201 protein-coding genes, 19 tRNA genes, 3 pseudogenes, 1 riboswitch and 4 other annotated features (1 of these 228 cut by a window edge) are annotated in these 230,686 nt (G+C 37.2%); of the genes and pseudogenes, 34 read left to right on the top strand and 189 right to left on the bottom strand.

The window, feature by feature from the left end; all coding sequences use genetic code 11:
- Positions 1-884: the 5' end (the start) of a DNA topoisomerase 3 gene (locus ACEN4L_RS02520; RefSeq protein WP_407095774.1), read on the bottom strand. The gene continues 1,246 nt to the left of window position 1, outside the view; the window shows 884 of its 2,130 coding nt (coding positions 1-884); the start codon lies at positions 882-884; the stop codon falls past the left edge of the window.
- Positions 885-1,168: 284 nt separating this feature from the next.
- Here ACEN4L_RS02520 and ACEN4L_RS02515 point away from each other — a divergent pair, with 284 nt between their 5' ends.
- A complete protein-coding gene (locus ACEN4L_RS02515) occupies positions 1,169-1,618 on the top strand; it encodes a GNAT family N-acetyltransferase (RefSeq protein WP_407095773.1) in 450 nt (149 codons plus the stop codon).
- Positions 1,619-1,706: 88 nt separating this feature from the next.
- Here ACEN4L_RS02515 and mgtE read toward each other — a convergent pair whose 3' ends face one another.
- The 4 genes from mgtE to ACEN4L_RS02495 form a co-directional block, all read right to left on the bottom strand.
- Positions 1,707-3,068, bottom strand: coding sequence for a magnesium transporter (gene mgtE, locus ACEN4L_RS02510; protein WP_407095772.1), 1,362 nt, complete (start codon positions 3,066-3,068; stop codon positions 1,707-1,709).
- Between the two features lie 15 nt (positions 3,069-3,083).
- Positions 3,084-3,989 (bottom strand): RluA family pseudouridine synthase, encoded by a 906-nt coding sequence (locus tag ACEN4L_RS02505; RefSeq protein ID WP_407095771.1) that lies wholly within the window; start codon positions 3,987-3,989, stop codon positions 3,084-3,086.
- Positions 3,979-4,791 carry an NAD kinase gene (locus ACEN4L_RS02500; protein ID WP_407095770.1) on the bottom strand — a complete coding sequence of 271 codons (813 nt, stop codon included), beginning with the start codon at positions 4,789-4,791 and terminating at the stop codon, positions 3,979-3,981. Before ACEN4L_RS02500 ends, ACEN4L_RS02505 begins: the two co-directional genes overlap by 11 nt.
- Before the next feature lie 69 nt (positions 4,792-4,860).
- Complete coding sequence (locus ACEN4L_RS02495) at positions 4,861-5,448, bottom strand: GTP pyrophosphokinase family protein (RefSeq protein WP_407095769.1); 588 nt, start codon at positions 5,446-5,448, stop codon at positions 4,861-4,863.
- Positions 5,449-5,617: 169 nt separating this feature from the next.
- Here ACEN4L_RS02495 and ACEN4L_RS02490 point away from each other — a divergent pair, with 169 nt between their 5' ends.
- A complete protein-coding gene (locus ACEN4L_RS02490; RefSeq protein ID WP_407095768.1) occupies positions 5,618-6,196 on the top strand; it encodes a CYTH domain-containing protein in 579 nt (192 codons plus the stop codon).
- A gap of 199 nt (positions 6,197-6,395) precedes the next feature.
- Positions 6,396-7,034 (top strand): DsbA family protein, encoded by a 639-nt coding sequence (locus ACEN4L_RS02485; RefSeq protein ID WP_407095767.1) that lies wholly within the window; start codon positions 6,396-6,398, stop codon positions 7,032-7,034.
- 151 nt (positions 7,035-7,185) lie between these two features.
- On the opposite strand, the gene pepF is transcribed toward ACEN4L_RS02485, so the two are convergent.
- The 4 genes from pepF to spxA form a co-directional block, all read right to left on the bottom strand.
- Entirely contained in the window at positions 7,186-9,009 is a 1,824-nt protein-coding gene (pepF, locus tag ACEN4L_RS02480) for an oligoendopeptidase F (protein WP_407095766.1), read from the bottom strand.
- Positions 9,010-9,103: 94 nt separating this feature from the next.
- Entirely contained in the window at positions 9,104-10,297 is a 1,194-nt protein-coding gene (locus ACEN4L_RS02475) for a competence protein CoiA (protein ID WP_407095765.1), read from the bottom strand.
- Positions 10,298-10,430: 133 nt separating this feature from the next.
- Positions 10,431-11,120: an adaptor protein MecA gene (locus ACEN4L_RS02470; RefSeq protein WP_407095764.1), complete on the bottom strand. Its 690-nt coding sequence runs from the start codon at positions 11,118-11,120 to the stop codon at positions 10,431-10,433.
- A gap of 250 nt (positions 11,121-11,370) precedes the next feature.
- Positions 11,371-11,769, bottom strand: a complete 399-nt coding sequence (gene spxA, locus ACEN4L_RS02465; protein WP_407095763.1) for a transcriptional regulator SpxA — start codon at positions 11,767-11,769, stop codon at positions 11,371-11,373.
- Positions 11,770-12,144: 375 nt separating this feature from the next.
- Here spxA and ACEN4L_RS02460 point away from each other — a divergent pair, with 375 nt between their 5' ends.
- Positions 12,145-12,516, top strand: a complete 372-nt coding sequence (locus ACEN4L_RS02460; protein ID WP_407095762.1) for a DUF3899 domain-containing protein — start codon at positions 12,145-12,147, stop codon at positions 12,514-12,516.
- Positions 12,517-12,636: 120 nt separating this feature from the next.
- Complete coding sequence (trpS, locus tag ACEN4L_RS02455; protein ID WP_407095761.1) at positions 12,637-13,641, top strand: tryptophan--tRNA ligase; 1,005 nt, start codon at positions 12,637-12,639, stop codon at positions 13,639-13,641.
- Positions 13,642-13,709: 68 nt separating this feature from the next.
- Here the strand turns inward: trpS and ACEN4L_RS02450 are convergent, their stop codons facing one another.
- From ACEN4L_RS02450 to murC, 23 genes are all read right to left on the bottom strand, one after another.
- Positions 13,710-14,729, bottom strand: a complete 1,020-nt coding sequence (locus ACEN4L_RS02450; protein WP_407095760.1) for a lipoate--protein ligase — start codon at positions 14,727-14,729, stop codon at positions 13,710-13,712.
- A gap of 76 nt (positions 14,730-14,805) precedes the next feature.
- Complete coding sequence (locus ACEN4L_RS02445) at positions 14,806-15,546, bottom strand: MBL fold metallo-hydrolase (RefSeq protein ID WP_407095759.1); 741 nt, start codon at positions 15,544-15,546, stop codon at positions 14,806-14,808.
- 155 nt (positions 15,547-15,701) lie between these two features.
- On the bottom strand, positions 15,702-17,165 hold the full coding sequence (hemG, locus tag ACEN4L_RS02440) for a protoporphyrinogen oxidase (protein ID WP_407095758.1): 1,464 nt from the start codon (positions 17,163-17,165) through the stop codon (positions 15,702-15,704).
- Between the two features lie 114 nt (positions 17,166-17,279).
- Entirely contained in the window at positions 17,280-18,362 is a 1,083-nt protein-coding gene (locus tag ACEN4L_RS02435; protein WP_407095757.1) for a M42 family metallopeptidase, read from the bottom strand.
- A 189-nt stretch (positions 18,363-18,551) separates the two neighbouring features.
- On the bottom strand, positions 18,552-18,833 hold the full coding sequence (locus ACEN4L_RS02430; protein ID WP_407095756.1) for a YkvA family protein: 282 nt from the start codon (positions 18,831-18,833) through the stop codon (positions 18,552-18,554).
- Between the two features lie 142 nt (positions 18,834-18,975).
- The gene (locus ACEN4L_RS02425; protein ID WP_407095755.1) at positions 18,976-20,652 is read right to left on the bottom strand and encodes a peptide ABC transporter substrate-binding protein; all 1,677 of its coding nucleotides are present in this window, start codon (positions 20,650-20,652) and stop codon (positions 18,976-18,978) included.
- A 279-nt stretch (positions 20,653-20,931) separates the two neighbouring features.
- Entirely contained in the window at positions 20,932-21,291 is a 360-nt protein-coding gene (rplT, locus tag ACEN4L_RS02420) for a 50S ribosomal protein L20 (RefSeq protein ID WP_407095754.1), read from the bottom strand.
- 104 nt (positions 21,292-21,395) lie between these two features.
- Positions 21,396-21,596 carry a 50S ribosomal protein L35 gene (rpmI, locus tag ACEN4L_RS02415; RefSeq protein WP_407095753.1) on the bottom strand — a complete coding sequence of 67 codons (201 nt, stop codon included), beginning with the start codon at positions 21,594-21,596 and terminating at the stop codon, positions 21,396-21,398.
- A gap of 23 nt (positions 21,597-21,619) precedes the next feature.
- Positions 21,620-22,144, bottom strand: a complete 525-nt coding sequence (infC, locus tag ACEN4L_RS02410; protein ID WP_407095752.1) for a translation initiation factor IF-3 — start codon at positions 22,142-22,144, stop codon at positions 21,620-21,622.
- A 28-nt stretch (positions 22,145-22,172) separates the two neighbouring features.
- Positions 22,173-22,314, bottom strand: a sequence feature (ribosomal protein L20 leader region).
- Positions 22,315-22,340: 26 nt separating this feature from the next.
- Positions 22,341-23,369, bottom strand: coding sequence for a uroporphyrinogen decarboxylase family protein (locus ACEN4L_RS02405; protein WP_407095751.1), 1,029 nt, complete (start codon positions 23,367-23,369; stop codon positions 22,341-22,343).
- A gap of 19 nt (positions 23,370-23,388) precedes the next feature.
- Entirely contained in the window at positions 23,389-24,090 is a 702-nt protein-coding gene (locus ACEN4L_RS02400) for an amino acid ABC transporter permease (protein ID WP_407095750.1), read from the bottom strand.
- A 12-nt stretch (positions 24,091-24,102) separates the two neighbouring features.
- Entirely contained in the window at positions 24,103-24,783 is a 681-nt protein-coding gene (locus tag ACEN4L_RS02395) for an amino acid ABC transporter permease (protein ID WP_407095749.1), read from the bottom strand.
- 120 nt (positions 24,784-24,903) lie between these two features.
- Positions 24,904-25,734, bottom strand: coding sequence for a transporter substrate-binding domain-containing protein (locus ACEN4L_RS02390; RefSeq protein WP_407095748.1), 831 nt, complete (start codon positions 25,732-25,734; stop codon positions 24,904-24,906).
- Between the two features lie 32 nt (positions 25,735-25,766).
- Complete coding sequence (locus tag ACEN4L_RS02385; RefSeq protein ID WP_407095747.1) at positions 25,767-26,519, bottom strand: amino acid ABC transporter ATP-binding protein; 753 nt, start codon at positions 26,517-26,519, stop codon at positions 25,767-25,769.
- 1,392 nt (positions 26,520-27,911) lie between these two features.
- Complete coding sequence (gene thrS / locus ACEN4L_RS02380; protein WP_407095746.1) at positions 27,912-29,861, bottom strand: threonine--tRNA ligase; 1,950 nt, start codon at positions 29,859-29,861, stop codon at positions 27,912-27,914.
- A gap of 85 nt (positions 29,862-29,946) precedes the next feature.
- Positions 29,947-30,164 (bottom strand) — a binding site (T-box leader).
- A gap of 53 nt (positions 30,165-30,217) precedes the next feature.
- Positions 30,218-31,156 carry a primosomal protein DnaI gene (gene dnaI / locus ACEN4L_RS02375; RefSeq protein ID WP_407095745.1) on the bottom strand — a complete coding sequence of 313 codons (939 nt, stop codon included), beginning with the start codon at positions 31,154-31,156 and terminating at the stop codon, positions 30,218-30,220.
- A 2-nt stretch (positions 31,157-31,158) separates the two neighbouring features.
- Positions 31,159-32,610: a replication initiation and membrane attachment family protein gene (locus ACEN4L_RS02370; RefSeq protein ID WP_407095744.1), complete on the bottom strand. Its 1,452-nt coding sequence runs from the start codon at positions 32,608-32,610 to the stop codon at positions 31,159-31,161.
- A gap of 24 nt (positions 32,611-32,634) precedes the next feature.
- Positions 32,635-33,102, bottom strand: a complete 468-nt coding sequence (gene nrdR, locus ACEN4L_RS02365; protein ID WP_407095743.1) for a transcriptional regulator NrdR — start codon at positions 33,100-33,102, stop codon at positions 32,635-32,637.
- 215 nt (positions 33,103-33,317) lie between these two features.
- Positions 33,318-33,920: a dephospho-CoA kinase gene (gene coaE / locus ACEN4L_RS02360; RefSeq protein WP_407095742.1), complete on the bottom strand. Its 603-nt coding sequence runs from the start codon at positions 33,918-33,920 to the stop codon at positions 33,318-33,320.
- 16 nt (positions 33,921-33,936) lie between these two features.
- Entirely contained in the window at positions 33,937-34,815 is an 879-nt protein-coding gene (gene mutM / locus ACEN4L_RS02355; protein WP_407095741.1) for a DNA-formamidopyrimidine glycosylase, read from the bottom strand.
- Between the two features lie 25 nt (positions 34,816-34,840).
- Entirely contained in the window at positions 34,841-37,501 is a 2,661-nt protein-coding gene (polA, locus tag ACEN4L_RS02350) for a DNA polymerase I (RefSeq protein ID WP_407095740.1), read from the bottom strand.
- A gap of 137 nt (positions 37,502-37,638) precedes the next feature.
- Positions 37,639-39,120 (bottom strand): Msr family ABC-F type ribosomal protection protein, encoded by a 1,482-nt coding sequence (locus ACEN4L_RS02345; RefSeq protein WP_407095739.1) that lies wholly within the window; start codon positions 39,118-39,120, stop codon positions 37,639-37,641.
- A 293-nt stretch (positions 39,121-39,413) separates the two neighbouring features.
- Positions 39,414-40,745 (bottom strand): UDP-N-acetylmuramate--L-alanine ligase, encoded by a 1,332-nt coding sequence (gene murC, locus ACEN4L_RS02340; RefSeq protein WP_407095738.1) that lies wholly within the window; start codon positions 40,743-40,745, stop codon positions 39,414-39,416.
- Positions 40,746-41,228: 483 nt separating this feature from the next.
- On the opposite strand from murC, the gene ACEN4L_RS02335 reads away from it, so the two are divergent.
- Positions 41,229-42,050, top strand: coding sequence for an aldo/keto reductase (locus ACEN4L_RS02335; RefSeq protein ID WP_407095737.1), 822 nt, complete (start codon positions 41,229-41,231; stop codon positions 42,048-42,050).
- Positions 42,051-42,188: 138 nt separating this feature from the next.
- Entirely contained in the window at positions 42,189-43,589 is a 1,401-nt protein-coding gene (locus ACEN4L_RS02330) for an FAD-binding oxidoreductase (protein ID WP_407095736.1), read from the top strand.
- Positions 43,590-43,974: 385 nt separating this feature from the next.
- On the opposite strand, the gene ACEN4L_RS02325 is transcribed toward ACEN4L_RS02330, so the two are convergent.
- From ACEN4L_RS02325 to pepA, 6 genes are all read right to left on the bottom strand, one after another.
- Positions 43,975-44,433: a DUF305 domain-containing protein gene (locus ACEN4L_RS02325; RefSeq protein ID WP_407095735.1), complete on the bottom strand. Its 459-nt coding sequence runs from the start codon at positions 44,431-44,433 to the stop codon at positions 43,975-43,977.
- 434 nt (positions 44,434-44,867) lie between these two features.
- On the bottom strand, positions 44,868-48,071 hold the full coding sequence (locus tag ACEN4L_RS02320) for a DNA translocase FtsK (RefSeq protein ID WP_407095734.1): 3,204 nt from the start codon (positions 48,069-48,071) through the stop codon (positions 44,868-44,870).
- Between the two features lie 178 nt (positions 48,072-48,249).
- A complete protein-coding gene (ytpR, locus tag ACEN4L_RS02315) occupies positions 48,250-48,858 on the bottom strand; it encodes a YtpR family tRNA-binding protein (protein WP_407095785.1) in 609 nt (202 codons plus the stop codon).
- A 5-nt stretch (positions 48,859-48,863) separates the two neighbouring features.
- On the bottom strand, positions 48,864-49,331 hold the full coding sequence (locus ACEN4L_RS02310; RefSeq protein ID WP_407095733.1) for a universal stress protein: 468 nt from the start codon (positions 49,329-49,331) through the stop codon (positions 48,864-48,866).
- A gap of 33 nt (positions 49,332-49,364) precedes the next feature.
- On the bottom strand, positions 49,365-49,676 hold the full coding sequence (locus ACEN4L_RS02305; RefSeq protein ID WP_407095732.1) for a thioredoxin family protein: 312 nt from the start codon (positions 49,674-49,676) through the stop codon (positions 49,365-49,367).
- An 18-nt stretch (positions 49,677-49,694) separates the two neighbouring features.
- Entirely contained in the window at positions 49,695-50,774 is a 1,080-nt protein-coding gene (gene pepA / locus ACEN4L_RS02300; protein WP_407095731.1) for a glutamyl aminopeptidase, read from the bottom strand.
- 187 nt (positions 50,775-50,961) lie between these two features.
- Between pepA and ACEN4L_RS02295 the strand changes: the two genes are divergently transcribed.
- Positions 50,962-51,300, top strand: a complete 339-nt coding sequence (locus ACEN4L_RS02295; protein WP_407095730.1) for a PepSY domain-containing protein — start codon at positions 50,962-50,964, stop codon at positions 51,298-51,300.
- 109 nt (positions 51,301-51,409) lie between these two features.
- On the opposite strand, the gene trmB is transcribed toward ACEN4L_RS02295, so the two are convergent.
- Positions 51,410-52,051 (bottom strand): tRNA (guanosine(46)-N7)-methyltransferase TrmB, encoded by a 642-nt coding sequence (gene trmB / locus ACEN4L_RS02290; protein WP_407095729.1) that lies wholly within the window; start codon positions 52,049-52,051, stop codon positions 51,410-51,412.
- A gap of 127 nt (positions 52,052-52,178) precedes the next feature.
- Positions 52,179-52,961, bottom strand: a complete 783-nt coding sequence (locus ACEN4L_RS02285; RefSeq protein WP_407095728.1) for a phosphotransferase family protein — start codon at positions 52,959-52,961, stop codon at positions 52,179-52,181.
- Positions 52,962-53,261: 300 nt separating this feature from the next.
- Between ACEN4L_RS02285 and ACEN4L_RS02280 the strand changes: the two genes are divergently transcribed.
- Entirely contained in the window at positions 53,262-54,452 is a 1,191-nt protein-coding gene (locus tag ACEN4L_RS02280; protein ID WP_407095727.1) for a polysaccharide pyruvyl transferase family protein, read from the top strand.
- A gap of 33 nt (positions 54,453-54,485) precedes the next feature.
- On the opposite strand, the gene dat is transcribed toward ACEN4L_RS02280, so the two are convergent.
- The 3 genes from dat to ACEN4L_RS02265 all read right to left on the bottom strand — a co-directional run bounded on the left by dat (position 54,486) and on the right by ACEN4L_RS02265 (position 57,410).
- Positions 54,486-55,355: a D-amino-acid transaminase gene (gene dat, locus ACEN4L_RS02275; protein ID WP_407095726.1), complete on the bottom strand. Its 870-nt coding sequence runs from the start codon at positions 55,353-55,355 to the stop codon at positions 54,486-54,488.
- A 94-nt stretch (positions 55,356-55,449) separates the two neighbouring features.
- The gene (locus ACEN4L_RS02270; RefSeq protein WP_407095725.1) at positions 55,450-56,673 is read right to left on the bottom strand and encodes an ABC transporter permease; all 1,224 of its coding nucleotides are present in this window, start codon (positions 56,671-56,673) and stop codon (positions 55,450-55,452) included.
- The gene (locus tag ACEN4L_RS02265; RefSeq protein WP_407095724.1) at positions 56,670-57,410 is read right to left on the bottom strand and encodes an ABC transporter ATP-binding protein; all 741 of its coding nucleotides are present in this window, start codon (positions 57,408-57,410) and stop codon (positions 56,670-56,672) included. The genes ACEN4L_RS02270 and ACEN4L_RS02265 overlap by 4 nt, the downstream gene beginning before the upstream one ends.
- A gap of 152 nt (positions 57,411-57,562) precedes the next feature.
- Here ACEN4L_RS02265 and ACEN4L_RS02260 point away from each other — a divergent pair, with 152 nt between their 5' ends.
- The 3 genes from ACEN4L_RS02260 to ACEN4L_RS02250 all read left to right on the top strand — a co-directional run bounded on the left by ACEN4L_RS02260 (position 57,563) and on the right by ACEN4L_RS02250 (position 59,625).
- Positions 57,563-57,997 (top strand): HIT family protein, encoded by a 435-nt coding sequence (locus tag ACEN4L_RS02260; protein ID WP_407095723.1) that lies wholly within the window; start codon positions 57,563-57,565, stop codon positions 57,995-57,997.
- The gene (locus ACEN4L_RS02255) at positions 57,994-58,371 is read left to right on the top strand and encodes a YtxH domain-containing protein (protein ID WP_407095722.1); all 378 of its coding nucleotides are present in this window, start codon (positions 57,994-57,996) and stop codon (positions 58,369-58,371) included. Before ACEN4L_RS02260 ends, ACEN4L_RS02255 begins: the two co-directional genes overlap by 4 nt.
- 243 nt (positions 58,372-58,614) lie before the next feature.
- Complete coding sequence (locus ACEN4L_RS02250) at positions 58,615-59,625, top strand: peptidylprolyl isomerase (protein WP_407095721.1); 1,011 nt, start codon at positions 58,615-58,617, stop codon at positions 59,623-59,625.
- 54 nt (positions 59,626-59,679) lie between these two features.
- Here the strand turns inward: ACEN4L_RS02250 and ACEN4L_RS02245 are convergent.
- The 5 genes and pseudogenes from ACEN4L_RS02245 to ACEN4L_RS02225 all read right to left on the bottom strand — a co-directional run bounded on the left by ACEN4L_RS02245 (position 59,680) and on the right by ACEN4L_RS02225 (position 66,025).
- Positions 59,680-60,534: pseudogene (locus tag ACEN4L_RS02245) on the bottom strand (DsbA family protein).
- Positions 60,531-60,722, bottom strand: a complete 192-nt coding sequence (locus tag ACEN4L_RS02240) for a hypothetical protein (protein WP_407095720.1) — start codon at positions 60,720-60,722, stop codon at positions 60,531-60,533. Before ACEN4L_RS02240 ends, ACEN4L_RS02245 begins: the two are co-directional and overlap by 4 nt.
- Positions 60,723-60,884: 162 nt before the next feature.
- Positions 60,885-61,853: a 3'-5' exoribonuclease YhaM family protein gene (locus ACEN4L_RS02235; RefSeq protein ID WP_407095719.1), complete on the bottom strand. Its 969-nt coding sequence runs from the start codon at positions 61,851-61,853 to the stop codon at positions 60,885-60,887.
- An 85-nt stretch (positions 61,854-61,938) separates the two neighbouring features.
- Positions 61,939-64,791, bottom strand: a complete 2,853-nt coding sequence (locus ACEN4L_RS02230) for an AAA family ATPase (RefSeq protein ID WP_407095718.1) — start codon at positions 64,789-64,791, stop codon at positions 61,939-61,941.
- On the bottom strand, positions 64,781-66,025 hold the full coding sequence (locus tag ACEN4L_RS02225) for a metallophosphoesterase (protein WP_407095717.1): 1,245 nt from the start codon (positions 66,023-66,025) through the stop codon (positions 64,781-64,783). Before ACEN4L_RS02225 ends, ACEN4L_RS02230 begins: the two co-directional genes overlap by 11 nt.
- Before the next feature lie 258 nt (positions 66,026-66,283).
- On the opposite strand from ACEN4L_RS02225, the gene ACEN4L_RS02220 reads away from it, so the two are divergent.
- Positions 66,284-66,454: a hypothetical protein gene (locus ACEN4L_RS02220; RefSeq protein WP_407095716.1), complete on the top strand. Its 171-nt coding sequence runs from the start codon at positions 66,284-66,286 to the stop codon at positions 66,452-66,454.
- Between the two features lie 174 nt (positions 66,455-66,628).
- Here the strand turns inward: ACEN4L_RS02220 and ACEN4L_RS02215 are convergent, their stop codons facing one another.
- From ACEN4L_RS02215 to ACEN4L_RS02055, 33 genes are all read right to left on the bottom strand, one after another.
- Positions 66,629-66,982, bottom strand: coding sequence for a YlbF family regulator (locus ACEN4L_RS02215; protein WP_407095715.1), 354 nt, complete (start codon positions 66,980-66,982; stop codon positions 66,629-66,631).
- A 121-nt stretch (positions 66,983-67,103) separates the two neighbouring features.
- A complete protein-coding gene (locus ACEN4L_RS02210) occupies positions 67,104-69,221 on the bottom strand; it encodes a PBP1A family penicillin-binding protein (protein WP_407095714.1) in 2,118 nt (705 codons plus the stop codon).
- Between the two features lie 316 nt (positions 69,222-69,537).
- Entirely contained in the window at positions 69,538-70,494 is a 957-nt protein-coding gene (locus ACEN4L_RS02205; RefSeq protein ID WP_407095713.1) for a DHH family phosphoesterase, read from the bottom strand.
- A gap of 45 nt (positions 70,495-70,539) precedes the next feature.
- A complete protein-coding gene (locus ACEN4L_RS02200) occupies positions 70,540-71,880 on the bottom strand; it encodes a DRTGG domain-containing protein (protein WP_407095712.1) in 1,341 nt (446 codons plus the stop codon).
- Positions 71,881-71,907: 27 nt separating this feature from the next.
- Complete coding sequence (locus ACEN4L_RS02195; RefSeq protein ID WP_407095711.1) at positions 71,908-72,591, bottom strand: metal-dependent hydrolase; 684 nt, start codon at positions 72,589-72,591, stop codon at positions 71,908-71,910.
- Positions 72,592-73,302: 711 nt separating this feature from the next.
- Positions 73,303-74,430, bottom strand: a complete 1,128-nt coding sequence (gene dinB, locus ACEN4L_RS02190; RefSeq protein WP_407095710.1) for a DNA polymerase IV — start codon at positions 74,428-74,430, stop codon at positions 73,303-73,305.
- A 94-nt stretch (positions 74,431-74,524) separates the two neighbouring features.
- Entirely contained in the window at positions 74,525-75,172 is a 648-nt protein-coding gene (locus ACEN4L_RS02185; RefSeq protein ID WP_407095709.1) for a metal-dependent transcriptional regulator, read from the bottom strand.
- Positions 75,173-75,393: 221 nt separating this feature from the next.
- Positions 75,394-75,669 (bottom strand): post-transcriptional regulator, encoded by a 276-nt coding sequence (locus ACEN4L_RS02180; protein WP_407095708.1) that lies wholly within the window; start codon positions 75,667-75,669, stop codon positions 75,394-75,396.
- 188 nt (positions 75,670-75,857) lie between these two features.
- A complete protein-coding gene (gene yajC / locus ACEN4L_RS02175) occupies positions 75,858-76,187 on the bottom strand; it encodes a preprotein translocase subunit YajC (protein WP_407095707.1) in 330 nt (109 codons plus the stop codon).
- A gap of 90 nt (positions 76,188-76,277) precedes the next feature.
- Positions 76,278-77,423 (bottom strand): tRNA guanosine(34) transglycosylase Tgt, encoded by a 1,146-nt coding sequence (gene tgt / locus ACEN4L_RS02170; protein ID WP_407095706.1) that lies wholly within the window; start codon positions 77,421-77,423, stop codon positions 76,278-76,280.
- Between the two features lie 35 nt (positions 77,424-77,458).
- The gene (locus tag ACEN4L_RS02165) at positions 77,459-78,064 is read right to left on the bottom strand and encodes a TetR/AcrR family transcriptional regulator (protein WP_407095705.1); all 606 of its coding nucleotides are present in this window, start codon (positions 78,062-78,064) and stop codon (positions 77,459-77,461) included.
- 509 nt (positions 78,065-78,573) lie between these two features.
- Positions 78,574-79,605, bottom strand: coding sequence for a tRNA preQ1(34) S-adenosylmethionine ribosyltransferase-isomerase QueA (queA, locus tag ACEN4L_RS02160; RefSeq protein WP_407095704.1), 1,032 nt, complete (start codon positions 79,603-79,605; stop codon positions 78,574-78,576).
- 16 nt (positions 79,606-79,621) lie between these two features.
- The gene (gene ruvB, locus ACEN4L_RS02155; protein WP_407095703.1) at positions 79,622-80,638 is read right to left on the bottom strand and encodes a Holliday junction branch migration DNA helicase RuvB; all 1,017 of its coding nucleotides are present in this window, start codon (positions 80,636-80,638) and stop codon (positions 79,622-79,624) included.
- Positions 80,639-80,660: 22 nt separating this feature from the next.
- Positions 80,661-81,272, bottom strand: a complete 612-nt coding sequence (gene ruvA / locus ACEN4L_RS02150) for a Holliday junction branch migration protein RuvA (RefSeq protein ID WP_407095702.1) — start codon at positions 81,270-81,272, stop codon at positions 80,661-80,663.
- Between the two features lie 291 nt (positions 81,273-81,563).
- Positions 81,564-82,001: a peptide-methionine (R)-S-oxide reductase MsrB gene (gene msrB / locus ACEN4L_RS02145; RefSeq protein ID WP_407095701.1), complete on the bottom strand. Its 438-nt coding sequence runs from the start codon at positions 81,999-82,001 to the stop codon at positions 81,564-81,566.
- 111 nt (positions 82,002-82,112) lie between these two features.
- Positions 82,113-82,628 carry a DUF3592 domain-containing protein gene (locus ACEN4L_RS02140; RefSeq protein WP_407095700.1) on the bottom strand — a complete coding sequence of 172 codons (516 nt, stop codon included), beginning with the start codon at positions 82,626-82,628 and terminating at the stop codon, positions 82,113-82,115.
- A 33-nt stretch (positions 82,629-82,661) separates the two neighbouring features.
- Positions 82,662-83,078 carry a hypothetical protein gene (locus tag ACEN4L_RS02135; RefSeq protein ID WP_407095699.1) on the bottom strand — a complete coding sequence of 139 codons (417 nt, stop codon included), beginning with the start codon at positions 83,076-83,078 and terminating at the stop codon, positions 82,662-82,664.
- Between the two features lie 28 nt (positions 83,079-83,106).
- The gene (mutL, locus tag ACEN4L_RS02130) at positions 83,107-85,107 is read right to left on the bottom strand and encodes a DNA mismatch repair endonuclease MutL (protein ID WP_407095698.1); all 2,001 of its coding nucleotides are present in this window, start codon (positions 85,105-85,107) and stop codon (positions 83,107-83,109) included.
- 23 nt (positions 85,108-85,130) lie between these two features.
- Complete coding sequence (gene mutS / locus ACEN4L_RS02125; RefSeq protein ID WP_407095697.1) at positions 85,131-87,737, bottom strand: DNA mismatch repair protein MutS; 2,607 nt, start codon at positions 87,735-87,737, stop codon at positions 85,131-85,133.
- Positions 87,738-87,810: 73 nt separating this feature from the next.
- Positions 87,811-88,617, bottom strand: a complete 807-nt coding sequence (locus tag ACEN4L_RS02120) for a TIGR00282 family metallophosphoesterase (RefSeq protein ID WP_407095696.1) — start codon at positions 88,615-88,617, stop codon at positions 87,811-87,813.
- Positions 88,618-88,903: 286 nt separating this feature from the next.
- Positions 88,904-90,505 (bottom strand): ribonuclease Y, encoded by a 1,602-nt coding sequence (gene rny / locus ACEN4L_RS02115; RefSeq protein WP_407095784.1) that lies wholly within the window; start codon positions 90,503-90,505, stop codon positions 88,904-88,906.
- 323 nt (positions 90,506-90,828) lie between these two features.
- A complete protein-coding gene (recA, locus tag ACEN4L_RS02110; protein WP_407095695.1) occupies positions 90,829-91,884 on the bottom strand; it encodes a recombinase RecA in 1,056 nt (351 codons plus the stop codon).
- A 133-nt stretch (positions 91,885-92,017) separates the two neighbouring features.
- Entirely contained in the window at positions 92,018-93,283 is a 1,266-nt protein-coding gene (locus ACEN4L_RS02105; protein WP_407095694.1) for a competence/damage-inducible protein A, read from the bottom strand.
- A gap of 134 nt (positions 93,284-93,417) precedes the next feature.
- Positions 93,418-93,999, bottom strand: coding sequence for a CDP-diacylglycerol--glycerol-3-phosphate 3-phosphatidyltransferase (gene pgsA, locus ACEN4L_RS02100; protein ID WP_407095693.1), 582 nt, complete (start codon positions 93,997-93,999; stop codon positions 93,418-93,420).
- Between the two features lie 80 nt (positions 94,000-94,079).
- On the bottom strand, positions 94,080-94,979 hold the full coding sequence (locus ACEN4L_RS02095; protein ID WP_407095692.1) for a helix-turn-helix domain-containing protein: 900 nt from the start codon (positions 94,977-94,979) through the stop codon (positions 94,080-94,082).
- 157 nt (positions 94,980-95,136) lie between these two features.
- Positions 95,137-95,862 carry an elongation factor P 5-aminopentanone reductase gene (gene ymfI, locus ACEN4L_RS02090; protein ID WP_407095691.1) on the bottom strand — a complete coding sequence of 242 codons (726 nt, stop codon included), beginning with the start codon at positions 95,860-95,862 and terminating at the stop codon, positions 95,137-95,139.
- Positions 95,863-95,866: 4 nt separating this feature from the next.
- Positions 95,867-97,159, bottom strand: a complete 1,293-nt coding sequence (gene yfmH / locus ACEN4L_RS02085; RefSeq protein ID WP_407095690.1) for an EF-P 5-aminopentanol modification-associated protein YfmH — start codon at positions 97,157-97,159, stop codon at positions 95,867-95,869.
- On the bottom strand, positions 97,156-98,421 hold the full coding sequence (gene yfmF / locus ACEN4L_RS02080; protein WP_407095689.1) for an EF-P 5-aminopentanol modification-associated protein YfmF: 1,266 nt from the start codon (positions 98,419-98,421) through the stop codon (positions 97,156-97,158). Before yfmF ends, yfmH begins: the two co-directional genes overlap by 4 nt.
- Before the next feature lie 198 nt (positions 98,422-98,619).
- The gene (locus ACEN4L_RS02075; protein ID WP_407095688.1) at positions 98,620-99,579 is read right to left on the bottom strand and encodes an ABC transporter permease; all 960 of its coding nucleotides are present in this window, start codon (positions 99,577-99,579) and stop codon (positions 98,620-98,622) included.
- Between the two features lies 1 nt (position 99,580).
- Positions 99,581-100,657: an ABC transporter permease gene (locus ACEN4L_RS02070; protein WP_407095687.1), complete on the bottom strand. Its 1,077-nt coding sequence runs from the start codon at positions 100,655-100,657 to the stop codon at positions 99,581-99,583.
- The gene (locus ACEN4L_RS02065) at positions 100,647-102,218 is read right to left on the bottom strand and encodes an ABC transporter ATP-binding protein (RefSeq protein ID WP_407095686.1); all 1,572 of its coding nucleotides are present in this window, start codon (positions 102,216-102,218) and stop codon (positions 100,647-100,649) included. Before ACEN4L_RS02065 ends, ACEN4L_RS02070 begins: the two co-directional genes overlap by 11 nt.
- Before the next feature lie 422 nt (positions 102,219-102,640).
- A complete protein-coding gene (locus ACEN4L_RS02060; protein ID WP_407095685.1) occupies positions 102,641-103,717 on the bottom strand; it encodes a BMP family protein in 1,077 nt (358 codons plus the stop codon).
- A 211-nt stretch (positions 103,718-103,928) separates the two neighbouring features.
- Positions 103,929-106,310 (bottom strand): DNA translocase FtsK, encoded by a 2,382-nt coding sequence (locus tag ACEN4L_RS02055; protein ID WP_407095684.1) that lies wholly within the window; start codon positions 106,308-106,310, stop codon positions 103,929-103,931.
- A 330-nt stretch (positions 106,311-106,640) separates the two neighbouring features.
- On the opposite strand from ACEN4L_RS02055, the gene ACEN4L_RS02050 reads away from it, so the two are divergent.
- Positions 106,641-106,928, top strand: coding sequence for an acylphosphatase (locus ACEN4L_RS02050; RefSeq protein ID WP_407095783.1), 288 nt, complete (start codon positions 106,641-106,643; stop codon positions 106,926-106,928).
- Positions 106,929-106,997: 69 nt separating this feature from the next.
- The gene (yidC, locus tag ACEN4L_RS02045) at positions 106,998-107,918 is read left to right on the top strand and encodes a membrane protein insertase YidC (protein WP_407095683.1); all 921 of its coding nucleotides are present in this window, start codon (positions 106,998-107,000) and stop codon (positions 107,916-107,918) included.
- 121 nt (positions 107,919-108,039) lie between these two features.
- On the opposite strand, the gene ACEN4L_RS02040 is transcribed toward yidC, so the two are convergent.
- The 3 genes from ACEN4L_RS02040 to gndA form a co-directional block, all read right to left on the bottom strand.
- Positions 108,040-109,428 (bottom strand): ATP-binding protein, encoded by a 1,389-nt coding sequence (locus ACEN4L_RS02040; RefSeq protein WP_407095682.1) that lies wholly within the window; start codon positions 109,426-109,428, stop codon positions 108,040-108,042.
- Between the two features lie 146 nt (positions 109,429-109,574).
- Positions 109,575-110,267: a response regulator transcription factor gene (locus tag ACEN4L_RS02035; protein ID WP_204210399.1), complete on the bottom strand. Its 693-nt coding sequence runs from the start codon at positions 110,265-110,267 to the stop codon at positions 109,575-109,577.
- A 376-nt stretch (positions 110,268-110,643) separates the two neighbouring features.
- Entirely contained in the window at positions 110,644-112,080 is a 1,437-nt protein-coding gene (gndA, locus tag ACEN4L_RS02030; protein WP_407095681.1) for an NADP-dependent phosphogluconate dehydrogenase, read from the bottom strand.
- Between the two features lie 228 nt (positions 112,081-112,308).
- Here gndA and ACEN4L_RS02025 point away from each other — a divergent pair, with 228 nt between their 5' ends.
- Positions 112,309-113,271, top strand: a complete 963-nt coding sequence (locus ACEN4L_RS02025; RefSeq protein WP_407095680.1) for a magnesium transporter CorA family protein — start codon at positions 112,309-112,311, stop codon at positions 113,269-113,271.
- 512 nt (positions 113,272-113,783) lie between these two features.
- Here ACEN4L_RS02025 and recN read toward each other — a convergent pair.
- The 23 genes from recN to ACEN4L_RS01910 form a co-directional block, all read right to left on the bottom strand.
- Positions 113,784-115,484, bottom strand: coding sequence for a DNA repair protein RecN (gene recN / locus ACEN4L_RS02020; protein ID WP_407095679.1), 1,701 nt, complete (start codon positions 115,482-115,484; stop codon positions 113,784-113,786).
- Between the two features lie 31 nt (positions 115,485-115,515).
- Positions 115,516-115,965 carry an arginine repressor gene (argR, locus tag ACEN4L_RS02015; protein ID WP_407095678.1) on the bottom strand — a complete coding sequence of 150 codons (450 nt, stop codon included), beginning with the start codon at positions 115,963-115,965 and terminating at the stop codon, positions 115,516-115,518.
- A gap of 247 nt (positions 115,966-116,212) precedes the next feature.
- The gene (locus tag ACEN4L_RS02010) at positions 116,213-117,031 is read right to left on the bottom strand and encodes a TlyA family RNA methyltransferase (protein WP_407095677.1); all 819 of its coding nucleotides are present in this window, start codon (positions 117,029-117,031) and stop codon (positions 116,213-116,215) included.
- 9 nt (positions 117,032-117,040) lie between these two features.
- A complete protein-coding gene (locus ACEN4L_RS02005) occupies positions 117,041-117,946 on the bottom strand; it encodes a polyprenyl synthetase family protein (RefSeq protein WP_407095676.1) in 906 nt (301 codons plus the stop codon).
- Positions 117,947-117,964: 18 nt separating this feature from the next.
- Positions 117,965-118,219 (bottom strand): exodeoxyribonuclease VII small subunit, encoded by a 255-nt coding sequence (locus tag ACEN4L_RS02000; protein ID WP_407095675.1) that lies wholly within the window; start codon positions 118,217-118,219, stop codon positions 117,965-117,967.
- The gene (xseA, locus tag ACEN4L_RS01995) at positions 118,212-119,552 is read right to left on the bottom strand and encodes an exodeoxyribonuclease VII large subunit (RefSeq protein WP_407095674.1); all 1,341 of its coding nucleotides are present in this window, start codon (positions 119,550-119,552) and stop codon (positions 118,212-118,214) included. Before xseA ends, ACEN4L_RS02000 begins: the two co-directional genes overlap by 8 nt.
- Before the next feature lie 13 nt (positions 119,553-119,565).
- Complete coding sequence (folD, locus tag ACEN4L_RS01990; RefSeq protein ID WP_407095673.1) at positions 119,566-120,432, bottom strand: bifunctional methylenetetrahydrofolate dehydrogenase/methenyltetrahydrofolate cyclohydrolase FolD; 867 nt, start codon at positions 120,430-120,432, stop codon at positions 119,566-119,568.
- 163 nt (positions 120,433-120,595) lie between these two features.
- A complete protein-coding gene (locus ACEN4L_RS01985) occupies positions 120,596-122,047 on the bottom strand; it encodes an FAD/NAD(P)-binding protein (protein WP_407095672.1) in 1,452 nt (483 codons plus the stop codon).
- Between the two features lie 30 nt (positions 122,048-122,077).
- Positions 122,078-122,308, bottom strand: coding sequence for a helix-turn-helix domain-containing protein (locus tag ACEN4L_RS01980; protein WP_407095671.1), 231 nt, complete (start codon positions 122,306-122,308; stop codon positions 122,078-122,080).
- 182 nt (positions 122,309-122,490) lie between these two features.
- Entirely contained in the window at positions 122,491-123,447 is a 957-nt protein-coding gene (locus ACEN4L_RS01975; RefSeq protein ID WP_407095670.1) for a 2-hydroxyacid dehydrogenase, read from the bottom strand.
- A gap of 137 nt (positions 123,448-123,584) precedes the next feature.
- The gene (gene nusB, locus ACEN4L_RS01970; protein ID WP_407095669.1) at positions 123,585-124,019 is read right to left on the bottom strand and encodes a transcription antitermination factor NusB; all 435 of its coding nucleotides are present in this window, start codon (positions 124,017-124,019) and stop codon (positions 123,585-123,587) included.
- Positions 124,016-124,441, bottom strand: a complete 426-nt coding sequence (locus ACEN4L_RS01965) for an Asp23/Gls24 family envelope stress response protein (protein WP_407095668.1) — start codon at positions 124,439-124,441, stop codon at positions 124,016-124,018. The genes nusB and ACEN4L_RS01965 overlap by 4 nt, the downstream gene beginning before the upstream one ends.
- 54 nt (positions 124,442-124,495) lie before the next feature.
- Positions 124,496-125,053, bottom strand: coding sequence for an elongation factor P (efp, locus tag ACEN4L_RS01960; protein ID WP_407095667.1), 558 nt, complete (start codon positions 125,051-125,053; stop codon positions 124,496-124,498).
- A gap of 83 nt (positions 125,054-125,136) precedes the next feature.
- Complete coding sequence (locus ACEN4L_RS01955; RefSeq protein WP_407095666.1) at positions 125,137-126,198, bottom strand: M24 family metallopeptidase; 1,062 nt, start codon at positions 126,196-126,198, stop codon at positions 125,137-125,139.
- Between the two features lie 141 nt (positions 126,199-126,339).
- Positions 126,340-126,789: a hypothetical protein gene (locus tag ACEN4L_RS01950; RefSeq protein WP_407095665.1), complete on the bottom strand. Its 450-nt coding sequence runs from the start codon at positions 126,787-126,789 to the stop codon at positions 126,340-126,342.
- Positions 126,782-127,291, bottom strand: coding sequence for a competence type IV pilus minor pilin ComGF (gene comGF, locus ACEN4L_RS01945; RefSeq protein WP_407095664.1), 510 nt, complete (start codon positions 127,289-127,291; stop codon positions 126,782-126,784). The genes ACEN4L_RS01950 and comGF overlap by 8 nt, the downstream gene beginning before the upstream one ends.
- Complete coding sequence (locus tag ACEN4L_RS01940) at positions 127,230-127,574, bottom strand: hypothetical protein (protein WP_407095663.1); 345 nt, start codon at positions 127,572-127,574, stop codon at positions 127,230-127,232. Before ACEN4L_RS01940 ends, comGF begins: the two co-directional genes overlap by 62 nt.
- Positions 127,561-127,998, bottom strand: coding sequence for a competence type IV pilus minor pilin ComGD (comGD, locus tag ACEN4L_RS01935; RefSeq protein WP_407095662.1), 438 nt, complete (start codon positions 127,996-127,998; stop codon positions 127,561-127,563). The genes ACEN4L_RS01940 and comGD overlap by 14 nt, the downstream gene beginning before the upstream one ends.
- Before the next feature lie 15 nt (positions 127,999-128,013).
- Entirely contained in the window at positions 128,014-128,343 is a 330-nt protein-coding gene (comGC, locus tag ACEN4L_RS01930) for a competence type IV pilus major pilin ComGC (RefSeq protein WP_407095661.1), read from the bottom strand.
- Positions 128,340-129,410, bottom strand: coding sequence for a competence type IV pilus assembly protein ComGB (comGB, locus tag ACEN4L_RS01925; RefSeq protein ID WP_407095660.1), 1,071 nt, complete (start codon positions 129,408-129,410; stop codon positions 128,340-128,342). Before comGB ends, comGC begins: the two co-directional genes overlap by 4 nt.
- Positions 129,364-130,410 carry a competence type IV pilus ATPase ComGA gene (comGA, locus tag ACEN4L_RS01920; RefSeq protein ID WP_407095659.1) on the bottom strand — a complete coding sequence of 349 codons (1,047 nt, stop codon included), beginning with the start codon at positions 130,408-130,410 and terminating at the stop codon, positions 129,364-129,366. Before comGA ends, comGB begins: the two co-directional genes overlap by 47 nt.
- A gap of 179 nt (positions 130,411-130,589) precedes the next feature.
- Positions 130,590-131,318, bottom strand: a complete 729-nt coding sequence (locus ACEN4L_RS01915; protein ID WP_407095658.1) for a YebC/PmpR family DNA-binding transcriptional regulator — start codon at positions 131,316-131,318, stop codon at positions 130,590-130,592.
- 107 nt (positions 131,319-131,425) lie between these two features.
- On the bottom strand, positions 131,426-131,950 hold the full coding sequence (locus tag ACEN4L_RS01910) for a VanZ family protein (RefSeq protein WP_407095657.1): 525 nt from the start codon (positions 131,948-131,950) through the stop codon (positions 131,426-131,428).
- A gap of 126 nt (positions 131,951-132,076) precedes the next feature.
- Between ACEN4L_RS01910 and ACEN4L_RS01905 the strand changes: the two genes are divergently transcribed.
- Positions 132,077-133,888 (top strand): M3 family oligoendopeptidase, encoded by a 1,812-nt coding sequence (locus ACEN4L_RS01905; RefSeq protein ID WP_407095656.1) that lies wholly within the window; start codon positions 132,077-132,079, stop codon positions 133,886-133,888.
- A 22-nt stretch (positions 133,889-133,910) separates the two neighbouring features.
- A complete protein-coding gene (locus ACEN4L_RS01900) occupies positions 133,911-135,722 on the top strand; it encodes a M3 family oligoendopeptidase (protein ID WP_407095655.1) in 1,812 nt (603 codons plus the stop codon).
- A gap of 59 nt (positions 135,723-135,781) precedes the next feature.
- Here the strand turns inward: ACEN4L_RS01900 and ACEN4L_RS01895 are convergent, their stop codons facing one another.
- The 3 genes from ACEN4L_RS01895 to ACEN4L_RS01885 all read right to left on the bottom strand — a co-directional run bounded on the left by ACEN4L_RS01895 (position 135,782) and on the right by ACEN4L_RS01885 (position 139,133).
- Complete coding sequence (locus ACEN4L_RS01895; protein ID WP_407095654.1) at positions 135,782-136,699, bottom strand: diacylglycerol/lipid kinase family protein; 918 nt, start codon at positions 136,697-136,699, stop codon at positions 135,782-135,784.
- Positions 136,700-136,854: 155 nt separating this feature from the next.
- A complete protein-coding gene (locus ACEN4L_RS01890) occupies positions 136,855-138,375 on the bottom strand; it encodes an NlpC/P60 family protein (protein WP_407095653.1) in 1,521 nt (506 codons plus the stop codon).
- Positions 138,376-138,587: 212 nt separating this feature from the next.
- Positions 138,588-139,133 carry a DNA-3-methyladenine glycosylase I gene (locus ACEN4L_RS01885; RefSeq protein WP_407095782.1) on the bottom strand — a complete coding sequence of 182 codons (546 nt, stop codon included), beginning with the start codon at positions 139,131-139,133 and terminating at the stop codon, positions 138,588-138,590.
- Positions 139,134-139,318: 185 nt separating this feature from the next.
- Between ACEN4L_RS01885 and ACEN4L_RS01880 the strand changes: the two genes are divergently transcribed.
- The gene (locus ACEN4L_RS01880; RefSeq protein ID WP_407095781.1) at positions 139,319-140,278 is read left to right on the top strand and encodes a rhodanese-related sulfurtransferase; all 960 of its coding nucleotides are present in this window, start codon (positions 139,319-139,321) and stop codon (positions 140,276-140,278) included.
- Between the two features lie 112 nt (positions 140,279-140,390).
- Here ACEN4L_RS01880 and ACEN4L_RS01875 read toward each other — a convergent pair whose 3' ends face one another.
- From ACEN4L_RS01875 to ACEN4L_RS01855, 5 genes are all read right to left on the bottom strand, one after another.
- Positions 140,391-141,269, bottom strand: a complete 879-nt coding sequence (locus ACEN4L_RS01875) for a VOC family protein (RefSeq protein WP_407095652.1) — start codon at positions 141,267-141,269, stop codon at positions 140,391-140,393.
- Positions 141,270-141,305: 36 nt separating this feature from the next.
- Complete coding sequence (locus ACEN4L_RS01870; protein ID WP_407095651.1) at positions 141,306-141,974, bottom strand: DUF421 domain-containing protein; 669 nt, start codon at positions 141,972-141,974, stop codon at positions 141,306-141,308.
- Between the two features lie 178 nt (positions 141,975-142,152).
- The gene (locus ACEN4L_RS01865) at positions 142,153-142,956 is read right to left on the bottom strand and encodes an ABC transporter ATP-binding protein (RefSeq protein ID WP_407095650.1); all 804 of its coding nucleotides are present in this window, start codon (positions 142,954-142,956) and stop codon (positions 142,153-142,155) included.
- On the bottom strand, positions 142,953-143,861 hold the full coding sequence (locus tag ACEN4L_RS01860; RefSeq protein ID WP_407095649.1) for an ABC transporter permease: 909 nt from the start codon (positions 143,859-143,861) through the stop codon (positions 142,953-142,955). The genes ACEN4L_RS01865 and ACEN4L_RS01860 overlap by 4 nt, the downstream gene beginning before the upstream one ends.
- A gap of 39 nt (positions 143,862-143,900) precedes the next feature.
- Complete coding sequence (locus ACEN4L_RS01855; RefSeq protein WP_407095648.1) at positions 143,901-144,878, bottom strand: ABC transporter substrate binding protein; 978 nt, start codon at positions 144,876-144,878, stop codon at positions 143,901-143,903.
- A gap of 666 nt (positions 144,879-145,544) precedes the next feature.
- Here ACEN4L_RS01855 and ACEN4L_RS01850 point away from each other — a divergent pair.
- The gene (locus ACEN4L_RS01850; protein WP_407095647.1) at positions 145,545-148,550 is read left to right on the top strand and encodes a transglycosylase domain-containing protein; all 3,006 of its coding nucleotides are present in this window, start codon (positions 145,545-145,547) and stop codon (positions 148,548-148,550) included.
- Between the two features lie 54 nt (positions 148,551-148,604).
- Here ACEN4L_RS01850 and ccpA read toward each other — a convergent pair whose 3' ends face one another.
- Entirely contained in the window at positions 148,605-149,615 is a 1,011-nt protein-coding gene (ccpA, locus tag ACEN4L_RS01845; RefSeq protein ID WP_407095646.1) for a catabolite control protein A, read from the bottom strand.
- A 231-nt stretch (positions 149,616-149,846) separates the two neighbouring features.
- On the opposite strand from ccpA, the gene ACEN4L_RS01840 reads away from it, so the two are divergent.
- Positions 149,847-150,944 carry an aminopeptidase P family protein gene (locus ACEN4L_RS01840; protein WP_407095645.1) on the top strand — a complete coding sequence of 366 codons (1,098 nt, stop codon included), beginning with the start codon at positions 149,847-149,849 and terminating at the stop codon, positions 150,942-150,944.
- Between the two features lie 79 nt (positions 150,945-151,023).
- On the opposite strand, the gene ACEN4L_RS01835 is transcribed toward ACEN4L_RS01840, so the two are convergent.
- Positions 151,024-151,623: a YtxH domain-containing protein gene (locus ACEN4L_RS01835; protein ID WP_407095644.1), complete on the bottom strand. Its 600-nt coding sequence runs from the start codon at positions 151,621-151,623 to the stop codon at positions 151,024-151,026.
- Positions 151,624-151,661: 38 nt separating this feature from the next.
- Positions 151,662-152,096, bottom strand: a complete 435-nt coding sequence (locus ACEN4L_RS01830; RefSeq protein ID WP_407095643.1) for a DUF948 domain-containing protein — start codon at positions 152,094-152,096, stop codon at positions 151,662-151,664.
- 315 nt (positions 152,097-152,411) lie between these two features.
- On the opposite strand from ACEN4L_RS01830, the gene ACEN4L_RS01825 reads away from it, so the two are divergent.
- A complete protein-coding gene (locus ACEN4L_RS01825; protein WP_407095642.1) occupies positions 152,412-153,299 on the top strand; it encodes a mechanosensitive ion channel family protein in 888 nt (295 codons plus the stop codon).
- A gap of 53 nt (positions 153,300-153,352) precedes the next feature.
- Here ACEN4L_RS01825 and ACEN4L_RS01820 read toward each other — a convergent pair whose 3' ends face one another.
- From ACEN4L_RS01820 to racE, 5 genes are all read right to left on the bottom strand, one after another.
- Positions 153,353-154,492: an N-acetyldiaminopimelate deacetylase gene (locus ACEN4L_RS01820; RefSeq protein WP_407095641.1), complete on the bottom strand. Its 1,140-nt coding sequence runs from the start codon at positions 154,490-154,492 to the stop codon at positions 153,353-153,355.
- A 130-nt stretch (positions 154,493-154,622) separates the two neighbouring features.
- The gene (cbpB, locus tag ACEN4L_RS01815) at positions 154,623-155,105 is read right to left on the bottom strand and encodes a cyclic-di-AMP-binding protein CbpB (RefSeq protein ID WP_407095640.1); all 483 of its coding nucleotides are present in this window, start codon (positions 155,103-155,105) and stop codon (positions 154,623-154,625) included.
- Between the two features lie 130 nt (positions 155,106-155,235).
- Complete coding sequence (locus ACEN4L_RS01810) at positions 155,236-155,751, bottom strand: metallophosphoesterase (protein ID WP_407095639.1); 516 nt, start codon at positions 155,749-155,751, stop codon at positions 155,236-155,238.
- Positions 155,752-155,764: 13 nt separating this feature from the next.
- The gene (gene rph / locus ACEN4L_RS01805; protein WP_407095638.1) at positions 155,765-157,138 is read right to left on the bottom strand and encodes a ribonuclease PH; all 1,374 of its coding nucleotides are present in this window, start codon (positions 157,136-157,138) and stop codon (positions 155,765-155,767) included.
- A 40-nt stretch (positions 157,139-157,178) separates the two neighbouring features.
- Positions 157,179-157,994, bottom strand: a complete 816-nt coding sequence (gene racE, locus ACEN4L_RS01800) for a glutamate racemase (protein ID WP_407095637.1) — start codon at positions 157,992-157,994, stop codon at positions 157,179-157,181.
- Positions 157,995-158,229: 235 nt separating this feature from the next.
- Between racE and ACEN4L_RS01795 the strand changes: the two genes are divergently transcribed.
- Positions 158,230-158,688, top strand: coding sequence for a YslB family protein (locus tag ACEN4L_RS01795; protein WP_407095636.1), 459 nt, complete (start codon positions 158,230-158,232; stop codon positions 158,686-158,688).
- Positions 158,689-158,747: 59 nt separating this feature from the next.
- On the opposite strand, the gene ACEN4L_RS01790 is transcribed toward ACEN4L_RS01795, so the two are convergent.
- The gene (locus ACEN4L_RS01790) at positions 158,748-159,998 is read right to left on the bottom strand and encodes an ABC transporter permease (RefSeq protein WP_407095635.1); all 1,251 of its coding nucleotides are present in this window, start codon (positions 159,996-159,998) and stop codon (positions 158,748-158,750) included.
- On the bottom strand, positions 159,991-160,890 hold the full coding sequence (locus ACEN4L_RS01785) for an ABC transporter ATP-binding protein (RefSeq protein ID WP_407095634.1): 900 nt from the start codon (positions 160,888-160,890) through the stop codon (positions 159,991-159,993). Before ACEN4L_RS01785 ends, ACEN4L_RS01790 begins: the two co-directional genes overlap by 8 nt.
- A gap of 197 nt (positions 160,891-161,087) precedes the next feature.
- Between ACEN4L_RS01785 and ACEN4L_RS01780 the strand changes: the two genes are divergently transcribed.
- Positions 161,088-161,801 carry a Bax inhibitor-1/YccA family protein gene (locus ACEN4L_RS01780; protein WP_407095633.1) on the top strand — a complete coding sequence of 238 codons (714 nt, stop codon included), beginning with the start codon at positions 161,088-161,090 and terminating at the stop codon, positions 161,799-161,801.
- A 347-nt stretch (positions 161,802-162,148) separates the two neighbouring features.
- Here the strand turns inward: ACEN4L_RS01780 and ACEN4L_RS01775 are convergent, their stop codons facing one another.
- The 6 genes and pseudogenes from ACEN4L_RS01775 to ACEN4L_RS01750 form a co-directional block, all read right to left on the bottom strand.
- Positions 162,149-163,657 carry a DUF1846 domain-containing protein gene (locus tag ACEN4L_RS01775; RefSeq protein ID WP_407095632.1) on the bottom strand — a complete coding sequence of 503 codons (1,509 nt, stop codon included), beginning with the start codon at positions 163,655-163,657 and terminating at the stop codon, positions 162,149-162,151.
- A 633-nt stretch (positions 163,658-164,290) separates the two neighbouring features.
- Positions 164,291-164,560, bottom strand: a complete 270-nt coding sequence (locus ACEN4L_RS01770; RefSeq protein ID WP_407095631.1) for a hypothetical protein — start codon at positions 164,558-164,560, stop codon at positions 164,291-164,293.
- A gap of 821 nt (positions 164,561-165,381) precedes the next feature.
- Positions 165,382-165,797: pseudogene (locus ACEN4L_RS01765) on the bottom strand (amino acid decarboxylase).
- 2 nt (positions 165,798-165,799) lie between these two features.
- Complete coding sequence (locus ACEN4L_RS01760) at positions 165,800-166,375, bottom strand: UbiX family flavin prenyltransferase (protein ID WP_407095780.1); 576 nt, start codon at positions 166,373-166,375, stop codon at positions 165,800-165,802.
- A gap of 98 nt (positions 166,376-166,473) precedes the next feature.
- A complete protein-coding gene (locus tag ACEN4L_RS01755) occupies positions 166,474-167,952 on the bottom strand; it encodes a UbiD family decarboxylase (protein ID WP_407095630.1) in 1,479 nt (492 codons plus the stop codon).
- Positions 167,953-168,065: 113 nt separating this feature from the next.
- Positions 168,066-168,977, bottom strand: a complete 912-nt coding sequence (locus ACEN4L_RS01750) for a LysR family transcriptional regulator (RefSeq protein WP_407095779.1) — start codon at positions 168,975-168,977, stop codon at positions 168,066-168,068.
- 134 nt (positions 168,978-169,111) lie between these two features.
- Between ACEN4L_RS01750 and ACEN4L_RS01745 the strand changes: the two genes are divergently transcribed.
- Positions 169,112-169,840 (top strand): DUF554 domain-containing protein, encoded by a 729-nt coding sequence (locus ACEN4L_RS01745; protein ID WP_407095629.1) that lies wholly within the window; start codon positions 169,112-169,114, stop codon positions 169,838-169,840.
- 221 nt (positions 169,841-170,061) lie between these two features.
- Here the strand turns inward: ACEN4L_RS01745 and ACEN4L_RS01740 are convergent, their stop codons facing one another.
- Entirely contained in the window at positions 170,062-170,805 is a 744-nt protein-coding gene (locus ACEN4L_RS01740) for an alpha/beta hydrolase (RefSeq protein ID WP_407095628.1), read from the bottom strand.
- A 232-nt stretch (positions 170,806-171,037) separates the two neighbouring features.
- Between ACEN4L_RS01740 and ACEN4L_RS01735 the strand changes: the two genes are divergently transcribed.
- The gene (locus ACEN4L_RS01735) at positions 171,038-171,433 is read left to right on the top strand and encodes a transposase (protein ID WP_407095778.1); all 396 of its coding nucleotides are present in this window, start codon (positions 171,038-171,040) and stop codon (positions 171,431-171,433) included.
- 696 nt (positions 171,434-172,129) lie between these two features.
- Here the strand turns inward: ACEN4L_RS01735 and trxA are convergent.
- The 5 genes from trxA to ACEN4L_RS01710 all read right to left on the bottom strand — a co-directional run bounded on the left by trxA (position 172,130) and on the right by ACEN4L_RS01710 (position 177,539).
- Positions 172,130-172,441 carry a thioredoxin gene (gene trxA / locus ACEN4L_RS01730; RefSeq protein ID WP_407095627.1) on the bottom strand — a complete coding sequence of 104 codons (312 nt, stop codon included), beginning with the start codon at positions 172,439-172,441 and terminating at the stop codon, positions 172,130-172,132.
- 110 nt (positions 172,442-172,551) lie between these two features.
- Complete coding sequence (locus ACEN4L_RS01725) at positions 172,552-174,918, bottom strand: endonuclease MutS2 (protein ID WP_407095626.1); 2,367 nt, start codon at positions 174,916-174,918, stop codon at positions 172,552-172,554.
- Between the two features lie 123 nt (positions 174,919-175,041).
- Positions 175,042-175,590, bottom strand: coding sequence for a CvpA family protein (locus ACEN4L_RS01720; RefSeq protein WP_407095625.1), 549 nt, complete (start codon positions 175,588-175,590; stop codon positions 175,042-175,044).
- A 17-nt stretch (positions 175,591-175,607) separates the two neighbouring features.
- On the bottom strand, positions 175,608-175,904 hold the full coding sequence (locus ACEN4L_RS01715) for a cell division protein ZapA (protein WP_407095624.1): 297 nt from the start codon (positions 175,902-175,904) through the stop codon (positions 175,608-175,610).
- Positions 175,905-176,066: 162 nt separating this feature from the next.
- On the bottom strand, positions 176,067-177,539 hold the full coding sequence (locus ACEN4L_RS01710) for a helix-turn-helix domain-containing protein (RefSeq protein ID WP_407095623.1): 1,473 nt from the start codon (positions 177,537-177,539) through the stop codon (positions 176,067-176,069).
- Positions 177,540-178,350: 811 nt separating this feature from the next.
- On the opposite strand from ACEN4L_RS01710, the gene rnhC reads away from it, so the two are divergent.
- Positions 178,351-179,280, top strand: a complete 930-nt coding sequence (rnhC, locus tag ACEN4L_RS01705) for a ribonuclease HIII (RefSeq protein ID WP_407095622.1) — start codon at positions 178,351-178,353, stop codon at positions 179,278-179,280.
- A 48-nt stretch (positions 179,281-179,328) separates the two neighbouring features.
- On the opposite strand, the gene pheT is transcribed toward rnhC, so the two are convergent.
- The 12 genes from pheT to pepV form a co-directional block, all read right to left on the bottom strand.
- Positions 179,329-181,746, bottom strand: coding sequence for a phenylalanine--tRNA ligase subunit beta (pheT, locus tag ACEN4L_RS01700; RefSeq protein WP_407095621.1), 2,418 nt, complete (start codon positions 181,744-181,746; stop codon positions 179,329-179,331).
- 4 nt (positions 181,747-181,750) lie between these two features.
- Positions 181,751-182,797, bottom strand: a complete 1,047-nt coding sequence (gene pheS, locus ACEN4L_RS01695) for a phenylalanine--tRNA ligase subunit alpha (protein ID WP_407095620.1) — start codon at positions 182,795-182,797, stop codon at positions 181,751-181,753.
- A gap of 55 nt (positions 182,798-182,852) precedes the next feature.
- Positions 182,853-183,081, bottom strand: a binding site (T-box leader).
- Positions 183,082-183,144: 63 nt separating this feature from the next.
- Entirely contained in the window at positions 183,145-183,516 is a 372-nt protein-coding gene (locus ACEN4L_RS01690; RefSeq protein WP_407095619.1) for a winged helix-turn-helix transcriptional regulator, read from the bottom strand.
- 131 nt (positions 183,517-183,647) lie between these two features.
- Complete coding sequence (locus ACEN4L_RS01685) at positions 183,648-184,196, bottom strand: HD domain-containing protein (RefSeq protein ID WP_407095618.1); 549 nt, start codon at positions 184,194-184,196, stop codon at positions 183,648-183,650.
- Between the two features lie 336 nt (positions 184,197-184,532).
- Complete coding sequence (locus ACEN4L_RS01680) at positions 184,533-185,285, bottom strand: TrmH family RNA methyltransferase (protein WP_407095617.1); 753 nt, start codon at positions 185,283-185,285, stop codon at positions 184,533-184,535.
- A 113-nt stretch (positions 185,286-185,398) separates the two neighbouring features.
- Positions 185,399-186,787 (bottom strand): peptidoglycan DD-metalloendopeptidase family protein, encoded by a 1,389-nt coding sequence (locus ACEN4L_RS01675; protein ID WP_407095616.1) that lies wholly within the window; start codon positions 186,785-186,787, stop codon positions 185,399-185,401.
- 515 nt (positions 186,788-187,302) lie between these two features.
- On the bottom strand, positions 187,303-188,757 hold the full coding sequence (gcvPB, locus tag ACEN4L_RS01670; protein ID WP_407095615.1) for an aminomethyl-transferring glycine dehydrogenase subunit GcvPB: 1,455 nt from the start codon (positions 188,755-188,757) through the stop codon (positions 187,303-187,305).
- Positions 188,750-190,102 carry an aminomethyl-transferring glycine dehydrogenase subunit GcvPA gene (gene gcvPA / locus ACEN4L_RS01665; RefSeq protein WP_407095614.1) on the bottom strand — a complete coding sequence of 451 codons (1,353 nt, stop codon included), beginning with the start codon at positions 190,100-190,102 and terminating at the stop codon, positions 188,750-188,752. Before gcvPA ends, gcvPB begins: the two co-directional genes overlap by 8 nt.
- 1 nt (position 190,103) lies before the next feature.
- Positions 190,104-190,511, bottom strand: coding sequence for a glycine cleavage system protein GcvH (gene gcvH / locus ACEN4L_RS01660; RefSeq protein ID WP_407095613.1), 408 nt, complete (start codon positions 190,509-190,511; stop codon positions 190,104-190,106).
- A 28-nt stretch (positions 190,512-190,539) separates the two neighbouring features.
- Positions 190,540-191,652 (bottom strand): glycine cleavage system aminomethyltransferase GcvT, encoded by a 1,113-nt coding sequence (gcvT, locus tag ACEN4L_RS01655; protein WP_407095611.1) that lies wholly within the window; start codon positions 191,650-191,652, stop codon positions 190,540-190,542.
- 253 nt (positions 191,653-191,905) lie between these two features.
- Positions 191,906-192,691 carry an SDR family oxidoreductase gene (locus tag ACEN4L_RS01650; RefSeq protein ID WP_407095610.1) on the bottom strand — a complete coding sequence of 262 codons (786 nt, stop codon included), beginning with the start codon at positions 192,689-192,691 and terminating at the stop codon, positions 191,906-191,908.
- A 112-nt stretch (positions 192,692-192,803) separates the two neighbouring features.
- A complete protein-coding gene (pepV, locus tag ACEN4L_RS01645; RefSeq protein ID WP_407095608.1) occupies positions 192,804-194,204 on the bottom strand; it encodes a dipeptidase PepV in 1,401 nt (466 codons plus the stop codon).
- Between the two features lie 179 nt (positions 194,205-194,383).
- On the opposite strand from pepV, the gene ACEN4L_RS01640 reads away from it, so the two are divergent.
- Positions 194,384-195,211: an NAD(P)H-hydrate dehydratase gene (locus tag ACEN4L_RS01640; protein ID WP_407095606.1), complete on the top strand. Its 828-nt coding sequence runs from the start codon at positions 194,384-194,386 to the stop codon at positions 195,209-195,211.
- Positions 195,212-195,343: 132 nt separating this feature from the next.
- Here ACEN4L_RS01640 and ACEN4L_RS01635 read toward each other — a convergent pair whose 3' ends face one another.
- The 8 genes from ACEN4L_RS01635 to ACEN4L_RS01600 form a co-directional block, all read right to left on the bottom strand.
- On the bottom strand, positions 195,344-196,066 hold the full coding sequence (locus ACEN4L_RS01635) for a pseudouridine synthase (protein WP_407095605.1): 723 nt from the start codon (positions 196,064-196,066) through the stop codon (positions 195,344-195,346).
- A 278-nt stretch (positions 196,067-196,344) separates the two neighbouring features.
- Entirely contained in the window at positions 196,345-198,012 is a 1,668-nt protein-coding gene (locus tag ACEN4L_RS01630; RefSeq protein WP_407095604.1) for a polysaccharide biosynthesis C-terminal domain-containing protein, read from the bottom strand.
- A 132-nt stretch (positions 198,013-198,144) separates the two neighbouring features.
- Positions 198,145-198,945, bottom strand: a complete 801-nt coding sequence (locus ACEN4L_RS01625) for an aldo/keto reductase (RefSeq protein WP_407095602.1) — start codon at positions 198,943-198,945, stop codon at positions 198,145-198,147.
- A gap of 310 nt (positions 198,946-199,255) precedes the next feature.
- On the bottom strand, positions 199,256-201,673 hold the full coding sequence (gene leuS / locus ACEN4L_RS01620) for a leucine--tRNA ligase (RefSeq protein WP_407095601.1): 2,418 nt from the start codon (positions 201,671-201,673) through the stop codon (positions 199,256-199,258).
- A gap of 76 nt (positions 201,674-201,749) precedes the next feature.
- Positions 201,750-201,978 (bottom strand) — a binding site (T-box leader).
- Between the two features lie 176 nt (positions 201,979-202,154).
- Positions 202,155-202,532, bottom strand: coding sequence for a DUF956 family protein (locus ACEN4L_RS01615; RefSeq protein ID WP_407095599.1), 378 nt, complete (start codon positions 202,530-202,532; stop codon positions 202,155-202,157).
- Between the two features lie 158 nt (positions 202,533-202,690).
- Positions 202,691-203,602, bottom strand: a complete 912-nt coding sequence (locus ACEN4L_RS01610; RefSeq protein WP_407095598.1) for a PTS system mannose/fructose/sorbose family transporter subunit IID — start codon at positions 203,600-203,602, stop codon at positions 202,691-202,693.
- A 22-nt stretch (positions 203,603-203,624) separates the two neighbouring features.
- A complete protein-coding gene (locus ACEN4L_RS01605; RefSeq protein WP_407095596.1) occupies positions 203,625-204,425 on the bottom strand; it encodes a PTS mannose/fructose/sorbose transporter subunit IIC in 801 nt (266 codons plus the stop codon).
- A 36-nt stretch (positions 204,426-204,461) separates the two neighbouring features.
- The gene (locus tag ACEN4L_RS01600; protein WP_407095594.1) at positions 204,462-205,451 is read right to left on the bottom strand and encodes a mannose/fructose/sorbose PTS transporter subunit IIA; all 990 of its coding nucleotides are present in this window, start codon (positions 205,449-205,451) and stop codon (positions 204,462-204,464) included.
- Between the two features lie 1,049 nt (positions 205,452-206,500).
- On the opposite strand from ACEN4L_RS01600, the gene ACEN4L_RS01595 reads away from it, so the two are divergent.
- Together ACEN4L_RS01595 and ACEN4L_RS01590 are read left to right on the top strand one after the other, a co-directional pair.
- Complete coding sequence (locus tag ACEN4L_RS01595; RefSeq protein WP_407095592.1) at positions 206,501-206,947, top strand: acyl-CoA thioesterase; 447 nt, start codon at positions 206,501-206,503, stop codon at positions 206,945-206,947.
- 21 nt (positions 206,948-206,968) lie between these two features.
- Positions 206,969-207,805: a DUF72 domain-containing protein gene (locus ACEN4L_RS01590; RefSeq protein WP_407095590.1), complete on the top strand. Its 837-nt coding sequence runs from the start codon at positions 206,969-206,971 to the stop codon at positions 207,803-207,805.
- 40 nt (positions 207,806-207,845) lie between these two features.
- On the opposite strand, the gene ACEN4L_RS01585 is transcribed toward ACEN4L_RS01590, so the two are convergent.
- From ACEN4L_RS01585 to uvsE, 5 genes are all read right to left on the bottom strand, one after another.
- Positions 207,846-208,892: an NAD(P)-binding protein gene (locus ACEN4L_RS01585; protein ID WP_407095589.1), complete on the bottom strand. Its 1,047-nt coding sequence runs from the start codon at positions 208,890-208,892 to the stop codon at positions 207,846-207,848.
- Positions 208,882-209,376 carry a MarR family winged helix-turn-helix transcriptional regulator gene (locus ACEN4L_RS01580; protein ID WP_407095587.1) on the bottom strand — a complete coding sequence of 165 codons (495 nt, stop codon included), beginning with the start codon at positions 209,374-209,376 and terminating at the stop codon, positions 208,882-208,884. The genes ACEN4L_RS01585 and ACEN4L_RS01580 overlap by 11 nt, the downstream gene beginning before the upstream one ends.
- Positions 209,377-209,421: 45 nt before the next feature.
- Entirely contained in the window at positions 209,422-210,099 is a 678-nt protein-coding gene (locus tag ACEN4L_RS01575; protein ID WP_407095585.1) for an ABC transporter ATP-binding protein, read from the bottom strand.
- 18 nt (positions 210,100-210,117) lie between these two features.
- Positions 210,118-211,209 (bottom strand): ABC transporter permease, encoded by a 1,092-nt coding sequence (locus tag ACEN4L_RS01570; RefSeq protein ID WP_407095583.1) that lies wholly within the window; start codon positions 211,207-211,209, stop codon positions 210,118-210,120.
- Positions 211,210-211,351: 142 nt separating this feature from the next.
- The gene (gene uvsE, locus ACEN4L_RS01565; RefSeq protein WP_407095581.1) at positions 211,352-212,608 is read right to left on the bottom strand and encodes a UV DNA damage repair endonuclease UvsE; all 1,257 of its coding nucleotides are present in this window, start codon (positions 212,606-212,608) and stop codon (positions 211,352-211,354) included.
- A 250-nt stretch (positions 212,609-212,858) separates the two neighbouring features.
- Here uvsE and ACEN4L_RS01560 point away from each other — a divergent pair, with 250 nt between their 5' ends.
- Positions 212,859-214,364, top strand: a complete 1,506-nt coding sequence (locus ACEN4L_RS01560) for a YfcC family protein (RefSeq protein WP_407095580.1) — start codon at positions 212,859-212,861, stop codon at positions 214,362-214,364.
- A gap of 77 nt (positions 214,365-214,441) precedes the next feature.
- Here the strand turns inward: ACEN4L_RS01560 and ACEN4L_RS01555 are convergent, their stop codons facing one another.
- The 7 genes and pseudogenes from ACEN4L_RS01555 to ACEN4L_RS01525 all read right to left on the bottom strand — a co-directional run bounded on the left by ACEN4L_RS01555 (position 214,442) and on the right by ACEN4L_RS01525 (position 224,497).
- Positions 214,442-215,149: a Crp/Fnr family transcriptional regulator gene (locus ACEN4L_RS01555; RefSeq protein WP_407095578.1), complete on the bottom strand. Its 708-nt coding sequence runs from the start codon at positions 215,147-215,149 to the stop codon at positions 214,442-214,444.
- A 168-nt stretch (positions 215,150-215,317) separates the two neighbouring features.
- Positions 215,318-216,262 (bottom strand): carbamate kinase, encoded by a 945-nt coding sequence (gene arcC, locus ACEN4L_RS01550; protein ID WP_407095577.1) that lies wholly within the window; start codon positions 216,260-216,262, stop codon positions 215,318-215,320.
- An 84-nt stretch (positions 216,263-216,346) separates the two neighbouring features.
- Positions 216,347-217,360 (bottom strand): ornithine carbamoyltransferase, encoded by a 1,014-nt coding sequence (argF, locus tag ACEN4L_RS01545; protein WP_407095576.1) that lies wholly within the window; start codon positions 217,358-217,360, stop codon positions 216,347-216,349.
- Positions 217,361-217,399: 39 nt separating this feature from the next.
- Positions 217,400-218,728 (bottom strand): arginine deiminase family protein, encoded by a 1,329-nt coding sequence (locus tag ACEN4L_RS01540; RefSeq protein ID WP_407095575.1) that lies wholly within the window; start codon positions 218,726-218,728, stop codon positions 217,400-217,402.
- Between the two features lie 379 nt (positions 218,729-219,107).
- On the bottom strand, positions 219,108-219,419 hold the full coding sequence (locus tag ACEN4L_RS01535) for a hypothetical protein (protein ID WP_407095574.1): 312 nt from the start codon (positions 219,417-219,419) through the stop codon (positions 219,108-219,110).
- A gap of 82 nt (positions 219,420-219,501) precedes the next feature.
- A pseudogene (nagE, locus tag ACEN4L_RS01530) lies at positions 219,502-220,962 on the bottom strand (N-acetylglucosamine-specific PTS transporter subunit IIBC); the annotation flags it as partial.
- A gap of 307 nt (positions 220,963-221,269) precedes the next feature.
- The gene (locus ACEN4L_RS01525; protein ID WP_407123576.1) at positions 221,270-224,497 is read right to left on the bottom strand and encodes a LysM peptidoglycan-binding domain-containing protein; all 3,228 of its coding nucleotides are present in this window, start codon (positions 224,495-224,497) and stop codon (positions 221,270-221,272) included.
- Positions 224,498-224,787: 290 nt separating this feature from the next.
- Between ACEN4L_RS01525 and ACEN4L_RS01520 the strand changes: the two genes are divergently transcribed.
- Together ACEN4L_RS01520 and ACEN4L_RS01515 are read left to right on the top strand one after the other, a co-directional pair.
- Complete coding sequence (locus tag ACEN4L_RS01520) at positions 224,788-225,465, top strand: phosphatase PAP2 family protein (protein ID WP_407095573.1); 678 nt, start codon at positions 224,788-224,790, stop codon at positions 225,463-225,465.
- Positions 225,466-225,476: 11 nt separating this feature from the next.
- On the top strand, positions 225,477-226,040 hold the full coding sequence (locus ACEN4L_RS01515) for a class I SAM-dependent methyltransferase (protein WP_407095572.1): 564 nt from the start codon (positions 225,477-225,479) through the stop codon (positions 226,038-226,040).
- A 41-nt stretch (positions 226,041-226,081) separates the two neighbouring features.
- Here ACEN4L_RS01515 and metK read toward each other — a convergent pair whose 3' ends face one another.
- Positions 226,082-227,272, bottom strand: a complete 1,191-nt coding sequence (gene metK, locus ACEN4L_RS01510; RefSeq protein WP_407095571.1) for a methionine adenosyltransferase — start codon at positions 227,270-227,272, stop codon at positions 226,082-226,084.
- Positions 227,270-227,356, bottom strand: a riboswitch (SMK box riboswitch). Its footprint overlaps the gene before it by 3 nt.
- Before the next feature lie 120 nt (positions 227,357-227,476).
- On the opposite strand from metK, the gene ACEN4L_RS01505 reads away from it, so the two are divergent.
- Positions 227,477-228,277 (top strand): hypothetical protein, encoded by an 801-nt coding sequence (locus tag ACEN4L_RS01505; protein WP_407095570.1) that lies wholly within the window; start codon positions 227,477-227,479, stop codon positions 228,275-228,277.
- A gap of 439 nt (positions 228,278-228,716) precedes the next feature.
- Here ACEN4L_RS01505 and ACEN4L_RS01500 read toward each other — a convergent pair.
- The 19 genes from ACEN4L_RS01500 to ACEN4L_RS01410 all read right to left on the bottom strand — a co-directional run bounded on the left by ACEN4L_RS01500 (position 228,717) and on the right by ACEN4L_RS01410 (position 230,648).
- Positions 228,717-228,788 (bottom strand) — tRNA-Glu (locus tag ACEN4L_RS01500).
- A gap of 27 nt (positions 228,789-228,815) precedes the next feature.
- Positions 228,816-228,889, bottom strand: a tRNA-Ile gene (locus ACEN4L_RS01495).
- Positions 228,890-228,906: 17 nt separating this feature from the next.
- Positions 228,907-228,977: transfer RNA gene (locus ACEN4L_RS01490), tRNA-Gly, on the bottom strand.
- 10 nt (positions 228,978-228,987) lie between these two features.
- Positions 228,988-229,060: transfer RNA gene (locus tag ACEN4L_RS01485), tRNA-Phe, on the bottom strand.
- 15 nt (positions 229,061-229,075) lie between these two features.
- Positions 229,076-229,148: transfer RNA gene (locus ACEN4L_RS01480), tRNA-Asp, on the bottom strand.
- Positions 229,149-229,187: 39 nt separating this feature from the next.
- Positions 229,188-229,260, bottom strand: a tRNA-Met gene (locus ACEN4L_RS01475).
- A gap of 41 nt (positions 229,261-229,301) precedes the next feature.
- Positions 229,302-229,391: transfer RNA gene (locus ACEN4L_RS01470), tRNA-Ser, on the bottom strand.
- Between the two features lie 41 nt (positions 229,392-229,432).
- Positions 229,433-229,504: transfer RNA gene (locus tag ACEN4L_RS01465), tRNA-Glu, on the bottom strand.
- A gap of 42 nt (positions 229,505-229,546) precedes the next feature.
- Positions 229,547-229,634 (bottom strand) — tRNA-Ser (locus ACEN4L_RS01460).
- A gap of 46 nt (positions 229,635-229,680) precedes the next feature.
- A tRNA-Ile gene (locus tag ACEN4L_RS01455) sits at positions 229,681-229,754 on the bottom strand.
- Positions 229,755-229,759: 5 nt separating this feature from the next.
- Positions 229,760-229,830 (bottom strand) — tRNA-Gly (locus ACEN4L_RS01450).
- A gap of 6 nt (positions 229,831-229,836) precedes the next feature.
- A tRNA-Asp gene (locus tag ACEN4L_RS01445) sits at positions 229,837-229,909 on the bottom strand.
- A gap of 40 nt (positions 229,910-229,949) precedes the next feature.
- Positions 229,950-230,022 (bottom strand) — tRNA-Met (locus ACEN4L_RS01440).
- 41 nt (positions 230,023-230,063) lie between these two features.
- Positions 230,064-230,153, bottom strand: a tRNA-Ser gene (locus tag ACEN4L_RS01435).
- Positions 230,154-230,190: 37 nt separating this feature from the next.
- Positions 230,191-230,264, bottom strand: a tRNA-Ile gene (locus ACEN4L_RS01430).
- 22 nt (positions 230,265-230,286) lie between these two features.
- Positions 230,287-230,360 (bottom strand) — tRNA-Met (locus ACEN4L_RS01425).
- A gap of 28 nt (positions 230,361-230,388) precedes the next feature.
- Positions 230,389-230,461 (bottom strand) — tRNA-Ala (locus ACEN4L_RS01420).
- A gap of 9 nt (positions 230,462-230,470) precedes the next feature.
- A tRNA-Pro gene (locus ACEN4L_RS01415) sits at positions 230,471-230,544 on the bottom strand.
- 30 nt (positions 230,545-230,574) lie between these two features.
- A tRNA-Arg gene (locus ACEN4L_RS01410) sits at positions 230,575-230,648 on the bottom strand.
- Positions 230,649-230,686: the final 38 nt, after the last annotated feature.

The following is a 230,686-nucleotide window of genomic DNA, read 5'->3' as shown; positions in this document are numbered from 1 at the left end:
TTATATTTCTTATTGACAAGACTCTGCAAGTCGCTTAAAGAAAATAAATATGGCGACGGCTGTGAGATTCTTTTTGTTTTTATATCCGTGATCGTACCTGGATTATTAGCTAGTAATAGATGCATTTGTATCAATTCTTGCAATTCTTTTTTTGTTTGAAATTTTTTAGTATATTTGGCTTTAAAGGTTCCATTTTCAGCAGTTACCATAGCGTGTAATTCATAAAAAGGTTGAGGAACAAACGTGTCAATTTCTTTTTGACGATTATAAATCATATACAAGGTTGGTGTTTGAACACGTCCTACACTAAATACCCCTTCGTTAATACCTTTTTTCTGTAGCGATAACGTATACAGGCGAGATAAATTAATGCCCACTAACCAGTCGCTGATTTGTCTAGTTTGTGCTTCAATATAAGCAGAATAAAAGTCTCTCCCTTCTCTTAGAGCATTAAACCCTTTTTGGATTTCATCTGCTTCCAAAGAATTAATCCATAATCGCTTGATTTCTTTATTCTCCACTTTTGCTTGATGGATAATTGATCTCGCAATATTTTCCCCTTCTCGATCGCTATCGGTTGCTATAACAATTTGGTCAGCGTCTTTTAATAACTTTTTTACTACTTGAAATTGCTTGGTTTTTCCTCGGCCTACTTTGAATTTAAATTGTTCTGGGATGATAGGCAATTCTCTCATATCCCATTTTTTCCATTTTTCTTTGTATTCATCAGGAGCAGCCAATTCCACCAGATGCCCAAATCCCCATGTGATAATATCAGTGGATGAGTGCAACACGATATAGCCGTCTTTTTTGGAGTATTTGCCAAATGACTCAGCATAGGCTTGTGCTTGTGAAGGTTTCTCTGCTAAAATAACACGTTTCATACTTTTCACATTCCTTAATTCTCTATTTTAATAAATGATTTTTCCTTCATTTTTTTAGACTTCACTTTACCAACTTGAAAATTCTTTTCTAAGTATATAGTACACTTTTTTTACTTTATTTTTGTAAATTCTATCGACATTTAAAATGAATATCCCTTTTTTCAAAAAAATTGAAAGCAGCTACACTATTTTTTATATAGACCTGTACCAGTTTTTTGAATTGTTCTTTTTTTCTGATTGTGTTACTCTAAATAACAACTAATAAGAAAACGGGGCTGATAAAAATGAAGTTCGAATGGACGACTGATCTTGAATCTATTACATATACGGACGCATTATCCATCCGTAAGAAAGTTTTCGTTGAAGAACAAAAGGTACCAATGGACTTAGAAATTGATGAATTAGAAGATAAGACACTTCATGTTGTGGGCTACTCTAATCACGCTGCAGTTGCTACAGCTCGGATGTATGAAAAATCTCCAAAGACTTATAAAATACAGCGCGTTGCAGTAGACTCAGATTTGCGCGGACAGCAATTAGGCGCTCAATTAATGCACGAAGTAGGACGCTATGCTGCTCAATTGGGTGGAGAAGCTATGGTACTTGATGCACAAGACTATGCTATACCATTTTATGAAAAGATCGGATTCCAAATCACGGACAGTGAAGGTTTTATGGATGCGGGAATTCCCCACCATTCAATGAAAAAAGAACTACACCCATCAGAAATTTAAAGATGACGGGAAATTTTTATATTGTAAAACCACCACAAAGGTCGAGCTACAACAGCTCCACCCTTTGTGGTGGTTTTTAATTAGCGGATCAGAGAAAATTTAAAAAATAAGCGGCAATATTAAAATAAATAAATACACTGGTCAAATCACTTAATGTCGTTATAAACGGACCACTCGCTACTGCCGGATCAAATCCCAACTTATCCATCAATACTGGAATCAGGCTTCCTGCTAGATTGGCGATAGTGATTGCAAACAGCATTGCTACTCCAATAACCAGGCCTAGCACAAAGTTTGATTGCCAAATACCGATCAATAAGAAAACAGTGATTCCGGTCACTAGTCCAGTAATGAGTCCTGAAGAAAGTTCTCCCCAAATCATCCGGCCAATTTTGTTTTGTCGATCTTCTTTTTCAGCCAATCTGCGAACAGCTACAGCCAACGATTGTGTTCCTGCATTCCCTGCAGTCCCAGTAATCAATGAAATAAAAACGGCTAAAATACTTGCTTTGCTGACCATAATCTCATAATTGCTGATAAGCGTTGAAGTTCCCATTCCTAAAAATAATAAGGTCACTAACCATGGCAAGCGTTTAGAAGCTACTATAAAGGGATTTTCTGATTTTTCATCTACGTCTACCCCAGCCAAACCAGAGTAGTCACTGGTTGCTTCTTCATCAATAACATCAATAATATCATCAACCGTGATGATTCCCACTAAGCGATCCACTAAATCGATAACAGGAACCGCTAAGAAGTCATAGTCACGAATAGCGTGTGCTACTTCTTCTTGATGATCTGTTACCGTTACAGATTTCAAGCGAGTTCCCATGACATTTCCAACGAGCTCGTCATCTTTACGCGTAATCAAATCTCTTAAAGAAAGTACTCCAACCAGCTGTCTTTTTGCATTTGTCACATATAAATAATAAATGGTTTCGGCTTCTTCTGCTTGTCGCTTAACCTCTACTAAGGCTTCTTTGATCGTTTGATTTGCTGAAATGGAGACAAATTCAGTCGTCATAATCGATCCAGCTGTATTGTCTTCATAAACTAATAAATCACTGATTTCTTCCGCCTCATCAAGAGGCATCAAGTCTAGAAATTCTTTTTGTTGTTTTTGCTCCAGCTGATTTAGAATATCAACGGCGTTATCCGTGTACATCTCACTTAACATATCCGCAGCATATTGGATATTCATTTCTTGCAAATAATCTTTGATAAACTCTTCATCTTCCTCTATGGTATCAAATAAATCCGCCATTTCCTCAGGAGAAAGAAAATTATACATCCGTTTTCTTTCTTCTTCTTCTAAGGATAAATAAAATTGGCCTTGATCATAAGTATGCAGTGAAAGAAAATACCTTCTAAAATTATTGATATCGCCGTCTGCTAAATACTGTTTTAAAAATTGTAATTTATCCTCTAATCTTTCAGGGGTTTCTTTCACTTTGTTTCTTCCTTTCTACGAGGTGATGCCATGAATCTGTTGTAATCTCCAGTTTTGAATATCTTTAGGGTAGTCTGCTATCAGAACAATTCTTTCTTTTAAGAACGGATGATAAAAAGACAGCTCTCGACAATGCAGAGCTTGCCTTTGAACACACTTATTTTCTTTTCCTCCGTATAATGAATCCCCCATCAATGGAAAACCTACTGAACTAAAATGGACTCTAATTTGATGTGTACGTCCTGTATGCAGTTGGATGTCAACTAAAGTATTTTTTTCAAATTCTTCCTTTACCCAATACTCCGTTAAAGCTGGTTTGCCACTTTCATGGACTCTCCGTGTAATAATAGAATCACTTGTACGGGCGATTGGTGTGTCTATATGTCCATGCTGCTTTTTTAAGTGCCCAGATATGATGGCAGTATATTTTTTTATGACTCGTTTATCTCTCAGCTCTTGATCAATCAGTGCATGAGCGTAGCGATGTTTAGCGAAAAACATCAAACCTGATGTATCGCGATCCAACCGTGTAACGATATGAATCACTTTATTCGGGTATTCTTTTTGATTAAAATATCCTTTTACTCGATTAGCCATGGTATCTTTTGGATGGACGTTCGAAGGAATAGAAGCTACTCCTGCTGGTTTATTGACAATCAAAAAGTGATCGTCTTCAAACGCGATATCTATTGGCAGATCCGAGGGTTCGATATTAGGCGTTCCTTCATCATCCGGAACGGTGATTTGTATATGATCATTAAATGACAGCTTATAAATAGACTTTGTTTCTTTCTGATTGACTTCTATTTTGCCGCCTTGAAATTTCACTTGAGCCAACAAGCCTTTAGAAACACCTTGCTGTTTTAAAAAAGTTTTTACTTGCATCGGTTCTTTTTCTTTGTATTGCCAACTAAACATCATACTTTTGTTTCGCTCCTAAAAATCCTGCTTCTACGCGGTTCCAAAAATGGGTATGGCGGTAGCGTGCAAAATGTATTCTTTCTTCAGCCACACGATAAGACAATTCTACGATGTTTTTCTCTGAAGAGGTGAGGTGATCAATCGTTAACACAAATCCTTCAGAAGTTACTGGTTTTAACGTCAACCATTCATCTGTAGGGATAATCATCGGTGAACTTAATGTGCGAAATACGCGATTGTTTATCGAAGCTATTTCTGCGATTTGGATAGCATTGATTCTGGGATGAATAACAGCTCCCCCAACAGATTTATTGTATCCAGTCGATCCTGTAGGTGTTGAAACACACATTCCGTCACCTCTAAAACGTTCAAAAAATTCATCCTTAATATAAACATCACAGACCATCGTACCATCAACACGCTTAATGGCAGATTCATTCAATGCTAAAAAGTGAGAAGGTTCTTTACGGCTTTGGTAAGTTGCGGACACATCTAGTAAAGGATAGCTCACACTTTCACCTTTATCTCTGATCAAACTTTCCACAAGTTCTTTGATTTCAAAGTCTCGCCAATCCGTATAGAACCCTAAGTGTCCAGTATGCACCCCTACAAATCGAACTTGATTCAACATATGGGCATAGCGGTGAAAAGCAGACAACAATGTCCCATCTCCTCCTACTGTTACGACTACATCTGGATTTTTATTGTCTAATTTCAAACCAGCTTTTAAAGCTAATTCACGAAATTGTTTTACTAATGCAACTGATTTTTCACTCTCATTACTTACAATCCCTATATTCACAGTTGACCTCCTTATGTCCAATTATTTTGTGACTGTCGGTGCTTATCCTATAAGAATTTCAGACATATTTTATCGTATTTCTTCTCTGATTTGCGACATCTCTTCATCCAATCTGAATGCTGCTTCAGCTGCTCTTTCAAGACGAGATCTAAGCTCTTCAGGTAAATCATCTTGGTATTTATAGTTTAACGAATGCTCAATAGTCGCCCAAAAATTCATCGCCAACGTTCGAATTTGGATTTCCACTAAGATGTTTTTTTCCCCATCTATCAACTGAACAGGATACTCTATAATAATATGATACGAGCGGTAGCCGCTATCTTTTTTGTGTAAAATATAATCTTTTTCTTCTATAATCGTCATATCTTTTCGTTTTTGAATCAACGCTACTATATCGTGAATATCGTCTACAAATTGGCACATTATACGCAATCCAGCAATGTCTTGCATTTCATTTTCTAAATTTTCAAACGAAATGTTCCGCAATTCCATTTTACCTAAAATACTGTCAACTGGTTTGACCCTGCCAGTGACAAATTCTATTGGATTATGCATATTTTCTGCATGGTATTGTCTCCGCAATCCTCTTAGTTTCACTTTCAACTCTTCAACAGCTTGTGAATAAGGAGATAAAAATTCAGTCCAATTTTCAATCATAGCAACAACCTTCTTTATCGTTCTTGTCTTTTAAGCTTTCATAAGCTTCGAATAGTATTAGTTTACCATATTTTGAATTAAAGAAGAAACTTCGCGTAGCCTTATTCTATTCTATGTTAAACTAATTTAGATAGCATAACCTGACTAGAGATATGAAGGAGAGTTTATAATGAGCGAAGAACTAGAAATTGAATTTAAAAATCTATTGACTGAAACTGAATATTTATCTTTACTCCATTCGCTAGGAGCCAAACAATCCGATTTTTTCACTCAAGAAAATTATTATTTTGATACTCCTACTGAGGCATTGAAAACTTTGAATGCCGGACTTAGAATACGGATTTTACCGTTTGCAGCAGAATTGACGTTAAAGACTCCCTATGGACTTCACTTATTGGAAACCACAGATAACTTAACACTCGCTGAAGCTTCTCATCACATCACCAACCACACGATCAAAGCAGATGGAGCTGTAGGAACTAAGCTTTCTGAATTAGGAGTGGGCGTGAACGATCTCTATTGCTTTGGTTCTTTAAAGACTGTCCGATTTGAAAAAAAAGTTCCTGAAGGATTGATCGTCTTGGACAAAAGTTCGTATGTTGGCAAAACTGACTATGAATTGGAGTATGAAGCACCTGATCATGAAAGCGGAATAGCCTTTTTTAATGCCTTTTTAACCAAGAATCACCTTTCGAGAAGAATCGGAAAAAACAAAATAGCTCGTATGAAAGATGCCTTAAATAATTAATTGTCAAAACTTGTGACTTCATCAAAGCATTGGTATATCGGTACTTTACCAATAATTGTGGCAAGTTTGTTACAAGGCTGACAACTTTTTTCAAAAATCAGTTCAGTCAATTACTATTTTTCTTCTATTTTTGATAAAGTGTCTATGTTGCCACAAAGAGTAGGCACAAACAAAAATATAAAATGTAAGGTGAAGATGAATGCTTACTACAAACCAAGTGATTGAATTTTATTTATTTATTAACCCTATGGACAAAGACAGTTTTGAAAACATCCAAAATATATTAACCTTTACAAAAACGAGACAAGAAAAAGTCAAATTGCACATTTTGCCGCTTTTAAATTTACCAAGTTTTAATCACTTTATGTACAAAAACAATCTATCAGAAAAAGATTTGGATATGAGAAATCAATTATTCTCTCAAACTTACGATATGTGTTTAACTTTTATTGCTGCTTCCATGCAAGGCAAGAAAAAAGGACGCAATTTTTTATTGCATTTACAAGAAGCCCTATTTGACCAAAACCGTTCTTATTCTGAACAATTGATTCTAGAAATTGCAGAACAAACAAAAGTCGATATTCCAATGTTCATTGAAGACAAAGCATCTGACTTTGTAAAAGCAACTTTCTCTTCTGATCAAAAAGTTGCTCGTGAAATGAACGTTGAAACTACTCCTTCTTGTGTGATGTTTAATGATTCTATGTATGAATATGGTTTATTATTAGAAAACAAAGTTTCTTACTCATTATTGAATAACTTATATTCTATTGCTCCAAATCAATTGGATACGGTTATTGAAAAAAATATTTTTCCAACATTAAGAGTGTTAAACTAATCCATTATTCCACTAGAACTGTTTCTTGCTATAATTCTTCGCAGACTTTGATTTAGCCAATCGAAGTCTTTTTTTATTCTTCAAAAAAAGGACTGAGACAAGTATCTCAATCCTTTTTAATATCTATTTTAGTTATCATCAGTAAAAAAACTTATTCCTCATTCTTCAGTTCTTTGACTAATGCTTCTAATTCATTTAAGCGTCTTTCAAAGACGTTCATGGCTTTTTGAATGTATTCTTTTTCTGTCATGTCTACGCCGGCTTTTTTCATCACTTCGATCGGGTAATCACTATTTCCGGATTTTAGATAAGTTAAGTATTTATCTAATGCTCCTTCTTCTCCATGAATGATTTTATCTGCTAAAGCTGTAGCTGCAGAGAAACCAGTAGAATATTGGTAAACATAATAATTGTAGTAGAAATGGGGTATTCTAGACCACTCATAAGCAATTTCCGAATCTTTCTCAACTGCAGGTCCATAATAACGAGCATTTAAATCCCCATAATAATTGGTTAAGAATTCTGCCGTTAAAGGTGTCCCCTTTCTGGCTTCTTCATGGATTGTATGTTCGAATTCAGCAAATTGAGTTTGGCGGAAGACAGTTCCTTTAAAACCATCTAAATAATGGTTTAAAATGTAGATACGGTCTTTAGGATCCGTAACAGTTTGAAGTAAATATTCAGTTAAAATATTTTCATTTGTTGTAGAAGCAATCTCTGCTAAGAAAATAGAGTAATCTCCATAAACATACGGTTGGTTATCTCGCGTAAAGTAGCTGTGAGCACTATGTCCTAACTCATGAACTAATGTGTATAAATTGTTTAACGAATCATGCCAGTTCAATAAGATATATGGATTAGTAGTATATGCTCCCGAAGAGTATGCTCCACTACGTTTTCCGCTATTTTCAACAACATCGATCCAACGATTTTTAAAAGCTTCTTCTAATACAGATTTATACTCTTCTCCTAATGGTTGAAGAGCTTTCATCGTTTCTTCTTTGGCTTCTTCATAGCTGTACTTGATTCCAGCTTCACCAGTAATTGGTGTATACATATCGTACATGTGTAATTTATCTAAACCAAGCAACTCTTTTCTAAGAGCCACATAGCGATGCAGTAATGGCAAGTTTTCTCCTACAACTTCCAATAAGTTATCATGTACCGATTCAGGAATATGATTGTTTGCTAAAGCTGATTCACGTGCTGAACCATAATTGTGTACTTTAGCATTGTAGTTGTGGTATTTCACATTAGATCCTAATGTACTCGCAAACGTATTTTTTAGTCCTTGGTACACTTCATACAATTTTTTAAATGCTTGCTCACGAACAGAACGATTGGTGCTCTCTAACAATTCTCCAAAGACTCCATGAGATAGCTGCACGTCTTCTCCGTTTTCATCTTTGATCACAGGAAATTGGATATCCGCATTGTTTAAGACGCTAAACGTTTTGCTTGAAGCTCCAAAAATTTCACTTGCACCAGCCAATAATGCTTCTTCATTAGCCGATAGAATATGAGCACGATTGTCTGTCATTTGATTGATAAAGTGACGGTATAACTCTAAGTCTTTGTTCTCATCAAAATAACTAGATAATTGAGCTTCAGGCAGCTCCAACACTTCAGGTTCGAACCAAGCCATCGCTTCCCCTGCTTTTGACGCCAATAAAGATGCTGAATCATACATTCCTTGATATTGAGAATCCGCTGTATCTTGATCATTTTTCAAATGTGCATAAACATAAACGGTCTCCAATTGATTAGAGACAGCTAACAAGGTCTCTATAGCTTGTTGAAAAGTTTCAGCATTCTCTTGCAATCTTCCTTTATAACTGGTGATGTTAGCTAGACTGGACTCTACTTCTTGATAAGCTTTTTCAAATTCAGTATCTGTTTGAAAAATAACCGTTAAATCCCACGTTAATTCTTCAGGTATTTCGTTTCTTTTTGGTAATTTGTTTGTCTCACTCATGACATGACCTCCTAAATTTTCATCACTTTTTAATCTTACCATAATTTTCTTATAAATGAAGTCTCATCATTTAATTTTCATCCTTTTTTAGTTTTCATACCATTCGCTTCAAAGTCAGCACTTCTTTTTTTAAATCCATTTTTTCGAAATCTTCTAGTTTTTCTCTTTCATTCCGATAATAATGAGGTGTTCTAAGAATGATCCATTCCGTTGCCGAAAGAGATGCAAGCAATTTATTTTCCACCAAACAAAACAAATACTGATACAGATAAGCTTCTTTGGCATTATCTAGTAGACAAGGAGAATGGAAAAATTCAATTTCTTTTTGGTGTTTCATCTCATCTATTTTCTCCTCAATGTCTTTTTTTGAAAGGACAGCTCCTACCCCTTTTCCTTCAATCCATTCTAATACGATAAATTTCCAAAAATGCGGAATAGTCCTGATCAGTATTTCATTTTTGATTGGCAGATAAACTTCTCGTGGTAAAGAAATAAGAGATTGTCCATGATAATAAATGTATTTTTGAAATTCTACCATTTTTGGATTTTGATAAATGCGACCTTTGACTAAATATTCATGACTTTTGGTAAAGGAAAAATCACTCTCTTTCTGTTTCTTAAACGGATTTAAATATTTTATGGAATCGTCAAATGAGAAAGTTAGTTTATCTAAGGGTATATTCTGCTTTTGATATCGAGGATACTGACCCGGTTGACATAAAGAAATACGAAAGCAGACTTCAATTCCTCTTTTCTCAACATTCAAGCTTACATAATAGAGACCAAGCAACTGTCTGTATCTCAGGAAAAGTTGTTGGAATGGAGTCAATCTTTTTCTCAACTGGAATTTACTGCCTGTAATCCAAATTACTTCATATCCATTCTTCTGGTACCCTTCAGTTCGCTCAATCATTTTTTCCATTGATAGAGAACTGCATTGAAATTCTATTGCAACAGGGTGTTGACTAGTCGGCCAAATCAGTAAATCAGGTCTTTGTTTCAATTCAGGCAAATAGGCTTCTAACTGGCACGGTATATTCTGTTTTTTAAACCAATCATACAACAATTTCTTCCCTGACAAATGTTCTTCAGTTTCTCCTTCTGAAAAAACCGAACAATTATTTTGGGTATAATGCGCAAAATGAGCTTGCATAAGTTTGCCTTTTTTCAAAAAAACAGCTTCACGACAGCCCGGACAAAAAAAAGCTGCTTCTGTTTCTTTTTCCTTTCCTTTTTCGACTTGATCCGCAGTAACGTGACAATTTTTTGCATCCAATGCTACAAACATACCTATACACTCCTTAGTTGCGACTAGTTTATTTCTTATACTATACGCAAAAAAGAAGAATTTTTTTTAAGGTAAAAAAAATAAGACAAACTAAAGTAGCTTTGTCTTATTTTTCTCTTTATTCTATTTTCTGTTAATTGAAATAGTAGCGCGTTAATTCTAATGCACTTTTTTCCATGATTCTTTTTCCGTACTCTTCCAAAATACTGCTTGTAACAGTTGTATGTTTAGCAAATTCCAGTACCAATGCTAATTCACGATCTGGGTTTTCAACTGGCATCTCTTCTGTAAAAAACACCAATTCTAGATAATAATGATCCTTGTAGAAATAAACATTTGATACACCATTTTCTAAATACAACATTCTAGACAACCCAATAAAATCTTCAAACTCTTCGAATTCAAATACAAACTCTTTGGTTCGTTTGGTAATATCATTTAGATATGAATCAATTTCATCGATCTCTTCAATCTCATCTATCTCATTTTCTAGATTATCACCCGTTATTTTATTTTGAATGTACTGAGCCATATCCTCTCTGCTGAAACCATCAGCAGTTGATAAATCTAAATGGTCAGTCGATGGATTATCCTTACTGATGTATAGTTCCAGACCGCTTCCTTTTGGCAAAACCTGAAAGGTAATGGCATCAGATTCATGGAACTGTTCATCAATATCCACCTCTTCTAAAATACTATAAAAGAAATGTTCAATTTGTTTACGGTTACCTAACAGATCTAAAAATTTAATTCCTCTTGCTTCCAAATCAGAGTGCTCAATTTCTACTCGTATGGTGTCCTCATCAATTCGTTCCATATCCATAGTCTTACACCTACTTTCTATGCAATTCTAAAGAATTGCTGGCTAAAAAGCTCAATTATCTTATAAATTTATTGTATAGTAAAATATCTAAATGTAAAGTCAAAAATCCGAATTCAGCTTTGAATGGTATAAAAAGAGCCAGCCCAATTAATTTGGCACCAGCTCTTTAAGTTTTTTAATTCGTTATATCTCACGTAAATTTATGGTAGCTAACAGCACGTATTGGTCTTCTTCTTTTGAGTCGATCTATTCAAATGCCTGCAATGATTTGAGCTTTTTGCAATTCTAATGCACGAACTTCTCTTGGTAAGAAACGACGAATTTCATCTTCGTTGTATCCAACTTGCAATCTCTTTTCATCTACCATAATCGGACGACGTAATAAACCAGGATTATCTTGGATAAGATTAAATAATTCTTGTAAAGTCATATCTTCTAAATCCACATTTAACTCTTGGAAAGCTTTTGAACGAGTGGAAATGATTTCTTCTGTACCGTCTTCTGTCATACGTAAAATAGATTTTATTTCTGTAATCGTTAATCCTTCAGAAAAAATATTTCTTTCTACATAAGGAATGTCATTTTCTTCTAACCATGCTCTTGCCTTTCTACATGAAGTGCAGCTGGGTGATGTAAATAATGTAACCATATGTATCTCTCCTTTTGCGTTTCTCTATTTTCTTGGTCTGTTCCTCAATTACTACCTTACAACAAATAGTATAACGAACTAAGTTTCTAAAGTCTACCCTTTTTTGACATCTTTTTGTCAAAAATTGTTATTTTTTTTGTGTCTTTTTGGTAAAAATAATTCGTCAGTTCACATTTTTCATTAAAAACCCCTTTAGAATAAGAGTTATACTTTATTTATGTATATTTATAATAATTATAAATAAGTATTAATTTCATTTTAAACTGCTTTATAAGTTTGTATTATTCACTTTAGCAATGTGTTAAAATAAAAGCATTGCTGTCACTAATCGGCAATGGATTAGAACATCATTTTAATTTTACGAGGAGACTTATAATGAACTATTATAAACACCCCCCATTTTTTACCTTGTTGGTTTTGATCGTTTGTATCCTACTTCAACCAGTCTTCTATAAAACCATTAGTCTATTGTATACCATCAATTTAACATTTTTATTTTCCGCTTTATTTTTATTTATAGGTTTTTTCTTGGCTATGGTTTCTATGGGAACTTTTGATTCTACGCAGTTATTGTTCCACCACATCTTTAAACGACGTTTATCTGCTTCCTCGTCTCAATCAACCCAACCAAAACCTGCTCACTATTGGTCACAAAAAGTAGGGAAATCTTATTTGTTTCCATTAAATATAGGCTTTACATTGTTTGTTTTATGTATGTTTTTTTTGGCTATCTATTATTTGTTTTAAAATTTCGAATCATAATTCTATCGAGTTTATGAAAATTTTGCGTTTTTCCATAACAAAGTCTGTTTTTTTTGTTATGATATTTAAGAAGTATGAAATGCACATATACAGGGAGTGTACAGAATGACAAAAACTATTTTTTCAGGTATCCAGCCTAGTGGAACACCTACCATAGGAAACTATATTGGAGCGATGAGACAGTTTATTCCGTTACAAGAAGAATTCAATTGCTTCTATTGTATCGTTGATGAACATGCCATCACAGTTCCACAAGACCGTCTAAAATTAAGACAACAAACGAAAAGTTTGGCCGCTCTCTATTTAGCTATTGGATTAAATCCAGAAAAAGCGACTATCTTTATTCAATCTGAAGTATCTGCACATGCAGAAGCTGCTTGGATCGTTCAATGCAACACGACAATCGGAGAATTGGAACGTATGACTCAATTTAAAGATAAATCGGCTAAAAACGGAAAAGCTGGTGTATCAGCTGGACTTCTTACCTACCCGCCACTAATGGTAGCAGATATCATATTGTACCAAGCGGAATTGGTGCCTGTAGGAGAAGATCAGAAACAACACTTAGAATTGACTCGTGATTTTGTTCAACGTTTCAATAACCGTTACGGAAACAACAATGAAATCTTAACTTTCCCAGAAGTTCATATTCCTGAAGCAGGCGGCAGAATCATGAGTTTGCAAGAACCCACTAAAAAAATGAGCAAATCAGATGAGAATCAAAAAGGGTTTATTTCTATGCTGGATGAACCAAAAGTGATCCGTAAAAAAATCAAAAGCGCTGTGACGGATTCAAGCGGAATTATTGAATACGATCCAGAAAACAAACCAGGTGTCTCTAATCTGTTGACTATCTTCTCTTCTTTTACAGATGAGCCAGTGGCTTCCATTGTAGAACGTTATGAAGGTGTAGGATATGGACAGTTTAAAGAAGATCTAGGAGAAGCAGTCGTTGCTGTTTTAGAACCCATCCAACAGCGTCACAATGAGTTGTTAACGTCAGAAGAGTTAGATACGGTTCTGGATAAAGGTGCAGAAGCTGCTCGATTTGTTGCCAATAAAACATTGCGCAAAATGAAAAACGCTGTGGGATTAGGCCGCAAAAGATAAATGAATACAAAAAAACAGTCTGTTTTTTTTGCCAAATCATGGCGTAAAAGAACGGACTACTTTTTTGCTTAATACATTAAATGAACTAATTCTTCTTTTGTCACATCACCAAAATATTTTTTGATGTCTATATTGTCTAACACTGCCGAAATTTCCTTAGCGTCATATTTAATACCGACTAATTTTTCTTCTACATCAGAAATTTCACCTAGACCAAAGAAGTCTCCATAAATTTTCACTTCTTTGATGACTCCTTTTTCAACGTTTAACTTCACATCTATTGAACCAATAGCAAATCTTTGACCACGTTCGATGTCAAAATCAGGAGATCTTCCATAATTCCATTCCCAATTTCCTGTATATTCTTTTGAGAAGTTTTCAATTTTTTTCCAGTCTTTTTCCGTCAATTTGTACTCTTTTGCTTTTTCAACAGAGTCCACATCATAAATATTCAACAACAATTTTTCACGGAATTGTTTTGTATTCATGTACTGATACTCATCCGACATAAACGGTTTGATGTTGGTTACGCGACTTCTAACAGATTTGATTCCTTTAGATTCTAATTTTTCTTTTTTCGGTTTCAATGCTTTTACAACTGCATCAATCTCACTATCAAACATGATGGTTCCATGAGCCGTCATACGTCCGTTTTTAGAATACATCGCATTTCCAGAGAATTTTTGACCATTGATCAGTAAATCATTACGCCCTTTTAATTCTGCACCTTCAACACCAATTTTATGCAATGCGTTGATTACAGGCTCAGTAAACTTGCTGAAATTACGGAAAGAATCTCCGTCATCTTTAGTGATAAAACAAAAAGACAAGTTTCCATAATCATGGTATACAGCTCCACCGCCAGAAAAACGACGGACAACATGAATATTGTTTTGCTCCACATAATCACGGTTTACTTCTTCGTAAGCATTTTGATTTCTACCGATAATAATAGAAGGTTCGTTAATATAGAACAATAGGATTGGTTCGTCTAAATGGACTTCGTTCAATAAATAATATTCAATAGCTAAGTTCAAACGGGGATCTGTCACTTCTACCCCATTGCGTTCGTTTTTAACATAATACACATTGCATTCCTCTTTTCTTTAAGTAACCGCTTGTCTAAAGGCCTCTCCCTTAAAAGTTCTTAAACGAATCATTCGTTTAAATGGTCAGCACTAAATCCTTCTCAGCTAAAATGACTGAATGAGATTCGAACTCTTCCATTGCTTGGGTTTTCAATAGCTCTAAATCTCCATTTTGAGGCAAATGAGTTAAGATCAATTTTTTAACTTGTGCCTGTTTGGCTATTCTCCCTGCTTCAACAGCTGTCATATGCACTCGATGATTTTCCATCCCTCTGAAGAAATTTGTGTCGCATAAAACGACATCGGCTTCAGTTGAAAACGGAATAAAGCTTTCTAAATAGCCTGAATCTGCTGTAAAAACCAATACTTTTCCAGTTTTCACTTCAGTGATCCTAAAAGCAAAACAAGGAACAGGATGCAGTGTTTTCATCGTCTCTACTTCAAATGGTCCCACAGAAAAAGTTTCTCCCTCTTGATAAGGAATTCCTTTAGAGACTCGATCCATTGTTAATCTCTTAAAGTTTTCTTCATCCTCCGTATGTCCATAAATAGGAACAATTGGAGCTCGATTTTCTCCAGTGCCACGTAACTGGCGAGTAAATTGAAAGACTCCTAGATCAGCAATATGATCATAATGATAATGCGAAATCAATACAGCATCGATGTCCATCGGATCTACATGATTTTCTAAAGCAATCAATGATGCACTCCCTGCATCTAACCATAGATGAAAATCCTCAGACTCTACTAAATAAGAAGACGTTCCCTCATTCTTTGAAGGGTATCCTCCCCAATATCCTAATACAGTTAATTTCATACGCAACCTCCTAGTAAAATTATTTTTCAAACAATATAAGCACGAAACATTCATAGAAGTCTTTTATCTCACAATTACTACTTTACAGGATTCAACACTATTTTTAAATAATAAAACACTCAAATACCTCTATTTGAGTGTTTTACAGATACTTTTTATTCTACATTTGTACGTGAGATACAATTTCGTTCTTTTATTGCTTCGACCAATTCGACTCCGATTTCATTTCCTTGTCTAATACATTGGCTAAGACCGTAACCTTCTAACCCATTCCCACCTATTAAGACCCCGGGATACTTTTCCTTTAAAAGAGGTCCAACGATTTCTTTCATATTTTTTTCCAAATCAACAGAGAATTGAGGAATAGCATCCGGCCATCGTTTGATGATACGGTAATTCGGCTTTTGGGTTATTCCAAGCATCATTTCTAAATCGTTTAAGATTTTTTCTTCAATTTCTTTATTGCTGAGTGAAACAATCATGTCTTCACCTTTACGTCCAAAATTGACTGCCAGCAAAACTTCTTTTGAAGAATACAAGGTAGGCCATTTTTTCTTGAGAAATACAATAGAGGAAACAAATGAATCATTCCTTCTAGGAGTGAGTATCCCAAATCCAGCGGGATAATTCTTAATAGCTTCTGGATCAAAGCTAAATACAATGTGCCCTATTGACGCTGCTTTTATTTGAGAAAAATGTTTTTTGAGTTCTTTATCTTTAAATAACTTGCTGTATTCCGTTGTAGGAGTGGCCACACATACTGCACCAACTCTCACTTCTTCTTTCAGATTTATATTGAGGATATACGTATTTTCTACTCCTGGTTTGATCTCTACTACTTTTTTACTGTATTGAATATGAGGCTTTAAAATTTCCTCTAATTTATTCGTCAAAACAGAAAGCCCTTGTGCAAAGGTCGCATAGTTTCCAGATTGATCTTGCAACTCCGGATGATCCAACAAGGCTTTTTCAATACTGCCATACTCTTGTTCCAAATCAAAAAGAACTTCATTCGTTGCTCTAACACCCATATCGTCTATATCATTTGCATAAACTTTTGAAAAGAAAGGCTCTAACATGAGTTCAACGATTTCATCGCCCAGTCTTCTTTTCAGGAAACTGCTTACTCCTATGTCTTCTTTCAGCTCTTCAGGCTGCATGAAACGATCCTTAAAAGTGGCCATTTTACCGTTAAACGAAAGCATTTTATTCTTCCAAATATCTTTTTTATTTATCGGTATGCCTTTATAAGTAGGGTAAGGATTTTGATGTAACTCGTTATAATAAAACAAATCTTGTTTTTCGCCTTCATTAAAAATAAGTTGATCTTCTAAGCCTAACTCTTTAACCAATTCCATTGCTTCCGGATAACGAGTATCAATAGACTCTGCCCCTAAATCTAAGTACTGGTTTTCTACTTTCATACTGTAGATCTTCCCGCCTACTCTAAGAGCACTTTCCAAAATAATCAACTCAAACGGTAAATTTTCAGCTTCAATTTTTTGTTTTATTCGATAAGCAGCTGTGAGTCCTGTAATGCCTCCACCAATAACTGCAATCCTTTTTTTTGCTCGTTCCATAATATCTTCACCTGCCGACAACTTGAATTCTTTAACCAATTAATCCTCCTAAGTCTTTCTTTTTATCCAGCATTCCACCAGATCGTTTAAGAAATAAAGAGTTTTAGTTAAACGATTCTCTATTTTTCTTATAAAATTATCTGTGCTGACTTTTTAGTCAAACTTAATTCTATTTACTGTTTCCCAATCTAATCGTTTAATCACTTCGGTTACTAGTTTGACGGTATTTAAATAATCTTCTTCATGAATGACAGAAGTATGGGAATGCAAGTAGCGTACTGCCACAGTTATCGCTAATGCCGGTATACCATTACGCGATACGTGTTGGCTGCCTGCATCTGTTCCTCCTCCTGTAATCACAGTCAGTTGATAAGGTATTTCCATTTCTTCTGCTATCCCTATGACAAAATCCCGCAATCCTTTATGTGCAACCATTGATGCATCATACAAAATAATTTGCGGACCTTCACCAAGTTTTGAATCCGCTTCTTTTGGCGTCATCCCCGGGGTATCTCCTGCTGTACCTGTATCCAGTGCAAAGGCGATATCTGGATTCACTAAATGAGTAGCTGTTTTTGCTCCACGCAGCCCCACTTCTTCTTGAACATTTCCGACTCCATAGGCTATATTCGGATGCTCAGATTCTTTTAAATTTTCCAATACCTTTAATGTAACAGCTGTGCCGATCCGGTTGTCCCATGCTTTAGCCAAAATAAATTTCGAATCGTTCAATCTTCTGAATTCAGTATAAGGGGTAATCATATCACCAGGTTTAACTCCCCAAGAAAGAACTTCTTCTTTACTTGAAGCCCCTATATCGATAAACATATCTTGAATATCATAAGCCTTCTCGCGAATTTCTTTGGTTAATACATGTGGTGGTTTACAGCCTGTTACTCCATGGATTACTTTATTTGAAGAAGTAGTGATTTCAACTTGTTGAGCTAACATGACATTTGCCCACCAACCACCTAGTGGCGTAAATTTAATAAAACCAGCTTCTGTTATGGAGGTTACCATAAAGCCAACTTCATCCAAATGGCTCGCAAATAGAACTTTAGGACCATTCTGGTCTCCAATCTTTTTGGCAACGATACTGCCCAACCCATCATATGTAATGTTATCTGCTAGAGGATCGGCATATTTATTAAAAACCTTACGAACTTGTCCTTCGTTTCCAGGAACTCCCTTAGCATCCGTCAGTTCTTTTAAAAAATTGAATTCATCTTTCTCCAAATCTACGACCTCCGTCCATTTTTTAAATAGTCCATCTTATTATATCATGGATTTTTTCCTTTTGGTTAAATACTATTCATTTATGTAGTTTTATTTCCATTCTGTTATCATTCTTTTACAGCACAAAAAAATAATCCAAAAAAGGTCTCTCTTGTTACAGAGAACCACCTTTTTGGATCCATAGTTGTTTTATACTTTTTCGGCTTCTTTCATAGTACTGAAGTTCCCTTTTTCTGCACCATCATTAAGAATACGCTCTACCACTAAAAATAAAATCGGTAAGAGGATGTCGTCTGCATAACCTGCTAGAGGAACAAAGTCAGGTATCAAGTCAATTGGGCTGATAATATAGAGTATGATCCCTATAACTGCCAATTTCTTTTTGCCTTTTACATTAGAATTAAACAGCGCCAGACATAGTGACTTGATTTTACCAATCGGTGTTTTTATAGATTTCTTTCTTACTTTCATGATAACATTGTCCTTTGCTCATAGAATTTATAGTAGGCAACAAGAGTGATCGTTGTCTTCTCTACTACATTTTCTAGTATAAAGCTTTTCAACCGATAAACAATCAGACTAAAGGATGAATTTAGCAGACTCGATCATGTGCTCATTCGCCATTGATATCAGCCCATTTATAAGTATATTCTGCGCCGACAGGATGCGAGATGATCCCTTTTACTTTTTCTTTTTGTAAGACAGCTTTATATTCTTGATAAACAGGAGCAATAACCGCTTCTTTCATTAATGCTTCTTCTGCCTGCAGTAATAAATCCCAGCGTTCATTTTCATCTGTCTCGCCGTTTTCTGCCTTTTCGATCAACGAATCATAGTATTCGCTTGAAAACCCAGTTTTATTATTTCCATTGCCAGTTGTAAATAATCCTAAAAAATTGATTGGGTCAGCATAGTCAGCTCCCCATCCTGCTAATTGAATATCGTAGTTTTGTTCTTCATCTGCAACTAAACGGGCATAAAAAGGTTTATTTGAAATCGTGATTTCCAACCCAGGTAAGGCATTCATTAAATTGTTTTGCAAGTAAGCCAATGATTCACGTCCAATTTGCGTATCATCTCCAATAATTTCCAACGAAATACTGTCTACACCTAGTTCTTCTAAACCTGCTTTAAAGTGAGCCGCTGCTTCTTGCATATTATAGGAAAGCAAATGTCCGCTTTCTTTTCTAAAGTCTGTCCCGTCTTCAGGATTAAACGCAAATCCTTCTGGTACTAGACCATCAGCCTCGATCGAACCATTTTGCAGCACTTCATCCACGAATCCAGTCTTATCAATGGCTTTAGCGATTGCTTGACGGATATTCTCGTTTGTAAGAGGAGTAGGTTCTCCATTCTTTTCTTGATTAAACTTCAAGTAATACACAGATGATGTTGGGATATAGGCTAGCTCAGAATGATTTTTTTCCAACTCAATAAATTCGCCAGTCAACATGATTTGATCTACTAAATCGTTGTTGTATAAATTTATAGCCGTATACGTTTCTTTTATCACATCCACATTAATCGTATTCAAAGGAACAGCATTTTTGTCCCAATATTGTTCATTCTTTTGATAGATCCAACTTAATCCTGTACCATCCCATTCAGTTAGTGTAAACGGACCATTATACAGTAAGGTTTCACTAGAAGTTGCATAATCATATCCCATCTCCGTAACGAATTGCTCGTTTTGAGGAAAAAAGACAGGAAGTGTCAGCAAGTTACTAAAATAAGTGATCGGTTTTACCAATTGAACTTCCAATGTTTTATCATCTAGAGCTGTTACACCTAGTTCTTCGGGATTTAACTCACCTGCTAAGATCTCACTTGCATTCTGGACGATATCTTCAATCAAATGAGTTCCCAATGCGTTTGTTTCAGGATCGACCAATCGTCGCCATGAAAAAACAAAGTCTTTCGCGGTAACTGGATCGCCATTAGACCAAAGCGCATTTTCTCTTATTGTGAATGTATAAGTCAGACCATCCTCACTAACTATTGGCTCTTCAGACGCCATACCTAAAACAATTTTGCCTTCTTCAGCTTGACGATACAATCCTTCAAACACATTATTCATCACATTCCCGCTGACCATATCTCTTTGCAACACCGAATCCATAGTCGGTATCTCAGAGGTCTCTGTCAAATTTAAAACATTCTGACTACTTTGTCTTTCTGTATATTCTTTTGTCAAATAAGGGTTTCCAGCTTCGTTCTGGCAAGCTCCTAAGAAAAATAGTGTCGTTAATAATGCTCCAGCTAATTTTATGGTGTGCTTTTTATGTTTCATTTCTTAATCTCCCTGATTTTTAAAGCCATTTTAGTGTTTCTTCTTATTTGATATTAGCATCAAATTTTTATGCTTACAATGATTTATTGACTAGAACAACCTTTTCATGAAAGAATTCTCTTTTATCAAGACAAAATTCTTATACAAATTTAGATCTAATAAAAAAAAGCACTACAATATTTGGCGTTGATAAGTAGAAAATACATTTCTTCACCAATGCTAGAAAATGAAGAACAAAAAAAGCACCCTCAATTAAGAAGATGCTTTAAGTATCTATAATTATTTGTTCAATGCTGTTTTAGCTTGTTCAGTCAAAGCAGTGAATGCTGCTGCATCGTGAATAGCGATATCTGATAACATTTTACGGTTGATATCAATATCAGCAACTTTAAGTCCGTGCATCAATGTGCTGTAGCTCATGTTGTTCATACGAGCAGCTGCGTTGATACGAGCGATCCATAATTTACGGAAGTCACGTTTCTTTTGACGACGGTCTCTGTAAGCATATTGGTAAGATTTCATTACTTGTTGGTTAGCTACTTTGAACAAAGTATTTTTTGAACCATAGTAACCTTTTGCTAATTTTAAAACTTTTTTACGGCGTTGGCGCGTAACTGATCCACCTTTTACACGTGGCATAATAATTTCCTCCTCTAAGCAAATTCCTTTAGAAATTGCTTAACAAAATTGTAAGTTAGTTGTTTTTCTTTCGACTGAAAAACATAGTCTCTTTAAAAAAAGAATTATTTCATTTGTGAAACCATTTGACGAATACGTTTGAAATCGCCTTTTGAAACCATTGCTGATTTACGTAATTTACGTTTTTGTTTCTTAGTTTTGTGAGCAAACATATGGCTCGTTTTTGCGTGATGACGTTTTAAACCGCCATTACCTGTTCTTTTGAACCGTTTTGCAGAACCACGGTGTGTTTTTTGTTTTGGCATGTGTATATCCTCCTAAAATCTTCTTACTTTTCTGTAGTTTTTGGTGCCACCATCATAAACATGCTGCGGCCTTCCATTTTAGCTGCTGTCTCAAGAACAGCGATATCAGCTACTTCTTTATAGAAACGGTCAAGAACTTCTTTACCGATTTCTTTATGTGTAATAGCACGTCCTTTGAAACGGATAGAAGCTTTTACTTTATCCCCTTTTTCTAAGAACTTGCGTGCGTTACGAAGTTTCGTGTTAAAGTCACCAATATCGATTGTTGGACTCAAACGAACTTCTTTTACACTGATTGTTTTTTGATTCTTACGAGCTTCGCGTTCTCTTTTTTGTTGTTCGTATTGGTATTTACCATGATCCATGATACGAGCAACAGGTGGTTTCGCGTTTGGAGACACTAAAACTAAATCTAGGTTTGCGTCTTCGGCAATCTTTAATGCTTCACTTTTTGACTTCACACCAATTTGTTCACCATCACTACCGATAACTCGCAATTCGCGTGCACGAATGCCGTCATTTACCATACTATCTTTTGCTATGGTCATTCACCTCCGTAAAATTTGAGAGAAAGATCAGCAGAAAAATAGACGAGTTCATCATGAACCCGCCTATAAATAAATACGTACTTACGCCGTGCGTAAGACATCTTCGTTTATATCCAGCCCAGAGACTTTACGTCAGCTAAGGCGAGAAGCGGGTGCTCCTGCTTTGTTTTCTCAACTTCTATATCTTACCATTTTCTCAGTTTCTTGTCAACAAGTTATTATTCTTTTTTGAAAGCACCTGTTCCGCTTCATGTTTGACTTTTTGCATGAAACGGATGGTATCTTCCTCAAATGGATGACGAATACCGCAACCCGGCGACAAGATTAAGTTTTTGCCTTCCGACTCTAGAATACTGCAGTAAATCTGATGACGCAATTCGTTGCGATTATTGTGAGTGATGTCCATTCGCGCAATACCGCCTAACACGCATTTTTGCGTAAAGTCGATACCTTCTTCTTGTACAGCAGGAAGAGTTTCCCAAGCATGCCAGTTAAAGACTTCTACTGGGTAATCTTTCAATACATCAAACATAATATTCTCTCCATGAGCATGAAGGGCGTTGAACCAACCGTCTTTAGCTCCTTCCAGAACCTTTAAATCATAAGGAACACCATATTGCTTATATACCGCTTCAGACAATTTGTCATAAGAGCTCATTTGACTGGCTAAATAAATGCTTGCTGCCCCCATTTCAACAGCTCTTTCTGCTAACTTTGCAGTCGCTGCCGTAATTTTTTCTAGCGCTTGATGGATCAAACCATCTTGGTCTTGTTTTAAATAGTCGCTGATTTTACCTTGCGCTAATTTGTCAGCGGTTGTCAATGGACTGAAAATAGTCATGACAACTGGAGCTTCACCATTCATTTTTTCTACTAATTTTTCCAAATGATCTAGTTCACGTTTTAAAACTCCTTCGTCAATAGACAATTCAGGTATTTTACTCCAATCGCTGTAGCAACGAACAGGAGTTTCAATCACTTCCGCCACTCCACCTTCAGCTACCTCAGAAAAATCAATAGTCGTACCATAATCTTCTACGGCATACATGCCATTGTTCATTGTTTTGATAAAATCTAAGTTGTACTCTTTATATAGTTGATAAGTGGCTTCGGCAATTTTCTCCGGGTCTCGATCAATTTTTGGCATATGTGTCCAAAACGAAAAAGGTACTTCAGGAAGCTGCTCCCCTTTAATTGCTCGTTGAATTTTTTCTACTTTATGCACTACTGCTGCCCCTTTCTGCTTAACGCGCTCTTCCTACCTGTAACCGTTTCTCGATACGGTTGAAAACAACTAATAACACGCCGCATATGAGCCAATACACGAGAGCGGCTGCAACATATGATTCCAAATAACGTGAACTTAATGCAGCTGCGTAACGCGATTGCGCCATAATGTCTACAGCTCCTACAGTAAAAGCCAAGGATAGAGCTTTAATGATTTTTAAAAAAGCATTTAAGAACATCGGCAATGCTACTGCCAAAGCTTGTGGCACGATAACTCTTTTTAAATTTTGCTGCCGTGTAAAACCTATCGACATTCCGGCTTCAATTTGCATGGGGTCAATAGACTGGAATACCCCACGGATGTTCTCGGATTCAATAGCAGCCTCTAAAAAGACGTACGTAAACAACACTATAATCAGACTGGGGAATTCGTGTGGTTCCATCTGAATCCCTGCATAGCCTAATAAAGTACTTATCCCATCCGGCAAACTGGCGTTGATCACAAATAAATGCACAATCAACGGTACTCCACGCGTATAGGAAATAAATACATTGATGATTTGAGTCAACACCGGCACACGTTTCATCTTCACGAAAGCCAATATCCCACCAAATACAATTCCTAAGACCAATATGATGACCGCGATGAACATTGTACGAGGGACTACTCGAAAGACAATGAAGATGGTTTCAATCATAGTTTGGACATCAAAATTCATAAAAGTCCCTCCTTAACGCACAAATTTTCTAGTTTTCTTTTCTAATAGACGCATGACTTGCTCCAAAACAACCGATAAAGCCCAATAAATCAGTGCTACTGCTACGTACACTTCCAGTTGGTAAACACCCAGCGTATTGGCGATGATAATGTCTGCTTGCCCCATAATATCCACCAATCCGATGAGAAACAATAAAGACGTATCCTTTAGTAAATCAATCAATGCGTTCCCCAAACTTGGTAATGCAATCGGCAGTACCTGCGGAAAAATAATCCGTGTCAGTTTTTGCCAATTGGTCATTCCGACACTGATAGCTGCTTCATGTTGAGCTTTGGGTATAGCCAAATAACTTGGGCGCAAAATTTCAGAAACAAATGCGCCATTATAAAGAACTAATGCAACAATAGAAAAAGTGACTCTGCTGATAACATTGATGTTGATTCCAATGCTCGCAAATAAAACTGGCAAACCATAATACACAATAAAAATGTGAATCAACCCAGGTGTACTTCTCATAAATGATGTATACATATTCAGCAATTGACTGATAACAGGCATCTTTTTAATCCGCAATGCTGTCACAACTACTGCCAATAAAAAGCCTAAAACAGCTGTCACGCTAACAATGTAAATAGTTAATGGTAATGTTTCGATTAATGACGGGAAAATATTCGTGATGAATTCCAGATCCATCGTATCCCTCCTCGTTAGGAAAAATTCTATGGTGATTTCAGCGTACAAACTATAATACCTCCTTTGTTGACTAACAAATGGAGGCATTATAGGATGCATTTACTTAATAAAGGTCTTATCTTATTCTGTAATTTCGTATTGGAACATATCTTCTCCGTACCATTTTTCAGATAGAGCAGCTAATTCTCCATTTTCACGAAGTTCGCTGATTGCTTTATCCAACTCTGTTTTTAACTCTGCTTGATCTTGAGCCATCATCAAGTAAGTTGGATTGACTTGAACGGGTTCTTCTACATGCGATACATTTAAATTCAATTCTGTAATGATCTCTTCTGCTCCAAGATTAGACGGCATAACTACAGCGTCAGAAACTCCATCATTCAACGCTTGGAATCTTTGTGCAAAGTTGCCACTTTCACCTAATTGGATGTCAATTTGAGCCTCTGGATGAGCTTCGTTGTAGTCTGTCAGCAAATTAAAAATCCCACCATTAGGAGTGACCGGATGAACGGTTTTTCCTACTAAGTCATCCAGTGTTTGGATTGAATCGTCATCGGCTCTTGTATAGATTCGAATAATACTGACTCCCGTATACTCGTCAGGGAAAAGATACATTTCTTCTCTCTCTGGATTTTTAAATAATCCTCCACCAATAAATGCATATTTCCCTGTATCCACACCAACTTGTGCTGCTTCCGCGTCTACACTTTCGGTGTTAAATTCATAAGAATCAATAGCTTCATCAAGCATATTGATCAATTCTACTTCATAACCGTCTAATTCTCCACTTTCATTTGTAAAACTCAAAGGATTAGAAGCATTTTCAACCGCTACCGTAACTGTTGTCGCACTTCCATCAGCTGGTGATTCATTACCAGTATCTTCGTTTCCGCATGCTGCTAAGACTAATGCGGTAGACATAATCGCTAAACCTGTTAATTTTTTAAACATCTTGTCCACTCCTTTTTTAATGAATGATTCTGTTACACCTGTTCAGAAAAGGGGTTTTCCAATTCTTGAACAAATTGTTTAGTTCTCTCTTCTGTCGGATGGCTGAAAATTTTCTCTGGTGGTCCTTCTTCTACAACATAGCCGTTTTCCATAAAGACAACATGATTGGACACATACTTGGCAAAGTCCATTTCATGAGTAGCAATTACCATAGTCATACCTGTCTTGGCTACTTTCTGCAACACTTTTAAAACCTCTAGAGATCTTTCAGGGTCTAATGAGGAAGTTGGTTCGTCCAGCAGCATAACTTTTGGATGCAATGCCATGGCTCGAGCAATTCCGATCCGCTGCTGCTGTCCTCCAGAAAGTTCGACTGGATATTGATCTACTTTATCGAGTAAGCCTACACGTTCAATTTCCTGACGTGCAATTTTTTTAGCTTCTTCTTTCGACTTCTTCTGAACCACTACGAGCCCTTCCATCACATTTTCCAATATCGTTTTGTTGCGAAACAAGTTGTAATTTTGGAAAACCATGGCCGTTTGTCTTCTCATTTGAATGATATCTTTTTCCGACACTTGCTCATTATCAATGGTCAACTCATCAATTGTAATAGACCCTTTATCTGCTTTTTCTAAAAAATTGATGGTTCGCAATAGTGTGGTTTTCCCCGTTCCGCTTGGTCCGATTAAAGCGACTACTTCACCTGATTTAATCTCAAGGTCGATGCCTTTTAACACTTTGTTTCCATCAAATGATTTCTCAATGCCTCTCAGATTGATCATGCATTTCCTCCTAAAATCCCAGTTTTATGGGTGCCTATTTCTACTGTTGATTCAAAAAAGACCTAAACTAAGTGATTAAAAAAAAACGCCAAGCACTCTTCGTTGTGCAAGGACGATTTATTTACGCTGTTCCACCTTGGTTTTCAGTTAGTTTTTTTCCAACCGAATGAGTATTGTCTCCAATACCCCAGCACAATAACGGATGCTATGACCGTGCCGATCTAAGGTTTTCCCCTCTCAATCAACCAGTTCAAAGGTGCACTTCAATATAAAAGGGGTTATCTGCTCTCAGCATCTCAGATTTTCTGTACACGTCTTTTATATTTACTTTCCTTCTCGTCACTTTATTTATTCAATTTCCGAACCATCATTTGTCTACACAATTTTTGATCAGCACTACCTATTTAAAATAGTTTAGCAAGTTTCATAATGCAAAAGCAATACTAAACTCCTTCTAAAAAGTAAGTTAATTATTTCACTTACTTTTCTTATAGCTGCTTCTTAACTATCTTATAGTTGAAAAATGAGCTCTTCATCTTCTAGCATTGGTAAAGAAATTTCCTCCGACCTATGAGGTTCCTTATGGAAAGCCATGGGAGGTAGCGACCTCAAAAAGTTAGAGTAAAAATCTAGTTTTTTGGTGGGCATTTTTTTTACGGCAAAGTATAGTGAAGTGAAGATAGGATTTGAACATCAAGAGTAAACTTGCCTTGATGAAGAATGAGGTTTGAACATCAAGGGTAAAACTGCCTTGATGAAGAATGAGGTTTGAACATCAAGGGTAAATTCGCCTTGATGAAGAATGAGGTTTAAACATCAAGAGTAAAACTGCCTTGATGAAGAATGCGGTTTGAACATCAAGCGTAAACTTGCCTTGATGAAGAATGAGGTTTGAACATCAAGAGTAAATTCGCCTTGATGAAGAATGCGGTTTGAACATCAAGAGTAAACTCGCCTTGATGAAGAATGAGGTTTGAACATCAAGAGTAAGCTCACCTTGATGAAGAATGAGGTTTAAACATCAAGGGTAAATTCGCCTTGATGAAGAATGAGGTTTGAACATCAAGAGTAAATTCGCCTTGATGAAGAATAAGGTATGAACATCAAGAGTAAAACTCGCCTTGATGAAGAAATGGGTTTGAACATCAAGAGTAAATTCGCCTTGATGAAGAAAGAGGTTTAAACATCAAGAGTAAATTCGCCTTGATAAAGAATAACCTAAGCAGTCCCATATCCCTCCAGGAATTTCTAAGAATGAGTTTCTAAAAGATTCTATTTAAAAAGACAGTAGTTTTTACTTACCAACGTCAAATGTTGTAGAATCGAAAAATGGAAAAAGAAGTTCTTGAAAAAACTCCAAGAACTTCTTTTTCCATTTTCTATCTATATAACTTATTTTGTCTGTTTCCCAAATGTTTTGATTTCATCATTTACCATTTGTAAGAAAGCTTCCAGACTTTGAACATGAGTTTCTTTATTTCCGTATCTGCGAATAGTTACAGATTCGTCTTTTACTTCATTATCTCCTACAACGATTTGGTAAGGGATTTTTTGTGTTTGTGAAGCACGAATCTTATACCCCATTTTTTCATTGCGGTCATCTAATTCCACACGCATACCTAATTTTTGCATACGTTCTTTAACTTCAGCTGCATAACCTGAATGCAAATCTAAGTTTACTGGAATAATCGTTGCTTGTACGGGTGCTAACCAAGTTGGGAAAGCTCCTTTGTATTCTTCAATCAAGTAAGCTACAAAACGTTCCATAGTAGAGACGATTCCACGGTGAATAACGACTGGACGGTGATTGTTTTCCCCATCTTCCCCAACATAAGTTAAGTCAAAACGTTCTGGAAGCAAGAAGTCTAATTGGATCGTTGAAAGAGTTTCTTCGATTCCGATAGCTGTTTTTACTAAAACATCTAATTTAGGACCGTAAAATGCTGCTTCTCCTTCTGCTTCGAAGTAATCCAGTTCCATATCATCCATAGCGGCTTTAAGCATTGTTTGAGCTCTGTTCCACATCTCATCATCATCAAAATATTTATCTGTATTATTAGGATCACGGTAACTTAACCGGAAACGGAAATCAGTGATCTCAAAGTCATCATATACAGCCAACATCAATTCTAAAGTGCGTTTGAATTCGTCTTGGATTTGATCAGGACGTACAAATGTATGTCCATCATTCAATGTCATTTCACGTACACGTTGCAATCCTGATAAAGCTCCACTCTTTTCATAGCGGTGCATTTGACCAAGTTCAGCAATACGGATCGGTAACTCACGGTAACTATGAATATCATTTTTGTATACCATCATGTGGTGTGGACAGTTCATTGGACGCAAGACAAGCATTTCTCCATCACCCATGTCCATTGGCGGGAACATGTCTTCATGGTAGTGATCCCAGTGCCCTGAAGTTTTGTACAAATTCACATCAGCCATAATAGGTGTGTAAACGTGTTGATAGCCTAAGCTGATCTCACGGTCAGTGATGTAACGTTCGATCGTACGACGGATAGTAGCACCTTTTGGCAACCAGAAAGGAAGACCTGACCCAACTTCTGGAGCGATCATAAACAAGTCTAATTCTTTCCCCAATTTACGGTGATCACGTTGTTTCGCTTCTTCACGCATTTGGATGAATTCTTTCAAATCTTTTTTATCAAAGAACGCTGTACCATAAATACGTTGCATCATTTTATTGTCAGAGTTTCCTCTCCAATAAGCTCCTGCAAGTGACAATAGTTTAAAGACTTGAATACGACCTGTTGAAGGAACATGAACTCCACGACACAAGTCCACGAAATCGCCTTGGTCATAGACTGTAATGATGTCATTTTCCGGAAGCGCAGTAATCAGTTCTACTTTGTATTCATCATCTTTAAATAATTCCAACGCTTCTTCACGAGAAACTTGTTTGCGCACGATTGGATTGTTTTCTTTCACGATATTCATCATTTCAGCTTCGATTTTCGGCAAATCTTCTTCTGTAATAGGCTGTTCAATATCTGTATCGTAGTAAAAGCCGCTGTCAATAGCGGGACCAACGCCAAATTTAATATCCGGGTATAACCGGCGTAGTGCATTAGCCATTAAGTGAGCTGTTGAGTGACGCAAAATTTGTATTGCATCTTCGTGATCTGGTGTCACGATCTCAATATTTCCATTTACTTCCAAAGGACGTTTGTAGTCTACTAACTCCCCATTGAATTTCCCAGCTAAGCCTTTTTTAGAAAGACTCTTGCTGATACTTGCCGCGATTTCTTCTGTTGTTACACCTGATTCAAACTCTTTTACTGCTCCATCAGGGAATGTTACTTTAATACTGTCTGACATGATAATTCCTCCAATAAATAAATTTAAGTACATTAAAAATATCAAAAAAAACAAAAAGCCCCATTTATGATCGAAAAAGGATCATAAATGGGACGTCAAATTACGTGGTTCCACCCAAGTTCAGCACACAACTAATCTGTGCTCTCTGGGCTATATAACGTTAGCTAAACGGCATGATGCTACTATAAGTTCACATCTGCTCTCGAAAGTGGTCAATACAAGTCCATTTTAGGAAATTCTCAGCAATCTTTCCCTCTCTTTAAAACGTGCCGCTTCTATTGGTGTCTTTCTCAAAGATTTTTATATCATAACTATTAAAACACGTTTATCGTTTTGGTGCAAGTTTTTTCAACATTTTATTCTTCATATTGTTGTTGGCGTCTATTGACACCTTGCATGGTAATTTCTTTCGCTAAGAAACGGATACGTTCCATAATTCGCTGAGCTTTCAACGGCTCATCTTCCCCACGTTGAGTGAACGTCAAATGTTCTTCCAACTGTTTCATATCAAGATTGGAAGAAAAGAAAGTCGGCAGCTGTTCTTGCATTCGATATTGCAAAATAACCCCTAAAACATCATCTCGAATCCAGCTGGACATGGAGTCTGCTCCGATATCATCCAACATTAAGATAGGCGCCCGCTTAACGGCTTCGATTTTTTCACCTGTCGTATTTTGACCTATGGATTGTTTCATTTCTACCGCAAAAGAAGGGAAATGCATTAAGGTAGATGAATAGCCGCTTTTTGCTAGTTCATGGGCAATCGCACCAAGTAAATAGGTCTTTCCTACACCGAATGAACCTTGTAAATATAGCCCTCGGTGAAACTTTTTCGGTTCATTCAGATATGCTTCCACAAAATCAAAAGCTTCTATCTTTGCTTGAAGTCGTTCATTCGTAGTTTGAAACTCCTTGAGTGTTGCTTCACGAATACCTTTTGGCATATCCATCGAATGAATCAAATTCTTAATACTTTTCTCCCTTTGTTTTGCCACTAATTCAGATGTTGGCACATAAGTCACATCAATATAGTGGTGATTCATAATCAATTTGGGTTGATATCCAGGAGCCAATTGATTGTCTTTATTATTCTGGTATTTTTTCTTTTCATTGACAAATTCGTACAATTTAGCTGCGCTTTTTTCGATAGCTGCTCGATCCAGTTCCTCATTGTGCTCTTGGATAAACTGTACGACATCTGTATCATTCATAACGTCTTGCATCAAGTTGTTGAACTCTTCGTTCCATTTTCTCTCTTTGATGATTTTTGTCAGGCTTTTTCCTACATCATCCATGATTACTCACCTTCTTTTTGCATATTCTGAATACGTGCCAGTCTTTCTTGAAGTTGTTTTTCCGCTTCTGGACTAATCGAAGTTTCTTTAGGTGTTTGGTACCCTTCTTTTGCCCAATCTGGCAGCTTCTCTTTGCGAACAACGTTTTTATTCCGTGAATAGTTATTATTTGACCGCGCAGCCGAAGTATTTTGCTTCCGGTCTTGATTCTTTTGGTATTTCTCTGCGTTTTCTTGGTACAGGTCACGTACTTTCTTCAAAGCAGCTTCTGGTGTTTTGATCTCATTTTGAGCCCAATCATTCGATATCGTATAAGCCAGTCCCTTTTCAAAAACGACTTTTCCTTGGACGACCAAAATGTAATGGATCAATATATTGATCACCGGATTCGATAAATGAGATTTTTTTACAATGTCTTCCAATGTCCATTCTTCTGGTTTAGAGATGTACCCATTTTTCTGTTCTTTGATATCGTTCATAAATTCAGCCGGAGAATACTGCTTGCTGGCTTCGATCACTTGAATATCAGAGTCTGAAAAACCTTGGTGTTTCAAATCTTGTTCCCTTTGTGATTGAGTGGCCGTAGTGACTTCTAGTTCTTGTTGCACAACATCCTGCAACTGTATTTTCTCTTTATTTTCGCGGTGGAAATCATCAACAATATTTTTCTTCAATTTGCGTGCATCAATAACGCCTGTATCCATATCTGATGCTTCCAAAATATAATGCTGCATCGCCAATTCATTAATAGCATACATATGGTGCAACGTCAGAATCGTTTCACGAATATCCGCTGTAATCGCCGAACGATTTACATAGTGCTGATTTAATCCATTGTAAAAGAAGTTCCAATCAAATGTGTCAGCATTCAAAGTGACTGCAGATTCCGCTGCATCCCCAATCAGTGAACGAGAGGATTTGAATAAGGTCTCATGTTGTTTCAACTGATCTGTATTCATATGATAGACATCCAAAAAAGACTTCGTAATTTCAGCATATTGATCTTTATTTATGGGCTGGACTGAAAATCGATTGCGCAATTGCTTGAATTTTCGTTCACCCACTCGCTCCAATAACAATAAACTAAATAAATCTTCTTCAAAAAAAGCTTTACTCGTTTGAGGTTTTTGGAGTTCATAGACATACAGCTTTTCGGGCTCGGTTTGGACAAAAGTTTTCAATAAGCCGATAGCTTCCAGTCGAATTCTGGCTTGATACACTTCTGGCATTCCGAGATTCAATAACGACAACAATTCTGCGTGAAGAATCCCTTCACTCCAAAATGTATCTTTCTCTGTTTCTGTCCACAACGTCATATATAAACTGTAGGCTGCAGAACCAATTAAAGGTTGATACAAAAAGGTCAGAATCTGTTGGTCTATATCCGAAAGCAATGCACTCTGTTTGACCATAAATCCATCTTTAGGACTCAGGTTTTTCCAAGGATACGACATACTTGGCTACTCCTTTCGTATCACTTATTTCTTTTCGGTTTTCTTCCGTTCCAATTCTTTCATTTCTTCCATAAAAACTCCAATGTCTTTAAACTGACGGTACACACTAGCAAAGCGAATATACGCTACATCATCGACCTCTGCTAATTTTTCCATCACATGTTCTCCAATAACCGTTGAAGACACTTCATTTTCTCCTAAACTACGGATATCATTTTCAATTTCATTCACAATTTTTTCCATTTGATCCATCGGAACAGGTCTCTTCTCACAGGACCGGATTACACCCCTAAGGATCTTTTCACGGTTAAATTCTTCGCGATCGCCATTCTTTTTCACTACTAATAGTGGAACACGTTCAATTCTTTCAAATGTTGTAAAACGGTATCGACACGATTCGCATTCTCTTCTACGACGAATAGCTCGTCCTTCATCTGCTGGACGGCTGTCGATGACCCTAGTTCCATTGTGTTGACAGCGAGGGCATTGCACTGTTCATCATCCTTTTTTTAAAAGTATTTTTTTGTATAATCATCCTATTGTACTTTGTTATATAGCCTATTATAACACAGATAGGAATTCTAAAAAACAGCTTATTCCTTATCAGAACAGGTTTTCCTTTTCCAAACCCTTTTTACAAGAACTGAAAAAAGCTAACGAAATCAGATAAATTCTGATGATTTCGTTAGCGTGTTGTTGCATCCAGGTTATTTACGAAAATCTTGCTTATCAAGCCAATACAACACTTGGTGTTGAGTGTTTTCTTTGGAGCCGTTGTTATCGATCACAAAATCGGCTTTCATGATTTTTTCAGTAATGGATTGTTGAGCAGCTATCTTTTGTTGAGCAGCTTTGACATCAATTTGATCTCGCTGCATCAGCCTCTCCAATTGTATACTGGGTGTAGTGGCTACCACCATTACTTTTTCTACATCCTGATCATATCCACTCTCAAATAGTAAAGGAATATCCAACACTATTAGTGGAGCTCCTTGATCAATGTACTTTTCTTTTTCAGTCTGAATCCAGACAGCTATCAAATCACCCAGTATATGATTTAATTTTTTTAATTCCGCTTTGTTTTGAAAGACAATTTTTCCCAATGCTTTGCGGTCTAAATTCCCGCTGGCCATTACGACCTCTTTCCCAAATGCAGCTTCTATCCGTTTTAACCCTTCTGTTCCTGGCTTTACTACTTCGCGGGCACCGACATCAGCATCTACTACAGGTACGCCAGCTTGTTTAAAAACATTGCTTACAGTTGACTTTCCAGTAGCAATACTGCCGGTCAGACCTAAAACAAAAGACATTTGAGTCCCCCCATCCTTAGCTCTCGCTCTTGACTTCATCCGATACTACAGGCAAGACATTTTTTTCAGTCCATTTTTGACAGTGTGCACAGTAATGCGTGCCCCGTTGAGCAACTTTCATTTTTTGAATCGGTCTTCCACAATTGATACACGGTTGTCCTGTACGTCCATAAACGGTTAGTTTTTGTTGAAATTGCCCGGCTTCCCCTAATGCGTTAAGGTAAGATCGTATCGTAGTTCCTCCCGCTTTGATGGCATTCCCCAACACTTGGATAATGGCTTGATGCAGCTTTTTAACTTCTGCCGGCTTCAAAGAATTGCCGGGTCTTATGGGGTGTATCTTAGCTTTAAATAAAGCTTCATCTACATAAATATTTCCTAATCCCGTTACCAATCCTTGATCCAACAATGCTGGTTTTATGGCTTTTTTAACGCGGCTTAACTTAGATTGAAACGGTTCTAGCAAAAACACCTCTGTAAAAGGCTCGGGCCCCAATCGCTGAATTCCAGCAACCGTTTCTTCCTCTCCCAGAGAGACCAGTTCCATCCGTCCAAACTTACGAACGTCCAAGTACCGAATATCTCTGCCGTCTGTCAGATGAAAAACGACATGTGTATGTTTTTTTAATTCATCTTCAGAAGGAACCACTTCATATTTCCCTTCCATGCGCAAATGTGAAATCAAGGTATAGTGATCAAAATCCAGCAACAAAAATTTTCCTCTGCGCCTAAATTTCCGCAAGGTTTCCCCCACTAATAATTCTTTAAAAGCTGCCCTCGATATCGCTCCCGCAATAATCCTATCCCAATACACAGAGACACTTTGAATCGTCACCTGATTTACTGTCGCCTCAAGACCTTTGCGGACAGTTTCAACTTCTGGTAATTCCGGCAAACTTTATTTCCTCCATTCCAACACTTTACTTCGCTTCGTACCAGCTTTGGCCGAAGTTGCTGTCTACTTTCAACGGCACGCTCAAATCGACGGCATGCTCCATTACATCTTCCACCATTTTCTGCAAAGCCGGGATTTCTTCTTCTGGTGCTTCAAAAATCAACTCATCATGCACTTGCAATAACATCGTCGCTTTTAATTCTGACTCTTTTAACGCTTGAGCAATTTTAATCATCGCTACTTTCAGAATATCTGCAGCACTACCTTGAATAGGCGTATTAATAGCTGTTCTCTCGGCAAATGAACGCAAGTTAAAGTTGCGTGAATTAATGTCTGCCAAATAACGGCGACGATTGAACAACGTCTCCACAAAGCCCTTTTCTTTTGCTTCTCTGACGACATCTTCCATATAAGCTTCAATACCAGGATATTTTTCGAAGTACGTATCAATAAATTGCTGTGCTTCTTTACGTGTAATTCCTAAGTTTTGAGACAATCCATAATCACTGATACCATAGACGATTCCAAAGTTAACAGCTTTCGCACGTCGGCGAATGTTAGCTGTCACGTCTTCTGGTTTATCAATACCAAATACACGCATAGCAGTACTGGAATGAATATCCTGCTCTTCTATGAAAGCTTCTTTCATATGTTCATCATTGGAGATGTGAGCCAATACACGCAATTCGATTTGTGAGTAATCTGAGGCAAAAATCTTCCAACCAGCTTTTCTAGGTACAAACGCTTGGCGTATTTTACGACCTTCTTCCAGACGAATCGGAATGTTTTGCAAGTTAGGATCAACCGAACTCAAGCGTCCTGTACGAGCAATAGTTTGCATATAGCGCGTATGCACTTTACCAGTATCCGGACGCACAACTTTTAATAATCCCTCTACATAAGTAGATTGGATCTTCGCAATTTGCCTGTAGTTTAAAATAAATTCCACGATTGGAGCTTGATCCTGCAATTGTTCTAGAACCCCTACAGCTGTTGAATAGCCTGTTTTGGTCTTTTTGATTACTGGATAACCCATTTTTTCAAATAAAATAACGCCTAATTGTTTCGGTGAATTAATATTGAACTCTTCACCAGCTTCTGCGTAGATTTTTTGTTCGATTTCTTTTAACTGAATCGCAAATTCATCTCTCATTTCTTCCAATCGTTTACCATTTACGGTGATTCCTTGGATTTCCATATCAGCAAGAATGATCGCTAATGGCAACTCGATATCTGAAAACAACTCTTTTTGATCGTTGGCAACCAATTTTTCCATCAAGGCAGGTCCCAAAGTAGCAATAGCTTTTACCTTTCGAGCCAAGTGCGTGTGCATAACAGAAATATCTTCAGGAACTTTGATTTTAGCTCCTTTTCCATAGACACTTTCGTCTCCAGCAACATCATGGTAATCGTACTCTTCTGCAATGGCTGCTAAATCATTGGAGTTGTCTTTCACATCCAGCAAATAAGCTTCTAACAATACATCATATTGAATAGCAGATAACTTAATGCCGTAACGATCCAAAGCCACATAGACTTGTTTAGCATCAAACGCAGCTTTTGAAAGAGACTCATCTTCTGCCCATTTTTTGAATACTGGAGAGGTTAAAATAGTATCTGCTTCTCCTACATAGATCCGTTCTGCATTTCCCCAACTGATGCCTACGATCTCCGCTGTGTGGTAGTTGTCGTTCAACATTTGTACATAGAGAGCCATGTCTTTTTCAAACATGTCTTCGGTAACTTCTGTCACGACTTCATACGTAATCTCTGTACGATTGGCTTCTTTTTCAGCATCTAATTCTGTAGTATCCAGATTGCTTAAATGAGATTTGAAATCCATCTCTTTATAGAATTCCGTTAATTTCTTCAAATCTGCTCCATGATACTCTAAATCGTCTATCGTAATTTCAAGAGGTGAATCGGTATCGATAGTAGCCAAGCGTTTACTCATCAGCGCAATATCTTTTTCATTGATCAAGTTTTCCTTGCGTTTGCTTTGCTTCATAGCACCGATATTTGCATAGACACCTTCAACCGAACCATATTCTTGCAATAACTTCAACGCTGTTTTATCGCCAATCTTGGTAACACCTGGAATATTATCGGAACTGTCCCCTGCTAACCCTTTCATGTCGATAATTTGTAAAGGGGAAATCCCCATTTCTTCTTTGATCGATTCAACTGTATACGGTTTGAGATCAGAAACACCTTTTTTTGTAATATCTACACGAACATTTTCTTTAGCCAACTGAGTCAAATCACGGTCACCAGAAATGACCACTACATCAAATTCTTCCGGATCCACTTTGACAGATAAGGTTCCTATAATATCATCAGCCTCATAGTTCACCAACTCATAATGCGCAATCCCAAATCCTTTTAACAAATCACGCAAATAAGGCATTTGCTCTGTAAATTCACCAGGCGTTTTAGAACGTCCAGCCTTGTACTCCGGAAAATATTCTGTTCTAAAAGTCGTATTTCCTGCATCAAAAGCCACTAAAATATGAGTGGGGTCTTCTGCTTTCAGCACACTTTGAATCATATTATGGAATCCATATAAAGCATTGGTGTGCAGGCCATAATGATTTTTAAATTTTTCCAATTGAGCGTGTAAGCCAAAGAAAGCACGAAAAGCTACGCTACTTCCATCGATCAGCACTAATTTCTTTTTTTTAGTCATTTTATGTCTCCTCATAACCATTATTTAGCTGGTTTTCAGCTCCAAGCTAACAAAGTTTTCTCTTTACTATTCTAACAAAAAAGCAAGTAGATAGCGAGAATCGAAGAAGCCTCTTTTCAAAACAACATCGAGCAATTTTATACAGGGTCTCCTTTAATTAAAGAAAACTCCTGATTTTTTATTTCCCAAACTTGGTCAGCTGCTTGATCCACAAAATATTGATCATGAGAAGTAAAAATAACTGTACCTGGATAACCTCTCATAAACTTTTCTAAAGATTTGATCGTTTGGATGTCAATAAAGTTAGTTGGTTCATCCAATATCAATACATTAGACGGTTTAATAAACAGCAAGGCCATGGAAATCCGTGTGGCTTCTCCACCACTTAACGATTTGAGTGGTTTCCTAATTTCCATTTGTGAAAAACCTAGATTATTCAATACAGAACGCACAATTTTTTCTGAAAAATCAGTTTGTTTCATCAAATAATCCAGTAGTGAAGAGGAATCAGTTAACTTGTACGCCATTTGTCGATACGTGCCGAAAACTACTTTCGGAGAAAGAGTGACGCCTTCTCCATCTGATAAAATAGATTTTAATAAAGTCGATTTTCCACTTCCGTTTTCTCCAATAATAGCGATTCGTTTTCCAAGAGGAAATTGAAAGTTTGCTTTTTTCAAAAGCAGCTTATTTCCTCCGTATAAATCGATATCACTGCCTCTAATTGGGAATCGGTTGTGTATCGCTAATTCTTCGCTAGCAGGAAATCGAATTTCTTTCGTTTCTTGAAAAGCTTCAACCTTTCCCAGTTGTTCAATTCGTTTTTCCATCGCTTTAGCTGTTTTTTGAACATTCTTTTGAACAGTATCTTTTTGTTTGGAGGAAGACAATCGATCGGGACGAATCGCACGTTTCTTTTGTTTTTCATTGACTTGACTTATTTTTTGAGCTTGTTGCTTTTTTTGTTCTACTGCTTGTTCCAAGCGTTTTTTTTCTTTCGATACTTTTTCAAACTCTCTTTGCTGTTCGCTTTTTTCTTGTTCTTTCTGTCGCACATAAGCTGAATAATTCCCTGCATATTCTTGAACAGTCCCCTTGTCTACCTCCCATATTTTGGTTACTAACTGATCTAGAAAATAACGATCATGGCTTACTACAATCAATGTTCCATAATAATATCTTAGTTCTTCAATTAAAAATTGGACGCTTTCTCGATCCAAATGGGTTGTTGGTTCATCCAACAATAACCCCATTTGATATAGAGACAGTGTCTGAGCCAGTCTAAATTTGGTCTCTTCTCCTCCACTCAATGTTTCGATGGCATTATTCGGCACTTTGAGTCGCCCCATAATGTGAGAATCCAACTCTGCAGCTTGTTTTGTTTCATCCATCTCTTCCACCTGATGAAAATAATTAAATACTACCTGACGATTAATCGTTCCGGAATTTGGTTGCAACTCTCCACTTATCACATTCAATAAGGTGCTTTTTCCTTGTCCATTTTTACCTACCACTCCAATACGCTCATTTTGATAAGCTGTGAGCTGTTCAATCCATAAGACCTCTTTGTTTTGAAAACTGACTTCCATATTTTTTAGCTCAATAGATAATTCTTCCATTATATTTGCACTCCTTTATTATAGTCCATGCAAATCAACAGTTTTTAGGTACGCAAAAAAGAGATAGATCCCCCTATCTCTTTTTTCGACATTTATCTCAATAGTTTTTTAAGGATTTGAAAATGGGTAGACTGCTCCCTAATATCTGTCAATATAACAGGACCTTTTAAATAGTTATTTAATTAACGATTTAAAAAGTTAGTGCGCAATCTCATTGATGCTGTCATTTTCAAATCCTCCATTCCGTTTTTAGTTCTTTCATTGTACCACATTTTTCTACTGTATTAAACAGCTTATTGATTACTCAATGAAGTTTGGCTTAATAACGTTTCATAAGCTTTTTCAAATTTTTGAACATCACCAGCACCCATAAAGATCACAACTGCATCGTGGTGGTTCAATAATGGAGAAACATTGTCTTCCGTTAAAATCGGAGCTCCACCGTCAATTTTAGCCGCTAAATCATCGATTTTTACAGAGCCTTGCTCTTCTCTGGCTGAACCAAAAATATCACACAAGTAGACACTATCTGCTAGATTTAGGGAATCAGCAAATTCACTCAATAACGCTACTGTACGTGTAAAGGTATGAGGTTGGAAAACCGCAATGATTTCTTTGTTTGGGTATTTCTGACGAGCAGCATCCACTGTGGCACGGATTTCTGAAGGATGATGAGCATAATCATCAATGATCGTCATATCTTCCATTTTCTTTTCCGTAAAACGACGTTTGACACCTTTAAATGTCATTAAGTTTTCTTTCACTTTTTCAATATCAATGTTTTCATATTGGCATATCGCAATGACAGATAAAGCGTTCAAGACATTGTGTTTACCAAATGTAGGAATTTCAAAATGTCCAAAATATTCCTCTCTCATATACACATCAAATTCAGAACCTGTTGTAGAACGCGTTAGATTTTTAGCTTGGAAATCATTATTTTCTTCAAATCCATAATACAAAATAGGTACATTGGCTTGAAGTTGTTGCAATTGTTCATCGTCTCCGCACGCAACGATCGCTTTTTTTACTTGATGAGCCATCGTTTGGAAAGCATCAAAAACATCTTCTACGCTGGTAAAGTAATCGGGATGATCAAAATCTACATTTGTGATGATGGCATAATCCGGCTCGTACGCCAAGAAATGACGGCGATATTCACAAGCTTCCAATACAAAGAAATCTGCGTCAGGAACTCCATGACCGGTTCCATCTCCAATTAAATAGCTGGTATCTTCAATATTCCCCATAACATGTGCCAAAAGACCTGTTGTACTGGTTTTTCCATGTGAACCTGTAATCGCAATACTGGTATAATTATTGATCAAAGCACCAAGGAATTTATGGTAACGAACCACTTCAAGTCCAAGTTCATTTGCCGCTACAATTTCGTCATGCGTATCTGGAAAAGCATTCCCTGCAATAATAATTTGCCCTTTTTTTATGTTGTCTTTATTAAAAGTCATCATTGGAATATGAGCTTCTTCAAGACTTTTTTGGGTAAAGAAATATTTTTCTATGTCAGAACCTTGTACCTTAAAGCCTTTATCATGCATGATCAATGCTAAAGCACTCATTCCAGAACCTTTAATCCCTACAAAGTGATAAACTAATTCTTCATTCATATTTTTATTTCCTCCATATAGTCATTCAAGCGTCACGAGTCTACACGCCTTAACCCAACGCCGTTTTTTAGATTCAATGTTTTTTTTCAACAAAAAATAAATCAACTTTTTCTATCTCAAAGTTAATTTTAGTCTCAATAGAGCTCCAGCTTGTTTACATGCTCAGAACGGATTCAGTATACCACGATTTAATTTAGACGGAAACTCAAAAATGTCAAAAAACTTATTGTTGTAAAGACTTCATAATAATAAACCGCCTTCATGACAGATCTTTAACATAAATAAGGCTTTTCATTGAACAACCCCCTTCTTTTTTACTATTAAAATAGAGTAGGATAATGAAATTTTATATTTACTGCACTAATTCTACTGGTACACAACTGAATCGTGTTGTCTCCTAACTTATGAGTAAAATAGTAGCGAAAACCATTTCATTGCGGTAAAGTAAGTGTGTTAACTAATTATCCAGAGGAGGATTCATAAATGGCTCAAAAGAACACGTTTATTTTTCACAATGGTGTAGAAATTCCGCATATTGGTTTTGGTACTTGGCAGATTCCTAATGATGAGGTTTACAAACCAGTCAAGATTGCCTTACAAAATGGCTACCGTCACATCGATACTGCTGCAGCCTATCAAAACGAAGAAAATGTAGGAAAAGCGATCAAAGATTTTGGTTTAGAACGTGAAGAAGTATTTATTACCAGCAAATTGCGTGCCAGTATCAAAGGCTACGATTCTACTATAGAAGAGTTTGAAAAAACGATCGCTGAATTAGGGGTAGATTATCTAGACCTGTATTTGATCCACGCTCCATGGCCTTGGGAAGAAAAAGGAAAAGATTGTACTGAAGGAAATATACAATCTTGGAAAGCTATGGAAAAATTGTACAGTGACGGAAAAATCAAAGCCATCGGTGTTTCCAATTTTGAAATATCCGACATTCGGGCGATTATTGATCAATGCGATATCGTTCCAATGGTCAATCAAATTCCTTTCTACATCGGTCGTTACCAAGCGCAAAAAGAATTGGTTGAGTTTTGCCATGAACACAATATTGTTGTGGAAGCATACTCTCCTCTTGCAACTGGAGAATTGTTAAACGGTAAAGAAATTACTGAAATGGCCAAAAAATATGACGTAACACCTGCTCAAGTCTGCTTACGTTATTGTTTAGAAAAGAATACATTGCCTTTACCAAAATCCACTCATGAAGGACGTATTATTGAAAATACGCAAATAGACTTTGAATTATCTGCTGAAGATGTAGCTTTATTGGATACCGTCAAAGACGTTCGCAACTAAACTGCGGCATCTAAGCAATGGAAATTTTTTCCGTTGCTTTTTTGTTTAGAAAAATAGTTGTCAGATCAAAGGCTGAGTGCTAAAGTAAATGCAACGGTTTTCAAATCGTGTATATGGATTTAAAAGGAGATTTAATCATTGAATAAACTACATTCTATACCAGAAAATGAATTAAACGAACTAACAAAAATCATTTCAGATACTGATCGTCTTTTTGTGGGCGAAGCAATCCCCGAAGATTATATCTATGATGAATACGCTGGAGAAACAGGGGCTATTTATGCGGTCGCTTTACCAGTGACAAAATCAGAAGTTATTCAATTGGTCAAATTTGCTAATCATGTCGACATCCCGATCATTGCTCGCGGTGCTGGTACTGGCTTGTCTGGAGCTACTGCACCTGTTAAAGGTGAACTGATCATTGATGTTCATTTGATGAATAAGATCATCGGCTTGGATGAAGAAACGATGACGTTAACAGTTGAACCTGGTGTTTTACTAGGCGAGATCCAAGAATTCATCGAGAAAAAAGGCTTCTTTTATCCACCAGATCCAGGTTCAAAACATTCTTCTATTGGCGGTAATGTAGCCACAAACGCCGGTGGAATGCGTGCAGTTAAATACGGTGTTACGCGTGATTATGTCAGAGAACTAGACGTGGTTTTAGCTTCTGGTGAAGAAATGACTTTGGGTTCATTGAACATCAAAAGCAGTTCGGGCTATGATTTAAAAGACCTCTTTATTGGTTCTGAAGGAACACTTGGTATTACTACTCTGATCAAGCTGAAAGTAATTCCCGTTCCAAAAGCCAGCTTGTCAGCTATCGTCGCTTTTTCAACTTTACAAGATGCAACTAAGGCTGTGTTGGACATTTTAAAACATGGCGTTGATCCTACTGCATTGGAGTTTTTCGAAAAAGACGGAATCGCGATCAGTGAAAAAGAAAACAACTTGCCCTTCCCTGTTCAAAACGGACAAGCCTTTTTATTGCTGACTTTAGATGGCGACAGCAGCGAGTCAATTGAACGCCGTATGGTCTTGCTTGAAGAAACTGTTAAACAACACCATTTAGTAGAACTATTGCCATTGACAGATCCTGCTGCTGAAAAGACAGCCTGGTTCTTACGAGACACACTACTGACTGCAGTTGTGAATTATACCGAACAAGTAACACTGGACGAAGTTGTTCCGATCAATCAGCTGGCCACTTTGTACCAATACACAAAAGAATTGGAAGCAGAAAGCGGCTTGAGTATGATCAGTTTTGGTCATGCTGGAGATGGAAATCTTCACACTTGTGTGGCTCGAGGCGAAGTTCAAGATCAAGCAGAATGGGAAACCAAACGAGACGAGGTTTTGCATAAACTATATGCAAAAATTGGCGAACTAGGTGGATTACCTTCCGCAGAACACGGTATTGGAGTCATAAAAAAAGAATATTTTGCTGCTCTGACAGCCAACATCAACATTGATATGATGCGCAAAGTCAAAGCTGTCTTTGATCCTGATAATCGATTAAACCCCACAAAAGTATTTTAATTTTTTATTTTTAAAAACAGTTATTCTTTCATCTATCTTAAGATATTAAGCAGGCTTGCTGATATAAAAGAAAACGAAAAGGCATGACCAAGTCCATACGTTAGGTCATGTCTTTTGTGCTAGTTTTTATTTAGTGCTCTTGTTTTTCGTTTAACTCTAATGCTGGTAATTTTTTGTCTTTAGTTAGAAGAACTATGTGATTTCTCAAATCCTTTAGTTAGGAATAATTTTTTAGCTCCATTCTCGATAATGGACTTGAATGAAATAATAAATAGTGCTGTGCAAATAAAATCTGTTGATTTCGCTATAAAGAAATCAACAGATTTTATCTTTTCTAACACATAAGTAATTAGATTAAACCAATTTTTTGTAACTATATTGTTTTTTATTCTTCTCCGTTTTCTTCAATATCTTCAATCAGTTTCTTCATTTCTGCAATTTCTTTTTCTTGGGTTTCAATAATTTCATCTCTTAATTGTTGAGCACGAGGATCTGAAATATTTGCCCGTTCACTGGTTAAAATAGCAATCGAATGATGAGGTATCATTGCTCTCATCCATGAAGTATCGTCTACTGTACTTTGACTTCTCACTAGCCAGAAAGAAAGACCGAAAGTAACAATAGAAATCCCTAATATAATGTAATTTAATTTCTTTTTCTTATACATATTCCACATAAACAACAACATAATTACAGCCATTACAGATCCCATCATTATAGCCATGTACACACGAGTCTCACTAAAAGTAAAATGGTCCAACTCAAAGATATTAAAAAACATCAAAAAGTACATGAACACTGTCGAAGTCAATATCATTAATCCAAAACGAATATAACTCTTCATACTTAATCCCTCCATAAAAAATGTCTAACAAAGTTTATGTAATTGTCCGAATAACGTATACGATATACTAACATTTATATTTATTGTTTGTAAAATAATCAGCTTTAATTTTCTTTTCAATCAATAAGCGACACAAATCTCAAGTTATAAATGAACTGAAATTTATTGCAAAATAAGATAATTGATGATGCATACCACTCAACCTATGCCTCTATGAGTAACCCAAATAGACCTAAATATTTTTGCGGAATCAAAAAGAGCTTATTGAAAGACTTCAATAAAATAAGTTGATGAGCACTATGCCCCTAGGAACACAAAATGATTTCAGGTTCCAAATAAAAAACAAAAAATTTTCCTGTCTAATGTATCCTATAAATCTTATCAAACAAAATCAAAAAGAGATCTTCTATACAATCAGAAAATCTCTTTTTCTATTATAAAAACTTTTCTTCGTAATCGCTGCGTGTTAAAAAGACATCTCTGGGTTTTGAACCTTTATTTTCTGAAATCAAATTTTCACTTTCCAATGTATCGATCAAGTTAGACGCGCGGTTGAAACCAATTCTAAATTTGCGCTGCAATGAGGAGGCAGAAACAGTGCCTTCATCAATAATGAATGGCAGTACTTCGTCAAATAAGTCATCTTTCCCTTCCAAAGCTTCAGCTTTAGCTAGAAGAGATTCAGATTGGAACAAATAGTTTGGTTCTTGTTGTTCTTTGATAAAATCAACAATATCCTCTATTTCTTCTTCTACATAGGTCCCTTGAATTCGCGTTGGCTGGTTGACTCCATTTCCTTGGAATAACATGTCTCCTCTTCCAAGAAGCTTTTCAGCTCCACCTGTATCGATAATGGTACGTGAGTCCACTTGACTGGAAACCATAAATGCCACTCTGGTTGGAATATTGTTTTTGATCGTACCTGTTACCACATCCACACTAGGACGTTGGGTAGCCACTATCAAATGGATTCCAGCAGCTCGTGCTTTTTGCGTGATCCGTGCAATAGAATCTTGGACCTCATTGCTGGCAACCATCATCAAATCAGCCAACTCATCAATAATAATGACAATATAAGGTATTTTCAAGGCGAAATCGCCACTGGCTGCTACCTTTTTATTGAAGTGGTCAATATTTCGCACTCCACCGGCAGCTAATTTTTGGTATCGTTCTTCCATTTCATTTACAGCCCATTTTAAAGCTTCATTAGCTGCTTTCGGTTCTGAAATGACTGGGGATAATAGATGCGGCAAATCATTATATGGAGCTAATTCTACTGCTTTAGGGTCAATTAATATTAATTTCACTTCATTCGGAGTGGCCTTGTACAACAAACTCACTAAAAGTGAATTGATAAATACACTTTTTCCTGAACCAGTAGCTCCAGCAATCAATCCATGAGGCATTTTATCCAGTGTTGTGACAACTGCTTCACCTGATAAATTCACACCCATTGCGATCGTTAACGGAGATTCGCTATTTTTGAACGTTTGGCTTCCGATTACTTCTGCAATCATGACAGGACGAGATTTTTTGTTCGGAATTTCTACACCAACTGTACTTTTCCCTGGTATAGGTGCTTCGATTCGAATGTCTTTAGCGGCTAAAGACAATTTCAAGTCATCAGATAGATTTGTGATTTTATTTACCTTGACACCTCGACCCAATTGCAATTCAAATTGAGTGATAGCAGGACCAATCGTCCAACCGACAACTTGGGCTTCAACATTAAATGCCTCTAGTGTCTCGTTTAAAATTTCCGCTTGTTCCAATACCCAATCGTCTATGGCATTAGGCTCAAAAGTAACAGGTTCTTGTAAAAGGTCTAAAGAGGGATATTGGTAATGCAATACTTGTTTTTCGGCACTGTAACTCTCATCTGGTTTCCATCCTTCAGAATCCTCTTCTTCTTGAGTGTCGTTGATTTCACTGACTGCTTCTACGTGAATTTCTTCCGAAGTTTCTTCATCATCAATCCACATGTCGGTTTCTGCCGGTTCCTCGGGGAATTCACCTGTTTCTTCAATGACCTCTTCAAAAGAGATAGTTTCAGGTTCCATCTGTTCATCCAAAGCCATCCCATCCTCTAAAATAGGGTCTTTTAGAGCTGGTTTTTCACTTTTTATGAAAGATTCTTCATCAATAACCTGTTTCTCTGGTGGAGTATTTTCCAGTACATCACTCATCAATGTTGGATGGACATCTATCACTTCTATATTAGCTGCTTGACCTGCTTCTGAAGCAGCCTCCTCCTCTACGAGAACCGCATTTTTCAGTCTAGGAGCCGTGTCTTCTAAAAGTTTTTCCAGTTCATTTGACTGTTCTTCTCCTTGCATAGCCCTAGCCAAAAGTTCCGTAATGGTTGCTGGCTGAGACGAAAATTCTTCGAATGCAGCATCCTGTTCTTGAATTTTTTCTTCACTATCCACAGGCTCTTCTACGGTATTCTCTTCTTCCGTCACTGGAGTCTCATGATTTGAATCAGTGTCTTCCACCACAAGAGGACCAGCTTCAATGATTTCTTCCGGTTCATCTAAAGACTCTTCTTGTTGAGTTCTATCTGCAAGTTCCGATAATTCTGCTGATGGAGATGCTTCTTCTGCTGCCAATTCTTCTATTTCAGTATAATCTGCTTCAACTATGAACGGCTCTTTTGAAATCAGTTCATTTTCTTCAACAGTAGTCGCCTCTATATAAGGCTGTTCGTCTTCGAAAAGTGATTCTAGTTCCTCTACTTGTTTACCTTGCTTAGCTCTAGCCAAAAGCTCTGAAATGGTGGCCGCTTGTGCTGCAGGTTCATCTTCTGTTTCTCCAAAGTAACGCGCGATGTTTCTTCCTTTGTTTAACCGTTCGTCTTGTTCGTCACGAATCATACCTGCTAGAGAACGAGATAATCCGCGTTTCTTAGTTTCTTTCACGATTGAGTCAACATCTGCTTCATCAAGTACTTCAGCAGAACCAACACTTTCTTCCGGAAGAATGATTGCAGGTTGCCTTTCTTGAACCAGATAATCAGTCTCTTGGGCTGTTTCATCATGGATGTTCGAAGTTTCATTCACCTCTTGATTTAAGTCTTCTTCAGTTTCTTTTTGACTTGAACTCATAGGTTCATATAAATCCTCTAAAACAGGAAGATTATCGGTTTCAACAATCACTTTTTGTGGGGTGTGATCCATTTGCTGCTGATTTTCCTGTTGTTCCAGCACTTCCAAAAACTCTGTTTCTTCCGTTCTATCTTCTGACTTCAAGACTTGTTCTTCGCCTAATTCAGATGAATACTCATCAAATAATAAAAAATCTGCTGGTTGTTTGGATAAGTTCTCATAAATAAAAGCATAATTGACGCTTTCTTTTTTCTCTTCTCTTCTTTCTTTATAACCATAAAAAGGAGACGGCACTTGTTTTACTTTAAATGGAGTTGAACTGCGGTCTTCTTGATAAGACGTTACTTTATGCTTTAATCCTTTTGAGGACAACAGTGGTTCCTCTGACTGTTTAGTTTCATGTTGTTTATAAAATGGGACATCGTTTTTATCGGATTGTGTTGGTTTTATTTTGACTTCATGAGGAGATGCTGTTTGCTTTTTTCTCTCTGATTGAAGTTGTCTATGAAAGACAGGACCTTGGTATTTGGCCATAATTTGGTCTCCTCCCCTCTTATTGGTACCTAAGCCATTTTATCACAAATCCATATCCGATAGTAGCGTTCCCTGGAAGATGTATCAAATGAAACCATTTATAATTTCCGTTATTTAGACAAAAAAGAAGCTGTCTCATGTTGAGGCAGCTTCTTTCTTGATTAGAAGCGACAGGTCTCTAGCCTTTAAACACTTCTCCTATAACAGCCGTTTCTGGCAATACTAGGATACCTTTTTCGTTTGGAGCATTTTTAAGCTCCAATTCACGTGCCGAACAAATCATTCCGTGACTAGGTTCTCCTCTTAATTCTCCATCCCAAATGACCATTCCATTGGGCATCATTGCACCAACTTTGGCAACAACTACTTTTTGTCCTTGAGCAATGTTAGATGCACCGCAGACAATTTGCACAACTTCACCGTTGTCGATTTCTGTTTGAGTGATATTCAAGTGGTCCGAGTCAGGATGCGGAACACATTCTTTTACATACCCTACAACAAATTTAGGTCGGCTATCCGCTTCTAACGCATCTTCAAATCCAGCAGCTGATAAAGCTTGATTCAATGAATCAATTTCTTCAGCAGATAAAACGACTTGACCATTACCAGCAATTTTTACGATTTCAGAAACGTCAAAAAAGTTGTATCCTACTGTTTCATTTGTTGATTCGTTAAAGATACGAGCAACGTTATCTTTTCTTTCAAAGCTTTGTTCTACTTTTTCGCTGTTTTTCAGCATGACGATCAATGTATCGCCAACACCATTCTTATTATAACTACTTACAATCATTCTTATTCCTCATTTTCCAATTCATTTTTGACAATTAAAACATCACATGGTGCTGTACGCAAAATGTGTTCACTCACACTACCAATCATCCAACGTTCCACTGCATTAAGACCTGTTTGACCTACGATGATCAAATCTACTTCATAGCGCTTCGGAATATCCTCGGCTAATAACGTTCTTGGGTGTCCTTTAGCCATTTCAATAGTAACATTTGTTACACCGTGGGCTTCTGCTTCTGATTTATAACCAGCCAGTTGGTCTTTCATGTCATCCGATTCTGTAATGATTCCTTCTGTATATAAAGCAGGCATTCCCATACTGTATGTTCGGGTATCTACGACATGAGCAATCACCAAATCACTATGATTTCGTACAGCAATTTTAACGGCTTTCTTGTATGCATACTCGGCTGAAGCACTTCCGTCCACTGCGACCATAATTCTTTTGTATTCTTGAATATCTTTTGCCATGATAATCCCTCCAAATTAGTTTCTATCTAACATCTAAAGTGTGGAAATAAATTTTTCGACCTCTTCTTGAGTCTTACGGTCTTTATTCACGAATCGACCAATTTCTTCGCCTTTTTCGAAAGCTACAAAACTTGGAATACCGAAAATAGACAATTCACCGCATAAATCGATAAATTGATCGCGATCGACTTCGACAAATGTTATTTCAGGATGATGCTCAACAATTTCGGGCATCACTGGTTTGATGAAAGAACAATCTCCACACCAATCGGCAGTAAAGAAAAAGATTGTTTTGCCTTCCGCAGTTAACGTTTTAAATTCTTCCATTGTGGTTAATACTTTCATTTACTTCGCTCTTTTCGCTTAGTTATTTTTCAAAATCGTTTCCAGTGTGCTACGGTCTAATGTACGAACGATATGCATCAACATCTCTTTTGCTGCTGCATAATCGTCCATATGGAACACCGTTTGATGCGTATGGATGTAACGCGCACATACTCCGATAACTGCACTTGGAACGCCATTATTCATCACTTGGGCTGCTCCAGCATCTGTACCGCCTTTAGAAATAAAATATTGATATGGGATATTATGTGTTTCAGCCGTATCCAATAAAAATTCACGCATTCCTTTTAGCGTGATCATACCAGGATCTTGCAAGCGTAGTAAGAAGCCTTCTCCCAGATGACCAAATTTAGTTTTATCGCCTGTTAAATCATCTGCTGCAGAACAATCGACAGCGAAGAATAGATCCGGTTTTAACATATGCACCGCACCTTTAGTCCCACGCAAACCAACTTCTTCTTGAACATTTGCTCCAGCGATCAACGTATTCGGTAATTCTTCTCCAGCTAATTCTTTTAACAACTCAATGACCACTGTCGTTCCATAACGATTATCCCAAGCTTTAGAAAGAATTTTCTTCCCATTCGCCATTTTGACGGTTTCAGCAAACGGTACAATAGCATCTCCCGGGCGAACACCATAAGATTCGGCTTCTTCTTTCGAATCAAATCCAGCATCAAATAAAATATCTGCTACATCTGGTGCGCTTCCTTTTCCATTTGTACCTCTTAGTAAGTGAGGTGGTACAGAAGAAGATACACAAGGATAATCTCCTTTAGCTGTTTGCAAAGTAAATCGTTGCGCTGAAACAACATAAGGATTCCAGCCGCCTAGAGGAACAACTCTGAATAACCCTTCTTTAGTAATATTGGCAATCATAAAACCCACTTCGTCCATATGGGCTGCAACCATAATTCTGGGAGCGTCCTCGGTTTTGCTTTTGCGGATTCCAAAAATCCCCCCTAAACCGTCTTGCTTGATCTCATCTACATAAGGAGTGATTTCTTTGCGCAGTTCTTTACGAACGCGGTGTTCAAATCCACTGGTCCCTTGCAGCTCGGTCATTTTCTTAATTAAATCAAATGTAGTTTGTTCCATTCTGTGCAGTCACATTATCTACTAATAGAAACTGTGCCGCTTCCCCCTTTCATGTGTTGGGATTTCTCTTTCCATTTAATTATAACTGATATTCCCTTTAATTTTAAGGTAGAACTCTCTAATTTCTTTTTTCACTCGAAATAAGCTATACTGTATGTGTAGAAAAATAGAGTCAGGAGGTATGAGTATGACATGTAAAAATAACCTTACAACCACTCTGAGCATATGTGGCGGTGTTTTATTTGGCGCAGGAGTAGTCGGCGGGTATTGCTTAAATAATTATGTGAAAAAAAATAGACCCTTGAATGGCGATAAAATTCTGAAACGAGTGAAAAAAGCTTTTTTAGAAGAAGGCCCTATTGAAGGTTCGTGGATCGAACTCACAAAAGTTCCTATGCAAAAATTCGCTTTAAAAACGAAAGTTTACTATGGCGGTATTTCTCGTATAGAAGAAAATGATTTAGTGCAATACGAATTTCTAGCCGATGCTTATACAGGTACTATTTTAGATATTTATCGTCTTTGATCAGAATGAACTAAAAAATCAGCAGCAGAATATATTCTGCTGCTGATTTTTTTTACTTTAAGCTAGGAAATTTGTATAAAATTGGGTTGTTTCATTTTTGAGCAATTTTTTAAGCTCTGAATTGGGCTTCTACTCTGTAGATACGGTTTCCTTTATTGGAGAATTTCTCTTCGTATTCAGTCATTACATTGCCTTCAAAGTTGCTGTTGTGCAAATCCAACCAGACTTGTTTTAGGATCATGCCATACTGTGAAAAACTGGCTAATGAATATTCAAATAAGCCTTGGTTGTCTGTTTTGAAGTGTATCTCTCCATTTGGCACCAAAATTTCTTCATAACCAGCAAGGAATGTTTTATAGGTCAAACGTCTTTTTTCGTGTTTATTCTTTGGCCACGGATCTGAAAAATTCAAGTAAACTCGATCGATCTCATTTGCTTCAAAATATTGAGTAAGCTCTCCACCGTTTACATGAAGCAATTGAAGATTCGGCAATTCAGCTTCGATTAATTTGTCCAATGCTGTTACAATCACACTCACTTGAAGTTCAATTCCGATGTAATTGATTTCTGGATGTAATTTAGCCATCTCATAAATAAAACGGCCTTTTCCTGTTCCTACTTCAATATGGATAGGATGGTTGTTGTCAAAACGTGATGACCAGTTCCCTTTCAATTCTTCTGGATTTTCAGGAATAAATTGTGGATAGCCGGCAATTTTTTCAGGTGCTTCTGGCTTATTTCTCAAACGCATATCATTTTCTCCTCTTCTATCAGTTCTTCCATTTTTAATTCAAGGAAAAGGGAGCAGGACATATTGTCTTGGCTCCCTGATCGATGATTGATTTCAATATAAGTTCTAAAACAAATAATAGATATAGTCAGTTGATCGTAACCAACTCTTGTAATCGAATAATGTCTTGATTCATTTTATAGAATCGAGCTTTTTTATGGTGTTGTTTAATTTGAATCAGATAATTCATTGCTGCATACCATACCATTTTTTCGGTCAGTTCTTCTGTCAGCTCTATCCCATAATGAGATAACCAGGATTTCCAATCATCTTTTTCAATGTATTGGCACAGCAAAACTCCTAAATCTCTGGCTGGATCGCACAGCATTGCAGAGTCCCAGTCCACTAAGTACAGTCGGTTTTCATCTGATAATAACCAGTTTTTACGATACACATCACCGTGACAGACTCTTAAGCTAGAGGATTCTACTGCTGGCATGGTATCCAACAATTGATGAAATACATCTCTTAAAAATGAATGTTTTTTTAAATCTAACGGAAGATCGGTTTGGTAATCACTCAGTAGATCAGTTGGTCTAACTTCTTGTCCTCCAACTCTTGTCAGCATTCTTCTTAAGTTTTCAGAATTATGAATACGACTTAGCAAATGCGCCACGTCTAAAGATGACATTTCATCTTTTTTCAAGGTACGTCCATTCAACCACTCTTGGGCTGTTAAAACATCTCCATTACCAATTCGTTTCGTCCAAATCAATCTTGGAGTGATTCCTTCAACAGAAAGTGCAGCCAAAAAAGGTGAAGAATTCCGCTTTAAAAAAAGCTTTTCCTCAGCCTTAGTTCCCATATAAGCTTGTCCAGTGTCACCACCGATTGGATGCAACTTCCATCCAGAATTATATTCTAAGTCCATACCAAAATCATTCCTTGCTATAAATTAAAAAGCAAATTATTTACCCTTTGGACAAAAAAAGACAGATATCAGCTCAGACATCCATCCTACTCTTCGTTATCTATTTTAGATACAAAACTACCATCAGTCAAGCAACAAATTCAAAAATACAGAACTTCTAACGATGTAACAGTTTTCAGTCATTTTATGCAATAAACTTATGAGGTGCAAAAATGTTTATCTTTTGTTATTGTATCATTAATTCATACTTCTTTTTTTAAATTAAGCACCCTTATTGAGTGACCGAAAGGATGATGAGAAATGAAGAAAAGAGTCCTCGTTATTGGTGAGCATTTCTCAGAAAATTTAGGTGACGGAGTCATTTGCCAATCTGTTGAATATCTGATCAAAGAATCTTTTTCCAGTTCAAAATTAGTGCGTTCTGACTTATCCGGGCGATCAGATCTTATGAATGAATACAACGGACAAGATAAGCTCATTGGTCGAAGCAAATACCTCATCTCTAAATGGGCCCATAGAGTGTTGAACAGAAATACTTTTCTTTACGCCTTATATATTCATGGACGCTGGAAAAGATCGAAAAAAACCAAAGAAATCAGCGACCAACCGTATGATTTAGCTGTATTTGCAGGTGGTCAATTATTTATGGATTATTTTAGTCTGCCTATCCATCGGCATATGAAGTATTTAGCAAAACACGATACACCGACCATTTTTAATGCATGCGGCATGGGGCGCGTCAACAGCGTATTATTGCAAAAACAGCTGCAACATGCTCTGAATCATCAAAATATTGATTCTATCAGTGCTCGGGATCACTTGAATCAAATGAATGAGAGATTACTTCCTACCCATCTGCAAGCTGCTCAATCTCATGATTGTGCTCTGTGGGCCTCTGAAGCTTTTGATATCCAAAAAAGCGGAAGCAATGTAATTGGTCTAGGAGTTATCAGCCAAAGCCGTAAGAAAGACGACAAAGTCATCAAAATGTATTCAAATATCATTACGTCATTGAATGATAGGGATATACGCTGGGAATTATTTTGCAATGGCAGTTTTGACGATTATGAGTTAGCACTTAAAATAGCCCAATTATGCGGCTATGATGAATCGGCTATCGCCAAGCGTCCATTGAAGCCGATAGAGTTAGTTCAAACCATAGCCAGCTACCGCAGTATCATTTCTTTCCGTCTGCACAGTCACATTATTGCTGTCTCTTTGGATATCCCTACCATTGCGATAACTTGGGATAGTAAAGTAGATTTCTTTTTTGAAAATATTCAACAGCCAGACAGAGTGTTCCAATATGGTTCTCATTTTAAAGAAGTTTTAGAAAAATTATTTGAAGCTGAACAAATTGGTTACAATAAAGAGTTGATTGACTCCCAAAAGAACGAGTGTCATTCTCTTTTAGTAAACACTGTTGCTCCAGCTCTAACCGACGATTTACTTGAACAAGAAGAAACACCCTTAGGCAGCTTAGAGTTGTGATCTCTGAGCCCCTGCAGGGTGTCTTTTTTTAACTTAGTTAGTGATGGTTATACTTCCACACTGAGCTTCGATCTCAGCCACAAAGTACTGTTGCAGCTTCTCAACGACAGGACCTCTTTTTCCTTGTCCTACAGCTACTCCGTCAATTTCAATGATCGGCATAGCTTCAATAGTCGTACTAGAAGAAAAAGCTTCGTCCGCTTGTTTCAGATCCTCTAACGTAAATGTTTCTTCTTTTACAGGGATGCCTGCTTTTTCTGCAGCTCTAAGTAAAACGATTTTAGTGATCCCCGGAAGGATCAAATTACCATCTGGATGTGTATAAACTATGCCGTCTTTTACCATCCACATATTAGAAGAAGAACATTCCGTCACTATTCCATCTCGATGCAAAACAGCTTCATCAAAACCTTCTTTATGCGCGGTATGCTTCGCTAAAATATTGCCTAATAAACTGATGGACTTAATATCACAATGCAGCCAACGAGTGTCAGGGACAATACCAGCAGTAATACCGTTCGTCATTTTAACTTGATTTCTTGGGACTACTGTCGTTGACGCCGTAAAAACCGGCGGCACATCAGTAGGGTCTGGAAAAATATGGTCTCTAGGAGACGCTATTCCTCTACTGATTTGGAAATAAACATTCCCAGTATCGATTTTATTGATTTGGATCAATTCTTTTAAACGGCTTTTCAATTCATCTTTTGTAAAAGGAGCTTCCAGATCGATTTTATTCATGCCGGAAAAGAAACGGTCTACATGTTCATCTAAAGTGAAAAACTGTCCATTATAGGCCCGAACAACGTCATAAATCCCGTCCGCAAATTGATACCCTCTATCTTCCATATCAATTTTCACTTCACTTCTATCAACAATTTGGTCATTCCAGATGACTTTCATTTGCTTTCCTTCTCCCTAAAAAATTTTTATTTTTTTTCTATCCTATCAAATTTTTTTCGTAAATGCATTATTTTTTTTATTTGTCTGTTTGATTTTACCCTTTATTGAGCTTTTTGATGCGGGAAGCTAAGTAGAATCGACTGAACAACCAACTAAACAGGACATTTAATATAAATAACCCTATACTGACAACGATAGGCATTGTTAATAGATTAGCCACTAAAAACAAACTGCTTTGAATCACTAGTAAGAATAACAAAATGGTTTGCATCGCAGATAATTTCTGATTCTTATCAACAGGATACAAAACGGATAACAAATGGTTATCGTAATGGTAATACAATGGAATCAATTGGAATCCTGTCAAATAAAGAAATAAAACACTCATCATACCATTCAACAGAGGATTGGCTAACAACGCAATCACCACAACACCTATCAAGCTCAAACGAAACACTAATCCGCTATATTCAGTTCCTCGCACAATAGCTTTAGAAAACAGATACAAGTAGGTGTTTTGATGTTTTAATGGAATCCGCTTTAATAGGTTGTCAAAATATGCTCTTCGCTTGATCGTTCCTTTTAGTGCTGGAATGTCTGTAAATAAATTAATAAACTGATAAATCAATTTTAAACGTGCCGTTTCTTTTTGGACCAAGTATTCCCATTGATAGCGGAAGATTTGTCTAGCCTTTCCTATTTGGAAATGCCAGAACACACTTCCTGCAACAGCACTGACAAGACCAGCTAATGGATGCAGATATAACGCGAACATACTGCTCACTACGACCAGAAGAATCACCAGAATGGTTAATTTGCTGCGCTCTTTTTCTATGGGTTGTTTGATTTTCAACCATTGCGCATCTAATTCTACTTCCTTCAGGACAGCTAAGTAAGCAAAAAAGAATATCCAGTCCGTAAACATAAATGAACTGGTCGCTACTAATAAAGGCATCACAGCGGCCGAAATAAACGCTATAACAGCTAATGGCAGAATCATGCTGTAGCCTTTAGCCTTCTTGAAATAAGCGTCCATCCCCTTTTCTTTTTGCAATAAAAAGACGATATCTGCTGACTGAGTTAGAGTGGCTAATTTCCCAATAAACAGGATACTCGAAAAAACAATTACCGCTATCATACGTCCGTAAATGAAATTTGTAGACACCGTTTTTAACGTTTCTGAGTAGCCGTACCCTAATGCTCCCAATAAAAATAAACAAACGATGACAAAGTGGTCATTCAGTACATACTTCAAATACTTCATCATCGTTTTTTGATGATCTGCTAAGCGTCTTTTCCATATGTCTACCACACTCATACTGAACGACCTTCTTCTTTGGTCAGCTCGATGTAAATCTCGTCTAGATTAGCATCCGGCATATGGAAAGCTTGCCGCAGATCGGCTAAGGAGCCTTTTGCCCGAACTTTTCCATCATGAAGAATGATAAATCCGTCGCAATATCTTTCAGCAGTCGCCAAAATATGGGTAGACATCAAAATGGATGCTCCAGATTTTTTCTTCTCGTCCATCAATTTCAGCAATGCATGGATAGCTAAAGGATCAAGACCTAAAAAAGGTTCATCAATGATGTAAAGACTTGGATCAACTAAAAAAGCGCAAACGATCATGACTTTTTGTTTCATCCCTTTTGAAAAATTCGCCGGAAACCACTCCAGTTTTTTTTCTAAACGAAAGGTTCTTAATAAGTGATCCGCGCGTTTCATAGCTTCTTCCATAGGAATATCGTAAGCCATGGCCGTCACTTCAATGTGCTCTCTTAAGGTTAATTCTTCGTATAATGCAGGAGTTTCAGGAACAAAACCAAACTTTTTTCGGTAAGCAGAAGCATTTTCTTTTAAGGTTAATTGATCAATCGTAATATTTCCTTTGAAAGGATCCATCAATCCGATGATGTGTTTTAAGGTCGTACTTTTTCCAGCTCCGTTTAACCCAATCAAACCGATCAATTGACCATCCTCAATTTCAAATGAGACATCTTTTAATACTGGTACTTGGCTATATCCACCAGTGACATTTGCTACTTCTAAACTCATTCAGGTAATCCTCCAGTACTTCATTATTTTATTTATTGTACCATAAGAAGCTTGTCTTATTTCACTTTAAATCGGTTTTATGATACATTTGACGTATACTAAGTTAGATTTCCGGATTTGTAAAACTATTGATTTGAGAAAGAAGGATTTGCATGGAGGATTGTATTTTTTGTAAGATCATCAATAACGAAATACCAAGTAGAAAAGTGTATGAAGATGACGTTGTCGTTGCTTTTTTGGATCTCACACAAGTGACTAAAGGCCATACTTTAGTGGTACCCAAAAAACACGTAGCGGATATTTATGAATACGATAATGAATTAGCTGAAGAAGTTTTTTCACGTATTCCTAGAATTGCCAGAGGATTGAAAAAATCAGACTCTTCCATTCAAGGAATGAACATTATGAATAACAATGGAAAATTAGCTTACCAATCTGTTTTCCATAGTCACATTCATTTGTTGCCTCGTTATGATGAAAAAGATACGTTCAGTATTCATTTTGGAGATAATTCAGAGAACTATTCTCCTGAAGAATTAGATCAACTAGCTAAATCAATTCGACATGAAATGGAGGAATCAGTATGAAAATAGGATTAGCAAGCGGGTTAGTATTTGGTGCGATCGTAGGTGGAGCATACGGATTATTAAAAACCCCTAGAACCGGTGAACAAAATCGTGAAGCGATGAAAAGTTATTTAGATGACACGACTGTTTTGGTCCAAGATGTAACGGACAAAGTTAAAGACTTGAAAGGTGCTATCTCAGAATTAACAAATGAAGGAAAAACGTTGGCTACCGATTTTGCCAAAGACATGAACGAAACGGTTCAGGAGTTTTCTTACGAAGTTGAACCTAGAATGCGCAGAATTCAAGAACAAGCAAACAAATTGAATAGTGATGTGCAAGATATGACAGAAAGTATGAAATCTTCTGCCAATCAAGAAGATACAAAAAACTAATCGTCACAGTTCATTAAATAATGATAAACCAGCATACTTATACAGGTGGATCACCTAAGATCTCGCCTGTATTTTTTTGATAAAAAAACTTACTTGACAAAGAGTATGATTTTTCTATGATTTTTCATTGATTTTAATAGAAAACTTCTCAGAGAAGATTTTTTTATCAAATCTATTGTGTTATATTAGTAATCGAGGTTGTTGATTTATTAACAGCGAAAATTAGGAAACGGATGTGTTTGAATGAAGAAAATGTTATTAACAGCTACAGCTGTTTTAGCAGGAATTGCATTAGCTGGATGTGCTGATGACACAGTGGCTTCCACTACAGCAGGCAAAATCTCACAAGATGCGCTATACGAAGAAATGAAAGAAACATATGGAGCTGCAACGCTTCAACAAATGATCATTACAGATGTATTGGAAGAATCTTATGGAGAAGCTGTCAATGACGAAGCTGTTGCCGCAGCATTCGAAGAAGAAGCTGCTGCTTATGGCGGAGCTGAGGGATTTGAATACGTTCTATCTTCATCAGGCTACACTGCTGATTCTTATAAAGATTTAATTCGTTACAGCTTATTAATTGAAGAAGCTGTTAAAGACAATACAACCATTGAAGATGAGGATCTTCAAGCTGCTTACGATGCATATGTTCCACCAGTGACAGCTTCTCATATTTTAGTAGCTGACGAAGAAACAGCTAACTCATTGATTGAAGAATTAAACAATGGAGCTGACTTTGCAACATTGGCTCAAGAAAATTCAACAGATGAAGGTACTGCTGCTAATGGCGGTCAATTAACTTTCACCACTGGAGAAATGGTTGCCGAATTTGAAGAAGCTGCAATGGCATTAGAAGAAGGCGAAATAACTCAAGAACCAGTACAATCTACCTATGGTTATCACATTATTAAGATGGATGAAAAACCTGAAAAGGGAACTTTAGAAGAAGAAACTGAAGTATTGACAGAACAAATCATAAATGAAAAATTAGCGGATGACGAATATGTCTTCAACATTCTTTCCGGCATTCTAAAAGACGCAAATATCCAAATCAATGACGAAGATTTACAAGGCATCATGGATACTTTCATAGCCCCTGCTGAAGAAACAGGTACTACGTCTGAGGAGTCTACTGATGAATCTGGAGAATCTACTGAATCTACCGATGAGTCCGAAGAATCAACTGAATCAAGCGAAGAATCTGCTGATGAATCAAGTGCATCAACTGATGCAGAGTCTTCTGAAGAATAATCTCAGAAAAAGTTTAAACCCGATCAAAATGATCGGGTCTTTCTTTATCTTCAATTAGTGAAATTTATAATACATTTCATTCATGATCATTTCTGTTTCAAATTGATCAGCCGATAGTTGTGAAGTTACAAATTCAAGCACTGTTTCTTTTTCAAGATTATACAACACTTCAATTTCTTTAGACATTAACGTCGGATGACCTTTCGCTACTTCAGTTAAACTAGGAACAGTCTCAGGAACTGGACTCGTTCCTTCTGGTAAAATCTGTTCCAGAGCACTTACTAACGCTTCAAAAGGTTGAGCTTCCACAATTTTCAATCCTTGATTTTGACTATTGACCAAAACAACAGTCGGAAATCCGGATGCTTGTAAAGCTTGAACCATTTGCAAATATTGGACCAATAATTCTTGTCCAGCTGCGCCTTCTGCTTCTTCAAGGATAACTTGACTATCCAATCCTACCTTTTCCAGAATCGCCTCTAAGACACTTTTCTCTGAAATGTCTTGATTGCGCAGCATGATTGCTTCACGGATCTGGCGTAACGTTTTGTCAGCGGATTCGGGAAAGTCTCGTCGTACAATCTCAAACACCCGTGAGCTGGGATAAGATGAATCAATGGGTTTTTCTGTCCATATCGTTCCATCAATCGGCATTCTAGTATATTGCCCAATCTCTTGCCAGTGATGTGTGACGTCGGCAGCTTTTTAAATCCCATTTCCTGGGTCTCCCCCAAAGGTATCCCAACTAGGAATCATACCGCCCATTAAAATCGTATCTGCCGCTAAATAATGTTTATATTGGTAACGGAATTTAAGCAGGGTTGGTTCAAATGCCCAACAAAATGAACATAATGGATCTGTTGCGTAATAAAGGTCTACTGTCGGTACTGATTTTGTCGCACGCGTCATTCATTATCCTCTCTTTCAACTGATTGATTATTTTTGACTGTTTTGAAAAAATCAACTTGTAAGGGTTCAATCGTTTCTTGAGTAGTAGAAACCGTACCACATATACCTGTGTTGATATCACATATCCAGGCTTTGTTTCCAGTCGATACAGATTGTATCTGGGAAACATCAACTGATTTTTTTTCCAAATAAAACCTCTCCTTCCAAAAAAATATTCTCGAAATAATAGAAAAGAAAGTATTTTAACCATACGTTAAAATACTTTCTTTTTGTAAGTTATCTATAGTTAACCATATTTTACTGTCTATTTCAATCTTTGTTTCAGAATAGGTGTCATTTTCATCTACTTCTTATTCGCTTTTTGGGGCAGTTGAAACAGAAGGATTGTAAAACGAACGATTCTCCAATCCAAATATTCTTTCTGAAAATGTCCCTGGTTCTGTGCGGCTCAACGCTGTATCCAGCATATTGATCGTCGCATCTAAATGATCGATATGATAAAGGATCTCGGCTTCCCTCAATTTAGGTTGTACAGGAGAACCGAATTCTTGTTTTCCATGGTGTGCTAACACCATATGTTTCAAAAGAAGTACATCTTCACTGTGTTCATCTATTTTTAATACAGCACAGGCTTTTGATATTTCTTCATCTACTAACACAATATGCCCTATTAAATTACCTTCTAAAGTATACTCGGTTGAAACAGGACCAGTCAACTCAATTACCTTTCCTAAATCATGAATGATGACTCCTGCATACAATAGTGATTGATTGATATTCTCATATTGATTTGCAATAACTTTAGCCAGTCTGAGCATAGAAATAGTATGGAATGCCAAACCTCCATGAAATGCATGATGGAATCTTTTAGCTGCTGGAGATTCAAAATATTCTTTTTGGTATTTTGTTAATAAATGACGAACAATTCGATTCCAGTGCGCATTTGTAATTTCAAATAAAGTTTGGTTCAATTCCTCTACCATATCTTCTTTTTTAATGGGGGATTTTTCGATAAATTGTTCTGCTGAATCTGGTTCTCCTACTGAAGATAAACGTAATTTATACAATCTGATTTGAGGATTCCCTTGGTACAGTTCTCTTTTTCCAGATACTTTTACAATAGCGCCTGAAACATACTTTTCAATATCTTCATTTGAAGCATCCCAAAACTTCCCATCCATTTGTCCACTTTTATCTTGGAAAGTAAAGGCAATAAATTTCTTGCCATTTTTTGCTACACGTACCTCCGCAGACTTGATCAACAGAAATATCTCAAACGTTTCGTCCACATTGTAATCATACAAGTTCTTTTCTGACATCATACTCCTCCTCGTCATAAATCTTTTACACAAAGTTGCTTTTTAGTATTAAAATCAGCTAACATCAACAGTTTCTACGTTTTCATTATAGCATTTCTACCAGCTGATTTGGATAAGTTTGTTTGATCGTTTCATCAAATGTAAAATAAAGTATTTGGGTGGTCTCACTCATCTTTTTCAGTAATTCAAGCATTTCACTTTTCCTTGCAGTATCAAAATTCACGAACCCGTCATCGATCAACAAAGGAAGTTTGACCAAGTCACTGGTATTTTTAACAAAAGCAAAGCGTAAGGCTACATACAACTGCTCTGCTGTCCCTTTAGACAATTCTGAGGCATTGAATAAGGCTCCATCTTGGTGCTGCACCAGCAGCTCTTCTTCTTCTACAAACACGTTTTGGTAGCTTCCACTTGTCAATAAATGAAAGAACGCTGTAGTATCCTTGATGGTTTGAGGAAACCGATCTTTTTTTGCTAAGTTGAGCGTTCGTTCGATGATTGCGGCAGCCACTTTGTAACTTGACCATTGATCAACCAATAACTGTAATTCACTTTCCAAATTACTTACTTCTTGCAGCAGCACCGAATACTCTCCGCCTTCTTCTAAACGTTGCATAGATAACTCAAAATTTATTTTTTCATTGAGTTTTGCTTCTTCTGCTTCTTTCATCGTTTGAATATCAGATGCTAACTGCTGAACGTTTTCTTGTAATTCCGTTTGGTCTTTAAATTGATTGTAGAGTGTAATATCCTGTGTCAATTGGTTCTCTAATACATTTAAACGATTCTTTTTCTCTGTAAGATTTTGGAATAAAATATACTTTTTGCGAAATTCCTCTTCGTCTTTAACTTGTATAGAACGGAAGAGTTTAGTTCGTTGTTGTTCCAGCTCTTTTTGCTGCTTGTCCCAATGCTGCAATCGAGTATGGATTTCTTTTTCAGTCTGCAATAATTGATTGCGTTGGATCCTTTCGTTGGTTACTTCCTCTTTGTAATGTTTTACTCCATTGATAATACTCGGTAAGGAATTCCAATCCAAAAAAATCACAGCTTCAAGAATATTCGTCTGATCCCTCCAAGAATAAACGCTTTGTTCCAAAACTGCTATGCGCTGTTCTTTGAGACGTATCTGCTGATCTATTTCACGCATAGATCGATAAGGGTCTTCTTCTCGTTCAAGTTCCATGAGAGAGAAAGAATAGGGATAGCCGTGTTCTTCTTTTAACGATCTTTCCTGTTGTTTCAATAAACTTATTTTTTTCTCCAGTTCTATTTCCAATTCTTTTACTTGATTCAAATCAAACGTTACTTGATCATTCTCAGCTAATTTTTCGCGCCATTGTTTTTTGATTTCTTTTTGCTGTACAAAAGATTCATACGAAACAAGCGGATCTTCCTTTTCCGCTGCAGACAGCTCATTTGCAGCCTCTTGAGATTTACTAAACGAATAGCTGAGTGTCCAAATCACTAATATGGCCCCCATAGCGACCAAACCATAGCCTAATAAATTGCTCATCACTAATCCCACTATTGCTAGCAGCACACCAAAGACTAGGGAACTCATTTGTTTAGGTTGATTCTTCATCTTGGAGCGGCGGACTTCTTTAGACGTAATATAGGTATTTTGTTCTGAATGTTGTTTTTTAAATGCTTTTTCTGCTTCTTGAAATTGATCTTGACTCCACAATTGTTGTTCTAACAGATCTAATTGCTGGTACAAATGTTGATGTTGATAATTTAAATAGTGAGCTTTTTCGTTAGCAGCAGTTTGTTTCTGTTCAATCTCTTGCCATTCCTTGGATAACGCAGAGAATAATTGTCTCTTCTCCTCCGTCAGCTGTTCAGGAACAGGACTATCCGGAGAAAGTCCTGCTTTAAACTTCGCTTGGATCAATTCTTGTTCCAACTGATGGATTTCTGTTTGCACTTGTTCTTGCTCCATAGCTTGTTGCTGAATGTCCTCTAACTCAGCTAGCAGTTCTTCAATCAATTGCTCATGGTTGAAGTAAAAGCTCAGTTTTCTAGAAGGCTCTTGTTTTTCTTGAATACTCATTAATTCTTCATGAATATCGGTGATTGTTCCTTTTATCTCATGGATCCGTTCTTGTAGATTATTGAGTTGGTACAATCCTTCTTCGGGCAGATCAGCTAATTTTTCTTTGGCTATTTGTTGTTGGATAGATTGCATCTCAGCATAATGACTCCAATTAGCGTTTAATCTTTGATAATGACTGATCGCGGCTTCCATTTTATGCCGTTTTTCTTTACTTGTTTGAATGTCTTCTTCTAACTGCGATTTTTGCTGGTAATACTCCATGTACTGTTGATTTTTGTCTTTTGCTTTTTGCAGCTGCTTTTGCTTGGATTCTACTTGACGAATTTTTTGATTGATTTCAGGTTTTCGTCCAGTCGGCTTAAACAACTCATTAGCTTGCTTTTCAAATCTATCCGCTACTCTCAATAATTGTTCGTTTCCTAACGTTCCGATACTTAAAAAATAACGATTGAGTTTCTTTTCATTCATTTTCTGCATATCTTGTAAGCCGTCTAAATCAAATGAAAACAACGTTTGGTAAGTCTTTTTGTCTATGCCGTACAATATATTTTCCAGCAACTCATCAGATCCGATTACTCCATTGGATAGAGTTACTGTGACATCTCCATTAGCTTTCCCTTTTACTCGTTCTATTATGGCTCCACCATATGGAGTCTCTTCTACGATCAGCCGGCCGCCATAGCGCGTACTTTCTTTTGGTTCATAACGCAACTCAGAACTCTGTTTTGTAGGAAAACCAAATAAAATACTGTGTATAAAAGACATTAACGTTGTTTTGCCAGCTTCATTTTGTCCGTAATAGACTTGCAATTCGCCAATGTCCGTAAACTTTTTGTCTACCCATTTGCCGTATCCGTAAATTTCTATTCCTTTAATCTTCATCAATGCCACTTCCTTCGTGACCTAATTGTTGACGTATTTCTTGTTCGGCCATTTGAACAATGCGTTGTCGGTATTTTTCATCTCTGTCAATCAAAACATCCTTCAAGCGTTGACTATCAAAGAAACTTTGGGTGGTCTCTTTGAAGGCCGTCCCTGTTTGAAGTTCCTGTAGCGTTTGCTGCCATTCGTCTGGAAATAGCTGAACCAAAGAAGGCAGAGTCTGTTCCTTTTTCGATTGAAGAGACAATTGAACCACAAAAACAAACGGTACGGTTTGAGAAATTTGTTGCAATCCTTCAAGCAAATCTCCTTGTCGGATTTTACGCAACACTCCCTCAATCAAATCACTTGTATTGGTTAATTCTATCGCTAATAACGTGCTGTGAATTTCATTTTGGTAAGTACGGATTGTTCCGTTCAAAACTTGATAGACTTCTTGCAACGATTTTTTACCCTTGAGTGACACTTCTACCGTTTCCCATTTAATAGGCGCTAAAGGAAAAAAGTCTATCTTTTCTGTTTTATTCGCCAAAGTCACCAAATAACATCCCTTTGGTCCGCTTTCTGTTCGATTTCTACCTTGAGTATTCCCAGAATAAACAATCAACGGGTGTTCTCCGAGTACTTGGCGTTTATGGATGTGTCCCAAAGCCCAATAATCGTATTGTTTACTTCTTAATTCAGGCAAGCTAAAGGGAGCATATTTATCGTGTTCAGAAGCATTTCCTTCTTGGTAGCCATGAAGCAAGCCAATGTGATAATCTGCTTGTGAGCTGCGCATCGGATAATCCGTTATTTTTCGTTCACTGATCCATCGTTTATTGTAACTAAAACCTGTTAAGGCAATTCTCTCGTGATTAGTCGTTTCATAATGCAGTGTTTCTGCTGCTGATGGAAATATAGTAACGTTATCCGGCATATCTAATTGCAATCCATTTTGCTCCACGTAATCATGATTCCCATGAATCAAGTACACTGGAATACCGGCTTCTTTTAAACGTACCATCTCTTTTTTTAAATAAGCTTGCGCTTTTACACTACGATCTTCTCCATCATAGATATCCCCTGCTAAACAAATAAAATCCACTTGCTTTTCAATCGCTAAATCTACCAAATGAGTTAAAGCTTGAAAAGTAGATTGGTATATAGCCTCCCAAATAAAAGCGGGCAAGCCTTTGATCCCTTTGAAAGGACTATCTAAATGTAAATCGGCTGCATGAATAAATTGCACCATTTACTTCTACCTCTTTCTATAATATTGTCTTCTTCATTATACACAAAAAACCGCACATATGTTCTTTTTTAAGCGCAAAAAAATATTTAGCCTATCATAAACTAGCTGCAGGTTTTACATGAATATAAAAAAAGGATAACTACATGGTCTTAAACAGTTAAAAAAGAAAGCATTTTATTAAAAAAAAGACCTATCAATGTTAAAGTCATTATAAAGTGTTCTATTTTTTCTAATCCCGGTAAAAAGGAGAGAGGATTCATGTTAAACTACCTAGCCGTTAGCGGAATTGCTTTTAGCATTCTGTTTGTCTTATCCGAAATAGGTATCACTGTTTTTGGGCATTTGATACAGATGAAGAGAGAAACTGGAGTTCCTATAAAAATTCAATTCATACATGCCCTAAACAGAAATGAAGACAAAAGTTTATAACAAAAAACTCATTCTCAAATTTGACGACACTTTTCATCAAATTTGGAGAATGAGTTTTTTATTTTTATCCTTAATTTATGACAATATGGTAAGACAAAAGACGGATTTCACCTTTTGTCCCAACCCTTTTCAATGGAAACAATTCTGAAGTTTGTTTTTCCACAAACTTAGGTACTATTCTCCTTGAGCTTGATACAAATCTTGAATAGGTTGCATGATGATGCGGTTTAAATCATCGATCATTGAGCTGATTTGTTGTTCAGCTTCCATCAAATTTTGAACTTTTTCGTTTGCGCCAGCTTTTTCAGAGATTACTTGAGCTTCTTGAATGTGCTCTTCAGTAATTTCTTGTCCGCTTTGTTGCATTTGTTGTAATTTCATTTGGATCCCTTGAACTTCTTGGAATACCGCACTTGCGTCTGCATCAGATTTGATTTCTCCTAAAGCAGCTTGTAATTTTACATAAGCTTCTGATTCTCTTAATTCTCTTTCTAATTGGTTAGCTGTATCATAAACGTTTGTACTCATATAGTCACTCTCCTAGAAAATTATTGTAACCTGTTGCATCTCAATAACTATAACACTACAAGGATTATTTCACTATCCATACAGGTTAATTCACATAAAACGTTAATGTTTCACTGAAAACTCAATTGCCCAGCAAACCATCCAGCCAGTTAGCTGTCTTGTCTTTAAGTTCAGAAACTCCATCATTGACTTTTTCTTTCCAATAATCAACCGAATCTTGCAGGTTATCGGTCCAATTCTCTTGAGGTTCTTTTTCAGCCAGAATGGCTTCTGCACTTTTTGTTTCAAAAGCCGTCAATGGCGTTTCTGGTAAAATTTCTTCCATTTGTGCTTTAAACAATGGTCCAACACCTGTTGCACTGCTGGTTGTCATATAATGGTCTTCGTCCGTACTATCGAATCCCATCCATGTAGTCAACACAATATCAGGAGTATACCCGACTGTCCATTGATCTTTCGTACCATCTGTATTGTCACCAAATGTTAGCTGAGTACTACCTGTTTTTCCTGCAATCGTATAGCCTGCTGGTTTATTGCTTTTTCCAGTACCGCTGGTAAATACACCCATCAACAGACTGGTCATTTCTTCAGCTATTTCTGGGGAAGTAGCTTTATTCTGTTCAGGTGTCGTATTGTCTACAACCACAGCTCCTGTAGAATCGACTATTTTTGTAATGAAGTACCCTTCACTTCGAATCCCACCATTTGCTAAAGCGGTGTATGCACTCGCAATGTCTATTGGAGAAACGCCAGTGGACATACCTCCTAGTGCTACGGAAGATAAATTTTTGTCCTTTTTCCCTACTTCGATACCAAATTTAGATAAACTTTTTATCCCTGTATTTAATCCAATATCATTCAACAACCAAACTGCCGGCACATTTAAACTATCCGCCAATGCTTCGTACAATGGAACTTCTCCAAGGTATTGATGGTTCCAGTTTGAAACAGAGTAATTGTCTTCACCAAAAGTCAGCCCTTCTTCATCTGGAAGCATAGAATCTATTTCATAATTTCTTTCCAAAGCTGGAGTATAAATGGATAAGGGTTTCAACACCGATCCTGGTTGCAGTGCAGCTTGTATTGCACGGTTGTAACCTCTGAAGATATGCTCTCCACGTCCGCCTACAACGGCTAGCACACCGCCCGTTTTTGAATCCAACATGATAGAAGCACTTTGCAGCAAAGTACCATCATCTGCGTCATCAAAGAAAGAATCATTTTGATACACTTGATCCATTTCCTGCTGATAGGATTGATCTAAAGAAGTATAGATTTTGTATCCGCCGCTTAGGATTTCTTCTTCTGAAAACCCGTAAGTCAACTCTGCTTCACGAATGATCGCATCAAAGTAATACGGATATCTATAACCATTTGACTCTTGGTAATTGTCTACTAAAGCCAAACTTTCTTGCTGAACTGCACTTGCCGTTTCTTGCGAAATAGCCTCGTTGTTCACCATCAAGCTCAACACAATATCACGACGGCCAACAGCATTTTCCATGCTGTCGATTGGATTATACGAAGACGGGCTTTTCAGCATCCCTACTAAAGTAGCCGATTCTGAAAGATCGAGTTCAGAAGCTGATTTCCCAAAATATTTTTGCGAAGCATCTTCTACGCCCCAAACGCCGTTCCCGAAATAAGACTTATTAAAATACATCTCTAAAATTTCATCTTTGCTGTATTCTTTTTCAACTTCAATAGATAAAAATAATTCTTTTAATTTTCTAGTCAAGGTCTGATCCAACGTTAAAAAGCTGTTTTTAGCCAACTGTTGGGTGATGGTGCTCCCTCCCCCGCTGATTTGACCACCGTTGATCACGTACTGGACAGCCGCACGAGCAATTCCGATGACATCGAATCCTTTATGCTTATAGAACCGATTGTCTTCAGTAGCGATAACTGCATCGATCAATTCAGGTGCCATATTATCCAGTGAGACGAATGTCCCCCGTTGAGAATACAACGTTCCGGCCTCTTCGCTTTCAATATCGTATACTTTAGTGACTTCTTCAATACCAGCTTTCAGGTCCTCAACATCTTCTGCTTTAGCATAAATATACAAAGAGATTGTTGCAAATAGAGCCGCAATTAATCCTGCTAAAACAAGAATTTTTCCCACGTGGAATCTTCTCCAAAATCGTACTACATGATTTTTAACTATTAACAGATATGGCAACAGCCATTTCCAAAATTGATGTAAATAAATTTTTAGTTTTTCTTTCATCTCATTCATTCCTTAATTTTTATATCCGTCATTTAGGAGCTTATTTTCTAAAAGTCTATGATAGTTTACCAAACATCCCTCAAAAAAACATCCTACTCAAGTAGGATGTCTGCCTAAAAACATGGTGACATCTCTTCTCCTGCAGTCTGGTGGTTACAATTGCTCTCTCAGCTCTTGCTTTAGCAGCACCTATACCATGGCTGTATGACTTATTTCTATTGTACCCTATTAAATTGACTAAATTATGGCAAAAATATAAAGAAATGAACAATTTATTGTGAGCAACAAAAAAGACCGGAATAAATTCCGATCTTTTTAGCTAGCTTTATTTGGGCCAATCGTTGGCTAAGCTTTCGAAGGCCGTTATAATTTCATTGATTTCTTCCAGATCTTTGGCATTAGCGCCACTGGCTAATGGATGTCCGCCGCCATGATGTTGCTTGGCGACTTCATTGATAATTGGCCCTTTTGATCGCAAACGGCATCTGAAATAGCCTTCTGGCTGTTCTACAAATATTCCCCATACCAACACATCATCAATCGTTCCTGGCAACGAAACAATTTTAGCTGTTTCCGTATCTGTCACACCAAATTGATTCATCAATTCAGACGTTAACACTACTTTTCCTACTCCAGAAGGACTGATTTCTAAATTTTGCAATACATATCCAGATAAATGAGCGACTTTTCTAGACATCGTATTCAAGTGATTGCTGATCTCATTTGGGATAAAATCGTATTCCATCAGTTCAGCCGCAATGCGCATCGTTTGTGAGGTCGTTGCTGGGTAAAGAAAACGTCCAGTATCTCCAATGATACCGGCATAAAGCAATCTAGCTGCTTCATCAGACAGCTTCAGCCGATCTTTTTGCTGCACATAGAAATCAGCAATAATCTCACTGCAGCTGCTGGCATCAATATTGACTAAAACAATATCGCCATAAGGTTCATCATTGGGATGATGATCTATTTTGATCAATTTGTCCCCCAAATTATACCTTTTATCACTGATGCGAGGTGTGTTTGCTGTATCTGTTACAATCACCAAAGCTCCTTTATAGTCTGCATCCGTTACTTCATCCATTTCAGCTAAAAAGTTTAAATCGCCAACAGACTCTCCTGCTTTCAGAATTCTTTTTTCAGGAAAAGAGGCTTTCAGCATCTCTGCCAAACCCGCTTGAGATCCGATCGCATCTGGATCTGGCCTCATGTGACGGTGAATAATAATAGTGTGGTACTCTTCTATCGTATCTAAAATTTGTGTGTAATGCGATTCAATCATCCTAACTCTCCTTTGTCTATTTAAGTTAATAGACTTGCTTTCTTATTAAGCACGTTGCATCATTTGACAGACAGCTACAGCTTTAGCTACCAGAATATTTTCGTGATAGACTTCAATATCTAGTTTAGAAGAACGTCTTCCTACTTCAAATATTTTTGGCTTAATAATCAGTTCACTGCCCATTTGAATCATTTTTATCGAAAATAGATTGAATTGTTCAATTACGGCATTTCTTTTCTTAATATTTTCTAGACTCATTGTAGCTACATAAGTGATTGTCTCGCTTAATACCCCGATAGATAAATTTCCAACTGGATCCGTCATTTGTGGAGTCACTGTAAAGGAATATTTCGGCAATTCCTCTACCAATGCAGGTGGGGTATTTTCCGAATCTGCTATTTTTTCTACTTGTTCTACAATTTGATCCGAAATCGTCACACCCATTTGAGGTTGCCGTTGTGTGGTCTGCATTGCTTTCATGACATCTTGTCTGGAAATGATACCGATCAAGGTCAAATCATCCTTTACTACCGGCATGACTTCCAATTCATCCCAAATCATCAAATGTGCCACACTGGCTACACTCATATGAGTTTTCACGGAAGCTGGGTTTCTCGTCATTACCCGTTCGACTTTGACAGAATCAGCTTTTCCGATCACATCTTTAGCTGTCACAATTCCAACTACCCGCATATTTTTATTTACCACTGGAAAACGTGAATGCTGACTTTGCTCATTTAAATTTCGGTATTCTTTGATCGTATCATCAATTGATAAATAAATCGTTTCTGGTAAAGAAATGTAAATATCTTCAATCAACATGACTTCTTTTTTGATCAGTTGATCTGCCATTGCTCGATTGATCATAGTCGCTACGGTAAAAGAATCGTAACTCGTTCCGATAATCGGCAGATTAGTCTTATTAGCCAGCATGATAACTTCTGGAGAAGCCTTGAATCCCCCAGTGATCAATACTGCGGCGCCATTTTCTAACGCAAGTCGTTGAGCATTTTCCCGGTTTCCAACAATCATTAATGACCCTGGTGTAATATACCGGATCATAGCCTCTTCTTCCATGGCCCCAATGATAAATTTCCGCAAAGGATTATCCAACCCTTCTTCTCCACCTAAAACAGAGCCTTCAATAATATTCACGGTCTCTCCGAAAGTCAATATTTCAATGCTGTCAGCTGTTTTTCTTTCAATCCGAATGGTACCTACTCGCTGGATCGTCGAAACCATCCCTGAAATTTCTGCATCCTTAATTGCTCTGTAAGCAGTTCCTTCACTAACGCTTAAGTTTTTAGCGATAGAGCGGACAGAAATTTTTGCTCCTACAGGTAGATTTTCAATATGATTTAAAATTTGATCGTGTTTCGTTGCCATTCCATACCCCTACTCATCTAAGTTAACTTATATTAATTCAACTATTTCTCCGATTTCCAAATGCATTCCCTGATCGCCTGGCAAGCTCTCACAAAAAGCTTTGCCATCTTGTTCAATCAGTGGAAAAGTATTGTAATGAATTGGAACGACTTTATCTGCATTCACAAAATTTGCTGCTACTTTAGCGTCTTCCGGTCCCATAGTGTAATTATCCCCAATTGGCAGTAAAGCAATATCAATGGATTTATACGCGCCAATTAATTTCATATCACTGAACAGTGCTGTATCTCCTGCATGATAAATCGTATGATCATCAGCCGTAAATAAAATCCCAGCAGCTAAACCTAATGTGAAGGGCATCCCATCTATTTCATATGAAGAACCATGAATAGCAGGCGTCATCTTGATTTCCCCAAATTCAAATACATGTTTGCCACCCATTTGCATACCGTGCGTATCGAATCCTTTAGCAGCAAAATAAGCAGCAATTTCAACGTTTGCGATGATTAAAGCTCCTGTCCTTTTGGCAATGGGTTCAGTGTCTCCTATATGGTCATCATGTGCATGAGTCAGAATAATCACGTCAGCCTCAACAGTATCTGCATTTAAGTCGCTTTTGTCATTCCCAGTTATAAATGGATCAATAAGAATATGGTGCTCTGAATCAGTCACAATTTTTATACAAGATTGTCCATGCCATGATAATTTCATTGCTTACCTCTCCTTTATTAGTACACATTCTTTAACTGTATCATTCTTTTTTATTATACCACCCAAGAACCGTAAAAACTAGGAATGCAAGGTGAAGATCGCGTCATGCGCATGAAAAGTACTTTCTCTCAAAAATTAAGGTCTTCTTTTTAAAACGCTCTCTTAATAAGTAGGGGCGGCTCTATGGGATGAAATTTCCTCCGAAATGGACGGGTTTGCTTGTGGAAAGCCATGGGACCGTCTGGAGCCTGTAGTCTCCAGACTTTCAAGCTTCAAACGGAATCGTAAGCGCTGAAGTGCCAACGCTCCGTAATTCACATTTCATTTTTTACATGGCTACAAGCAACCCCTATTCCTCCAGAAGTATCACGGGTCTCAAACGAGTCACAGCCTAAAAAAGCGTGTCGTCTAAGTATTTCGGGAAGTTCAAAGAAAGCGGGTCTTTTTCATGATGAAGACCGAAGTCTTCCACTTCACTCAGCAGATGGAAAATCTCGTTCATGTCGCCCGCCTCTGCATTTTTCTTTTAGCATACCAGAGCCGATAGGATTCAGAATCTTATTTTTTATTTAAATTTTTCATGCGTATGACATGGGTCAAGATTCTCTTGTATAAAAAGGGAATACTTAGGAAGCTGCTCAACAAAAAAAGACCCGCTTCAAAAAAGCAGTTCTTTTTTCTAACCTATTTAAACAAGTGAGTCAATCTGGCTCAATCATTTTGTTCCCATAATGGGAGGATGATATTTTCAAAAGAGATCGGATCCAGATTTGTAACAGTAACTCCTAATAAACGAACTTCTTTCTCGATCTGACCAATTTCATACCACATATTTTGGGCGTAAAAGAAAATATCGCTTTCGTTGGTTAAATAATCTGGTAATGTCATTCTTTTTGTAATGGTCTCAAAATCCGCATATCGAATTTTAAGTACAACTGTCTTGCCATGCCTTTGATGTTTAACAAGGGTCTGATAGACTCTATTAGACAAATGCCTCAGCTCGGCTATGACTTCGTTATCTGTCTGCAGCACTTGATTATAGGTGTTTTCTTTGCCGATTGATTTACGCTCACGACTCACTCGTACTGGACCATCATCAATTCCGCGTACTTTTCGATAGAGCGAAAATCCCATTCTGCCAAAATGATGGATCAAAGTCATTTGATCCATTTGATAGAGATCTTCACCTGTGTAAACCTCTAATTCATGCATTCGTTCCACTGTTTTTTTGCCGACTCCATAAAATTTTTCAATCGGTAAGTCACGCAGAAATACTAAAGCATCATCAGGAGGAATAACGGTTATTCCAGAAGGCTTTTGGTAATCTGAAGCGAGTTTTGCAATAAATTTATTGTACGAAACTCCAGCGGAGCAAGTTAATTGAACTTCATCCCATACTTCACGCTGTATTCGTTTGGCAATAATCGTAGCACTTTTCATATCTATTTTATTTTTAGTCACGTCTAAGTAGGCCTCATCTAATGAAAGAGGTTCGATCAGGTCTGTGTAACGCTTAAAAATCTCTCGTACTTGTGCAGATACTTCCCGGTACAACTCAAAATTACCCGGAATAAAAACCCCTTCTGGACAAAGCTCATAAGCTTTTTGTGAACTCATCGCAGAATGAACCCCATACTTACGAGCTTCATAATTAGCCGTTGCGACAACGCCTTTTCCTCCTGTTTCTTTCGGATGCCGAGCTATAATAACGGGCTTGCCTTTTAGACTTGGATTTTCACGCATCTCTACCGAAGCATAGAAGGCGTCCATGTCTACATGAATGATTTTTCTAGAAGTATCTCTTTTTGGTTCGTCAAAATGCAGAATACCTATGTCCAACCTTCTCAACTCCTCCTCTTTTTAGTATACCGGATTCTTCACAAGACTGGCAAAAAACACTCTTTCTCAAAGAAAAGAGTGTGTGGATCCAATCTTAAATTTCTTCAATATAAATATTCGAAGCTGCTTTGTAACTGATTTGTTTTTCCTCATTGTTGTATCCTAGAATAATAGGTCCTTCATAAATACCGTATTCTTTTACAGTATAGATTTGTCCTACTTTAATATCTAAAGAAGAAAGGTAATCCAATAATTCTTTGTCATCCAACACTCGCTTGATCCGAATATCTGTTAATTTTCCAAAATGAACCAAACTCAAATTATTTTTTTCAGAGAATTGTCCACTATTTGATGGGATTACTCCACCATGAGGACACGTTTTAGGATAGTCTAGAAATTTTTCTAATTTATCGGCCAATTCTCTAGAGGTTACATGTTCCAACACTTCTGCTTCTTCATGCACTTCATTCCAAGGAAATGCTAACTTTTCCACTAAAAAGACTTCCCATAAGCGATGTTTACGTACCAAAACACTGGCTTTTCGCTCGCCTTTTTCGGTTAATTGCACCCCTTTATAAGGAATATGAACAATGTAGTCTTCTTTTAATAGTTTTGTCATCATTTCACTCACACTGGGTGCGGAAACTTGAAGACTGTTCATAATTTGTTTGTTTGTTACTTTATGTTCGGTCCCGCCTAGTTCGAAAATAATTTTCAAATAGTCTTCTTTATTGGGAGTCATCATTTATCACCTTTAACCTTATAAAGTCTGCTGTTGCTTCTTTGTTTGATAAAGATCCGTTGCGAACCTAAAGAGATTTTATTTTCGAGTACGATAAAAGGTCCGATCCTGAGTGATCCGACCTTTATCATTACGTATGACTTGCCTACAGCAACTCACACTCTTCTTAAACAACCCATAAAAATCCAGGATGTCTTATCCATTTTCTAAGCGCTTTTGATCTAGAAAAATGCATTTAAATCCATTTCATCCAAAGAAGAAACTTTTACTTGTGCTTCCAGAGATGCAAAATCTAAGTAATGATTGGGCTCAATGGACATTATTTGTTTCACACGTGCATAGTAATGTACGGGTTGCTTTCTTTTCCAGCAAAATTTCACCAAATAATTCCAGATATCCTCTGCATTGATTTCTGAATAACCTAAACGATTGAACTCTTTTGCTTTTAGGTTGATCCACGGCTCATATTGAGAAAAACTTAATTCGAGAGCGACCATTAGAATTCTACACCTCTTTTCTAAGCACGATTCGGTTCTTATCTCTATACTTACCTTTATTTTACTTTTTTTTGGTTTAAAATCAATCTATTATAGCAAACAAAATAGAGTTAGTAAGACAAGAAAAGGAAAGGCACTATACCTTTCCCCAACAATACTGTTTCAGCTGTTTCTCTGAAACTATTTTCTTACATGTCGTTTGAATCTGTATTTGTAGGAGTGTTATCTCCCAACATATCAACTGCATCAGCAGGTGCAGATGTGACTACGCGTGCGATAGCACGTCTTTCAAAAGTTAAGAAAATACCTTCACAATCGATAACGACTGTCTTATCCGCTTCTCTAACTTCATCGATCATTCCATGCAAACCGCCGATAGTGACAACTGTGTCTCCTTTTTTCAAAGAATCCAACATACTTTTTGTCTGTTGTTGTGCTTTTTTTTGTGGGCGAATCATCATAAAATACATCAATACCATGATTAACGCAAAAGGAAGCAAACTAAAAATAAATTCCATTTGTTTCACTCCTAAAAATTGATAAAATAGATTTTAATTTATTTCTCACTCATAACTGTACCAAAAATAAGAGTTCAATACTACACATTTTTAAAAGTTTTTTGCATTGGGTTTGTTGTATCCATACTCTTCCATAAACGCTTCGCGATATTCTAAAAGGTTGTCATCAAGAATAGCTTGGCGAATATTTCGCATCACTTCTAATAAGAAATATAAGTTATGGTAGCTTGTCAGACGCAAACCAAATGTTTCGTCAGATTTAAATAAATGACGAATATAAGCTCGTGAATAATTGCGGCAAGTATAGCAATTGCATTGATCATCCAAAGGCCCAAAATCTCGTTCATACTTCGCATTTTTTATCACTACACGGCCTTTGTGGGTCATACACGTTCCGTTACGAGCAATTCGAGTCGGCAATACACAATCAAACATGTCTACTCCACGAATAACGCCATCGAAGAAAGAGTCAGGAGTACCCACTCCCATTAAATAGCGTGGTTTATTTTCTGGAATCAATGGTGTCGTAAACTCTAACACACGATTCATTTCTGATTTAGGTTCTCCAACAGACAATCCTCCAATTGAGTATCCTGGAAAGTCCATTGAAACTAAATCGCGCGCACTTTGTTCTCTCAATTCTTTGAAACCGGCTCCTTGGATAATTCCGAACAAACCCTGTCTATCCGGATTAGCATGAGCCTTTAAGCCTCGTTCTGCCCATCTCGATGTACGTTCTACAGACTTCTTAACGTAATCGTAGCTTTCATCAAATGGTGGACATTCATCAAAACTCATCATAATATCTGGTCCGAGTTTATTTTGGATATTGATGGCTTTTTCGGGAGACAAGAACATTTTTGAACCATTTAAATGATTTCTAAAATGAACACCTTCTTCTTCAATTCTCCGCATGTCCGCTAAAGAAAAGACTTGGAAGCCGCCAGAATCCGTTAGAATTCCTTTGTCCCAATTCATAAACTTGTGTAGGCCGCCCGCTTCTTCGACAATGTCTTCTCCCGGACGCAGCCATAAATGATACGTATTGCTAAGTATAATGGATGCACCCATCTCATCCAGTTCTTCTGGAGCTATACTTTTTACCGTGGCTAATGTCCCCACAGGCATAAACATGGGTGTTGGAAACGTTCCATGAGGAGTAATGATTTCTCCCAAACGTGCTCCAGTACGTTTATCTGTTTTGATTAAACGGTATTTAATTGCTGGTTCTGACATTTTACAGTTCCTACTTTCTCATTATATCCTGTCGACTATTTAAGCATTTTTACCATCATTTCGATAATATCTTCCAAGTCAACTCTACTCTCTTCTGTGTCTTCCATGTATTCTCTACGTACATTATCAATCAGCCAGCTCAAAATAGCTCCACTGAAAATGTACACAATCGTTTCATATTCTTGTTCGCTGATTCTATGTTCCATTGAAAAAGATTTTAATTTTTCACACAAAGAATTGTTGACGTAATCTTCCTTATAATTTGAAATAGACTTCATATTTTCATTGCCTACTTCTTTAACCGTTCCAATAACAATTGTACGGTGACGATGGTACATTTCAGCAATAAAGCGACCAGCTTTTCGCATTAAGTCTTCCGTATTCTCAAATTGATGACTAAAAAACTCATCTACTTCATCTGTAATTTGAGTAGTGTGTTGTTTATATGCAGTATCAATCAATATTTGCTTTGTCTTGAAATTTTTAAAAATCGTTGTTTCATTAACTCCAGCTTGATCTGCGATTTTTTTTGTTGTGGTACTTTTATAACCGATATGTGATATCAAATCTAACGCAGCGTCAACAATTTTTTGTTGAGTTTTTGTTAATTGCTTGATATCCAAGGGATGTAAGTCTTTCAATTAATGAGCCTCCAAATCTAATCAGCTTTATCATCACTAAATTGCTGACCCAATGGTATATACTATCATACTTTGTTTTTTAACTAAAGCACATTTCTGTTTTTCATTTCTTATTCACTTTAATTTTTGTCAAAAAAAGTTAATAAATACGAGCATTAAATTAGTAACCGCTTCCTAATTGTGCTATTCTATAAGTGGGAAGAGGAATGCAACATGGAAGATAGGTTTCTATGTTTAAATTAACAGCTTTTGGAACATTCTTTTTGAACAATGCTTTAAGATTTACCGTACTACAGATCGATCTTTCAAGCTTAGTTAAGAAATACAGAATCACGAAACGTATGCAACAACTTAACAACGAAAAATTTATGAACCAAAAATCTTTTAGATAAACCGAATCAAAGTTTAACCAAGATTTTTAAAACTCAATTCAAATTAACCTATCTTCCTAATTCCTCTGCAAACCAATAGAAGTTGGCGTTTCATAGCCAACTTCTATTTTTGTATCTTTATTTAACGAACATCGCATCTCCAAAACTGAAAAAACGGTATTTTTCTTGTACCGCATGCTCATAGGCAGCTAATACATTCTCTCTCCCAGCAAATGCACTTACCAACATCACTAGGGTTGATTTTGGTAAATGAAAATTTGTTGAGAAAGCTTCAACTATTTTAAATGTATATCCTGGAGCAATAAAGATATCCGTCCAGCCACTGTCGGCTCTTAGTTCACCATCAAATTTCGTTCCAATAGTCTCCAAGGTACGAATAGAAGTTGTTCCAACGGCCACAATTTTCCCGCCATTCTCACGCACTTGATTTAATTGGTCTGCAGCTTCTTGAGTGAAATTGTAAAATTCAGAATGCATTTTGTGTTCTTCGATGTTGTCCACACTTACTGGTCTAAATGTTCCCAGCCCAACATGCAGTGTCAAGAAGACTAATTCTACACCCTTTTCTTTAATTTGCTCTAAGAGTTCTGGTGTGAAATGCAAGCCCGCTGTTGGTGCTGCAGCCGAACCATTTTCTTTCGCATATACTGTTTGGTAACGTTCTTTGTCTTCTAATTTTTCTTTGATATATGGAGGCAGAGGCATTTCTCCTAATGATTCCAACACTTCTAGAAAAATACCATCATAAGTAAATTCAACGATTCGACCACCATGTTCCAACTCTTCTTTGACCACCGCTTTTAGACGTCCGTCTCCAAATTGGATCATTGTGCCCGTTTTAGCTCTTTTAGCTGGTTTAATTAGCGTTTCCCAGTTATCACCTTCGTTATTTTTCAATAACAATACTTCAACGTGACCCCCAGTTTCTGGTTTAACTCCATACAAACGAGCTGGTAATACGCGAGTATCGTTCATAACCAACGCATCTCCTGGATTTAACTCGTCTAAAATAGAAGTGAAATGAGTGTCTTTCACTTCTCCTGTCTCTTTATTTAGCACTAACAATTTTGAGCTCGAACGATCAGCCAATGGAGTTTGTGCGATCAGTTCTTCAGGTAGTTCAAAATCAAAATCTTCTGTTGTCAACATTGCCATTTCTCCTAATCTATTTATCTATACTGGGCATAGGATAGCCTAAATGTTCATATCCTAAAGCAGTAACTATTCTACCGCGCGGAGTCCGTTGAATCAAGCTGTTTTGCAATAAGAACGGCTCTACCATATCTTCAATGGTCTCGATTTCTTCACTGATATTTGCAGCAATGGTTGATAAACCAACTGGCCCTCCATTATAGCTTTCAATCATTATTCTCAGCAGCTTCTGGTCAACAGTATCTAATCCTTTGTCGTCAACTTGCAGCATTCTTAAAGCAGAATTTGCTGTACTTTCCGTAACTACTCCGTCAGACTCTACTTGAGCGTAATCCCGTACCCGTTTCAGCAATCGATTGGCTACACGAGGTGTTCCTCTTGAACGTCTGGCGATTTCTATCGCTCCGCTTTGAACAATACTGGTTTGAAAAATATCTGCCGAACGCAAGACAATATCAGTTAAGTCTTCCACTGTGTAATATTCCATATGCGATACAATACCAAAACGGTCTCGTAACGGGGCTGAAAGTTGTCCAGCACGCGTCGTTGCTCCTACTAAGGTAAATGGAGGCAACGGGAAATGTACAGGGTGTGCGTTTGGTCCTTCACCAACAATAATATCAATGAAGTAGTCTTCCATAGCTGAATATAGGACTTCTTCTACTATTTTTGGCAAGCGGTGTATTTCATCAATGAATAATACATCTCCCGCTTCTAAATCGTTTAATAACGCTACTAAATCACCTGATTTTTCAATGGCTGGTCCACTAGTTGTACGAACGTTAACACCTAATTCATTCGCAATAACCATTGCCATAGTTGTCTTCCCAAGTCCAGGCGGTCCATACAACAGTACGTGGTCTAATGCTTCTTGTCTTAGTTTTGCTGCTTCAATATAAATGGATAGTTCTTTTTTCACTTTGTTTTGCCCAATATATTGACTTAAGTATTGAGGACGCAAAGATTTCTCCACTATTTCTTCTTGATCACCCTCAACATCTCCAGAAATAATACGCTCATCATAAGCCATATGCACTCACCTCTTTTCCGACTTATTTTTTCATCAATAATTTTAATCCTTCTCGTAAGTATGCGTCTGTCGAATCTCGTTCTATTTTTTCTAATTCGCCAGCAACTTTTTTCACTTCTCGAGCAGAATAACCCAAAACTTTCAAAGCTTCAAGTGCTTCTTGTATATGAACATTTTCGTTCTCTTCTCCCAGAGATAAAGCAGTTCCTTGTATGTCAGCCCATTCGATATCCAGATCGCCTAATTTGCCTTTTAAATCTAATACGATTTGCGAGGCAGTTTTCTTACCGACTCCTGGGAAATTCGTTAAATAATTGGCATCATTGTTTTCTATCGCATGAATCAATCCAGCGTGGTCTTCGTTTGCTAAAATAGCTAAGCCACTTTTTGGACCGATCCCTGAAACATTCAATAATTTCAAATACAATTTTTTTTCATTTAAATTCTTGAATCCATACAATGTTATATCATCTTCCCTAACAGCTTGGTGAAGATAAACCGTTACTTCTTCGTTCATCTGAGTAGAAAATCGATACGGATTCGCTGCATAGATCTGATAACCGATTCCTTGATTTTCCACCACTACATAGGCAGGACTCACATAAGTCAACGTACCTTTTATGTACTCATACATCACACAATTCCCCTATTCCTTTTTCATGCAAACAGCACACTTGTTCCCTCCATTTTATCACACAACCCTACAAAGAACCAGAGAGCGTAAAAAGTCGTTTAGCTCTCGTAGAAAAAAAGGCTCTTCATCTTCTAACGTTGGTAATGAACATTCGAGAACTGAGTTTCTAATAGATTTAGAATAAAAAAGAAGTGTATTTTCTACTCACCAACGTCAAATGTTGTAGAACCAAAAAACCAAAGAAAAAGCTGCCTCGCTATGAGACAGCTTTCTCTTTAATGACCGTTTTGCTTAGGCGAACAGCTTATGGTATTCTGAATAACCTTCTTCATCTAATTTTCCAACTGGCACAAAACGTAAGGCAGCTGAATTGACGCAATAGCGTAAACCGCCAGCTTCCATCGGTCCATCTGGAAAAACATGTCCTAGGTGAGAATCAGCTTCTTTACTGCGTACTTCAATTCTTCTCATCCCATATCGAGTGTCCATATTTTCGATGACTTCTTTGCTTTCGATTGGTTTAGTAAATGAAGGCCAACCGCAACCCGCATCGTATTTATCATTTGATGAAAATAGCGGTTCTCCACTAACGATATCGACATAGATACCTTCTTCATAAAAATCATCGTATTCTCCTGTAAAAGGACGCTCAGTTCCTTCGTTTTGGGTGACTTCAAATTGTTCCGGAGTTAATCGTTGTTTCAATTCTTCTTTTGAATATTTTGCCATACTTTTCACTCCATCCTTATTTCACTTTAAGTTTGTTCGATTGCTTACTAATAGTCTACCGCATTTCCGTTTGGATTTCAATTGACTGAATTAGTTTGATGATTCAGGCCCTTACGGATTTCCAAATATCATAAACAATATGATTCCTAAAATAATGTAGCCTATCCCTAACCCAATAAAAATGGCAGATATGAGACTTTTCGGTCGTCTCTGTACAAAGTTTTCTTTCGGTTTTTCTTTGTTGTAATAAACATCTAGTGAGGATCCAATAGGAAATAATTCTTGCATAGGATTCGTAGAAAAAGCGCTGTTCCGTTTGATATGCAGCGATTGATCAAATTTACCACTCGTCACTTCTGCATCTTTATAGGCTAGGCTTTTTTTCTGAAAAACTGCACGGTAAATCAGCTTTCCTTTGTAGTTCTTCCCATTTACTTCATATTGAACGACAGGCAGCCAAACTCCATTTCCTCTTGAATTGAAACCCGTCACTTCACCAATCGTTTTCGTTGTGCAACGATCTAATTTTTTGGTGGTACTGATTTTGATCAAGACACCAATTACGATAAGAATAATTGCTAAACCACAGAATAAGGTCAGCATCAAAGCAGCTCCATTTAGTTCCATTTAATCTCTCCCATAAAATAGTGCTTTACTTGTTTAGGTTTTTTTGACGAATTGTGTTTTACAATTGGGACAAGTAATACGGATCTTGTTCTTTCCTTTTGGAACACGTATTTTTTGTTTGCAGGAAGGACAATTGTAAAAGCGATAGTGTTTTCTCTGACTCCAACGATTTTTGAACAACTGGAATTGTTTGTTGACCGTCCGTTTTATAGTTAAGTAGTTCTTATTTTCTTGCCAGCGTTTGGAAGTATTTTTTGACAATATCCTTACATAAGAGTACACAATGAATCCCAATCCTAAAATAGAAAAGAAGGATAGATTAGTCACATTGGCTAGTAAGATAAAAATCAAACTAGTTACGATTAAAAATTTTGAATATTCATCTACTCCATACCGATCTTGCATAAAACGACTGACTTTTATTTTTAATGTGTATATAAATTTAGCCATAACTTATCTATCTCCTCTACCCCCTTATTTAATGAGGGTCTTGAATCCGTTTAAACATTTTTTCCATGTCCTTATTGCCAAAATGAATGATCACAGGTCTTCCATGCGGACAATTATAAGGATTTTCTGTTTTTGCTAAATCGGCTAATAAATTTCTTGCTTCATGGGCATTCAAATAATGGTTCGCTTTAATCGATTGTTTACAGCTCATCATGATAGCTGTTGCTTCTCTAAATTTGGCTACAGAAATTGACCCATGTTCTAGGAGAAGATCGATCATTTCTCGCACTATTTTTTCTTCTTCACCAGGTGTAAACCATACTGGATGTCTGCGCAACAAGAAACTGTTTTGGCCAAATGGCTCAAGATATATGCCAACTTCTTCTAATGACTCTTTGCTCTCTTGTATCTTTATCGCATCGCTATTGGGATAATCCAGCATGATCGGCACCAGCAATTCTTGCAAATCAGAACTGACCTCTCCGATTTTCTTGCGGAAATATTCATATTTAATCCGTTCTTGTGCAGCATGCTGATCCAGAATATACAGCCCTTTTTCATTTTGAGCAAATAAATATGTCCCATGCATTTGGCCAATGTATTCTAACCTAGGAAGTTGTTTGTTTTCCACTTCTTCTGCCATCATTTTTTCGGCTGCCTTTACATGCGATCCTTGGTGCAGCTCAGCTAAATCGCTTAGCGTATCTAAGGATTCACTAAAAGACACTTTTTCTTCCATTTGAGAACCTTTTACTTCATCAGCAGATTCCTTCTCGTTTTCCTGTTCATTAAGGTAAAATGGATCTTCATTTGTTTCAGATCGCGCACTTTCCTTATCAGCGTAAATAGATTCAGCCTTAACAGGGGAAGAAAATTCTGTGTTCCCTTTAGTAGAAATATCTGGAGAAACTTGCCAATTCTCTTTATGCATTGTTTGATCAGGTTCATCTTCATTGAATTCCATTTGAATTTGTTCCGGCTTATCCATGGTTCTTTTAACTTTATTTTTGAATCCTAAATTCTCTAAAGCATCTGGAATAAGCTGTTCTTTGCTGAGGGCTTCCCGAATGGCTTCTGCCAGCAGCTCCATCAATTCTTTTTCATTGCTGATGCGGACCTCTTGTTTTGTCGGGTGTACATTCACATCTACCAATAAGGGATCCATCTCGATTTCAATCGCCGCAATCGGAAAACGGCCCACCATCAATTTTGAACCATATCCTTGGACGATCGCTTTATTCAACAAATAGTTCTTGATGTAACGCCCATTGATAATAATCGACAAATAATTCCGACTAGCTCTTGTGACTTCTGGCAAAGAAACATACCCGCTTATCTTAAAATCTAAGTTCTCATTTTCGATTGAACGCATTTTTTTAGCTGTCTGCACGCCGTATATCCCCGCAAGAGTTTGTCTCAAATCTCCATTCCCAACTGTCCGCAACATTTGATTCCCGTCATGTACTAGACGAAACGCAATGTTTGGGTGACTCATAGCTAAGCGGTTAAGAATGTCTCCAATATTCGCCAATTCCGTTTGCAACGTCTTAACGTATTTTAAACGTGCTGGCGTATTGAAAAAAAGATTTTCAACGGTTATTTTTGATCCTTTGCGTGCATCACTAGAGCGCTCTTCAAGTACTTTCCCGCCTTTTAAATACATATAAGTACCTTTTTCACCACCCGTTGAGGTTTCTAATGTGACTTCGGAGACTGAAGCAATACTAGGTAAAGCTTCTCCTCTAAAGCCCAAAGTACGTATCCGAAATAAATCATCTCGAGAATGAATTTTACTAGTAGCATGGCGCTTAAAGGCTTTTTCAACTTCCGAAGCAGGGATTCCATCTCCATTATCGATCACTTCGATTTTTCTCAAACCTGCTTCTTCGATTCGAATATCGATCTGAGTACTATGCGCATCGATGGCATTTTCTACTAATTCTTTGACAACAGATGCAGGGCGCTCGATCACTTCACCAGCAGCAATCTGGTTGGCGAGCATTTCTGAAAGTTCTTCAATTTTAGCCACTCATACCATCTCCTTCACATTTCCTAGTCTTGTAATCGTTGCTGCAACTCATTTAATTCATTTATCGCCTCTAAAGGAGTAAGTGTGAGCAAGTTCAGTTTTTTCAATGCCTGAATCACCTCTTTTTCTGCTGGATCTTCGAAACTAAACAGAGACAATTGTTCTTCTGAAGATTCTGATGCAAGGAATTTTTCTTCTTCTACTTTGTCTTCAACCTCAACAACTTCCTGGACGATAGGTTTTTGCTGCTCTAATTTAATCAATATCTTGGAAGCCTTTTTCAGTAATTCGTGAGGTAATCCAGCAAGCTTGGCTACTTGGATCCCATAACTTTTGTCTGATGGCCCTGGGAGCATTTTATGCAAGAAAACCAATTCTCCCTCTTCCTCAACGGCTCCAACGTGACTATTTTTCAAACGAGGCAGTTCGTTTTCTAAAGCTGTTAGCTCATGGTAATGAGTAGAAAATAACGTCTTAGCACGAACATTCTCATGAATGTATTCAATAATCGCTTCTGCCAAGGCCATTCCATCATAAGTAGCTGTTCCCCGTCCGATTTCGTCAAATAAAATCAGACTATTTTCGGTAGCATACGTTAATGCTTGATTGGCTTCCATCATTTCTACCATAAATGTACTTTGACCAGAAATTAAATCGTCTGCGGCACCGATACGCGTAAATATCTTATCAAATATCGGCAGCTTAGCTTGATCCGCTGGCACAAAGCAGCCGATTTGAGCCATAATGACCGTTAACGCCAATTGACGCATGTAGGTACTTTTCCCTGACATGTTCGGACCAGTGATCAACATAACTTCTGTATCTTTATCCATCTCAACATCATTTGGAACATAGGTTTGTTGCCCTAATACTTTTTCCACTACCGGATGTCTGCCTTCAGCTAAATGGATTTCTTGGCTGCCTTGACTCATGACTGGTCGTACATAATGGTATTTCTCACTCACAACTGCAAAACTTTGCAGCCCATCAATGGTAGCTACTGTTTTAGCCAAATTTTGTAAACGTTCAATAGAGTCTTTTACTGCTTCTCTAACTTCTGTGAACAATTCATATTCTAGTGCAGTAGATTTTTCTTCTGCCTCTAAAATAATCGATTCTTTTTCTTTTAGTTCAGGTGTAATAAAACGTTCTGCATTAGCAAGAGTTTGCTTCCGTTCATATCTTCCCTCAGGCAAGTTCGCCAGATTAGATCTGGTTACTTCAATATAGTACCCGAATACTTTGTTGTAGCCGATCTTCAAGTTTTTAATTCCCGTTTGCTGTCTTTCTTCAGCTTCCATACTAGCGATCCACTGTTTCCCATTTCTCATTGCGTCACGGTATTCATCCAACTTATCATTGAAACCGTCTTTAATGACGCCGCCGTCTTTAATCGCAATTGGCGGATCATCATGAATCGCGCGCTCTATCAACTCTACGACTTCTGAAACTGGATCCAATTGGTTCAACAATTGAGTCCATTCTTCTTGTTGATTCATGCTTTCAATTAGACCAATGATCAAGGGAATCTGATTTAACGACGTTTTTAATTGAATCAAATCGCGACCATTCACATTTCCAAATGCAATTCTGCCTGCAAGGCGTTCCAAGTCGTAGACTTTTGTCAACACTTCATTTAAATCACTGCGTTCAAAAAAGTGGTTCAATAAATTTTCCACTATATTTTGTCTCGCTTCGATCTTCCCTTTATGGACCAACGGCCGATTGATCCATTGTTTCAACAGTCTGCCCCCCATAGCGGTTTTTGTTTCATCCAACAACCACAATAAAGTTCCTTTTTTCTGTCCTTCACGAATGGAAGTCGTTAATTCTAAGTTTTGTTTTGAATAATGGTCCATTTTCAAAAAATGGGCCGGAACGTATTCCTCAGCAACTTGCAGGTGATCTAAACTTCTTTTTTGCGTTTCTCCTAAATACGTCAACAATAGTTTTAAGACCATTTGTTTCGATGCTGACTCCACATTCTTCATTAAATCAGCGAATAAAAATTCTTTCTCACTCCATTTTTGAGTGGAAATCAATATCCCTAATTTTGTATTCAGCTCTGTTTGGACCTCGATCGACTGCCCTTCAACGAAAACCGTTTCTTTCGTTTTCAGACTGATCAACTCACTCACTACTTCTTCTTTGGTGTCTACTTGAGTGACCTTCAGCTCCCCCGTGCTTAAATCTACATACGCCAAATTAAAGCGACGATTATCGTCTATGTGTAGAGCAGTCAGATAGTTGTTGCTTTTACCGTCTTGGCTTTTTAGGTCCATTGCTGTTCCAGGAGTGATCACTTGTACAACATCACGCTTGACCATCCCTTTAGCTTGTTTAGGATCTTCCATTTGCTCACATATAGCAACTTTGTATCCTTTTGCGATCAAAGTATCGATATAGCCCTGAGCTGCATGATAGGGAACTCCACACATAGGTATAGGATCATCGGCATTTTTATTTCGACTTGTCAGCGTTACTTCCAATAACTGAGAAGCTTTGATTGCATCTTCATTGAACATCTCATAAAAATCACCTAAGCGATAAAAAAGAAACGCATCTGGATACTGCGCTTTCATTGCTAAATATTGTTCCATCATTGGGGTGTGTTTAGTTTTTTGAGGCATTTAATCATTCCCCTATTCTATCTACATTTTAATTCTTTTCCATTAGGCAAAGAAGCCTATTTTTCATTTATGTTTAGCGGTCTAATCCAAAAGGACGATCTTCATTGATCATGATCGGTTCGATTTTTTTGGCTTTTCCTGTCACATCATCTATTTCAATGTAGCAAGCAGATAGGATTTGCCGTCCTTCATTAGGCACTTCAAATCTTGTGGGCAGTTGTGTTGTAAAGCGGCGAAGAACCTGTTCCGTTTTCATCCCCAATACAGCATCGTATGGTCCAGTCATTCCTGTATCGGTCAGATAAGCGGTTCCTTCCGGCAGGATACGAGCATCATTCGTTTGTACATGGGTGTGTGTTCCCACAACAGCTGAAACTCGTCCATCCAAGTACCAACCCATAGCTTGCTTCTCACTAGTCGTTTCCGCATGAAAATCGACAAAGATTTTATTGGTGCGTTCTTGTGCTTGTTTGATCAGTTCATCGGCCTTTTTGAAAGGGTCATCGACATCACTCATAAACGTTCTTCCATGCAAGTTGATCACAGCCAACTCATGACTGTTTACTTTAACAAATGTCATTCCCGTACCCGGTGTCGTCCCTTCTGGAAAGTTAGCTGGTCGAATCATTTTTTTAGCATCGTGAATAAATTCAAAAATATCACGATTGTCCCATGTATGATTCCCCATAGTGACTACATCCACGCCATCTTGTAAAAAACCTTTGTAAATTTTTTCCGTGATTCCACGGCCTGCAGCTGCATTTTCACCATTCAAAATAGTGACTTGTGGTTTATAGCTTTTTTTTATTTTCGGCAAATAGTCATGAACCATATCTCTTCCTAATGATCCTACAACATCTCCTACAAAAATTAATCTCATTCAAAATCCTCTTCTCTAAAGTGTCACGCATAGCAAAAAAATAGACTGTTAACGTTCGCTATATCTCCCTAATTTTAACAAGAATCTGCTTGAAAAGAAAGGTTATCCCATAACGATTCTTTTAAGCATGCCAAAAATAAAGGGAGCTTCATCTTCTAGCGTTGATAAAGAAATTTTTAAAGGTTTAGAATTAAATTTTTTTCTCTTACCAACGTCAAATGATGTAGAACCAAATAAAGAAGCGCCGGTTTTTAGGCCGGCGCTTCTTTATTTGAGCATTCATCTTTTATTTCGCGTATTCAATAGCTCTTGTCTCACGGATAACCGTAATTTTAATATGACCTGGATAATCTAATTCTTCTTCGATTTGCTTACGAACATCTCTTGCTAAAGCAATAGCCGTTAAATCATCAATTTTATCCGGTTTAACCATAATTCTGATTTCACGACCCGCTTGGATCGCATAGCTTTGTTCCACACCATCAAAGTTTTTCGCAATAGATTCCAATTTTTCAAGTCTATGAATGTAGTTTTCAAGCGATTCGCTTCTTGCACCCGGTCTAGCAGCAGATAGGGCATCTGCAGCAGCTACTAAGACAGAAATAACAGACGTTGCTTCTATATCTCCATGGTGAGAGGCGATGGCATTGATTACAGTATCATTTTCTTTGTATTTGCGGGCTATTTCAGCACCGATTTCTACGTGAGAACCTTCTACTTCATGGTCCAATGCTTTACCTATATCATGAAGTAATCCCGCGCGTTTAGCTAATGTAACATCTTCACCTAATTCGGCAGCCATTACACCTGCTAATTTAGCAACTTCTAACGAATGATTCAACACGTTTTGACCGTAGCTGGTTCTGAATTGTAAACGTCCGATAATTTTGATCAAATCTGGATGTAATGAATGAATACCGATATCAAATGTAGCTTTTTCCCCAATTTCACGAATGCGTTCATCCATCTCTTTACGAGACTTTTCAACCATTTCTTCAATACGAGCTGGGTGAATTCTGCCATCTTGAATTAGTTTTTCTAACGTCATTTTAGCGATTTCTCTTCTAATCGGATCAAATCCGCTAAGAACAACTGCATTAGGAGTGTCATCAATAATAAGGTCCATACCCGTCAAGGACTCAATCGTACGGATATTACGGCCTTCTCTCCCGATAATGCGGCCTTTCATGTCATCATTTGGCAATGTGACCACTGAAACAGTCGTTTCAGACACTTGATCAGCAGCACTTCTTTGAATAGCTGAAGCAATTAAGTTTTTCGCTCTACGATCTGCCTCTTTTTTAGCTTCATCTTCAGATTGCTTGATCATAACAGCTGTTTCATTCGCCAATTCTTCTTTTGTTTCATTCATAATGATTGCTCTTGCATCATCTCTTGAGAGAGCTGCAACTTGTTCTAACGTTTCTTGCTGCTCAACAATTAAATCTTTGGCCTTTTGCTCTAAATCGTTAATTTGTTGTTGTCTCGAACTTAATCGTTCCTCATTCGCTTCAATATCGTGTTCGCGTTTCTCTAACCCGTTACTTTTACGATCGAGTTTATCTTCTCGTTGAACTAATCGATTTTCTTGTCTAGAGACTTCTGCTCTTCTTTCTTTCAGCTCAACTTCAATTTCAGTTCTATATCTGTGGCTTTCATCCTTCGCTTCTAACAACGCTTCTTTTTTCATGGTTTCTGCTTCTTTGTTTGCATTCTCCAAAATTCCAGTTGCAGTGTTTCTAGCATCATCCAAATCTTTTTCATAAGTTGTTTTGCGGATGATGTACCCAACAAACAGACCGACAACTAAAGTAACGATAGCGAAGGCAATATCTAGTAAGTCCAAATTAACACCTCCGTATCTATTATTTAATTTGTCTTTTAACATTTTCATTTAATTGGCAAATCCCTATTTTTTGCCAAAACTTATATCTATTTAAACTATCTTTTAATAGATAACTTAATTTTAATTGTAGCAAGTTGACATGTCAACTTAAATAAAGATTCAAACAGTAATTCTTATACAAGAATTACTTATATTATTCTATTTTTATTCATTCGTTTAAAAGATTTTATCTTTTATTTCCAATCCTAAGACGAAACAACTTTTATACCGCTTGTTTTCATTTTATGCAAAAAGTCCAATGGAATAGTATTACACTATCCCAATGGACTTTTATGAGCATTTATTTGTATAAAAATTCAAATAAATTAATCTTCTAATAATTCGATTTCTTCATTTGTGTCGTTTTCTTCTTTTTCAACTGGTGGGACAAATTCGCCAAACCCATAAGCTGCACGCACTTTTTGCTCTACTTCTTCTCTTAACTCTGGATTATCTAAGAAGAATTGTTTTGCATTTTCTCGTCCTTGTCCGATTCTTTCATCACCGTATGAATACCAAGCTCCAGCTTTATTGATGATTTCTTTTTCTGCACCTAAATCCACCAGTTCGCCAACTTGAGAAATACCTTTTCCATACATAATATCAACTTCAGCGATTTTAAATGGAGGTGCAACTTTGTTTTTTACAACTTTAATGCGAGTACGATTTCCTAATATTTCTTGTCCTTGTTTGATTTGTTCAGCTCTTCTGACATCTAAACGAATAGTGCTGTAGAATTTCAAAGCTCTTCCACCTGGTGTTGTTTCAGGGTTCCCAAACATAATTCCAATTTTTTCACGAATTTGATTAATAAAGATCACGGTTGTTTTTGTTTTATTGATCGATCCGGACAATTTACGTAAGGCTTGAGACATCAATCGAGCTTGTAGTCCCATGTGAGAGTCTCCCATTTCGCCTTCGATTTCTGCTCTTGGTACCAAAGCCGCTACAGAGTCCACAATAACGATATCTACAGCTCCACTGGAAACCAATGCATCTGCGATTTCTAATCCTTGTTCCCCAGTGTCCGGTTGGGACAGCAATAATTCATCAATATCTACTCCAAGGGCAGCGGCATATTGTGGATCTAACGCGTTTTCTGCATCAATAAAGGCTGCCGTTCCACCGGCTTTTTGTGCTTGGGCAACAGCATGCAACGCAACAGTCGTTTTCCCAGAACTTTCTGGACCGTAGACTTCAATGATTCTCCCTCTTGGGTATCCGCCTACACCAAGAGCTACGTCTAAAGTCAATGAACCAGAAGAAACAGTAGAAATTTTTGTATCTACTTTATCTCCCATTTTCATTACTGAACCTTTTCCATAGTTCTTTTCAATTTTTTTCAATGCCGCTTCTAACGCTTTTTTACGATCTTCTGACATGTTGTATCCTCCCTGAATTCATTTATCTATTGTTTAGTTTAACTTTAATTTATCCTGCAATCTTTCCTTGATACATTGTTAATCATAACTGTTTGGAAACTAAAAAGCAAGAAAAAAGCGAACAAACATTCGGTTAATTATTAACTTTTTTTGACGGTAAATCCAACAATAAACGGCGAACGATATCTAATCCAGTGAGTACTGTACGTTGTCGGTTGTTATTACGATCTTTGACAAAATGGTAATGATAAGCCGTAGTTTCTTTTTCGGATACAGCTAACCCGATCCAAACACTACCTGCCTTTTCTCCATCGATTTCTTTTGGACCAGCATATCCTGTAAAAGATATTCCGATATCTGCGTCAAACATTTCTTTTATTCTGTCCGCCATCTCTGTTGCGCACTCAAAACTCACAACACCATAATGATCGATCGTTTCTTTGGCTACTCCTAGTACATTTTCTTTTACTCCTTCACTGTAAGAGACTAATCCTCCAATGAAGTTTAAGCTTAACCCAGGAATATTGACCAGTGTACTTTGGAACAACCCGCCCGTTAAACTTTCTGCTGCAGTAATACGATAATCTTTATCCACTAATAAATCCCTTACTACTTGAGCTAAAGAAGTATCGCTTCCTATACCATAAATATAATCCTCTACAAGATTTCGCACTTGGTTTTCTAGTACATCCAGCAGTTGATTGCATTTTTCAGCCGTTTTTTCTTTAGCCGTTATACGAATAGATACTTCATTCTCTCCAGCATAAGTAGCAATCGTAGGATTCGTTTGATTGTCTATAATGTCTGCTAAAGTATCTGCTAATTGTGATTCTCCAATACCAAATAGACGCAAGACTCGAGAGACTAAGATTTCAGTATCCTCTGCGCGTACCGATAAAATGGGAACAATTTCGTCTCTAAACATAGGTTTTAACTCATTTGGGGGGCCCGGCAAGAGAATGTATTTTCTATTTTCGTGCTCTAAATACATCCCTGCTGCTAAACCCGACTGATTGTTTAAAACAACAGCTCCTTCAATGACTAGCGCTTGCCGCTGATTATTTGTCGCCATTTCTCGCTTCATTTCGTTAAAATAATTAGTGATTTGTTGATCCGTTTTTTCATCTACTCTTAAAGACAGCCCCAAATGATCCGCTAAGACCTGTTTTGTTATGTCGTCTTTAGTAGGCCCCAAGCCTCCAGAAAAGACAATTAAATCTGCTCTTTGTTCAGCTATTTCAACAGCTTCCTTTAAACGTTGTTCATTATCTCCTACAACAGTATGATGAAATACATCAATTCCCAGTGCTGCTAATTCGCTGGATAAATAACTGGCATTACTATTCACGATCTGCCCTAATAAAAGTTCCGTTCCTACTGCAATAATTTCAGCGTTCATTTATTTATCCCCTTTCTATACTATACACAATGAAGCATCTTCTTTTTTAATTTTAGCACAGTTTATCTCTTAACAAACATAAAGTGGCTATACCAAAAGAATCTTTTTGGTATAGCCACTTTATAATGAATGGATTACATGGAACCTTTAAAAATTTGACTGTTTTTGATAAAGTAATCTGCTCCTGAATAAATCGTAAAGAACAGACAAATGTACAACATGACTTCCCCAATAGAAAAAGGCAACAACCCAAATGGAAAATCATTTAACAGCAAGAATATGATAGCAAACATTTGAGTATTGGTCTTGATTTTTCCAGGCCAAGCAGCTGCTAAAACTGTTCCGCCTTGTTCAACCAATAGTAAACGAAGCCCTGTTACCGCTAATTCTCGCATAATAATAATCGCAACTACCCAAGCAGGTGCAAGATCTTGTCCTACTAAAATAATCATCGCTGTAGCAACAAGTAATTTATCCGCTAAAGGATCAGCAAATTTCCCAAAGTTCGTAATCAAATTTCTTTTGCGTGCTATATGTCCATCTAGCCAATCCGTAAAACTAGCGACAATAAAGACAAGCGTTCCTACAATTTGAGTCACTTCAATTGTAGATCCTAGAACACTGATTTCTCCCCAATTCAATGGCGCAAGAATGATGAGCATAAAAACGGGAATTAAAATGATTCTGACGACAGTTAATTTATTCGGTAAATTCACTGCAAATCCTCCTTCAAAAAGCAAGAAAGCCTGTGGCACAATACCACAGGACTTCTTACTGTTGGTTTAATTTTGTGTGCTTACTCTTCAGATTCTGTGTCAGATCCTGAAGCATTCGTTTCAAATTGAAGTTCAATTTCTTGGCGTACATTTTCAGAAGCTTCTGGTGCATATTCAATCGCTTGTCCATTCAATTGAATAGTCGTATTTGGAGCACTGCCAATGATCATCACCACAGATTGTGTCCCTGCTGGAACTTCAGCATCCAACGTATCTCCATCACTGACCAATCCTTGTTCTACCATTGATCCATCAGCCGCAACACTTACCCAAGTATCACCGCCTTCTGCAGCTAAAGTAACTGTGTTGGTTTCTTCAGGACTTGAAATAGAATACACAGAAGATGAGCCAGTAGAAGAGACCAATTCTACAATTGGCGCAGATTCAGATTCTTCTGATTCGCTTTGAGAACTTTCTTCTGCAGAAGATTCTTCCTCTTCTTGAGCTGAACTTTCATTTTCGCTTGAGACGACAGTCGAGGAATCTACCGATATCATATTTTCCGAGTTATTGCTTGCTGAATTAGTTACGGCTACATAAATAGCCACAACGATTGCAATCACCAACAATACGATTAAAATCGTTGGCAAATGGTCTTGAACTTTTTCCAGAAAAGAATCTTGTTTCTTATTCCCTGATCTCGTTTGACTGGAAGATACTTTTTCAACGAATTCTTCATCATGTGTATGTGGAACGGTATCATCGTATTCTTCTAGTAATTGATCTCCGTTTAAACCTACTGTGTCGGCATATTGTTTAATAAACGCTCGTGCATAAAACTTACCTGGCATCACATTGTAGTTGCCTTCTTCAATGGCAATCAAATAGCGTTTTTGAATTTTCGTAATTTGTTGTAAATCGTCTAAAGTATATCCCTTAGCTTTTCGGGCTTCTTGTAATTTTTCTCCTACTTCTGCCACAGAGCTTCTCACCTTCCTATTCTATGAAATTAGTGAGCATATAAATCTCATTCATCTAAGAGTATAACATACCCCTATAATGAGAAACATCTTTTTTGCTGTTTTTTAAGAAATTCCTTAACAATTCTTGAATCTGCTTTTAAAAAAACATCCTTTTTTATCTTAACCAGCCGCCGCTTACCGTAATCGTTTGGCCAGTTAAATACTCACTTCTTTTATCTACTAATTGCTTTACCCAAAAACTAACATCCTGTACATGCCCCAATCTTCCCACAGGAATGTCTTCTTTTAGTGCCTCTAATTCTTCAGGCGTAAAATCTTGGATCATAGTTGTCTCTATTGCACCAGGCGCGAGGGCATTTACTGTGATTCCCAGACTGGCCACTTCTTTGCTGTAAGCTTTGACAAATGCCGATTGAGCTCCTTTAGCTGTACTGTACATCACTTCCATTGCACTGCCAGCCTCTCCATAGACCGAACTGATAAACACCACACGTCCAAATTCAGATTTAGCTAGTTTAGTTTGAAGCAGCTGAATAATTTGAATCGGCGTAGTGAGATGAACTGCTAACAAATCGTGTATCTCTGTTACACTTACTTCTGTCAATAAGTGATATTCTGTAAAACCGCTGGCAAATACAACTGCATCTACTTGAAACAAGTTTTCAACGAACTTCGAAACTGACTCTTCTCTTTTCATATCCATCTGCAAGGCAAAAAAGTCCTGTTTGGGAAATTGTTCCTGCAATTCTTTTATCTGTTGTTCTACAGTGTCTCTTCCGTTGTTGTAATGCAAATACAAAGACCAACTATCTTGAGCTAATTCAAAAGCAATCGCTTGTCCGATTCCTCCGCTGGCTCCCATAATCAACGCAAATTTCATGAGCTTATTCTCCTTTAGGCAGAATACTAAATGTACTCATGTGTTCTGATACCATGAACTTAGCTGCTACTTCTTTTATATCTTCAAGTTGAATCGATTCAACGATCGGGACCATATCAAATAAAGTAGCTTCTCCAAACAGCTCTTGGCTGTATTGATTCGCAATATACTCTAAGGAATTCAACGATTGCAAATGCTGCCCAATCATTTTCTTTTTGATTAACATCAAATGCTCTTCATTCAGCTCTGAGCTATCTTTAGCTGACAACAACAATTCTTTAATAGTCTGAGCAAACTTTTCAGGCTCTTTCGTATCACTGCCTATATCTAGAAAATGGAACGACCGCTCCATCGTAAAATCATAGGAAAAGCTGTCATCAATTAAACCAGAATCGTATAAGGCTAAATAATTTTTAGACGTTGTACCGAACAATAAACTCAACAGAATACTCATCTTGGTTTTATAAGCTAATCCGTCTCTTCCAGTTGGAGGCTCTGTTACTCCTTTGACACCGATAATACTTTTAGGACGATTGACAGGCAATGTTATCGAACTGTACGCTTCAATATCCTCAACCGTTTCTTCCGGAAAATAACGTACAATTTCTTTGGGGTCGGCAAATTGTTTGTTCTTTTGATTGTCTCGGATTTCCTGCATCATCTGTTCTGGGTCTAATTTGCCGACAACAAAAAGATTCATGTTGCTGGGGTGATAAAAAGTATGGTAGCTTTCATATAAATCATCCGCTGTAATATCCATGATACTCTCTACTGTTCCAGCAATGTCGATGTGTAATGGGTGTTTAGGATACAGATTCGTCAGTAATCCAAAAAATAGGCGCCAATCTGGTTCATCATCATACATTTGTATCTCTTGAGCAATGATCCCTTTTTCTTTGTTAACTGTTTCCTCAGTAAAATAAGGCTCTTGTACAAAATCGATTAACGTCATCAAGTTTTCTTTCACTTTTTCAGTGCTCGAAAATAAATAGCTTGTACGTGTAAAGCTGGTAAAAGCATTTGCTGAAGCGCCAAACTTCCCGAACTTTTGAAAGACGTCGCCATCTTCTTTTTCAAATAATTTATGCTCTAAGAAATGGGCGATGCCGTCAGGAACAGTTGCCATTTCTTCTTTTCCTAATGGTACAAAGGTGTTGTCGATTGAACCATAATTGGTTGTGAATAACGCATAGGTTTTATGAAACTCATTTTTAGGCAGTAAGGTTACCGTTAAGCCGTTGCCCATTGTTTCTGTATAGAGTGTCTCCTGCAATTGGTCGTATTTGATTTTCTTCATTCCGCTGTGCCTCCTGTTAAAAAGAAAGTTGCTTTCAGTTGTACTTCTTTAGCAACAAAAATGACTTCTTCTTTAGTCACTTGTTCAAGTTTTGAAATCCATTCGTCAGTATCAATGACCTTGTCTAATGCTAGTTGATTCGCATATGTGCGTTCAATAACAGAACCTGGATTATCTTCAGATTGAATCACGCTATTTTTCAACATGCTTTTAGTTTGTCGAAAATCTTCTTCCGAAAAATTCCCATTTTGCATTTCTATCAGTTGTTGAGTCACAATCTCTTTTACTTTTTCAACTTCTTTACTATCAATTCCCGTTTGAACGATCATAGTTCCGTTAAAGGTATCTAAAGAACTTGAAGCATAGTAAGCTAAACTCTCTTTTTCACGTACATTCATAAACAACTTAGAATGCGGATAACCACCAAACAGCCCATTAAAAACTTGACCAGCGTAATAATGTTCATCATGGTAAAAAACAGGAGTAGTGTATCCTAAATTATACTTAGCTTGTGTAACTTCTTGGATCTCCATTTGTTGATTCGCAGTCGGTACGGCTTCTTCCCTATAAAAAATGGGAGTTTCCTTCTTCAATCTATCTTCAAACTCAAATTTAGTAAACACTTCGGCTACTTTTTCCTCTGTTACATCTCCTAAAACATATATGTCTATCTCATCATGAGATAATAAATCTTGATAATCGTTAAATAGACTTTCACTGGTAATCGATTTAAGGTCGGATTTCAATCCGATACTCGGCACTTGTTGATTTTCATCTTCAAATAATAAGCGCAGCAAAGCTAATTTAGCATATGTTTGTTTATCATCTAAAAGACTGTCGTAATCATCAGCCAGTTTGGCTTTTTCGCGAGTAAATGTTGTCTTATCGAAGGCATCATTTTCAGCATTTGGATAGAATAAAATTTCTTTCAGAAAATCTGCTGCTTCCTCTAATAAGTTTGATTCCATACTGATAAATTTATCATTTACTATACTCATTCCAACAGAGAAGATATGATAAGAACCTTTTTTGGAAATGGTCGTTCCAAAACCAGCACCGTATAAATCAGACAGTTTTGATCTTAAAGCTGTTTGATTAGGGTATTTTTTACTGTTTACTTCTAACAAACTAGCGATTAGTGTTCTTCTCGTGGCTAATCCTTTCTTCAAAGGTGTTTTGAATTTCAAGCTGATTTGAATCGTTTTATATTTTTTTGTTGGTAATACGTGTAAATGGACCCCTTTTGCTAGGTTCGTCACCATAGTTATTCCTCCTCAATCAAATAAACTGCACTTATTTATCTTAGTTGAAATAGCTTGAAAAATAAAGGGATTGGAAAACAAATAAAAAAAAGTGTTGCAGCTCAATAAATGAACTGCAACACTTTTTTTTGAATGGAAAAAGAGGATGCTGACTTCATGAAAAATGCTCAACGAGTCAAACTATTCTGTTCCACGTTCTTATTTTGACTTGATGTATGTTACACCATTTGCTGCTGGTCCTTCTGATTTTCCGATTACTCCTACTAATACTACAATAGTGATGACGTATGGAGCGATATCTAAAAAGACACTTGGAATGGTATTGATAACTGGGATATAAGAACCGGTAACAGCTAAACTTTGTGCTAAACCAAAGAAAATCGCTGCTCCCATTGCTCCAAGTGGATTCCATTTACCAAAAATCATTGCAGCCATAGCCATAAATCCTTGACCAGCTATGGTAGATGCCGCAAATTGAGAAGAAATCAATTGGGCTTGAATCGCTCCACCCATACCACCTAAAACTCCAGAAATTAACACTCCTGAATATTTCATAGCGTAAACATTGATTCCTAATGTATCTGCTGCTTGCGGGTGTTCACCAACTGCTCTTAGTCTTAGGCCAAAGCGAGTTTTAAATAAGATAAACCAACATAAAACAGCTACCACGATACCAAAGAAAGCTGGTAAATAAGTATTGTTAAAGAATATATCTCCTATTACCGGAATATCCACTAATAGAGGTACATCTGAAATCCCAAAGTTTTGAGAAATAAAATCTGTTTGTCCACGTCCATCATAAAGGATACGAGTCAAAAAGATAGCTAAAGCCGGTGCCATTAAATTGACTACTGTACCTGAGATAATGTGATCGGCTCTTAAATTAACAGTAGCTACAGCATGAATTAAAGAAAATGCTGCTCCGAATAATCCACCGATAATCATACCTACCCAAGGGGTCATATTTCCTAACTGTCCTGCAAAAGAAAGATTAAATACGATAGATGAGAAAGCCCCAATCACCATAATCCCTTCTAATCCAACGTTTACAATTCCACTTCTTTCAGAAAAAGTACCGCCTAATGCTGTTAAGATTAGAGGTGCAGAATACATCAATGCTGAGGAAACTACTAGTTGTAATAATGAAACGATATCCATTTTACTTCACTCCTCCTTTGACATCTTTTTTACCGGAAAATTTATTGATAAAGAATCGAATCAAATAGTTTGCTCCAACAAAGAAGATGATTGATGCAATAACAATATCTACCACTTCAGTTGGTACGCCAGATCCAAGAGGCATACTTGCTCCACCAATTTTCAGTACTGCAAATAATAATCCTGCAAAAACAATTCCGATAGGATGACTCAACCCTAATAACGCCACGGCCATACCATCAAACCCAACATTAGGAATACCTGCTTGAACGAAGATATTGTTAAATGTTCCTAATCCTTCTAAAACTCCGCCTAATCCAGCTAATCCACCACTGATCAGCATAGACAAAATAATATTTTTCTTAGCATTCATACCTGCATATTGAGAAGCAAACGGATTCATTCCAACAGATCGGATTTCATACCCCATAGTCGTTTTAGTCATAAAGACCCATACTAAAATCGTTACTACAACTGCAATAAACAACCCTGCATTCACACGCGAACCACCAGCTAATTGAGACAACCAATCCATTCGAAGGCTTGCTTGTTCTGGAATACGAGATGTTGCATCTGATGAATCAGTCAACACGTTACGAATCAAATAATTGGTTACATGAAGAGCTGTATAGTTTAGCATAATCGTAATGATAACTTCACTTGTTCCAAAGTAAGCACGCAATACGCCTGCAATACCAGCCCATATTGCCCCAGCTAATACTCCGACAATTACACTAACAGGCAGTAAAATGAATCCTGAAACATCTGGAAAACTAATCGCTACCCAAACGGATACAAGCCAACCCATTAAAGCTTGTCCAGAAAGCCCAATGTTAAAGAAACCAGCTGAATTAGCAATGGAAAAACCTAATCCAATAATAATTAAGGGGCTTGCATAACGCAAAGTTTCTCCAATATAAAAGGGACTTCCTAAAGCTCCGTTTATCATGGATTGGTATCCAGCTATCGGGTCATAGCCAAATCCAAGCATAATGACTGCTCCCAAAACTAATCCCAATACAACAGATAAAATAGGAACCGTCAAATTTGTTAAGGTCTTTTTATTCTCATTTAACATTTGCTGACTCCTTTCCGCTTTGACTTTCTGAAGCTTTTGCTTTTTCTAATGAAGAACCTGCCATTAGCAACCCTAATTCTTGCTCGGTAACTTCTCTAGGATCAACAATTCCTACAATTTTTCCTTCGTACATTACAGCAATACGATCGGATACATTCATAACTTCATCTAATTCAAAACTCATTAAAAGAACAGCTTTTCCATTATCCCGTTGCTCTACTAAACTGCTGTGAATGTACTCTATTGCTCCAACATCTAATCCACGAGTGGGTTGAGCCGCAATCAAGAATTTAGGTTGGCGGGAAATTTCACGTGCAATAATGGCTTTTTGCTGATTTCCTCCTGATAATGACTCAGCAGTACTATTTTCACTTTGTGTTCTAACATCATATTGTTCAATCAATTTACGAGCACTCTCTTGCATAGCATCTTTATTCAAGAAAGTATTCTTGCTAAATGGTTCTTTATAATAAGTTTGTAATGCCATATTTTCATAAATAGTCATCGGTAAAATAAGTCCGTATTTGTGTCGATCTTCTGGTATGTGTCCTAAACCTGTTTCTGTAATCACTCGCGGCGGCAAGTTTTGGATCTCTTGACCTTCTAAAGTGATCGTTCCAGATTCTACTTTTGCTAATCCAGTGATTGCATGAATCAATTCACTTTGACCATTGCCATCAATTCCAGCAATTCCTAGAATCTCACCCGCTCTAACTTCTAAACTTAAGTCTTTAACGGCTTCTAGGCCACGATTTTCTTTTACTACAAGATTTTTTATCGTTAATACCGGATCTTTAGGTTGCGCAGGCATTTTATCCACTTTAAATGAAACAGAACGTCCAACCATCAAGTCTGCTAATTCTTGTTGTGAGGTAGATTTAACATCAACTGTATCGACACTTTTCCCACGTCGAATAACCGTACAACGGTCAGCAACAGCTTTGATTTCTTCGATTTTGTGCGTAATAATGATAATGGATTTTCCTTCTTTGGTTAACGATTTTAGAATATCCATTAATTCAGCGATTTCTTGAGGAGTTAACACAGCAGTTGGTTCATCTAAAATCAAAATATCATTTCCACGGTACAATGTTTTTAAAATCTCTGCTCGTTGTTGCATCCCTACTGAAACTGATTCTACTTTAGCTGAAGGATCTACAAATAATCCATAACGTTCAGAAAGCTCTTTGATTTCTTGTTGTGCTTCTTTTCTTTCCAAGAAACCTAATTTAGTCTTCTCAGTTCCCAAAATAATATTTTCAGTAATGGTAAATTGATCTACTAACATAAAATGTTGATGAACCATCCCAATACCTAATTTAGATGACGCACTAGGAGAAGTGATATGTACCTTTTCTCCATTTACATAAATTTCACCTGAAGTTGGTTCCAACAATCCGGAAAGTATGTTCATCAATGTTGATTTTCCTGCGCCATTTTCCCCTAATAACGCATGAACTTCTCCCTTTTTCACCGTCAAATTGATATTATCATTAGCTTTGAAGCTGCCAAATTGTTTTGTAATGCCACGCATTTCAATAACATTTGCTGTGTCGGGCATGATAATTTCACTCCTTTATTCGTTTGTCTGCTTTTTAAGCTTTAAAGATGGGAACTCACTTTTACATATTTTATCGAATTCTTAAGGTAAATACTAGTATTCATTTATTTAATGAAGATTTTTTTAATCTTTGCATGATAAAAGGGAGCCGTCCAAAAGAATATTTTGGTCGAACCCCCTTTGGTCTTTTTCAATGTATAAATTCTATCTAAGTTCTTATTTACGGGTAGTGATGAATGCCGCTGACATTCAGACTTTTAAACGCGTGAAAACCCGAACTCTTGTATCGATTCACGGTTGCCAAAGAACGTATTTTCCGCCTATCACAATTTAGAGAATAACCATACAGAGTTTTTCGGGTTTTGCACGCTTGCTCTATTAAGAGAAAAATTTATATTTTACGTAATACTGAATGCCAATAATTATTCAGCTGTTACGTCGTCTGGGTTTTCAGGAACTACAATTGTTCCATCAATGATTTGTTGTCTGTAATCTTCAACAGCAGCCCAAGCTTCATCAGTTAAATTGCCTTCAGTTAAATCAACACCGTCTTCAGCTAAACCATAGTTGCTTACTTCTCCACCAGCAAAAGTATCGTCCATTGCTTCGTTAGACATATCTTGAACAACTTGGCCTACACCTTTAAGAGTAGATGTCAGCGTTAAGTTCCCACCATCATAGTTACCTTCATCCGTTTGGTCACGGTCAACACCGATTACCCAAAGTTGTTGATCAGGATTTGCATTCATACGATCTCTAGCTTCTGTAAATACACCGTTACCTGTATCACCTGAAGCGTGATAGATGATATCCGCACCATTTGAGTACATAGCAGCAGCTAATTGTTTCCCTTTAGCAGCATCTCCAAATGATTCAGCGTATTGAACATCTACCGTGATATCTGGATTAATAGCGTAAACACCTGCTAAGAAACCAGCTTCAAAACGGTCAATAACAGCACTTTCTTGTCCACCTACAAAACCTACGTGGTCAGTTTCAGTAGTTGACGCAGCTGCAACACCTGCTAAAAAGGCAGCTTCATGGTCTTTAAACAATACAGAAGCAACATTGTCGGCTTCAATAACGTCATCAATAATCACAAATTTTTGCTCTGGATTTGCACTAGCTACTTCTTCCATAGCTGGTTTTAATTTAAATCCAATCCCATAAATCAAATTGAAATTCCCATTAACAGCTTGGTTTAAGTTAGGTACAAATTCTGAATCTTCATTAGATTGAATATATGCATAACCATTGTTTTCTTCTTTTCCGTTTTCTTCTCCCCAAGCTTGCATACCTTCCCAAGCTGATTGGTTAAATGAACCATCGTCAACTCCACCGATGTCTGTAACCATGATAATAGAAAAGTCTTCCGCAGATCCTGCTTCATCAGAAGTTGTTTCTGTATTCTCAGAGTCTCCTCCATTTCCGCAAGCTGCTAAAACCAAACCTGTTGTTAATCCTAACCCCAATAAACGCTTAATATTGCGATTTTCCACTATAATTTACCCCCGTAAAATATTTTGTAGTTTGAATTGATACTCTACCAATTCATCCTCGCTTTCATATTAACATCATTATTCAAAAAAATAAATAACAAAACGATAATTGAAACCGTTTTTGCTTAAAATCGTTCATTTTTTAACCTTTTTTTAATTCTTGACAAGTTAAGATAAATCGTAACCTGTTCGGAGCCAATCGTTACACATTTTAATTTTGTCTTGGGTCTTCTTCCAGTTCATCTGGTTCTTTTTGCAGATTCACTTTTCTTGGTTTACTTCCTTCAGAAGGTCCCACTATCCCTCTCATTTCCATTTCATCCATGAGACGAGCAGCGCGATTGTAACCTATACGAAAACGCCTTTGCAGCATTGAAATGCTGGCTGTTTCCATATCTACCACTAAAGATACGGCTTCATCAAACAATTCATCTTCTGCCTCTCCAGCCAGAGCATTTTCCGGTTCGTCTGAAGGCATCATTTCTTCAACGTAATTCGCGGACTGCTGAGTGGTTACAAAGGAAACAATTCGTTCAACTTCTGAATCAGATAAAAAGGCTCCTTGGACACGGGCAGGTTTATTTTGTCCCATTGGTAAATACAACATATCTCCACGGCCGAGCAACTTTTCGGCTCCATTGCTATCAATAATTGTTCGGGAGTCCGTACCACTCGAAACTGCAAAAGCAATCCTTGAAGGAACATTGGCTTTGATGATACCGGTAATAACATCTACACTTGGACGTTGTGTAGCCAAAATCATATGGATACCAGCAGCGCGGGCCATCTGTGCCAATCTGGTGATAGCATCTTCTACTGAATTACTTGCTACCATCATCAAATCAGCCAACTCGTCTACAATGACTACAATGAATGGTAATGTAGGCTGGTTTTCTCCATTTTCTGCGTTTTTTTCATGGACATGCTCATTATAACCAGTAATATTTCTCATTCCAGTTGTTGCAAACAATTCATAGCGTCGTTCCATTTCCTCTACTACTTTTTGTAAAGCCTGTGCCGCTTTTTTAGGATTTGTTACAACAGGTGTCAGCAAATGAGGAATCCCGTTATATACATTCAGCTCCACTTTTTTAGGATCGATCATCATCAATTTGACTTCATTCGGCTTGGATTTCATTAATAAACTAGTAATGATTCCATTGATACAGACTGATTTCCCACTACCCGTTGATCCAGCAATCAGCAAATGAGGCATCTTGGTTAAATCGGCTAATGCAATATTCCCCGATATATCTCTTCCTAGTGGAACTTCCAGCATTTTTTCTTTGTTCCCCGCATAATTTTCCATCATGTCTCTGAAAGAGACGACATTTACTTCATTATTCGGCACTTCAATACCAATAAAAGGTTTTCCAGGAATAGGAGCTTCCATCCGAATATCTTTAGCTGCAAGAGAAAGCGCAATATCATCACTTAGATTAACGATTTTACTCACTTTTACTCCAATAGCTGGTTTAACTTCGTATTTCGTGACTGCTGGACCTAGTCTTGCTTTCACTACCTTAGCGTCGACGCCAAAACTGTCAAATGTTTCTTCCAACTTTCTAACATTCTTTTCGACAATTTTGTATTCTCCAGATTGGTCCTGATGCTCTACTTCATTCAACAATGTAAATGGCGGCAACTGATAATCTTCATTTTCTACTTCAGCTGAAATATCAAAATCCAGCGGCACTGCCTCGCCTTGTTCAGATTCTTCAGAAGCCGCCTGCTCCTTATTGACTGAATTACCTTTTGTTGGATTTAGAGATGGATTTTGTTGATAACTATCAATTTCTAACGTTACTTGTTCTGCTTTTTCATGGTTTGCATTCTGTTCTCCCATAGAAGCAGAGTCTGCAAGAGATAAATTTTCTTTCGGCTGAACCGGCTCTTTTGCCTCAGTCTTTTTGACAACTGTTTTTTTTCCGGTTTTTTTGTTAGATTCTTTTCTTGTAGCTTGTTTCTGCCGCGTTTTTTCTTTTACGACTAAACTCACTTCTACTATTTTATGCGCTACAAATTTCAGTCCCGAACGGATATACTCTAACGCTTTTCCAAAAGATAACTGAAAGATAAAGAAGACGCCGATCACTCCTAATACAGCCGAGAATAAGTAGCTTCCCCATTGTGCTCCTAGAAAATAGCTGGCAGCATAAACCAATGCCCCCAACATACCTCCGCCTAAGGGGTGTATCAATTCATTATTGCTTAAATCAACCATAAAAAAGCGTAAGGTAGCTGTGATGACATTGGTCCCAGGTTCCATGAGCCCTGTAAAGAGACGGGTATGCAGGAACAGAAGAATGCCTAAATACAACAAGAACATCCCAACTAAACGCTTATTTTTGAAAGGAGGTTCCTCGCCTTTTAATAGTAAAAACAACCCATACAATCCTAATAAAATGGAGGCTCCCAGATAGGTGTCTCCAACAAAGAATCGAAATGCATTTGCGCTTAATACTCCAATAAAGCCTACACTTGTAATAGAGAATAAACTTAAAATAATAAATATAAATCCAATAACTTCAATAGAGATACTTTGTTTCTTTTTCGTTTTTTTAGTTGTTTTTTTTCTTTTAGTAGCCAACATTTTACCCCTTTCGCGTACTCTCTTCCTTATTATACACAAAATTTCGATACTAAGGAATGCGTCAGTTCGATTTGTTATCTCCTTCAGTGTCTTCTCTATTAGTTGACCTTGATTGTGTAACTCGATAAAATAGAAATGCTTAATAGTCGGTAGAATTTTTCATGTATCGTATCGGACAGAGATGATTCACATCTCTTTTAATTTAAATGGATAAAGGGGGTTTTTATAGTGAAAAGTTTTTTCTCACAACTAAAAGGTAAATTGACGGGTGATTCTAAAAGCAATAAAGCTTCGGTCTCTTCTTCCACAACTTCTCCCATCAATCAGCCCATGGATCCAACTACAAGAAAAATCCGCATGATTGTTGAAGGGTTAGTGCAAGGAGTAGGTTTTCGTTATACGACCAAACAAGTTGCTGATCGTATTGGAGTTTCTGGAATCGTACGCAATGAAAATGACGGAACAGTTTATATTGAAGCCAATGGTGAAGTAGACAAAATAGCTGAATTTATTGAAGCTATAAGAAAATCGCCTTCTCCAAGTGCTAACGTTGAACACGTTACTATAGAGGAAGATGCAACTATTGAAGAACGTGTTAAATTTTCTATAAGCAATTGAAATGCTTTATTGAATCCTGTATAGTTATCGTTAGTATTGACTTTTAAACTATACGAAGGATTGTGAAAAATGATAAAGAATAAAAAAGTTCAATTAACAGCAACACTCACTGGGCTGATGCTTTTCCTTTCGGGATGTATGAGTTACGACACAAATGGGAATCCTACAGGCGTTATTTATGAGTACTTGGTGACGCCCTTACAACAATTGATTATTCGGTTAGCAGACCTTTTTGGAGGCAACTATGGTTTAGCGATCATCGCGATCACCATTATTGTACGAGTCATTATCTTACCAATGAATCTAAGCCAGTCAAAAAAAGCTTTGGTTCAGCAAGAAAAAATGGCTTTAGTAAAACCTGAAATGGATGAAATTCAAGCAGCTTTGAAAAACGCACAAACAAATGAAGAAAAAGCTGAAATTCAACAAGAAATGATGGCATTTTATAAAGCCAATGACATCAATATGCTTGGTGGTATCGGATGTCTGCCTTTATTGATCCAAATGCCCGTGTTTACAGCAATGTATCAAGCGATCAATTTGTCCAATGAAATTGCCAGCAGTACTTTCCTTGGTGTGAATCTGGGAGAATCTTATATTCCATTTGCAATTATTGCAGGAGCGATTTACTTGGGACAAGCCTATGTTTCCATGATGGGAATGACGCCTGAGCAAAAGAAACAATCTCGTACCATGATGTTTATGAGTCCGATTATGATTACAATGATTTCCTTCTCCTCTCCAGCCGGATTAGCTTTATACTGGATCGCTGGTGGAATATTTGCAATGGCACAATCGTTCATCACAAATATGGTTTTCAAACCTAAATTGAAGGCTAAATTAGCAGAAGAGTTCAAAAACAAACCAAAAGTTGAACTGAAAAAAAGACGTCCAACAATTATAGAAGAAAAAGAACCTACTCCACAGACCTCTTACCGAGAGCGCAATAGCAGTCAAGGTAGAAATGCTGGAAAACAACGAAATAAATAATACAACACAGAAAAAAACATCTATCTGCGTACGATAGATGTTTTTTATTTTTCGCCGCATGATTCATTTGAAAAAGCATTTGGGCTGGAAAACCCAAATGCTTTTTTCAAATTGATTCAGTTTATCCGTTTAGTTTATCTGTTTCTTTATAAATAGGTAATGTAATTCTAAAAATAGAACCATGGTTTAATACACTGTCTACTGAAATATTGCCTTTATACCCCAACAATAATTCTTTAGCAATAGATAAACCTAAACCATTTCCGCCTTTATGGCGACTTCTGGCTTTATCTACTCGGTAAAAACGATTAAAGATTTTATCCGCATCTTCAGGTGTCATGCCTTCTCCGAAATCTTGGATCGCTACATGAACGAACTTATCATCCGAAGCAATAGATATATGCACTTCATTCCTGTCAGTCGAATATTTAACGGCATTGTCTAGTAATATAATGAGAATTTGTTCTAAGTGATTGCGGTAAATGGAAACGTATATTTCTTCGTCTACATCATCATCTAAATTAAAAACAAAATCAGGATGGATCATTTTAAAGTTGTTGAAATTTTGATGAACCACTTGCTTGATCGGTGTTTTTTCATTTTTGTAATGAATCTCCACTTGTTCTGCACGGGATAAATCCAACATTTCTTGAACCAGTGTCTTCATTCTCCCTATCTCTTGCAAGGAGGCTAAAAGGGATTCATCCAATATTTCAGGATCTTCCTTGCCCCAACGGTTCAATAGTTTCAAATGACCTTCCATAACCGCCACAGGAGTCCGCAGTTCGTGAGAAACATCCTCTACAAATTGTTTTTGTTGTTCAATATACTGCTGCATTTTATCCAACATATCGTTAAAAACTGTTGATAAATAAGCCAGTTCATCATTTGTATCCGATACAGGAATACGAGATTGTGATTGAGTATCTTTGCGAATATCGTTCATAGTGTTGGTCATCGTTTTTATAGGCTTTAAAAATCTGCTCGCCAATAAGAATCCCGTAACGCCACTAAAAAGAAACGCAAATATTCCAATCAAAAACACAGCCGAAATAATTTGATCAGACATATCATGATAATCTTGTAGTGCATTTGTCACGTGCAAATACCCAATCAAAATTCCGTTTTGGCTGGAATAGATGGGTGCAATTCCAGCTATTCCTTCTTTGCCATTGATATCAATCAAATTAACGGTTAATTTTGATTTTGGTTCGAACGAAACATCACTCGGCTTAGACTCAAACAATAACCTTGATGTAGGACTATAAATACGTACAACGACACCTTCTTCACTCATCTCGGCATAGAGGGTGTCTTCGTAATTTCCTGATGGACCAATCAACAGATTACGCTGATCAAAGTTCCCATCTACTTCAGAAGCAGCGGGTGTGTACGTAGGACTTAGCGCTTGATAGACCGTCGCTTTGGTTAATACATCTGATTCAATATTTAGCCGATTCGTTACACCTGTAATAACATCTTTTACATTTTCATCTTCTTGACTCAGCATAATCTGCCTAAAACTGAAAAAGATGGTAACAGAAAATATCATGTACGTCAGAAAAATAGCTATTGCTACGATAATGGACCATTTCCATTTTAGAGAAATCCGCTTAGATGTCTTTGCTTCTTTGTTCCTATTATTAAGGAAGTCTCTCACGAACGCATCACATAGCCTGTTCCGCGCACTGTTTGAATATAACTTTCATGTCCTGGAACATCCAGTTTATTCCGCAAGTAACGAATGTAAACATCTACTACATTTGTTTCTACTTCTGTTTCATATCCCCAAACTTTATTCAGCAAAACATCTCTTGATAACACAACGTTTACGTTTTCCATCAATTCTAAAATCAATTCATATTCACGTTTAGTCAATTCAATAGCTTCTTCGCCTCTGCGAACGATACGATTTTCTTTTTCAACAACAAGGTCGCGATAGCTGACCGTAGTTTGTTTGGTCATATTTTGTTCGCCTTCAATATCGATACGACGCAATAAAGCCCGTAAACGAGCTAATAATTCTTCAATTGCAAAAGGTTTTACGATGTAGTCATCTGCTCCGTGGTCTAATCCAGAAACTCTGTCAATAACCGAATCACGTGCTGTCATCATAATGATAGGTACATTGCTGACTTGACGAATACGGCGACAAACATCGATCCCATTCAATTCAGGCAACATAACATCAAGCAAAATGACATCCCAATGTTCTTTTTCATCTAATGCAGCTTCTAGACCATTACGACCATCGTAACGTACATCGGTTTCGTAACCTTCATGTTTCAATTCAAGTTCCACAAATCTAGCTAAATTCTTTTCATCTTCAATAATCAATACTTTACTCATAGAGGTAATTTCGCTCCTTTTTTTATCCATATCCGTTGACACGCCATTGTTACAATAGCACGATTATTTAAACTTCTCAATGAATTTCTCATTTCTCTTTTACCATTTTACCATAAATTAGAATAAAATGAGAACAACAACTTTCCAAAGTCTCAAATTATTTAGCGAATGGTGATGGAGTCTCCTGTTTAATCCAAAAATGAAAAAATATTTGACACAGCCTGTCTAAAGAGAGCATAGAGAAGGACTTCCTGCTGATGGACCGACCAACTATTCTTTCCCCGTCAATTTAGACGCTCGTAAAGACAGGATTAGAACTTTTTGTCCTAATCCTGTCTTTACATTAATAGGTTCTGCTATAAAAAGTTTTTTACTGTTACAGTTGTTCTTGGCCTTTATCCCCGTACCAATCAAAGTGGAAAGTACCTTCTTTGTCTTTACGTTCATAAGTGTGTGCACCAAAGTAATCACGTTGAGCTTGGATAATATTAGCGGGTAGATTCTCGCTACGGTAGGAATCATAATAAGCAATTGCTGAAGAGAATGTAGGGATTGGAACACCTGATTTAACAGCAATTCCGATCACATCACGAACAGCATCTTGGTAATTTTTGGTAATGTCCATGAAGTATTCATCCAGTACCAAGTTTTTCAATTCAGGTTTACGATCGTATGCATCTGTTATTTCTTGCAAGAAACGAGCACGGATGATACAACCAGCACGGAAAATTTTCGCAATTTCCCCGTATTGCAAGTTCCAATCATATTCTTCACTTGCTGTACGCATTTGTGCAAATCCTTGAGCATAGCTCATGATTTTACTAAAGTACAATGCTTGACGAATTTTTTCAACCAATTCTTTTTTATCGCCATCAAATGAATAAGCGGCTGGTTTCGGCAATACTTTGCTTGCTTCCACACGTTCACTCTTCAGTGCAGAAATGTAACGAGCGAATACAGATTCTGTAATCAATGGAAGCGGAACACCTAAGTCCAATGCACTTTGAGAAGTCCATTTACCAGTACCTTTGTTTCCAGCACGATCTAAAATAATTTCGACCATCGGCTTGCCTGTTTCAGGATCTTTTTTCGTTAACGCATCAGCAGTAATTTCGATTAAGAAACTATCCAATTCGCCTTGGTTCCATTCTCTGAAAACTTCTGCGATTTCTTCAACAGATAAACCAACGACTTCACGTAATAAGTGGTAAGATTCAGCAATTAATTGCATATCTCCGTATTCGATTCCGTTATGCACCATTTTTACATAATGTCCTGCTCCGTTTGGCCCGATGTAAGCTACACAAGGTTCGCCGTCACTTGGTGCTTTAGCAGCGATTTGTTCCAAAATTGGAGCTACTAAATCGTAAGCTTCTTTTTGACCACCTGGCATGATTGCTGGTCCTTTAAGGGCACCTTCTTCTCCACCGGATACTCCTGTTCCGATAAAGTTGATTCCAGATTCAGCTAATTCTTCGCTGCGACGGATAGTGTCTTTGAAAAAAGTATTTCCTCCATCAACCAATACGTCCCCTTTGTCCAAATGAGGTAATAATGATTGGATCACTAAATCTGTCCCTTTTCCAGCTTGTACCATTAAAACGATACGTCTTGGAGTTTCTAAAGAATCGACAAATTCTTCTATTGATTTAGTCAGTACCAATTTTTTATCTGGGTTTTCCTCGATCACTGCTTCTGATTTGGCAGTAGTACGATTGTAGATTGAAACAGAATAGCCTCTGCTTTCAATATTCAATGCTAAATTTTTTCCCATTACGGCCATTCCTACAACACCGATTTGTTGTTTACTCATGTATTACATTCTCCCTTCAAAGCAAATAAAATCCTATTTTTGAAGCCTTACGTTTCATTATCAATTTTAGCAGACAATCACAAATTATTAAAGTCACATTATTCGTTTTCATTTATTCGATTTTCTAAAAATCTTTAATAAACATGTATTAATCCCCATTTTCCTCGAATATCGGGTACAATAGAAGAAAAGAAGCAACATTATTATGTCAAATACGGCGGTGAACTCATGATTGAATATTTTAAGCAAGACGAAAATGGCAATACGGTACCAAATCCTGATCCAGATAATACTCGCTCTACGTGGATCCATGTTACCGGAGCAAATGAGGCTGAGCTAAACAATTTAGTGAATCTATATGATTTTCCTATAGATTATTTAACTGGAGCTTTTGATAACGACGAGGTTTCTCGTTACGAAAAATTAGATCCAAGTTACGACGATACACCTAGTCTGATTGTACTTTTATATCCCAAAAAAATAAAAAACCGATTAAATTTAACGGAATATATCACTCGTCCTCTGTCCATTATTTTAACAAATGATACACTTATTACTGCGACGAATGAAACTCCAGAATTTTTAACTCTTTTTATGGAACCAGATTCAGATAAGATAGGAGATTGCGATACCAATTTCGAATTTGTCTTGAAGGTTTCTATGGTGATAGCCTCGTTATTTATTACTTATTTAAAAGAAATAAACGAAGCTACGGAAGACTTGGAAGTACAACTAAAGAAATCTTCTAAATCCCAACACTTATTTGACCTGATGGAATTACAAAAAAGTCTTGTTTTCTTAGACAGTGCTTTAAACAGCAATCATCCTGTTATTTCGCGGTTGAAAGAGTTAGAAAACTTTACAAAAAAAGCAAAAGATGAAGATTTATTACGTGACGTTATGGTAGAAAACTATCAAGCCGAAGTCATGGCTGCTAAAACGGATAAATTACTAAATCAGTTAAGCAGCACCTTCTCATCAGTGATTTCCAATAACTTAAATATCATTGTAAAATTTTTAACTTCTATAACCTTTATTTTAACCATTCCAACAATCATCGGTTCGCTTTGGGGGATGAACGTACCTGTTCCTTTTGAACAGTCTCCTTTCGGCTTTTGGATCCTCCTTTTTGCAACGGTTCTTCTAGCAGCTGTGACAGCTTATTGGATGAAAAAGAATGATTATTTCTAAAGATTTTGTAAAGTAACTTGTAAAAATAGATCTGCATATTGTAAACTAGACAAAACACGTATGAAAGTGAGGGAAAATCTGCGTGAACAATCATAAGAATTCAAAAAAACAAAAAAAAGGTCTTAAATTTTTCATTGTCATCATTCTATTTGCAATGTTAGGTTCAGGTCTCTTATCCGTTCTTTACACATTAATGAATTTTGTTTAACCTAAAAAAGCGAGTTGAAACTAACTGTTTCAGCTCGTTTCTTTAGTATTTGATTTGAAAAATATTGTGAATGATAACACCGATACTTCAATTCCTTAGACGAGTTATATAACCCCCAACTGTTAGGAAAGACGCTTAACTGTTAGGTGAGTTGTTATGTTCGATGGACTAAACGCCGTACTTCTCTCTCTGCTCTTAGACGAGTTGCGTAAGGCAGCTCTCACTCCCAAAACAGCCCATACGAATGTTAGGTAAAGTGCACCTAACTTTCGTATGGGCTGTTTTGTACGGAAAGCTAAACGCCTTACTTCACTCTCTTTTCCTTGTACGCGAGTTCTTTTAGTTCTTTGGCGTGTTCCATAGTTAGCTTGGTAATTTCTGTTCCGGCTAACATACGAGCTAATTCATTAATTTGTTGAGCATCTTTTAATTTGCTGACACTTGTTTCTGTGCGATCCTCCACAACAGCTTTTGAAATGTACAAATGATTGTCTGCCATGGCTGCTACTTGTGGAAGATGCGTGATACAGAGTACTTGAGAGTTAATCGCTACTCGGTAGATTTTATTTGCTATTGCTTGAGCCACACGTCCACTTACACCCGTATCTACCTCATCAAATATAATACTCGTGATTCCTTGCGATTTCGAAAAGACTGTTTTTAACGCTAACATCACACGAGATAGTTCTCCGCCTGAAGCTACTCGAGCCAAAGGTTTTAATGGTTCACCCAAGTTAGTCGCTATATAGAATTCCACATGATCTATCCCTGTTTCATAGATCATGGTTTCTTTCGAATCCGAGTTCAGAAAATGAGCTTCAAATTGTACTTTATCCATATACAATTCTTTTAGCTGTTCTTGAATAGCCGTCTGCAATTTTGCTGCTGTTTCTTTTCTCTTTTGAGACAATTTTTTTCCTTGCTTCAGTAAAGTTTGTTTTAACGCTGCTAATTTTTCAATCAATTGCGAAATATGCGTTTCTCTATTTAAGATATTCTCTAGTTCGATCGATACGTCTTCATAATGCGCTAAGATTTCCTCTATCGACTCACCATATTTCCGCTTTAACTGGTGAATGATTTCCAGCCGTTTTTCAATATCGTTTAAGCGATTTTCATCATACGCCAAATCATCTTGTTCTTTTAAAATATCGCTAGCTGCTTCTTGCAGTTGGAAATAACTGCTTGAAATGGCTTCTGAAATACGCTTGTAAGTACTATCTATATCTTCGATCGTCTCTAAAGCTGACATCGCATTCCCAATCAAATCAACTCCACCATACTCTTCCCCTTGCAAAGCTTCATAAGCTGAACTAAGAGATGCAACGATTTTTTGGTAATTAGACAATAAATTTTTTTCTTCTTCCAGTGTAGTATCTTCACCAATAGTTAGTTCAGCCATTTCGATTTCATTTGTTTGAAAACGAAGCATATCTACACGTTGAGCCAATTCCTGCTCACTTGATTGATTGTTTAAAAAACTCTTTTCTATTTCTTTGTACTCTTTATAAGTAGCTTCATACGCGTTTTTCAGTTGAATCAATTCACTATCTCCAAACTGATCTAACATATTTAAATGTCTTTCTGCATGCATCAATTCTTGATGTTCGCTTTGACCATGAATATCAATCAAACTTTCACCAATTTCGCGCAAAGTACTAATATTTACCAAATGTCCATTCACACGGCACACATTACGACCATTGCGATGAATGTCTCTTTGTACAACAACTGTTTCTTCTTCTATTTCGATTTGATATTTATCCAATAAGGCATGAGTTGCCGGATTCTTTTCTACTGCAAATTGTCCCTCTAAAGTACATTTTTCTGCACCATGACGGATAAATTCACTCGAACCTCTTCCACCTGCTATCAATCCGACAGCATCAATAATAATGGATTTACCAGCTCCAGTTTCCCCTGTCAGAACTGTCATGCCTTTTTCAAAACTTAACGTCAAATCGTGAATAATAGCAAAGTTTTTAATCGCTAATTCTTGTAACACATTCACTACCTCCAAAAGACCTCTCTAGTAGTCAAATTAATTGAATGATATGCTCTTTTAAATTTAAAGCGTCTGCTGAGGAGCGGCAGATCACCAGCAATGTATCATCGCCAGCAATAGTACCAAAGACCCCTTCAAAATTTGAAGCGTCTACCAGCGCACCTAAAGCAAAAGCATTTCCTGGAATAGTATGAATCATAATAAAATAATCTTGATAGTCTATTGAAATAAAAGCATCTTGCAATAAATGTTCGAGTTTTTTTGATGTATCATAATTCATATCCGGTGGAAGACTATACCGGTAACCTCCAGCTGGTGCAGGCACTTTGATCAGATGCAATTCTTTAATATCTCGAGAGATTGTAGCTTGAGTTACTTCAATATCTTTTTCATGTAATATACGCACAAAATCTTCTTGTTTTTCTATTACACGTTCTTCAATGATTTCTTTTAACAGCCGATGACGATCTTTTTTCTTCATACTTATCCACCTCATCTTATGCAAATTAAGTGCTGATTTTTAACTTCATTCTATCTTACTTATTCCAAATTAGAAAGCAAAATTTGCAGATACCGCTCATTTAACAGTAGAATCAAAATAAAATAACGCCTATTTTGAACATACACTTTTTCTTAAAAACAATTTAGTATCTCCATTTTTTAAAAAAGGATTTTGCATATAACCAAGCAAAATCCTTTATAAAGATTCAATAGATTTTAAATAGGGATCAACTTAAAAACGTTGCGTAAGCTCGTTGAATGGTTCGTTGAATATCAACGGTGGGACTCATTTCTCCTTTATCTCGAGAAACAGATTTCAGATGTGCTAAAAACTCTACGTTCCCTTCACCACCTGTAATTGGCGAAAAATCCAATCCAGCAACATCATATCCCGTTTCTGTAGCAAACATCAGAATGTCTTCCAAGACCTTCTGATGAGTGACTTGGCTGCGAATGATGCCTTTTTCTCCAACTTCTTCTCGTTCTGCTTCAAATTGCGGCTTGATCAAAGCCAGCACGTCTCCATCTTCACAGATAATTTCTTTTAATACAGGTAAAATCAGCTTTAAAGAAATAAAGGAGACATCAATTGAGGCTACATTGGGTTTCCCATATGTGAAATCTTTTGCTTGGCTATACCTGAAGTTAGTCTGTTCCATAACCACTACGCGAGGATCTTGACGCAATTTCCAAGCTAATTGATTCGTTCCAACATCTAAAGCATAACTCAACTTCGCTCCGTACTGTAAGGCAGCATCCGTGAATCCGCCTGTAGATGAACCAATGTCCAACAAGATTTTATCTTTAAGGTCCACATTAAAGATATCCATCGCTTTTTCCAATTTATATCCGCCGCGGCTGACATATTTCATTTGAGCACCTTTGATTCTAAAAGTCGTATTTAAAGGGACTTTTTCTCCAGCCGTATCAATTCGTTCATTTTTATCAGTAATGACTTTACCTGTCATGATCATGCGTTGTGCTTTGTCTATTGACTCTGCAAATCCTTGTTGCACAAGCAACTTATCCGCCCGTTCTTTTTTCATTTAGTCTCCTTATTCATTCGTAATCCTCAACAAATCAACCATATCAGTCAATAAAGTCATATCAATATTTTTATCTTCTGTATGGTAACTATTCTTCACTTCTCCCAAAATGCTCACAGCAGCATTCAACTCGTTATCCAATGCTTGTTTTGCGCCAGGCAATGTCATTAAATGGGGATATGTGCTCTTACTATGCTGTTCGTCTTGTCCAGTATTTTTCCCCAGTTCTTCTACATTTCCAATAACATCTAAAATATCATCGCGTATTTGAAAAGCCAGACCGAAATGTTCTGCAAATTGAGTCAACTGTTCTTGAATTTTGACTGGAGCATCAGCTAAGATACATCCCGCAAAAACAGCAAAATGAATCAGTTCACCCGTTTTTTTGCGATGAACTGCTTTCAGATCAGCTAAAGACAAAGATTTGCCTTCACCTTCAATATCTTCTACTTGCCCGGCCACCATGCCGTTTGGTCCTGAAGTTTGAGCTAAAGCAACAGTCAAGGCTACTTTTTGTTCCATTGTAATATCGCTCTTGCCGATAATTTCAAATGACTGCGTCAACAAAGCATCTCCAGCCAAAATGGCTACGGCTTCTCCAAATACAATATGATTGGTCAGCTTTCCTCTACGCAATTCATCATTATCCATTGCGGGCAAATCATCATGGATCAATGAGTAAGTGTGAACATATTCTAAAGCAGCTGCAGTATCATAACCCTTCTCAATTTTTCCATCCAAAGATTTGATTACTGCCAATAAAAGCATGGGACGAATTCTTTTACCACCTGCTGCCAAGGAATATTTCATAGACTCATACAAAGTTCCTTTAGTTGTTTGTATTTTGTTTAACCAGTCCAACATATGTTCTTCTACTTTAAGGGCTTCTTCTTTTTTGAATACACTAAATTCCATACGAGTTATCTTCCTTTCTTAATTGGCTTCTAACTCTTGATCGAATATCGTTTCTTCACCGTTCTCATTCACGATCTTCGTTAACGTTTTTTCTGCATTTTCTAACTTATCTTTACAATATTTACTCAAAGCAACCCCTTTTTGGAACTGATCTAAAGCTTCTTCTAAAGGAACATCTCCTTGTTCTAGTTGAGCTACGATTTGCTCCAATTGTTGCATTGCTTCTTCAAATTTTAAGTTTTCTAATTCACTTGCCGTTTCTTTTTTAGTCATTTGAATCCTCCGTTTTTTCAGTTACTGTTGCTTTTAACGTTCCTTTTGACAGGTGAATGTCCACTGTATCTCCTAACTGTACACCTTGGGCATCCTTGACGATATTGTCCTCTTTCAAGACATAGCTGTATCCACGGTGCATAATTTTTAAAGGACTTAAATAATCCAATGATTGAATTCCATAATCCAATCGTTGCTTTTGCATATCCATGTACCGTGTTATTTCTTGATGTAATTGATGATTTAATTGTTCTAGTGATTCTTCATTTTTTCGAACCAAATTTTTGGGATTAGCTGTCTGCAATTGCACGGTAAATAATTTTAAGTCTTGTTGGTACAGTGTAACTTTTTCAGTCATCACACGACCCAAGCGTTCGCTTAACATGTCTACATTCTGCGTGTACCCCTCGTATAAACGTTGTGGCTGTCTAAATACATAAGAGTTCAAGCTATGTTTCAAACGCTCGTCAGCACGTTCTACTTTGCGTTGGTAGCCTTTCAATAAACGTAAGTAAACCTGTTCAATTTTCACAATTTCTTCTGTCAATTGCGGCACGGCTAATTCCGCTGCTGCTGTTGGCGTAGCTGCACGCACATCTGCCACTAAATCTGCAATAGTGGTATCCGTTTCATGTCCAACCGATGAAATGACAGGCGTTTGAGCCGCAAAAATAGCACGAGCGACTTTTTCTTCGTTAAACGGCCACAAATCTTCTATCGATCCTCCACCTCGGGCAATAATCAACGTATCAAAATCCCCTTTGGCTTCGACTTGACGGATACTTTCCACAATTGTATCAGCAGCTTGTTTTCCTTGAACTTTTGTGGGAAACAACACCAATTCTGCAATGGGAAAGCGTCTTTTGACGGTCGTCATAATGTCTCGAATAACGGCTCCACTAGGACTCGTTACAACAGCAATCCGTTTTGGGAAAGTTGGGATCAATTTTTTTGGTGCATCAAATAACCCCTCTTGTTTAAGTTTCTTTTTCATTTCTTCTAAAGCTTGATATAAAGCCCCGACTCCATCTGGTTCCATGTGTTCAATGTAAATTTGATATCTTCCTTGCTCAGAATAAAGGGAGATCCGTCCAATAACCAACACTTTCATTCCTTCTTCAGGAGTGAATTTCAAACGTTGATAAGCCGATTTAAACATCGTAGCCGAAATAACGGCATTATTGTCTTTTAAGCTAAAATATTGGTGTCCCGGTCGATTACGGAAATTGGATATTTCTCCTGTTAAGTAGACCCGTTCCAAATAAGGATCCGAATCAAATTTGCGCTTGATGTATTTGGTTAAAGCGGAGACGGTTAAATAATCATTTGTCATGCGTTCACTGCTCCTATAATTTGCCTTGCGCGGTTAATGTAGCTTTGGCGCTTTCGATAGTCTGGTACATCAGCATCGTTATAGTCATTGGGCCTACACCTTTTGGTACAGGTGTAAGGAAACCAGCCACCTCTTGGACTTCATCACTTTTTACGTCACCGATCAATTTGCCATTTTCGTCACGGTTCATTCCTACATCAATGACTACGGCACCCGGCTTAACAAACTCTTTGGTAATCATGTGACCACGCCCAATAGCTACAACCAGTATATCAGCCGTGCTGGCTAACGCAGCTAAATCTTTGGTTTTTGAATGAGCTATCGTAACTGTTGCATTTTTCATTAACAACAACTGGGCCATAGGTTTACCGACTATATTGCTGCGACCAATAATGACCGCATTTTTACCCGCTACATCGATGCTGTAACGTTGCAATAACTTCATAATGCCGTATGGGGTACATGGAATCCGGTCTGGTTGGCCAATAAACAGTTTTCCCATATTAATGGGATGAAATCCGTCTACGTCTTTAGCTGGGTCAATCGCATCCAGTACTTTTGTTGAATCAATGTGCTTCGGTAAAGGAAGCTGAACCAATATGCCGTGAAAATGAACGTCCTTGTTCAACCGATCGATAACTCGCAATAATTCTACTTCTGAAATCGTTGCAGGATATCTTTCCACTGTAGAATGAATCCCTAGTTTTTTTGCTCGTTTCTCTTTGTTTTTGACATAAGTCTGGCTAGCCGAATCGTCTCCAATCAACACTACAGCCAAACCAGGTACCAGGCCTTTTTCTCTTAATTTGAGGACTTCTACCTGCATTTCTTCATTTAATTCATCGGATAATAATTTACCACTCATTACGGTTGCAACCATATCCTATCACCTCTTTAGTCAGTTTATCTATTTACAGTCTATCATAGTTTCTCTTTTAATTTACCCTAAAACTGCCACATCTCATAAAATAGTTAAGGATTTTTTATCTAAAAGAAAAGAAATAACAGCGTGTCGATTAGCCCTGTTATTCCTTCCTTTTTTACTAGTTTTTGATTTTCATCTGTTCCTTTGCATCGATATTGACCACCTGATAAGCCTTTTGCATCAATAAATGCGCATTGTTTCCATATTGTATCCCTTGAATAAGCTGTCCATGAATAAATAAACGTTCCAGAATGCCAAATCGTTGGCTGATCGCTTCTGCACTAGGCCAAATGACTTTCACACCGCCAAATCGTTCTGGCTCTATGATTTGTTTCTCAATTAACTGATTCATCAAGTCAGATTGATACATAGAGGATTTGACATTCATATCATGCCCGGTAGCATTTACTAAATAATCCACTTCGACTGTTTCATCGTCTGCGACCAGCACTTTGAACTTAGCTGCATCTACCTCAACCGACTGCATTCTTTCCCATACGTCGATTTCTCCAGAGTTCCACCATTGGAGCAATTCTTTCAAGGACTCTTTTGGCATCGGCGTCCTGAAGTGTTTAAACAGGGGTTCATACTCGGAGTAAAAGATTTCTTTATCTGCTTCTGTTAAAACTTGCATAAAATCTGCGAGATGAGCGTCCATTTTATGGATAATAGCTTGCAGCATTCCGATACCCTTATCATTACGCAATTGTCTTTCCAATTGTTCTTTAGTTCCTTTTGAAAAACTTGTTCGTAAGTCATCAAAATCAACCTGCTTGTCCTTACATTCTAAATAGAACCATTCTATCATCTGCTTTAATGGAACGAAGCCGTTGTGTTGAGCTTTGGCTTGTTGCACATTTTCTACTGTCAAATGGGTTAATGTTATTTCTGGCTCATAGCCCCGATACAATGAAAATTGATTGTATCGAGAAAAAATGTGCACAGAATATCCTTTATCTTGGTGTTTAAGGTAGCGCATCAAATCAATTCCTGTTAGTCCAGTACCAATTATACCAATACGAGATTCGCTTGGAATATCTGCTAATTTTTCTTTGACCGGGTACGGATTGTGAATGTATTTTTTGTTATGAAGCAGATGATATGGATCTTGATAAGGTAAATGGCCGATACATAAATGAACAGCATCATAAACTTCTGTTGTCGTACTTGTTTGTACTAAATAGGTGCCGTCTTCTTGCACATCAAAATCAGTCACCAGCTCTTGAGTGATTTTGGGGTGAACGACTTGTACAGCTGAAGCTAATTTCTCTTGCATGTAGTCTCCAAACCATGGACGCGGAAAGAATACTTTCTGCCCATTTTGGATGCCTTTTTTCTGTTCAGCCCATTTTACAAAATCTAATGGATCTTCTGAATCCAGACTCATGGTATCGGCAGTTTGATTGATCAATAACCATTCTGAGTCAGATTGATAAGGTATCCCTGTACCAAATGTTTTAGACTGGTCATACAGCATAATTTGATCTTGGTGATAAGACGTATTTCTTGCTAGGGCATTTAAAACGCTGACTCCTGCAGCACCCATTCCAATGATAGCTATTCTGTTCAAATCTGGACACTTCTCTTTCATGTGGGGATTTTAATCTTCATCTTTGATATCTGGGTCCTCAGGCAAAGGCGTGTTCAGATACTCTTCTATTTCTGCTTTCTTTTTTTCACGTGCCTTCAAAAAAAGATCGAACTGTTCCTTGTTTAGGAGTGTTTCATTGTCTATCCGAACCACTCGGACTTGTTTTTCACGTATCAATCGATGAATTTCATTGACTGGTAATTGAAGGTATTCTGCAGTTTCTAGAATGCTTAGATACATATTCCCGCTCCTTATAAATGTAAATTCGTTTTTATTATATATCACTTCGCTGGCGTTTGTCCCAGACTCTTTCTTATTTGAATAAAAATCTAATGGTTTCTTAAAAAAGAAGCAACAAACTCCTTCATGAAGAGTCTGTTGCTTCCACCGGTCTTTCATTCGTTTTTAGAGTGCTTCCTTAGTTATTCTTGGACAATATTTTGCGGCTCGCCCTTGACAAAAGCTAATGTATTTTCAAACGCAATGTAAGCTCTTGATATCATCGCCTCATCTGTTAGATAACCAACATGAGGTGCCAAAACCGTATTTTCAGCTTCTAATAAAGGGTAATCTGCCGGTAGAGGCGGTTCCATATCGAATACGTCGATTCCAGCTCCTGCGATTTCCCCTGCATTGAGCAGTTCTGCTAAAGCCTTATTGTCTATAATGGGGCCTCGAGCGCAATTCACTAGGATTGCAGAAGATTTCATTTTAGACAACATCTCCTTAGAGACAATTCCTTTTGTTTCGTCATTCAGTGGCAAATGAACTGAAATAATATCACTTTGCTGCATCAGTGTTTCCAACTCTAAGTATTCAAGTCCCAGTTCTTTTGCTTCTTTATGTTCTGAACGATTGTATCCAATTAACTGGGCTCCGAAAGCTTTAAACAACTTCGCCGTCATTGTCCCAATTTTACCAGTCCCGATGATCCCCACTGTTTTGCCTTTGATTTCATTACCTTGAAAAGGACCAGGAAAATCATTTTTCCGGATATCGGCATTTCCTTGAGTGATGCCTCGATAGAGATCTAATGTTAAACCGATGACCAATTCTGCTACTGCTTGGTTTGAATAACCGGCTGCGTTTGCGATCTTGATCTCTTTAGCTTTTGCAGCGTCTTTGTCTACATGATCGACCCCAGTAAATGCCACATTGATCAATTGCAACTGTTCTGCAGCTTCAATCACTTCTGCAGGATAAGGATTATTCGCGATCATTACAATATCCGCATCACGGCTTCGTTTGACCAATTCAGTCGTGTTTGTCGTTTTTTCATTGTAATATTCAAAATCATGCCCAAGGTCTTTAAGGGGGCGAGACAAATCTTCAATCATTTCATCCGGTACACGCAAGGGTTCCAATAACTTAATTTTCACATTAACCTCTCCTTTTAACTCAACTTACCTTTATTGTCTAAAAAACACGCTCTTTTTGCAAGATAAATCGGTTAACAGTTCCTTTATCCTATGAGCCTCGTTTTTTATCCAACTAGTAGAATACAAAAAAAAGAGGACTAGTCCTCTTTTTCTTCGTTTACCATATTTGATAAAATACCATTTACAAATTTCCGTGATTTTTCATCACTATACAACTTGATAACTTCCAATGCTTCATTCAAAGCTACCTTGTTCGGTACATCGTCAACAAACAACATTTCATAAACAGCAATTCGCATGACTAATAAATCTGTTTTCGCCAAACGCTTAATCGACCAATTTGTTAAATGAGCGTCAATCTTTTCATCAATCACTTGTTGCTGTTCGATCACACCCGACACCAATTCATTTAAGTAAGTCGGAATAGAAACTTCTTCTATTTCTTCACTACCGTCATTGTTGTTGATCAGGGCTTCTCGCATAGCAATTTCTTTGGATAGATCTTTATTTGCGGAAAGTTGAAAAAGTGATTGCAACGCTTTTTCTCTTATTTCACGTCTTGTCAAACTCACTCTTCTTCACCGTCTTCATCCATTATATTTAATAAATCATTCATTGCTGATTTTTCTGGAACTATACCGACAATATGAACATTTACTTCATTCAATTCAATGTCTGTCATTTGCAGTAATTGATCCCGTACTTTGCTCTGGATTTCAAGTGCCACAGAAGGTACAGATACGCCATATTTAAAATAGCAGTAAATATCGACTTTCAATCCTTCTTCATCTTGTGTCAAATGAACCCCTTTTTTATGGTTAACACGACCAAATAATTCTGTAACGCCTGAGGCCAATTTTCCATGCATGGCATAGACTCCATCGACTTCATTAGCGGCGATACCTGAAATCACTTCAATAACTTCTGGAGCGACTTCGATCTCACCCAATGATCCTTTAGTATCGTTTACAGCAAGTATTGATTCTTGAGCCATAAGATCCCTCCTCATTCTGTTCTTAACGGTTAAATGCATCCATTCAGCAGTTTGTTAAGCTCTGGAAACGTATGATCCGTCTTGTGTATTGACGATTAAAACATCGTCTACGTTGACAAAGAAAGGTACGTTAACTGTTGCTCCTGTTTCCAATGTTGCTGGTTTAGTCCCACCTGAAGAAGTATCTCCGCGAATCCCTGGTTCTGTTTCAACAACTTTTAATTCAACCGTATTCGGCAATTCAACACCTAGTGTTTCTGTTTCATACATGATTACTTGAACTTCCATATTTTCTTTCAAATATTTTAATTCAGCTTCAATAGATTCACCTGGCAATTCGATTTGTTCGTAATTATCCGTATCCATGAATACATGTGACCCAGAATTTTCATATAAATATTGCATACGACGGTTGTTGATTTGTGCTTTTCCTACTTTTTCACCAGCACGGAACGTTTTTTCTTGCATTGCCCCAGTACGTAAGTTTTTTAGTTTAGAACGTACAAATGCTGCACCTTTTCCTGGTTTAACATGTTGGAAATCCACGACGCGCCAAAGGCCCCCGTCTACTTCGATGGTTAAACCTGTTTTAAAGTCATTAACTGAAATCATATATTTTCCTCCTACACTCCAATGTCATTCTACTTAAGTTTACCATGTTTTGTGCGTTCTGACTATTAATAATCGGAACACTATTAAAGAATAATCAGCTCTTTAGGAGAGTGGACAATAATTTCGTTTCCTGTTTCCGTAATGACTAAGTCATCTTCGATTCTAACCCCGCCTACATTAGGAAAATAAAGACCTGGTTCATTCGTAATCACATTACCTGGTACAAAAGCTTTTTCAGCTAAACGAGACACATTTGGACCTTCATGAATCTCTAATCCAATTCCGTGCCCAGTTGAATGACCGAATGCTTCAGCGACTCCTCGTTTAGCAAAATAATCGCGTGCTACGGCGTCTAATTCAACTCCTGTCACACCTGGTTTAGCAGCTTCAGAAACCATCAATTGTGCATCAAGCACCATTTGATAAATATCTTTCATTTTTTGACCTGGATCTCCAATAGCAAATGTACGCGTCATGTCTGAAACATATCCATTGTAATAGCAACCAAAGTCCAGCGTGATCATGTCGCCCATTTCAATCAATTTATCACTAGCTACTCCATGAGGCATAGAAGAACGGACACCGCTAGCTACAATAGTCTCAAAAGACACTCCCGTAGCTCCTAAACCGCGCATGTGGAAATCCAGCTTGTTGGCTACCTCAATTTCAGACATTCCTGTTTTAACTTCTCCTAAGATAAATTGGAAGGCTGAGTCAGCAATCTCACAAGCTTTTTTGATTGTAGCAATTTCATCTGCATCTTTTACTTCACGCAACTCTTCTACTAATCCTGTTACCGGCACTAGTTCACTGGTCACGATAGTGGTTAATAATTGATGTAAACTAAAAGTTACAAAATTTTCTTCAAATCCCACTTTTTTCAATTGGTCTTTTAAGACAATTCGAGCTACTTCATCATAAATCGAACCATAATTTTGTACGATCTCAAAACCAACCGCTTGATGAGCTGCTTGTTGAGTGTATCTAAAGTCCGTTACGAAATAAGCTTTGTCTAATGTAACCAAGCTCAATCCTGTTGTTCCTGTAAAGTTAGAAATGTAACGCAAGTTAAATGGACTGGTGATCAATAAGGCATCCAACCCCTTTACTCTCATAGCATTACGTAAATTATCCAATCGTGTCACTGAGCATCACTCCTTAAATTTTGCATCTATGTATAGTATACACCACTTTTGCCAGCTAAAAAACCAATAGCTTAGTCAAATAATGAAAACAAAAAAGAGCAATCGCATCTCAATCTGATTTGTGATTGCTCAAAGAACTGTTTATGGAATAAGTTGATTTTTCTGCATTTCATCTATTTGATTTATCAGATTGACTGGTCTCTCTATTTCTATGCTTTCACTTTCAACTGATTTTGCTTTTTCTTTTTGCTCCAGTTGTTTTTTAGGAACAACATATTTCATTTGTTTAGTCATAGAAAACTGTTTATTGGTAACAGCTGTTAATTGATACAAATTAGTCGACATTTTTTTAACTGTCACTTCTCCGTTTTTAAAGGTTGCCTTTCCTGTTTCAATCCATTCTGAATTATTCAGCTTCATTCTCAATTCCTCTTCTGTTAACAGTAACATCCCTTTTGCATTATAAGATTCTTTGGTAGCAAACAATTGATGCATTTGATCGTGGTAAATACTTACGCTTCCCAATAAAATCACAACTAATAAAAAAACAAATACGATAATGGATGGCAGAATTGCACCTTTTTCATTCATTTTTAGGCTCCTCGATATGGTCTTTGAGATTGATTTGGGATTGATAGGTTTCGCCATTCATAAATTCCACTTGGATGACTAAAAATTTCCCATTTAGCTTAAAGTTTAGAGTATGCAATTTCATCAACATAGGCTGATACCCTTGAGAGTCCACTTGACGAATCATTTTTTGTCCTTTTCGTTTGTAAGAAACCTTCTCCGTTACACCTGTTTTTTCACTATATTGGTTGAACACTACTTGTTCTTTAGTCACTTCCTTGAGTTGATTTTCTTTCAAATCAAACTCAAATTGGTTCAGAAACAAATGCCATTCCAATTGACGATCAGATTGTTGCACGTTGTGAATAGATTGTACTTGTTTGACGGCTAAAGAGAACAAAGAAAAACAAAGAGCAAAAACAAGCAGCGCTATGATCGATTCAAGAAGAGTAAAACCTTTATTATTGAGCCGTTGTATTGGTAAAAGAAAGCATTTGAAGGGTCCATTCTTGTTCCTTTTCATAGACGCGAATTCCTTTCCATCGCCCCGCTTCTTGTTCTGAAATGTAATATGTTTTTCCTGCGGTTATCCATGTTGTTTCTATAGGTTCAGCTAAGAGGCTTTTTTGGATTTGCTCGTATCCAATTCTGGTGAGTTCTACTTCATTTCTACTGTTTTTGATGGACAATGTCATATTCATTAAAAAAGGAATGTAAATCATTAGGCATGTCACCAATACCAGCCAAGAAATAACAGCCTCCAACAGCATAAATCCTTTTTGGTCGAGTTGTTTATTCCCAATCATACCTTCCGCTCCCTAATTGAAATTTTAATTTGGTATTTTCTCCATTTATGTTGAATGTAATGGAATCTAAGTTTTTGATGTTTCCACTTCCGCCAAGAAAATAAATTTCAATCGCATTGGTTAGGGAAGATACAGATTCAGGAAAAAAAAGGGTATGATTGAATGGATGATTTTTGTCTTCTAATACAGTAAAGGTAATCTTTCGATTTTGCCGAAAAAGTTCCACCTTTGTCATTTTTCCTGACAATACTGCATAGTTTTGGGTTGCCGTCACACTGCTTTCTAAATTTCGCTTAAATAGATCACCTTCTATAGCAGCAGTGGCACTTCTAGACATCAGTTGAGGAATCAGCACTAAGCTGGCAGCGATAGACAATACGAGTAAACTTTCCAGCAGTAAAAAACCTTTTTGATTTTTTAACATATCCTCTTATCTCCTTTACTCTTTTTTTAATGTCACCACTCCATTGGTTACTTTCAACGTTTGAGTTGCTTGTTCTACCTGGTTATCATTCAAGTATTTTTTAGTCCCTAGTACATTAAACGTATTTGCGTCTGTCAATCCTGCCGAGTCTTCTGTCATAAGATACAGATCCAATTGCGTTTGGACGACAGTCGCAAATGCGGCGTTTCCTGTTGAATCAATAGAATCTTTGCTTTTGGATAAATTAGGAATGACTAACAACATGATCACGGATATGACAAAAAGAACAATCACCATTTCAATTAATGTAAACCCTTTATTGGATAGTACTTTCGTGTTTTTCAAAATATTCCCTCCTCAAATAAACTATACATAGGTAACAACAAAGCTAAATAAACACACAAAATAATTAACGCAATAAGGATAAAAATAACCGGTTGGATGTACGAAAAACTTTTTTCAACGGCTCCAGTAAAACGCTGTTTACAGTCTTCTGAATAGACTGCCAATTCACTCCCTAACTGACTAGTAGCTTCTCCATGCATGACGATCAATCCTAATTCTTCATTAAAAAAAGGCAAATCATTCATGGATTCCTTAAAGTTCTTCCCTTCCATCAACGATTGTTCTATTTTCACAGCGACTTCCTGCATTAATTTAGTCGTTGAGCGTGTCTGCATTAAGCTGATCATTTCATTTAATTGCAAACCACTTTTAAATAATTGACTCCATTCATAGCTGAAATAATGCGTGTAGTACAATCGGATCAACTTGCCAAAGTATGGGATCGACGTTAAAATCTTTGCTCTTTTGACAGCCGATTGTTGCGCTAAATGACCATAAAACAGGAGGACTACAACTAACCCTGCTATAAGAACGGCTGCAACCAAGTATGGAAAATATTGCACAAATGCAATTGAAAGCAATGCTGCTATTGACTGTTCTTTGCTTTGTCCTATACCCAGCTGCATTAAATTAGGCAACAATATGGTGCGGATAACCAGTACTACTCCAGTCATAAATCCAAGTAACAAGATGGGGTACTGCAACAATTTTAACAGCTGCTTCTCTTGATGGTTCTTTTCTTCCAGGTATTTTCCGCTCGTTCGCAATGATTCAGCAAAACGGCCATGAACCAAAGATAAATAAATCTGAGCAGTTATTCGTTCTGAAAAATCCAATTGTTTCAGCATTTCATCAAATCGTTTTCCTTTTTCCAAGCCTACGAGAATAATGGTTATCCATTCGGCTTCTTTAGGCATGATGGTGGCCAAGAATTGCAAAGCTTCTTTTAGCGCAAATCCTTCGGAAATCAGCGTAGACAATTTAATTAAAAAAGAGGCTTGTATAGCTGTTTGCTTTGATTTAAGGAATCTGGTATTTTTGGCAGTTTTCTTCACTGACGTATCCATATGCAGTCGCCTTTCGCAATAAATGATTAAACGTTCGATTGGCCGTTGTTGTCTTTTGTGGTTGATCCAGTTGATGTTTAGACATCACTTCATACAATACAGCACGTTTATTTTCCGTTTTATAGTGCCCGCACGCTAATTGGCAATCTCCTTGACACAACGGACAATAACGCGGGATTAACTTTTGATATACGATTCCTAATAGGGATTGCCGAAGCTGCTCTTTAGAAACGCCCAGCTCTTCCAAACGAGAAAGTACCCCCAAGGCATTTTTCGCGTGGATGCTGGCAAGAATTAGGTGTCCTGTTAAAGCCCCTCTGATAGCCATTTTAGCCGTTTCTTCATCGCGTATTTCGCCAATGATCAAAACATCGGGATGATGACGCAAGCTGGAACGTAGTAAAGTCGAATAGGAGATTCCAGCTTTTTCATTGACCTGACACTGCAAAAAGCTTGGCTCTTCTATCTCTACAGGATCTTCGACGGTTATAACCTGCTGTTTATGCTTCTGTGAACTTTCTCGAATCAATTGATACATCGTAGTGGTTTTGCCTGAACCAACCGGACCTGAAAAAAGCAGCAAACCGCTTTTGAATTTAGCTAGTCGTTCAATTTCTTGTACTTCTTGCTGGAAAAAAGCAGTCGTTCGCAGCAATCGCTGCTTCACTTGGTTCAATAACCGGATAACCATCGTTTCTTGGGCACGGTAGTTGGTGATTGTTGAAAAGCGCAACGCACATACCCCATACTCATTTTCTAAATTAGCTGACCCACTCTGCGGTCTCCTTCTTTCTCCTACATCCATATTGGCAATGTATTTAAAATAGGAAATTAATCGCTCTCCTTCCATGGCTTCGACTGTTTTATGAAGCACCATATTTCCTCCAATCCTAAAATAAATCAAGAATACAGCCTCTCCTTCCGGTAAAATATGAATGTCGCTTACGCCTGTAAAATGGGCTTTCGCGATCATTCCGGAAGCTATTTCTTCCAATTCCATAAAAAACCTCCTTTCTATTGACCCTCTAAACGAGTTTACATGTTGTCATTTTGCTTTTTATTGTAGGGCTTCTACTCCCATACGGTGTATTACCTTAATATAGGTCAATTGCTGGATTTTTCATTTTTAGCGTAAAAAAAAATCGCAACTCGAATTTTTTCGAGTTGCGAATCTTTTTTTTATTCCATTTCAGCGTTGTGATAAACTTCAGAAACGTCATCATCATCTTCAAGTTTAGAGATCAATTGTTCAAATGTTTCTTTTTTATCTTCCGGCAATTCAATATAGATTTGTGGGACCATTGTTACTTCAGCTTGAGCTAAAGTGTAGCCTTCTGCTTCTAGAGCATCACGCACATCTGCCACATCAGACGGATCTGTGTAAACTTCAAAAACCGGTTCTGAAGTTTGCAGTTCTTCACCGCCAGCTTCTAACACACTCATCATCATCGTGTCTTCATCCACATCAAGACCTTCACGTTCGATAGCAATGTATCCTTTACGGTCAAACATGTAACTAACAGAACCTTTTTCCCCTAATGATCCGCCATTTTTATTAAATGCCGTTCTCACATTGGTGGCAGTACGGTTTAAATTGTCTGTTAAAGTGTGAACCAAAATGGCAATTCCATTTGGCCCATATCCTTCATAAGATACTTCATCGTAGTTTTCACCTTCACCCGCTGAGGAAGCTTTTTTAATCGCCCGTTCAACATTGTCATTCGGCATATTGTTAGATTTGGCTTTATCTAATACCAAACGTAATTGAGGGTTATCGTTGGGGTCAGGTCCACCACTCTTTGCAGCCATATAGATTTCTCTCGATAACTTTTGAAAAACTTTAGCACGTTTAGAATCTTGTGCATTTTTGCGTCCTTGGATATTGTTCCATTTCGAATGTCCTGACATCCACAATTCCTCATTTCGTTATAATATTGTTGTTTCATTCAAGCCTTACTATTTTACCAAAAATGACAACTAGTCGCAACACCGCCATATCACGGTTTTACAATTCTTTAGGCTCGTTTAAATTTTCTTTTTGATTTATAAGATTTTTTCCACACTAAAAAATAGATTAAAGCGAAAATGATTGCCGTAAGCGCCCCAATGCTGTCTAAAAATATATCTTCTAACAAAGGTGTCCTATCAGGTGTCAACCCTTGATGGAACTCATCAAAAGAAGCATATCCAACTGCCAGCATCCATGAAAGAAGTGCCGTCAAGTAAATGCCGCTTACTCGATCCTTTAATCCTAAAAACCAAAAAAGGGCCAATAAAAAATACGAACCAAAATGAGCTGCTTTTCGGATAAAGAATTCAATAAAATCATTGTAGCCGCTAGCACCTATACTCACTTCGCTGCCTGCATACGTAAAACGAACATGACTCAATAAACCTTTTAAGGGTTCATTTGCCAATAATTGGTCCAATAGGCCAGTGACTGATTGATCGCCGTAAGGTTGGGAAGAACTGTAAAAAAGTACCCCCATCATTAAAAAGGCCATGCCCAAGTAGATAGTACTTTTGATAGTTGTATTCATAATTCTCTCCTCATTTTCGTGTTAAAATAAACTTCAATTATATATTTTACCGTAAATACATAGATTTTTGTATAAATTAATTCTACAATAAGAGAGGAAGATTAAAATTTAGAAAGGAAGTTATGGATGAAATATAATATTAACTGGGACATGGACTCTGTTTTTTCCGGTGGAAGTTCATCCGCCGATTTGCAAGAGAAAATCCAGCTCATGAAACAGCAATTAACAGATTTTTCTCAGAAAATAACCGATTGGGAATGGAAGAATGATCAACCATTATACACGGAGCTAAAAGATATTTTAACCTTACAGGAAGCACTCTCTTTTGGTTTGAGCGAGTCCAGTACCTTTATTCGCGGTCTAATGTCTGCTGATGTTACCGATAAACAAGCCGGTGCTGTTTACGGAAAGATTACTGAGACACGCAGCTCTTTTTCTACTGTACTGACTGTTTTAACGAAAAAGACAGTGGCTATCCCAGATAGTGAATGGGAAAAACTGATTTCTCAACCTCCGTTTACTGAAGTTGCTTTCGTCTTAAACGAAGATCGGACTCAAGGGAAAGAATTATTAAGTGAAGAGGAAGAAGCTTTGATCAATAGTTTATCCTTGGATGGATTTAATGGCTGGGGTGATCATTATAACTCTATCGTTGCCACTATCTCCATTCCTTTTACGGAAAAAGACGGTAGTATCACGCAGCTTTCCGCTGGGCAAGCTCAGAATAAAATGGAGTCTGACCCAGATACAGCCGTTCGTCAGCAACTATTTACGGAGTGGGAAAAAGTCTGGAGCAAAAAAGCTCCTTTGTTTTCTGATTCCCTAAATCATTTAGCCGGTTTTCGTTTAGCAAATTATAAAGCGCATGGCGTAACAGACTTTATGAAACGACCGTTGGAATACAACCGTATGAGCAAAGCTACTTTAGATACTATGTGGGAGACAATCAATACCAATAAATCCATTGTCGTAGACTACTTAAATCGCAAAGCTGCTTTGATCGGCAAAGATCAGCTTTCATGGGCAGATGTAGAAGCGCCCGTTTTATTAGGTGATTATGCGCCTCAACGGTATCCTTTCGATAAAGGGGCAGACTTTATTGTAGAAAATTTTCGTAAATTCAGTGGAAAAATGGCTGATTTTGCTCAATACGCTTTTGATCACAGTTGGATAGAAGCAGAAAACCGAGGTGGAAAACGTCCTGGCGGGTATTGCGCCAATTTACCTGAGTCGGGTGAATCAAGGATATTTATGACTTATGCAGAGTCTCCAAACGAAGTATCCACTTTAGCTCATGAACTAGGACATGCTTTCCACAGCAGTGTGATGCGTGAATTACCAGCTTTGAATCGCGGTTATGCTATGAACGTTGCAGAAACGGCTTCTACTTTCGCAGAACTCATCGTTGCAGATGCGACCGTTCAAGAAGCTCAAAGCGAAGAAGAAAAAATCAATTTATTAGACAGCAAGATTCAACGTGCGGCTACGATGTTTATGAATATTCAAGCACGTTACCTTTTTGAAACTCATTTCTATAAAGAACGCCAAGAAGGCATTGTTACTGAAAATCGCTTAAATGAGTTGATGGAAGCTGCTCAAAAAGAAGCTTTTGAAAATAGTTTAAGTGACTACCACCCTGCTTTTTGGGCAAGCAAGCTGCATTTTTACAATACTGGAGTACCTTTCTACAATTTCCCTTATACATTTGGCTACTTGTTCAGTATGGGAATCTACGCCAAATCCTTAAATGAAGGAACAGAGTTTGAAGAACAATACATTTCCTTATTGCAAGACACGGGTTCTATGACTACTGATGATCTGGCTCAAAAACATTTAAGTGTTGATTTGACTCAGCCTGACTTTTGGCAGCATGGAATCAATTTGATTGCAAATGATATTCATACATTTATGGCAATGACAGAAAAATATACTCATTAACTTATCGAAAGGACTGTTCACTATGAAATACAGTTTAACTTGGGACTTAGAATCTATTTTCCCTGGAGGAAGCGAATCTGCTGCATTACAAGACAAATTAGCTTTATTAGACAAACAAGCAACTGAACTAACCAACTCTGCTAAAGAATGGAATCCAGAGGCAGACAGCCCTAACTACACGGCCTTAGAAAAATTATTGAAGGTACAGAATGCTTTAATGGATGGAATCTCACAAACTTATACCTTTATTGAAGCTCTTCGTTCAGAAGACGTCAACAATAAACAAGCGGGAGCTTTATTTGGAAAGATTTTCGCTGTTACAAGTCGCTATCAAACAGCTCAAACTATCTTGACGAAAAAATTTGTACAAATTTCTGATACGGATTGGGCGCAATTGATTCAATTACCTGCTTTTAAGCCTGTTGAATTCGTTTTGAGTGAAACACGGTCGGAGGGAAAAGACCTCTTAAGTGAACAAGAAGAAAAGTTGATCAATGATTTATCCATCGATGGTTTTCAAGGTTGGAGCAATCACTATGATTCTCTAGTAGCTCAAATAGAAATCCCTTTTAAGGAAAAAGATGGAACAATTATTTACTTGTCAGCTGGACAAGCACAGAATAAAATGTACGGCGATCCAGATCCAGCCGTTCGTGAACAGCTCTTTGAAAATTGGGAAAAAGCATGGAGTTCACAATCTGCTCTGTTTTCTGACACGTTGAATCACTTGTCTGGGTTCCGTTTAGCGAATTATAAAGCACACGGTATTACAGATTTTTTAAAGAAACCGTTGGAATACAACCGTATGAAACGTGAGACGTTGGACGCTATGTGGAAAGCTATTAGCGATAACAAACAACCTTTTGTCGACTACTTAAATCGGAAAGCTCAATTATTAGGAAAAAATCAGTTAGCTTGGCAAGATATCGAAGCTCCTGTTATTGTCGGAGATGCTAAACCGAAAAAATATCCTTATGATGAAGGTGCTGATTTCGTAGTAGAAAACTTCCGTAAATTTAGTCCTAAAATGGCTGATTTTGCTCAACAAGCCTTCGATAATCAATGGATTGAGGTGGAAGATCGTCCTGGAAAAGCTCCCGGCGGTTATTGTTCAAGTCTTCCAGAAAGCAAAGAATCACGTATTTTTATGACGTATTCTGAATCTGCTAATGAAGTAGCTACCCTTGCTCATGAATTAGGCCATGCTTTCCATAGCGATGTGATGAAAGATCTGCCCGCAATGAACCAACAATATGCCATGAATGTTGCTGAAACAGCTTCTACATTTGCAGAACTCGTCGTTTCAGATGCTACGGTCAAAGATGCTAAAACAAAAGAAGATAAAATAACATTATTAGACAGCAAAATGCAAAACGCTTTAGCCATGTTCTTGAACATCCATGCTCGTTTCTTGTTTGAATCTCATTTTTATGAAGAAAGACAACAAGGTATCGTAACTGATGAACGCATTTCAGAATTAATGAAAGAAGCTCAAAAAGAAGCTTATCAAGGTGCTCTAAGCAATTATCACCCTACTTTCTGGGCCAGTAAATTGCACTTTTATATCTCAGATGTTTCTTTCTACAACTTCCCATACACTTTTGGATACCTGTTCAGCTTAGGTATTTACAACAGCTCTGTAGAAGATGGAGCAGGTTTTGAAGATAAATACATCGGCTTACTGAGAGATACTGGCCGTATGACCACTGAAGAATTAGCTCAAAAACACCTGAATGTCGATTTAACAAAACCAGACTTTTGGCAAGCAGGTATTTCTTTAGTGAAACAAGATGTGGAAACTTTCTTGGAATTGACCGAACGTTATCTAAAATAATGTTTTAAATAAAAACTAAGACCACCTATCAAGCTATTTCTTGATAGGTGGTCTTAGTTTTATTTTTTTTCAGTAGCCTTATTTGAAGATTTAGGTACCAATACCGTTAAATGCTGCGGCAATACTTGCAATGTCAGAGGTAAAGAATCACCTTCGTCACCATCGACATTTGCTACTAATTCTTTCGTTTCCTTTATTTGGATCGTTCCTGTTTTAAATTTTCGGTAAATAACTTTTTCATCCTCAATTGCTTTACCAGTAAATATTTTTGGAATCACTTTCAGCTTATCGATAACTGTTTTTCCTTTTAATGCCAACAAATGCAAATACCCATCATCTGTACTTGCATTAGGCAATAATGACTCAAATCCTCCTACTGAATTGGTTAGAGCTACTAAGACCAGAATAGATTCTTGCAAAATTTTTTCTTCATCCAAATCCAATTCAAAAGTGTAAGCTTCATTAGTACTAAGAGCTTTTGTTCCTTCTAAAAAATAAGCTAAAGGCCCTAGTTTAGTCTTTTGTTCTACATCGACCCCTTGTACTGCTTTTGGAATAGACCCAATAGCCACAACATTCGCAAAATAATGGTCATTGATTTTACCAATATCCAACTGTTTTCTCTCTAAAGTATCCAACCGAGCGATTGCTTCTTCAGGATCTAGAGGAATCCCTAATGCTCTGGCTAAATCATTTACTGTTCCTAAAGGAATAAAACTAAAGTCGGGCCTATATTCTTGTTCTGCTAATCCATTTATGCCTTCATTTACTGTCCCATCTCCCCCCATTACAAAAACAGCTGCTATCCCTTCCTCAGCTGCTGTTCTGGCAAAGTAAGCAGCATCTCCGCCTTTTTCCGTAAACTTAACGGTTACTTTATCATAGATCCCTGATAATTTTTTTTCAACTGCACCTGCTAAATTTTCAGCTTGTTCATTACCCGATGAAGGATTTACGATCAATACTGCTTCACCCATTCACATCACCTCATTTATCATTTCAAAACTTGTATAATTCTATTTTACGCATTTTAGATTTGTATAGCTACTTTAATGCTAGAAAAGACGCATAAAAAGAAGTTTTAAACTCTTCTTTTTATACGTCTCTTTTTTACATATTATTTAGCTCTATTTTAATATCTACCATAGAATACTGTGAAATTACCCCAATATACATTAGATTTGAAGTTGCTTACATAAGCTGGACCAGTGCTTGATTGAGATCCAACCATACTTCCATTACCTGTATAAATCGTTACATGGAAGATTCCACTTGGACTGCCATTGTTACTAAAGAATACTAAGTCTCCTGGTTGAGGGCTTGTTACTTTAGTTGATGAAGTATATTGAGCTCTTGAGTTACTTGGAATAGATTTTCCGGCTTTTGCAAAAACATATTGCGTAAATCCAGAACAATCGAATCCACTAGTTGACTTTCCACCCCAGCGATAAGGTATTCCTTGACCAGTTAGGCTGCCAGCAACTTGTAATACACTTCCGCTGGATACCACTGGTGCTTTTTCTTGTTCTTTTTCCTTCTCAGCTTCTTCTTTTGCTTTTTGAGCTGCTTGTTGTGCTTTTTCGCGCTCTCTTTGTTCTTTAGCTTGCTGTTCTCTTTCAGCTTGTGCCTTTTCTTGAGCTTCAGCTTTTTGAGCTGCTGCTTGGCTTGCTTGATTGTTATTTTGAGAAGATGGAGATGCAGTTTCTGTAGTTGAACTTGCATTTGATTCTGTATTCACGGCTTCAGTTGTTTCTGATACAGTCGCTGCAACAGACTCTTCTTGAACAGTCTCTTCAGAACTAGCTGTACTTTCTTCTTGCTCAGCGGCTGCAATTTGCGCTGCTTCTTCAGCTTCAGCAGCAAGACGCTCTTCTTCTTCTTTTTGTAATTGAGCTTCTGCTTCTGCTTGAATGCTCGTAAATTGAGCGACTTCTTGTTCAGCAGCTTCTTTTTGAGCAAGGAATGCAGAAATATCTTCTTCAGTAGTGGCCTTTTCCATAGCTAATTGAGCAACCAACACTTCTTTTTCTAGTAATTGTTGATCCATTTCTGAACGAGTTTGCTCTAATTCCATAGCAATTGCATTTTGTTGGTTGATCTTTTGTTCTGTTTGTTCAGTTTTCTTTACTACAGCTTCTTGATCGGCAATTTGTTCTTGAACTAAACTTTTATTTGCATCTACTAAGTCTGTTACTACATCAATTCTTCCGATGATATCGGCTAAAGATTCTGATTCAAGGATAAAATCTATGTAATTTTGACTGTATCCACTAGTTTGAACTGTTCGTGCTTGTTCTTTTAACTTTTCATTTCGTTCAGCTATTTTTGCTTCCAGCACTTCGATTTCATCTTTTAATGTTTGCATTTCTTTTTGAGCTGCTTCAATATCTTTGGCTAGTGCAGCAGTTTTTTCTTCATTATTGGTGATATTATTTGTAATAGTTTTTAATTCACTTTCAGTTGTAGAAACTTGAGATTGAATTTGGTTTAATTGAGTATTTTTTTCATTGATCAATAATTGAGTATTTTCAGCTTCTTTTTGAGCTTCTTCAATCTTATCAGTGTATTGTTCAGCTGCGACTTGAGTTGGTAAAATAAGGGAGCTAAATGTCATCGTTCCTAATAATGCGATAGTTACAAATTTCTTTTTCACAGAATCTTCTCCTCCAACGGTTGTTTTACTTCTTTCAAAGTCAAGGTATCCTTCTGGAATCCTTTTTACGATAAACGAAGTATAGCATACCTTATATATCAGCAATGTAACGTCAATATTACAGAATGATTAACAGCTCATTTGTCGAAATTCAGTCACAACTCCATCAAAAAAAAACTTTTATTTTCCTTTTTTATTGCTTTTCTCCCAAACTACTTAAACGCACACTCTATATGATGATCATTCATCAAGCCAGCAGCTTGCATATACGCATAACAAACGGTTGGACCCACAAAGGAAAATCCTTTTTTCTTTAAATCTTTCGATAATTTTTGTGACAATTCGTTTTGTGTCGGCACTTCTGACTCATCCCTAATTTGATGATCAATTGGTTGTCCATCTACATAGCTCCATAAATAGTGATTAAATGAGCCCCATTCTTTTTGAACTTCAATAAAAGCTTTTGCATTTGTCACAATAGATTTCACTTTTAACCGATTGCGAATAATATCAGGACTTTCTAAAAGTTGGGCTTGTTTTTCTATAGTATAGTCTTTGATAATATCTGGATTGAAATCATCAATAGCTTGACGATAGTTCTCTCTCTTTTTAAGGACGGTTTCCCAACTTAATCCTGCTTGCATGGTTTCAAGGATCAGCAGTTCAAATAATTTTGCATCATCATGCAATGGTTTTCCCCATTCTTTATCGTGGTACGCTTTCAGCAAATCTGTTTTTGCCCAAGAACATCGTTTCATCTTCATTCCTTCTTCCTCTACTTTTAAGAATTTCTGCTTATATGTCTTTTTTTCATCACTTTTTCCAAGTCCTTGATTTTATTTCTTTATATGGTGTATAATGTGTTGCTAGAATAGCAGACTTATATAGGTAAACCGTTTTTGCCTATTGTTTAGTGAATATTTTGGAGGTTATAACATTGACTATGGATTATCGAGTACTACTTTATTATAAATACACTACTATCGAAGAGCCAGAAGAATTTAGACGTCAACACCTTGCTTTTTGTAAAGATAACGAATTAAAAGGAAGAATTCTAGTGTCTGAAGAAGGTATCAACGGTACTGTTTCCGGTACTATTGAGGCTACTCAACGCTATATGGATACTATGCGTGCTGATGACCGTTTTTCAGATATGGTCTTCAAAATAGATCCCTCTGAAGGTCACGCATTTAAAAAAATGCATGTTCGTTACCGTCCAGAGATTGTCTCATTAAATTTGGAAGATGATGTGGATCCTAATGAAACTACAGGGAAATACTTAGAGCCAAAAGAATTCCGTGAAGCCTTGTTGGACGAAAATACAGTTGTCATCGATGCTCGGAATGACTATGAATTTGACTTAGGTCATTTTAGAGGCGCTGTACGTCCAGACATTAAAAATTTCCGTGATTTACCAGAATGGATTCGTGAAAACAAAGAACAATTTATGGATAAAAAAGTAGTTACTTACTGTACAGGTGGAATTCGATGTGAAAAATTCTCCGGCTGGTTATTAAAAGAGGGCTTCGAAGATGTTGCCCAATTGCATGGCGGAATTCACACTTACGGCACCGACCCAGAAGTTCAAGGAGACTTATGGGATGGAAAAATGTACGTATTTGACGAACGCATCAGTGTCCCAATCAACCGTAAAGAACACGTGGTTATAGGAAAAGACTGGTTTGACGGAACTCCTTGCGAACGTTATGTGAACTGTGGCGATCCAAAATGCAACCGCCAAATTATTACCTCTGAAGAAAATGAACACAAACATTTACGCGGTTGTTCTCATGAATGTCGTATTTCTCCAGAAAACCGCTATGTCAAAGAACACCATTTAAGTCGTGAAGAAGTTGCCGAACGTTTAGCAGCTATCAGCGAAAAATTGCCTGAAACAGTTTAAAAAAGGAAAGAACATTTGACCAATCAAAAAAAGCCGTCTGACGCAAAGCTCATTTGCACCAGACGGCTTTTTTCATAGTATCGACTCTTTAGTGAATCTAGCCAAATCTTTACTATCCTTTATAAGCTTTTTCCAATTCAGCAATATCCATTTTTTTCATTTGCAAAAAGGCATCTGTGACGCGTTGCTTTTGTTCCTCATCTTTAGTGTCCATCAAGTCCTCTAAAATACTTGGAGAAATTTGCCAAGATACACCAAAGCGGTCTGTCAGCCACCCGCATTGTTCTGCTTCAGGAACTACAGAAAGTTTGTTCCACAAGAAGTCGATTTCCTCTTGCGTATCACAATTCACTAATATCGAAAAAGCTTCATTGAATTTAAACGCATGTGCTTCCACACTATCCATCGCTGAAAATTCCTTTCCTGCCAAAGTAAATGATGCATACTGCAGCATACCGTCTTGTTCAGGATTCTCTTTAGGATCATAGTAAGAAACGTTTTCTACTTTACTGTTTTCAAATAGAGACGTGTAAAAATCAATAGCTTCTTTTGCTCTTCCAGCTTGTTCACCAGCATACATCAAATTAGGAACGATTTTTTGCTCAAACGGCTGATTTGCATAAAATAGCTGCCATGAAACACCATAGCGGTCATTTATCCAGCCATACCACTCATCAAAAGGATAGTTGCCTAAATCCATTAAGACTGTCCCTTTTATTGATAAAGCTTTCCATAGATGATTGATTTCTTCTTTCGTAGTACAATTCACCATGAGGGAAATAGACGGATTTAATTGGAAAATGGGCCCTGCTGAGATAAACATGAAATCTTGTCCCTGTAATGTTAACGATACGGTGTCCGAATCGCCAGCAGGGGTCCCATGAAGTTGAACAACAGAATCTATTGTTGAATCTTCAAACAAAGAGGTGTAAAATTCGGCTGCTTCTACAGCTTCTTTATCAAACCAAAGATGTGGCACTATCTTTTGCATGTTAAACTCTCCTTTTTTATAGCCATCTTTTTTCATTTATCCATCTATATGCAATGACTGGTGAACGATTTGTGAATAAGGAACAACGTATAATCCATTTTCTTGAGACCATTCAGCATAGATAATTTTTTCAGGATCTGGATATCCAGCATTCGACAGTTCTTCCAACAACCAGTTTTTTTCTTTTCCAATGCTTTTGAGCGTCTTTTCCTCCATCTGGCCTTCATCAATCAGTAAGACGGTCAAAATAGACTCTACGTCAGATTTTTTCATCACGCTCACTTCTCCACCCGTCTCTAGGATAACGTAGCGGGCTTCTTCCAAAGAAAAACAATTTTGACTTCTCAGCAATGCACGTAACTGTTCCATCTCCATGTGATTTTTCCCTAGTTCCTCTTCATTCAATTGGCCATTTTGAATAAGAACGCTGGGTTTCCCTTTAACGATATGATTGATTTCATCATTTTTCTGGACAAATACTTCTATCCCATAAATCAACATTCCCCAAACAGCTAAAGCAAATAAAATATGTCCAGCATGGACAGCATCATCATAAATGGACTCTTCAAGTATCCCTCCTAAAACGAGTGTATAAATCAAATCAAAGGGGGTGATTTCAGACATGGCTTTTTTCCCTAACGTCCGCATAACAATCAACAAACCAACTAATCCAACTAATAATTTGATCCCTATAGTGACAAACATTTTTCGACCTCCTACTATTCTACTGAATAAAAAAGGGGATTGAATTCCTTTTTTGTTTCTCCTTTAATTGTAAACCGTCACAACAAAAAATCCATCAAAGAGACTTAAAAAAAAACAAAAAAGAGGTATTCGTATAAGAGAACAATTCTTACACAAATACCTTTTTTAGTGGTTTCTTCTAACTGAGTATTAAGGCATCTTCATTCAACACACTACCGCTGTTTTTATGGAATAATTCCAGTAGACCTGGAATGGTTAACTGTTGTTTTTCTTCTCCCGTAATGTCCACCACAATATGTCCTTCATTCAACATGATCAATCGATTTCCATATTGAATAGCTTGTTCCATATTATGTGTGATCATTAAAGCCGTCAAGTTTTCTTCCTGAATAATTTTATTGGTCAAGTTCAATACCATTTGACTGGTTTTTGGATCTAAAGCAGCAGTGTGTTCATCCAATAATAATAATTTAGGGGTTACCAAACTAGCCATCAACAGCGTAACGGCTTGACGCTGTCCGCCTGATAACAATCCAATTTCCATTTTCATTCGTTTTTCCAGTCCTAACCCCAATCGTTTCAAGGCTTCTTGAAACAGTTCACGTTGCTCTTCTTTTACTCCTACTCCAAACCCGCGTTTTTTTCCTCTCTTCCAAGCAACTGCCATGTTTTCTTCTATAGTTAAACGAGAAGCTGTTCCCATACGAGGATCTTGAAATACGCGGCCAATATATTTAGCTCTCTTCATTGTCGGCTCTTTGGTGATGTCTTTTTCATCTAACAGAATCGTGCCTTCATCTACCATAAAACTTCCTGCAATACTGTTCATTAAGGTAGATTTTCCGGCTCCATTTCCTCCAATAATCGTGATAAAATCTCCTTCGTTTATCGTCAAATCGATCCCTTTTAACACGTGGTTCTCATTCACTGTACCCATTTCAAAACTTTTATGGATATTTTTCATTTCTAAAACAGGTCTCATAAAACTTCGGCTCCCTTCTTATTCTGTGGACGAATATTTTTTCTCGATTTTCCTGGCAGTTTAACTAGGGGAGAGGCTAAAGCTGCAATCAGCAGTAATGCAGAGAATAATTTCAGGTCTTGCGGATCAACGTTCATTTCTAGTACTAACGACAGCATCAAACGATACAGAATAGAACCTATAACGATAGTCATCAATCGTTTAGCAAATGTCATATTTCGGAAAATGACTTCCCCAATAATAATAGAAGCTAATGCGATAACAATCGTCCCGATACCGCTACTGATATCTGCAAATCCATTGTCTTGAGCAATCAATCCACCTGACATGGCAATCAATCCATTACATAACATATAAGAGATGATTTCCATTTTATCGGTATTGATCCCGTTTGCTTCACTCATCTCTGGATTGTCCCCTGTTGAACGAATTGCCAATCCTGTTTCTGTACTGTAAAAGACTTTTAAACATAGAATGACAAGAATTACTACGATTCCACCTACTACAAAAGTAGACAGCTTTGTCCCTACGCCCCACGATTCTACCGTTCTCATCAAAGTCGGTTCACCTAACAAATTGACATTGGCTTTTCCCATAACCCTTAAATTAATCGAATAAAGCCCTGTCATCGTAATGATTCCAGAAATCAAAGAAGGGATTTTCAATTTGGTGTGCAGCAATGCTGATATGACTCCAGCCAACATACCACTAACCAAGGCACACAATACGGCTATCCATGGTGGAACCCCGTTGACAATTAAAGTCGCTGTAATAGCTGCTCCTAATGGGAAACTACCTTCCGCTGTCAAATCAGTAATATTCAAGATTCGAACATTTAAATAAACTCCTATCGCCATCACTGACCACAATAAGCCTTGGGACGCACTTGATAATAAAATATCCATTAATTTTTACCGCTCCTTCATTTACAACCGCAAATTGTTTTATTCTGGCAATACAATACTATCCGGATCGATACCTAATGCTTCTGCCATTTCTTTATTGACAACTAATTCCAAACTATCAGAAGTTTCAACAGCGATATCTGCTGGATCAGCATCTTCTTCAATAATTTTCAGGGCCATTTTTGCTGTTTGCCGTCCTAAATCTTCATAATTGATCCCATATGTTGCCAACCCTCCAGCTTCTACTTGTTCAGCTGATCCAGCAACAACCGGCAATTGATATTCGATGGCAATATTTCCTACAGTTGCTGCTGTACTGGCCAGTGTGTTGTCTGTTGGAATATATAATCCGTCTACATCTTGTGCTAAAGTTGTCAATACTTGCTGTACATCATTTGTTGAGGCCACCGTTAACACTTCAACAGTAACTCCTTCAGCTTCTAAAGCTTCTATAGCTAAGTTTGCTTGAATCTCTGAATTGGGTTCTCCAGCGTTATAAATAATTCCGATCGATTCTGCTTCAGGTGTAAGTGAAAGCAGAAGTGCTATTTGTTCTTCAATGGGAACCATATCGCTTGTTCCCGTAATGTTGCGTCCTGGAGCTTCATTACTGTCGACTAATCCTGCATCAACAGCATCCGTAACAGCTGTGAAAAGGATCGGGTCTCCACTTGTTTCATTAGCTAATGACTGAGTTGCTGGAGTCGCAATAGACAAAATAACATCGTTTTCTCCTACCAATTGCTGACTCATACTTTGAAGGTTCGCTTGATCTCCTTGAGCATTTTGGTAGTCGACTGTTAAGTTTTCTCCTTCTTTGTAGCCTGCATCCTCTAATTCAGCTAAAAAACCTTTACGAGCTGAACTTAATGATTCGTGTTCCATAAACTGCAGGACTCCTATATCGATTGAGCCATCATCTGCCGAACTACCTGAACCACAAGCTGCTAATACCAATCCAGCTAGTAAAGTGATTCCTCCTGCTACTACTTTTTTCATTTGTGTTGTTTTTTTCATTTTCATTTCCCCCCAGTTTTTTTTATTTATTTGATGCAAAATTTTTCTTTCCTCACCTCTCTTTAAATAAAATAAAAGCACCTATTTAGATGATAAAAATCTAAATAGGTGCAAATCGTATACATTATTGATTGATTTTTTTAGCAGCCACTTAGATTTTTTCATCTATGCGGCTGGTTTTTAAACATTCTAAAATGCTTTAGCCACTATAGACACAAACTTGGTTCTGTTTGCATCCATAATGTTTATGTCTACAAACAGCGTCTAAAATAGCTAAAGTAAAAATTATTCAGATTTATGTGTTCTTTTATTATCAGTGTTTTCATTAAGAATCACTCGCAATCTAAATTTGATATTCTTAGTATAATGGAATGATAATGAGAATGTCAACCGCTAAATTAAAACAAACTCATTTTAGTACCGCCTTATTTTAATTCTTATTGAATAGTTCTTTTAATTTTGAACGTTTAGTTGACAAAATAACACTTTTTAGCAACTATATTTTTTGTCATTAAGATAAAAATTTTCTTTTTTTTTTATATTTGGTATAATGAGCGGAGCAATATGGAAGATACAAGAACCTGATTTAGATAGGGAAATACTGTACTTCCTTTTTTTATATTCTAATTTGCAACGATACTTTATAGATTATGAGGTGATTTACATTTGAACGATTCTGGAAATAATAATGGTCCTTCTCTATGGGATAAGATTTCACAAACCGGAAAGTCTGTTTATCAAGAAAGTGCCCGTTTTATACGTAAGAGCTGGGAAACTTTTAGTGATGAAATTTATCCCAAAGTAAGATCATCTGTAAAAAGGACTTATCTTTCGTGTAAAAAAGGGTTAAAAAAAGGCTGGCTTTCATTTAAAACATTTAGTCTGGCTCTTTTAGCGAGAATAGGAGCTTTCTTTTCTTCTACTAAGGAAAGTTTGCAAAATAAGTGGACTGCCTTCCAGGAAGAAAGAAAAAAGAATAACGAACAGACTGTCGAAAATGAAGCTTCTTATGCTGATGAAGAAAATATGGATTCTACAGAGGTATCTTCTGAAGACAATGAGAAATCCTCTACCTTCTTAGGAAAAGCTGTTTTTGGTTTCAATGTAGCTTACAACGTGACTAGAAATCTTGTTATTATTCTTACGATTCTTTTGCTTATTGGTGGAGCTTTTGCAGGCGGAGCTGGAATGGGGTTGTTCGCTTCATTGGTATCCGGACAAGAGCCGCCTGATTATGAAGAAATGCAATTAGCCATTGGCAATGTAGAACAAACTTCTACTATGTATTATGCTGGCGGAGAAACAATCAGTGATTTTAGGTCTGATTTAAAAAGGACTAATATTCCATTAAGCGAAATTTCTGAGGATGTCCTTAACGGTATCGTTGCTACAGAAGATGAATACTTCTGGGAACATCCTGGAGTTGTTCCAAAAGCGGTATTGCGTGCGCTGGTACAGCAATTACTGGGATCTAGCGTATCCTCAGGCGGATCCACTTTGACGCAACAATTAGTCAAACAACAAATTTTATCTCCTGAAGTTACCTTTGAAAGAAAAGTAAATGAAATCTTGATTGCCTTTCGGGTAGAAAATTATTTTTCCAAGGAAGAAATATTGCAGGCTTACCTGAATGTCTCCCCATTCGGCAGAAATAGTTTGGGGCAAAATATCGCTGGTGTACAGGAAGCTGCAACAGGTATCTTCGGTGTAACTGCCAAAGACCTCACACTTCCGCAAGCGGCTTTCATCGCAGGACTTCCACAAAACCCAATCACTTATAGCCCTTATACAAATGCAGGTGAAGTGAAAGAAGATCAGTCAAACGGATTTAATCGAAAAAATGAAGTATTGTTCCGTATGTTCCGCGAGGGGTATATTACTGAAGAGGAATACAGCAGTGCACGTGAATACGACTTGACACGAGATTTCATTCTTCGTCAAGACAGCGAGCAAGAAACAAATTCTTTCGCGTACGATGCTGTGGAAACAGAAGCTCGTACAATCATGATGGAAATGCTCTATACGACTGACGGATATACAAAAGAGGAAATTGATGCTGACTCTGATTTGTACCAACAGTACTATGAACGAGCTGACGATGATTTACGTCTAAATGGATATAAAGTGTATTCCACTATTGATAAATCCATTCATGATGCATTAGAAAAAGTGGCTTCTGAATATGGCCCTACTTTAGGACAAACGAAACAAGCTCCTGCCGTTTATGATCAAGACAGCGGTTCTTATATCCAACCAATGGAAGAAGATCCGAAAACCGGTGAATCTGTTCCTAAAATGGTGGATATCCAAGTTGGTTCTTCTCTGGTAGACAATGCAACTGGTCGAATCATTGCTTTTGTCGGTGGGACAAATTACATGGACAATATGCTGAATCATGGATTATACGTAGAAAGACAACCCGGATCGACCATAAAACCGATACTAGTCTATGCTCCTGCTTTAGAAAATGGTTTGATCACACCTGCAAGTATGGTGTCGGATTCACGTTTATTCGTGCCAAACTGGTCTAATGGACGGATTGAAGGGAAAGAAGTAACAAACGTCGGAAACGTCTATTCAGGTAAAAATGTTTCTGTCAGAGAATCTTTAGTGAATTCCATGAACATCCCTACATCTCGTATTTATTTAAAAATGTTAGAAGACAACTCTGCTCCTGGTGAATATCTGCCATTAATGGGAATTGGTGCAGATGCTGTTCATCCGAATGAATACAAAAATGCTGCATTAGCTCTTGGCGGTACAGGTAATACAGAGGTTAATGATGAAGGTGTGATTGTCAGCAGAACTTATGGTCCAACTATAGTAGAAATGGCCAGTGCTTATACTACATTAGCCAATAAAGGGACCCATGTTGATGCATTCCTTATTGAACGAATTGAAAACAAAAATGGTGAAGTGATCTACCAACATGAATCTGAAGCGACAAAAGTGTTCACTCCTGAAACTGCTTATATGACAGTTGATATTCTTAGAGGAGTTATGGAGAACAGTACTGTGAAAGGTACTGAAGATTTATTGAATTTCTCTGCAGATATTGCCGGAAAAACCGGAACATCTAATGATCGAGAAGATATTTGGTTTATTGGTATGACCCCTACAGTAACATTAAGTACTTGGATGGGTTATGACGTAGACAATATCTCCATCGAAACTGAAAACGGCGTTCACCCAAGTAAAAGAAATCTCAACTTTTGGGCTAGGTTAATGAATGCTGTGTATGAAAATAATTCTACTTTGATAGGTACGGATAAAACCTTTGTTCAACCAGAAGGCATCGTGACAGATACCATATTGGCTGAAACTGGTATGAAGTCTGGGGAGATTACAGTCCCAGCTGGTTCAGTTGCAGCAGCCCAACAGTCAGAATTGCAATATGCAAAATTTGAAGAAAGAGATTCAAACACAACTCCTTCCAGTTGGTTGCAAGATGGATCTAAAGTATCTATTTCTGGGCAAACGAAACAAGAGATTTTTGCAAGTGATAAAGTTCCAGGTACGACCACTTATGATTTCTTAATTGGTAGCCCAGCTCATATCCAAAATGCTTTTTGGAAATCAAAAGCTGGATCTGGTGCTCAGCCACCATCTAGTGAAGAGAACGAAACGGAATCTGAAGAAACATCTCCTGATGATGAAAACAGCGAAGAGTAGATTAAACTGAAAAAGCCGACCTTGGAATTTACCAAGGTCGGCTTTTTTGGATGATTAATTCTCTGAACGAGTCGTTCCTCTATTAGCTACATGATGAGGCAAGACAATTGTTTTTTCATCTGTTTCTTCCTTGTTCATCAATTTAGTCAACAGTCTCATTGCTACCGCACCAATATCATATAGAGGTTGAGTAATAGTACTTAATTTTGGACGTGTCATTTCAGTCAATTTAGAATTATTTGCTGTTACAATTTCAAAATCTTCTGGTACTTTAACGCCTCTGTCCAGTGCACCATTCAAGATACCTACAGCTAATTCGTCATCTCCAACAAATGCAGCTGTAGCACCAGATTCAGCTAACTTAGTAAAGACTTCTTCTCCAGTAGTAAATGTATATTCTGATTCAAATACTAAACTTTCATCGTATTCCATATTAGCTTTTTCTAATGCTTCTTTGTATCCAGCTAAACGATATACACCATTGATCGGTTCAGTTTGCAACCCAGAAACAAAAGCAATTCTTTCATTACCGGATTTAATCAATTCTGTGACTACTTCTTCTGTCGCATTTTTGTAATCAATGTTTACACTGCCCATTTGATCATCAGGATCTACAGTTCCAGCTAAAACAACTGGGGTTTTAGAACGGGAAAATTCAGCTCTCATTTCATCTGTGATTTTGTGACCCATGTAGATGATTCCATCTACTTGTTTTGCAAGTAAGGTGTTTAACACTTGAACTTCTTTTACATCGTTTTGGTCTGAGTTAGCTAAAATAATATTGTATTTGTACATAGTTGCAATATCATCGATCCCTCTTGCTAAAGAAGAAAAATACAGATTCGTAACGTCTGGTATAATAACTCCTACAGTCGTTGTTTTCTTGCTTGCTAAACCTCGTGCTACGGCATTTGGACGATAATCCAAGCGATCAATAACATCCAAAACTTTTTTTCGTGTAGTAGGTTTTACATTCGGGTTGCCGTTAACAACACGAGAAACAGTTGCCATTGAAACATTTGCTTCACGAGCAACATCATAGATTGTAATTGTTTGTTTTTCCATTATAAGTATCTCCTTTAAATTCAGTTCTGTTCACTTTTTTATCTCACTTTTCAATATGTATAATCTACCAAATCTATCATAATATTGCAAGCGGTTTACATTTATTTTCATGAAAATTTCACAATTGTTTTCAGACAGCGGTTTCAATTGTTCTTTTAAAGTAGTTATCTGGCCTATTTTAATGCTACAATAAGATAGAAAAACAAGTTCTCTAGAAAGTAGGTCATTAAAATGTTAAAACAATTAGAACTATTGCAAGAATGGTTGGAAGAAGAAAATAAAGAAGCAGTTTTTATCAATGATCCAGGAAACGTAGCTTACTTTAGTGGTTACGAAAGTGAACCGCATGAAAGAATTTTAGCTCTGATGGTTTTAAAAAACGCTTCTCCTTTTCTTTTTGTACCAGCTTTAGAAAAAGAAGATGCTTTGAATAGTGCATGGGAGTATGATGTATTTGACTACTTAGACCATGAAAACCCGTGGGAATTGATTCGCCAAGCGGTTGAACAGCGGGCAGGATCTTTAACAACCTTAGCTATTGAAAAGGAGTTTTTGACTGTTGCTCGTCTAGAACAATTGCAAATGGTATTCCCTAAAGTAAATTTTTCAGATGCTACTCCTAAAATCCAAGGGATGAAATTAATCAAAACAAAAGATGAAATACAAAAAATGAGTGAAGCTGGAAAATGGGCTGATAAAGCTTTAGAAATTGGGTTTAAAGCGATTAAAGAAGGTATTCAAGAACAAGAAATCGTAGCTGAAATTGAATACGAATTAAAAAAAATGGGTATCAAAAATATGAGTTTTGAAACAATGGTATTAACCGGAGACAATGCTGCTAGTCCACATGGTGTTCCTGGAAATCGACGTATTCAAAAAAATGATCTTGTTTTATTCGATTTAGGGGTTGTGCACGATGGGTATACCAGTGACGTGACACGTACTGTTGCCTTCGGAGAACCTAGTGAAAAAGCTCGAGAAATCTATGAGATTGTTTTAAAAGCGAATGAAGCGGCAATAGCAGCGGTCAAACCAGGGGTAACCGCTGGAGAACTCGATAAAATCGCCAGAGACATTATCACTGATGCCGGTTACGGTAAATATTTTAATCATCGATTAGGACACGGTTTAGGAAGCAGCGTACATGAATTTCCTTCCATTATGGAAGGAAACGATTTAGTGATTCGGGAAGGTATGTGTTTTTCTATTGAGCCAGGTATTTATGTTCCCGGTGTTGCCGGTGTTAGAATTGAAGATTGTGTATATGTAACTGCCGATAGTTGTGAAGTATTTACACATACTCCTAAAACATATACTAGTATTTCATAAAATACTGACTTTAAGAACATCAAAAAAGAGAAGCGGATTTTTAGTCCCGCTTCTCTCTTTTGATGTTCTAAATGAATCGTTAAATCCCTACATTTGTATTAGTAGTTTTTTCCCCATCACTATTTTCTTTTGTCTGTTCGGTACTAGTGTTGGTTGTACGATAATCAGGGTCTTCTTTTGCTTTTTCTTGATCATAATCGAAATCCATTGTAGCTCTTTCGACTTCTTTTTTCATATTATCAGAAGTAAATTGAGGCATTTCTTTTGCTTTTTCCATGTCAGAAATGACTTTTTCATTTTCTGTTTGGAAGTCTTCTTTTGCTTCTGAGCCTTTTTCTTTCATTTCATCCGTAGCATCTTTCACTTCAGACTGGATATCTTTTAAATCTTCTTTCGCTTCTTGTGTACTTGAAGACATTTGACTCTTCATTTTATTGGCTGTATCTTTCAAACTGATTTTAATGTCATCTGTTGCATTTACTGCAACATCTTTCATTTCAGTTCCTTTTTCTTTTGCAATTTGTGAATATTCTTTAGCTGTTCCTTTAGCCTTATCAGCTTGGTCAGAAAGATCTGATCTCAATTCTTTCCCTGATTTAGGTGCAAATAACAGTGTAGTCGTTGCAGCAGCTGCTGCTCCTAAAATTGCTCCTAATAAAAATCCGCCTTTTTTACTCATACATTATCCATCCTTCCCAGTTTTGATCTCAGTATTGATTAGTTTGATTCTTTTTTATTTTTTCTTTTGCGATTCATGTTCATCGCTGTCTTACCTACTTTTGTTGCCACTCCTGTTTGTGCAGTACGTTTCGTCACTCCTGTAACACGATCCGTTAAGTTACGTGTTGAAGAGTTTAAACTTGAAACAGAAACCCCCAAATCTCCAATAGCTTGGAATAAAGGATCTGTTTTGCCCAGCTTGCCATTTACGTCATCTAAGGTAGTGTTGGATTTATTCAATAACCCCTCTACTTCGATTAATAAATTATCCGCATCTTTAGTAATGACACGAAGACTGGAATTCGCTTCCTTAACTGTGCTGGAAACTTCTCCCATAATTTTTGATACTTTAAGCAAGACAATCACTAAAAAGACCACTAATACTGCAAATGCAACTGCAGCAATTAATGCAGCAATTTCTCCACCTGTCATATGAATCCCTCACTTCCTATAAATTTTATCGTGTTATTTTTTAATAGAAGCTTGTGTGACTTATACAATTGAGCCAGCTATTAAAAAACGTTTTCCTATTCGAATATAGAATACCATTTAAAAAAAAGGACTTCAAACAATACGAAATGGAATACACAAAAAAATTTATTATTTTTTTCTTACTTAATCAGATACTCATTTTTCCCCTTTATAAAATGCGGTTTTTAGAAGTTAAAACTCGGTTGGTTTTATTTATCGCCTTTTTTTGTTAAGATATAAATCAATGTGAGTTAATTTTTAACGAGGTGAAGAAAATTGGATGAAAGTAACGTTACAGATAATGTAGTAAATGAGGTAGTAGAAAAAACAAGTCTCTTTAATCAATATTGGAATTCCATTGATTGGAATGAAGTAATCAGTAATGTTTTGACTACTGCAATTCAAATTATTTTTTTCCTAATATTATTTTACATTGTGAAAAGAATTGGAGATTTTTTAATCAGCCAAGCTTTCACTAGATATAGGAAAAAAGAGAGCATTACTATCAATCGACTGAATACATTAAATAGTCTATCAAAAAATCTTTTTCATGCATTACTAGGATTTCTAGTAGCTTATTCTGTTTTAACTGTCTTAGGTGTACCTGTCGGATCCTTATTGGCTGGAGCTGGAGTGATCGGGTTAGCCTTATCTTTAGGTGCTCAAGGTTTTGTTAGTGATATCGTAAACGGATTTTTCTTGTTGCTTGAAAAACAATTGGATGTCGGAGATGTGGTCGAATTGGATACCGTTTCAGGTACCGTTGTCGACGTAAATTTAAAAACTACTCAAGTCAAAAGTTTCGATGGAACGCTGAATTACGTACCCAACCGTTACATTACTATTGTCAGCAATAAATCACGCGAGGACATGCAAGTAATGATCAATATCCGTTTATACCCTGTTGCAGATGTCCAAAGAGTTTCTAGTGTCATTCAAGAGGTTAATGAACGTTTAGTACCTCAATACCCTGAAATTACTGAAGAACCATCTTACACAGGTCTCATTGATATCGGAGATGGACAAACAGGGATTCGAATTACCATGTATACATTGAATGGTCAGCAATATAGTGTTCAACATAGCTTTTTCCAAGAGTATGTTACCAGCTTATCGGAAGCCGGTATAGAAATACCTATAACGACTTTTAATATGAAAGCTTAAAAAAATACTCAAACCGTCAGCAATAGACAGTTTGGGTATTTTTTTGATCTCTTTTACAATACATGATTTCCTTTTTGCTCTAAAAAGTCGCTAACCGTTTGGATTGCAAAGGGAATAGCTGATTCGTCAGGCGACATTTGAGGGTGATGCAATCCAAAAGGAGTGTCTACCCCCAACCAGAACATCGTTCCAGGAACCTTGTCTAATAAGTAACCGAAATCTTCTCCTGTCATGGCTGTTTCTGCTTCTTGAAAATGAACACCTTCTTTGTTTTCCATAAATTCAATAAACTCAGCCGTTTCTTTGGGGGAATTGATGACCGGCAAGTAACCATACATATTTAAGTCCACATCTACTTTACACTGATAAGTCATTTCGATTCCTTTAGCAATTTCTCTGAACCTTTTTTGAACCATATAGCTCATATCTTTGGTCAAAGCTCGGATCGTTCCTTCAATGTTGGCATGGTCACTTATCACATTGCCGGCGGTTCCGCCATGAAATGATCCTAATGTCACTACTGCTCCTTCTATCGGATTGACATTGCGACTCACGATTGTTTGCACTTGATTGACAAACTGACTCGCGGCTACGATCATATCGTTTGTTGTTTGAGGATACGCTGCATGTCCTCCTACACCTTTAAAAGATACTTTTACATCACACGTAGAAGCAAAAAGAGTCCCCACTTTAGTAGAGATGGATCCTACAGGTTGATTAGGATCTACATGCAATGCATAAAATTCATCTGGCATCCAGTCGTTTAAAAAGCCTTTGTCATAATAAATTTTGGCTCCGCTAACTGTTTCTTCTGCTGGCTGAAAGAAGAACACTAAATGATCTTTAGTTGGGTGATCACTAAAATAAGACAATAACCCTAACGCAATAGACATATGTACGTCATGTCCACAGGCGTGCATTCTTCCTGCATGCGCTGATTCAAAAGCTAAATCTGTTTGTTCTACCACCGGCAGCCCATCGATATCCGTTCTCCAGCCAATGGTTCTTTTTCCTTCTGTTCCTCTGACACGCACCAAAATAGCTGTTTCATCTGTTTGTATTTCTAAATGCTCACTTGACAGCTGGTGGATAACGTTCAGTAAATATTCATATGTTTTGTACTCTTGCAGTCCTATTTCAGGAATCAAGTGCAAATCTCTTCTTATCTTAATAAATGGATCTAAGTTATTCATTAATGGCAATTCTCCTTGTTAAATCTTTTATATAAACGATAGGATCCTACTTTTTAAATAGACAGGCAAAACTTAAAAAAGCCCGCCTCTAATGAGGCGGTTATTTCGAAGTTTGGTTACATCTAAGAAATTAGTTCAGTATCGTCTCTTCTTTTTCGTGAACATCATAATGGTGTTCGAATTCATGCATCAAATGATTCACCGATTTCAATATTTCTCTTCTGGTAATAATACCTGAGAACTTATTCTCATTGTCTACCATACAAATAAAAGGATTATCTACAAGCAAGTGCAGCATATCTTCCAATTCATAATCCTCATCTAAAAGAGCGAAATCCGTTCTCATGACTTCCCCTACTTTCAGCACATCCAGCTGATCGTAGTGCATTTGACGAACCCCAGTGATAGCTTCCATAATAAGAGGGATTGAAATCAATCCTCTCACATGCGATTGTTTATCTAACACTACAATTACATTAAAACCGATTTTTGTTAACACGAGTAAAGCATGACTTAGATTATTTTCCATTTGTACATGAGCCACTTCACTAGCGGGGACTAAGAAATGGTCCTGATTTTCTAAAAACATCGCTTGGATTTTACTTCCAATCATTGATTGTTTCCTCCTATAAAGCACATTCTGCCCTTCATATTTTATAACAAAATGACACAAAATCCTATTTTTTCGAGTTAACTTTAGAAAATTTTAGAAAATTAGTTGTATTTACATTTAAAGACCATTTTCAGCTTCGCGTAAAATGCACCACTAAATCATCCAGTAGCTTATGTTCACGATCGTAGTAAGTAACAGTTACCTCTTTTTCTGCTATATCCATTATCGCATAAGTCTTAATATTGTATCTCCCCCTTGGTTGTAAAATACTTCCTGGATTCAACAAGATGATATTTCCTCTTTTTTCGACTCCTAGTTCATGAGAGTGTCCAAAAAAAGCAAAATTCGCATGAACTTCTTTGGCAGCCTTTAAAAGAGGGTTCATGGTAGATTTTACATCAAGAAAATGTCCGTGAGCCATAAAAAAGCGTTCATTCTCAACATCTATCACTTGCTCCAATTTTAATTCCGTATCAAAATCCATATTTCCTTTCACCGTTACAAAAGAGTCCCAAATTTCATCTGTTGCTTCTAACTCAGAATCTCCACAATGAAACATCCGATCCATTTTATCCTGATACAATTCTTTTAATTCTACCAGCACATCTCTATCTCCATGGCTATCACTAACAACGAGTATTTTCATTACCTGATTCTCCTCATCTGTCGATATTCGAAACCCACTCATCCCATACTTTTTCCAATTCTTGTAAAGCTTTCGCACGATGACTGATCGCATTTTTCTCATCTTCTGTCATTTCTGCCATTGTTTTATCCTTATCGGCTACATAAAATAACGAATCGTAGCCAAATCCATTATCACCTCTAGGAATAGACAGTATTTGTCCTTCTACTTCCCCCTCGACCACTAAGCTTTCTTTTCCTGGAGCTGCTAATGCAAGTGTACAATGAAATTGAGCCGTTCGTTCTGCTGGCGGTATATGAGTCAATTCATGCAGCAACTTAGCATTGTTTGCAGCATCACTCTTCATTTCTCCAGCAAATCGTGCAGAATAAACACCCGGATTGCCATTAAGAAAATCTACTTTCAATCCAGAATCATCTGCCAGTACCATTATATTGAATTTTTCAGCAATCGTTTCAGCTTTTAACAACGCGTTCTCAGCAAATGTAACTCCTGTTTCTTCCACATCTGGAATTTCTGGATAATCCAACAATGTTTTAATCGTAAAACCTTTTGCAGCAAACAGACTCTCAAATTCAGAAGCTTTGCCTTTATTTCTAGTAGCAATAAGGATTTCTTTACTTGCTGTAGTTAACGGATAGTCTGTCAATTTATGATTCATTCGTTTGCCCTCTCTGATCGCTTTGTTTTGCAGCTTGATCAATTCTTTAATCCCTTTTTTTCCTAATTCCATCATTTCAAACATCTCATCTTGAGAAAAAGCTGTTTTTTCTCCGGTACCTTGAATTTCGGAGAATTTACCACTTGAGGTCATCACAAAATTCATATCTACCGCAGCAGCACTATCTTCAAGATAGTCTACGTCTAACACTATTTGATCATTTGTCAGCATACCAACACTTATGGCTGCAATATTCTCTGTAATTGGATTTTCTTTTAGTACTCCTTGATCCAACAATTGTTGGATGGCTAAATTCAAAGCCACAAAACCACCTGTGATACTAGCTGTTCTCGTTCCGCCGTCTGCTTGAATCACATCGCAATCGACCACGATCGAGCGTTCTCCTAATTTTTCTAAGTCTACCACTGAGCGTAAAGAACGGGCTATCAATCGTTGGATTTCCATCGTTCTCCCATTTATTTTACCTCTTGCGGCATCTCGTTGTTTTCTTTCTTGCGTAGCTCTGGGAAGCATACTATATTCTGCATGGACCCATCCACTATGCTGACCTCGTACAAAGCGAGGAACCTTATTTTCTACTGTTGCAGTACAGATAACTTTTGTTTTTCCAACTGAAATCAATACAGATCCTTCTGGATGGATCAAATAGTTGGGTTCAATAATGACTTCTCTCATATCATGTAGTTTTCTTCCATCTTTACGCATAAACAGACCCCTTTATTAACCTTCAAATGCTATTTTTTTATTAGTCCGCTGTACCTAATCGGATTTTTTCGACTTCTAAGTGGACTGCTCCCAGCCACTGAGAAGCGATGTCATGAAACATCTGCTTGGATCCTGTAGTATAAAATTTGCGCTCACTTACGCTGTTTTTTTTGCTTTCTTCTGCTAAATTAAAGTAATCTAATATCGTACTCACTTCACTGATCGTCTCAGCACCAGAATCAATCAGCGTAACTTTTTCTCCCATCACATTTTGAATGATTGGACGCAATAAAGGATAATGTGTACATCCTAAGATCAAGGTATCTAATTGCTTATTTTTTAATGTTTTCAGCGTTTCAGCAACTACTTTTTTAGCTATCGCGCTTCTAAATTCATTACTTTCTACTAATGGCACAAATTTTGGACAAGCTAAACTAGTCACATTGACTTCTTTATCTTTAGAGCGGATCAAATTTTCGTACATTTTGCTTTTTACAGTTCCTTCTGTACCGATAATTCCTACCCGGTCATTTGCCGTAGCTTTAATAGCAGCTCGACTTCCTGGCAAAATCACGCCGATTACTGGAATAGCCAGTTTCTTTTTAATGTCTTCTAATGCAACCGCTGTAGCTGTGTTGCAAGCTATTACCAGCATCTTAATATCTTTGCTCAGCAAAAACTGAGTCATTTCCCAAGTAAACTGTAGGATTTGTTCTTGCGGCCTAGGACCATAAGGACAGCGAGCTGTATCTCCAACGTAATAAATAGATTCATTCGGCAATTGACGCATAGCTTCTTTTACAACCGTTAAACCGCCCACACCTGAATCTATAAAACCTATTGCTTGTTTTGTCATATTTTAACAACCTTTATATAAATTATACTGCTTTAGTGTTTATTGTCCCTTTTTTAACATAAAAATTCAAGTCTATATCGATTTCTTTAGGCAGTTATTTTTATTTTTTAGCTCTTTTCAATTGTTGAATTACTTTTGTCAATCTCTTCTTTTTTCCTTTCACCTGTATAAAAAAAAGTAGGCTTCTTATATCAATCCATGTATAATAATGAATGAAACTATTGAGGTGAAGACATTGGGAAAGAAATTAAATCGCGAAGAACTTAATCTTGAGTCAGCAAATGTACCCGTTAATTTATTTGGTCATGAATTAATTCGATCTGAATTACTGACCAATCTATTAGGCAAAGATGCAGAATCGATTTTATATTGGGCTGGTAAAGAATTGGCTAGAAATCACCCTTTAACCAGTTATGAAGAGATCGTTCATTTTTTTGAACAAGCTTCTTTTGGTTCTCTTACTTGCACTAAAGAAAAACGGAGTTCTCATACATATATATTATCAGGCGAAATCATTGATTTGCGTTTAGCAAGCAAAGACTCTGTTTTCTCATTAGAAGCCGGCTTTTTAGCTGAACAGATGCAGCAGATAACTGAAATGTATACAGAAGCTTTTGCTGAAGTCATCAAAAATAAAGAAGTTGTCATCACCCTAAAATGGGATAAATCAGATTCAGTTGACAGCAACGAATAACCAAAAATACCAGCAAAAGGCTTAACCTTCTGCTGGTATTTTTTCATCTCTTCCGTATACTATACTTTTTGTTGAGCTCTCATAGATTTAATAGATGTTTTCATCGTTTTAAACATACCTGCATCAGAATAAATCAAGACACTTGAGCGGTAAAGCAGCAGTGACAACCAAGTAGTCAACAGTACAAATACTATCAACACTACAATGGATATGATAACCCCTGTACTTGTGACCGTATCACTCGCAACTCTAAATGGCATAATAAATGATGTAAACAAAGGAATATACGAACCTATTTTTACAATCATATGGGTAGGATTATAAAAGGCAAACATTCCTGCGTAAAACCCTGCAAGTGATAAGAAGACGATTGGAGTAACAGCTTTTGAAACATCTTCTACTTTTGACACAAGAGAGCCTAGGAAAGCTGCGAGAATAGCGTAGAGAACGATTCCTAGGATAAAATAAGCTAACGACGTTCCCACTAATCCTTGGAAAATAGCAGAGATATCGATTCCTTGAAGCAAATCTTGGACAAAATTCAGTTGTAAAGCGATCAATCCCAGTACAACGTATATCGCGATTTGTGTAAAACAAATGAGTACAATCGCCACTAATTTCCCAAAGAAATGAACGGTTGAAGAAACACTGGACAGAATAACTTCCATGATTCGCGTTCCTTTTTCAGAAGCAATTTCTTCTCCAATAATGCTGGAATAGGTCATGATAAACATGAATACTGCAATCCCCACAGCATAAGCGCTCCCCATACGTAAAGCGTCTTCAGCACTCTCTGTTGTGGTGATTCCTCCACCTTCAAATTCAATCCGCGTTTGTTCAAGTGTTGCCGGTGTTAAAATACTGGCAATATCTTCTTGCGTCAACCCTAGATTTTCGGCTTGCTGAATCTGTTGAATCGAAGACAAAACCCCAGTTAGATAGTAAGTATCCACATCTTGGCTGTTTGGTGAGTAGACATAATTTCCTTGATACAATCCATTTTCTTCTTCTACGATTAGATAACCGTCTAGTTCTTCAGCTTCCATAGCGGTTTCCGCATCTTCAACCGTGGCAATAGCAGTGTTGACCTCAAATTGTTCTTCCTCAGCTTGAAAAACAGCTTGTACTTGTTGGTCATCTGATAGTACAGCAATCTCAGGTATTCCGCCATTTTCTGACTCAGAAACAAAATAAATGATAGCTGCAATGACTAACAAAATAATAATAGGTGCAAAAACCATTGATATAAAACCTAACGACTTGACATTTTTTCGATAAACTTCACCGACTATAACCCAAAATTTATTCACCCGGTTCACCAGCTTTCAATTTAAAAATTTCTTCTAATGTGGGAGGTTGTTGGCTAAAAGTTGGAATAAAGCCATCTTTCGTTACAACATCAAAAATCTGTTTCCCATACGAAGCATCTTCTAAATCCAATAAATAAACGCCCTCATTAGTGGTTTTGACACTTTTCACTCCGGGAAGTTCACTTAACTCTTGTTGACTCATAGGCGTTTCCAAGAATAGTTTTGTACGGCCAAATTGTTCTCGTATTTCTTTTACCGTGCCTTTCAAGACCACTGATCCATCACGCAGCATCAATAAATGATCGCAGATTTCCTCTACATTATTCATGTTGTGACTTGAAAAAATAACACAGGCCCCTTGTTGACGCAATTCTTTGATCCCTTCTTCTAAAATACCTGCATTCACCGGGTCTAATCCACTGAATGGTTCATCTAGAATAACTAATTTGGGTTCATGAAGTAACGTCGCGATCAATTGAACTTTTTGTTGATTCCCTTTAGACAACGATTTTACTTTATCCGTTTTTTTCCCTTTTACCTGAAATTTTTCCATCCACATATCGATCAGTGATTTTACTTCTTTTTTGCTTTTCCCGCGTAAACGACCAAAATAAATCAGCTGATCTTCAATCGTTACTTTAGGATACAACCCTCTTTCTTCCGGTAAATAACCAATAATATCATAATCAGCTTTTGTCAGCGGTTCCCCGTTCCATAAAATTTCTCCAGAATCTGACGTTAAAAAATCGAGAATCAAACGGAATGTAGTTGTTTTCCCAGCTCCATTTTGGCCGATCATTCCTAAAATCTCGCCTTCTTTAATTGTAAAGCTAACATCGTCAACGGCCATCAATGGGCCAAATGTCTTTTTTAAATGTTTGGCTTCTAACATATTTTATTCCTCCATTCACTAAATTAAATCTTACCTATGTACATTTTCAATAGTAGCATACCTATTTAAGTTTCAAAAATATTTCCTATATTTTTTCATGATATCTGTCAAATATTTTGACCTTCATCATGAAGTTGGTTAGAATAAGATGAACTTAACTTATTTATCGCAAGATTATTATTTAGAGGAGAATGCACATGGACAATCAACAGAAAGTTATGGATTCAAAAAGTGGCTTTCCACAATTTATGGCAAGTATCTATGCTTGGATGGCTGGAGGAATTTTGCTTAGTGCTTTAATGGTTTACTTATTACTTTATACTTATACGCCGATTGCTAACGCGTTTTGGAATTTGATGACCGCCACAAATGGAATGGCTTTTTATGGTTTCATTATTTTAGAATTAGTTTTGGTATTCAGTTTTCGCTTTAATCCCGAAAAAGTGAAAAGCCCAGCAAATTATGCTGTGAAATTTATTTTGTATTCTATTGTGAACGGTATGACATTAACGCTCGTCTTATTAGCTTATACAACAGCTAGTATTCTAAATGCTTTCGTTTCTACATTTGCACTATTCGCTGTTATGAGTTTAATTGGTTTTGTAACTAAGAAGGATCTATCTTCATTAGGTGGAATCTTGATGAGCATGTTGCTTGGATTAATCATTGCTTCACTAGTAAATCTATTTTTCTTACAAAGTACTGCCGCTGATTTCATTCTTTCCATTATCACAGTTCTCATTTTTGTGGGTCTAACAGCCTATGATACGCAAAAATGTAAAAAAGTTTACAGTTACTATGGAGGAACAGCCCTTGCCAGCAGCGTGGCCATTGGATGCTCTCTAGAATTATACTTAGATTTCATTAATATTTTCTTAGCTATTTTGCGTATTTTTGGAAAACGCAGATAAATAAGAGCTAAAATCACTCATTAAAGCAAAAAAATAAAGGAAAGGGAAAAATCCCTTCCTTTATTTTTTTGCATATTAGCGCCATGCTCTGCTCTCTGGTTTCAAACGAGCTGCGCAAAGCAGACCATACGCCTATCAATTCATCCCCAACTGTCAGGAAAGTACCTCTGGCTGTTAGGGATGAGTTTATATTCGATGGTCTAAACGCTTTGCTCCGCTCTCTGCTTTTAAACGAGCTGCGCATGGCAGCTCTCTCTACCAAAACACTCAAGGCGACTGTTAGGAAAAACCACCTAACTGTCGCCTTGGGTGTTTTGTCCGGTGAGCTGAACGACATGCTCCGCTCTCTATAAATAATATAAATTTTCTGATGGGTAAGCTGGGTCGCTAGTGACGTCAATGCCTAATTTCCGCAAAACTTGTTCATCGTCGCTGTTCAGCATCACTGTGGAATGAGCTTGCACTCCATTTAATTGAGCTAATTTGCTGTAAGCCAATTGAGCCATTGGGTTGGTCACGGCACTGATGGCTAATGCGATCAGTATTTCACTGGCTTTCAAAGTCGGCAGTTTACTGTGCAGATCATTTTTTTTCATATTTTGAATGGTCTCTAAAATCATTGGCGATAATAAATGGATGTCGTCTGAAATATTCGCCAATTCTTTGATCGAATTTAGAATGGCTGCTGAACTAGAATCCATCAAAGGCGTAGTTCTTCCTGTAATTACTCTGCCATCTTGCAACTCAAAAGCAATGACAGCTTGTATATCATTGGTATCTGAATGTTTTTTAACTTTTTCTGCATATCTGCGAGCTGGTCCCACAGGAACACGATCTAATTGTTTTAATTCTACTTCTTCCATAATCAGTTTCATCCGATTCAAGACTTCTTCATCCGCCAGACCTTTTTTAAAATCGGCTTCCGTCGCAAAGCTTCTGCGGATAATTTCTTGTTTAGAGGCTTCTTTTACTACCTCATCATCAATGATCCCAAATCCAACTCGGTTGACACCCATATCGGTTGGAGATTGAAAAACAGATTCTTTTCCAGTAATTTTTTCAATGATTCGTTTGATAACAGGGAACGTTTCTAGATCCCGATTGTAATTTACCGCAATTTCATTGTATTTTTCATAGTGAAAGTTATCAATCATATTGACATCTTTTAAATCTACCGTAGCTGCTTCATAAGCAATATTTAAAGGGTGTTTCAAAGGGACATTCCACACTGGAAAAGTCTCAAATTTAGAATAGCCGGCTATTTTCCCGTGACGACGTTCATGATACAACTGATTCAAGCTGGTTGCTAATTTCCCACTTCCTGGGCCTGGTGCCGTAACTACCACGATCGGTTTAGTTGTGGGGATATAAGCATTTTTCCCAAATCCTTCTTCGCTGACGATCACATCTAAATTGGATGGATACCCTTCAATGGATTCATGAGTATAGACTTTGATGTCTCTTCGCTCCAATTTGTTGATGAACATCTTTGTAGACGGCTGACCATGGTATCGTGTAATAACCACACTATTTACTTCCAATTCATATTCTCTCAATTCATCGATCAAACGGAAGACATCCATATCATACGTAATACCGTAATCGCCCCGAATTTTATTGCGTTCAATATCTCCAGCATAAACACAAATAATAATTTCAGATTTATCTTTCAACTTTTGCAGCAACTTGATTTTTGCATCTTCATCAAATCCAGGCAAGACACGCTTAGCATGCTTATCCCCAATCAATTTACCACCAAACTCTAAGTATAACTTATCGTAATTATTCACTCGTTCTAAGATATATTTTGTTTGCTCCTCGATATATTTTTGCGGATCAAATCCTAATTTTTCCATATAAACCCTCCATATATTATCCACTCAATCCTCTTTATATTGTGAAGACTGGATTACTTGTGTACTATCGCTATTTTCTCCAAAAATAAAAAATAGAGCTTTTTTATCAGCTCTAATTTATACGCATCTCGAAAACTCGGTTTTCTATACGTTTTAACCTTACCTTATTTTCAACTATTCATAAAAACCGATTTTATCGCCCTTATCTATTATAGTATCTTTAGCTGAAGATTCAATGATTTTTTAAAAAAGATATAGCGAACAAATTAAATAATCCAGCACGATTTATAGATCATGAGCAAACTGTTGAAAAGACAACTTGCCCTCTCCATGTTCAGATTCTCCGTGGCCTCGAGTATCTAATGCAATCACAGTATAAAAATGACTAAAAAAAAGTTATTTGGTGTTGAAAAACAGAAGAACTTTCTCCATTTCCATGCAGCAACAACAAAGGCAGTCCTTTTCCCGACACGCAACAGTATAATTCCCATTATCTGTTGGAATATAAAGTGATTTCATGACTCTTCTCCTTTTTCACACAGTATAAAGTATCTCTTGTCACGTTCCAAACAAAAAAATCCCGTTATGAACAAGTACATTTGTTCATAACAGGATTCTTCTCCTTTAGAAAAATCAAAAGTTCACGTTTAAAACGATCTCGTTTAAGATAGTCGATTTCTCTCCCTTTTTATGCACGAAAATAGCCCGTTCTGGAGATAATGCATTTAAATCACTAATAGACAATTGATTTCTACGCAACACATACTCCAATGGACAATCCAATTGACCGTCTGCATTTTCAATCAAATCTTCCGCGCATACGGTTAATGTCCGCGTCACTTTATTTCCTTCAAAAATCATCTCATATTTATCTACAGCTTCATCTAATACTTGTTCATTCATAGCTTGACGCCTCCCATAATACTAAAAAAATGAGAAATTTGAATTTTGACTGTTTTACCATTCTTCTCTGCATGCTTATAACCTTTAATTACCTGTTTCCTATGTACCGAAACAGAAAAAATGTCCTTTTTTGACGGTGTCTTTTCAACAAACGAACAGTACGAAAGATGGTGTTTCTATGGATTTATCATTTTTATGAACCAATTATAGCAAATTAGTATAGAAAGTATACTTTTTTTTAGAGACGTATTAATTTTGTCACAAATATATGGACAATTCTTTTCGAAATTTATATTCAAGGTCAATTTTAATAAATACTGATTAATAGTACTATGCTATAGAATTCCTTACAGTCCAATATATCTAAATTCTTCATCATCTAAGGTTGGTAGAAAATCTAAGTTGCTTAAATACTAACTTCTCGAAATTTATGGAGGGATCAAGATTACTGGTAGCCATGTAAAGGCTGCAAGCAAGGAGGCGCTAGTGGCATGTACCTATCCTTGTCTGTTCTCCGCTTCGATGCACATACCGTATCCGTACGTAGCTAAAAATCCAATGCTTCGGCACCCTCCAAGCAGCCCTATGGCTCTCACCCAATAACCTCGTTTCCTTCAGTGCTTTCCTCACCAACGCCATAAAATAGGTAGCCTTTATTATATCATCGACTAAACAAAAAAACGCTCTCGACTAATGAATGAACGGCTCATTAGTAAGAGCGGATTTGCTTTATAGATATTTGATCCTAATGGGATAAGACAATTTTATAAAATTGTCATTGGAAATGATTCTATTTTTATTTTTTTGCAGTTTTTCAATTATTATTCTATTCCTTTTTGATAGTAAATAGGCTCTGTTATTTGAAAGTCAGTGGCTTTAATCCAAGCAAGTATTTGTTCTCCAAGAATACCTGCCATACTGGAAGAAGCAAGTATTTGTTCTTTTGTGATGTGATTGACATGAACCCCAGAAGTGATAACGCAATGCCCTGGAATTTCTTCTTTGATCAGTAAAGCAATTTTTTTGCTAAGACATCATCTTTATGAAAACGCCCTGAATGGCTGGGAAATCGGATAGTTTCTAATTCCGATTCTTGGGTAAAGGTAGTAATGGTACCAATATGAGGGGTCTCCCCTCCAGTAATCGAAATAATCAGATCTTTTCCAATTACTTTTACACTAGCTTGCATAGAATAATTTTCCATAGTAGTATGAAAGTATTTCTCTTCCACTGCCATGCTTATTCTCCTTTCCAACGCCCTCCAGTAGTATTCTCAATTCCTAATGAATCTAAAATTTTCATAGAATGATGATCAACTAAATCTTGGATCGTTTTGGGTTGATTATAAAAAGCAGGAATAGGTGGAATAATTTGAACACCCAATTTTGCTAATCTAGTTAAATTTTCTAGATGAATTGCACTCAATGGCGTTTCTCTAGGTACCAATATTAATTTGCGTTGCTCTTTCAAAGTTACATCCGCTGCACGAGTAATTAAGTTATCACCCAATCCAAGGGAAATAGCGGCTACTGTCCTCATACTAGCAGGTATAATGACCATGCCATCAGTTAAGAAAGATCCGCTTGCAATTGCAGCACCCAAATCATTCACAGAGTAATGATAATCAAATAAATCTCTCATTTCACGTAAAGTCATATCTGATTCCTGTCTTAAATTTTCACCAGCCCAAGTACTGATCACTCCATGAGTCTCCACATCAGGAATCTCTTTTAGTTTTTTAATTAAGTCAACTGCATAAATCATTGCAGAAGCTCCACTTACACCAATCACTATTCTTTTTTTACGATTCACTATAAAAAGTCACTTCTTTCATTGATTTAAAAACAGTCTACATATCGTTAATTTATTACATTTTATTTTTGTGATAATTCTACAAATTTAAAATTATTCTCTTACTTAAGGTATTTTTCCCAATCTTCAACTTCTTTGAATTGAGCTCGTACAAATATTTCTTTCATATCAAATGGTACAGTACCATCAAGAATAGTCTTAGAACTCATACCACGGAACCGAATCGTTGACGGATTGTATTGAGGTAACTCGGATGGATCTAATGGATGATTACGCATGCCTGAAAGGACCATAATATCTTTATCTCCTTGGAAACGCGTATTTAATGTCCACATAACATCATTCATGTCGAAAATGTCTACATCATCATCAACTAAAATAACGGTTTTTAATTCTTTAAAAGCAGAAAAAGCTAAGATAGCCGCTTGACGTTGAATTCCTTCATCTGCCTCAGTTTCTTTATGAATTTGTATAATTGACATGAATTTACCGCCTCCAGCAGGAGGATTGTATACGTTCGTTACTTTTCCAGGAATAGCTTTATCGACTAATCCAAGAATACTTGCTTCAGTAGGGATTCCAGCCATTGAAACGTGTTCTTCACTGGGTCCGATCGTTGTTTGCATGATTGGGTTATCTTTTCTATGTGTAACAGCTTTAACTTTAACGACGTTCACTGCTGGATTTGCATCCCCGTTATAACCAGGAAATTCAGGCATAGCATGACCTGTTTGAGTGTTAATATCTTCTTGCATTCTTACATTCGGCATAATCTCAGCTTCAATAACAAATTCAGAGCGAGCAATGCTCACTTCGTCAACAACCACACCATCCACAATCTGAACCGGTTCGTTGCGCAAAGCTCCTGCTACCCATAATTCATTGTATCCAAGCGGTGTTGTGGGTGGTTCAAAAGTCGTTCCAATGCTGATGGCCGGATCTAAACCAATATTAATCGTAATAGGCATAGGTTTGTTCAATTTTTCAAATTGCTCTTGGAAATGTCCAATATGACGACCTCCTGGCATAACATACATACCGATTGTGTCTTCATCTTCTAATACCATACGGTGAATCGTTACATCACTCATTGTTTTTTCTGGGTCTGAGCCTAAGACAACCCCCATAGTGATATAAGGACCAGCATCATATTCTGTATTTGTTGGCGCTGGAATAATTTTACGTATATCAAATCCTGGATCAGTTGCTAAGTGTACAACCTCTTGAGCAGGGGCTTCTTCTTTAGAAATTTTTACTGGTTTAACAGGATTTTCAACAGATTTTTGCAATAGTTTACCTAATGTTTTGTAATCATGGTGGAAAATTTCTCCAACACGTTTCCTACTAGCCATGATACCAATAGTTACTCGTTTACCAGGAAAGTTTTTGATATTATTGAACATCATAGTGGGTCCTTCTTGTGTAGGTCGTTGTACTGTCCCGCCAGCACCGATGTAACGATACACTCCAGACAGCTCTGCTTCTGGATCAATTTCAATATCTGTTTCATGGTATTGTCCATCTATATTTTTTAATTCTTCGAGAACTTTACGTAAATCATATGGTTGATTTGATAACATTAAAAATTCCTCCTTGTTTTGACTACAGGTTAATTCTAGAGTCCAAGGAGGATAAATACAATTCTACTTCGTAAGTCAATTATTCCATAATGGAATATAGTTTAAACAACTATTCATTCTGCATCATTTTGCAAATAATACCAAAAGAGTTCTGAAGCCAATGCATGTTCTCCATTTCTTCTTATAAATGACAAATAAGTCGTTTTATTTGGTGTAATAGGAACTATCACAACCTTATCTGTTAATAAATTGGTCACCGTTTTTTCCATCACAATTGATACCCCAAATTCGTTAGAAACCATGTTCATAATGAGGTCAATTCTAGTTCCTTTATACGTAATATTAGGATGGAAGCCCACTTGATGACATAAGTCAATAACCGGTTCGTAAAGATTCGTCTCTTTTCCTAACAAAAGAAAGTTATCATTTTGCAACTGAGATAAATGAATGTTATTTTTTCTTGCTAAAGTATGCTGTTCAGGCAGGAGCGCGACAAATTGATCTTTCTCAGTCATAATCGTTTCAAAATTCCCTGCTAATGGACTGAAAGTTCTTGCAAAAACGATTGTGCTGTTCCCGTCCCATGGAAAAGGAACTAATGCAGCACTTTCAGATTCTTTTAATTGGACTTGGATTTCAGGATGTTGCTTCACAAAATCAGTTAACCTTGAAAAGCCTTCATAATTCGGCATGGTAGGAATGGAATAAACAGTTAACATTAAATTTCTTTCCGTTTCATACTCCCTTAGGGTTTCTTTTAAAGAGTAATATTGTTCCACAACTTTTTTAGCATAAGGCAATGCTAATTTTCCCGCTTCTGTTAATTCAATTGTACGATGTGACCGGTGAAATAATTTAACAGCCAATTCTTTTTCTAAAGCTATAATTTGTTTAGAGACATTTCCTTGAGTTGTATATTGTCGTTCAGCTGTTTCTGTGTAATTTTGTGTTTTTGTCAAATCAATAAAAATCTCTAATTTCTGAATTTCCCCTTTTAATCCTTCCTTACTATTCCATTTAAGAATACTGTACCAAAAATTTGAATTGGTATGAGAAATATAAGTTGCTAGAATAAATTCGCATTAAATTTTTTGTGGTGGATTAAGATAATTTGTCATTAAGGTCTACCATACATTTTTTCGAGAGGAGTTTTATTTTTATGCCAACAGGAGTTATTATCAATGCATTGTCAGTTTTACTTGGGGGTTTAGCCGGCGGCTTTTTAGGAGATAAACTGTCAGAGAAATTTAAAACAGAAATCACTATGATTTTTGGAGTTTGCTCAATGGGGATGGGAATTTTTTCTATTGCACCCATGAAGTATATGCCGGCAGTTATTTTTGCCTTAGTGATTGGGACTGGAATTGGTTTAGCTGTACATTTGGGAAACTACATCAATCAAGGGGCAATGTTGATGCAACGCCCTATTTCCAAGTTATTTCCAAATGATAAGCACGGAATGTCACAAGATGAATTCATCAGTACACTAATTACAGTAATTGTACTCTTTTGTGCTAGCGGTACTGGTATCTATGGTAGTTTAGATTCTGGCATGACCGGTGACAGTTCAATTTTGATTGCAAAATCGATTCTTGATTTTTTTACTGCTGCTATTTTTGCTTGTAATTTAGGCTATGTCGTTTCAATTATAGCTATTCCACAATTTATTTTCTTTTATATCTTGTTTTTATTAGCAACAATCATCTTCCCATTAACTACACCTGATATGATTCTAGACTTTAAAGCTTGCGGTGGTTTTTTGATGTTGGCTACTGGTTTCCGGATGATCAAAATAAAGATGTTTCCAGTTGCTGACATGATTCCCGCAATGATCCTTATCATGCCCTTAAGCTGGGTCTGGGTAAATTGGGTTTTACCATTACTTTAGAATGGGGAAAAAGCCCACAACCTTGTCTTCTTAATTAAGACTGTATTTTTGAACGTGTTCTAAAAGCTTGAAACATGCCTACAAATAGAACTCCAATTATGACAAAAAAATCTCATAATTGGAGTTCTATTTGTATTCAGTGGTCAAACCACTTTTGCATAACTCTAATATGGTTAAAGTAATAAACATACTACTTTATTATTCTCGGATGTTTCTTCCATTTATTTAGTATACGTTTTTTTCACAAACTCTAATGCGTTATAGGCCGTTATTTCTTGTTGCTCAACGGCTGATATAACGGCTTTACCATCTCCAGCTTGATTACCATAATTTCCAAACTGAGCATGGTTACCGCCCTCTATAACAATTTCTGTTAATTTGCGCAACTCACTAAATGCTTCTAAGTAGGAATCCATATTTAATACTTCATCATTGGTCCCATAAATAGAAAGTGAATCTAGTGATGTCTGAGATAATTCTCCTGCTGGATAAGAAGCTAAAAAGATAACTCCTCTTAAAAGTGAAGAGTGATCTTCTGCAAATGAAGATGCCATAACTCCGCCTAGAGAATGGCCTGAAACATACCAGTTACTGATATTTTCATTTTCTTGTATTACTTTACCTGCCGCTTGACTATCAAAAACCGCCAAGTTAAACGGCATTTTCAGCAAATAAACTTCTATTCCCTTTTCTGCTATGCGCTGCATTAAAGGCGCATAAGCTTCTTCTTCTACTTTTCCGCCTTGATAAAATACTAATCCAGCATCGTATAGGTTTTCGTTTGGTTTGAACAGGAAATGATCCTCAGTCTTTACCACTTCCACTTGATTTGTAGTGGATAGAGCTTCAATGGCTCTTTCTTCTGGTTCATAAGCTGAAGAAACATACCAGGTAAAAGCTGCACTTAAAATCAGCACCAGCACTCCTACAATGATCAGTCCTGTTTTTAATTTTTTCTGTTTCATTCGGCAACGACTCCTTTTTGTTCATATTAGGATTTCTTAGAACAGCATAGCATTTTAGCCGCTAAAATAACGGTTCTTCATCTTCTAATGTTGGTAAAGAAATTTCCTTTTTCACCCATTTGGTGCATGTAAAAAAAACCTTTCTGTTAATGTAGATTTTGATAAAAATACAAAACAGAGGGGTTCTATATGTCAAATTCACGTGATAATCGTTTAAGTTTCAACAAAAAATATTCAAATTTCTTCAAAAAATGAAGAATTATCTTCCTATGGTGGACTCATTCTAATACGTGAATTCCTTGAAAAGATTCATTTTGACCAATTGACAAAGAAAAATGTGTACTTTGAAGATAATCGAAAATACTTTCCCCATTCAAAAGACACAACTTTTCTTCAATTACTGTATCAAATCATTTCAGGTTATAAGGCGGATAGCACAGCCAATTCCTTGCGGCATGATTCCATTTGTAAGCTCATCTTAAATGAAGATGAAGGAAGTTCACAGTCGACTATCTCTCGGCTTCTTTCAGAAGCAACAGAAAAAATACTGGAAAAACTGTTACTCATCAAGGAAACTTCCTCCTTGATGTTCAAACACCATTCTTCATCAAGGCAGTTTGCTCCTTGATATCCAAACACCATTTTTCATCAAGGAAACTTCCTCCTTGATGTTCAAACACCATTTTTCATCAAGGAAGTTTGCTCCTTGATGTTCAAACACCATTCTTCATCAAGGCAGTTTGCTCCTTGATGTTCAAATACTATTCTTCATCAAGGCAGTTTGCTCCTTGATGTTCAAACACCATTTTTCATCAAGGAAACTTCTTCCTTGATGTTCAAACACCATTCTTCATCAAGGAAACTTGCTCCTTGATGTTCAAACACCATTCTTCATCAAGGCAGTTTGCTCCTTGATGCTCAAACACCATTTTTCATCAAAGAAACTTGCTCCTTGATGTTCAAACACCATTCTTCATCAAGGAAGTTTTCTCCTTGATGCTCAAACACCATTCTTCATCAAGGCAGTTTGCTCCTTGATGTTCAAATACTATTCTTCATCAAGGCAGTTTGCTCCTTGATGTCCAAACACCATTTTTCATCAAGGAAACTTCTTCCTTGATGTTCAACGCTCATTCTTCATCATCATGGTTTACTTCTAGGTACTCTACGCCCCAAATGGATGAATAAACACGAGTTTTGAGTATCAACTCATAAAACTATGAATTATTCAGAACCGACATCACATATTGTAGAACCAAAATAACTTGCTTAAAAGCTAAGAAAAAGAAGCTAGGTTCTATACCTAACTTCCTTCAAAAATCGTTTATTTGTGTTTTTCCAACACTTCTTCAATTTGCTCTTTGCTGTGGTAGCCGATCAATTTATCTACTACTTCGCCATTTTTTTTCACTAGTAATGTTGGGATACTCATAATTCCAAATGAAGCTGGAATTTGAGGGTTTGCGTCTACGTCCATTTTAACAAATTTTACTTCATCGCCGATTTCTTCGTCTAATTCATCTAAGACTGGAGATTGCATACGGCATGGCCCACACCAAGTTGCCCAAAAATCTGTTACTGATAAGCCATCTTTTGTTTCTGTTTCAAAAGTTGCATCTGTTACTGCTTGTACCATAGTTGAATTCCTCCTATAAATTTCCTTACTACATTCACTTAACTTATAAATAGTAAGTTCTAGTTATTCATATTATAACAAACTCTAAAATAAATTTCTACCCTTATGCTCTAATTTTTGAATTCTACAATTGTTGCACCATTTCCACCTTGATTGGCGGGAGCATAACTAAATCCTTTAACCGATGGATGCCGTTTTAAGGCCTCTGTTACACCTTTACGCAATGCTCCGGTGCCTTTCCCGTGGACGATGGTTACTTGCGGGTAATTAGCTAATAGCGCCGAATCCAAGTATTGATCCATTCGGGCTAATGCATTTTCATATCGTTCGCCTCGCAGATCCAATTGAGGAGATACATGACTTTGACTAGCTGATTTTAAGGAGGTCATTTTACGAGCCGGTTCTTTTTCAGGAGCTGTCAATACTAGATCACTTTCATCTAGTTTCATCTTCAACATCCCCATTTGAACAACCCATTGTTTATCGCCAGCTTTTTCAACGATCGTTCCTTTTTGTCCGAATGATTGAACTTTAACGTCATCTCCTGGTTTCAAGGATTGTTTAGCCTTTTCTTTTTTCAAGACTTTGTTCTTGGCTAGTGCTTCTTCGTGTTTTAAATTTGCTAAACGAGTCTTCGCATCAATAAATTCATGTTCTTTTACAGAACCGTCAAATCCGCTTTCCACTTGTTTATTACGCAAGTCAGCAATGACTTTTTCAGCTTCTTCTTGTGCTTCTTCAATGGTTTGATTGGCTTTAAGTCTAGCTTTCTTCACTAATTCATCTCGCTCGTGCCAAAAGTCTTGAACAGCAGTTTTTAGATCTTGTAATAAAGCATCGGCTTCATCGACGTGTTCTCTTACTTCTTGGTATTCCATTTCTGTCATCTTACGGGTATTTTCTAGATCAGCAATCATTTCATTCAGGTTTTGCGTTTCTCCATCAATTAAGTGACGAGCATTTTGAATGATGTCTGGACTCAGACCCAATCGCTTAGAAATCTCAAAAGCATTACTTCTACCAGGAACACCAAACAGCAAACGATATGTTGGACTCAATGTATCTACATCAAATTCCATACTCGCATTGATCGTTTTAGCATGGTTGTATCCATAAACTTTTAATTCCGGATAATGAGAGGTTACCATAACAGAGCTGCCAATTGAACCAATTTGATCTAAAATCGCAATGGCTAAAGCTGCTCCTTCTTGTGGATCCGTCCCAGCGCCTAGTTCGTCTAAAATAATCAAACTCTTATCGTCCATTTTTCTCAATATCGAAACGATATTCGTCATATGAGAAGAAAAAGTACTTAAACTTTGTTCAATGGATTGCTCGTCGCCAATATCCGCGAATACTTCATGAAAAATACCGATTTGACTTTCTTCAGCTGCAGGAATTTGTAACCCTGACTGCCCCATTAATTGAAGTAACCCTAAAGTTTTCAAAATAACGGTCTTCCCACCAGTATTCGGACCGGTAATAACGACAGCTTGATACTCACCCCCAATAAAGATATCATTTGCTACTACAGCATCTTGATCCAACAAAGGATGGCGTGCACTGTATAACTTCACTTCATTTTCTGAATGAATCTCTGGTCTGACTGCCTGGATACTTTTCGCATAACTTGCTTTAGCACCAATAAAGTCTAGCTGAGCAAGCAACTGCATATTATTAGTGATTTCCTTACTGTATGGTGCAATCTCATTAGATAATTCCGCTAAGATGCGATCTACTTCATGTCTTTCTTCTATTTGCAATTGTCGCAAACGGTTGTTTAATTCCACCACTGCTTTCGGCTCAATAAACAAGGTCTGTCCTGTTGAACTTTGATCGTGCACGACACCACCAAAATATCCTCGGTATTCTTGCTTCACAGGAACTACATATCGGTCATTTCGAATAGTAATCAAGGCATCACTTAAGTACTTGGCACTTTTTCCCCGAATAACCGATTCTAATTTTTCACGAACTGCATTCTCCCCTTTTTTGATTCCCGTTCGAATGCCTCTTAGAGCAGTACTAGCATCATCCAAAACATGTCCATCTTCATTCACTGTAGAGCGAATACGTTGATTTAACTGCGGTGTAGTAACAAATTGTTGTGTGATGTCATACAACCGATAAAATTCAATTCCCGTTTCTTCCAAATCATCAAAAAAACGGCGGATCTCAGTCGTTGTCGTCAATATTTTTCCTATTTGGGAAATTTCTACACCGTTCAAGGAAGCACCAATATCCAATCTTTTCAGATGAGGTCGAACATTCTCCAATCTGGGTATCGGCATCCTTCCGCGTAACCGTTCAATCTGCACACCATCAGCTGTTTCATCTTGCCATTGCTGCACCGCTTCCAAAGATTGGGAAGGTTTCAAGTCTAATACTAATTCTTTTCCCAGACTAGAAGATGCATGAAAAGCTAATTCTTGAATGATTTTTTGAAATTCTAATGTTTTTAATATTTTTTGATTCATGTTTTCACCTCGTTTAAGCTGTTTCTTCTCTTTTTGTTCAAAAACAGTCATCCATACGCCAAGAAATCGTTTCTGCTGTATCGAAGAAACGATTTCTTTTTTTCTATCAAATTAGACATCCTATTAAATGATGGTACTTACCCACCAATTGTAAATCTGGTTGGATAGTGCTGGTGTATTCTCCACGATCATTCTTGCTAAAGCACTATTGGCAAATTGTTCTTGGATAAAATCAATAGGAAGCATCGTTAGAACGAACAATACTAAAAAGATACCTACATAAGAAACAATTCCACTCAATACAGCCCCGCCGATTGAATTTGCCTGTTTAACGATAGGCAGGAATTTAACCCCTTGAGCTAAACCACCTATAAAACGTGTTAATAACCAGCCAATAAATAAAATCAGCAAGAAAGATATCCCATGATAAAAGGCCTCATCCAATTGTAATCCTAATGCGCTATTGTAAAACACAAAAGAATCGTTGAGTGACGCTGATGGATAAGGAATCATCAATTGCAAATATTCGCTTAATGCTAGGTAATATTTTCCAGCAAAATAATAAGAGGCTAGAAAACCTAACGAAAGAATCAATTGTAATACCAAACCTCTTCTTGCTCCGCTATATATACCAATCAATAAAAAAACAATGATTCCAATGGTCATCCACATACTTTTTGCTCACCCTTTTATTGTTCGTTCAATTCTTTTTGTTGAACAGTCTCTATTTGTTGTTTAAGAAGTTGCATTTCTTCTTCCATACTCTGCATTTTGATCTGCATCTCGATTTGATCTGAAACCGCATTAACAGCTGCCAACACAGCTCTTCGCTCCGGATCTAATCCTTTAGTTAATTGTTCGATTTGCTTTAATTGTTCATCCAGTGTTTTTTCCACGACTTGCAGATGTTTTACCGAGCGTGCCCCGATAATGGTATACTCTTTGCCTGCTATCGTTGCTTTATACCGTATTTTATCTTTAGACACTGCACACCCTCCTAGTTAAGCACATTTCATTTTATTTTAACATGAAATGAATGTAAAATGTAGGTTTTTGAAAAAAAACCAGGAATTGAAGCATAGCGCTTCTTCCTGGTAATTGAACTTACTATATTTTTGGATTCTAAACGATACAAAGGGGCAATAAATTTATTCACCAGAGTCTAATCGCTTCTGAGCAAAAATCATTTCGATATAGTCTTTTAGCTGGCTCCAATTGCGGTTGTTCGGAGAGTAGGTAACACCGATAACTGGTATGTCTTCGTCTAGTTGCAGTTTGATTTCTGCTACCTCATGATCAGTGACGATTAGTTCAATCCCATCTTCAGGAAAATTTTCCTCGGTTAAAAGAAAACTTTTGAATGTATAAGGGAACCGCACATCAATTATTTCTTTTAAATATCTCTCATGATATAGTCCAAATTGAGAGAGAATAAGCGTATTGATTCTCCTGCGTTTTTTCAAAATTTCAGATGTCAAATTTTCCCAAGTAGAAATGAGAATATAGAAAAAATCAGTAGTATCCGATAAAACGACTCTTCCCCATTTTGTATCTTTAGACTTATGCAGTAACCTTTGGGCTGTTCCCAAAAAACAATCATAAGTCCCTTCATTATTTAAAACACTAAGTTTATTATTACCTACCAGCGAATAGTTTAGTCCTTTAAACTCTAGTTTATAAATATATTGACTAAAGAGACGGTTCTTAAGCTCCTGTTTATTTACTAAAAAAACAGACGCTTCTTTAGATAGCGCTTCCAAAAAAAACTCAATATCATTGTACACACCCAATAATTCAGGGTTAGTTTGTATTGCTTCCTGTTTAAAATTTAAGTAACGGCTTTCCAAAAAAAAGCTGATCATCGTGACATCTGCTATAGTTATCTCAAATGGCAAATGATAGGTAGATTCAAACATAAAGTCTTTTATCCGTTTTGATATTGGAATCATAGTTTGAAAATTTTCTTCGACATGGTATCCTTGCGACAAACGCTCAAAGTAAAGAATAAGCCAAAGAGTGATTTTACTGATCAAAGTAACCGATAGAGAAAGATCCATTTTTTCTTTAAATGCTTTGACCAATTCATAAGCTTCTTTTTTATAGGCGTAATCTAACTTTAGAAAAGAACTTCCGTATTCTTCCCAGAACAATACCCCATAAAAAAATAAAATGTGTTTTTCGCTTCCGCTTATACGAATCGGCTTCTGTTGAATGTCTAGATTATACTTCTTTAGAACAGCTCTTACTTGTTCAATACTTCTTTTAATAGAAGACGTACTCGTATAAAGCGCATCAGCATATTCTTCTAAAGTATGACAAGACTCAGAAAAGAGTAGATTGATAAACTGGACATTTAAACATTCGTGCATAATTTGTTGATAAAAGCTGTCCATATAAAAAGTATCTTGCACAATTAAACGAACACCATTTTGTTTGGAGGTTTCAAAATCTAATTCATTTGAAAAAGAAAGTCGAAAATAGTTGATGTCAGACTTTACTGTACTTTCGGAGCAAGAAAGTTGTTCAGCAATCTTTTCAATTTTCCGCCAATCTTTATTTTGAATCAGACATTCAATCAAATTGAGCCTTCTTAAACTACTTGAATCTAATAATTCACGCAAGATGCTCACCTCATTCAATTAAGTTAAGTTACGTTAGATTTAACATTATTATACCATAACGTGTCTAATTGTAGGTTCAGTTTTCTAACTTCCTAACACAAAAAAACTGCTTATGAGGATAAGCAGTTTTTTTGTGCATAAGATGATGACGTAGAGCGAGGTAGTTTGTCTGCTTCTCCTAGAAAGGAAGCGAAGAGAGGCGTTTGGTTCTTCTGTTGTCTTTTTTATCCTTTGAGATTTTGATAAGTAAAAAAATACTTCCTTAAAGTTGCTATTCATTACTGACTAATTTGTGACAAAAATAAGGCAGCAGAACAACTATTTTAAAGAACTTTACTCTTCAAGAATCAAAATAGATGTTTTTATCATATATGACATTTTTAAACGAATATTTAAAAGTTTTTTTTATATTTATTAAGTCCAATGAATTTACGAGTGGCACAGTGCAGGGCAATTGACAGAGAGTATTGTAGGTAAGAAACCTTTACTTGCAATTCGTCACCCCTTTGCTATATATTAAGTTCACTTTAACAAAAAAACATGAACTTTACTTTTCATTTTGTATACTTTGAAAAGTATATTTTGACCGTTATTTTATCTCCATCTATTTGACATTTGATAAAAAATTTATTTCCATTAAATACTTGTGTCATATGTGATAATTTTTCATCTTAAATAAAAAACTATTTTTGGGTTCTGTCTCGTAAAATAAACTTTTTCTTGTACAGCCTGTTATACTATTAAAAGAAACATTTGGACAACAAACGATTAGTTGTCTTTGAAAAGAAATTTTTATGAAATGAGTGGTAGGATGTCTAACGAAGTGCTTTTAGTATCTAAAACGACACTAAATGAAATGAAAGAATATTACAAAAGTTATTTAAAGCCAAATACACCTCCAGGTAGTCTCTTTGCTGCTAAAAAAGGAGCGGTCAACATTACGGCATACAAATCTGGAAAAGTGTTGTTTCAAGGAAACAACTCTACTAATGAGGTAACGATTTGGAAAGCTAAAGGAGAAATCACCAAGAAGAAACCTAAAGTAAAAAGCGTTGACTCTTCTTTGCCTAACGGCTTTAGTGACTGGTCTGTTTTAGGTAGTGATGAGGTAGGAACCGGCAGCTATTTCGGACCATTGACGGTCGTTGCAGCTTATGTCGATCGCTCTCAGTTTGAACTATTGAGAGAATTGGGCGTGCGTGATTCTAAGGAAATGACGGATAAAGAAATTTGTCGTGTGGCAAAAGATTTGGTTACTTTCTTACCATATAGTTTACTCAATGTAATGCCAGAAAAGTACAATCATATTCAACCAACAATGACTCAAGGAAAAATGAAAGCCGTACTGCATAATCAAGCTTTGCATCACGTGTTAACTAAAATTGCACCTATTACACCTGAAGCGATTTTAATTGATCAGTTCGAACTGCCGACAACTTACTTTAAACACATTCAAGATCAAACTGTCCAAGTAAAAGAAAATGTTTATTTTCAAACAAAAGGCGAAAGTCATCATTTAGCAGTAGCTGCGGCTTCCATCATTGCTCGTTATGCTTTTTTAACTGGTTTAGAGGACCTGACAAAAGAAGCTGGTACAAAAATCCCATCGGGAGCCGGATCCAATGTGGATTTAGTCGCTGCAAAATTATTAAAACGCGGCGGTGTGTCTTTATTGAACAAATATGTTAAACTTCATTTTGCCAATACTGAAAAAGCTAAAAAAATTGCAGGATACAAATAAAATAAAACTAGTAGAACATCCAAAATGGACATTCTACTAGTTTTGTTTTTAGCGTATTTCTGCGTTTAGTTGTTTTGCTAAAGCTGTTTTCACTTCTTCAAAAGCTTTTGTGACTTCTTCTTCCACTAAAGTTGCTTCAGGATTTAGATAAGCTAATGTATAAGCCATTGATTTTTTACCCGTTGCAATATGTTCCCCTTGGTAAAGATCGAACAAACGAACGTGTTGCAAGTATTTTCCGCCTTTTTCCACAATAACATCTGCAATTTGTTGGTTTGTAGTTGTTTCATCCACTAATAACGCAACATCTCTTGTCATACCAGGGTATTTAGGAATCGAACGATAAATTGTCGGTTCTTTTTCTGCTTCAATAACAGCATCAAAATTGATTTCAAAAGCATAAGTCTCATTCAAATCTAGTTCATTTGCTGTTACTGGATGAATTTGACCCATAAAACCAATTTCTTTGCCTTCTAAAGTAATAGCAGCCGTACGACCCGGATGCATCTCAGTGTAATTAGCCTCTTGTACATAATCTATTTTGCCCACTAGTCCATAAGTTAAAAGCAACTCTTCTAGAATTCCTTTAAGAACATAGAAATCAACTTTTTGCCCTTCTTCTTGCCAATCCGTTGCAAGCATTGAGCCAGTCAATACACCGGCTAAATGTTCTTGCTCATGCGGCAATACTTGGCCTGCTTCATGATAGAACACACGACCAGTCTCAAACAAGGCTACATGGTTGTTATTGTGAGATAAATTATATTGGACATCATCCAACAAACCGCTTAACAGATTCATTCTTAATGTGCTGCGTTCTTCACTCATCGGCATGTCCAGTTGTGTAGCTTCGCTTTCGCGCATCATAAAGCGGCTCGCTTTTTCTGGAGTCGTCAATACATAACTAATGGCCTGCGTTAAACCAGATCCTTCTAAAAAGCGTCTGGTATGACGAACTAAGCGTTGTTTTGTAGACAATCCACCAGGAATAGACTCTGTTTTTGGAAGTGTAGAAGGTAGATTATCGTACCCATAGATTCGAGCGATTTCTTCAATCAAATCAGCCTCGATATGAATGTCCCAACGTCTAGGTGGTACTACGACTTCAACGTTGTCTGCCGAGATCGTTACGCTAAAATCGAGTTGTTGGAAAATAGCTTCTACATCTTCAGCAGAAATTTCAGTCCCCAATGAACGATTGATTTTAGTTAACGTAGTAGTCACAACAGCAGCATTTACCTCTACTGTATCTACCGCTGACACGCCAGAAACAACTGTTCCTTCTCCTAATTCTGCCATTAAAGCAGCAGCGTGTTCACTAGCTTGTTGCAACGTTGCCAAGTTGATCCCTTTTTCAAAACGTGAACTGGATTCACTACGTAAATTCAATTCTTTAGCCGTTTTACGGATCGAGATGGGTTCAAATAAAGCCGCTTCTAAAGCTACTGTAACCGTATCGTCTGTAATGTGAGAATCTAGTCCGCCCATCACTCCGGCTAAAGCTACTGGTTTTTCACCATTCGTGATCACAATGTTAGCTGGAGTCAATTTGCGTTCTTCTTCATCTAACGTCACTAATATTTCGTCTTGTTTTGCACGACGAACTAAAATTTCTTTTGATTTTAACTGATCATAGTCAAAAGCATGTAGCGGTTGACCGTATTCCAATAAAATATAGTTTGTGATATCGACAATATTATTTAATGGACGAATACCTGCATTCATTAATTTCGTTTGCAACCACATAGGACTTTCTTTTACTTTTACGTCTTTGATGACTCGAATCGAATAAATTGGCGCATCCTCTTTATTTTCAATCGCTACTGATAGATAATCTTCAGCTTTTTCTGACGCGTCTTCTTTCAATTCTATCGTTTCAAATACAGGTTTTTGATTGTAAACAGCTCCAACTTCGTGAGCAACACCGCGCATACTTAGTGCATCTGCTCTGTTTGCTGTAACAGCCAAATCAAGAATAGCATCATCCATAGCTAAATAAGAGAAAACTTCTTCTCCGGGAACAGCTTCTTCGGGTAAAACATAGATACCGTCTGCGTATTTTTTGGGAATCACTTTGTCTGAGTATCCTAATTCTTCTAGAGAACATACCATACCATTTGAAACTTCTCCGCGCATTTTACTTTTTTTGATTTTTTTATTGCCTGTAATACGAGATCCAGGTAAAGCCACAATGATTTTTTGACCTGCTTCAATATTGGGAGCTCCACAAACAATCTGTGAAAGTTCCTCTTCTCCAATGTCCACTTGGCAAATGTGTAAGTGATCTGAATCAGGATGATCCACTACAGATACTGCATGTCCAACCACGATTTTTTTCAATCCTTCTTGAGGAACGGTCACGTCTTCTACTTCAATTCCAGTACGACTTAACTTATCCGCTAAATTTTCCGGAGTAATCGATTCTAAATTCAAATATTCTGCTAACCATTTATAAGATACGTTCATGTGTCTACTCCTTTACCTTGAATTGATTTAAGAAACGCAAATCATTTTGATAAAAATGACGAATGTCGTCAATTCCATATTTCAGCATAGCTACGCGCTCTGGACCAAGACCAAAAGCAAAACCACTGTATACAGAAGAATCAATTCCTGACATCTCCAACACGTTAGGGTGTACCATCCCGCCACCTAAAATTTCGATCCAACCAGTGTGTTTACATACATTACAGCCGTCTCCTCCACATTTGAAGCAGCTGACATCAACTTCAACAGAAGGTTCTGTAAACGGGAAGTAACTTGGACGCAAACGGATCTCACGATCAGCACCAAATAATTTCTTCGCAAAAAGATCTAATGTTCCTTTCAAATCAGCCATACTGACTTGTTCTGAAACAACTAGTCCTTCAATTTGATGAAATTGGTGAGAGTGAGTCGCATCATCACTGTCTCGACGGAATACTTTCCCAGGACTGACCATTTTTAAGGGTCCATTTGAAAAATCATGTTTATCCATTGTACGAGCTTGTACAGGGGAAGTGTGTGTTCTAAGCAATACTTCATCCGTAATATAGAATGTATCTTGCATGTCTCGAGCTGGATGGTCTTTAGGCAAGTTCATTCGTTCAAAGTTGTAATTGTCTTCTTCAACTTCTGGTCCTTCAATAACTTGATACCCCATGCTAATAAACAAATCTTCGATTTCTTCCATGATTTGTGTCAATACATGGCTTTGTCCTTTAGCAACTTGCTTTCCAGGTAAAGTCACATCGATCGTTTCTTCAAGCAGAGCTTGATGAATCGCTTCTGTTTCTAAAATCGTTTTGCGTTCTTCAATAGCCCCTTGAATAGCATCACGGACCACATTAGCTAAAGCACCTACTATTGGGCGTTCTGAAGGATCAAGATCCTTCATACCTCTGAGTACTTCTGTAATAGGACCTTTTTTACCAAGATACGCTACGCGAACTTGATCTAAAGACTTTAAATCAGCAGCTGATTCAACCTTGTTTAACACTTCAAGTTGCAGCGTTTCAAGTTTCGTTTTTAATTCCATTTTTCTACTCCTATCCAATTATCATTTTTGAACACACAAAAAGCCCCATCCCTATAAAAGGGACGAGGCTTAGATTCGCGGTACCACCCTAGTTTAAGTCAAATAGACTTACACTCAATTGCATAACGGCGCATACCGGAACTTTTTTCATTACGTTAGTGTAAATTCCAAAGTCAACTCAGGAAGTGAACTTCATTCGACTGTTTTTACAAATGCTTCCAGCCAACGGCATTTGCTCTCTTAAAAAAACTGTTCAAATTACTCTTTTCCGTCATCGTTTCTGTGAACTATTCAATTCTCATTTAGTTTAACCGAATCCAAGTGAATCCGTCAAGCTTATTTAGGGGTTATTTGCATTCTTCGGGAGCGATCCATTGATCTGCCCAAAGCTGAACTTCATTCATAACGCCTCTAAAAGCAGTTCCTTTTTCCGTCAATGTATATGCAACACGCATTGTAGCATCTGGATCAACCGTACGCATAACGATGCCTTCTTTTTCCAATTCTTTTAAGCGTTCTACTAATACTCGATCACTTACTTCTGGAATAGCTGAAGCAATATCTTTAAAACGGCGAGGTCCATCTAGTAATACATCGATGATAAGGCCTATCCATTTTTTCCCTAAAAATGAAAAAGTCCGTTCAAATTTAGGACAAATCATTTTCTGTTTAGACTCGCAGATTACAGTATTTTGATTTTCTTTTTTAACAGTTATCATCCTATTTCACCTCTTTTTCCTATAGTATAGCACATTTCATTATTAAAAGTAAGTAGATTTCCGTCAATTTGACTATTTCTCATTAAAAAAACCCACTTAATTATCTCATTAAATGGGGGAACGAACCTACTTTATTGAGATACATTTACTGGTTTCAAGCGCGTCCAAACATTTTTAGCTTTATGTCGTAAATTGGTTTTAAGCAGCTGTGGCAAAGGAGTTAACACTTCTTTGGTCGCACAATACTTATCTACTATTGTTACTACATAACTTTCTTTGAACTTAGGTAACTGACGTATGCAAGCAGGAGATGCCAACCACATATGTTTTACAATAATATCGCACTCTAGGTCGGTTAATTCTGTCAATAATTGAGCATTTTTCAGAGCCACATGGGGATGGTAAGAGGCATGTGAATACCCTGAATAGCTTGAAGCAAAGGTTTCTCGATCTTCATGGAAAAAGTCATGAAGCAAACCTGCACGTGCTATAGCTCGACAATTTAAATTCAATCTTTTAGCAATTTTGTAACTCGTATAAGAGACACTGATTGAATGTTCTAATCTCGTTGAAAAATGATGATGTGTTATGGTCTTTAAACTTTGTACTTCTTCGCATTGAATTAAGTCTTCAATTAAAGCCACATAATCAGAATCTAATTTCCAGCTAGCCTGTGTCATTCAAGAACTTCCTTTATCAAATTAGTATGATGCTTTATTTATGTTGTGTCTTATCATACAGCGTTTAAGTATAAAATAAAAGCGTATTTCATTGAATTCATCATTTCTTACTATAGACTTAACATTTTTGTCATAATCTGTATCAAGTTTACCTCAGCTTTTGAATCATTAGCAGTCTCTCTTTTTTTTTAGAACTGCACGAGGCACTCCACATTGCTACTGAGCTTGCTTTGTGAAACAAAGCTTAGCGAATTGGTACAAAGCGAATGCAATGAGACTTTGCCTCAGTTTATAGTTTCTATTTTCTGGCCGTATCTACCAAGCGGCCTCCGCAGCTTATAAGCTGAACATTAGAATTCCGGCTGCTACTGCTACGTTTAGAGATTCTGCTTGTCCAGTGATAGGGATGTATAGATTTTTGGTAGTTTGTTTTAATAGTTCTTTATCCATACCGTTGCCTTCATTTCCCATCACAAGACCATAAATCTCGGGAGCATTGATTTCACGGTAAGAAGCTGCATCTTCGTTCAGCTCTGTTCCGTAAATCGGGAAATGATGAGATTTAAACAAGACAAACCACTCATTCAAATCACCTTCGTAGACCGGAAAATGAAAATGTCCTCCTTGAGTTGAACGCAACACCTTACTATTGTATAAATCTACCGTACCTTTTCCTAATACTACTCCTCCATAACCTGCAGCATCAGCTGTTCGGATCATCGTACCAACATTTCCAGGATCTTGAACATTATCTAAAAGTAAATAAGGTTTTGTAAAATTTGCTGGCGTACCAGGCATTTCTTTTTCAACAATAGCAAATACGCCCTGTGGTGATTCAGTATCACTTAAATAATCCACTATTTCTTTTGAAATCATGACTACCTTCTCTTGGGGATATTTTTCAAATAGTGTCTCTTTTACTTGTTCAGATACTAAAAATTCTTGGATAGGAGCATTGTGCTCCATCGCTTCTGCTATTAGATGGAAGCCTTCAATCAAATAAACTCCTGTTAATTCTCTTCCTTTTTTTGTATGGAGCTTTTTCCATTTTTTCACTCGATCATTCTTCTTAGATAAAATTCTTTCCATTTTATAAATACCTCTCTTCATTTGCATAGAGTTAGTGTACTAAAAAAAGGTGTGGAACAAAAGTCCCACACCAATTATTCTATTTATTTTTGTTGTACTTTACGTTCTATAAATTACATTCCAAGATATGGTGCTGGATCTGTACGTACTCCATTTTTGTATACTTCAAAATGTAAATGGATTCCTGTTGATCCACCAGAAGTACCCATAGTTCCTACTTGTTGTCCTTGAGAAACTTTTTGTCCAACACTTACACGTAAACTACCTGGTTGCATATGTGCATACAGCGTTTCAATTCCATTACCGTGGTCAATTTTCACGTACCAGCCCCATGAACTATGGTACTGAGCTCTCACTACTGTACCACCTTTTGAAGCTACGATTGGGCCACCGCCGCCAAAGTCCATTCCGCCATGTAATTTATTGACATGTTCGATCGGGTGGAAACGATATCCGTAGGGAGAAGTTGTGTATCCATTAGACGGACGAATGAAGCCAGAACTTGATGTTGTAGAACTTGAACTAGATGAAGAAGAACTACTTGAACTAGACGAGCTGCTTGATTCGCTTGAAGAACTGCTTGAGCTAGATGAACTACTTGATGTAGTAGCCACTTTGCTTGCTTCAGCTTCTTTTGCTGCTGCAGCTGCTTCTTCAGCCGCTTTACGTTCTCTGGCCTCTAATTCTTGACGTTCTTTTTCTTCACGAGCTTTTTGCTCAGCAATGATACGATCTTGTTCAGCTTTCATTTCTACACTTAAAGTACTTGTTTTAGCTGCGATAACTTCTTGCTCTTTCACAAAAGCATTTTTTTGTTCTTCAGTCATATCATAATTAGCAGCTACTTGGATAATTTTTTTATCCAACTCATCTTTTTGAGCCACTAACGTATTGCGGTTCATTTCAATTTCACCTTTTAGTGTTTCGATAGCGACACGTTCGGCTTCAGCTTCAGCTTCTTTAGCTTCTAAGGCTTTTTGATCTTCAATTTGAGCTACAACGATTTCTTGGTTGGCATCTACTAATTCGTTGACCACTCCAACGCGGCCTAACAAATCTGAAAGACTTTCAGCAGAAATAACGATGTCTAACAAATTAGCAGAGTTTCCATCTGTTTGTACTGCTCTAGCTTGGTTATCAATTTTTTCTTGTCTTTGTGCAATCAATACTTTTAATTCTTCAATTTCTTTTTGCAATTGTGCAACTTTTTCTTCTGCTGCTTTCAATTTCTTTTCTTGTTCATTTAATTCACGAACAACTTGATCGATATCTTTTTGTAAGTTAACGACATCAGTTTCTAAAGCAGACTTTTCCTCTGCTAAAGTTTTTAAAGTTTCTTCTTGTACGTTGATGTTGTTTTGGATATTTTGATTTTCTTGTTCTAACTGTTCTTTTTCTTGACGCATGTCTTCTAAAGTATCAGCCGCTGCTTCAGTCGGCATAACCAATGGACTGACTAACATAGATGCTGCAAGTAAACCAGTAAGTAATTTCTTTTTCAATTTATTTCCTCCATATGATCAATTCGCTTTTAGTAAAATTCAGTTGTGTTATATTTAGTAAATTTTTTATTGTTTTTTCGCTAAGAAAAATATAGCATACAAAAAAACATTCTAAGATTTTAGTTGTGTAACAAAACGCAAGCAATATTACAGAATGATTACCGCAAACGTTTTCATCGTTTTCCACCACTCCTAAACGTCTATTTAACAGTAATTGTTCAAATTTCATTCAATTTTACTTTTGTATTTTAAAGCGTTTTCAAATACGTTCGTTTTACTGATTTATCAAGACTAAACTTGTTATTTATTAAAGAAATCTTTAGAATTCAGTTGTTATTTTGTAAAAGTTTTAACTAAAAATAAGACAAAAAGTGTTCAAACATTACGTTATGTATTTTAATCAAAATCTCATTTAATTTCTTTCTTCTAAAAAAAACCTGTTTTTTTCTACTTTCATAAAACTAGTCTTAAAAAAACCACTCATTTTGAGTGGTTTTTTTAGGACTAGTTTTTTTCTATTCATACCGAACAACAGGTTTTCTTGCAGCAGTTACTTCATCTAATCTTTTTACGGATGTATGATGAGGTGCTTCTGTAACTAATTCAGGCGTCTCATTTACTTCTTTAGCGATTTGAATCATTGCATCTGCAAATTTATCTAAGGTTTCTTTTGATTCCGTTTCTGTTGGTTCGATCATTAAACACTCTTCTACAATCAAAGGGAAATAAATCGTTGGTGCATAATATCCAAAGTCCAGCAATCGTTTAGCAATATCTAATGTACGAACGCCTAATTTCTTTTGTCGATTCCCAGATAATACAAATTCATGTTTGCATACTTGCTTGTAAGGAGAATCATAATAAGGCTCTAGGCGCTTGCGCAAATAATTTGCGTGAAGTACGGCACTTTCGGAAGCTTTTCTTAATCCACTGGCTCCCATGGTACGTATATACGTGTAGGCGCGTACGTTGACACCAAAATTGCCAAAATAGCCTTTGATTCTACCAATAGATAATGGATAGTCTGAGTTTAATTCGAATCCATTAGTTGTTTTTTCAATTCTCGGAACAGGCAGATAAGATTCTAAATAAGCTTTTACACCTACTGGACCCGATCCTGGACCGCCTCCTCCATGAGGTGTACTGAACGATTTGTGCAAGTTTAAATGAACAATATCGAATCCCATAGCACCAGGTGATGTAATTCCCATGATGGCATTCAAATTAGCGCCGTCGTAGTACAGTAATCCGCCCACTTCATGAACAATATCTGCTATTTCAAGAATATCTTTTTCGAAAATACCTAAAGTATTCGGATTGGTCAGCATCAATCCAGCTGTATCCTCTCCGACTTCTTTTTTCAAGGCAGTCAGATCAACTGTTCCATCTTCATTTGAAGGAATCTCCACGACATCAAAACCTGCGATTACAGCACTTGCTGGATTGGTCCCATGAGCTGAATCAGGAACAAGTATTTTTCGTCGTTTGTCCAGATCGCCAGTTTTTTCATGATAGGCTTTAATGATCATCAGACCTGCCCACTCACCTTGTGCGCCTGCTGCTGGTTGCAAGGAAATAGCATCCATGCCAGATACGACTTTTAAATCTTCTTGGAGTTCGTACATCAATTGGAAAGCACCTTGAAGAGTTCTAGTCGGCTGAAGAGGATGGATAGAGGCAAATCCACTATAACGAGCAACATCTTCATTGATTTTCGGATTGTATTTCATCGTACATGAGCCAAGTGGATAAAAGCCATTGTCTATACCGAAGTTTTTATTAGACAGAGCCGTATAATGTCTCATCAATTGAGGCTCTGAAATTTCCGGCAATTCGGCAGCTTCCTCACGCAAAAAGTTTTTTGAGAACTTTTCTGCTAACGAAATAAGCGGAACATCACTTTTTGGCAAACTATAAGCTGTTCTTCCTGGTTGACTGATTTCAAATAAGATATCCGTGTAATCATTCATGAGTTAATTCCTCCAGTACAGAAACCAAATCATCGATCTCTTCTTTGGTTCGTTGATCGGTCACACAAAGAAGCATCGTATTCTCCATTTCATAATCAGGTTCCAAGTCATAACCGCCAATAATCCCTTTATCCAAAAGCAAGCTGTTTACTTCTGAAACAGGACGGTTTAATTTCACTGCAAATTCATTGAAGAAAGGAGATTGGTTATAAATGCTAAAGCCTTTATTTTTTAATTGGTTCGCTAAGTAATCAGCTTTGTCCACATTTAATTGCGCCATTTCTTGGATTCCCTCTTTACCTAAAGCAGCCATACACACTGCTGAAGCCAAGGCATTTAAAGCTTGATTGGAACTCATATTCGAAGTCGCTTTTTCACGACGAATGTGTTGCTCACGCGTCTGTAAGGTCATGACAAATCCACGTTTGCCTTCGTTATCCGTGGTTTGTCCGATAATCCGACCCGGAATTTTGCGCAGATGTTTTTTGTTTACAGTAAAATAACCGCAATGTGGTCCGCCAGCTGACATAGTCAATCCTAATGGCTGCATATCTCCTACCACGATATCTGCACCTAATTTCCCAGGAGCTTCCAATACTCCTAAAGCTAATGGATTAGCCATTACAATGAAAAGGGCTTTTTGAGCAGCTGCCAGTTCTTTTATAGCTTTCAAGTCTTCCACAGAGCCTAAAAAATTCGGGTATTGAACAACAACTGCTGCCGTATGTTCATCAATCTTTTCTCTTAGATAAGTAAGATCTGTAACGTCTTTCTTCAATGGAAGTTCTACTAGTTCAAATTCTCGGCCTTTTGAGATGGCTTCTAAAACTTCTCTCCCTTGAGGATGAACTCCTTTAGAGACCAGAATTTTAGAACGTTTTGTAGTGGTTACGGCCAAATTGGCTGCTTCTCCTAAAGAAGTAAACCCATCGTATAAGGAAGAATTAGCAGCTTCCATACCCGTCAATTCTGTGATCATCGTTTGAAACTCAAATATAGCTTGTAATTCTCCTTGACTGACCTCGGGCTGATATGGAGTATAAGCCGTATAAAATTCAGAACGAGAGATAACATGGTCTACTACACTAGGAATGTAGTGATCGTACGTTCCTGCTCCTAAAAAAACAGCCGCATCATCTGTACTGACATTTTTAGCTGCTAGTTGACGCATGTGAGTCGTTAAAGCCGATTCTGAAAGAGTCTCGGGAAGAGTGAACTCTTCTCTCAACCGAATAGTTTCTGGAATATCTTGAAACAACTCTTCAATAGAATGAATTTCCAACGTTTCCATCATTTCAGCTGTGTCTTGCTCCGTATCTGGTAGATAGCGAAATTCATTTGTCACATTATTGACCTTCTTCCTCTTTTAATTCCTTCACATAAGCTTCATAAGCTTCTTGATTCATCAATTGAGTCAATTCATCTGCATCCTCAACTTGAATTTCTGCTAACCAGCCATTTTCATATGGTGATTCATTCACCAATTCAGGACTGTCTTCTAATTCGTCATTCACCTTAATGATCGTTCCCGTTAGAGGCGTAAAAATCTCCGAAGCTGATTTTACAGACTCCACAGTAGCGATTTCTTCTTCGACTGAAACAGCAGAATCTAATTCGGGAACTTCTACAAAAACGATATCTCCTAATTGTTCTGTAGCATATTGGGTAATTCCCATCCGAGCAATATTTCCTTCAAGAACTAGTACCCATTCGTGGTCTTTTGTAAAATACAAATTATTTTGATTGTTTGTCATGTTGCAACTTCCTTCCTTGTATAAAGTTTTATGGTCGTTTGTAAAAAGGTGTAGCGATGATTTGAGCAGCGATTTTTTTCTTTCTCACCCCAACATACACTGTAGTTTCTAGTGCAGTATAATCATTTTGGATCAAAACTAACCCAATACTTTTCTTTAAAGTCGGTGATTTAGTCCCTGATGTGACGACCCCAATTTCTGTTCCGTCTTCTGAGTAAACAGGATAACCTTCACGTGCAATACCTTTGTCCAAAAGCTCAATTCCTCTGATTCTTCTCTTCAAGCCCTCACTGCGCTGAGCAGCTAATTTTTCTTGACCGATAAAAGAAGCCGTTTTCTTCGTTTTCACAGCAAATCCAATCCCACCCTCTAAAGGAGTGATGTCATCAGATAATTCGTGTCCGTATAAAGACAAGCCTGCTTCTAATCTTAACGTATCCCTTGCACCAAGTCCGCATGGTCTAAGTCCGTATTCTGCACCGACTTTCAACAAAGAGTCCCATAGTTTTTCGATTTGATTCGCTGCTGTGTACAACTCAAAGCCATCTTCACCAGTGTATCCTGTTCTGGCTATCAGAATGTTGGAAATGTCGGCCACCTTTTCACTTGGTAGAAAGTGATACGATTGAATCGTACTCAAGTCTGCCGTTGTTAATTTACTCAGAATCGTTTCAGCTGTCGGCCCTTGAAGCGCCAGCAGCCCCATTTTGGCAGAAAGATCTTTGAGAGAGACATTGTCTTCTAAGTGTTGATGCATCCATTCCCATACTTTATCTTTGTTTGCCGCATTGGGTGTCATAAGATATTTTTCCTCAGACAGCTTGAAGATGATCAAGTCATCAATAGTCCCTCCGTCTGGATGGCATATTGCGTTGTATTGAGCTTGATTTATCTGGATAGAAGCTACATTATTGGTCAGTAAATGATTCAAGCAAGCTGTCGCATGTGTTCCTTCAATCAAGATTTCTCCCATATGAGACACGTCAAATAATCCAGCTTTTGTACGTACGGCTTCGTGTTCTTCTATAATACCGGTGAATTGAACTGGAAGCGACCAACCACCAAAGTCGATTAATTTTACGTTATTTTTTTTATAATAGTCATATAACGGTGTTTTATTTAAATTAGATTGCTCCGACATTTTATTCCCCCTAACTTTCTGATCACACTTTTTTATTCCTTATCTACATTATAAAAGATTCCGCTACCATTGTCTTTCTTTATTCAAGAAATAATTTTTCGAGAGTGGAGCAAAGTGTATAGCTCGTCGGTTACGAGAAGGGTCCCACTAGTTAGATGCTTTTCCTGTCAGTTTGAATTCAGCTGAAATTTTTTTATTACTGCACAAAAAAAGCTGAGATAATCGTTCTACCTCAGTCTTTTCTTTTTTACTATTAAAGTGCTTTTACCATCCCGCCGTCCACTAAAATAGATTGTCCAGTAACATAAGTATTCGCTCCAGAAACTAAAAATACAGCTGCTTTGGCAAATTCTTCTGGTTTTCCGTAGCGACCGATGGGAATTTCTTTTTCCGATTGTGCGGTGACTTCTTCTAATGACATTCCTTTTGCGTCAGCTTTTCTTTGGTCCATCACTTGAATTCTGTCCGTAGCTATTCTCCCAGGCCCAATCGTATTGACCATGATATGATCAGGCGCCAACTCTACTGCTAATGATTTGCTTAACCCATTGATACCGTTACGAAAAGTATTCGATAATATTAAATCTGGAATAACTGATTTAATAGAAGAACTCGCCACATTTAAGATTTTTCCGCCATTTTCTTTTAAATCTGGCAACACTTCTCGAATCAAGCGAATGTAACTCAATAAATTCAATTCGAATGCGTTTACCCAATCTTCATCCTCAAAATCCGTAAAGTTTCCAGAAGGAGGTCCTCCCGCATTATTGATTAAGATATCAATTTTTCCAAATTGAGTCTTGGTTTCTTGCACTAATGCTCTGATATCTTCTGGTTTGGTAATATCAGCTGGAAAATACGCTACTTTACTTGCAGCTTCAGCTTGAATTTCTTCTGCCGCTTGTTGTAAAGTTTCTTCTGTTCTACTAGTCAACATCACGTTGGCACCTTCTTTAGCCAATTCCTTGGCGATGGCTTTTCCCAATCCTTTACTTGAAGCTACTACAAGTGCAACTTTATTGGTTAATTCTAAATCCATTCTTCTCCCCCTCATATTCAATAATGAAAAACGTTTGGACAAATTATACCATTAATCGATATAAAACAAATAAGATTGAGACTAAGTCCCAACCCTATCTTATTTATTATTTTTATTTAATGAGCGTATAAATTGCTTCAGCATAAATTGCCATGGCTTTCATCAAGTCATCGACAGCCATAAACTCATTTGCTTGGTGCATCGTGTCGACACTGTCAGGGAACATGGCTCCATAAGCTACTCCACGTTTCATTAAACGACCGTATGTTCCACCACCGATAGATTGTTCTTTAGCTTCTAATCCAGTGTGTTTAGCATAGACATCCAGTAACGTTTTTACTAATGGATCATCAGCTGGTACGTAGTGTGGTTCTTTAACTCCGCCACGACTAAGCGTAACGCCATATTCAGCTAGTTTACTATCTAATTGGATTTCGATTGCTTCCACATTCATTCCGCGTGGGTAACGGAAATTCAATGCAATAACTCCTCCATTTTCAGGAGTAAACGTGAATACACCTGCATTCATCGTTAAATCGCCCATTATGTCATCTGCAAAGTTCAAGCCTAATTTTTCGGCTCTTGAATCTTCGTGAATGTATTCTGCAATGATTTGAAGGTAGTTTTGAGCATCTCCGCCGAAACTAAAATTGCTTAAGAAGGTTGCTAAATAAGTTCCACCGTTCACTCCGCCACGAGGTTCCATTCCATGAGCAGACTTACCTACGACTTCGATTGTCACTTGATCGCCATCAACAGATACTGTACCTGAAATAGGCGCTGCTTCTACATAATCATAAAAAGCTTTTTCGATCATATCGGCTTCTTTGCTAGTAAAGACAGCTACAGCATCGCGAGGCACCATATTTTCGCGCAATCCAGCATCAAAACTGATCAACGTGTTTTTCCCGCCTTTATTTGTTCCTTTGGTATTCACATATAAGGAAACATTTCCTTTTTCACCATTGATGATGGGAAAGTTAGCATCAGGAGAAAATCCAAAATCCGGTTCTTTTTCCACTGATAGGTAGTGATCCATACATTGCCAACCGCTTTCCTCATCTGTACCAATGATGAAACGAATTTTCTTAGAAATCGGTAAATTCATTTCTTTGATCATTTTAATTGCGTAGTACGCTGCCATACCTGGTCCTTTGTCGTCACTTGAACCACGTGCATAAATTTTTCCATCTATAATTACAGGCTCAAATGGATCTGTGTCCCAACCGTTTCCAGGAGGAACTACATCAACGTGAGCTAACACACCCATCATCTCGTCGCCTTCACCATATTCAAGATGACCAGCTATGTTTCCAGTATTTTTAGAGATGAAACCATCTTTTTCACCCAATGCTAAAAAGGCTTCTAAGGCTTCTTTAGGACCAGGACCTACTGGTGCATCTTTTGATGCTTTGCTGTCATCGCGAACGCTGTCGATTTTCAACAGCATGAACAAATCTTTTAAGAAGTCGTCTTTGCGAGCTTCAGCTTCTTTTTTCCAATCAATTGCCATGTCAAAACTCTCCCCTCTTCATTAACACTTCCATTCTATCACTTTTGATGTCAGTTACCAATGTAGGGCTGAACTTTTTTCGCTTCTATTTGTATAACTTTGGCTTAATATTGTATAACTTTGGCTTAATATTCTTTTAAAACTTATAATGAAGGAGAATAGAGAAAGGAGTTAAGCAAATGAATTCTATTACAGAAGAGATCGTAACATCAACTTTAATCAAACGGTCAGAAGATAGTTATAAAGGGACTTATGGAAAAGTCTTGGTCATCGGTGGAAATGAAGATATGGGTGGAGCCGCCATCTTAACAGCTAGTGCAGCTGTTTATAGTGGTGCCGGCTTGGTCACCGTAGCCACAGCTAAAGCGAATCACGTTTCCTTGCATGCTCGTCTTCCAGAAGCGATGGTCGTGGATAGCGCTGATTTGAAAAAAGTAACTGAGCAAGTAGAAACAGTAGATGTCATTGTTATTGGTCCCGGTCTTGGTTTATCTCAAGAAGCATTGGATATCTTAACTACTGTGTTTTCTAGTGTATCCCAAGACCAGTACATCGTTATTGATGGCAGTGCTATTAGCCTTATAGCAAAATATGATATCCCTTATCCAAAAACACAAGCTATTTATACTCCTCATGTGGGAGAATGGAAAAAAATGACTGGATTGTCTCAAGCTGAACAAGAAGACGAAGCTAACGCGATTCAACAGAAAAAAATTGGCGGGACGATCGTACTCAAATCGAACCGCACAAAAGTTTACTTTAATGATGCATTCTGGAAAAATACTGCAGGAAACCCAGCTATGGCTACTGGCGGGATGGGAGATACCTTAGCAGGTATGATCGCTGGATTTGTGGCTCAATTTGACGATAAAGAAAAAGCCATTCTAGCAGCTGTGTTCTTGCATAGTGAAATAGGAGATACACTTGCAGAAAAACAATATGTAGTTCTTCCTTCACAAATTATCGAGAATATCCCTTATATGATGAAACAATATTCACAAAAATAAGAATGGACTAAAATAAGGTTCTACAATGACTGACGAAAGTTTACACAACTCAAGTCAAATAGATAAAAAATAATAAATTTGAAAAAAAGAGACTGCTTGTATCAGTCTCTTTTCAAGTCTATTTAATATCAACTATTTTCTATTTTTTAAAGACTCGATCTCATCTTGAGTTAACGTTCGGTATTCTCCTAATTGTAAATTTTCGTCTAAATATAATGGTCCCATAGACAGACGTTTTAAATAAGTCACTTCTTTATCTACACTCTCAAACATACGTTTTACTTGATGAAACTTACCTTCATGAATGGTTACTTCAATTTTTGAAGTCCCTTTTGCCCCATCAGTTTCATGAATCACTAATTCTGCAGGTTTGCAATTATATCCATCCTCTAACGTAACACCTTTTAAGAAAGCCGCTGCGTCTTTTTCTATTACGATTCCTTTGATTTCGGCTTGATAAACTTTATTGACATGTTTTTTGGGAGACAGCAATTCATGGGCTAAATTACCATCATTGGTTAAAAGCAATAACCCTTCCGTATCAATATCTAAACGTCCTACTGGAAATGGCTCTTGCAATTGATCCTGCGGTTGCAATAAATCAATGACTGTCTCATGCAGATTGTCTGTTGTAGCACTAATAACCCCTTTTGGTTTATGCAACATGAAATAAACGAACTCTTGATATTCTACTTTTTCTCCAAATACCTCTATTAAATCTGTTTCTGGGGAGACTTGAACTTTACCATCTTTTTGAAAAGTTCCATTAACAGTCACAACTTTTTTCTTTAGAAGATTTTTCACTTCTTTTCTCGTACCAAATCCACTATGGGACAATAATTTATCCAATCTCATTTCTAAATTCCTTTCTCAATACACTTATCTGTTTTCCATTATACAGAAAATTGAAAAGAGAGCTAGGACATTAAAAAATCCTAACTCTCTTTTTAAGTGTGGGCTTAACGGCTTACTTCACGCTCTGGTTTTAAACGCGTTGCGTAAGCTTGATTCCCTATGATTTCATTTTACCTTTTCGTTGGGAAAGAACACCCAACTAAACGCCAAAAGTGAACTCTACGAAAGTCTAAACGGTTTGTTCCGCGCTCTGTCCTTAAACGCCTCTCTCCACGCTCTTATATTTTTAATTTTTTTCTAAATGTTGTTGCTTTTGTGCCGATCACTTTATCTGCTAGTCTTGATTTAAAGATTAGATAGCCGTAAACAGCTACCCCTACTAAAGCTACGATCAATATAACTACTAAAGCTAATCCTCTGTCGCTAACTGGAATAAACAGGTAAAGCAACTCTCTGACGACTGTTGTAGCTATCGCCATGATTACAGAGAAAATGGTTATTAACAGTGTCCTTCTCGACAATAATCCTAGATTGAAATGTTCTGTCTGATACATTGCATGAATAATAATAAGGGAAGATACTGCAAAACCAATCATCGTAGAAACCAGCATTCCGTGAGTTTTGAAAGCAGCTAGTAGTGGATATTGTAAAGCTAATTTCACAATCACCCCTATTACTAGCCCCTTTATCGCAGCACGGGGTCTGTTTGCTGACATGATCATAATGCTCACTACTGTGTACAACCCTAAAAAAATAGTCATAATAGCTGACCATTGAGTAATACTCGTTCCAAAATCATCATGTTGATAAAATAATGTATACAATGGTTCAGCCACTACAGCCATTCCCACTGACGCCGGAATGATAATAAGAAACAGCAATTGAATACTATTATTAAATTGTCTGCTCAATCCTTTATGATCTTTTTTAGCCATTAAACTACTGATCAAAGGTACTGAAGTAATGGCCATTGAACTCCCAAACGAAAGTACGATCATGATCAATTTATGCGCATTTGCTGCTGCGACACCGTAAACTCTCTGTATTTCTTTAGGAGTATAATCACTAACAGCTTTCATGATAGGATCAAATGTAAATTGATCGACTAATTGAGCAATCGTAATTCCAGCTCCGATGATAATGAAAGGAATAGCCGTTTTGATAATAGAAAACAAGATTTGATTGGTTGAAACAGTTATGTTGCTGCTAGAACTGGAACCAATAGTTGGTTTCGCATTTAACTGTTTTCTCCACACTACATAAACCAAAAATGCCATACTGGCTAATGCCCCAACAAAGGCTCCAAAAGTAGACCATGATACAGCATCTACAACTGACCCATCAAATACTTGACGGATAAAGAATACTGAAGCCAGCATAAATATGACCCGCACAATTTGTTCAACAACTTGTGAAATAGCGGATGGAGCCATTGATTGGAACCCTTGAATGTACCCTCTAGTTACACTCATCGTTGGAATCAGCAGTAAAGCTATAGACAATGTACGAATCACTTGTGTTCCGTCTGCAGCAGAAGCTGTTGGGCTATTTGCTGCGATAAATGGTGCTAATGCGTACATCAGGATAGCGGAAGCGATACCTGTAATTGACATAACTTGTAACCCTCGTTTATATATGTCCTTACTGATATCATACTCTCCCAACGAATTATAATGAGAAACTTGTTTAGCTATGGCAGAAGGGACACCTGCTGTAGCGACACTTAAAAACAAAGCATAAGGTGTATAACCAACAGTATATAAGGCATTGGCTGCCTCAGCTGTCGCTTTATTTCCCATCCAAGCCATCCAAGGGATAATGTAGATAGCACCTAACAGTCTAGAGATAATACTTGCAGCAGACATCCAAGCAGAACCCGATAACATTTTACTCTGTGAATCACTTTCAACATGTTTCGTTTTTTTACTTATCGTTTCATTTGACATTTATAAGCCTACTCTCAAAATATTTTGCTAGCTTACATTCTACTTATAAAGTAGACAAGATGCAATGTCTAAAGAGCCAGCTCAATCAAAATTTAATGCTTTTTTAACTACTTTGAATTAATGTAGACACCTTTATCCTTTTGCCAATAATAATGACATCTCATTTTCAGATAAAGTGAAGTCGAATACCTGTAAATTTTCTTCTAAACGATCTTTGCTTTCTGTTTTGGGTATGGGAATAACGCCCCGTTGGATATTCCAACGAAGTGCAATTTGTGCGGGCGTTTTTTGATATTTTTCTGCTAATCTTTGGATATCTCTATCATCCAACGTCTTCCCTCTATGAATTGGACTATAAGCCATCGATCGAATACCACTTTTTTCGCAAAACACTCGCAAATTTTCCTGACTGTTGCCTGGATAAGAAGAGTACTGGTTCACTACTGGTTTGATATCTCCCCATTCAAATAAGTAATTTAACTGCTCTTCATCAAAATTGGAGACACCGATAGCTTTTACTTTGCCACTATAATAAATTTCTTCTAATGCTTTCCAAGTCTTGATATTCACGTCATTGGAAACATCTGGCCAATGGATCAATACTAAATCAATGACATCCAGATTCATAGCTCCATAACTTTTCTCAAAAGCTCTCAGGGTCTTTTCGTATCCCAAATCTGTTTTCCAAATCTTGGTCACAACAGTAATCTCTTCACGTGGAATCCCACTGTTTACTGCTCTTCGAACTGCACGACCTACCTCAGCTTCATTTTCATACATCGCAGCCGAATCAATTAAACGATATCCTTTCATTAAAGCGCTATAGATCGTTTCTTCTGCTGTTTTAGCATCCATATTATAAGTGCCCAGCCCAATTAATGGAATGAGCTGCCCATTGTTCAAACGAATCATCTTTTGTCTGTTTTGTTCCATTGTATCTCCACCTTTTATTGGGTTGTATTTGTCCTGAACATATAAAAAAGCGAATAGACTCTTCGCTTTTTTATTGAACCATTATTGCTCGTCATCTTTTTCTTTTTTCTTACGTTTCTTTTTCTTATCATCAAATAAACCAATGGCAACTGCTACAGCTATCCCTATGGCCAACCAACTTGCAGCATCCATTAAAACCCCTCCTAAGAATGTTTTATAAGGCATAAAAAGATGTGCTACTATTCCTTTATAAGAATAATAGCACACCTAATGTGAAAAAAAGAATGTTAACCATCCAATACGAAACGGATCAGTTAGCTACAATATTGACTAATTTTCCAGGAACAACGATCACTTTACGGATATTTTTCCCTTCAATATATTGCTGGACTTTTTCATCTGCCATCGCTAATTTTTCCATGTCATCTTTTGAGATTTCTTTGGAAACTTGAACTTTTGATCTCAGTTTGCCATTAACTTGGAAAACAACTTCTACTTCATCTTTTTGCAAATATTTCTCATCATATGTTGGCCAAGCTGCATAAGAAATACCTTCTTGAGATTGGGTCACTTTTTGCCACAATTCTTCTCCTAGATGAGGAGCGATTGGCGCCAATAGTTGAATCAATCCTTTAATATACTCAACAGGCAACGCTTCTGCTTTATATGCTTCATTTACAAACACCATCAATTGAGAAATGGCTGTATTGAAACGTAATGCATCATAATCTTCAGTAACTTTCTTGACCGTTTGATGATATACCACATCTAACTTACCATCATTAAAAGTCGTGATACGATCACGTAACTTATCATCTTCATCCATGATCAAACGCCATACGCGGTCTAAGAACTTGCGACTTCCTTCTAGTCCGTTTTCACTCCATGCAATAGAAGCATCTAACGGTCCCATAAACATTTCGTAAACACGTAATGTATCTGCTCCATATTGTTCTACCACATCATCAGGGTTGACTACATTCCCTTTTGATTTAGACATTTTCTCATTGTTCTCTCCTAGGATCATTCCTTGGTTGAACAATTTTTGATACGGTTCTTTTGTTGGAACGACACCGATATCGTATAAGAATTTATGCCAGAAGCGTGCATACAATAGATGCAATACAGCATGTTCTGCCCCGCCGATATAAATGTCTACCGGCAACCATTCTTTTAATTTTTCAGGGTCCGCTAATTGTTCTGAATTGTGGGGGTCAATGTAACGCAAATGATACCATGAACTACCTGCCCATTGCGGCATCGTATTTGTGTCACGTTTCCCTTTTTTACCGGTTTCTGGATCAACTACGTTTACCCAATCAGTGATATTTGCAAGCGGAGATTCACCAGTACCACTAGGTTTGATTTCATTAGTTACTGGCAGCAACAATGGCAATTCTTCTTCTGGGACAGTAGTGGTCGTACCATCTTCCCAATGAATAACAGGAATAGGTTCTCCCCAATAACGTTGTCGAGCGAACAACCAGTCGCGTAAACGATAAGTCGTTTCTTTTTTGCCGATTTCTTTTTCTTCCAACCAGCTATTCATTTTTTCGATAGCAGCTTCTTTTCCAAGTCCATCCAAAAATTCTGAATTGATATGAGTCCCATCCTCAGTGAAAGCTTCTTTTGTGATGTCTCCACCTTCAAGTACAGGGATGATCTCTAAATCAAATTTAGTCGCAAATTCCCAGTCACGTTGATCATGAGCTGGAACAGCCATGATAGCTCCCGTTCCATATGAAGCCAGTACATAATCTGCGATCCAGATAGGCATTTCTTTCCCGTTTACCGGGTTGATTGCATAAGCTCCAGTAAAGACTCCTGATTTGTCTTTATTCAAATCTGTACGGTCTAAATCGCTTTTCAGACTACTCTCTTTGATGTAGGCTTCAACAGCTGCTTTTTGTTCTGGTGTAGTGATTTTTTCAACCAAATCAGACTCAGGAGCTAAAACAGCATACGTCGCCCCAAAAAGTGTATCTGGTCTTGTCGTGAACACAGTAAATTCTTCACTAGATTCTTTCACGCTAAACGTTACATTGGCCCCTACCGATTTACCGATCCAATTGCGTTGCATATCTTTGATATTTTCTGGCCAATCTACTAATTCTAAATCTTCTAGCAAACGATCTGCATAAGCTGTGATTTTCAGCATCCATTGTTTCATTGGCTTACGGTAAACAGGATGTCCTCCGCGTTCACTTTTGCCATCAATGACTTCTTCATTAGCCAAAACTGTTCCTAAAGCAGGACACCAGTTTACAGCTACTTCTGCTTCATAAGCCAAACCTTTTTCATATAATTTCGTAAAGATCCATTGAGTCCATTTGTAATACTCTGGATCAGTAGTGTTGATCTCACGGTCCCAGTCCAAACTGAATCCTAGAGAATTGATTTGACGTTTAAACGTTTGAATGTTTTCAGCTGTAAATTCAGCCGGATCATTTCCTGTATCCAGTGCGTATTGTTCTGCTGGCAGACCAAAGGCATCCCAGCCCATAGGATGCAACACGTTGTACCCTTGAGCACGTTTCATTCGAGAAAGAATATCCGTTGCAGTATAGCCTTCTGGATGTCCTACGTGCAGTCCTGAACCTGATGGATATGGGAACATGTCCATTGCGTAAAACTTATCTTTTTCAGGATCTTCTATTACGCGGAAAGATTTATTTGTATCCCAATATTGTTGCCATTTCTTTTCAATGGTTTTGTGATTAAAACTCATTCCTAATTACCTCTTTTCTTAATATTAGTGTAAAAAAAAATCGCCCTAAAAATACAAAGGCATTTATTCCTTGTATTCTTAGGACGAACTCAATTTTATAGTCGTGGTACCACCTAAATTTACTGCAATAATCTCTTGCAATCTCATCTTATCCTTAACGCGGATGAAACGTCTCTGCCTACTTGAAAGTCTTTCTCAGCAAAGCAACTCCTAAGGCGAGTTCAAAATGTATCTCTGCGCATTTTCACCAACCATGCGCTCTCTAAAAAAGAGCCATTCCTACTGATCCTTATCACTGTCTTTTGATTATTGATTTCATTTTAACAAATTCTAGTTCTAGATTCAATTAAAGATTTAAAAACTTTTCTCTAAGCGAACAAGAGAGCAGAAGTAAAAAAACTCAGTGCACACTTTAAAGCTTATTATCGATAAGTTACTTTTATATTTATCTAATGGCAAAAAAAATTGATACTAAAAACAGTTATTTTTTCTTCTTCCCTATTGCTTTAAAAGCACCTTTGATAACCTCAAAAAAGCTCAATGAGTGTACCATGTAATCGGGGTCAACGTATTCGCGTATCGCACGAAGAACTTTTTTAGGGTCTTTTGAAGAAAAAGTAAACGTACCCGATTTTTTCGTCTCGATCGCATAACGCGGGATCCATCTGCCTTTAAACATGACTGAAGCAATCACAAGATTTACCTCTTCCCAAGGAATTTGAATAAATTTGTGCGGATCCCGCGTATTATAAAATTCAAATCCTCTATCACCGATCATGATTTTCCCATAATCTGTTAGTCCCGTAAAAGCGGTGGCATCGATCACCAAATCCACTTTTGTGTTAATTGATTCAACCATTCAAACCGCTCCATTTCATTTATCGTCTTACAGTCATTATACGTTTCTTCATTCAAATAAACCACAAAAAAAAACGACTGAGACAAAAATCCCAGCCGCTCTTTTTACGATCCACTATTCATTTACAGAATTGAATCGACTGATGTTTCTTTCAGTTATTATAGTAGTCCGATCAAGTGTCCGCCGATACCAACTACGAATAAACCTAAGATGATAACAATTGGGCTAACATTTTTCTTCAATAACCACATACAGAATAATGTTAACAATAACGGTGCCAATCCTGGAATCAATTGGTCTAAGTTATCTTGTAACGTGGTCACTTTAGTAGGAGAAAGAGCCATACCTGAATTTACTTGTTCAAAGGCTTGACGCATTCCTTCTCCACCTGCAGGTAGCTGATCCCATTCAATAAATGCTCCGTCATCCAATTGTACTTCGGAGATAACGGGTTTGAAACCAATCGATACCCATCGTTGTACTAATGCTGCCAGTACAAACATCCCTAAAATAGATGCACCTTTAGTAATATCTTGCAATAAACCACCAGAAAGGTCTTCTGTGATTTTAGAACCGGCTTTGTAACCGAATTCTTGTGTGTACCACATGAAGCCCCAACGAATCAAATTCCAAGCTACAAAGAATAAGATTGGTCCAAGAATATTTCCTCCCATTGCTAATGAAGCTCCTAGAGCTCCTAACATTGGACGTACAGTAAACCAGAACACCGGGTCACCAACACCGGCCAAAGGACCCATCATACCAACTTTAACCCCTTGGATAGCTACATCATCAACAGGAACGCCATTCGCACGTTCTTCTTCAAGAGCTAAAGTAACACCAAGAATTGGTGAAGCGATATATGGGTGAGTATTAAAGAATTCTAAGTGACGTTTCAATGCTGCTGAGCGGTCCTCTTTAGATTTGTACAATTTTTTAATGGCTGGAATCATTGAAAATGCCCAACCGCCGTTTTGCATACGTTCATAGTTCCAAGAACCTTGGATAAATGTTGAACGCCATGCCACAGCTAAGCGATCTTTTTTAGATAAAGTAATTTTTTCTTCCATGTCAATTTCTCCTCCTTCAGGATTAATAATCGTTTAAGATATCGCCAAGCGGATCACCAGTATTGTTTCCGCCGTTACTTGAAGAACCACCCATTTTAGAAAGGTTCAAGTAAATAAGAGCGATAGCAACTCCGATTGCTCCTAGAGCGATCAATGTCAATTCAGAAACGGCTGCTACTACGAAACCAAGAACAAAGAATGGCCATACTTCTTTAGATGACATCATGTTGATAACTAGTGCATAACCAACAGCAACAACCATTCCACCACCGATAGCCATACCATCTGTCAACCATGCAGGCATTGATTCTAAGAATCCTTGAACTGTTGTTGCCGGGATAAATAATAGCGCTGCAGCTGGGATAGCGATACGGACACCTTGCATACAGATTGCTAAAATTTGTAAGATTTCAATTTTTCTGAAATCTCCTTCTTCAGCTGATTTATCCATTGCGTGTACAATAGGTACAGCTAATGTACGAACAACCATTGTCAAGAAAAGTCCTGCTACTGCAAGAGGAACCGCAATCGCGATAGCTGCTGGAACTCCGGCAACCCCTTGTCCACCTAAAACTAAAATAATTGCTGATGCAACTGATGCCAATGCAGCATCGGGTGCTACGGCTGCTCCAATGTTAGCCCAGCCAAGCGCGATCATTTGAAGCGTACCTCCAAGAACGATACCTGCTGTCAAATTTCCTGTTACTAAACCGATCAAAGTACATGCTACTAGAGGTTGATGGAATTGGAATTCATCTAAGATTCCTTCAATACCAGCTAGAAAAGCAACAAGTATTACTAAAATTATTGATATAATAGACATAATAGCCCTCCTAAATAATTTATTTCTATTGTATTATTATGCTTTTGCTAAATCATTTTTTGCTTTTCTCAAAAGTTCATCCATGTTCGCACGAGAGTCATTAGGAACTTTACGTACATCAAATTTGATGCCTCTTGATTTCATTTCTTCAAAAGCTTTTACATCTTCTTGTCCCATTGAAAGAACTTTGTTTACAACGACTTTCCCAACTGAGTGAGCCATCGAACCAACGTTTACCTCATCGATTTCAACGCCGCCATCAATTGCACGTATCACATCTGTAGGATTTTCAAATAAAATCAATGCTTTTGTATTTCCAAAGCGAGTATCTTTTGTGATCTCAATCAATTTATCGACTGGGATAACATTTGCTTTTATTCCAGGAGGAGCAGCTTGTTCAATCAATTTTTTACGCATGTCGTCGTGTGCTACTGAGTCTGAAACAACGATGATACGGTTTGGTCCTACAGATTTAGACCATGATGTCGCAACTTGACCATGTAATAAACGAGAGTCTACACGTGTTAAGACGAATTTGATTTTTCCGTCTCCAACTACTGTATTTGGAGCAAGTGGTCCTTTAGGTTGTCCGTCTTCTGCAACTGGAACTTTCGCAGTGTCTGCTACCAATTCTTCCGGTTTAGCCTTGACCCCTTCTCTTCCCGCTTCAACGATATGTGCTGCAATTTCATGAGCAGATGTCATTGATAAACGAGATCCATAAGCTTCGATCAGCATCGGTAAATTCAATCCTGCAACGATCGCCCATGTATCTTTGTGTTCTTCAAATAATGCATTTGCTTGATTAAATGGCGTACCTCCCCATAAATCCACTAAGAACAACACTTCATCTTGATCATCAAAAGACGCAACTGCATCTTTCATTTTTGCTCTTACATCTTCTGGACCTTCACTTGGCATTAAAGTAATAGCGCTAACGTTTTCTTGTTCTCCAAAAATCATTGCTCCAGATTGCAAGATGCCTTCAGCGAATTCGCCATGGCTTGCTAGAATAATTCCTACCATATTTTTACCTCCTAAATAAATGATTTTACTTTTTGACGATAGGTAGCTCAATCTAAAACTTTATTCTCAATTTACTCTGACTTCTTTTTCTCCTTTCTTTTTAATATCCGTCTTAGTTCTAAACTCTAAAGTTTAGCTTTTTTCAAAACTTCTATTAGATTTTGTCTGTTATCAATAATAACTTTTAAATCTTCCAACTAAACTTTTGATTCGTTGATAATTGTATCCGATCAACAAGAGTTAGTGGAAACAAATAATAAGAACACCCTTACATTATCTAATAGTTCGTTTGAATAGACCTCAATTATTTTGGCATGATCATTTTTATTGACCATTGCTTTTTAGCTTTCACTTATTAATAAGCAATTTTCGTGCCAACTTTAGTGTATTGTTTAAATAAGTTATTACACTAACCTTTAGCTAAAACAACAGGAGGATAAACGACACACTAATTAGTGTGCCGTTTATCCTCCTGTTGTTTTACTATGGTGTTTTAGTGTATTAATACTGTTTTTTTATTATATGAGGATTAATAATTTGAACAGTTGAGACTCTGCTGCCTCTTGCAAATCTATTTTTCGCCATCTCAATTTATTTGCTGTACGCTATAATATATTAGAGCACTGTTTCAAAAGCAGACTGGATGATATCGCCAGTCACATAGATGGCTGCTTAGATGAGTAGCCCGAATACGGCGTAGACTCCTGGGGGATTAAAAAGGCACTGGTGAGACCCCACAGTGCGCTAGCACGAGGAGGCTCACCGCCGCCCCCGGACGCGAAGTGTATTCGGGCTGCGGGTTAAAAAGCCCAAATACATTTTTATCTTATCTAGCATAAAAACAGAACAAAAAGCCAAATCAACGCATAATTGTTTGGAAAAATGGAGTAATTTCTCTTTAAACTTTAAAAAAATTTTTTTACCGAGAAAATATTGACACTAACATATATTACATTTACTTTTGGTATCTGAAAACAAAATGGTAAAATAAAACTAACGTTTATATAGAAATCATTGTAAATAAATTTATGCCGAAAAGAGGAAGTATGTTGAAAAAAGACTATCAATTATACGAACACCGAGCACAATATTATGAAACAGACCAAATGGGAATCATTCACCATTCAAATTATATTCGTTGGTTTGAAGAAGCTCGAACTGATTTGATGGATCAAATTGGTTTTGGCTATGATCAAATGGAAAAAAGCGGAATTATCGTTCCCGTACTTAGTGTGAATTGTGAATACAAATCAATGGTTCGGTATAACGACCACGTGTATATCATTCCTAAAATCGAAGTATTTAACGGTATTCGCTTAGAGATCTCTTATCGTGTCATGGATAAAAAGACAGATGAATTGCGATCTTTTGGCGAAAGCAAACACTGCTTTTTAAGTGATAGTAATCGACCGATTTCTTTGAAGAAAGCAGATAAAGAATTGTATGATTTGTTTGATGCTTATGTTGGCATTAATTTTGAGCTCAATAAAAATTAATCATGTAAAGGAGTAAAAAATATGATTACGATCGGTCTGACTGGGTGGAGTGATCATGAGTTGCTGGAAACCAGCAGAAGTACAAAATTAGAAGACTACGCTGGACACTTCCCTTTTGTAGAGTTGGATACTAGTTTCTACGCCATTCCTTCAGAAAAAAATCTTCACAATTGGATGAGTAAGACACCTGAATCTTTTTGCTTTCTTCCTAAAGCTTATCAAGCTATGACTCAACATAAAAAGTGGATTGAAGACTTTTCAAGCGAAGCACAAATGTTCAGTGCCTTTCTAACTCGTTTTGAACCTATGTTGGAACAAAACCGAATCAAAGCTTTCTTATTCCAATTCCCTCCTTACTTTGGCTGCACAAAAGAGAATGTCATCTACTTAAGAAAAGTTAGAACTTGGATGAAAGATACTCCAATTGCTGTTGAGTTTCGTAATTCCAGCTGGTACAGCAATCAAAATAAGGAAGCTACTCTATATTTTTTAAAGGAACACCAATTTATTCATACAGTAGTAGACCAACCTCCAACGCCCAATAATAGTGTCCCACTTATTTCTGAAAGTACAAATAAAAATCTGGCACTTCTACGATTACACGGCAGAAACTTTGAAGGATGGCAAGGTGGAAATAGCAAAAATTGGCGTTCAGAACGAACACTTTATGAATACAGTCATGAGGAAATGAAACAATTTGCAGAGATTATTCTGGAATTGGAAAAAGAATCTGATGAAGTAGCTGTCATCTTTAATAACAACTCAGGAGGACATGCGGCCAAAAATGCCAAAGAACTCCAAGATATATTAGGGATCAGTTTTACTGGACTAGCTCCCAGACAACTCGATTTATTCTAAAAAAAGAACAGCTAAAAGGGAGTGTATCATACATCTCCTTTTAGCTGTTCTTTGCAAATTTACGTTCTTTTCTATCCCCTAATTTTTCTAAACGAGGTCGGTTGTATCGCTGAACAATAATAAATGGCAAATTAACAATCACAGCATAGATAACCATAACCCATCCAGCCCACAAAGGATTCCATAAGAAAAATAGAAACGCAGGCGGAATCATCATCCAATGCGCTAGTTCCCCTCGACGAGTTTCAATAATAAATCGTTCCAATCTGATCTGGTTAAAATGTCTCAGAGTCCTTTTGTCAAATCCTTTTCTGGTAATCTGGGTCCCATCTGGCAAGTGCGGCTTCCAATTTCGAACTCTAAACCAACGCTGCCAAATATCTCCAGAATTTTCCCAATTCTTTGTTTTGAACCAGTCTTGGTGTTTTACGAAAAAGTGAATCGGGATTTGACGCGCTATCCAAGAAATAAACAAAGGACCGTTTTTAGGAGAAAGTCCTATGTAAAGAGTTTGAAAGCTCAACATTTGTTGTAAACGTTCGTCTTTAACATATTGTTTGATCATATGGTCAGCACTGTCAAATGTTTTCAACTTAAGTGCTTGTTTGATGACAGAAGGTCTATAAAAGTCGCTTTGATTTCGAAAAGGACGTTGCAGAAAATGGTCTTTAGCTACAACAAACCGTTCATAAATATCTTTCAAATAATGCATAAACCCTTGTGCATCTTCAGCGCTGAACTCTTCTAAGGTTTTTGTCAATGTTACTAAATCAGAAGACACATCAAATTGTTCTTTCCCACCATTAAAATGAGCAGTGTACATAGGATCTAATCTTTCCATTGGAATATAATCATCCGGATCGCGTCCAGTAAGTTCAAATACTTCTCGATAAAGATCAGGCATCATCACAAGACTAGGTCCTAGATCAAAACGATAGCCATCCTTTTCGATCAAATTCATTTTCCCACCAGGGATACCTTCTTTTTCAAATAATTCTACGTTATAACCAGCATGCTGAAGACGCATAGCACTAGCTAAACCTGCTACACCTGCACCTATAACGCTCACTGTCTTTTTAGTTTCCATTTTTCTCCTCAATTCGTTTTTCTTCATTGCCATCAGCTATTTTTTCTACGCGTTCAAATTCATTATTTAAATCCTTCAGATTTTGTAGAAACAGATTACCATCTATTTCTAACCGATTGCATTGCATCACTTCCTGTAAAATACTCATGGATATAGTTTTTTTTTCTTTTACAGCTTTTTCAGTCAATGTAATGATACGTGCACGTTTGTCTTCAGAAGAAGATTGCTTTTCAGTCCAACCTTGTAACGTTAATCGATTTAAAATAGGATTTAATGTCCCGATAGACATCCCCAAACGATCACTGATCACTTTAACGATCACTCCGTCGCCTTCCCATAATGCCAACAATACTAGATATTGCGGGAAAGTTAACTGAAACGGTTTCAAAGCTTTTCTATAGAGTTTTGAAAAACCATTAGCAGCTTTGTATACTTCAAAACAAAGTTGGTCTTCTAACGAACGCTCAAAGATAGATTCATCCATTTTAAAACTCCTTTCAACTATTGACTACTTTCTTGTAATGATGCCTTAATCATTCTCTCTTAACGTTAAGACCCCATCTTTCATTACATAAACCTTGTCGCATTTGTCGATCAATCGTTCATCATGTGTGACCATGATAGTCGCTTTTTGTTTGCTTTTTGTTTCTCTTGCTAAAATTTCGACTACTTCAAAAGCTCTTTCAGAATCCAAGCTGGCAGTAGGTTCATCTGCTAAAATAACAGATGGATCATGATATAATGCTCTCGCAATAGCTACACGTTGGCGTTCCCCTCCAGACAAATCACTAGGGTAACTTTTTTCCAGTCTCAATACATCTAGTTCTTCTAACAAGGCATCCGTCTGCTTTTGTTCCATTTTAGTTTTTTTCACTTTGTTCACTAATCTTAATTGATCTCGCACATTCAGAAACGGTACTAAGTTAGAAGCTTGCAAGATAAACCCGATTTCTTTAAAGCGTAAAGCAGCACGCTGTTTTTCTTCCTCTTCGCTAAATGGATCATCCTTGATCAGTACTTTTCCTTTACTTGGAGATTGCAGACCTCCGATAATCGTTAACAGAGTACTCTTACCTGATCCACTGGGACCAATAATAGCTACAAATTCTCCGGCTTCTACTGAAAAATTAGTCTCTTTTAAGGCCTCTATTTCTTTACGACCATCACCAAAACTTTTTGACACATTTTTACATTCTATTAATTTCAACTTATTTTCCTCCTTATTTTAACCAATTGCTTCTAATGGATCGATTTTAACAACTGTTCGAACAGAGAACAATGCACCTAAAACAGCTACTACGATCAATAGAAGTGTGATCCCGCCTAAGAAGAGACCATTATTTTGATAAGGAACTCTAGCTGGCAATACAAGAGATGTCCCTAAAGTCAATAGCAGACCTGTACCAACACCAACAGTGGATAAAATAAATGTTTGAGCGATAACAGATTTAGCTATATACCCAGAAGAGATTCCTTGGGCTTTCATCACACCGAATAAACTAGATTTTTGCAATGTTAAGACATAAATAAAAATCCCGATAACTACAGCAGCAATAACGATCAAAAATCCGATCATCAATCCAAAAGTTAATACTTGTGCACTATATCCTGGGATTTTATAAATATAATCGCCAATTTCATAAGGAACTAGGTCATCATTATCAATTTCTACACCTGATAGACCTTCTGAACTATCCCGAACAATTATCGCGCTGATTCTTCCTTCTTCAGAATCATCTATTCTTTCAAATCGAATTTCTTGAAAAGAAGCAATCGTAGTATATAAAACAGGCGCAACATTAAATTTAGCGTTTTCTGTAAAACCAGTAACGGTTAACTGCTTGTCACTACCTGCTAATTGCACAACATCTCCTATTTCAATACCGTCTTCTTCTTTTAAACTAATATCTGCTACGACTTCATCATTATTTGAGAACGGCTCACCTTCAATGACTTCTGGCATAATGAATTCATCCGGTTCAATACCAAAGAAAGTTACATTGATTTTTGCTGCTTCTCCAGATGTACCTTCCTTACGAATAACTCCAGCTGTTTGCCCTAATAAAGCTGTTTCGTCTCCAGAAACTTCTTCTGCTTGCCCTAAAGTGATCATAGACATATTGATGTTTGAATTAGACTCATCAGTCAGCACAATTCCATCTGCCTCCCATTTATCCACACTCGTTCGATTGTCTTGTGCTAATCCATATGCTAACCCTGTTAAAAAATATACTAAGTACGAAACCAATATCATGACTCCAATAATAAGCGCAAATCTTGTTTTTGAATATTTAATTTCTTTCCATGCTAAAAACATGTTTCCAACTCCTTTTAATGTTCAATAAAAAGTCTACTGATCGACAATCATCATATATTAAATCGTATACGATGTACATTGAAAAGCTCATAAAAAGACAACCTAAATTTATGTCCGTTTAGGTTGTCTTTTTGATTATTTATTAACCTTCAAAAAATAGAGATTGTAATAAATAGCGTTCATAATATTTTTTGGCTAACTTATTTAATTGATTTTTTATACTTTTCACAGTAGCTTTCTCTTCTTGAAAAGCTATTAATTTGCGCTCGAAAGCATTTTTTTCTTTTTCATTTACTTGTTCGTTCAAATGCCCCCATACATGTTGTACAGCATTTACTGTGTTGCCTGGTTGAGGTTCCTCTTTTAATGCTTCTGCTACTAACTGATAAAATTCTTCTACTGGATAAGCCGTTTTGTCTTTCAATAAAGTTCGAATCTGTTGATACCGTTCAGGGCTATATTCTAATATAAGATATTTGTATCGCATCCATTCTTTTTCTAAATACTTGATAGAACGGTCAAGACGAGTAGCATTGATGCATTTGACTGCCGAAATATTTTTATCCTTCACTTCTAACATAATATCGATAGTCGGATCATCTAACTGGTTATAAAAATCCAAGTATGGTTCTAGATAAATAGTTGCTGTATGCGCTCCAGTTCGTTTGTCTAGTGCTTGCTGTGAATAATGGATTTTTTGTTTACCATCTCCTGCTTTCCATGTTTTATTGACTTCTGTAATCAACTCTCGATCATTTCTCGTCTCAGAACCAGGATTTACAGAATGATGCAGGTTATCATAGACTACTGGGATCCCTATTCTTTCAGAAATCCACATTACATCTTTGAGTGTATACAAGCGATCATCATTTTCAATGATCAACCGTCTTTTTATCGCTTCATCTAAACGTTGGAAGTTTTCAATAAAACGAAGACTAGCTGCTTTCTTATCCTCATATATCCCTCCAATATGAAGAACGATCTTGTGTTCATTGTTTACACTGAGACACTCCAGTACTTTGGCGTGATACTTTAGATCATCCACGGCTCTAGCAACTGTTTCTTCATTTGGAGAATTTAAAACTGTATATTGACCTGGATGAAAAGATACATGCATATCGCTTTCAGCTATTTTATGGCCAATACGCTCGAAATCTTCTCTAAAAATATCCCACCATGGCAAACTATTGACTGGACTGGATCCAAAAGGAATCAAGTCAGAACTAATACGGTATAACTTGATGTCATTTTCAATATTGTAATCAATCATTTTTTCTAACGCTAACAAATTGTGCAGCGTAATCTCATTTAATTTTTCCTCCGTGGCATTTTTCTTGATCACCCTTCGGAGATTAGTGTCCGGCACTCCTACAACTAAACAGGCATATCCAATACTCATTTTATCTATCCTCTCAGTATTTCTATAGTATTCCTACTTATTTTCGCACACAACCTTATCATCCGTACAGAAAAGTTGCTTACTGTGCCTTGAATAAAACAATTTACTCTCTCTCTTTTCTTTATCCTATAAAGGTTTCTTATAGAATGTGAAGTGCTCTACACTTTGTTTGTCTGTATCATTTTGAAAGCGAACTACACGAATGGTAAAATAAAGTTAGAGATTTAATAGATTATCAGGAGGTAATATCATGGAAACTAGTCAGAAGAAAAAAAGATTTTCAATGCCCTCATCTTATACCGTGTTGTTTCTTATTATTCTTGCCATTGCCATACTCACATGGTTTGTGCCTGCCGGAGAATATCAAGTAGATGAGGCCGGAAATATCGTTTCAGGAAGTTACCAATTAACAGAGCAGCATCCGCAAGGCTTATGGGATGTTTTCATGGCACCGGTCAAAGGTATGATTGGTACGGAAACCACGCCTGGCGCAATTGAAGTGTCATTATTTATTTTAGTCGTCGGCGGATTTTTAGGCGTTATCAATCGTACAAAGGCTTTAGATACCGGGATCGCTCAAGTTGTCAAGAACTATAAAGGAAAAGAAAAAATGCTGATTCCTATCTTGATGTTTATTTTCGCTTTAGGCGGTACAACCTTTGGAATGGCAGAAGAAACATTGGCTTTCTATCCTCTGATCATTCCGGTGATGGTGGCTGTCGGATTTGATACCCTAGTCGCTGTTTCTGTAGTATTGTTAGGATCCGGTGTTGGAGTATTGGCTTCCACAGTTAACCCATTTGCAACAGGGGTAGCTTCTCAAGCTCTAGGGCTAGGTATGGGAGAAGGAATTATTTGGCGTCTAGTGTTCTTTATTGCTATGTATGCAATCGCTACGTTATTTATTTATCGTTACGCTGTCAAAGTACAAAAAGACCCTTCTCATTCGTTAGTCTATAAAGACTATAACGAAAATCAAAAAAAATTCGCTGTAACGGATATAAAAGAAGAAATGACGACAAAACAAAAAGTTGTCATGATTCTTTTTGGACTGACCTTTTTAATTATGGTTGTAGGATTAATTCCTTGGTCTACATTAAACGAGAATTGGACATTCTTTGAAACAATGAACGAATGGTTGATGGGACTTCCCATAGTAGGTACAGTTCTTGGACAACAACTAGTCGCATTAGGAGACTGGTACTTCATGGAAATCACCATGCTCTTCTTCTTAATGGCTGTAATCATTGGAATTTACTACCGTATTCCTGAAGGAGAAATCGTCTCTACTTTCATGGAAGGAGCCAAAGATTTGTTAGGAGTTGCTTTAGTCGTTGCTGTAGCTCGTGGAATTCAAGTTGTCATGAATGAAGGAATGATCACAGCAACTATTTTGCATCTGGGAGAAGAAAACCTATCTAACCTGTCTCCTGTTTTGTTCTCTATTCTAACGTATATTTTCTATATCCCAATGTCATTCCTCATCCCTTCCACCTCTGGTCTGGCAGCCGCAACAATGGGTATCATGGGGCCGCTTGGATCATTCGCCGATGTACCGGAACATGTAGTTATCACAGCTTATCAAGCAGCCAGCGGTATCATCAATCTGATTACACCTACTTCTGGAGTTGTGATGGGAGCTTTAGCTATTGCAGGCATTGAATTATCTACTTGGTGGAAGTTTACAGCCAAATTAATTGGTGTCATCTTTATTGTAAGTTGCATTATTCTAGGTATCGCTGCGGTCCTAGGATAATTGTTGCATTAAGAAAAAAAGCAGGAGTCGGCTATTGTTACCGACTCCTGCTTTTTTTAATGCAATCCTTAATCAAGTCAATCCTCAGAATATTCTTTGAAATAATCGGTGTCTTTAAAAGTGAGTATCTTATGATTGTGTTCTAATTTACTCATTTCCTTTAACTGTTTAATTTTATTTCCAACTGTTTCTCTTGAACAACCACTAATTGTAGCAATCTCACAGACAGTAATAGGATAAGAAACTATAACTTCTTCCTTTGAACCCGGTTCACCTAGTTCGTTCATCAAATAGGCTAACGCTTTTACAATTCGGCTGCTAGCACTCGTTCCCACGAAATATTGAATCCGTTCTTCATGGTCGATTAAAATATCAGTTAACCGTTTATAGAAATACAAAAGCTGTTTTGCATTGCCAGAAAGAACTTCTTCGAGAATATTTGCTGGAATAGAATACAACTCAATTTCCGTTAATGCATAAGCTGTATAACGATAGACATCATCAGCAAATATTTCTCCGTAAGGAAATAATCTGTCTTCTTTTACATAATCCGTATACATATAAAAAGCGCTCTCGTCATATCTTTCTAACTTAACTAAACCTCCTATTAGATAGAAAAATTTATCTTTTCTATCTCCTTCCTCAAATAAAATTTGTCCTTTTTTATATTTTCGGAATCGCATCACTTCTTGAAGTTTCTTAAATTCTTCATCGGTAAAGGTCGAAAAGACTTTATTAACTCTTAATGCATCGCTTTTATACAACTGTTCTTGGGTAGTTAACACACTTATCCCCCATTTCATAAATCTAGTTACATACAATATATAGGCGGGCACAAAATAACTTCTTCACAATACAAGTATAGCATAGAAGCACAAGGTAAACCAGAAAGCGTTTACTTTGTGCTTCACTATTTGAATTTTCTTATTTTAGTTTTAAAACTGGTTACTAAGTTAGTTTGCAGTGATTATGGTTCCACCTTGTTCTGTCAATACCCCACTAATATTTTCTAAAGAAGTGATGATTGCCTTACCTTCTGGATATTGATCAACAAATTGAATAGCTGCTTGAACTTTTGGGAGCATACTGCCTGTTGCAAATTGATTCTCTTTCATGTATTGCTTCATTTCATTAATCGAAACTTCTTCCAGTTTCTTTTGGTCAGGTTGATTGAAATTAATGTAAACATTGTCTACTCCGGTTAAGATGACCAGCAGATCAGCTTGGACTAATTCAGCCAGTTTTTGAGAAGCAAAATCTTTATCAATAACAGCTTCAACACCTTCAACGCTGTTTCCTCGCTGGATAACAGGTATACCGCCGCCACCTACTGTAATAGTAACAACACCTGATTTTACCAATTGATCGATCACTTTATGTTCTTTGATACTGATTGGCGTTGGTGAGGGAACAACTTTACGCCAACCGCGGCCAGCATCTTCTTTGAACACAGCCCCAGATTTTTGCATCTCTTTTTCGGCTTCTTGTTGAGACATAAATGGCCCAATTGGTTTACTTGGATTTTCAAAAGCCCGATCATTTCCGTCTACTACAACTTGGGTCACTACAGAGATGACTTCTTTATCCAAATGATGTTCAGATAACACTTGATTCATGGCATTTTGCAGCCAATAGCCAATACTTCCTTGGGTCATCGCTACACAAGTATCTAACGGCATTGCAGGATTCTTTTCACTATTCGCAGCTTCTTGTTGCAGTAAGAGATTTCCTACTTGTGGACCGTTACCATGTGAAATGATGATATCATCCCCATTTTCAATGAACTGCACTAAATACTCGGCTGTATTTTTCAACGCTTCCTGTTGTGCTTTAGCACTAGCGTCTTCGGATAGAATGGCATTTCCGCCTAGGGCAATGACTATTTTTCTTTTTTGCATATCGATTTCTCCTTCTTTATTAAGTATAATTCCATTAAAAAAGGAAGCTATGATCCATTCACAGCCTCCTTCATCGTTCCAGTGTTAAACTTTTGGAATGAATAAATTTCCTAATGTTACAGCCATAATGGCTTTGATGGAGTGCATGCGGTTTTCAGCTTGATCAAATTGACGCGCGTACTTGCTGCGGAAAGCTTCGTCCGTTACTTCCATTTCACCAATCCCAAAGTTCTCTTTGACCATCTGACCATAATCTGTTTCTGTATCATGGAAAGCTGGTAAACAGTGCAACAGAATGACATCTTCTTTTCCAGTAGCTTGAATCATGTCCATATTGATTTGGTAAGGTTTCAATAAATTGACACGCTCTTCAAATTTATCCTCTTCTCCCATAGAAACCCATACATCCGCATACAATGCATCAGCATCTTTTACCCCTTTTTCAACATCATCCGTAATCATTAACTGACTTCCAGATTTTTCTGCAAATTTTTGAGCCATGTCCACTATTTTTTGATCCGGGAATAGGCTTTCTGGAGAAACGATACGGACATTAGTCCCTAAAATAGCTCCTGTAACCAACAAACTGTTAGCTACATTATTTCGTCCATCTCCAACATACACCAATGTAATGCCTTCTACAGTTCCAAAATTTTCTTTAACGGTCAAATAATCGGCAATCATTTGTGTTGGGTGCCATTCGTCAGTCAGCCCATTCCATACTGGAACACCAGAATATTTAGCCAGTTTTTCTACATTTGATTGCTTAAAGCCGCGAAACTCGATTCCATCGAACATACTTCCTAATACACGAGCTGTATCTTCTACTGATTCTTTTTTTCCTAGTTGAATATCGTCTTTTCCAAGGTATTCCGGTTTAGCTCCTAAATCAACAGAAGCTACAGTAAAAGCAGCACGAGTACGTGTGGATGATTTTTCAAATAACAACGCAATATTTTTTCCTTCCAGATAACGATGCGGAATACCTTTTTTCTTCATCTCTTTCAGGTGCTGTGAAAAATCAATAAGATACATCAATTCTGCTTTCGTAAAGTCTTTCTCTGCTAATAAACTACGTCCTTGAAAAACATTTTCCATCTTTCTTTCCTCCATTACTGAATAATTTAGGTTAATACATTATAAATCTTCACGAACAAGGGGCATACTCATGCAACGCGGACCTCCACGCCCTCTGGATAATTCACTTGAAGCAATTTCAATGACTTTAACACCGTGCTCACGCATCAAATCATTTGAAACATAATTTCTATCGTAAGTGACCACAACCCCTGGTGCAATTGCCAGTGTATTAGAACCATCATTCCACTGTTCGCGAGGTGCCGCAATTGCATCTCCACCACCGCATGGAATCAAGGTCAGTTCTTTAACTCCCAAAGCTTCTTTCAACACTTCTTTTAAATCAGTTTTGTGCGTAATATTTACTTTCCCCAGCTCATCACCTTTTTCAAGAATGTAAATGTCGATTGACCCACCAATTCGTTGAATACCTGGATGAATAGTAAATTTATTGTAATCCACCATTGTAAAAACAGTATCCAAGTGCATCATGGCTCTAACATTTGGTATTTTTATGGCTAACACCTTTTCAAATGGTGCACCACGGTCAAACAATTCAATTGCCAACTCTTCTATAGCTTGCGCAGAAGTTCGTTGTGAAATACCAATGGCTAATACTTTGTCATTTAATACCAGTTCGTCTCCGCCTTCGATATAAGAAGTATGATTCCTATTTCGCCATACTTCAATACCTTTTTCAGCAAAACGGGGGTGGTGTTTGATAATAACTTCCATAAATAACGATTCCCGTTGTCTTGCTTCAAACATCATACGATTAATCGTTAAACCATTTCCCATCGCAGCCGCTGGGTCTCGAGTAAAATAAAGGTTAGGCATAGGATCCATATAAAACGGATAATCGTCATCATTGGAGACATCGATTAAATGATCGGTTTCATCACGGGTGAAATACGAATCTCCTGAGCCTTTTGGTTCCACAGGATCTCCGCCTTCTTCAGCAACATCACTTAAGTGTTCTTTAGGAATGTCTACATCTATTTTTCGAACACCTTCCATCATTGTTTGGATCATTTCTAATGTCTCCATACTCAATAAATAACTCTTTAAGGTCTTATATACACTAGGAGATTGAATAGCTGATTCCTCCAGCATTTTCTCAACAAAAGATTCTTTCACGTTGCCAGCATCAATAGCTTCAGCGGACAGGTTTTCAAGATATAAGACTTCGACTCCGTTATCTTCTAGCGCTTTAGCAAAAGCATCGTGCTCTTTTTGTATAATACGCAAATGCGGAATATCATCAAATAGTAACCGTTCCATAATTTCTGGAGTTAGGTTCTCAACTTCTTTTCCTGGTCTTTTTAACATAACTGTTTTAAGCTTACCAATTTCTGAATTGACATGAATTGGCATAGTTGTTTCTGACATAATCATATCCTCCTCTTTTCTTATCTACAAATGCATCATAGCGCTTTCAGATATAATTAACAAAGAAAAACACACATCTAAAATGTCGATTTGGTCACACAATTATACCGCCTTTTATAAATATTCATGTCAAGCATATTCAACTAGTTTCAAAGCCATAGATTGTATACTATAATGTATTTATACACTAAATATTAAAGATGAGAATTTGCTAAAAAATTCATGAAACAAATCAACATAATGAAAAAGATAGTCCTTTTAATGAGGATAAATTTTCTATCAATTAGTATTTTTTACTCGAGGCAAAACAAAAAAGACCTTCAATTCTTCTGTTCAGAATGAAAGTCTTTCTAATTTTTTTATTACTACCTTATTTTATTTAAAGCACACCAGTAGACAGCAATCCTAGAAATTGGTTTAAACGGTAAAATTTCGCTTTTCTTTGTATCTCTGGAGTAAGTGGTATGAGTTCAAAAGTAAACCTCGTACCTAAATTATTTTCTTGTTGAAGTTCTCCTTCTCTATTAAAGTTTAGATTTTTTTCTACAAGAATTTTTTCGACTGTGATGTCTATAATAGTGGCTTTAGTATAATTGACTGTTGCAGTAATGCCTTCTATCACTTCCCTTATCCCCACTTCTTCACCAACCGTCAACTGTTCTAACCACTCATTTCGGTTCTCTATATCCATGATCCCAGCTCCTTTATTTTTCAAAAAAGCCAGTCTCTAAATAAATAGGAGACTGGTTTTTTTATCACAATTAATTGTTTTTTAATTTAGACATTTCATCTGCAACAAATTGAACTTCCGTTCCTACAATTATTTGAATATTGCGCTCACTTACTTTATTGATACCAGCGACACCGGCAGATTTAATTTTAGCATCGTTAACTTTAGACATGTCATTTACTTCTAAACGCAAACGAGTTGCACAGTTGTCAATAGAAGCTATGTTTTCTTCTCCACCTAGACCAGCAAGAATAATTTCAGCTTTCCTTCTAAATTCAGCATCTTTAGCACTTGATTTGCTTCCTTTTGTTTTAGGTTCCTCAGCAAATGCTGCAGAATCTAAAACTTCATCTCCACGTCCTGGAGTTGCTAAATCAAATTTAACGATGATAAAGCGGAATAAGAAATAGTAAATAGCCGCAAATACTACCCCTTGAACGAGTAACATATAAGGTTGGTTCGCTAATGGCACGTTGAAAGATAAGATATAATCCACTAACCCGGCTGAGAATCCAAAACCGGCTGTCCATTGGAAAGAAGCAGCAATGAACAATGAAATACCTGTTAGAACAGCATGTGTAACGTATAAAGCAGGAGCTACGAACATAAACGCAAACTCTAACGGTTCAGTTACACCTGTAAAGAATGAAGCGAAACCAGCAGCCATCATCAATGAAGCTGTAGTTTTCTTCTTATCTGTTTTTGCAGTGTGGTACATTGCTAAAGCTCCAGCAGGAAGTCCAAACATCATTACAGGGAAGTAACCAGCTTGATACATACCAGTGACCCCTTTTACTCCTGTTCCAGCCCAAAAGTTTCCAATATCATTGATACCAGCAACATCAAACCAGAATACAGAGTTCAATGCATGATGCAATCCAGTGGGTATTAATAAACGGTTAAAGAGTCCGTAAAGACCTGCTCCAACAGCACCTAGTTCACTGATAGAAGTTCCAAATGTTACTAAGCCATTATAAACTGGTGGCCATACAAATAATAACACCATCGCTACAACCATCATTACAAAGGAAGTCACAATCGGTACTAAGCGTTTTCCACTAAAGAAAGCTAACGCTTGAGGCAATTTGACATTGTGGAATCGATTGTACAATGCGCCTGCGATTAAACCACATAAGATTCCAATAAATTGTGTTTTGATGCTGCCAAATGCAGGATCTACTTCATCGACAGGAATACTTTGTAACATAGCCACCGTATCAGGTGCTAATAAAGTGGTGATAATCTGCCAAGCTACCAATCCACTCAAAGCAGCTGCTCCATCTTTGTCTTTAGACATTCCTAAGGCAACACCAACAGCAAATAGAATTCCCATGTTATCAATAAGTGCTCCACCTGATTTAATCAAAAACGCAGCAATAACACTGTCTCCACCCCAACCTGATGGATCTATATAATAACCAATCCCCATTAAAATAGCAGCTGCAGGTAATACAGCAACAGGCAGCATCAATGATCTACCTAACCTCTGAAAGTATGCTTTCATTTTTTTCCCTCCAATATTTCTTCTCCATACAATTAGTTGAATCACATACTGATCTTTAGCACGAATAAAAAACAGCTTTTCATTTTAACAATCAGCAGTACGCCAAACGAATCATACCAATTCAGATTTATCTTGTCAATTCCATATTAAACACTTCTTTAAAAAAGTTCTAAACACTTTGAACATATTGTTTCAATAATCATTTCCGCATTTATAAAGCGCTTCATTTTAAAAGTATACCAATTAAAAAAAGCAACCTGAGATAGAATGATTCTATCTCAGGCTGCTTTTACTAAGTGGATCTTGTTTATTTGATTGCCAATTGTTGTCCTACAAAAATCAAATCTGATGTTAAGTTGTTCCATTCTTTTAATTGAGCTACAGAAATATTAAAAGTCAAAGCTAATCCAGACAATGTATCACCACTGGCAATAGTATGTTTTTTGCTTGCTGAACTAGTTGATGAATTTGTTGGAGTAGATGAACTGCCGACTTTAACAGCCAATTTTTGACCGACATAAATCGCATCTGAGTTCAAACTGTTCCAAGATTTCAAATCTGCAATTGAAACACTGTATTTATTACCGATACCTGTTAATGTATCTCCACTCTTAACAGTATAAACAGCATCTAGATTCGTTACCGTCGTATCTTGTTTTGGTGCTGTTGTATTCGTAGTAGAATTGACCGATAATTTTTGTCCAACATAGATCGTGTCAGTTTTTAAATTATTCAATGATTTCAAACTCGCTACTGTTGTACTGTATTTACGAGCGATGCCAGATAGTGTATCTCCTGATTGAATCGTGTATTGGCCAGTACTTGTGCCAGTATTAGTCGTGGTACCAGTTGTCGGTTTGCTTTCTTCTTTAACTGCTCCATTGACTGTTAATTTTTGTCCAACATAGATCGTGTCAGTTTTTAAATTATTCAATGATTTCAAACTCGCTACTGTCGTACTGTATTTACGAGCGATGCCGGATAAGGTATCTCCTGATTGAATCGTGTATTGTCCAGTACTTGTACCAGTATTAGGAGTAGTAGTAGTACCTGTTGATGGTGTGCTTCCTCCTTGTGCTGCTCCATTGACTGTTAACTTTTGTCCAACATAGATCGTGTCAGTTTTTAAATTATTCAATGATTTCAAACTCGCTACTGTTGTACTGTATTTACGAGCGATGCCAGATAGTGTATCTCCTGATTGAATCGTGTATTGGCCAGTACTTGTGCCAGTATTAGTCGTGGTACCAGTTGTCGGTTTGCTTTCTTCTTTAACTGCTCCATTGACTGTTAATTTTTGTCCAACATAGATCGTGTCAGTTTTTAAATTATTCAATGATTTCAAACTCGCTACTGTCGTACTGTATTTACGAGCGATGCCGGATAAGGTATCTCCTGATTGAATCGTGTATTGTCCAGTACTTGTACCAGTATTAGGAGTAGTAGTAGTACCTGTTGATGGTGTGCTTCCTCCTTGTGCTGCTCCATTGACTGTTAACTTTTGTCCAACATAGATCGTGTCAGTTTTTAAATTATTCAATGATTTCAAACTCGCCACTGTTGTACTGTATTTACGAGCGATGCCAGATAGTGTATCACCTGATTGAATCGTGTATTGGCCAGTACTTGTACCAGTATTAGGAGTAGTAGTACCTGTTGATGGTGTGCTTCCTCCTTGTGCTGACCCATTGACTGTTAATTTTTGTCCAACATAGATCGTATCGGATTTCAAATTATTCATTGATTTCAAACTCGCCACTGACGTATTGTATTTCTTAGCAATACTTGTCAAAGTATCTCCTGATTGGATCGTATACTGACTAGTAGTACCAGTTTCAGGATTCGTATTTTCATTTTCAGAAGGGGTTGGCATCACTGGTGTAGAAGGCGTGCTTCCTGTATCACCAGTATTTCCTGAACCAGGCGATGCTACATCAAAACGAATTAAATTGTATAATTTGATTAAATTGTTTAATTTAGCTGCGTAAGTTGGATCGGTCGCATAACGACCTTCTAACCAAGCTGTAGCTTCGTATACATTAGATGTGTTGCTTACCCAAGCTCCAGAGTAATAATTAGAATTCCAAGATGTTCCATTTTTTAATAAATTAGCGTTATCTTGGAATGATTCAGCATAAGAAGGGTATTTTTTAAAGTTTTGCGGAATATTGACCCATCCTGTTGCTGTTGAATATTCTTTGGTATACATAGTAACTGATTCGCCATTGTAAGAACCTTTGATACCAAATAAATTGTTGTTCGGTGCTTTAGAAAGGCTGCTTGAACCCCAACCACTTTCTAACCCAGCTTGAGCAATCATCACAGAGGCATAAAGATTATTTTTAGCAGCTACTTCACTCGCAAATGATCCTACAGTTGCAATGAATTGTTCTGCCGTTTGAGCTGTACTAATGTTTTCAAGTTGCTTTTGTTTAGGCGCTTGTTGATTGATATAAATCTGCTGGCCAACTTTGATTACGTTTTTATTCGTAATGTTGTTCCAACCGATTAAATCATTTACCGAAACGCCATAAGTTGAGGCAATTTTATTTAATGTGTCGCCGCTTTTAACTACATGGATCTTTTTCTCAGCAGTTGTTTCCTTCACAACAGTTGCTGACGTAGTAGCTACCATAATTCTAGCTTTAGGAACCTCAGCTTGAACTTCTGCTTCAACAACTTGTTCTTTCTCTTGTTCTTTAGGAGCTTCTTCTGAAGCAGCTTTCTCATCTGATACTGTTTCTTCAGACTTTGTATTTTCTTCTACAACAGAGTCCTCTGGTATTTCGGCTTCAGTTTTTCCTTCTTCGATTTCTACGATGATATCTTCTGTTGCTGCTTGTTCTTCAGTCTCACTAACTTCTTCCGGCACAGAGTCCACTTCTGCAAGTTCTGCTTCAGGTGTTTCAGTTTCTATCACTTCTACAGCTTCTTCTGTTTCTTCCACAGCTTCCGGTGTCTCTGGTTGAATTTCTGAAGCTTGTTCTTCTGCAGGATCTTCTGTGTTAGTTTCAACCGCAACTTCAGTACTTTCTTCGTCAACTAGATCTTCAGAAGCTTCTCCATCTGCTGATTCTTCTGCAGATGTTTGATTGGCATCAGCCGTTAATAGAGCATTGTCAACTAATTGGTCAACATCTTCTAAAGACAAAGTCTCAAAGGTAATAGCGTCAAAAATTTCTTGAGAAACCAATTGTTTAAATTCATTTATTTTTTGTTCTTTTTCAATCTCTTTTTCTTCTGATAAGGCATCATTTAAATTGTCTTGAGTTACGCCACTTGTCTCAGATTCAACAGCTACTGTTTCTCCTTCAGCAACCTCGATATCTTTTTCTACTTCATTTGCTTCTGCTTGATCTTTATCCAGTTCAGTTGCTTTAACGGTTTCAGTGTATGTAGGAAATGCTAGTAAACCTACCAATAAAGACGTACTAAACAGTGCAGTTCCTCTTTTGAGCCTTGCATTGGAAAGTTTCATTTTGTGTATTGTTCTTTCTTCTTCCAACAACGAGATTCTCTCTTTTCTAGTGATCACCAAAGTGTAGGTCCCTCCTAATTAAATAAACAAATAAGTGCCTATGTGCTATAGTTGTTTTAATTATAACGATAAACATTTATAAGTGAAACACTTATAAATCAAGTTGCATCAAATTTAACATTTGTCACATGAATGTAATCAATTAGAAGTGTTCTTATATCTTAGTACTATTGAGTTTGTTGCTTGGTACATATATTACAAAATGAGAACTTTTAGTGAACTGTTTTTCCAATATGTGATAAACTATATAATTGCATAGTACAGTTAAAACAGAAAGTTGGAAACATATGGAAAACAATAGACACACATTTTTTAAAAAACGGTTTGCTTGGTATCAATGGAGCCTTATTTTGTTGACTCCTTTTCTAGCCATCGTATTACTTGCCTTCATCAATAATGAGATGGTTTACGCTTTTGACCAATGGCTCGGTAATCCAGTTCTATCTCTAAGAAACACAACTTTATCTGCTTTTTTTATTGCGGTTACTGATTTTGGGGATGTATATTATATCGCAATCAGTATTTTATTAACCAGCGCATTTTTAATTTGGACGTATAGGGATTATCAAGCTGCTCTATGGCTGGCAGTTCAATCGATTGTCGGATCGGTATTGTTAAATCAAGGACTGAAACTGATATTTCATCGTTCTCGCCCCCTGATTGAACATTTAGTAGAACAGGGCGGTTATTCCTTTCCTAGTGGCCACTCTATGGGAGCCATGATTTGTTACGGCGGTATTGTATTTCTTTTATCCAAAAAATCCACTCACAAAACATATCGGAATAGTTTATTCATCATTGGAACTGCAGTGATTTTTATCGTGGGTCTCAGCCGCATTTATATTGGCGTACATTTTTCTACAGATGTTATAGGCGGTTTCTCAGTTGGAGCAGCATGGCTTGCCTTCACTATAGGCACCTATCCTAAGTGGAGAAACGCATTCAGTAAAAAAATGAAGTTATAGGAGTGAACCTTTTGATTGAAAATGCTTTGCGATTCAGTCATACCTTATTAATAAATACCATCAGTCCAGGAGACATTGTGGTAGACGCCACTGTTGGAAACGGAGACGATACCGTCTTACTGGCTAAATTAGTTGGTCCCTATGGTAAAGTTTACGGGTTTGATGTCCAAGAACAAGCAATTCGACAGACAAAAGAAAAACTACTCTACACCAGCCTGCTTCCTCAAGTAGAATTGTACCATCAAGGTCATGAAACAGTCGAAGATGTGTTAAATGTTGATACACCTCTAGCTGGAGCCGTTTTTAATCTTGGCTATTTGCCAAAAAGTGATAAATCGATCATCACCAAAAGTCATACTACTTTAAAAGCAATCTCAACATTGCTTCCCATGTTGAGAAAAGGAGCCTTACTGATTGTTGTCGTTTACTATGGACATGAAGGCGGAAGTGAAGAAAAAGAAGCGGTTTTGAACTTTGCTTCTCATTTGTCACAAAAAGAGTACACTGTTCTAAGATACGGTTTTGTCAATCAACAAAATCAGCCTCCTTTCTTACTCGCTATTGAAAAACGCTAATAAAAAAACGATAGGACAAATTTAATGTCCTAACGTTTTTTTTAGTGCTCCAATAATCCTTTTAATACTTCGACTTTATCTGCCTTTTCCCATGGCAAATCAATATCCGTTCTGCCAAAATGCCCATATGCTGCAGTTTGCTTGTAGATAGGTCTTTGCAAATCAAGCATTTTGATAATGCCTGCAGGTCTTAGGTCAAAATTAGCGCGAACAGCTTCGATTAAAGCTGACTCAGAAACTCTTCCTGTATCAAATGTGTCTACCGCAATAGATACGGGTTGAGCTACACCAATGGCATAAGCTAACTGAACCTCGCATTTGTCTGCTAAACCAGCAGCTACAATATTTTTAGCAATGTAGCGGGCAGCATAACTTGCTGAGCGGTCAACTTTTGTTGGATCTTTACCAGAAAAGGCTCCGCCTCCATGACGAGCATATCCACCATAAGTATCTACAATGATTTTACGTCCTGTTAATCCAGCATCTCCCTGAGGACCACCGATAACAAAACGACCAGTAGGATTAATAAAGTATTTTGTTTCTTCATCCAATAAGTTTTCGGGTATTTCATGTTCAATCACTTGATCGATCATGTCTTGTTTCAATTGTTCATACGCTACTTCAGGAGCATGTTGAGTACTGATAACCACTGTATCTACTCGAACAGGTTTATCTGTTTCATCATATTCAACCGTTACTTGTGCTTTAGCATCTGGTCTAAGATACATGATTTCTTTGTTTTTACGCAAAGCAGCAATTCTTCTTGTTAAACGATGGCTCAATGAAATAGGCAATGGCATCAGTTCAGGCGTTTCGTTTGTAGCAAAACCAAACATCAACCCTTGATCTCCAGCACCAATTTGATTCAGTTGATCATCATCCAGTTCTCTAAACTCGACTGAATCATTAACTCCTTGAGCAATATCACCTGATTGTTCATCAATTGCCACAAGAACGCCACATGTTTCAGCATCAAAACCATACTTAGCTCTTGTATACCCTATGTCTCGTACGGTATCACGTACAATTTTTTGAATATCAACATACGCAGATGTTGATATCTCTCCTGCTACTAAAACCAATCCTGTAGTAACAATCGTCTCGCAAGCTACACGAGCTGTTGAATCTTTTTCTAAAATGGCATCAAGAATTGCATCACTAATTTGATCAGCAATTTTATCCGGGTGTCCTTCTGATACGGACTCGGATGTGAATAATTTTCTTTCTGACATTAGATATCCCCCTTTGTTTTTTCGGTTACAAGGCTTCTCCACTACTAAAAGTGAATCCTATCGGGAATCCTTTTGCAAACCTTATACAGTTTATCACAATTTCTCCGAAAATGATACGCCTTATAAAAACTGAAATCTTTTTCTTTTTCCTTTTAATTTTTTTGGTATGATAGATAGGAATTAGAAGAAAGGAGCCAGTCTTTTATGCCCATAAAAAATACCATTGAAACCTTTTTATATAATCCAATAGTTTTGGTACTCTTCACTCCATTCAGCTATCTCCTGATAGGGACCCTTTATGCTGTTCAATATGTCCCATTGAATATTGGAAAATTTATCGCTTTTTATTTACTGCTTTTCGTAAATTACTGTATTGAAAATTATTTAAAAAAGCACTCGTTTCTCAATAAATCAGAACTTAAAGGTCCGTTTTATCTTATGGAATTAATGAATATCTTGTTAATAGCATTTCTCAGCTTTCAATCCCATTATTCTATTGCTTTATTAATTATCTTATATAGTTTAATCATTCATTTCCAACAAGTTCTTAAAGATAACCAGTTTCCTATTGTTGCTGTCTTGATTTTAGGAATTTTCAAAGGTGGTATGCTGACCTACTTAAGTTTCTTTATTCAAGCGCAATTTCTTCCTTTAATACTGATTGTCTGGAGTACACCATTGGTCATCTTACATTTGTTTATTGAAATCGGCAGTTATTTAGCAGAAAAAAAATCTCCTCGTGTTGCAATAGGCCAGTCTTATATATTGGTAACCCTACTGATTTTCATTTATCTAAGTACAGGACTATTTTTGTATAGTACATTTCGTATGGAGTTGTTTCTTTTTATTTTAACTCTCCCGTTAGCCATCCGTCTGGCCAGATTATTTATCACTCATAGTTGGAAAGACTCCAAATCTGTCACACTGAAAACGTTCCGGCTGTTCCAACTTCTGTATACAGTAATCTTTATTTTTGCAGAAATCCTCTATTTCGCAAATCTTTAAAACATGAATACACCCAGCAAAAATAACTTTGTTAGCATGAAGGTAGAATACCACATTCTAATGAAGGTATTTTTGCTGATTTTATATTCGAAAATTCTCTTTTTTATATTCTATTTATTTACAATTCATAATGAGCAATCAGCAAAGTATCCGTAATAACGTTTAATCCAGTATGAGAAATAAAATCTTTTTCTTCCTCATAAAACTACCGTCCTCCAAGATGTAGAACAGCTGAAATGGGAATAAGCTGATAATATGGAACTTGAGATAATAAATTTCTCCAGCATAGAGTCCAGCTAGCATAGAATGTCCAACCTATTCAAGAAACGATAGGTGCTGTCTCAGGTATCTTACTGCCCCTGCGTACGTCAAACCAACCAAAAAGAGCTGTTCACGTCATTTGACTGTGAACAGCTCTTTTTAGCATTCTGTATTTTAATGACCCGTACGGGATTCGAACCCGTGTTACCGCCGTGAAAGGGCAGTGTCTTAACCGCTTGACCAACGGGCCTGATTAATTATTTTTCTAAGAAGAATATGGGCCTAAATGGACTCGAACCATCGACCTCACGCTTATCAGGCGTGCGCTCTAACCAGCTGAGCTATAGGCCCAAAAGACATAAAAAAAGAGCGGGTGAGGAGAATCGAACTCCCATCATCAGCTTGGAAGGCTGAGGTTTTACCACTAAACTACACCCGCATTTTAGTTATGGCCCGGGACAGAGTCGAACTGCCGACACCTTGAGCTTCAATCAAGTGCTCTACCAACTGAGCTACCGGGCCAAATATTCAATTAAACGGTCTCGACGGGAATCGAACCCGCGATCTTCTGCGTGACAGGCAGACATGTTAACCCCTACACCACGAGACCAAAATCAGCTTAATTTTTCTTTCAGTGCACTGCTGCACATTGCGGGGGCAGGACTCGAACCTGCGACCTCCGGGTTATGAGCCCGACGAGCTGCCAACTGCTCTACCCCGCGATAATAAATATAAATTTCCATGACTGCTTACAGACACGATAAGGAGGATAAGGGATTCGAACCCTTGCGTGCTTTTACACACCTGACGGTTTTCAAGACCGTTCCCTTCAGCCGGACTTGGGTAATCCTCCGATATAAACAATTGTTTATTTTGAAGAGGTTTAAAACCTCATGACCCGTACGGGATTCGAACCCGTGTTACCGCCGTGAAAGGGCAGTGTCTTAACCGCTTGACCAACGGGCCAGATAACTTGATAGAAATATTATGGATTGGTGCTAAAACTAACGGAGAAGGAGGGATTTGAACCCTCGCGCCGCGTTAACGACCTACACCCTTAGCAGGGGCGCCTCTTCAGCCACTTGAGTACTTCCCCAAACCACAATTTTACTTTTTACAAACCAATAAATTAATTGGTGTAATGGGCCTAAATGGACTCGAACCATCGACCTCACGCTTATCAGGCGTGCGCTCTAACCAGCTGAGCTATAGGCCCATAAAAGCGGGTGAGGAGAATCGAACTCCCATCATCAGCTTGGAAGGCTGAGGTTTTACCACTAAACTACACCCGCATAAAACGGTCTCGACGGGAATCGAACCCGCGATCTTCTGCGTGACAGGCAGACATGTTAACCCCTACACCACGAGACCAAAATCAGCTTAATTTTTCTTTCAGTGCATTGTTGCACTATTGCGGGGGCAGGACTCGAACCTGCGACCTCCGGGTTATGAGCCCGACGAGCTGCCAACTGCTCTACCCCGCGATAATAAATATAAATTTCCATGACTGCTTACAGACACAATAAGGAGGATAAGGGATTCGAACCCTTGCGTGCTTTTACACACCTGACGGTTTTCAAGACCGTTCCCTTCAGCCGGACTTGGGTAATCCTCCGTGAAATACAAGGTAATTCTAATCGAAAAGATCAAAGTGGACCTTGCAGGACTCGAACCTGCGACCGGACGGTTATGAGCCGTCTGCTCTAACCAACTGAGCTAAAGGTCCAAGTTCTTTTATTCAATTAAAGTAGCGGCGGAGGGGATCGAACCCCCGACCTCCCGGGTATGAACCGGACGCTCTAGCCAGCTGAGCTACACCGCCATAATTAAATTAAGAAATCTTGTTGCAATGGAGCCTAGCGGGATCGAACCGCTGACCTCCTGCGTGCAAGGCAGGCGCTCTCCCAGCTGAGCTAAGGCCCCTAAATAAAATCGGGAATACAGGATTCGAACCTGCGACCCCTTGGTCCCAAACCAAGTGCTCTACCAAGCTGAGCTAATTCCCGTATACGTTAGTAAAAACTCTTTAAAAGAGATGCACCCAGCAAGAGTCGAACTTGCAACCGCTTGATTCGTAGTCAAGTACTCTATCCAATTGAGCTATGGGTGCTAATAATGGTGCCGAGGGCCGGAATCGAACCGGCACGG

Source organism: Desemzia sp. FAM 23988, from assembly GCF_045528365.1.
GTDB lineage: Bacteria > Bacillota > Bacilli > Lactobacillales > Carnobacteriaceae > Desemzia.
The sequence above is the reverse complement of the archived record's forward strand: the minus strand, read 5'-3'. Positions and strand labels throughout refer to the sequence as shown.

Bases quoted from the DNA above. Each gene is read 5' to 3' on its own strand.
- ACEN4L_RS02515 (WP_407095773.1), top strand. From the start codon at position 1,169: ATGAAGTTCGAATGGACGACTGATCTTGAATCTATTACATATACGGAC.
- ACEN4L_RS02505 (WP_407095771.1), bottom strand. From the start codon at position 3,989: ATGATGTTTAGTTGGCAATACAAAGAAAAAGAACCGATGCAAGTAAAA.
- ACEN4L_RS02495 (WP_407095769.1), bottom strand. From the start codon at position 5,448: ATGATTGAAAATTGGACTGAATTTTTATCTCCTTATTCACAAGCTGTT.
- ACEN4L_RS02490 (WP_407095768.1), top strand. From the start codon at position 5,618: ATGAGCGAAGAACTAGAAATTGAATTTAAAAATCTATTGACTGAAACT.
- ACEN4L_RS02485 (WP_407095767.1), top strand. From the start codon at position 6,396: ATGCTTACTACAAACCAAGTGATTGAATTTTATTTATTTATTAACCCT.
- pepF (WP_407095766.1), bottom strand. From the start codon at position 9,009: ATGAGTGAGACAAACAAATTACCAAAAAGAAACGAAATACCTGAAGAA.
- ACEN4L_RS02475 (WP_407095765.1), bottom strand. From the start codon at position 10,297: ATGTTTGTAGCATTGGATGCAAAAAATTGTCACGTTACTGCGGATCAA.
- ACEN4L_RS02470 (WP_407095764.1), bottom strand. From the start codon at position 11,120: ATGGATATGGAACGAATTGATGAGGACACCATACGAGTAGAAATTGAG.
- spxA (WP_407095763.1), bottom strand. From the start codon at position 11,769: ATGGTTACATTATTTACATCACCCAGCTGCACTTCATGTAGAAAGGCA.
- ACEN4L_RS02460 (WP_407095762.1), top strand. From the start codon at position 12,145: ATGAACTATTATAAACACCCCCCATTTTTTACCTTGTTGGTTTTGATC.
- trpS (WP_407095761.1), top strand. From the start codon at position 12,637: ATGACAAAAACTATTTTTTCAGGTATCCAGCCTAGTGGAACACCTACC.
- ACEN4L_RS02445 (WP_407095759.1), bottom strand. From the start codon at position 15,546: ATGAAATTAACTGTATTAGGATATTGGGGAGGATACCCTTCAAAGAAT.
- ACEN4L_RS02430 (WP_407095756.1), bottom strand. From the start codon at position 18,833: ATGAAAGTAAGAAAGAAATCTATAAAAACACCGATTGGTAAAATCAAG.
- ACEN4L_RS02425 (WP_407095755.1), bottom strand. From the start codon at position 20,652: ATGAAACATAAAAAGCACACCATAAAATTAGCTGGAGCATTATTAACG.
- rplT (WP_407095754.1), bottom strand. From the start codon at position 21,291: ATGCCACGTGTAAAAGGTGGATCAGTTACGCGCCAACGCCGTAAAAAA.
- rpmI (WP_407095753.1), bottom strand. From the start codon at position 21,596: ATGCCAAAACAAAAAACACACCGTGGTTCTGCAAAACGGTTCAAAAGA.
- infC (WP_407095752.1), bottom strand. From the start codon at position 22,144: ATGACCATAGCAAAAGATAGTATGGTAAATGACGGCATTCGTGCACGC.
- ACEN4L_RS02400 (WP_407095750.1), bottom strand. From the start codon at position 24,090: ATGAATTTTGATGTCCAAACTATGATTGAAACCATCTTCATTGTCTTT.
- ACEN4L_RS02395 (WP_407095749.1), bottom strand. From the start codon at position 24,783: ATGGATCTGGAATTCATCACGAATATTTTCCCGTCATTAATCGAAACA.
- ACEN4L_RS02390 (WP_407095748.1), bottom strand. From the start codon at position 25,734: ATGTTTAAAAAATTAACAGGTTTAGCGATTATGTCTACCGCATTAGTC.
- ACEN4L_RS02385 (WP_407095747.1), bottom strand. From the start codon at position 26,519: ATGATCAATCTGAGAGGCATTGAGAAATCATTTGATGGAAACAAAGTG.
- thrS (WP_407095746.1), bottom strand. From the start codon at position 29,861: ATGTCAGACAGTATTAAAGTAACATTCCCTGATGGAGCAGTAAAAGAG.
- dnaI (WP_407095745.1), bottom strand. From the start codon at position 31,156: ATGGATGATGTAGGAAAAAGCCTGACAAAAATCATCAAAGAGAGAAAA.
- ACEN4L_RS02370 (WP_407095744.1), bottom strand. From the start codon at position 32,610: ATGTCGTATCCTTGGAAAAACCTGAGTCCTAAAGATGGATTTATGGTC.
- coaE (WP_407095742.1), bottom strand. From the start codon at position 33,920: ATGTCTTTTGTTTTAGGTCTGACCGGCAGTATTGCTACTGGAAAGTCA.
- polA (WP_407095740.1), bottom strand. From the start codon at position 37,501: ATGACTAAAAAAAAGAAATTAGTGCTGATCGATGGAAGTAGCGTAGCT.
- ACEN4L_RS02345 (WP_407095739.1), bottom strand. From the start codon at position 39,120: ATGGAAGAATTATCTATTGAGCTAAAAAATATGGAAGTCAGTTTTCAA.
- murC (WP_407095738.1), bottom strand. From the start codon at position 40,745: ATGAATGAAGAATTAGTTTATCACTTTGTAGGGATTAAAGGTTCTGGA.
- ACEN4L_RS02335 (WP_407095737.1), top strand. From the start codon at position 41,229: ATGGCTCAAAAGAACACGTTTATTTTTCACAATGGTGTAGAAATTCCG.
- ACEN4L_RS02325 (WP_407095735.1), bottom strand. From the start codon at position 44,433: ATGAAGAGTTATATTCGTTTTGGATTAATGATATTGACTTCGACAGTG.
- ACEN4L_RS02320 (WP_407095734.1), bottom strand. From the start codon at position 48,071: ATGGCCAAATACCAAGGTCCTGTCTTTCATAGACAACTTCAATCAGAG.
- ACEN4L_RS02310 (WP_407095733.1), bottom strand. From the start codon at position 49,331: ATGGCAAAAGATATTCAAGAATACAAAAGAATTATGGTCGCAGTGGAC.
- ACEN4L_RS02305 (WP_407095732.1), bottom strand. From the start codon at position 49,676: ATGAAAGTATTAACCACAATGGAAGAATTTAAAACGTTAACTGCGGAA.
- pepA (WP_407095731.1), bottom strand. From the start codon at position 50,774: ATGGAACAAACTACATTTGATTTAATTAAGAAAATGACCGAGCTGCAA.
- ACEN4L_RS02295 (WP_407095730.1), top strand. From the start codon at position 50,962: ATGACATGTAAAAATAACCTTACAACCACTCTGAGCATATGTGGCGGT.
- trmB (WP_407095729.1), bottom strand. From the start codon at position 52,051: ATGCGTTTGAGAAATAAGCCAGAAGCACCTGAAAAAATTGCCGGCTAT.
- ACEN4L_RS02285 (WP_407095728.1), bottom strand. From the start codon at position 52,961: ATGGACTTAGAATATAATTCTGGATGGAAGTTGCATCCAATCGGTGGT.
- ACEN4L_RS02280 (WP_407095727.1), top strand. From the start codon at position 53,262: ATGAAGAAAAGAGTCCTCGTTATTGGTGAGCATTTCTCAGAAAATTTA.
- dat (WP_407095726.1), bottom strand. From the start codon at position 55,355: ATGAAAGTCATCTGGAATGACCAAATTGTTGATAGAAGTGAAGTGAAA.
- ACEN4L_RS02270 (WP_407095725.1), bottom strand. From the start codon at position 56,673: ATGAGTGTGGTAGACATATGGAAAAGACGCTTAGCAGATCATCAAAAA.
- ACEN4L_RS02265 (WP_407095724.1), bottom strand. From the start codon at position 57,410: ATGAGTTTAGAAGTAGCAAATGTCACTGGTGGATATAGCCAAGTACCA.
- ACEN4L_RS02260 (WP_407095723.1), top strand. From the start codon at position 57,563: ATGGAGGATTGTATTTTTTGTAAGATCATCAATAACGAAATACCAAGT.
- ACEN4L_RS02255 (WP_407095722.1), top strand. From the start codon at position 57,994: ATGAAAATAGGATTAGCAAGCGGGTTAGTATTTGGTGCGATCGTAGGT.
- ACEN4L_RS02250 (WP_407095721.1), top strand. From the start codon at position 58,615: ATGAAGAAAATGTTATTAACAGCTACAGCTGTTTTAGCAGGAATTGCA.
- ACEN4L_RS02235 (WP_407095719.1), bottom strand. From the start codon at position 61,853: ATGTCAGAAAAGAACTTGTATGATTACAATGTGGACGAAACGTTTGAG.
- ACEN4L_RS02230 (WP_407095718.1), bottom strand. From the start codon at position 64,791: ATGAAGATTAAAGGAATAGAAATTTACGGATACGGCAAATGGGTAGAC.
- ACEN4L_RS02225 (WP_407095717.1), bottom strand. From the start codon at position 66,025: ATGGTGCAATTTATTCATGCAGCCGATTTACATTTAGATAGTCCTTTC.
- ACEN4L_RS02220 (WP_407095716.1), top strand. From the start codon at position 66,284: ATGTTAAACTACCTAGCCGTTAGCGGAATTGCTTTTAGCATTCTGTTT.
- ACEN4L_RS02215 (WP_407095715.1), bottom strand. From the start codon at position 66,982: ATGAGTACAAACGTTTATGATACAGCTAACCAATTAGAAAGAGAATTA.
- ACEN4L_RS02210 (WP_407095714.1), bottom strand. From the start codon at position 69,221: ATGAATGAGATGAAAGAAAAACTAAAAATTTATTTACATCAATTTTGG.
- ACEN4L_RS02205 (WP_407095713.1), bottom strand. From the start codon at position 70,494: ATGATTGAATCGCATTACACACAAATTTTAGATACGATAGAAGAGTAC.
- ACEN4L_RS02200 (WP_407095712.1), bottom strand. From the start codon at position 71,880: ATGGCAACGAAACACGATCAAATTTTAAATCATATTGAAAATCTACCT.
- ACEN4L_RS02195 (WP_407095711.1), bottom strand. From the start codon at position 72,591: ATGAAATTATCATGGCATGGACAATCTTGTATAAAAATTGTGACTGAT.
- ACEN4L_RS02185 (WP_407095709.1), bottom strand. From the start codon at position 75,172: ATGACTCCCAATAAAGAAGACTATTTGAAAATTATTTTCGAACTAGGC.
- ACEN4L_RS02180 (WP_407095708.1), bottom strand. From the start codon at position 75,669: ATGGTCGCTCTCGAATTAAGTTTTTCTCAATATGAGCCGTGGATCAAC.
- yajC (WP_407095707.1), bottom strand. From the start codon at position 76,187: ATGGAATTTATTTTTAGTTTGCTTCCTTTTGCGTTAATCATGGTATTG.
- tgt (WP_407095706.1), bottom strand. From the start codon at position 77,423: ATGTCAGAACCAGCAATTAAATACCGTTTAATCAAAACAGATAAACGT.
- queA (WP_407095704.1), bottom strand. From the start codon at position 79,605: ATGTTGACAACAGAAGATTTTGATTTTGAACTACCTGAAGAACTGATC.
- ruvB (WP_407095703.1), bottom strand. From the start codon at position 80,638: ATGGCTTATGATGAGCGTATTATTTCTGGAGATGTTGAGGGTGATCAA.
- ruvA (WP_407095702.1), bottom strand. From the start codon at position 81,272: ATGTATGAGTACATAAAAGGTACGTTGACTTATGTGAGTCCTGCCTAT.
- msrB (WP_407095701.1), bottom strand. From the start codon at position 82,001: ATGGCAAAATATTCAAAAGAAGAATTGAAACAACGATTAACTCCGGAA.
- ACEN4L_RS02140 (WP_407095700.1), bottom strand. From the start codon at position 82,628: ATGGAACTAAATGGAGCTGCTTTGATGCTGACCTTATTCTGTGGTTTA.
- ACEN4L_RS02135 (WP_407095699.1), bottom strand. From the start codon at position 83,078: ATGGCTAAATTTATATACACATTAAAAATAAAAGTCAGTCGTTTTATG.
- mutS (WP_407095697.1), bottom strand. From the start codon at position 87,737: ATGCCTCAAAAAACTAAACACACCCCAATGATGGAACAATATTTAGCA.
- ACEN4L_RS02120 (WP_407095696.1), bottom strand. From the start codon at position 88,617: ATGAGATTAATTTTTGTAGGAGATGTTGTAGGATCATTAGGAAGAGAT.
- rny (WP_407095784.1), bottom strand. From the start codon at position 90,505: ATGTTAAAAGACAAATTAAATAATAGATACGGAGGTGTTAATTTGGAC.
- recA (WP_407095695.1), bottom strand. From the start codon at position 91,884: ATGTCAGAAGATCGTAAAAAAGCGTTAGAAGCGGCATTGAAAAAAATT.
- ACEN4L_RS02105 (WP_407095694.1), bottom strand. From the start codon at position 93,283: ATGAACGCTGAAATTATTGCAGTAGGAACGGAACTTTTATTAGGGCAG.
- ymfI (WP_407095691.1), bottom strand. From the start codon at position 95,862: ATGAAATTTGCGTTGATTATGGGAGCCAGCGGAGGAATCGGACAAGCG.
- yfmH (WP_407095690.1), bottom strand. From the start codon at position 97,159: ATGAAGAAAATCAAATACGACCAATTGCAGGAGACACTCTATACAGAA.
- yfmF (WP_407095689.1), bottom strand. From the start codon at position 98,421: ATGGTGACGAACCTAGCAAAAGGGGTCCATTTACACGTATTACCAACA.
- ACEN4L_RS02075 (WP_407095688.1), bottom strand. From the start codon at position 99,579: ATGGATATCGTTTCATTATTACAACTAGTAGTTTCCTCAGCATTGATG.
- ACEN4L_RS02070 (WP_407095687.1), bottom strand. From the start codon at position 100,657: ATGTTAAATGAGAATAAAAAGACCTTAACAAATTTGACGGTTCCTATT.
- ACEN4L_RS02065 (WP_407095686.1), bottom strand. From the start codon at position 102,218: ATGCCCGACACAGCAAATGTTATTGAAATGCGTGGCATTACAAAACAA.
- ACEN4L_RS02055 (WP_407095684.1), bottom strand. From the start codon at position 106,310: ATGTTGGCTACTAAAAGAAAAAAAACAACTAAAAAAACGAAAAAGAAA.
- ACEN4L_RS02050 (WP_407095783.1), top strand. From the start codon at position 106,641: ATGGATCCAACTACAAGAAAAATCCGCATGATTGTTGAAGGGTTAGTG.
- yidC (WP_407095683.1), top strand. From the start codon at position 106,998: ATGATAAAGAATAAAAAAGTTCAATTAACAGCAACACTCACTGGGCTG.
- ACEN4L_RS02040 (WP_407095682.1), bottom strand. From the start codon at position 109,428: ATGCTGAGTCAAGAAGATGAAAATGTAAAAGATGTTATTACAGGTGTA.
- ACEN4L_RS02035 (WP_204210399.1), bottom strand. From the start codon at position 110,267: ATGAGTAAAGTATTGATTATTGAAGATGAAAAGAATTTAGCTAGATTT.
- gndA (WP_407095681.1), bottom strand. From the start codon at position 112,080: ATGAGTAAACAACAAATCGGTGTTGTAGGAATGGCCGTAATGGGAAAA.
- ACEN4L_RS02025 (WP_407095680.1), top strand. From the start codon at position 112,309: ATGATTGAATATTTTAAGCAAGACGAAAATGGCAATACGGTACCAAAT.
- argR (WP_407095678.1), bottom strand. From the start codon at position 115,965: ATGAAGAAAAAAGATCGTCATCGGCTGTTAAAAGAAATCATTGAAGAA.
- ACEN4L_RS02010 (WP_407095677.1), bottom strand. From the start codon at position 117,031: ATGAAAAAAGAACGGGCGGATAAGTTGCTTGTGCAACAAGGATTTGCA.
- ACEN4L_RS02005 (WP_407095676.1), bottom strand. From the start codon at position 117,946: ATGGAATTTAGTGTATTCAAAAAAGAAGAAGCCCTTAAAGTAGAAGAA.
- ACEN4L_RS02000 (WP_407095675.1), bottom strand. From the start codon at position 118,219: ATGACTAAAAAAGAAACGGCAAGTGAATTAGAAAACTTAAAATTTGAA.
- xseA (WP_407095674.1), bottom strand. From the start codon at position 119,552: ATGACAAATGATTATTTAACCGTCTCCGCTTTAACCAAATACATCAAG.
- folD (WP_407095673.1), bottom strand. From the start codon at position 120,432: ATGGTTGCAACCGTAATGAGTGGTAAATTATTATCCGATGAATTAAAT.
- ACEN4L_RS01980 (WP_407095671.1), bottom strand. From the start codon at position 122,308: ATGTATCTAAGCATTCTAGAAACTGCAGAATACCTTCAATTACCAGTC.
- ACEN4L_RS01965 (WP_407095668.1), bottom strand. From the start codon at position 124,441: ATGGCTCAAGAATCAATACTTGCTGTAAACGATACTAAAGGATCATTG.
- efp (WP_407095667.1), bottom strand. From the start codon at position 125,053: ATGATTTCAGTTAATGACTTTAAAACAGGTTTAACCATCGAAGTAGAC.
- ACEN4L_RS01950 (WP_407095665.1), bottom strand. From the start codon at position 126,789: ATGAATGAAAAAGGTGCAATTCTGCCATCCATTATCGTATTTGTTTTT.
- comGF (WP_407095664.1), bottom strand. From the start codon at position 127,291: ATGAAAAGGAACAAGAATGGACCCTTCAAATGCTTTCTTTTACCAATA.
- ACEN4L_RS01940 (WP_407095663.1), bottom strand. From the start codon at position 127,574: ATGATTGGGAATAAACAACTCGACCAAAAAGGATTTATGCTGTTGGAG.
- comGD (WP_407095662.1), bottom strand. From the start codon at position 127,998: ATGTTAAAAAATCAAAAAGGTTTTTTACTGCTGGAAAGTTTACTCGTA.
- comGB (WP_407095660.1), bottom strand. From the start codon at position 129,410: ATGGATACGTCAGTGAAGAAAACTGCCAAAAATACCAGATTCCTTAAA.
- comGA (WP_407095659.1), bottom strand. From the start codon at position 130,410: ATGGAATTGGAAGAAATAGCTTCCGGAATGATCGCGAAAGCCCATTTT.
- ACEN4L_RS01915 (WP_407095658.1), bottom strand. From the start codon at position 131,318: ATGTCAGGACATTCGAAATGGAACAATATCCAAGGACGCAAAAATGCA.
- ACEN4L_RS01910 (WP_407095657.1), bottom strand. From the start codon at position 131,950: ATGAATACAACTATCAAAAGTACTATCTACTTGGGCATGGCCTTTTTA.
- ACEN4L_RS01905 (WP_407095656.1), top strand. From the start codon at position 132,077: ATGAAATATAATATTAACTGGGACATGGACTCTGTTTTTTCCGGTGGA.
- ACEN4L_RS01900 (WP_407095655.1), top strand. From the start codon at position 133,911: ATGAAATACAGTTTAACTTGGGACTTAGAATCTATTTTCCCTGGAGGA.
- ACEN4L_RS01895 (WP_407095654.1), bottom strand. From the start codon at position 136,699: ATGGGTGAAGCAGTATTGATCGTAAATCCTTCATCGGGTAATGAACAA.
- ACEN4L_RS01885 (WP_407095782.1), bottom strand. From the start codon at position 139,133: ATGAAACGATGTTCTTGGGCAAAAACAGATTTGCTGAAAGCGTACCAC.
- ACEN4L_RS01880 (WP_407095781.1), top strand. From the start codon at position 139,319: ATGGATTATCGAGTACTACTTTATTATAAATACACTACTATCGAAGAG.
- ACEN4L_RS01875 (WP_407095652.1), bottom strand. From the start codon at position 141,269: ATGCAAAAGATAGTGCCACATCTTTGGTTTGATAAAGAAGCTGTAGAA.
- ACEN4L_RS01870 (WP_407095651.1), bottom strand. From the start codon at position 141,974: ATGTTTGTCACTATAGGGATCAAATTATTAGTTGGATTAGTTGGTTTG.
- ACEN4L_RS01865 (WP_407095650.1), bottom strand. From the start codon at position 142,956: ATGAGACCTGTTTTAGAAATGAAAAATATCCATAAAAGTTTTGAAATG.
- ACEN4L_RS01860 (WP_407095649.1), bottom strand. From the start codon at position 143,861: ATGGATATTTTATTATCAAGTGCGTCCCAAGGCTTATTGTGGTCAGTG.
- ACEN4L_RS01855 (WP_407095648.1), bottom strand. From the start codon at position 144,878: ATGAAAAAAACAACACAAATGAAAAAAGTAGTAGCAGGAGGAATCACT.
- ccpA (WP_407095646.1), bottom strand. From the start codon at position 149,615: ATGGAAAAACAAACAATTACAATCTATGATGTTGCTCGTGAAGCAAAT.
- ACEN4L_RS01840 (WP_407095645.1), top strand. From the start codon at position 149,847: ATGTTAAAACAATTAGAACTATTGCAAGAATGGTTGGAAGAAGAAAAT.
- ACEN4L_RS01835 (WP_407095644.1), bottom strand. From the start codon at position 151,623: ATGAGTAAAAAAGGCGGATTTTTATTAGGAGCAATTTTAGGAGCAGCA.
- ACEN4L_RS01830 (WP_407095643.1), bottom strand. From the start codon at position 152,096: ATGACAGGTGGAGAAATTGCTGCATTAATTGCTGCAGTTGCATTTGCA.
- ACEN4L_RS01820 (WP_407095641.1), bottom strand. From the start codon at position 154,492: ATGAATAACTTAGATCCATTTATTAAGATAAGAAGAGATTTGCACTTG.
- cbpB (WP_407095640.1), bottom strand. From the start codon at position 155,105: ATGATTGGAAGTAAAATCCAAGCGATGTTTTTAGAAAATCAGGACCAT.
- ACEN4L_RS01810 (WP_407095639.1), bottom strand. From the start codon at position 155,751: ATGAAAATACTCGTTGTTAGTGATAGCCATGGAGATAGAGATGTGCTG.
- rph (WP_407095638.1), bottom strand. From the start codon at position 157,138: ATGCGTAAAGATGGAAGAAAACTACATGATATGAGAGAAGTCATTATT.
- racE (WP_407095637.1), bottom strand. From the start codon at position 157,994: ATGACAAAACAAGCAATAGGTTTTATAGATTCAGGTGTGGGCGGTTTA.
- ACEN4L_RS01785 (WP_407095634.1), bottom strand. From the start codon at position 160,890: ATGTTAGAAGCCAAACATTTAAAAAAGACATTTGGCCCATTGATGGCC.
- ACEN4L_RS01780 (WP_407095633.1), top strand. From the start codon at position 161,088: ATGGACAATCAACAGAAAGTTATGGATTCAAAAAGTGGCTTTCCACAA.
- ACEN4L_RS01775 (WP_407095632.1), bottom strand. From the start codon at position 163,657: ATGGAAAAATTAGGATTTGATCCGCAAAAATATATCGAGGAGCAAACA.
- ACEN4L_RS01770 (WP_407095631.1), bottom strand. From the start codon at position 164,560: ATGAATGAACAAGTATTAGATGAAGCTGTAGATAAATATGAGATGATT.
- ACEN4L_RS01755 (WP_407095630.1), bottom strand. From the start codon at position 167,952: ATGTTATCAAATCAACCATATGATTTACGTAAAGTTCTCGAAGAATTA.
- ACEN4L_RS01745 (WP_407095629.1), top strand. From the start codon at position 169,112: ATGCCAACAGGAGTTATTATCAATGCATTGTCAGTTTTACTTGGGGGT.
- ACEN4L_RS01740 (WP_407095628.1), bottom strand. From the start codon at position 170,805: ATGAAACAGAAAAAATTAAAAACAGGACTGATCATTGTAGGAGTGCTG.
- trxA (WP_407095627.1), bottom strand. From the start codon at position 172,441: ATGGTACAAGCAGTAACAGATGCAACTTTTGAAACAGAAACAAAAGAT.
- ACEN4L_RS01725 (WP_407095626.1), bottom strand. From the start codon at position 174,918: ATGAATCAAAAAATATTAAAAACATTAGAATTTCAAAAAATCATTCAA.
- ACEN4L_RS01720 (WP_407095625.1), bottom strand. From the start codon at position 175,590: ATGTGGATGACCATTGGAATCATTGTTTTTTTATTGATTGGTATATAT.
- rnhC (WP_407095622.1), top strand. From the start codon at position 178,351: ATGTCTAACGAAGTGCTTTTAGTATCTAAAACGACACTAAATGAAATG.
- pheT (WP_407095621.1), bottom strand. From the start codon at position 181,746: ATGAACGTATCTTATAAATGGTTAGCAGAATATTTGAATTTAGAATCG.
- pheS (WP_407095620.1), bottom strand. From the start codon at position 182,797: ATGGAATTAAAAACGAAACTTGAAACGCTGCAACTTGAAGTGTTAAAC.
- ACEN4L_RS01690 (WP_407095619.1), bottom strand. From the start codon at position 183,516: ATGATAACTGTTAAAAAAGAAAATCAAAATACTGTAATCTGCGAGTCT.
- ACEN4L_RS01685 (WP_407095618.1), bottom strand. From the start codon at position 184,196: ATGACACAGGCTAGCTGGAAATTAGATTCTGATTATGTGGCTTTAATT.
- ACEN4L_RS01680 (WP_407095617.1), bottom strand. From the start codon at position 185,285: ATGGAAAGAATTTTATCTAAGAAGAATGATCGAGTGAAAAAATGGAAA.
- gcvPB (WP_407095615.1), bottom strand. From the start codon at position 188,757: ATGAATGATTACACGGATATCTTATTTGAAATCAGTCAACCAGGAAGA.
- gcvH (WP_407095613.1), bottom strand. From the start codon at position 190,511: ATGACAAACAATCAAAATAATTTGTATTTTACAAAAGACCACGAATGG.
- gcvT (WP_407095611.1), bottom strand. From the start codon at position 191,652: ATGTCGGAGCAATCTAATTTAAATAAAACACCGTTATATGACTATTAT.
- ACEN4L_RS01650 (WP_407095610.1), bottom strand. From the start codon at position 192,691: ATGGATTTAGAATTAACCAATAAAGTTGCACTTGTAGTAGCTTCAAGT.
- pepV (WP_407095608.1), bottom strand. From the start codon at position 194,204: ATGGCAATTGATTGGAAAAAAGAAGCTGAAGCTCGCAAAGACGACTTC.
- ACEN4L_RS01640 (WP_407095606.1), top strand. From the start codon at position 194,384: ATGAATTCTATTACAGAAGAGATCGTAACATCAACTTTAATCAAACGG.
- ACEN4L_RS01635 (WP_407095605.1), bottom strand. From the start codon at position 196,066: ATGAGATTGGATAAATTATTGTCCCATAGTGGATTTGGTACGAGAAAA.
- ACEN4L_RS01630 (WP_407095604.1), bottom strand. From the start codon at position 198,012: ATGTCAAATGAAACGATAAGTAAAAAAACGAAACATGTTGAAAGTGAT.
- ACEN4L_RS01625 (WP_407095602.1), bottom strand. From the start codon at position 198,945: ATGGAACAAAACAGACAAAAGATGATTCGTTTGAACAATGGGCAGCTC.
- leuS (WP_407095601.1), bottom strand. From the start codon at position 201,673: ATGAGTTTTAATCACAAAACCATTGAAAAGAAATGGCAACAATATTGG.
- ACEN4L_RS01615 (WP_407095599.1), bottom strand. From the start codon at position 202,532: ATGGTTGAATCAATTAACACAAAAGTGGATTTGGTGATCGATGCCACC.
- ACEN4L_RS01610 (WP_407095598.1), bottom strand. From the start codon at position 203,602: ATGGAAGAAAAAATTACTTTATCTAAAAAAGATCGCTTAGCTGTGGCA.
- ACEN4L_RS01605 (WP_407095596.1), bottom strand. From the start codon at position 204,425: ATGTCTATTATATCAATAATTTTAGTAATACTTGTTGCTTTTCTAGCT.
- ACEN4L_RS01600 (WP_407095594.1), bottom strand. From the start codon at position 205,451: ATGGTAGGAATTATTCTAGCAAGCCATGGCGAATTCGCTGAAGGCATC.
- ACEN4L_RS01590 (WP_407095590.1), top strand. From the start codon at position 206,969: ATGATTACGATCGGTCTGACTGGGTGGAGTGATCATGAGTTGCTGGAA.
- ACEN4L_RS01585 (WP_407095589.1), bottom strand. From the start codon at position 208,892: ATGGAAACTAAAAAGACAGTGAGCGTTATAGGTGCAGGTGTAGCAGGT.
- ACEN4L_RS01580 (WP_407095587.1), bottom strand. From the start codon at position 209,376: ATGGATGAATCTATCTTTGAGCGTTCGTTAGAAGACCAACTTTGTTTT.
- ACEN4L_RS01570 (WP_407095583.1), bottom strand. From the start codon at position 211,209: ATGTTTTTAGCATGGAAAGAAATTAAATATTCAAAAACAAGATTTGCG.
- uvsE (WP_407095581.1), bottom strand. From the start codon at position 212,608: ATGAGTATTGGATATGCCTGTTTAGTTGTAGGAGTGCCGGACACTAAT.
- ACEN4L_RS01560 (WP_407095580.1), top strand. From the start codon at position 212,859: ATGGAAACTAGTCAGAAGAAAAAAAGATTTTCAATGCCCTCATCTTAT.
- arcC (WP_407095577.1), bottom strand. From the start codon at position 216,262: ATGCAAAAAAGAAAAATAGTCATTGCCCTAGGCGGAAATGCCATTCTA.
- argF (WP_407095576.1), bottom strand. From the start codon at position 217,360: ATGGAAAATGTTTTTCAAGGACGTAGTTTATTAGCAGAGAAAGACTTT.
- ACEN4L_RS01540 (WP_407095575.1), bottom strand. From the start codon at position 218,728: ATGTCAGAAACAACTATGCCAATTCATGTCAATTCAGAAATTGGTAAG.
- ACEN4L_RS01535 (WP_407095574.1), bottom strand. From the start codon at position 219,419: ATGGATATAGAGAACCGAAATGAGTGGTTAGAACAGTTGACGGTTGGT.
- ACEN4L_RS01520 (WP_407095573.1), top strand. From the start codon at position 224,788: ATGGAAAACAATAGACACACATTTTTTAAAAAACGGTTTGCTTGGTAT.
- metK (WP_407095571.1), bottom strand. From the start codon at position 227,272: ATGTCAGAAAGAAAATTATTCACATCCGAGTCCGTATCAGAAGGACAC.
- ACEN4L_RS01505 (WP_407095570.1), top strand. From the start codon at position 227,477: ATGCCCATAAAAAATACCATTGAAACCTTTTTATATAATCCAATAGTT.